Source organism: Spirosoma endbachense, from assembly GCF_010233585.1.
GTDB classification, from domain to species: Bacteria; Bacteroidota; Bacteroidia; order Cytophagales; family Spirosomataceae; genus Spirosoma; species Spirosoma endbachense.
In genome coordinates this window covers 7371270-7550620 of the sequence record NZ_CP045997.1, presented here as the reverse complement: position 1 = coordinate 7550620, position 179351 = coordinate 7371270, and the positions used below count along the sequence as shown (strand labels likewise).

General features: G+C 47.4%; 137 protein-coding genes and 1 tRNA gene. 72 read left to right on the top strand and 66 right to left on the bottom strand.

The window, feature by feature from the left end:
* The first annotated feature begins 268 nt into the window (after nt 1-268).
* The 3 genes from GJR95_RS30700 (at nt 269) to GJR95_RS30690 (ending at nt 5819) form a co-directional block, all read left to right on the top strand.
* Nucleotides 269-1495, top strand: coding sequence for a metallophosphoesterase family protein (locus tag GJR95_RS30700; protein ID WP_162389494.1), 1227 nt, complete (start codon nt 269-271; stop codon nt 1493-1495).
* Nucleotides 1492-4581 carry an AAA family ATPase gene (locus GJR95_RS30695; RefSeq protein ID WP_162389493.1) on the top strand — a complete coding sequence of 1030 codons (3090 nt, stop codon included), beginning with the start codon at nt 1492-1494 and terminating at the stop codon, nt 4579-4581. Before GJR95_RS30700 ends, GJR95_RS30695 begins: the two co-directional genes overlap by 4 nt.
* A gap of 215 nt (nt 4582-4796) precedes the next feature.
* A complete protein-coding gene (locus tag GJR95_RS30690; protein WP_162389492.1) occupies nt 4797-5819 on the top strand; it encodes an alkaline phosphatase D family protein in 1023 nt (340 codons plus the stop codon).
* Nucleotides 5820-5906: 87 nt separating this feature from the next.
* Here the strand turns inward: GJR95_RS30690 and GJR95_RS30685 are convergent, their stop codons facing one another.
* The 3 genes from GJR95_RS30685 to GJR95_RS30675 form a co-directional block, all read right to left on the bottom strand.
* A complete protein-coding gene (locus tag GJR95_RS30685; RefSeq protein WP_162389491.1) occupies nt 5907-6722 on the bottom strand; it encodes an enoyl-ACP reductase FabI in 816 nt (271 codons plus the stop codon).
* 125 nt (nt 6723-6847) lie between these two features.
* The gene (locus GJR95_RS30680; protein ID WP_162389490.1) at nt 6848-7900 is read right to left on the bottom strand and encodes an alpha/beta hydrolase; all 1053 of its coding nucleotides are present in this window, start codon (nt 7898-7900) and stop codon (nt 6848-6850) included.
* The gene (locus GJR95_RS30675; protein WP_162389489.1) at nt 7897-9303 is read right to left on the bottom strand and encodes a methyltransferase RsmF C-terminal domain-like protein; all 1407 of its coding nucleotides are present in this window, start codon (nt 9301-9303) and stop codon (nt 7897-7899) included. Before GJR95_RS30675 ends, GJR95_RS30680 begins: the two co-directional genes overlap by 4 nt.
* Nucleotides 9304-9350: 47 nt before the next feature.
* Between GJR95_RS30675 and GJR95_RS30670 the strand changes: the two genes are divergently transcribed.
* Nucleotides 9351-9857: a KdsC family phosphatase gene (locus GJR95_RS30670; RefSeq protein ID WP_162389488.1), complete on the top strand. Its 507-nt coding sequence runs from the start codon at nt 9351-9353 to the stop codon at nt 9855-9857.
* A 37-nt stretch (nt 9858-9894) separates the two neighbouring features.
* Here the strand turns inward: GJR95_RS30670 and GJR95_RS30665 are convergent, their stop codons facing one another.
* On the bottom strand, nt 9895-10728 hold the full coding sequence (locus GJR95_RS30665) for an aminotransferase class IV (protein ID WP_162389487.1): 834 nt from the start codon (nt 10726-10728) through the stop codon (nt 9895-9897).
* A gap of 65 nt (nt 10729-10793) precedes the next feature.
* Entirely contained in the window at nt 10794-12461 is a 1668-nt protein-coding gene (ettA, locus tag GJR95_RS30660; RefSeq protein WP_162389486.1) for an energy-dependent translational throttle protein EttA, read from the bottom strand.
* 74 nt (nt 12462-12535) lie between these two features.
* On the opposite strand from ettA, the gene GJR95_RS30655 reads away from it, so the two are divergent.
* Together GJR95_RS30655 and GJR95_RS30650 are read left to right on the top strand one after the other, a co-directional pair.
* Nucleotides 12536-13813 (top strand): DUF349 domain-containing protein, encoded by a 1278-nt coding sequence (locus GJR95_RS30655; RefSeq protein WP_162389485.1) that lies wholly within the window; start codon nt 12536-12538, stop codon nt 13811-13813.
* A gap of 78 nt (nt 13814-13891) precedes the next feature.
* Nucleotides 13892-14167, top strand: a complete 276-nt coding sequence (locus GJR95_RS30650; protein WP_162389484.1) for a hypothetical protein — start codon at nt 13892-13894, stop codon at nt 14165-14167.
* On the opposite strand, the gene serS is transcribed toward GJR95_RS30650, so the two are convergent.
* The 7 genes from serS to GJR95_RS30615 all read right to left on the bottom strand — a co-directional run bounded on the left by serS (nt 14164) and on the right by GJR95_RS30615 (nt 19270).
* Nucleotides 14164-15450 carry a serine--tRNA ligase gene (gene serS, locus GJR95_RS30645; protein ID WP_162389483.1) on the bottom strand — a complete coding sequence of 429 codons (1287 nt, stop codon included), beginning with the start codon at nt 15448-15450 and terminating at the stop codon, nt 14164-14166. The two genes, GJR95_RS30650 and serS, sit on opposite strands and share 4 nt — an antisense overlap.
* A gap of 2 nt (nt 15451-15452) precedes the next feature.
* Nucleotides 15453-15842 (bottom strand): HEPN domain-containing protein, encoded by a 390-nt coding sequence (locus GJR95_RS30640; protein ID WP_162389482.1) that lies wholly within the window; start codon nt 15840-15842, stop codon nt 15453-15455.
* The gene (locus tag GJR95_RS30635) at nt 15839-16147 is read right to left on the bottom strand and encodes a nucleotidyltransferase domain-containing protein (protein ID WP_162389481.1); all 309 of its coding nucleotides are present in this window, start codon (nt 16145-16147) and stop codon (nt 15839-15841) included. Before GJR95_RS30635 ends, GJR95_RS30640 begins: the two co-directional genes overlap by 4 nt.
* Nucleotides 16148-16202: 55 nt before the next feature.
* Nucleotides 16203-17528 carry an aspartate kinase gene (locus tag GJR95_RS30630; RefSeq protein WP_162389480.1) on the bottom strand — a complete coding sequence of 442 codons (1326 nt, stop codon included), beginning with the start codon at nt 17526-17528 and terminating at the stop codon, nt 16203-16205.
* A 79-nt stretch (nt 17529-17607) separates the two neighbouring features.
* Nucleotides 17608-18108, bottom strand: a complete 501-nt coding sequence (gene ribH, locus GJR95_RS30625; protein WP_162389479.1) for a 6,7-dimethyl-8-ribityllumazine synthase — start codon at nt 18106-18108, stop codon at nt 17608-17610.
* A gap of 156 nt (nt 18109-18264) precedes the next feature.
* Complete coding sequence (locus tag GJR95_RS30620; protein ID WP_162389478.1) at nt 18265-18960, bottom strand: tetratricopeptide repeat protein; 696 nt, start codon at nt 18958-18960, stop codon at nt 18265-18267.
* 82 nt (nt 18961-19042) lie between these two features.
* Entirely contained in the window at nt 19043-19270 is a 228-nt protein-coding gene (locus GJR95_RS30615) for a DUF4926 domain-containing protein (protein ID WP_162389477.1), read from the bottom strand.
* Nucleotides 19271-19520: 250 nt separating this feature from the next.
* On the opposite strand from GJR95_RS30615, the gene GJR95_RS30610 reads away from it, so the two are divergent.
* Complete coding sequence (locus GJR95_RS30610) at nt 19521-21917, top strand: TonB-dependent receptor (RefSeq protein ID WP_162389476.1); 2397 nt, start codon at nt 19521-19523, stop codon at nt 21915-21917.
* A 108-nt stretch (nt 21918-22025) separates the two neighbouring features.
* Here GJR95_RS30610 and GJR95_RS30605 read toward each other — a convergent pair whose 3' ends face one another.
* Complete coding sequence (locus tag GJR95_RS30605; protein WP_162391925.1) at nt 22026-23165, bottom strand: cystathionine gamma-synthase; 1140 nt, start codon at nt 23163-23165, stop codon at nt 22026-22028.
* Between the two features lie 119 nt (nt 23166-23284).
* Here GJR95_RS30605 and GJR95_RS30600 point away from each other — a divergent pair, with 119 nt between their 5' ends.
* Nucleotides 23285-23956, top strand: coding sequence for a TVP38/TMEM64 family protein (locus GJR95_RS30600; RefSeq protein WP_162389475.1), 672 nt, complete (start codon nt 23285-23287; stop codon nt 23954-23956).
* 5 nt (nt 23957-23961) lie between these two features.
* On the opposite strand, the gene GJR95_RS30595 is transcribed toward GJR95_RS30600, so the two are convergent.
* The gene (locus GJR95_RS30595; RefSeq protein ID WP_162389474.1) at nt 23962-24765 is read right to left on the bottom strand and encodes an alpha/beta hydrolase; all 804 of its coding nucleotides are present in this window, start codon (nt 24763-24765) and stop codon (nt 23962-23964) included.
* A 73-nt stretch (nt 24766-24838) separates the two neighbouring features.
* Between GJR95_RS30595 and GJR95_RS30590 the strand changes: the two genes are divergently transcribed.
* The 3 genes from GJR95_RS30590 to GJR95_RS30580 all read left to right on the top strand — a co-directional run bounded on the left by GJR95_RS30590 (nt 24839) and on the right by GJR95_RS30580 (nt 27741).
* Entirely contained in the window at nt 24839-25309 is a 471-nt protein-coding gene (locus GJR95_RS30590; RefSeq protein ID WP_162389473.1) for a MaoC family dehydratase, read from the top strand.
* 162 nt (nt 25310-25471) lie between these two features.
* Nucleotides 25472-26641 (top strand): acyl-CoA dehydrogenase, encoded by a 1170-nt coding sequence (locus tag GJR95_RS30585; RefSeq protein ID WP_162389472.1) that lies wholly within the window; start codon nt 25472-25474, stop codon nt 26639-26641.
* Nucleotides 26642-26814: 173 nt separating this feature from the next.
* Nucleotides 26815-27741, top strand: coding sequence for an AraC family transcriptional regulator (locus tag GJR95_RS30580; protein ID WP_162389471.1), 927 nt, complete (start codon nt 26815-26817; stop codon nt 27739-27741).
* 83 nt (nt 27742-27824) lie between these two features.
* Here the strand turns inward: GJR95_RS30580 and GJR95_RS30575 are convergent, their stop codons facing one another.
* The 5 genes from GJR95_RS30575 to GJR95_RS30555 form a co-directional block, all read right to left on the bottom strand.
* The gene (locus GJR95_RS30575; protein WP_162389470.1) at nt 27825-28256 is read right to left on the bottom strand and encodes an energy transducer TonB; all 432 of its coding nucleotides are present in this window, start codon (nt 28254-28256) and stop codon (nt 27825-27827) included.
* Between the two features lie 3 nt (nt 28257-28259).
* The gene (locus tag GJR95_RS30570) at nt 28260-29078 is read right to left on the bottom strand and encodes a geranylgeranylglyceryl/heptaprenylglyceryl phosphate synthase (RefSeq protein ID WP_162389469.1); all 819 of its coding nucleotides are present in this window, start codon (nt 29076-29078) and stop codon (nt 28260-28262) included.
* Entirely contained in the window at nt 28987-29520 is a 534-nt protein-coding gene (locus GJR95_RS30565) for a hypothetical protein (RefSeq protein WP_162389468.1), read from the bottom strand. Before GJR95_RS30565 ends, GJR95_RS30570 begins: the two co-directional genes overlap by 92 nt.
* A gap of 58 nt (nt 29521-29578) precedes the next feature.
* Nucleotides 29579-30004 (bottom strand): phage holin family protein, encoded by a 426-nt coding sequence (locus GJR95_RS30560; RefSeq protein ID WP_162389467.1) that lies wholly within the window; start codon nt 30002-30004, stop codon nt 29579-29581.
* 439 nt (nt 30005-30443) lie between these two features.
* Complete coding sequence (locus GJR95_RS30555) at nt 30444-30830, bottom strand: TraR/DksA family transcriptional regulator (protein ID WP_162389466.1); 387 nt, start codon at nt 30828-30830, stop codon at nt 30444-30446.
* A 332-nt stretch (nt 30831-31162) separates the two neighbouring features.
* Between GJR95_RS30555 and GJR95_RS30550 the strand changes: the two genes are divergently transcribed.
* A complete protein-coding gene (locus GJR95_RS30550) occupies nt 31163-32437 on the top strand; it encodes a Glu/Leu/Phe/Val family dehydrogenase (protein ID WP_174260245.1) in 1275 nt (424 codons plus the stop codon).
* 99 nt (nt 32438-32536) lie between these two features.
* A complete protein-coding gene (locus GJR95_RS30545; RefSeq protein ID WP_162389464.1) occupies nt 32537-33199 on the top strand; it encodes a phosphatidylserine decarboxylase family protein in 663 nt (220 codons plus the stop codon).
* 60 nt (nt 33200-33259) lie between these two features.
* Here GJR95_RS30545 and GJR95_RS30540 read toward each other — a convergent pair whose 3' ends face one another.
* Entirely contained in the window at nt 33260-34066 is an 807-nt protein-coding gene (locus GJR95_RS30540; protein WP_162389463.1) for an SMP-30/gluconolactonase/LRE family protein, read from the bottom strand.
* 249 nt (nt 34067-34315) lie between these two features.
* Between GJR95_RS30540 and GJR95_RS30535 the strand changes: the two genes are divergently transcribed.
* On the top strand, nt 34316-35980 hold the full coding sequence (locus GJR95_RS30535; RefSeq protein ID WP_162389462.1) for a GMC family oxidoreductase: 1665 nt from the start codon (nt 34316-34318) through the stop codon (nt 35978-35980).
* Nucleotides 35981-36047: 67 nt separating this feature from the next.
* Here GJR95_RS30535 and GJR95_RS30530 read toward each other — a convergent pair whose 3' ends face one another.
* Nucleotides 36048-37133 carry an alginate O-acetyltransferase AlgX-related protein gene (locus tag GJR95_RS30530; protein ID WP_162389461.1) on the bottom strand — a complete coding sequence of 362 codons (1086 nt, stop codon included), beginning with the start codon at nt 37131-37133 and terminating at the stop codon, nt 36048-36050.
* 124 nt (nt 37134-37257) lie between these two features.
* The gene (locus GJR95_RS30525; protein ID WP_162389460.1) at nt 37258-38691 is read right to left on the bottom strand and encodes an MBOAT family O-acyltransferase; all 1434 of its coding nucleotides are present in this window, start codon (nt 38689-38691) and stop codon (nt 37258-37260) included.
* A 572-nt stretch (nt 38692-39263) separates the two neighbouring features.
* Here GJR95_RS30525 and GJR95_RS30520 point away from each other — a divergent pair.
* Nucleotides 39264-40151, top strand: coding sequence for an SGNH/GDSL hydrolase family protein (locus GJR95_RS30520; protein ID WP_232540910.1), 888 nt, complete (start codon nt 39264-39266; stop codon nt 40149-40151).
* Between the two features lie 64 nt (nt 40152-40215).
* Here the strand turns inward: GJR95_RS30520 and GJR95_RS30515 are convergent, their stop codons facing one another.
* On the bottom strand, nt 40216-40836 hold the full coding sequence (locus GJR95_RS30515) for a hypothetical protein (RefSeq protein ID WP_162389459.1): 621 nt from the start codon (nt 40834-40836) through the stop codon (nt 40216-40218).
* Nucleotides 40837-40937: 101 nt separating this feature from the next.
* Entirely contained in the window at nt 40938-41567 is a 630-nt protein-coding gene (locus GJR95_RS30510; RefSeq protein WP_162389458.1) for an MgtC/SapB family protein, read from the bottom strand.
* A 162-nt stretch (nt 41568-41729) separates the two neighbouring features.
* Here GJR95_RS30510 and uvrA point away from each other — a divergent pair, with 162 nt between their 5' ends.
* Complete coding sequence (uvrA, locus tag GJR95_RS30505; protein WP_162389457.1) at nt 41730-44648, top strand: excinuclease ABC subunit UvrA; 2919 nt, start codon at nt 41730-41732, stop codon at nt 44646-44648.
* A gap of 125 nt (nt 44649-44773) precedes the next feature.
* Complete coding sequence (locus GJR95_RS30500) at nt 44774-45031, top strand: hypothetical protein (RefSeq protein ID WP_162389456.1); 258 nt, start codon at nt 44774-44776, stop codon at nt 45029-45031.
* A 19-nt stretch (nt 45032-45050) separates the two neighbouring features.
* Here the strand turns inward: GJR95_RS30500 and GJR95_RS30495 are convergent, their stop codons facing one another.
* Nucleotides 45051-45905: a TraB/GumN family protein gene (locus tag GJR95_RS30495; RefSeq protein ID WP_162389455.1), complete on the bottom strand. Its 855-nt coding sequence runs from the start codon at nt 45903-45905 to the stop codon at nt 45051-45053.
* Between the two features lie 229 nt (nt 45906-46134).
* Between GJR95_RS30495 and GJR95_RS30490 the strand changes: the two genes are divergently transcribed.
* Both GJR95_RS30490 and GJR95_RS30485 read left to right on the top strand, forming a co-directional pair.
* The gene (locus GJR95_RS30490) at nt 46135-48564 is read left to right on the top strand and encodes a TonB-dependent receptor (RefSeq protein WP_162389454.1); all 2430 of its coding nucleotides are present in this window, start codon (nt 46135-46137) and stop codon (nt 48562-48564) included.
* A gap of 69 nt (nt 48565-48633) precedes the next feature.
* On the top strand, nt 48634-49545 hold the full coding sequence (locus GJR95_RS30485) for a DUF4249 domain-containing protein (protein ID WP_162389453.1): 912 nt from the start codon (nt 48634-48636) through the stop codon (nt 49543-49545).
* A gap of 80 nt (nt 49546-49625) precedes the next feature.
* On the opposite strand, the gene GJR95_RS30480 is transcribed toward GJR95_RS30485, so the two are convergent.
* Nucleotides 49626-51197: an oligosaccharide flippase family protein gene (locus GJR95_RS30480; RefSeq protein ID WP_162389452.1), complete on the bottom strand. Its 1572-nt coding sequence runs from the start codon at nt 51195-51197 to the stop codon at nt 49626-49628.
* Between the two features lie 176 nt (nt 51198-51373).
* On the opposite strand from GJR95_RS30480, the gene purH reads away from it, so the two are divergent.
* From purH to gatC, 3 genes are all read left to right on the top strand, one after another.
* Entirely contained in the window at nt 51374-52912 is a 1539-nt protein-coding gene (purH, locus tag GJR95_RS30475) for a bifunctional phosphoribosylaminoimidazolecarboxamide formyltransferase/IMP cyclohydrolase (protein ID WP_162389451.1), read from the top strand.
* Between the two features lie 76 nt (nt 52913-52988).
* Entirely contained in the window at nt 52989-53723 is a 735-nt protein-coding gene (locus tag GJR95_RS30470; protein ID WP_162389450.1) for a lysophospholipid acyltransferase family protein, read from the top strand.
* A 31-nt stretch (nt 53724-53754) separates the two neighbouring features.
* Entirely contained in the window at nt 53755-54042 is a 288-nt protein-coding gene (gene gatC / locus GJR95_RS30465) for an Asp-tRNA(Asn)/Glu-tRNA(Gln) amidotransferase subunit GatC (RefSeq protein WP_162389449.1), read from the top strand.
* On the opposite strand, the gene GJR95_RS30460 is transcribed toward gatC, so the two are convergent.
* The 5 genes from GJR95_RS30460 to GJR95_RS30440 all read right to left on the bottom strand — a co-directional run bounded on the left by GJR95_RS30460 (nt 54034) and on the right by GJR95_RS30440 (nt 65143).
* Nucleotides 54034-54675, bottom strand: a complete 642-nt coding sequence (locus GJR95_RS30460; RefSeq protein ID WP_262889818.1) for an alpha/beta fold hydrolase — start codon at nt 54673-54675, stop codon at nt 54034-54036. The genes gatC and GJR95_RS30460 overlap by 9 nt on opposite strands.
* 119 nt (nt 54676-54794) lie before the next feature.
* A complete protein-coding gene (locus GJR95_RS30455) occupies nt 54795-56297 on the bottom strand; it encodes a DUF1501 domain-containing protein (protein ID WP_162389448.1) in 1503 nt (500 codons plus the stop codon).
* Between the two features lie 74 nt (nt 56298-56371).
* Nucleotides 56372-59140 carry a DUF1553 domain-containing protein gene (locus tag GJR95_RS30450; protein ID WP_162389447.1) on the bottom strand — a complete coding sequence of 923 codons (2769 nt, stop codon included), beginning with the start codon at nt 59138-59140 and terminating at the stop codon, nt 56372-56374.
* Nucleotides 59141-59366: 226 nt separating this feature from the next.
* The gene (locus GJR95_RS30445) at nt 59367-61757 is read right to left on the bottom strand and encodes a sialate O-acetylesterase (RefSeq protein WP_162389446.1); all 2391 of its coding nucleotides are present in this window, start codon (nt 61755-61757) and stop codon (nt 59367-59369) included.
* Nucleotides 61758-61870: 113 nt separating this feature from the next.
* Nucleotides 61871-65143, bottom strand: a complete 3273-nt coding sequence (locus tag GJR95_RS30440) for a sensor histidine kinase (protein WP_162389445.1) — start codon at nt 65141-65143, stop codon at nt 61871-61873.
* 280 nt (nt 65144-65423) lie between these two features.
* Between GJR95_RS30440 and GJR95_RS30435 the strand changes: the two genes are divergently transcribed.
* The gene (locus GJR95_RS30435) at nt 65424-67544 is read left to right on the top strand and encodes a prolyl oligopeptidase family serine peptidase (protein WP_394370009.1); all 2121 of its coding nucleotides are present in this window, start codon (nt 65424-65426) and stop codon (nt 67542-67544) included.
* A 66-nt stretch (nt 67545-67610) separates the two neighbouring features.
* Here the strand turns inward: GJR95_RS30435 and GJR95_RS30430 are convergent, their stop codons facing one another.
* Nucleotides 67611-68123, bottom strand: a complete 513-nt coding sequence (locus GJR95_RS30430) for a hypothetical protein (protein ID WP_162389443.1) — start codon at nt 68121-68123, stop codon at nt 67611-67613.
* A 320-nt stretch (nt 68124-68443) separates the two neighbouring features.
* Here GJR95_RS30430 and GJR95_RS42605 point away from each other — a divergent pair, with 320 nt between their 5' ends.
* Nucleotides 68444-68566 (top strand): hypothetical protein, encoded by a 123-nt coding sequence (locus tag GJR95_RS42605; RefSeq protein WP_262889736.1) that lies wholly within the window; start codon nt 68444-68446, stop codon nt 68564-68566.
* 603 nt (nt 68567-69169) lie between these two features.
* On the opposite strand, the gene GJR95_RS30425 is transcribed toward GJR95_RS42605, so the two are convergent.
* Nucleotides 69170-70573 carry a four-carbon acid sugar kinase family protein gene (locus GJR95_RS30425; RefSeq protein ID WP_162389442.1) on the bottom strand — a complete coding sequence of 468 codons (1404 nt, stop codon included), beginning with the start codon at nt 70571-70573 and terminating at the stop codon, nt 69170-69172.
* Between the two features lie 113 nt (nt 70574-70686).
* On the opposite strand from GJR95_RS30425, the gene denD reads away from it, so the two are divergent.
* Nucleotides 70687-71634 (top strand): D-erythronate dehydrogenase, encoded by a 948-nt coding sequence (denD, locus tag GJR95_RS30420; protein WP_162389441.1) that lies wholly within the window; start codon nt 70687-70689, stop codon nt 71632-71634.
* Between the two features lie 4 nt (nt 71635-71638).
* The gene (locus GJR95_RS30415) at nt 71639-73099 is read left to right on the top strand and encodes a GntP family permease (RefSeq protein ID WP_162389440.1); all 1461 of its coding nucleotides are present in this window, start codon (nt 71639-71641) and stop codon (nt 73097-73099) included.
* A 357-nt stretch (nt 73100-73456) separates the two neighbouring features.
* On the opposite strand, the gene GJR95_RS30410 is transcribed toward GJR95_RS30415, so the two are convergent.
* Nucleotides 73457-74008: an RNA polymerase sigma factor gene (locus GJR95_RS30410; protein ID WP_162389439.1), complete on the bottom strand. Its 552-nt coding sequence runs from the start codon at nt 74006-74008 to the stop codon at nt 73457-73459.
* A 517-nt stretch (nt 74009-74525) separates the two neighbouring features.
* Between GJR95_RS30410 and GJR95_RS30405 the strand changes: the two genes are divergently transcribed.
* The 4 genes from GJR95_RS30405 (at nt 74526) to GJR95_RS30390 (ending at nt 79569) form a co-directional block, all read left to right on the top strand.
* Nucleotides 74526-75992: a T9SS type B sorting domain-containing protein gene (locus GJR95_RS30405; protein ID WP_232540909.1), complete on the top strand. Its 1467-nt coding sequence runs from the start codon at nt 74526-74528 to the stop codon at nt 75990-75992.
* A gap of 172 nt (nt 75993-76164) precedes the next feature.
* Entirely contained in the window at nt 76165-77553 is a 1389-nt protein-coding gene (locus GJR95_RS30400) for a hypothetical protein (protein WP_232540908.1), read from the top strand.
* Nucleotides 77554-78632: 1079 nt separating this feature from the next.
* Nucleotides 78633-79022 (top strand): LytTR family DNA-binding domain-containing protein, encoded by a 390-nt coding sequence (locus GJR95_RS30395; protein ID WP_162389437.1) that lies wholly within the window; start codon nt 78633-78635, stop codon nt 79020-79022.
* 55 nt (nt 79023-79077) lie between these two features.
* Entirely contained in the window at nt 79078-79569 is a 492-nt protein-coding gene (locus GJR95_RS30390; RefSeq protein ID WP_162389436.1) for a hypothetical protein, read from the top strand.
* A 414-nt stretch (nt 79570-79983) separates the two neighbouring features.
* Here GJR95_RS30390 and GJR95_RS30385 read toward each other — a convergent pair whose 3' ends face one another.
* Nucleotides 79984-81195 carry a DUF6371 domain-containing protein gene (locus GJR95_RS30385; protein ID WP_232540907.1) on the bottom strand — a complete coding sequence of 404 codons (1212 nt, stop codon included), beginning with the start codon at nt 81193-81195 and terminating at the stop codon, nt 79984-79986.
* Between the two features lie 444 nt (nt 81196-81639).
* Here GJR95_RS30385 and GJR95_RS30380 point away from each other — a divergent pair, with 444 nt between their 5' ends.
* The 4 genes from GJR95_RS30380 (at nt 81640) to GJR95_RS30365 (ending at nt 85662) form a co-directional block, all read left to right on the top strand.
* On the top strand, nt 81640-83466 hold the full coding sequence (locus GJR95_RS30380) for a tetratricopeptide repeat-containing sensor histidine kinase (RefSeq protein WP_232540906.1): 1827 nt from the start codon (nt 81640-81642) through the stop codon (nt 83464-83466).
* Nucleotides 83467-83536: 70 nt separating this feature from the next.
* Nucleotides 83537-84172, top strand: a complete 636-nt coding sequence (locus GJR95_RS30375) for a response regulator transcription factor (protein WP_162389434.1) — start codon at nt 83537-83539, stop codon at nt 84170-84172.
* A 167-nt stretch (nt 84173-84339) separates the two neighbouring features.
* Nucleotides 84340-85200: a DUF4190 domain-containing protein gene (locus GJR95_RS30370; RefSeq protein ID WP_162389433.1), complete on the top strand. Its 861-nt coding sequence runs from the start codon at nt 84340-84342 to the stop codon at nt 85198-85200.
* A 66-nt stretch (nt 85201-85266) separates the two neighbouring features.
* Nucleotides 85267-85662: a hypothetical protein gene (locus tag GJR95_RS30365; protein ID WP_162389432.1), complete on the top strand. Its 396-nt coding sequence runs from the start codon at nt 85267-85269 to the stop codon at nt 85660-85662.
* A gap of 133 nt (nt 85663-85795) precedes the next feature.
* On the opposite strand, the gene GJR95_RS30360 is transcribed toward GJR95_RS30365, so the two are convergent.
* Nucleotides 85796-86005, bottom strand: a complete 210-nt coding sequence (locus tag GJR95_RS30360; RefSeq protein ID WP_162389431.1) for a hypothetical protein — start codon at nt 86003-86005, stop codon at nt 85796-85798.
* Between the two features lie 389 nt (nt 86006-86394).
* Here GJR95_RS30360 and GJR95_RS30355 point away from each other — a divergent pair, with 389 nt between their 5' ends.
* On the top strand, nt 86395-86913 hold the full coding sequence (locus GJR95_RS30355) for a hypothetical protein (RefSeq protein ID WP_162389430.1): 519 nt from the start codon (nt 86395-86397) through the stop codon (nt 86911-86913).
* A 145-nt stretch (nt 86914-87058) separates the two neighbouring features.
* Here the strand turns inward: GJR95_RS30355 and GJR95_RS30350 are convergent, their stop codons facing one another.
* On the bottom strand, nt 87059-91132 hold the full coding sequence (locus GJR95_RS30350) for an FG-GAP-like repeat-containing protein (protein WP_162389429.1): 4074 nt from the start codon (nt 91130-91132) through the stop codon (nt 87059-87061).
* Nucleotides 91133-91447: 315 nt separating this feature from the next.
* On the opposite strand from GJR95_RS30350, the gene GJR95_RS30345 reads away from it, so the two are divergent.
* The 7 genes from GJR95_RS30345 (at nt 91448) to GJR95_RS30315 (ending at nt 99269) form a co-directional block, all read left to right on the top strand.
* Nucleotides 91448-91723 (top strand): hypothetical protein, encoded by a 276-nt coding sequence (locus GJR95_RS30345; protein WP_162389428.1) that lies wholly within the window; start codon nt 91448-91450, stop codon nt 91721-91723.
* Between the two features lie 155 nt (nt 91724-91878).
* Nucleotides 91879-95796, top strand: coding sequence for a fibronectin type III domain-containing protein (locus tag GJR95_RS30340; RefSeq protein WP_162389427.1), 3918 nt, complete (start codon nt 91879-91881; stop codon nt 95794-95796).
* 249 nt (nt 95797-96045) lie between these two features.
* Nucleotides 96046-96735: a hypothetical protein gene (locus tag GJR95_RS30335; RefSeq protein WP_162389426.1), complete on the top strand. Its 690-nt coding sequence runs from the start codon at nt 96046-96048 to the stop codon at nt 96733-96735.
* Nucleotides 96736-96930: 195 nt separating this feature from the next.
* Nucleotides 96931-97650: a porin family protein gene (locus tag GJR95_RS30330; protein WP_162389425.1), complete on the top strand. Its 720-nt coding sequence runs from the start codon at nt 96931-96933 to the stop codon at nt 97648-97650.
* Between the two features lie 343 nt (nt 97651-97993).
* Nucleotides 97994-98638 (top strand): hypothetical protein, encoded by a 645-nt coding sequence (locus GJR95_RS30325; protein ID WP_162389424.1) that lies wholly within the window; start codon nt 97994-97996, stop codon nt 98636-98638.
* Between the two features lie 43 nt (nt 98639-98681).
* Nucleotides 98682-98834, top strand: a complete 153-nt coding sequence (locus GJR95_RS30320) for a hypothetical protein (protein WP_162389423.1) — start codon at nt 98682-98684, stop codon at nt 98832-98834.
* Nucleotides 98835-99038: 204 nt separating this feature from the next.
* Complete coding sequence (locus GJR95_RS30315) at nt 99039-99269, top strand: hypothetical protein (protein WP_162389422.1); 231 nt, start codon at nt 99039-99041, stop codon at nt 99267-99269.
* Nucleotides 99270-99297: 28 nt separating this feature from the next.
* On the opposite strand, the gene GJR95_RS30310 is transcribed toward GJR95_RS30315, so the two are convergent.
* Entirely contained in the window at nt 99298-99978 is a 681-nt protein-coding gene (locus GJR95_RS30310; RefSeq protein WP_162389421.1) for a PorT family protein, read from the bottom strand.
* A 303-nt stretch (nt 99979-100281) separates the two neighbouring features.
* On the opposite strand from GJR95_RS30310, the gene GJR95_RS41905 reads away from it, so the two are divergent.
* The gene (locus tag GJR95_RS41905) at nt 100282-103098 is read left to right on the top strand and encodes a PAS domain-containing sensor histidine kinase (RefSeq protein WP_162389420.1); all 2817 of its coding nucleotides are present in this window, start codon (nt 100282-100284) and stop codon (nt 103096-103098) included.
* Nucleotides 103099-103208: 110 nt separating this feature from the next.
* Here GJR95_RS41905 and GJR95_RS30300 read toward each other — a convergent pair whose 3' ends face one another.
* From GJR95_RS30300 to GJR95_RS30280, 5 genes are all read right to left on the bottom strand, one after another.
* Nucleotides 103209-106553 (bottom strand): fibronectin type III domain-containing protein, encoded by a 3345-nt coding sequence (locus GJR95_RS30300; RefSeq protein WP_162389419.1) that lies wholly within the window; start codon nt 106551-106553, stop codon nt 103209-103211.
* 204 nt (nt 106554-106757) lie between these two features.
* Nucleotides 106758-107771, bottom strand: coding sequence for a family 43 glycosylhydrolase (locus GJR95_RS30295; protein ID WP_232540905.1), 1014 nt, complete (start codon nt 107769-107771; stop codon nt 106758-106760).
* A gap of 362 nt (nt 107772-108133) precedes the next feature.
* Nucleotides 108134-113275: a putative Ig domain-containing protein gene (locus GJR95_RS30290; protein ID WP_162389418.1), complete on the bottom strand. Its 5142-nt coding sequence runs from the start codon at nt 113273-113275 to the stop codon at nt 108134-108136.
* A 727-nt stretch (nt 113276-114002) separates the two neighbouring features.
* The gene (locus GJR95_RS30285; RefSeq protein ID WP_162389417.1) at nt 114003-114167 is read right to left on the bottom strand and encodes a hypothetical protein; all 165 of its coding nucleotides are present in this window, start codon (nt 114165-114167) and stop codon (nt 114003-114005) included.
* 482 nt (nt 114168-114649) lie between these two features.
* Entirely contained in the window at nt 114650-114850 is a 201-nt protein-coding gene (locus GJR95_RS30280; protein ID WP_162389416.1) for a hypothetical protein, read from the bottom strand.
* Between the two features lie 171 nt (nt 114851-115021).
* Between GJR95_RS30280 and GJR95_RS30275 the strand changes: the two genes are divergently transcribed.
* Nucleotides 115022-115168, top strand: coding sequence for a hypothetical protein (locus GJR95_RS30275; RefSeq protein WP_162389415.1), 147 nt, complete (start codon nt 115022-115024; stop codon nt 115166-115168).
* A gap of 180 nt (nt 115169-115348) precedes the next feature.
* Here GJR95_RS30275 and GJR95_RS30270 read toward each other — a convergent pair whose 3' ends face one another.
* From GJR95_RS30270 to msrA, 3 genes are all read right to left on the bottom strand, one after another.
* The gene (locus GJR95_RS30270) at nt 115349-115672 is read right to left on the bottom strand and encodes a hypothetical protein (RefSeq protein ID WP_162389414.1); all 324 of its coding nucleotides are present in this window, start codon (nt 115670-115672) and stop codon (nt 115349-115351) included.
* Nucleotides 115673-115951: 279 nt separating this feature from the next.
* Nucleotides 115952-116392 carry a hypothetical protein gene (locus GJR95_RS30265; protein ID WP_162389413.1) on the bottom strand — a complete coding sequence of 147 codons (441 nt, stop codon included), beginning with the start codon at nt 116390-116392 and terminating at the stop codon, nt 115952-115954.
* A 307-nt stretch (nt 116393-116699) separates the two neighbouring features.
* Nucleotides 116700-117269, bottom strand: coding sequence for a peptide-methionine (S)-S-oxide reductase MsrA (msrA, locus tag GJR95_RS30260; protein ID WP_162389412.1), 570 nt, complete (start codon nt 117267-117269; stop codon nt 116700-116702).
* Nucleotides 117270-117438: 169 nt separating this feature from the next.
* Here msrA and GJR95_RS30255 point away from each other — a divergent pair, with 169 nt between their 5' ends.
* The gene (locus tag GJR95_RS30255; RefSeq protein ID WP_162389411.1) at nt 117439-118326 is read left to right on the top strand and encodes a PPK2 family polyphosphate kinase; all 888 of its coding nucleotides are present in this window, start codon (nt 117439-117441) and stop codon (nt 118324-118326) included.
* A gap of 13 nt (nt 118327-118339) precedes the next feature.
* On the opposite strand, the gene GJR95_RS30250 is transcribed toward GJR95_RS30255, so the two are convergent.
* The 6 genes from GJR95_RS30250 to GJR95_RS30225 form a co-directional block, all read right to left on the bottom strand.
* Nucleotides 118340-120898 carry a GH116 family glycosyl-hydrolase gene (locus GJR95_RS30250; protein WP_162389410.1) on the bottom strand — a complete coding sequence of 853 codons (2559 nt, stop codon included), beginning with the start codon at nt 120896-120898 and terminating at the stop codon, nt 118340-118342.
* A 95-nt stretch (nt 120899-120993) separates the two neighbouring features.
* Nucleotides 120994-121881: an AraC family transcriptional regulator gene (locus tag GJR95_RS30245; protein WP_162389409.1), complete on the bottom strand. Its 888-nt coding sequence runs from the start codon at nt 121879-121881 to the stop codon at nt 120994-120996.
* A 422-nt stretch (nt 121882-122303) separates the two neighbouring features.
* On the bottom strand, nt 122304-123158 hold the full coding sequence (locus GJR95_RS30240) for a DUF4097 family beta strand repeat-containing protein (RefSeq protein WP_162389408.1): 855 nt from the start codon (nt 123156-123158) through the stop codon (nt 122304-122306).
* A gap of 5 nt (nt 123159-123163) precedes the next feature.
* Entirely contained in the window at nt 123164-124021 is an 858-nt protein-coding gene (locus tag GJR95_RS30235) for a DUF4097 family beta strand repeat-containing protein (RefSeq protein ID WP_162389407.1), read from the bottom strand.
* Nucleotides 124022-124058: 37 nt separating this feature from the next.
* On the bottom strand, nt 124059-124874 hold the full coding sequence (locus tag GJR95_RS30230) for a HEAT repeat domain-containing protein (protein WP_162389406.1): 816 nt from the start codon (nt 124872-124874) through the stop codon (nt 124059-124061).
* Entirely contained in the window at nt 124864-125409 is a 546-nt protein-coding gene (locus tag GJR95_RS30225) for an RNA polymerase sigma factor (protein WP_162389405.1), read from the bottom strand. The genes GJR95_RS30230 and GJR95_RS30225 overlap by 11 nt, the downstream gene beginning before the upstream one ends.
* Nucleotides 125410-125992: 583 nt before the next feature.
* On the opposite strand from GJR95_RS30225, the gene GJR95_RS30220 reads away from it, so the two are divergent.
* Complete coding sequence (locus GJR95_RS30220; RefSeq protein ID WP_232540904.1) at nt 125993-128182, top strand: PQQ-dependent sugar dehydrogenase; 2190 nt, start codon at nt 125993-125995, stop codon at nt 128180-128182.
* A 73-nt stretch (nt 128183-128255) separates the two neighbouring features.
* Here GJR95_RS30220 and GJR95_RS30215 read toward each other — a convergent pair whose 3' ends face one another.
* From GJR95_RS30215 to GJR95_RS30190, 6 genes are all read right to left on the bottom strand, one after another.
* Nucleotides 128256-128801: a 3'-5' exonuclease gene (locus GJR95_RS30215; RefSeq protein ID WP_162389403.1), complete on the bottom strand. Its 546-nt coding sequence runs from the start codon at nt 128799-128801 to the stop codon at nt 128256-128258.
* A gap of 60 nt (nt 128802-128861) precedes the next feature.
* Nucleotides 128862-130367, bottom strand: coding sequence for a S41 family peptidase (locus GJR95_RS30210; RefSeq protein WP_162389402.1), 1506 nt, complete (start codon nt 130365-130367; stop codon nt 128862-128864).
* 105 nt (nt 130368-130472) lie between these two features.
* A complete protein-coding gene (locus GJR95_RS30205) occupies nt 130473-130925 on the bottom strand; it encodes an ABA4-like family protein (RefSeq protein WP_162389401.1) in 453 nt (150 codons plus the stop codon).
* A gap of 680 nt (nt 130926-131605) precedes the next feature.
* Nucleotides 131606-132226 (bottom strand): hypothetical protein, encoded by a 621-nt coding sequence (locus GJR95_RS30200; RefSeq protein WP_162389400.1) that lies wholly within the window; start codon nt 132224-132226, stop codon nt 131606-131608.
* A gap of 481 nt (nt 132227-132707) precedes the next feature.
* Nucleotides 132708-133259, bottom strand: a complete 552-nt coding sequence (locus tag GJR95_RS30195; RefSeq protein ID WP_162389399.1) for an LOG family protein — start codon at nt 133257-133259, stop codon at nt 132708-132710.
* Nucleotides 133260-133315: 56 nt separating this feature from the next.
* Complete coding sequence (locus GJR95_RS30190) at nt 133316-134698, bottom strand: UDP-N-acetylmuramate--L-alanine ligase (protein ID WP_162389398.1); 1383 nt, start codon at nt 134696-134698, stop codon at nt 133316-133318.
* Between the two features lie 247 nt (nt 134699-134945).
* On the opposite strand from GJR95_RS30190, the gene GJR95_RS30185 reads away from it, so the two are divergent.
* Nucleotides 134946-136427 (top strand): type III PLP-dependent enzyme domain-containing protein, encoded by a 1482-nt coding sequence (locus tag GJR95_RS30185; RefSeq protein WP_162389397.1) that lies wholly within the window; start codon nt 134946-134948, stop codon nt 136425-136427.
* 150 nt (nt 136428-136577) lie between these two features.
* Nucleotides 136578-136703, top strand: a complete 126-nt coding sequence (locus GJR95_RS42600; protein WP_262889735.1) for a hypothetical protein — start codon at nt 136578-136580, stop codon at nt 136701-136703.
* A gap of 62 nt (nt 136704-136765) precedes the next feature.
* Here the strand turns inward: GJR95_RS42600 and GJR95_RS30180 are convergent, their stop codons facing one another.
* Nucleotides 136766-137284, bottom strand: coding sequence for a D-glycero-alpha-D-manno-heptose-1,7-bisphosphate 7-phosphatase (locus tag GJR95_RS30180; protein WP_162389396.1), 519 nt, complete (start codon nt 137282-137284; stop codon nt 136766-136768).
* 224 nt (nt 137285-137508) lie between these two features.
* Entirely contained in the window at nt 137509-140166 is a 2658-nt protein-coding gene (locus GJR95_RS30175) for a valine--tRNA ligase (protein WP_162389395.1), read from the bottom strand.
* Between the two features lie 163 nt (nt 140167-140329).
* On the opposite strand from GJR95_RS30175, the gene GJR95_RS30170 reads away from it, so the two are divergent.
* The 6 genes from GJR95_RS30170 to hisF all read left to right on the top strand — a co-directional run bounded on the left by GJR95_RS30170 (nt 140330) and on the right by hisF (nt 144676).
* A complete protein-coding gene (locus GJR95_RS30170) occupies nt 140330-141241 on the top strand; it encodes a DUF72 domain-containing protein (RefSeq protein WP_162389394.1) in 912 nt (303 codons plus the stop codon).
* Nucleotides 141242-141428: 187 nt separating this feature from the next.
* Nucleotides 141429-142031 carry an imidazole glycerol phosphate synthase subunit HisH gene (gene hisH, locus GJR95_RS30165; RefSeq protein ID WP_162389393.1) on the top strand — a complete coding sequence of 201 codons (603 nt, stop codon included), beginning with the start codon at nt 141429-141431 and terminating at the stop codon, nt 142029-142031.
* 59 nt (nt 142032-142090) lie between these two features.
* A complete protein-coding gene (gene hisA / locus GJR95_RS30160; RefSeq protein ID WP_162389392.1) occupies nt 142091-142813 on the top strand; it encodes a 1-(5-phosphoribosyl)-5-[(5-phosphoribosylamino)methylideneamino]imidazole-4-carboxamide isomerase in 723 nt (240 codons plus the stop codon).
* A gap of 15 nt (nt 142814-142828) precedes the next feature.
* A complete protein-coding gene (locus GJR95_RS30155; RefSeq protein ID WP_162389391.1) occupies nt 142829-143485 on the top strand; it encodes a hypothetical protein in 657 nt (218 codons plus the stop codon).
* 13 nt (nt 143486-143498) lie between these two features.
* The gene (locus GJR95_RS30150; protein ID WP_162389390.1) at nt 143499-143921 is read left to right on the top strand and encodes a GNAT family N-acetyltransferase; all 423 of its coding nucleotides are present in this window, start codon (nt 143499-143501) and stop codon (nt 143919-143921) included.
* The gene (hisF, locus tag GJR95_RS30145) at nt 143921-144676 is read left to right on the top strand and encodes an imidazole glycerol phosphate synthase subunit HisF (protein ID WP_162389389.1); all 756 of its coding nucleotides are present in this window, start codon (nt 143921-143923) and stop codon (nt 144674-144676) included. Before GJR95_RS30150 ends, hisF begins: the two co-directional genes overlap by 1 nt.
* Before the next feature lie 60 nt (nt 144677-144736).
* On the opposite strand, the gene GJR95_RS30140 is transcribed toward hisF, so the two are convergent.
* Complete coding sequence (locus tag GJR95_RS30140; protein ID WP_162389388.1) at nt 144737-145639, bottom strand: porin family protein; 903 nt, start codon at nt 145637-145639, stop codon at nt 144737-144739.
* Between the two features lie 39 nt (nt 145640-145678).
* Here GJR95_RS30140 and gldB point away from each other — a divergent pair, with 39 nt between their 5' ends.
* The 4 genes from gldB (at nt 145679) to GJR95_RS30120 (ending at nt 150937) form a co-directional block, all read left to right on the top strand.
* Nucleotides 145679-146656, top strand: a complete 978-nt coding sequence (gene gldB / locus GJR95_RS30135) for a gliding motility lipoprotein GldB (protein ID WP_162389387.1) — start codon at nt 145679-145681, stop codon at nt 146654-146656.
* Nucleotides 146657-146745: 89 nt separating this feature from the next.
* Complete coding sequence (locus GJR95_RS30130) at nt 146746-148545, top strand: ABC transporter ATP-binding protein (protein ID WP_162389386.1); 1800 nt, start codon at nt 146746-146748, stop codon at nt 148543-148545.
* 58 nt (nt 148546-148603) lie between these two features.
* Complete coding sequence (locus tag GJR95_RS30125) at nt 148604-149020, top strand: Fur family transcriptional regulator (RefSeq protein WP_162389385.1); 417 nt, start codon at nt 148604-148606, stop codon at nt 149018-149020.
* Between the two features lie 105 nt (nt 149021-149125).
* Nucleotides 149126-150937, top strand: a complete 1812-nt coding sequence (locus GJR95_RS30120; protein ID WP_162389384.1) for a MutS-related protein — start codon at nt 149126-149128, stop codon at nt 150935-150937.
* Here the strand turns inward: GJR95_RS30120 and GJR95_RS30115 are convergent.
* Together GJR95_RS30115 and GJR95_RS30110 are read right to left on the bottom strand one after the other, a co-directional pair.
* The gene (locus tag GJR95_RS30115) at nt 150928-151818 is read right to left on the bottom strand and encodes a DUF2279 domain-containing protein (RefSeq protein ID WP_162389383.1); all 891 of its coding nucleotides are present in this window, start codon (nt 151816-151818) and stop codon (nt 150928-150930) included. The genes GJR95_RS30120 and GJR95_RS30115 overlap by 10 nt on opposite strands.
* 323 nt (nt 151819-152141) lie before the next feature.
* A tRNA-Phe gene (locus GJR95_RS30110) sits at nt 152142-152217 on the bottom strand.
* Between the two features lie 124 nt (nt 152218-152341).
* Here GJR95_RS30110 and GJR95_RS30105 point away from each other — a divergent pair.
* The 7 genes from GJR95_RS30105 to nadD all read left to right on the top strand — a co-directional run bounded on the left by GJR95_RS30105 (nt 152342) and on the right by nadD (nt 157782).
* Nucleotides 152342-153712 (top strand): 4Fe-4S dicluster domain-containing protein, encoded by a 1371-nt coding sequence (locus tag GJR95_RS30105; protein WP_162389382.1) that lies wholly within the window; start codon nt 152342-152344, stop codon nt 153710-153712.
* Between the two features lie 42 nt (nt 153713-153754).
* Entirely contained in the window at nt 153755-154558 is an 804-nt protein-coding gene (locus tag GJR95_RS30100; protein WP_232540903.1) for a (Fe-S)-binding protein, read from the top strand.
* Nucleotides 154559-154638: 80 nt separating this feature from the next.
* The gene (locus tag GJR95_RS30095) at nt 154639-155151 is read left to right on the top strand and encodes a hypothetical protein (protein ID WP_162389381.1); all 513 of its coding nucleotides are present in this window, start codon (nt 154639-154641) and stop codon (nt 155149-155151) included.
* 247 nt (nt 155152-155398) lie between these two features.
* The gene (locus tag GJR95_RS30090; RefSeq protein ID WP_232074101.1) at nt 155399-156079 is read left to right on the top strand and encodes a sigma-70 family RNA polymerase sigma factor; all 681 of its coding nucleotides are present in this window, start codon (nt 155399-155401) and stop codon (nt 156077-156079) included.
* A 128-nt stretch (nt 156080-156207) separates the two neighbouring features.
* Complete coding sequence (locus tag GJR95_RS30085) at nt 156208-156450, top strand: hypothetical protein (protein WP_162391917.1); 243 nt, start codon at nt 156208-156210, stop codon at nt 156448-156450.
* 92 nt (nt 156451-156542) lie between these two features.
* Nucleotides 156543-157142 carry a guanylate kinase gene (gene gmk, locus GJR95_RS30080; RefSeq protein ID WP_162389380.1) on the top strand — a complete coding sequence of 200 codons (600 nt, stop codon included), beginning with the start codon at nt 156543-156545 and terminating at the stop codon, nt 157140-157142.
* A 67-nt stretch (nt 157143-157209) separates the two neighbouring features.
* Complete coding sequence (gene nadD / locus GJR95_RS30075; protein WP_162389379.1) at nt 157210-157782, top strand: nicotinate (nicotinamide) nucleotide adenylyltransferase; 573 nt, start codon at nt 157210-157212, stop codon at nt 157780-157782.
* A 21-nt stretch (nt 157783-157803) separates the two neighbouring features.
* On the opposite strand, the gene GJR95_RS30070 is transcribed toward nadD, so the two are convergent.
* The 3 genes from GJR95_RS30070 to cysS form a co-directional block, all read right to left on the bottom strand.
* Nucleotides 157804-158184, bottom strand: coding sequence for a hypothetical protein (locus GJR95_RS30070; RefSeq protein WP_162389378.1), 381 nt, complete (start codon nt 158182-158184; stop codon nt 157804-157806).
* A gap of 81 nt (nt 158185-158265) precedes the next feature.
* A complete protein-coding gene (locus tag GJR95_RS30065) occupies nt 158266-159291 on the bottom strand; it encodes a M28 family peptidase (protein ID WP_162389377.1) in 1026 nt (341 codons plus the stop codon).
* An 86-nt stretch (nt 159292-159377) separates the two neighbouring features.
* Complete coding sequence (gene cysS, locus GJR95_RS30060; protein WP_162389376.1) at nt 159378-160865, bottom strand: cysteine--tRNA ligase; 1488 nt, start codon at nt 160863-160865, stop codon at nt 159378-159380.
* 259 nt (nt 160866-161124) lie between these two features.
* Between cysS and GJR95_RS30055 the strand changes: the two genes are divergently transcribed.
* From GJR95_RS30055 to GJR95_RS30025, 7 genes are all read left to right on the top strand, one after another.
* Nucleotides 161125-162321, top strand: a complete 1197-nt coding sequence (locus tag GJR95_RS30055) for a hypothetical protein (protein ID WP_162389375.1) — start codon at nt 161125-161127, stop codon at nt 162319-162321.
* 85 nt (nt 162322-162406) lie between these two features.
* A complete protein-coding gene (locus GJR95_RS30050; protein ID WP_162389374.1) occupies nt 162407-163324 on the top strand; it encodes a PfkB family carbohydrate kinase in 918 nt (305 codons plus the stop codon).
* Nucleotides 163325-163537: 213 nt separating this feature from the next.
* Complete coding sequence (locus tag GJR95_RS30045) at nt 163538-164746, top strand: glycosyltransferase (RefSeq protein WP_174260244.1); 1209 nt, start codon at nt 163538-163540, stop codon at nt 164744-164746.
* A 562-nt stretch (nt 164747-165308) separates the two neighbouring features.
* On the top strand, nt 165309-165986 hold the full coding sequence (locus tag GJR95_RS30040) for a TolC family protein (RefSeq protein ID WP_232540901.1): 678 nt from the start codon (nt 165309-165311) through the stop codon (nt 165984-165986).
* Nucleotides 165987-165995: 9 nt separating this feature from the next.
* On the top strand, nt 165996-168185 hold the full coding sequence (locus GJR95_RS30035) for a GumC family protein (RefSeq protein WP_162389372.1): 2190 nt from the start codon (nt 165996-165998) through the stop codon (nt 168183-168185).
* Nucleotides 168186-168303: 118 nt separating this feature from the next.
* Complete coding sequence (locus GJR95_RS30030) at nt 168304-175008, top strand: polyketide synthase (protein WP_162389371.1); 6705 nt, start codon at nt 168304-168306, stop codon at nt 175006-175008.
* Nucleotides 175009-179115: a non-ribosomal peptide synthetase gene (locus GJR95_RS30025; protein ID WP_162389370.1), complete on the top strand. Its 4107-nt coding sequence runs from the start codon at nt 175009-175011 to the stop codon at nt 179113-179115.
* Nucleotides 179116-179351 lie beyond the last annotated feature (236 nt).

The window sequence follows — 179351 nt, the reverse complement described above, 5'->3', positions numbered from 1 at the left end:
AAGGTAGGCCACTTTAGGGGGTTTGTCAAGGCCTGGGTTGAAAATAGCGGGGGAGTCACCAACGAATCGTTGGTAACTCCCCCCTTTTCAGCCACTTACACCACTGAACTATTTTAAACTTTTTTCAACAAGACACTCATAATGTCGTTTTCCGCCTTCTCACCAACGTTTAAAAGGCATGTATAAAGCAATTACTGACCGTTTTGCGGATACAATGAAGTATATTGCATCCTACTTTATAACGGCTAGAGTCGTGTGACAACGTCCCATGAAAATAGTACATACGGCCGATTGGCATCTTGGGAAACGACTCCAGGATTTCCAAAGGCTCCAGGAGCAACAAAATGTATTGGATGAGATTGTTCAAATCGCTGATCAGGAACAAGCCGATCTGGTAGTAGTGGCTGGCGACTTGTTCGATACCTTTAATCCAGACCCTAAGGCAGAAGACTTATTATATAGTACGCTCAAGAAATTGACGGCGGGCGGTAGCAGGCCAGTAGTCGCTATTGCCGGGAATCACGATAATCCGGATCGTATAGAAGCGCAAGACCATTTTGGGCGTGAGTGCGGTATTATTTTCGCGGGATTCCCCAAAACTGAAGTTCGATCTTACGAATTAAGCTGTGAAGCAAAGCTGTTGCGCTCTGCGCCTGGCTTTATCGAGTTGAAACTTCCCCGCCATGATGCCCCGGTTCGGATAATTCTTACACCCTATGCCAATGAGACCCGAATGCGGGCTTATTTTGGGCAGACAAGCTTTGGCGACGAACTCCGGCAACAACTTCAGGAGCATTGGGCTGCCCTTGCGAATACCTATATGGATAAGCAGGGTGTTAATTTACTGACAACCCATTTGTTCGTTATGAAACGTGGGGGTGAACAACCCGAGGAATCAGATGACGAGCGTAGTATTCTACAGGTTGGTGGTGCATCGGTTGTGTATACCGACATGATTCCACCGCAAATTCAATATACAGCGCTTGGGCATTTACACCGTTATCAGGAAATTGCAGGAGGGCCTAGTCCTGTTATATATAGTAGCAGTCCATTGGCTTATAGCTTTGCCGAGTCTGACCAGCAGAAATTTGTTGTGTTGATAGAGGCTAAACCAGGCCAGGCCGTAACGGTGACACCGGTACCTCTAAAAACGGGCAAACGGCTTTTACGGCCCCGTTTTAAACGAGTTGACGAGGCTGTCGACTGGCTTAAACAGAATCCTGACTGCTATGCCGAAATTACTCTACAAACGCCAACCTACCTGACCAGCGAAGAGCGTAGAGAACTTCAACAGGCGCATGACTCACTGGTAACGATCATACCAGATGTAAGAGACGTTAAGTCGACGCAAAAGGAAACAGCACCAGCTATTGACCTTACGCAGAGTATGGAAACGTTGTTTGCAGACTATTTTAAAAGTAAAAACAAAGGCCAGGAGCCGAACGAGCGGCTTCAGCAGTTGTTTAAAGAGATTTTAGCAACCGAATCTGAATGATACCCATTAAGCTGTCAATTCAGGGACTTTATTCGTACCAGGAATTACAGGAGATAGATTTTCAGCAGTTAATCGGGTCGAGTGTATTTGGCATATTCGGCAAGGTCGGCAGTGGTAAAACGTCTTTGCTGGAAGCCATTAGTTTTGCTTTGTACGGTGAAACCGAGCGACTTAATAGCCGCGATAATCGCCAGTACAATATGATGAATCTGAAGTCGAAGCATTTGCTCATCGACTTCGAATTTCAGGCCGGGCCCGAGCAGCAACGCTATAAATTCATTTATGAAGCCCGACGACACCCCAAAAAGCATCATGAGATTATGCCGGGCGAACGTCGGATGTTTATCTGGCAGGAAAACGACTGGCAGCCGGTTGGGAATGAAAAGGAGGATGTCGCCCTATTGTCGAAGCAGATTCTTGGCTTAGACTACGACAATTTTAAGCGAACGATCATCATTCCACAAAACCAGTTTCGGGAGTTTCTGGAACTCAGCCCAACGGAGCGCACAAAGATGATGAATCAGTTATTCAAACTGGATCAGTACGATATGGCTGGTCGAGTTGGGAAACTGAACAAAGAGAATGATGATCAGCTTTCGGAATTACGCGGTTTGCTGGCTCCTCTGGGCGATGTTACACCCGAAGCGATTGAGCAGGCCAAGACCAGTATTACAGTCGTCCTGGAATCATTGGCCCAAAAGGAAACGGAAATCAACCAGTTGTTGCCCGATGAAAAGCGACTGATCGAGAGCCAGAATCGAAGCAAGCTCCTGGCATCCCACCAGCAGGAACTTACTCAACTCCTTATACAACAGGAACAATACCAGCGTCTTGAGGCCGATATCGCCTTGTATGAGACCTGTTTGTTAATTTTCCAGTCTGACTTTGCCATTTTCGACAAATTAGCCAGTAAACAACTTAAGCTAACAGAAACGGAACAAAATGCCCGTCAACAACTCAGTGTCGCAGGCAAGCGTCGGGCGAGTTTAGTGAGTCTGTATGATGCCGCGAAAAAAGCATATGAGACTCGTGATGAACTGCAACAGAAGATTGATGAATTAGATACGGTGCAGCAAATCAGGACGTTGCAGCAATCAATTAGTCAGCAAATACATAACCGGGACACACTAGCCAGCCAGCTTGAGCAGCAAACCAGCCAGCTTGATCACTATAAAGCTGACCGGACTAAACATCAGCTTGTACTGGATAATGGACTTGGGCAAACGTCGAATCTTGAAAGGCTTTATAAAGTAAATAACTGGTTCACAGCTTATAAACCGCTAAAAAAACAGGCTGACGATTTACAAGCTGCCCTTAACAACTATGATCTGGCCGTAGAAAAACTAAAGCAGCGTAAAAACGATGCATTAGCTGGATTTCCTGTCGACTGGGCTCAGTTGACGCTTAAAACATTACCTGATCAAATTGAGGACGCCCTCGCACAACTGAAACTAATTCGGGAAGACCGGGAGACAAAACATCGGCAACTATTGGTTCAGGATGAGCTTCGTAAGTATGCTGATGCACTAACCGATGGCAAACCATGCCCTTTATGTGGGTCAGAACACCACCCGAATCGGCATATAGGAAACGCAGAAGATACCGAGGTTCAGCGCAGTGATGCGGCTTTGCGAAAAGTTGTCCAACGAATTGACGACACAACAACGCTTCAACTAACAATAAAAGAACTGGCAACGAAGCTACGTAGTGAGTTGGAGAATGGGAAGCGGCTTACGCAGGAACGCACGGAAATAGTCGGGCAATTGACAGCCCATGAAGATGCGTTTGTGTGGCCGGAATTCTCGAAAGAGCAGGAAGGCCTGGTCATAGAGGCTATGAGGCAGGAAAGTGACGGCCAAAAACAGCTTCAGGACGCACAGCAGGCTGTTCGGGAACTGAACAAACTCACCGAAGAAACCGAAATTATCTACAAAGAACTGGCCCGCAAAGTTGCCGAAGCAGATAACGACCTTTCGGGCTTGAATGGTCAGTTGAAAACAGCCGCCGAATCGCTGGAACACTTTCGGCTCGACGAAGTAAAACAATGGGGTCTGGATCAGATTGCCGACCTGCGCGAGTCGCTTTATCGCACGTACAAGCAGACAAAAATCAATTTCGACGATGCTGATAAACAGAAAAGCAGCGCCGAAAAAGAACTGGCGACACTGGAGGAGCAGATTCAACAAGTCAATATACAGCTAGCCGAAGTTAGTCAGGAAAGCAAAACGCTGGAAACGACGATCAACCTGAATCTGGACGCCCAGGGGTTGAATCGGGAGCAGGTGAATCAGATCCTACAGTCCGGAATAGATGTTAGCCGGGAAAAACGGCGAATCAACGACTACAATGAAAAGCGAACAGGCTTACAGAAACAGGTGGAAACCCTGGAGGCAGAATTAGCCGAGCACCCCTTCGACCCTGCTGCGCTGACGGCCGTTCAACAGAAACTCACAGTATTGCAAGCCGAAAAAGATGAATTAAACAAAGAGCACGGGCGCGCAACCACCATATTGGCCACGCTCGAAGCCCAATGGCAGCAGAAACAGGATCATCAGAAGCGCCATGATGAGCTGGACCTCCGGCGACAGGATTTAAAGAAAATGGACGAATTATTCCGGGCTCAGGGCTTCGTCAACTATGTTTCGTCGGTCTACCTCAAAAACCTGTGTGAATCGGCCAATGAGCGTTTTTTCAAACTGACCAATAATCAGTTGAAACTGGAGCTGGACGATAAAAACGGCTTTCAGGTGCGCGACTACCTCAACGGGGGTGAAGTCAGAAGTGTGAAAACGCTCTCCGGCGGTCAAACATTTCAGGCCTCGTTGTCGCTTGCGCTTGCCCTGTCAGACAATATTCAGCACCTGACCAAAGCCAAACAAAATCTGTTTTTTCTGGATGAGGGCTTCGGAACACTTGATAAAGATTCCCTACAGACAGTTTTCAAAACCTTAAAAGCTCTTCGTTCCGAAAACCGGGTTGTCGGTATTATTTCACACGTTGAAGAGCTTCAGCAGGAAGTTGACAATTTCATTCGTGCTGAATCCACAGAAAACGGGAGTCGTATTGTACGGAGTTGGGATATATAAAGACAACTATGCCGAAGGTTTGCCCTTCAGGCTTCCTTTTTAGGCTTTCGCTCAGAACCGTGCCACGGTTACTAATGGCGAACAAATAACCACGGTCGCAACGGCGGACCGTGGTTCTGAGCGAAAGTCCTTCCTTTTATTAACAAATCTTGAATTGAATTCAGAATCAGAGCGGCTGCTTTACTTTTACGGAATCAATAATCAAAAATCCTCTAATGAAAAAACTGGTTACGCTCGGCTTTATTGGTTGCGTAGTACTGGCCGGATGCCGTTCGTCAAAGACTGATACGGCGTCATCTCAGGAACAAAAAACGGTCACTACAATTGCATTTGGATCGTGTAGCGACCAGAAACGGCCCCAGCCTTTATGGGATGATATTGTGGCGCAAAAACCCGATGTCTGGATATGGCTTGGCGATAACATTTATGGCGATTCGGAGAGTATGGATACGCTCAGTGCCAAATATGCCCGGCAAAAGTCGAACCCGGTTTACCAGCAGTTGCGGCAATCGACTTCCGTGATTGGCGTATGGGACGACCATGATTACGGCGTCAACGACGGTGGAAAAGAATACCCTCGCCGAAAAGAGAGCCAGCAGCTAATGCTTGACTTTCTGGATGTTCCAACGACCAGCTCACTGCGAAAACAGGAAGGAGCCTATTCTACCCACGTTTATGGGCCCAAAGGAAAGCAGGTAAAAGTAATTCTACTGGACGCACGCTATTTTCGCGATCCGTTGAAGAAAGACGGAAAAGCCAATGTACCAGACCCTTCCGGTGATATGCTGGGGGAAGCTCAATGGCAGTGGCTGGAGAAACAATTGACCAACTCCGATGCCGACATACACATTATCGGGAGCGGAGTTCAGGTTCTTCCCGAAGATCATATTTATGAGAAATGGGCTAATTTCCCCACCTCACGCCAACGGCTTCTGGATTTGTTGAGCAAAACAAAACCCAAAGGGGCCATATTGATTAGTGGGGATCGGCACCAGGCCGAAGTATCGAAAGTAAGTGTGCCAGGCTTAGGCTATGATTTGTATGATATCACCAGCAGTGGTCTGACCCACGTTTCGGCACCACATGAAGAAGTAAACCGGCACCGCGTCGGCGCAATTGTGGCCCAATTAAATTACGGCCTGATTACCGTAGACTGGAATGCTAAGCCATTAACGGCCACTGTCCGAATAAACGGCGATGAACGGGCAACCTATCTGACGCAGCAGGTTAAATTTTGATCGTTTCATAAGGCTGTTTTATAGAAAAGCGTAAGGCTCCCGAAACCGTTTCGGGAGCCTTACGCTTTTCTTTGAGTTTATGGTCTTCTACTCTTTGGTGATCAACTCCATCACTTCTTCCGAGATACCGGTCATGGAGAAGCCACCGTCATGGTATAGATTCTGCATCGTGACCATGCGGGTAAGGTCGGAGAAGAGTGTTACAACATAGTCGGCACACTGGTCGGCGGTAGCGTTGCCGAGTGGTGCCGTCTTGTCAGCAAAATCGAAGAATTTATCAAAGCCACCGATTCCGCTACCCGCCTTCGTTGGTGTAGGCGATTGCGAAACGGTGTTCACCCGAACCTTACGATACTTGCCATATTTGTAGCCGAAGCTCCGGGCAATTGATTCCAGAACGGCTTTAGCATCGGCCATATCGCCATAAAACGGAAAGGTCCGTTGAGCCGCCATGTAGGTCAGGGCAACAATCGAACCCCATTCATTGATGGCATCCTGTTTATAGGCAGTTTGCATCATCTTATGAAACGACAGGGCCGAGATATCAATACTCTGTTTGAACCACTCGTAATTGAGGTCAGTGTATGCCTTGCCTTTCCGTACGTTTGGGCTCATGCCGATGCTATGCAGAACGAAGTCCAGTTTACCGCCGAGCGCTTCGGTTGATTTGGTAAACAGGTTTTCGATATCTTCGGTCGAGGTAGCATCTGCGGGAATAATTTCAGCATTACACTGTTCAGCCAATTCTTTGATGGCCCCCATACGCATGGCAATCGGTGCATTGGTAAGCGTGAATGTAGCCCCTTCTTCTTTCGCTTTCAGAGCGACTTTCCAGGCAATCGAGTTTTCGTCTAAGGCACCGGAAATGATGCCGCGTTTTCCGTTCAGTAATCCGTAAGCCATTATGGTAAGTTTACAGTTTGCAGTTTACAGTTTTCGAGGATTCGTTATCACGAGATTTTTGGCAGAAAACTGTACTTATGTCATTCTTTGTCTGACCCAAATGACAATAAGACGCCAAAGTTAGGTTATTTTTTGGTCGAACCACCGTTCTGCCGAAATGCGACAGTTTGCGCTGGCCCTTGTGCCATGGGGAGATTTAACACATTCTTCATGAATTTTTCGGTGGATTGATACACACCGTCCAAGTCGCCAGCCGTATAATAGGAAGCAATTACGTGCTCACCGGCATTCGGAAAATCGACCTTTTGTTTTTTATCAGCGGGCGTCCCCAACTCATTAAACATATCGAGCATAGCCGCTACCGAGACAACTTTATCCTGATTGGCTTCATCCTTATAATAATAGCCCATGAACACGGGTTGTTTCACTTTCTGAAACTCCTCGGGCGTCATGTACTCATCCAGCATAGTTTGTAAGGTAATGAGGCCATTGGTATGGTATTGGGGAAGCCAGTAGCGAACCCGACCGGGTTTATTGTATGCGTTAACGACATGATCGCCCCCAAATACCTGCGTAATAATTTGCTGCCCCCAGGGCTTTGTAACAAGTTTTAAGGCCGGATTGGCGACCGCAATACAAGGCGAATAGAGGATCAGGCCCTGAATTTCAGGATGGCGGGCAGCCAGGTAAAGTGCCAGCATTCCTCCCGCCGATGTACCCATAACGATTACCTTTTCTCCTAATTCTTTCCCAATGGCTAACGCCCGCTCGGCCGATCCGGCGTAATTACTGGGTGTCAGATCTTTTAGAGCATCCGGAGAATCAACGCCATGTCCGTAGGTACGAGCCAGGTACAGATTACAGCCGAAACGCTTTGCCAGCTGTTTATGAACCGGGTCGCCCTCAGCCCAGCTTGCCGTAAAGCCCGGAATATAAACGATACTATAGGGTGTTTTGACTTTGTGCAGACTATCTGCCCAAACAATACGAGCCTCATTGTCAGGGCGAAGATTGGCCTTGCTTTCTGACTCCGAAATGCTTTTTTCCAGTTTTACCAAATCCGGATCAAGGGTGATTGGCTCTTCTTTTATAGCATCGTAGTGCGCCGATGGGCCGAGCACATAACCGACAACAATTGTGGCCAGCAAAAGGCCCGTGATGGTGAAAATCCGTTTCATACGTATTCTTTAATATCCATACGAATGCGCCAGTCTTTCGGCAGGTAATTGTTTACCCGATTGCCAACGCCTTTGACCCACCCCAGGTTTACTCCTTCGTATTTAGCTAGTTGCCAGCCTTTAACAGGTTCAGCAAATATCAGATTTTCTTTCTTAAAGTAGTGCAAGGCATCTTCCTTACTTAACGATACACCCGATAAGCCAGGATTAATGGCCGTGCTTAATGCCAGCGCATGAGATGGAATGAAATCAGTCCCTTTGAATTGCCCCATTTCCAACCCAAAACCTTTGTTTCGTATTGCACTATCTAAAAACAGAAACTGCTTCTCCAACGATTTCGGCAAAGCCATCACATCGCCATTTGGCTTTTCCCACAATGAAAAGTCGGCCGGATTTTGCAGCCACTTCATTGCCGATGTCGTTTCTCTCGGCCGCAAAGCCCGGATACTACGAAACGTGCGGGCATCCAGCTTTACCGCTGCGGTGAATGCTGTTTTTCGAAAAACACTGATAAAAAATCCTTCGCCCCGAACCCGATGTGGATAACACTGATAACCAACGGCATCGCCAGACTCCTTCTCAACCACATTCCAGCTGGGCGGCAGGATGAGCGGGCGGCTCCGAAAACCGTTTTCGGTCAGGTAGTGGATATTCTCTGTATTTTCGTCGTCATTATAGGTGCAGGTGCTGTAAATCAGCGTTCCGCCTTCGTCCAGTAAAGAGGCTGCCGCGGCTAAAATTCGTTTCTGACGAGCCGAACACAGTTGCACATTAGCCTCCGACCACTCCTGCATCGCATCGGGATCTTTCCGAAATAACCCCTCACCAGAGCAAGGCGCATCGACAACGATTAGATCGAAAAAGCCCGCCAGATTGCTCATTTCTTCGGGGTCGTGATTACTGATAACCACATTCGGATAGCCCCATTTGTCCATATTTTCGCGAAGCACCGACACCCGACTGCGGATAACTTCATTACAGATCAGCATACTATCGGGATGCAGGACTGACGCCAACAGTGTACTTTTTCCGCCCGGAGCGGCACATAGATCCAGCACTCGTAATGGGCGGGTCAGGTTTACGGTTTGCTTTAAAGCTTCCTGCAAGAGCATGGAGGAGGCCTCCTGCACGTAGTAGGCTCCTGCCTGAAATAATGGATCAAGCGTAAAGCTTGGCCGCTCCGCAAGATAAAAGCCTTCCGAACACCATGGAACCTGCTCCAGGCCTGTTGTATCGAAATGCATTTTGCGGGGATTGACCCGAATACTAACAGGCGTTTCCTGCTGAAGGGCGGCCTCGAAGGCGGGGAAATCAGCGCCTAATTGCGCTTTCATCCGAGCCTGAAACGCCAGGGGCAGTCCAGTCAGGGGCAATCCAGCCGTGGGCAATTCATGAAGATTCATACTGCAAAAATACGGAACTGTCAATCGGTTTTCATTAAACTTGCGACATGGCACCGATAGAGGAACGATTTAAACAAATCAGGACATTTATTTTTGACGTAGACGGCGTCCTGACCGACGGAAGCGTCAATTTACTAGCTACCGGCGAACGCTTTCGGACGGTTTTCATCCGGGATACGTATGCCATTGAACGGGCATTAAAGGCAGGATTTCGGATTGGTATTCTATCCTCTTCCAATGCGGATGGCGTTCGTAGCTGGTTAACAGCAATGAACGTTACAGCGATTTTTATGGGCGGCCCCTCCGACCAGAAAGTAAACGCCTATCTGGGCTATATCGCCCGCGACGGTTTGAAGGAAGCTGAAATTCTGTATATGGGAGACGATATACCTGATTACACCATTTTGAGCCGACCAGTTGTTTTCAGCACCTGTCCGGCCGATGCCGTGGCTGAGATTCAGGCAATTTGCAAGTATATATCGCCAGTGGCCGGTGGTCGCGGAGCGGTTCGCGACGTGATCGAGCAAGTCATGAAGGCCCAGGGAAAGTGGTAATACTGGCTAGTCTTTAGCGACCGGCCAGTAGTATAGATTACCAATTCTTTACCAGTTCGTTGAACCGTTCGAGCAGGAATTTTGACTTGGGACCAACGTGCCCTTCGCCAACGGTTAATTCACCAATTTGGGTAATAGGCAGCACTTTTTTGGTCGAACTGGTCGTAAATGCTTCTTCAGCGTCGTAAAGCTCTGAAAGCATTAATGGCCGTTCCTGAACCTTAAAATCGTTTTGCGCTAATTGAATAATTGTTCGGCGCGTAATCCCGTGCAGTATATTCCGATTGGGCGTAATAAGCCGATCACCTTTAACGATAAAGAAATTGCTTCGGCTCAGTTCGCTGATTTCTCCTCCTTTCTGATACAGCAGATCCGACGCCCCAGCTGATTTAATGGCCTGGGCCATCAAAATAACCCGCTTGTAATCAGTGCTTTTCACCTCGGCCATTTCCCGAACATACTCGTCCAATATGACTTTAACTCCCTGATCATAATGGATCTGGGGAACCGGATGAATTTCTTCGGTCAGGATAAGCAGATTAGCCCGTTCGACACTAATGCTGTCGGGCGCATAGCCTCCAGTCATTACAAATCGGAATGCCATATCGGCGGGCGCACCAGCGGCAATGCTACGCTCAAGCAGCGTCATCAGAATCGCATAGGTTTCGCTCTTACCAATCGGTAGCGGCAGATGCATACGCGTAGCGGAGTTCTGAAACCGCTCCCAGTACCAATCCCACTGAAATGGCCGACCGTTATAAGTCAGAAAATAATCGAACAGGCCATAACCCCGAAGTAGCCCAAGATCGGTAACGCCGACAGCAAGCTGGTCGGTGGGGGCAATCGTGCCGTTAAAATAACCGTAATGCATAAGAAAGGGAGTTGTCGTTTTCCGCAGGCCGTAGTGAGCCTGCGGAAACACAATCAATTATAATCTCAGACCAGCTTCTTGTACTTAATTCGGGTTGGTGTGGCGTCTGAACCTAGGCGTTTACGTCGATTTTCTTCGTATTCCGAAAAGTTACCTTCAAACCAGTACACCTGCGAATCGCCTTCGAAGGCAAGAATGTGTGTGGCGATCCGGTCAAGGAACCATCGGTCGTGGCTGATGACTACGGCACAACCGGCGAAGTTCTCTAACCCTTCTTCCAGCGCCCGCAACGTATTAACATCCAGATCGTTGGTCGGCTCATCAAGCAAAAGCAAATTTGCCCCTTCTTTGAGGGTCATAGCCAGATGGACGCGGTTGCGCTCACCACCCGACAGTGTCCCGACTTTCTTTTCCTGATCGGCTCCCGCAAAATTGAACCGGCTCACGTATGCACGCGCATTCGATTGTTTGCCGCCGATCACAATCCACTCATTACCACCCGAAATGGTTTCAAATACGGTTTTGTTCGGATCAAGCCCATCATGTTCCTGATCAACGTAAGCGACTTTTACCGTTTCGCCTACGTCAAACGTTCCAGCATCAGGTTTTTCGCGCCCGGTAATCAATTTAAAAAGTGTTGTTTTTCCGGCTCCATTCGGGCCAATAATACCGACAATACCTCCCTGTGGTAGTCGAAACCCTAAATGTTCGAACAGAAGTCGGTCGCCGTATGCCTTGGCAACATCCTCAGCTTCAATAACTTTCGCCCCCAGCCGCGGACCCGACGGAATGAAAATTTCAAGCCGTTCTTCTTTCTGGCGATTGTCTTCATCCAGCAATCGCTCATAAGCCCCAAGTCGGGCTTTTGATTTAGCCTGGCGAGCTTTGGGAGCCATTTTAACCCATTCCAACTCGCGCTGGAGGGTTTTCTGCCGTTTCGACTCGGTCTTTTCTTCTTTTGCCAGTCGCTGTTGCTTCTGATCTAACCACGACGAATAGTTTCCTTTCCAGGGGATACCTTCACCCCGGTCGAGCTCAAGAATCCAGCCAGCCACGTTATCCAGAAAATAGCGATCGTGTGTTACCGCGATGACGGTTCCTGTGTATTGGCGTAGGTGTTCTTCCAGCCAAAGAACAGATTCAGCATCCAGGTGGTTTGTCGGCTCATCGAGCAACAGAACATCGGGCTGCTGAAGCAATAGACGGCATAAGGCCACCCGGCGTTTTTCACCACCCGAGAGGTTATCAATCACAGCGTCGGATGGCGGACAACGAAGCGCATCCATAGCCCGTTCAAGCTTCTGATCGAGCTCCCAGGCATTGTAGTGATCAAGTTTTTCCTGTACTTCGCCCTGCCGCTCAATCAGCTTATCGAAGTCGGCATCAGGATCGCCAAAGGCTTCGTTGATCTCGTCAAATTCTTTGAGTAAGTTGACAACTTCCTGCACACCTTCCTCAACTACTTCCCGAACAGTCTTGCCGGGGGCAAACTGCGGTTCCTGCTCGAGCATGCCAACCGAATAGCCAGGAGAAAAAACTACCTCACCAGTATAGTTTTTGTCAATACCAGCAATGATGCGTAAAAGTGTTGATTTACCGGAGCCATTTAAGCCCAAAACACCAATTTTAGCACCATAAAAAAAGGAAAGGTATATGTTCTTTAGGATTTGTCGGTTAGGCGGAATATTTTTACTCACGCCCGCCATGGAGAAAATTATGGTTTCCTGGCTCATTAATTTCTAATAGATTTGTGGTTGGCAATTGTCCTCAAAATTAACCCACAGCGCAGCCTTAACCAAGTATAGTAATGGAAAACGCTTCACTGGTAGACGAATACGGTTACGTCAAAGACGGAAAGGTATTTTTGAAAGGCTACCTGGATTACGAAGATCGCCAGATTGGCGAAGTTAAACGCACCGAGCAGGAAGCGCTCGACTATTTTAAGAATCGCTTCATCATTGCTGAGAACAAAGTCGGCCAGTTAGAAAAAGACATTGAAGAAGCCCAGAACAAGGGTTCTTATCTGACTAAACTGGTTCAGCTTCGAAAAAAACTGCTCGGGTTTGATGCCCTCGGCGATTTTCCGCCCCTGCTCGATCGGCTGGATGCACAGGAAAAGCTACTGGCAGAGTTGATTACGGTCAACCAGCTCAAGAATCTGGAGATTAAAAATGCGCTGATCGTAGAAGCTGAAGCCATTGTTAATAGTACAGACTGGCGGGCAACGGCCGACGCCTTGCAGGAAATCAAGACGAAATGGATCAAGACCGGCCCAGTTGACAAGAGCACGGAACCCGAGATTGAAGCCCGATTCCAGGAATTACTGGATGGATTCTTCCAGCGTCGACGTGAATTCTTTAATGAGCAGAACAAGGTTATTCAGGAACGACTGGATAAGTACGACGAGCTCATTCGGCTGGCTTTCCGTGCGAATCGGCTTGGCGACCTGGACGCAGCTTTTCAGGAAGTGCGTCGGCTCAACAACGCCTGGAAAATGGTCGGCGAGGTTCCTATCAAGAAAAGTGGCAAACTCTATAAGCAATTTAAGAGAGCCACAACGACCTTTTATGCCAAATACAATGAGGTTAAAGGGATCGTTATTGAGAAGAAAATCGACCCGCGTATTGAAGCGCAGATGAAAATGGCCGACGAAGCCGAACGGCTCTCGAAACAGTCGGATATTTTCGCAGCCGCCGAACGGGCGAAAGTTCTGCTCAATAGCTGGAAAGAAATCCGGGTGCCCTTCAAGTTGCAGGATAAGACACTGAATGAACGCTTCCGGGCCGCCTGCGATAAGATTTTTGAGCTTAGCTACCTCGGTCGGGTCCTATCCCGTAAATATCCAGCCTTTGAACTAAAAAGTCAGGCAGAGCAGATTCGGACGAAAATCAGGGAAATGGAATACCTGGTCAAACGGGAGAAAAGCGATTTACAATTCGCGCTTCAGGATGCCGATGGTCTCGATCCCAACAATGATGCCGACAAACAGGTACTGAATAAGATAAATACCCAGAAGCGTAAGATCGCCATGAAAGAAACGATTCTGCGTGAATTCCAGAAGCAACTGGAAACAGTAGGATACTAGTCTGATTTAAGCAAAAAACGAAACGTGCCACGGTTTATCACTGTGGCACGTTTCGTTTTTATAGATTGTTCTAAGAGTATGGAAACCTTACTGAATAAACCTGACTTCATTGCCTCCGACACCCTGTTTCGGGCCGCCATCGTTCCGGGTAAATTTGTACGGATCGAGTACTTAACCGACCTGAGCGAGTTTATAAAAGCTGACGTTACAATTAAACAACTCGTCTTTCAGGACGGAACCGAATGGCTTGAACTGGCTACGGGTGATATCATCCCGCTCGATCGGGTTGTCAGCGTTTCCGGCCATTTATCACCTCGCTATCCGGGATATGGCAACTACTCCTGCGACTGTTAATCGATTACGTCAAAGCCGCAGTATGGCACCAATACTTTCGGGATTCGTATGCCTTCTGCGGTTTGATTATTTTCCAGAATAGACGCCAGAATTCGGGGTAAGGCCAGGGCCGATCCGTTGAGGGTGTGCAAAAGCTGCATTTTCCCAGGTCCGTCACCCCGGTCAATTTTTGAGCGAAGCTTCAATCGGTTTGCCTGATAGGTCTCAAAATTTGACACTGAACTTACTTCCAGCCAGCGTTGCTGAGCCGCCGACCAGACTTCCATATCGTAGGTCAGAGCCGATGTAAAGCCCATATCGCCACCGCAGAGCCGCAACACCCGATAGGGCAATTCGAGCTTTTGTAACAGCGATTGTACATGCTGGCTCATTTCTTCCAGAGCCGCATAGGAATTTTCGGGCTTTTCAATTCGTACAATCTCCACCTTATCGAACTGGTGCAGCCGGTTCAGCCCGCGTACATGTGCGCCCCATGAACCCGCTTCCCGCCGAAAACAAGGTGTATAGCCAACATTTTTAACCGGCAACTGACTCTCGGGCAGAATTACATCACGGTAAATGTTCGTAATAGGGACTTCAGCCGTCGGAATCAGGTACAGCTTATCCTCAGTCACATAATACATTTGGCCCTCTTTATCAGGTAATTGCCCGGTACCAAAACCCGAATCTTCATTGACTACGATAGGCGGTTGTATTTCTGTAAATCCAGCGTTTAATGCCTCATCCAGGAAGAAGTTGATCATGGCTCGCTGAATGCGGGCACCTTTCCCTTTATAAACGGGAAACCCAGCACCCGAAATCTTAACGCCCAGTTCGAAATCGATAATGTCGTATTTCTTGATGAGTTCCCAGTGTGGCTGAGCCGATTCTGAGAGGGTTGGCTTCTCACCATGTTCCAGAACAACTTCGTTATCGTCAGCAGAACGTCCCTCAGGAACACTGCTATGGGGCAAATTGGGTATAGTTACCAGAACAGTTTGCAGGTCGGCTTCCAGCTGGCGCAATGTATCGGCCAGCTCTTTCGAACGGGCTTTCAGTGCAGCGGTTTCTGTTTTAGCAGCATCGGCAGCCGCTTTATCACCAGCTTTCATCAAGGCTCCGATCTGGTTTGCTTTGGCATTCGATTGCGCTAACACATCGTCGAGATCGCGTTGTGTATCCCGTCGTTGCTGATCGATCGTTAATACCTGCTCAACTACGGCTTCAGCATTCGCAAAGTGTCTCTTGCGCAATCCTGCCAGTGTCGTTTCTTTATTCTCGCGGATGAAATTAAGTTGAAGCATTCCTATGTATTTATCAGACGTTTAATCTCGACTATGAATTCCTGGGTTTTCGGGAGTAATGGAAGTACGTCTTCGGCCGTGAAAATGGCAAAATCTTCGTAGTCGCTATCATTACGTTCATCAAACAATTGTGCGTAAAATCGGCCCCATTCAACAGGCAATATACCTGCTTTAACGAAGTGTAACTCCAGCATTGCTTTCGCGCCAGAATGTGCTTTTGCTTTTATATCATTCTGGAACGGCAAAGCTGAAACAGCATGGAAAGCGGCATAATAAAGACGATTTATGGCAACGGCCCAATCATTGGAAGCCATCAGTGTTTTTGCAGCCTTGAGATCTTTATCCGACTTGCTTAAACGAAATGCCAAAATCTCGTCTTTCGTTTTCCTCATACCAATTGGCCGTCTTCGCGAATATTTTGGTGGAGATTAGTCAACTCCAATGTTTCCCAAGTCGATTTATTTTGAATGATTGTACCAATTATTCGTTCGCTGTCTAGCCCCAAATAAAACAGATGATCTCTAATAAGGCGTTTATAGTTCCTATCGACCGGTTTATCGGATAAAATCAGAAAATCCCAATCCGAATCTTCACGAAAATCACCCCGTGCCCGCGACCCAAACAGCCACACTTCAGCTTGCGGATCAAGCTCATGAACATACCGTTTAACTTCCTGTAAGAATTCGGTATTGGTCATATCATGAATTGTTTAATGTCTGCCATATCGTATTTTGACGATATGGCAGACAAATTTAAACAGAAAACAATCCTTCGTTCAAGGCATTCAGCGCTTCAGCTTTATAACGACTATGAACGAGAAGCGACAGGTTACTTTCAGTGCCACCGTATGAAATCATCCGGATTGGAATATTTTTCATGGCGTTAAATACCCGAACAGCCACTCCTTCATTGTCGGCACTAAAATTACCGACAATACAAATAATGGTTTGGTCATAATCAGGCTCTTCCAGCGAACAGAACGTACTTAACTCATCCGAAATCTCCTTGATCCGGTCGATATTATCGACCGTGACTGATACAGACACCTCCGACGTTGCCAGCATATCGACCGGCGTTTTATACTTCTCAAAGATCTCAAAAATCCGGCGCAGGAAGCCATACGCATTCAGCATACGGGTCGAGTGGATATACAAAGCTGTAATGCCATCTTTAGCCGCAATTGCTTTAAACACCTGGTCGCTCGTGCGGTCAGCAATGAGTGTTCCGGGAGCGCTGGGGTCCATTGTATTTTTGAGCCGCACGGGTACGCCAAACATTCGTGCGGGCGTTATCGTGGACGGATGCAGAATTTTGGCCCCGAAATAAGCCAGTTCTGCTGCTTCATCAAATGTCAGCTCACGAACCGGGAACGTATTTTTAACAATCCTCGGATCGTTGTTATGCATTCCATCAATATCGGTCCAGATCTGAATCTCATCGGCCCGGATGGCTCCGCCAATCAACGACGCCGTGTAATCAGAACCACCCCGTTTCAGGTTATCTACTTCGCCACGCGGATTACGGCAGATAAAGCCCTGGGTTACAACAATTTGCTTATCGTCGTGTTGGGGCAGCATTTCTGCCAGCTTCTCCTGCGTATATTGAATTTCCGGTTCATTATCGGCGTCGATCCGCATAAACTCAAGCGCAGGCAGGAGCGTTGACGGAACACCTTCTTCAACCAGATAGGCATGAAACATCTGCGTACTCAATAGTTCACCTTCAGCAACCAGCTCTTTTTCCTGCTTAAGCGTAAATGGCTTGACGCGCGTCAACGACCGGATAAATGAAAACTCATTATCGATAATCTGTTGGCCAGCCGCCTTACCTTCAGGCGTGTTATATAATTCACCAATAAAGCCGTCGTAATGAGCTTTTAGCGAATCAATTTTCGCATTAGCCTCACCGTCGTCATTTGCCTTAAGTGCTTCGCCAATGGCTAACAGCGTGTTGGTTGAGCCGGACAGGGCCGACAGAACGACAATTTTACGGGTATTGTCTTCGGTGATTAAGGTACGGATGGACTGCATGCGCTCGGGCTTCCCGACCGATGTACCGCCAAATTTCCAGACGTGCATAATAATGAAAGAGTGAATAAGGGAAAGAGCGAATAGGAAAAAGTTGACTCATTCTTTCCTTCATTCACTCTTTTGCTTTTTAAAATTTACTATAAACTTGTTGCTGTAGGCCAAGCATTTTTATGGCTGTAATGGCGGCTTCGTCGCCTTTATTACCGTGTTTGCCTCCTGCCCGATCAAGAGCCTGCTGTTGGTCATTGGGCGTTAAAACACCAAAAATAACCGGTTTCCCTGTTTTAAGGCCAACGTTTGTCAAACCCTGAGCAACAGCATGGTTGATGTAATCATTGTGCTTTGTTTCGCCCTGAATAACACAACCAAGCGCAATTACCGCATCAATATCATTACGCTGCGCAAACCATTGCGCCCCTAAACTCAGTTCATAGCTGCCCGGCACATTGCCCCGAATAATATTTTCGGCTTTGGCACCATGCTGAAGCAAGGTTTGATAAGCGCCGGAAAACAGCGCTTCAGTAACTTCCGTATTCCATTCGGAGACGAGAATCGCAAACCGCCGGAGGCTCACGTCCGGGAGTTCGTCCGTTGAAAAGACACTAAGGTTTTTTAAGTCAGTAGCCATTTTTTTGTTATGCCAACGAAGGAAGCATCTTCGACAGCAAAGAAAGGATTAAGAGCCAGCCAAAGATGCTTCCTTCGTTGGCATGACAAAACCAATAAAAAAGGACAAAACCTCGGTCGGCTTTGTCCTTTGCTGTATTGAGTTATTCAAGTACGCCTACGACTCGCCGACCGTTGCTTCGAGCACGGATTTATACTTCTTGGCACTAACGGCCTCGGCAGATTGTGGGTACTTTTCGATAATATCGTTATATGCCTGAATGGCTTTATCGTTCTGTTTAGCCTGTTCGTGCGTAATCGCCAGTTTCAGGAGATAACCGGGCGTAAAAAACTTGTTGGGCTTATAATCGGCCGCCTTCTGATAATAGTCAGCTGCTTCGTCATAGCTTTTCTTTTCTACGTACGCATCGCCGATCAAAGCGTAAGCACGAGCCTGCACCAGCAAATCTGACGAACTGAAGCTCTTCAGATGCTCAATGGCTTCGTCATACTTTCCTTGCTTCAGTAAGCCAAGGCCAGATTCGAATTCGGCCAGGTTGCCGGCCGGTGTTCCGCTATAATTATCAGCAACAGCCAGTAAACCGGGGCTTTTGCCATCGCCATTGAGGGCTTTCTTCAGCGAATCGGCTTCCAGTTGATAGACCGATGGGAACATTTCGACCTGCGCTGTTTCGTCCTGGCTGCTTACATAATACCGATAGCCAACGTAACCGAAGACGAGCAGTACGATACCGCCAAGTACACCCAGCACAATATTTCGATTCTGTTGGAAGAAATCTCCAACATCCTCTAATTTCCCTTCTAATGCGTCTGGATCTTCCAAAAAATCCAGTCCGCTGTTCTTTTTGCTCATTTGTTTGCAATTTGGACTGCAAAATTAGGAATATTTGTTATTGCGGAAAAGCGTAATGCTCAAAAGTTTACAGAAGAGTTGTTTATTGAACCGCCATATCGCGAACGGCCATCACTTCTGAGGGTCGAACCGGGCGAATTTGGTGGGCCAATAAGGTCTCAATAGCTACTGCTTCGCCGGTTAATGTCACAAATTCTACTTCAAAGGCTTGCCCTTCATTGTAAACGGTTAAAATCGTGCCAACATCGCCCATTTTTAGGCGCCCGTCGGCGGCATCCTCCTGTAATACAACTAAATCAAACTCGCTCATACGTCAATAAACTGGTATAAAGCTAGAAACGTCAGAGACGAAATCTTGTTTTGTTAAAATTGACTTAACTTTGCATCGCTAATCTTCCAAGGGGTGCCTCATAACAACGGGCTGAGATTATACCCATTGAACCTGCGCGGGTAATGCCGCGAAGGGAAATGTAATCGCGGATAAGGCCGTGATAAAATAAACTAAAAATTACACCTAAAGATAGGTTTGACCCCTTGCCTATCGTAACCATTTTCAGTTCATGAAAAAAGGTACGTCTGGGCGGCATTCCGTCTATCTTACTTCGCTTGTTACACTTCTGTGGCTATACAGTTCGCCTGTCTGGGCTCAATTCACTATTTCCGGAACCGTCAATGACGTTGATGGAGGCACATTGCCCGGTGCAGCGATCACCCTTGACGGAACGTATAAAGGCACCTTTACCGATGCCAATGGTTCCTTTTTGCTTACGAATCTAAAACCAGGCTCCTTATCACTTCGGATCTCCTTACTAGGTTACGAAACGCAGATGCAGGCTGTTGAATTGGCGCAAAACACAACCGTTTCGATCAATTTAAAGAAAACCGCCGTAGCCGTCGATGAGGTCGTTGTCAGCGCCACACGGGCTAATCAGAAATCGGCCATTGCCTATACCGATGTCACACGCCGGGATTTAAATAAGCTGAATTTAGGACAGGATATTCCTCAGTTGCTCAACTTCACACCTTCTATTGTCACCACATCTGACGCAGGCACCGGAGTCGGGTATACGGGTATTCGTATTCGTGGGTCCGATGCGACCCGCGTCAATGTGACGCTCAATGGGATTCCATACAATGATGCAGAATCGCAGGGGACCTATTTTGTGGATATGCCCGATTTTGCCTCTTCCGTGAGCAGTATTCAAATCCAGCGGGGCATTGGCACGTCTACGAATGGGGCAGGGGCTTTTGGCGCATCGGTCAACATTCAGACCAATAAGCTCGAAGACAAACCCTACGCAGAAGTGAATTTATCGGGCGGTTCGTTTGGAACGCGCAAGGTGAACGTACTGGCCGGAACAGGTTTGTTAAACAATCATTTTGTGCTGGATGCCCGATTGTCTAAAATCTATTCCGATGGCTACATTGATCGGGCATTCTCTGATTTACGATCATTCTATGTATCAGGCGGTTATTATTCGAAAAAGAGCTTCATCCGGTTAAACGTGTTTTCGGGGCAGGAGCAAACCTATCAGGCATGGAACGGCGTACCCGAAGCATTGCTTAAGACCAATCGAACCTACAATTCGTTTACGTACGACAATCAGACGGATAATTACCAGCAGGACAATTACCAGCTAATCAGTTCGCACGAGCTAAGCAAAAACTGGCGGGCAAATCTGTCCTTTTTCTACACAAAAGGGAAAGGCTATTACGAAGAGTTTAAACCTGAGGATGCCTACAGTAAGTATGGCCTTCCCAATGTCGTTATTGGCGATTCGACGATTGCCCAAACGGACCTTATCCGTCGTTTGTGGCTTGATAATAATTTCTACGGCACTGTTTTTTCCTTTGATTACAACAGTTTTGGAAAGCTAACGGCTAACATTGGCGGAGGCTGGAATCAATATCAGGGAGCGCATTACGGGGAGATTATCTGGGCACGCGTCGCCGGAAATACCGATATCCGCCAACGTTATTATAACGATGATGCTACGAAGCGCGATTTTAATGTATACGCGAAAGCATTTTATCAATTCAGCCCAAAAGTAAACGGATTTGTAGATGCGCAGATTCGCCAGGTTTATTATTCGTTTCTGGGCTTTAACAGCAAACTACAAAACGTTCAGCAGGACGCTACACTAACATTTTTTAATCCCAAAGCAGGCATAACCTATACCATCAACGACCGCAGTACGGTGTATGGATCGGTTGGCGTGGGGCATCGGGAGCCCAACCGGAACGATTATACGCAATCGACACCGGAGAGTCGCCCAAAAGCCGAGCGGCTAATTGATTATGAAGCAGGCTACAAGATCCAGACCGAGCAGGTGGCCGTTACGGTTAATGCCTACTACATGAATTATCAGAATCAGTTGGTTTTATCGGGCCAGCTCAACGACGTAGGCGCTTATAACCGGGTAAATATTCCGGTCAGCTATCGTGCAGGTCTGGAACTGGAAGCCGGTATACGACTCGCCAAACAACTCCGCTGGAATGTTAATGCCACCTTCAGCCGGAACAAAATCCAGAATTTTACGGAATATCTCGACAACTTCGATAACGGCCAGCAGGAAAGCCGTCAGTATAGCGAGACAGATATTTCGTTCTCACCGAACGCTATTGCCGGATCGCAATTGTTGTTTACGCCCGTCAAAGGTCTGGAACTGGGCTTACTCTCAAAATACGTTGGGAAACAGTATATGGACAATACCTCGAATGAAAGCCGGAAACTGAATGCCTATTTCACGAACGACATTCGGGCAATTTACTCCATCAAGCCGAAATTCGCTCAGGAGATTGCGTTCACGCTGTTGTTCAATAACGTTCTTAATGAGTTGTATGAGTCAAACGGCTATACATACGCTTACATTTCGGAAGGCAAGGTAACAGCCGATAATGGCTATTACCCGCAGGCCGGACGGAATTTCCTGGCTGGGGTGAGAATACGCTTCTAAACCGGCTATTGCGAAGTGGGGCTTGATTTGACTTTGTTTTCTGGCAAAGTCAAATCAAGCCCCACTTCGCATTCACAACATCCCCGAAGGTTGTTCGTCCTGGCAAACTTATCCAATCGCACGCTCAAGATCCTGTATCAAGTCTTCAATATCCTCGATGCCCACGCTGAGCCGGATTAGGGTGTCTTTCAGGCCGTTTTTTTCGCGTTCTTCTTTGGGAATGCTGGCATGGGTCATGCTGGCTGGATGCGTACACAGTGACTCAACTCCGCCAAGTGACTCGCCAAGTGAGAATACCTCAAAACTTTCCATAACCCGTACGGCTTCAGGCATCAGGTCGCCTTTCAGTTCGAACGATAACATACCGCCAAAGCCACGCATCTGCTTTTTGGCAAGCTCATGGCCGGGGTGAGATTCCAGTCCGGGATAATAAACTTGGCTCACTTTAGGGTGTTGCTGTAGGTATTGAGCCACTTTCTGAGCGTTTTCGCAATGACGCTGCATCCGAACGTGAAGGGTCTTGATACCACGAAGCACCAGAAAGCAGTCTTGTGGTCCCGGTACGGCACCGCAGGCATTTTGGATAAAAGCCAGCCGTTGCGCGGTTTCGTCATCGTTCAGCACGATAGCCCCCATCACCGTATCAGAATGGCCACCCAGGTATTTAGTGACCGAGTGCATCACAATATCCGCACCCAGGTCCAGAGGATTCTGTAGGTATGGCGAAGCAAATGTATTATCGACAACGAGCTGGATAGTACGCGGTTTGGTAATAGCCGCAATCGCTTCAATATCGACCAGACGTAGTAATGGATTGGTCGGCGTTTCGATCCAGACCATTTTCGTAGCCGGTGTGATTAACGCTTCGAGCTTAGCCGGATCTGACAAATCGACAAATTTGAAGATAAGCCCAAATTCACTAAAAACGCGTACCATAATCCGGTAGGTACCACCATAGAGGTCATTGCTTGCAATGATCTCATCACCGGGTTTAAATAGCTTCAGAATGGCATCTGTAGCGCCCAGCCCCGACGAATAGCAAATACCATGCTTGCCATTTTCAAGAGCGGCCAGATTATTCTGCAACACGGTTCGTGTAGGATTCTGTGTTCGGGCGTATTCATAGCCTTTATGCTTGCCCGGCGACTCCTGCACGTAGGTCGACGTTTGATAAATGGGCGTCATGATGGCACCCGTTGTGGGGTCCGGCTCTATACCGGCATGGATGGCTTTCGTTCCGAATTTCATGCCCGAAGGTAACAAAAGTAAAGCGCACACAATGCGGGTATCTGTAAACGCCTGGCAATCTGTAGAGAGGATATTTGCATTGCCGAAACCACATCCGCCCTTTGTGAGTTTGTTAAGACGTGAAATCATCCATTCTTAAAAACCTTACTGGACCGGCTATTGCAGGCATTGTTATGTCTGTAACGCCAATCGTATTTACGTCTTTACTGACTTATTATGCCATTCTTCATGAAGCCGCCATTGCAAATTTTACGACCTGGCAGTGGGGTGTTATCACACTTGTCTGTGCCATAACCTCTGCCGCCTTAACACCACCGACGATGCTGGCCTTGATTTTTGGTTATTTTTTAGGATGGCAGGCTATACTTCCTCTTTTTACCATCAATCTGGGCGGCATCTTATTCATCAATCTGCTCGTTCGTTGGCTCGATCATGACCGATTTCTCGAATTCCTGCGACAGAACCCCAAAGCCCAATCGGTACTGGATCGCATTCTGAATAAGGAGTTAGAAGTTATTTTTTTCGCAAAGCTCTCCCCTATTCTTCCCTTCGGGCTCACGAATCTATTGTTTGCTCTTTCGGGCGCACGGTTAAAAAATATTGTTCTGGGGGGCCTTCTTGGTATGATGCCCCGAACATTACTGGCCATCTGGTCGGGGCACGAAGCCCGCGAAATCCGAACATTACTGGAAAATCCGAATCAAAGTAGCTGGACCCAGGTAATCGTGGTCTTTCTGGTTATTGTTTCGATTGCCGGGCTATGGCAGGTCATCCAACGAGCGTTAAAATAGCTTTTCTACACAAGTCGCTGGCCAGCCAACTCAATCAGGTGGTTGTGTCCTGTTTGTAAAACCGTCAATTCGTAGCGACGGAGCCGTTTTGTTAGTGGAATGATATATCGGCCCGGCACGAGACGATCAAAAGCGCCCGTAAAAAAACGAACCTGAATTGGTTGCTCATTAAGCAAATTGCCTATCTGGTTCAGATCAGGCCTGATAAGCCGGAACTGGGTCCAGCTTTGATAAACCAGATCGCGCTGTTCTGGCGTGCCCAGCGAAATTTCAACGAATCGCATAACCGTCCGGTTTAGTAAGCCCAGGCGCGTTAGGCTATGCCCAAGCGAGTTTAGCAACGATAAATGAGTCAGCATATACCGGAAGAGCCAACGCCCAACAGACGAGCCCGTAGCCAGCCAATACCACTGATTATAGGTGATGCCATCGGGTGCAATCAGGATTAGCCGGTCGATACGGGTTGCAAACGCTTCGATCATTGTCAGGGCAAATCGTCCACCCAGACTAAAACCTATGATCGAAAATCGATCAATTTCTTGCGATTGAAGAAAAGCTCCGACTAAACTTTGCCACGTGGCTTTGGTTAACAGGTCAACATTACCATAATGGCTGTGTCCGTGAAAGAATAAATCAATGGCAATAATCGTGTATTGTTGGCCAAGGAGCTTCTCAAGTCCTGCAAACACGTGCCCCGTTTGTCCAAAACCATGGAAGGCGATTAGCGTAGCGGGGCCGTAACCAACTTGTCGATAAGCTAATTGGTTATTTTCAAACGCAAAAAATTTGACCTCGCCAACTCTATTCATACCGGCAAAGTTGCAAAAGAATGGCGGAAAGCGTTAATCGCAGTATAGAGTTCATCTTTACCTCTCACCATAGATGCAAATCTTCGCAAATCTGGCCGAATTCTCAGCGCATACGGGTCAACCGCTGGGAGAAACCTCACACATGACCATTACGCAGGAAGCGGTTAATCTTTTTGCCGAAGCGACCGGCGATTACCAATGGATTCATACAGATCCGGAACGGGCAGCCCGCGAATCGCCTTATAAAACACCCATTGCTCATGGTTTTCTGACCCTCTCATTAGCTCCCCGATTGTTAGCTGAGCTCTACTCAATCGAATCGGTAAAAATGGGAATTAATTACGGGGCGAATAAAATTCGCTTTACCAATGCCGTACCCGTTGGTAGTAAATTGCGAATGAAAGCGTGGCTACATCACGTAGAACCACAAAATACGAACGAAAGTACAAAGGGCGTTCGAGCGGTGATCGAATGCGTATTTGAAGTAGATGGCGAACAGAAACCGGCCTGTATAGCAGAACTAATTGTATTGCTCTTCGAATGAATAGTATGCGTGCATACTATTCATTCCACTTTTATTTACCTTTACAGTATTAGGCTTTTCGCTTCGATCCGTGCCACGGTTTTGAACCGTGGCACGGATCGAAGCGAAAAGCCTGGGTATTCACAACAAGCGACTACGATCAACTAAAACCAAGAAATTCAGATGGCAACGGCAGCTCTGGAGTTACAGGGATTGAATTTTAATTTGTCAGAAGAACACCAGGCCGTACAGGAAGCTGCGCGCGATTTTGCGCATAATGAGCTGCTGCCCGGCATTGTTGAGCGCGATAATGAGGCCCGTTTCCCAACCGAACAGGTGAAGCGGATGGGCGAATTAGGCTTTCTGGGTATGATGGTTTCTCCAGAATACGGCGGTGGTGGCATGGATACGGTTTCTTACGTGCTGGCCATGGAAGAAATCTCTAAAATTGATGCATCAGCTTCAGTAGTCATGTCAGTCAATAACTCACTTGTCTGCTATGGTCTGGAAGCGTATGGTACTGAAGAGCAAAAGCAGAAATACTTAACCAGGCTCGCCACTGGAGAAACCATTGGTGCTTTTTGCCTCTCGGAACCCGAAGCTGGCTCCGATGCGACGTCACAAAGCACGCTAGCCGAAGACAAAGGCGATTATTATTTATTAAACGGCACAAAGAATTGGATCACTAACGGCAACTCCTCGGGCATCTGTCTGGTCATTGCCCAAACCGATCGTGAGAAAAAACACCGGGGCATTAATTGCCTGATCGTTGAGAAAGGAACACCCGGTTTTGTGGTCGGCAAGAAGGAAGACAAGATGGGAATTCGGGCTTCCGACACCCATTCATTACTGTTCACCGACGTTAAGGTTCCTAAAGAAAACCGTATTGGCGACGATGGTTTTGGTTTCAAGTTCGCCATGTCGACCCTAAATGGCGGTCGGATCGGTATTGCAGCCCAGGCGTTGGGTATTGCCGCCGGGGCTTACGAATTATCCCTGAAATACGCACAGGAACGGAAGGCATTTGGCAAGCAAATATTTGACCATCAAGCGATTCAGTTCAAATTAGCAGAAATGGCGACCAAAATTGAAGCAGCTCGTTTACTGGTTTACAAGGCCGCGCGGCAGAAAGATGAGCACAAAGATTATGTTCAGGCAGCGGCAATGGCCAAGCTATTTGCGTCAGATGTAGCTATGTGGGCCACTACCGAAGCGGTTCAAATTCATGGTGGTTATGGTTATGTAAAGGAATTTCACGTGGAGCGTTTAATGCGGGATGCAAAAATTACTCAGATTTATGAAGGTACATCCGAAATCCAAAAATTAGTTATAGCCCGAGAACTCATTCGCTAAGTATTTTCTTAGTAAAATAGAATTTTTCCAAAGACCTAGTGCGTGTTCGATACGAATTCGCACTATTTTTTTTATTTTTTGGAAACTTTTATACTTGTATTAGTTTTGTACAAATTATTAGTTTTGTGCAACTTTGAGCGCAAGTAGCATTCACACGCACTCTACTTTCAGCTATGGAAGACTACAATAAAATAATTGAATCGCTGGGCGTAAAATTTATTAAGGCCCGAAACATTCGGATTTTGCAGCCGATCACCATCAAAAACTTTTATGATGTTGAGAATACACTGCTGATCTTATATAATGGCGAAGTGTCGATCGGCGAAGAACGGGTTAAGGTTGAAGTAGGCGATATGCTGTTCATTCCGGGAGGAAAGCATGTCACGGTTACCTACGGAGACCCCACCAGCTCTAAAACTGTCTCGAATGAGGAGTTTATGACGCACCGGGAATCGTACTGGGAAGGGAATCACGATCCCAAGCTCATTGGCCATCTGCCTAATTCGTTTGGCTATGTGTCCTTTGAGGCTAAGGTCTTCGATTCCGTGAACTTTTTCAACTCGCTCGATGTGCCTCCGTTCATCATTAAGCGCGAAGATCATCTGGCCAATACAATCGACCAGATTCTGGCCGAAGACATGACTGATCTGGCCGGAAAAGGACGTATTGTTAAGATCAAGACCGAAGAAATTGTTATTGAAGTTGTTCGGTACATTCTGAAAAATCGTCTGTTTGTTGAGCAGTTGGTTACCAACAGCACTTATTTTAAAGACCCGCGCTTAATCGATATTTTCGCTTATATCAAGGAAAATCTGGGGGGCGACCTGTCAAACAAAGTGCTGGCTAACGTTGCCAACGTTTCTGAAGATTATGTGGGACAGTACTTTAAAATGCTGACGGGTATCAATCCGCAGGATTATATAGAGTACCAACGAATGGAAGCGGCTGTTGGCCTTTTGCGTACAAGCAAAAAGAGCATCCGGGCCATTGGGGCCGAAGTAGGGTATAAAGATACCGCTTACTTCTGCCGTCGATTTAAAATGATGTTTGGTATTCCAGCAGGCAAGATGCGTCGTCGCGAATCGCTGATGAACGTGTAGAACTAACGTCAGTTGCTGGCTAAAATAAGTAAGCCGCTTTCATTGGGCAGATTCAATCTATCCAATGAAAGCGGCTTGTTGCCTTATTGCATATTAACTTCTATTGGGAGCGTATAGAAGACGGCAACCGGTTCGCCTTTTACTTCGCCTGGACGCCAGCGAGGCATTTGCTCGATAGCCGCAATAATGGTCGTCATAAAGTCTTCCATTCCCTTCTGGGCTTTTTTGCCAAGTGGTTTTGTTGAGATCCGCACATCATGTACGCTGCCATCTTTGTCAACAATAAATTTGGCAGCAACTGGGCCCGTATTTTGATTTTTCCGCATCAATGAACTTGGAAAACGAATATTTTCTGCCAGATAGCGGCTCAGGGCAGCTTTACCGCCCGGAAATTCAGGCTGACGCTCAACGGTAGTATAGACTAACTGGCTGCGCATTTGAGCGAAAGCACCCGTTGCTGGAAGTAGGCCGGTTGTACCCATAAGGCACATGAAGGCAATTACAAAAGTTTTCATGGATTAAGCTTGTACGACTGATTGGTTAAACGCGTGTACGATGGCCGACAACTCGGGCAACAATTCCGGATTATGTTCGATACCGTTTCCGACAACGATCACATCGGCACCGGCTTTCAACGCATTGTACGCTTTTTCACCAGAATTGATACCGCCCCCCACCAGTATCGGGACATCGACTACAGCCCGAACAGCCGCAATCATGTCTGCCGGGACTGGCCAACGGGCCCCACTACCTGCGTCTAAATAAATTAATTGTAACCCAAGCATTTCTCCTGCCATTGCCGTGCAAGCGGCAACATCAGGCTTATCGTGCGGTAATGGGGTCGTTCCGCTGATGTACGAAACCGTTGTTTGCGTACCACTATCGACCAGCATATAACCGGTAGATACTATTTCCAGGCCACTTCTCCTGAGTAGTGGGGCCGCAATGACATGTTGCCCTATTAGAAATTCGGGATTCCGGCCCGAAATAAGCGAAAGCAGAAGAATAGCATCAGCCGACGGTTCGATATGCAGTGGGTTCCCAGGAAACAGCACTACGGGTATGTCGGTGTGCTCGCGAATAGTAGCAATGATCTCTTTGTGTGCGTAATCGGTAACCAGGCTGCCACCAACCAGAAAAAAATCAACGGAATGTTGGTTCGTACGATCTAATAAAGCCGCAAGCTCGTCTTGCTTGATCTTATCCGGATCGAGCAAGACGGCAAATGCTTTCCGGCCCGATGATTTATAAGTGCGTAGAGTAGTCTGCAGGCTTAGTGGGTGCCTTTTCGTGGTATTGGCTTCCAATCGTGGGGTCTGCGGTTGGGTTGATCGCATTATTCTGACGGATACGGGCTAAAAAGCCGGTTAGCTGCTCACGAGCAATATTTGTTAAGACGGTGGTTATCAAACCACCGATTAAGCCGCTCGCTGCTGCTGTTTTTTGTGTCTTTTTTGCCTGCTGCTTTATTGCCTTATGAGTTGGATGCGTCGATGGTTCCTCTTCATCATACTCCTCTTCATAATCAATATCCTCATCTGGCTCGCCATATTTTTCGGCGCGTCGGTACTCATCTGACTTAGGCAGGATGGCATTTACGACCAAATATACGGCTAAACCAACACCCGCTACAAACGCGGCAGTTTTCCCAATTTCGGCCGCATCGTCTTTAATCGAATCAACACTATCATTAATTGATGATTTGAATCGCTCGGTAGCGGCCATTAATTGCGCCCGACGAGCCGTCGTATCAGCAAAAGGAACCTTAGGATCTTCCATAATTTTTCTTTTCGACTTAGTATATGTAGCTTATAATTAATTAGTTAGTAAGTAGCTGTTATTCAGGGTAACGGCTGCTTTCATTTAGGCTGGCACGCGTTTTTTCCATTAACTCATGGATGGCTTCTGATTTTTCTTCTGCCTTTTTTTCCTGACTTTTTTTAATGGCCTTATAGGCAGCTACCCGTATTTTCGATTTAACAAAACCGCTGGCTGTAGCCCAGATTAGTGTCAATAATAGAAAAAAACCGGCTACTATCACAAAACCCATGTACCGGCTATTTGTCACCTCATTCAGGTAAGCAGCCAGCAAACTAAATAAGAATATGATCGTCATGGTGCCTAGAAGCGCCAGCACAATACCATGAATACCGACCACAACTCCTTCTTCCACTTTGCCTCTTGTCTCGAGTGTAAATAGCTCGATTCGAGCCTCCAGATAGCGGAAGATATTTTCCCGAATTTCTTCCAGGCGTTCCAGCATGATTGTCGATGTTTAGATTTGCTCTGCGTTATTTACAAAAAACCGTCCATTTTGTTCAGAAATTGTCCGTTTCTGACCGTCTAAGCGCTTTGTAATGCTACCATTAGCTCACTATTGCCTGAACATTTTTAAGGTAGTGATCCGTATCGGATCAGACCGGGGCATTTGTCGTTAATTTAGTGGCGTAACGGTAAAAACGCTAGTTATAAACAAGACATTTTTAAGTAGGACTTTCGCTCAGAGCTGTGCCACGGTTACTAGTGATACGCAAACAAACTTTGGCACGGCTCTGAGCGAAAGTCCTGGATCTGTTAAACAAAAAAGGTCTGGCAGATTAACTACCAGACCTTTTGAAAATCCTTACTTATAGGCGTCAGAAGGGTATACTGTCCATCTTGAATGATGACAGGTTTACGAGAACCTCCTATCGCATCAAACGTTAGTTTGACTGGCGCAACTTAGCCTCTATTGTTTGTTGCGTATGTGGTACTGCGCGGAGACGCTCTTTTGGAATCAGTTTTCCGGTATCCTTACAGACCCCGTAGGTTCCATTTTTAATCCGTACCATGGCCGCGTCTAACTGCTGCGTAAATTTTTGTAGGCGAGCCGCTAACTGACTAAGGTTTTCACGTTCGCTGGTATCGGCACCATCCTCAAGCAATTTAGAATTACCTGATGTATTATCGGTACCACTATCGTTGCGTTTGCTAAGTGTTTCCTTAATATAATTCAACTCACTACGGGTCGCTTCAAGTTTCTGACTGATCAGTTCTTCGAACTCTTTCAGGTCTTCTTCCGAGTAGCGTTTTTTTTCTTCCTGAACCATAGTTAATAGCTGTAATAAACAGGGTGTGTAATAATTCCCAAAATTAATGCTTTCTGACCTGATTTTCAATGTATCGACAGACAAGAATATCTTTTCTTATAATTTTTATTAAACTGCCATTTCTTTATATCCCCGATTTTTCTTTCGCACAGGCGAATATCAGGAAATTACAATTTTGGTGTTGACCTTAGTAGTGAATTATTATTGGGAAATAAATTTTAGATTAATTTGAGAAAAAATATACCTTTCATAATAATACATCGCTTTTAATTAATTTTGTGACACACTTCATCAATAGAAATGGTTTAACAGAGTGAAGTAAAACTATGGCCATGGCATACATTGAACCAGCCCCAATAAAAGATAAAGAAAATCCACTTGAGTCCATGATGTCGCGATTTGATGCGGCCGCCCGTCTTCTGGGCATTTCGGACGAAATGTATGATATCCTGAAAGTACCAGCCCGACAAGTTATTGTTGGGTTGCCCGTTACGATGGACAATGGTGCCATCAAAGTTTTTGAGGGTTATCGCGTTATTCACTCCAACATTTTGGGACCGGCTAAAGGCGGTATTCGGCTTGATCCGGGAGTAAATCTGGATGAAGTTCGGGCATTAGCCGCCTGGATGACCTGGAAATGCGCCGTCGTTGATATTCCTTATGGTGGTGCGAAGGGCGGTATTGCCTGTAACCCACGCGAAATGTCGGCTGGAGAAATTGAACGACTTATCCGGCAATATACAGTTGCTATGCTCGACGTAATTGGTCCTGACCGCGATATTCCAGCTCCTGACATGGGTACCGGGCCTCGCGAAATGGCCTGGATTGTCGATGAATACTCAAAAGCGAAAGGCATGACTGTCAACAACGTAGTGACAGGCAAACCATTAGTGTTGGGTGGCTCTCTTGGCCGAACAGAAGCCACCGGACGTGGTGTTACGGTAGCTGCACTGTCTGCAATGGATAAACTCCGCATGAATCCGTATCGGGCTACAGCCGCCGTACAGGGTTTTGGTAACGTCGGTTCGTTTGCGGCTGAGCTTCTCCATGAACGGGGAGTTACTGTTGTCGCTATCAGCGATATCTCTGGCGGGTATTACAATGCATCGGGTATTGACATTACGGCAGCCGTAACGTATCGGAACGGGAATAAAGGCACGCTCGAAGGTTTTAGTGGAGCCGAGAAAATATCAAATGAAGAACTGCTCTCGCTGGCCGTCGATGTGTTAGTGCCAGCGGCCAAAGAAGACGTCATTACTGACGACAATGCAGCATCAATACAGGCCCGCATGATCGTTGAAGGAGCAAACGGCCCGACTTCGGCATCAGCCGATGAAATTATTAATAGTAAAGGCATTCTGGTTGTTCCCGATATTCTGGCTAACGCCGGAGGAGTTACGGTTTCCTACTTTGAGTGGGTTCAGAACCGAATTGGTTACAAATGGACGCTGGATCGCATCAATCGCCGGGCCGACCGAGTGATGAAAGATGCCTTCGATCGTGTATTCGAAACCTCTCAACGGTATCAGGTACCGCTACGTTTAGCTGCTTATATCGTAGCGATCGACAAAGTGTCCAGTACCTATAAATTCCGTGGTGGTTATTGATTTTCTCTAAAATGTATGATGTGTACTATATGATGTATAATTTTGCTCATTCATGATGCATCAGAAATACATCATATAGTACACATCATATTTCTTTCCATGCGCTTACACCGCGAAGGTTTCACCATAATGATTACCACAGGGCTGGTATTACTGGCCCTGAACCTACTGGCATATTTTTATCTATTCTCCGATAATTCAACTGCCATCACGCTATTAGCCATAGCCAGCTTCATTCTGTTTGGGCTGATCGTGCAGTTTTTTCGTGTGCCAACCCGGCAATTAACTGTCCACGAATCGCAGGTGATCGCACCAGCCGATGGTACCGTTGTGGTCATTGAAGAAACCAGCGAAGACGAATATTTTAAGTCTCGTCGGCGACAGGTTTCTATTTTTATGTCGCCCTTAAATGTGCATGTAAACCGAAACCCCGTAACGGGCATAGTCCGCTATTTCAAGTATTATCCAGGAAAGTATCTGGTAGCCTGGCATCCGAAATCAAGTACTGAAAATGAACGGACTACGATTGTCATTCAATCGGCCAATGGTGCTGAAGTCCTTTTCCGACAAATTGCAGGAGCCGTGGCCCGGCGTATCATCTGGTATGTGAAAGAAGGGCAACCTGTTAAGCAGGGCGACGAAATGGGCTTCATTAAATTTGGCTCTCGGGTTGATGTATTCCTCCCGCTTGACGCCGAAATCAATGTAAAGATCGGCGATAAAACAAAAGGGGGAGTCACTGTGCTGGCTGAATTAAAATAAAGCCTTCTGGATGCTGGAAGTTGAGCGCGATGAACCATGCATCCAGAATAAATAATATCGCTATACACGAAGGCTCAGCAATTCTCCCCGCTCCGTTTCAGTAACAACCAGGCCTAAATTACCCTTAGGATCGAATACGCAGTTGGATGGATTCTGACCGGGCAATTTGATTTCTCTCTCCAGGTTTCCATCTGGCGAAAATACCCTGATTACACCGGCTCCGTATACGGCTACGTATATATTTCCATCGGGCCCAACCGTAAATCCATCGGGCCCCGGAATCGAGTCTCCATCGGGAACGTCAATAACTGACGTCCATACACTGATATTCTCCCAACTTAGACCCGTAGCATCCCAATATCCCTGCCAGATACGCTGCCGGTGGGTTTCACCGATGAGTAATGTCTGATTATCAGGCAGTATAGTCAATCCATTGGGGTAGTTCAATCCGTCGGCAATAATCTCAGCCAATCCCTCCCGCGAATAAACGCCAACATATCCTGTCTGATCGTCGTCGGGGGCACCAGGGCAGGTAAACAATAGATTTCCCAAATGGTCAAAATGCAGATCATTCGGCCATTGTAGCCGCTCAGTGCCTATTCGGTCGATTACCGTTTCTATATGTTTCGTTTTACTATTTAACCGCCGGATCGAATGCTGGCCTGAATCGCAAAACCAGACATAACCGTCACGAACAGCGGCTCCGTTAGGTCGTCCCCCGGTCTTAATTCGTGTGGTTTCTCCACTTGAATCCCGGCAAAATAACCCCTCTCCTTCCTGCTCTACGCACCAAAGACATCCATCTTCATCAAACACCGGACCTTCGGGAAAGCGTAATCCTGTTGCCAGTACACGTATTTCGTCCATACGTTCCTTTCATTTAATTCTATAAGTATTTCAAGGCTATCGTTGTCTACGGATCGGGTCATATAAACGACTATCCGTTCACATGAAGAAGTTCGAATGCCCGGACTTTGTTTAAGAAATCTTTTAAACGACATACTTCTCGCCTATAACATTCTGAAATCCACAGCTTTTTAAAAATAACTAATAACTACATGACATAATTTTACCAAGATTTATTTGTATCTTCATTCTCCATCTCAATTCATTCGTATGACATTCGACTACATTATTATTGGAGCGGGTTCAGCGGGTTGTGTACTGGCCAATCGGCTTTCTGTTGATCCATCCTTATCTGTACTTCTTCTGGAGGCAGGCGGTCCAGACAAAAAGATGGAGATTCATATTCCGGCAGCTTATACAAAACTGAATGGCACTGCCGTTGACTGGGGTTTCTGGACAGAACCCCAATTAGCGCTTAATGGCCGCCGAATGTATCAGCCACGCGGTAAAACACTCGGAGGCTGTAGTTCGACCAACGCAATGGCTTATGTTCGTGGTAACCGGCTTGATTACGACGATTGGGCGGCACATGGAGGAAATACAGGATGGGGTTATGCTGACGTTCTGCCTTATTTTATCCGGTCAGAACATAATGAGCAGTATAGTCAGTTAGATTCCTACTATCATGGCCATGAAGGGCTCTTAAACGTGACCAATGCGACCAGGTATCAAACGCCCCTGGCTGGTGCTTTCGTTAAATCCTGTATTCAGGCGGGCATCCGCGAGAATCAGGACTATAATGGGGAAGAGCAGGAAGGAACCGGGTTCTTCCAGTTTACCATTAAAGGTGGCAAACGCCACAGTGCAGCTTCAGCCTTTTTAAAACCGGTACTAAGCCGATCGAATCTGACGGTAATCACGCATGCCTTAACGAAGCAGATTTTACTGAAAAATGACCGGGCAACTGGTGTTGAATTCATAACGGGCAAGAATCAGACTCAACTAGCGACCGCAACCAAGGAAGTTATCCTATCAGCGGGAGCGTTTCAGTCTCCCCAATTGCTCATGCTATCCGGAATCGGCCCGGTCGATGCATTACGCCAGGGGAAAGTTGCCGTAAAGAAGGAACTCATTGGTGTAGGCCAGAATTTACAGGATCATCTCTTTACGGGTGTCAGTAGCTTGTGTTCGCAACGGGGTATCTCGTCAAATTTTCACCTTAAGCCAATCAATCAATTGAAGGCCATGGGTCAATATTTTCTGTTCGGGAAGGGGCCATTTACGGTTAGCCCACTCGAAGCAGTCGCTTTTCTGAAAACAGACCCATCGCAGGATCGCCCCAATATGCAGTTTCACTTCGCCCCTATACACATGGGCGATGACTACACAACCGACGTGTATGACCTGACAACATACCCTACCACCGACGGTTACACGATCCTGCCCACGTTATTAAAGCCCAAAAGCGTAGGCTATGTCGGATTACGGTCAAATAATCCACTTGACGCGCCCCTGATTCAGCCTAACTATCTGGAGCATGAAGATGACAGGATGGTGCTCATCAACGGTATTCGGCAGGCATTAACCGTCATGCAGGCAGATGCCTTTGATTCGTACCGGCTTCGGATTCAAACACCCACCGATTATAGCTCCGATGATGCACTCTGGCAACATATCCTGCAACAGCTTGAAACAGTATATCACCCGGTAGGCACCTGCAAAATGGGCTCAGATCATGATGAAACGGCTGTAGTTGACGCGAATCTGCGTGTTCGGGGAGTTGAAGGATTACGGGTTGTTGATGCCTCAATTATGCCAACCATCGTATCTGGAAATACGAATGCCCCTGTCATTATGATTGCAGAAAAAGCGGCTGATCTAATTTTAGGAAAACCAATGATGAAACTACCGAAACACATCCTTTCGGAGTCTTAAAGGATTTTTTCCACATGTTTTTCCAGCGTTGTATTTTCACTACGAATACAATCCTCTATAAATTAGACTAATAGCTCGCTAATAAGTCTATATTCCGCTCAACAATCTCAAGCACAACAATATCGGGATGCTCATTCTGAACCAGGTCCATTTTGAACCGATTGGTACGTACCAGATAAGACTCCCCAAAATGATTCGGGATGAATTGATTCATGCTAAAACTAAACGAATCGCCAATTAATAATAGCTTAGGTAGAGTAGATTTCTGGCCGATAAATCGCGAAGAGGGTAAATTCATATCGGCATTCGGCGTATTTTCTATTTGCCGGGCGGCTAAAGAAGGAACTGGCGTAATTCTATAGACGACCGAATCTTTCAACTCTTTATTTAAGGCCAGCATCGTCACTAAATCCCCCCCCATACCATTCGTCGCTTTCACTCGGTAATCAGATAAATTGGCATCGATTAACTGAGGGAAGTCTTTTTTAACATAATCAACTACTGTTAACGAGGCTATTAACGATCCATAGTCATTCCAGTGTGTATCGGTTTGCGAGTAAACAACATGATTTTTCTTAGCCATTCGCAGCGCGTTACGTATATCGATGAATGGAACAGTGGTATGCTGAGTCAGGTATTGTTTAAATAAATCCAGATTAGACGGCCCATTCTCGTGAATATAGTCTGGCAAATTTTCAGGATATATTGTATAAGAATCAGGAGCAACAAGGATATATAATCGTGTTCCATGTTTGGCCAGTTGCTGTTGAAAATGGCTTAATCGCTGGCATATGGCATGCATGGAACTTTGCGACATTGGCATCAAGCCCCGGTGTTTATCAACAGCATGATTGAGGCTATTTCCGGGGTAAAACCAGCCGTGTTTACCAACTACAACTTTATCGGGTAACGGAGATTGACCAAGGATTACTAACTTCCAATAGCTATATGCGTGAAAAAGGGCATTACGCCACCCAAAATTTTCCTTATAATACTCATCAAATTCGTGGATATAGGATTTAACATGAGGAAATCTAAACGTTGGGAATGGAGCAAGAATACGTTTTTCCGTGCTTTTAAACCCGGTCGATAGGTCCAGGCACTGATCGAGTATTGGGAAAAATAATAATGTTGCAAATCCAAAGGCAATCATAAAAAAAACGTACGTTTTTTTTATGATTGCCTTTGGATTTGGCTTTTTAATTTTATGTGGAACTGAGCTAACCATACCTCGACTTTATTACAAAATTTGATCTTCAGGCACTTAAAAAAAAGGCCTAAAATCGAAAATAAATAAACGGATTATATGTATCGGCAGCCAGATACATAATGGTTGTTACAAATAGGGCAAGCAGGCCAAATGTATACAATGAATCAGATACCAGCCGGACCGGAAAATAAGGGGCCCGACGCATCCACCATTGATGAAAACGATTATGTATCGGTGTAGCCAGTAGTATACCCAATATCAGCACTACTACCGTCTCAACATTTATAAAGTAAGAAGGAGCAAACGCTTCAACGGTTACAACAGGGCCTAAACCTATCATTTTCTGTAAATAGTTAATCGCATCAGGCAAATTCTCGATCCGGAAAAACACCCAGCCTATTAATACAACCAGTAATGTATAAACGTGCGCAACAGGCGCCCAAACCCGTACCAGCAGCTTACTAAGGCCAGCCCGCTCAATGAGCAGAAACAGACCATGATATAGCCCCCAGACGATAAAATTCCAGCTAGCGCCATGCCACAGCCCTGTTATGAAAAAAACCAGTAGCAAGTTACCATAAACACGCACTCTGCTTTTCCGATTGCCACCTAATGGAATGTAAAGATAATCTCTAAACCAACTTGATAATGAAATGTGCCACCGACGCCAGAAATCCTGAACGGAATGAGCTATGTATGGGTAATTGAAATTCTCTTTAAAATCGAAACCCAGCATCTTGCCCAGGCCAATAGCCATATCTGAGTAGCCAGAGAAATCGTAATAGATCTGGAGCGCATAAAATATAATACCCAGCCAGGCCGTTGCAGTCGAATAACTGGTAGTTGGCGCGCTGAAAATGACATCAGCGACACCAGCAAACGTATTGGCCATCAGAATTTTTTTAGCTAACCCAATAATGAATCGCTCTGCTCCGATCCCAAATTTTTCGATGGTAACAGTGCGCTTCGTTAACTCAGGCGCAATATCAGCGTAACGGACAATCGGACCGGCAATCTGGTGCGGAAACATGGCCACATAAGTTCCATAATCCAGAAAATTCCGATTAGCCCGAATATGCCCCCAGTATATATCTAAGGTGTAAGAAATTCCCTGAAATGTATAGAAACTAATACCTATTGGAAGTGCAATCTCTGCCAGATTAATTTCATCAGCGCCCGGTATCATCAATAATTTAGCAATACCCTGTAATGAGTTAAAGAGAAAGTTGGCATATTTATAATATACTAATAACGAGAGACTTCCAATCAGGGAAAGTAACAGACCAGTCTTACGCTGCCCCTGCTCAATAAGTCTCCCGGCAACGAAATTAATAAAAGCAGATAACAATAAAACCAGCACAACCAGAGTTTCACCCCAGGCATAAAAAACCAGGCTTGCGAAAAACAAAAAAGCATTGCGCCAATCCCTGGGTATTACATAATAAATAACCAGAAAAATTGGCAGGTATAAAAACAGAAAAATAGCCGAACTGAAAAGCATAAACCACTTATTTACAAAGCATAGAAATCGACTCAGGCAAATCACCTGATAAAGATTTCAGCACTAGGATATCCATCAAAAACTGAAAAACATATTGCTTACTTTCTTTGAGTGAATAGAGTGTCATCACGTCCCGTGAAAACTTATTGCTCAAAATCTGTGAAAATTTTTCCCACAGCTGTAATTTAGTTCAAAAGTAATTTTTTTTGCACATGTATAAAACAACCTGACCTAACAACAAGCTTTTGATTATGAGAACATTGGCAAAAAATACATCACACGTTATTGCCGTTTTTTGCTTAAATGTGCATCGTAATATTCAATTTTTTTTAAATAATACAAACAATTGGCATATTTTTAGTGACAGTGCATTTACTATAACGCTAACAATATTGGTGCACAAGGGCTTAAGAAATTATAAGGTTAGCAGACTCAGTTTGCACTATGCATCGCTGATTCTGCTTTCTGTCAGTGTAAGTTATTGGCTACCTGGTTGCACCCACCTTGAATCGATCAATCAGCTTACAAAACCAACTAAACCACCCGCTACTGACTGCAATACGCCTGATTGTATGCCAGTGACAGTTACCAAAGTCAACCCTACCCATAAACCGCCATCGGCAGTGCCACAGGGGCTTCCTATCCCTGTTTTTACCCTGACGAATGATAGCATTGCCTATGGCACTAAAGTCCCAATAAGTGCTACAGATATGCCCCCTGGAGCCCTGCTTGAGTATTCATACGATAATGGAAAAGCATGGACTGTCGGCAATCAGGTGTCCGTTATCAGTAGTAATGCTATTCTTGCCCGAACTCGTGTCAACGATCTGGTTTCTGCCGTAGCACAGGCAAATTACGTGCCTTACTTCCAGCGAATGCTGGTTATCGGCAATAGTATTATGAGCCATGGTCCGGCTCCCGAACTTGGCTGGTATAATACAAACGGTATGGCGGCTTCTGCTCCGGAGAAAGACTTTGTCCATTTACTGACCAGCCATTTAGCGGGCTTATATCCCAAGGTGAGCTTTAAACTCCAGAATGGCGGTAATTTTGAGCGTGGATTTGGGCTGGCAACCTATAGCCTTGATGAATTTAATGAGCCTTTACAAGTATTTAAGCCCGACCTGATTATCGTTCGTATTGGCGAAAACGTTGACGAAGGAGAGGTTCTGGGGGGCCGTAACTTTGAAAAACAATTTCGCGCGTTGCTCGACAAATTTGCCTCCTATGAACAACCCACTAAAATCGTCTGCACAACCAGCGTATGGCCACGCCCTCAGGCAGATGCCATTATCCGAAAAGTTACGCTCGAAAAAGGCTATCCATTAGTAGACTTAAGCGAGATGGTACCTCAGAGCAAATACTTTGCCAGCCAGTACACCAATCCGGGCGTGGCGGCCCATCCCAACGATCTGGGTATGCTCCGCATCGCCGATCTGATCTGGCAAAAAATCCCGTAAGTCGTTCTAAATAAAAAAGCATCGCCATAAAAGCGATGCTTTTTTATTTAGAACGGAAATTTCCTCAAAAGAATGATAACCGAATGACCAGCGGGCTACCATAAATATATTGTGAAACGCCCTGTGGATCGTTATAATTCAGGTTATAAAGTGCAGTCAGATTTACGCCAAACCGGCGGGAAATAGGCTGCGAATACGTAAGACCAACCAAAGGCGCCGTTACGCCTACACTATTTGATCGGCTGGTTTGATCGTCTTTAACCTGAATAGAGCTATTTTCTACCTCACCATGCAAATATAGGTTTGGCAAAATAGACGGAATAAATTCATACATCGCAAAGCCTCTCACACCAAACTGGTTGTAGGTGGTCGGTGTATAATAAGGGGCTTTATAATGTGTGTAATTGTATGTTCCTCCAATGCCAACAATAAGGCGCTCGGTGGCCTGGTAACCAACAACCGGCGACACACCTAAACTAAACGGATTGCCGAACCGGAAACCGTTAATGCCCCCGCCAAACCGTAGTCGCTGCGAAAAGGGCAATGGTTGCCCATCTACAGTTTGTGTTTTAAAAGGATCTTTACCCTGATCACGGCGGTCTTCAGGGTCTTCTGTGAGTTGCCCGAAAGCAACGCTACTGCTTAATAACGCTATGATAAACAGTAGCTTTTGGATATGACTCATGATAGATTTATATAAAAAAGAAGCTGGCATAGACTATGAATAAAACACGATTAGTTGACTTAATTGACATCTTGCTATCCAGCGTCCCGAAAGTAACGAAATCAGAAGGTAAATTCTTTTACTTCGGGATCGTTTAGCAGATGTTTAATACATTTTTCATGATTCTTTACGGTTCCGTGCACCCGCCAGTGGCCCGCGATTTCTGTTCCAATCCGTTGCTGATGCCTCAGTGTTGGTGAGAGGTTACACGCTTCAAAAAATGTTTCGTACTCATCCAGTGTCCGGTTTCGAAACTGGGTCACGATTTTATAGTCGCGGGTCTGATTAAACTTCTGAATTTGTTTGGTTAAACCGGTCAGCAACAAAAGTGAACACATAATAAGCACAAATCCTGTAATAGCAATATCGTAGTGTTTGCTTCCTACACACATACCTAATGCCGATACCGCCCAAACGGTAGCCGCTGTTGTAAGGCCTTTTACCCGATTATCTTCCCGAAAGATGATGCCTGCCCCCAGAAAGCCAATTCCATTGACAATATTAGCGGCAATACGATCACCGGAATTACCGATCCGGCCGGAGATAAGCGTGAATAAGGCAGACCCGACACAAATCATAATCATGGTTCGAAAACCCGCCGATTTGCCATGATACTCACGCTCAGCCCCAATTAGGCCGCCAATAACCAATGCAGCAGTTAAGCTAATAATGTCTTCTATGACGAAATCCATTGCTTTCGTTACCTAATACGGCAGTAAATACCTGGTTGTTGCATTTGTCGGCTAAAGGCTGGTCGATCCTGGCAAAAGTCGACCTAAGAATATCAGTCCAGAGAAACCATATTTTCAAATAAACCGTTAAAATTTAGATAGAGTTTACCCTACTGACTTAGAATGACTCAAACCACGAACACCGAACAACAACAGTCGGTTGATCACCTTGACCCCAAACAGTTTATTATCATTAAGGGGGCGAAAGTACATAATCTGAAAGGAATTGATGTTGCCATTCCACGCAATAAATTAGTTGTTCTTACGGGTCTGTCTGGCTCCGGAAAATCATCGCTCGCCTTCGACACGTTGTTTGCCGAGGGGCAACGCATGTATGTCGAAAGCCTGAGCAGCTATGCCCGACAGTTTCTGGGACGGATGGAAAAACCCGAGGTCGAATACATCAAGGGTGTTTCGCCAGCCATTGCCATCGAACAAAAGGTATCGACCCGAAACCCCCGCTCAACGGTTGGAACCTCGACTGAAATTTATGACTATCTAAAACTTTTGTTTGCGCGGGCGGGTATTACCTATTCGCCCGTCTCGGGCTATGAAGTGCGTAAAGATACCGTTACGGACGTTGTCAACTTCATGTACAGTTTTGAGGCTGGCCAGCGGGTTATGATTTTGGCTCCGCTGCGTATTCGTGAGGGCAGAACGCTGATTTATGAGTTGACCATCCTGCTTCAGAAAGGCTATACCCGAATCGTAGCCGATGGGCAAGTGTTGCAAATCGAAGATATTCTGGAAGGCGAAAATGCGGATAAAGTTAATTTGCCCCACTCCTCTCTGGAAATTCTCATCGACCGCGGCACTGTTATCTACGACGATAATGGCAATCCCGACGAAGATAATCAATATCGTTTTTCCGATTCTGTTCAGACGGCTTTTAACGAAGGCGAAGGCACTTGCCGGGTAGAGATTGTTGGCCGGTCCGGCGAATTGGGCGAATCTCGCGTTTTCTCCGATAAATTCGAATTAGACGGTATCGGATTCGAAGAGCCGAGTGTAAACCTGTTTACATTCAATAATCCATACGGTGCATGCCGACGGTGTGATGGGTTCGGAAAAGTGTTAGGCATTGACCCTGACCTGGTTATCCCGGATAAAAATCTGTCGGTTTTTGAGGGAGCAATTGCCCCCTGGCGCAGTGAGAAAATGAGCGAGGAGTTTTTGAAGCCATTGCTTAAGAATGGCATTCGCTTCGACTTCCCGATTCACCGTCCTTATAAAGACCTCACTCCTGCCGAGCAGGAACTGCTCTGGTCGGGCAACGCCTATTTCGATGGGTTGAATTCTTTTTTCGACTACGTTGAAAGTCAGACCTTCAAGGTACAGTACCGCGTGATGTTATCACGTTATCGAGGAAAAACCACCTGCCCGGAATGTCGGGGTTCGCGTTTGCGTAAGGATGCGGGCTATGTAAAGGTCGCCGGAAAGTCGATCACCGATCTGGTTCTGATGCCTATCACGCAGGTAACGGCATTCTTTCAGGAGATGCAGCTTCCTCCGCATCAGCAACAGGTAGCCAATCGCATCCTGATCGAGATTCGTAACCGGCTGAATTACATGGAACGTGTTGGCCTGGGTTACCTGACCCTAAACCGCCTGACCAATTCACTGTCTGGTGGTGAATACCAGCGCATTAAGCTCGCTACATCACTTGGTTCCGCCCTGGTCGGTTCAATGTATATTCTTGATGAACCTAGTATTGGCCTTCATCCACGCGATACGAAGCGGCTGGTCAGCGTTCTGGAATCCTTACGTGATATGGGCAACACGGTCATCGTTGTTGAGCACGAAGAAGAAGTAATGCGGGCCGCCGACCAGCTGATTGATATTGGACCGGATGCCGGTTCACTTGGCGGACATCTGGTGTTTCAGGGAACGTGGGAGCAGATTATGCAGAGCGTAGGGCACGAAGCCTCGAATCCGGAGGATGGTAATGAGCTCTCTCAGCCTATGCAATCGCATACCCTCGATTTTCTGACCGGACGCGAGACGGTTGAAGTGCCCACATTCCGCCGAAAAGCGACGAACTTTATTGAGCTGAAAGGAGCCCGTGAGAATAACCTCAAACATGTAGATGTGCGGTTCCCGCTCAATACGCTTACGGTCGTAACGGGCGTATCGGGCTCAGGCAAGAGTACGCTGATTCGAAAAGTGCTCTATCCGGCCTTAATGCGGGAAAAGGGCGACGCAGCAGAAGAAGCCGGGAAATATGATAGCCTGGGTGGTTCACTCAGCCGTGTTTCGGCTATTGAAATGATTGACCAGAATCCAATTGGCAAATCGAGTCGATCAAACCCGGTAACCTATATCAAAGCGTATGATTACCTGCGGCAGGTTATGGCCGATCAGCCGCTTTCCAAATCACGTGCCTACAAACCAAGTCATTTTTCCTTTAATGTCGATGGCGGTCGCTGCGAAGTATGCCAGGGCGAAGGTGAAGTGAAAATCGAGATGCAGTTTATGGCCGACATTTACCTCAAATGTGAGGGCTGTGGCGGCAAACGTTTCAAGCAGGAAATACTGGAGGTTACCTTACAGGACAAAAATGTTTCTGACATTTTAGACATGACCGTGGATGAAGCCATCGACTTCTTCCGAAAAGCAGACCCTAAAATGGCCGATAAATTGCGGCCATTGCAGGATGTGGGGTTGGGTTATATCGGCCTTGGTCAGTCGTCCAATACGCTTTCTGGCGGTGAAGCCCAGCGTGTAAAGCTGGCATCTTTCCTCGGTAAAGGAAATCCCAACAAAGGCAGCACGCTATTCATTTTCGACGAACCGACAACCGGGCTTCATTTTCACGATATCCGAAAATTGCTTTCGGCGATCAATGCTCTTGTCGACCAGGGTGACTCGGTTATCATTATCGAGCATAATATGGAAGTCATTAAGAGCGCTGACTATATTATTGACCTCGGCCCGGAAGGTGGAGACACTGGCGGTTATATCACGTTTACAGGAACCCCCGAAGAAATGGTCAAACTAGCCGACGGAAACTATACCGCTGACTATCTGCGGGGAAAAGTTTAGTATTCGTAGGTTCAGCGAGTTAGATGCTATTATCTTTCTGTTAAGTTTAAGGACTTCCTGCCCGACCGGGTAGGAAGTCTTCAGGATTCTCATCAATTTTCCGCAAAAATTCTATCCAGATGGGAATGCTAAACGCAGAAGTAGAACGCTTCGAGATCTGCCCAATTACAGGAGAACCAGCCAGTTACAATTTTCCCATGACCGATATAGACGGGTATGAGTATAAACTCAATACCCTAAATCCAAACACGGTCATTGTCATTTCTGGCAATCAGTTTGGCGACGATTTATTCGATGAACTTCGGCCCGATGACGAAAATATTATGCAACTAATCAGGGAGCACAAAGACCCGATTTTCCTCATTCCTTTTGAATTGTATTGAGCACCTAAATCTCAGGCGCTCACAAAGGTTTTACCTGAAACCCGGCATTGCGTAATAGTGTAATCAATCCGCTGGGGCCGGGCAGGTGGAGTGCACCAACAGCCACGAACGTTGGCCGAAGTGCCATCAGGGTGGGCAGTTTACCCATCCAGGTCTGGTTACGTTCATTCACCAGATACGACAGATCGCCGTATTTTTCTTCATACTCCTGGCTCAGCTTCCACATACCGTTCAGATCACCAGCCAGGTATAAATCAGTCAGCCGCTTACTCTGGCCCTGCATCGTCTTTTTTTCTTTTACCATTCGAACCAGATCGGCGGCTTGTTTTTCAACTGGATCATGATCGAACAGGAAGGCCATCTGCTGCTCCATCGTTTCGAGCGGAGTCAGTACTTTTTTTCGCTTTTTCGCTTCCATAGCGAAATACAGATCAAGCGGTAGCCCGCTGAATTTACTGAGCGTATCCACTTCTTTTTCGGCGTAACTTAAGCTTAGCGTTGTGGCCGTCATTATAGGCTTCATCTGATTAAACATAGTCAGATCGTATCCTGTGGTCTTTTTAAATTCGTCGCTTACCAGCTGATAGTCAGTCTCTGAAAGCAATTTCTTCAAACTATTGTCGGGCATGATTGCCCGCATTGCCATACTTAACATAGCCGCTGAGTCGACGGTTGTTTCGACAACAATTCCCTGCGCCAGATTAAAAGCGGTCTGCACCGTAGGGGTTTTGTCGAGATAACTGTCCTTAAGAATATGATAGGTTCCAAACAGATAGGAAGGCTGTTTGAGGCCATTGCCGGAAACTTCCCACAATAAGGATTGGGCAACGGAAACCTTGGGTAATAGCAGTAGAACAAAAATGAAAAAACGCATGATAGTCTTTGGTAAATGGATCAAAAAGCGAACCTTATGTAAACCTCAATTCTTTCAGGCAGGAAGCTGTATTATTAATTTAATACAAAAAACAGTGCCGTTCACCCCTTGATTTCGCCGGTTTATCTATTTTTTTGAAAAGCCCAACTGGCACGTATCTACTTTTACGACTCCATCAGCTAAAGCTATTCTGGCTAAACCGCCAGCCAGGTAATTTACTAACAACCGAATGAAAAACAATGTATTTATTAGGCTCTTTTGCCTATTTCTTGCTGTAACGAGTAGCGTTACGGTACGAGCGCAGGCCGGTCAGAATGCAACGAATCAGGCAGGTAGCATTGGCAAATTAGCCCCGGCACAACTCACAGTGAGTGGGTATGTAAAAGATGCAGCTAACGGGGAGGGGTTGATCGGCGTATCCGTTTATGTGAAAGAGACAGGCACTGGCGCAGTTACCAACAACTACGGTTTCTATGCCATAACCATTCCACCCGGCACGTATAACCTTGTTATTTCTTATGTAGGTTATGAAAAACAAAGCAGGACGGTAGCGTTGACCGACCAAAACGTTCGGCTCAATCTTGAGTTGAGTGAAGAAGGCAAGCAGCTACAAGAGGTAGTGGTTTCAACCAAGCGCGAAGACGATAACGTCAAGAACATTGCCATGAGCGTCAACCAGATTGACGTTAAAACACTAAAACGTATCCCGGCCCTGCTGGGTGAGGTAGATGTAATCCGGAGTATTCAGCTGTTGCCCGGCGTATCGACGGTTGGCGAAGGAGCGACCGGATTTAATGTACGGGGCGGTAGTATCGATCAGAATCTGGTGCTCCTGGATGAAGCCCCGGTCTACAATTCGTCGCACCTGTTTGGCTTCTTCTCGGTGTTCAATCCCGACGCGGTAAAAGATGTAAAGCTCATCAAGGGTGGTATTCCATCCAACTACGGCGGTCGAATTGCGTCCATTCTTGATGTCCGGCTGAAAGAAGGTAACGCAAAAAAACCGGAGTTAAATGGTGGCATAGGCTTGATATTTAGTCGATTATCATACGAGCGTCCGCTTTTTAAAGGGAAAGGCTCATTTATCATTGCAGGCCGTCGTTCGTATGCCGATATTCTGGCTCAGCCGTTTTTGAACAAAGATCTGAGAGGGTCTAAATTCTACTTTTTTGACCTGACGGCAAAAGGAAATTATCGGATCAACGATAAGAATATCGTGTACTTATCGGGCTATCTGGGTCGCGATGTATTCGGTTCAGATTTTGGGTTTAACTGGGGCAACACAACCGTTTCGGCCCGCTGGAACCACGTATTCAGCGATCGGTTATTTTTGAATACGACGGCTTACTATAGCAATTACGACTACTCGCTCGACTCCGATCTGAAGCGGAAAAAGCCGAATGACTTTTTTCGTACCGATTCCCGAATTGTCGATTATAGTCTGAAGCCTGATTTCTCCTTATTCCTCGGAAAAAGCACCATTACCTTCGGAGGCCAGTCTATTCTGCACGATTTCCAGCCGGGTATGGCCACAGCTGCCAGTTCGGGCAGTATTCGTACGTTCGGGCTGGAAAGTAAGTATGGACTGGAAAATGCGCTTTACATCGGCAACGAGCAGCAGGTAACCTCAAAATTGCAGCTCCAGTATGGCCTGCGCTATTCATTGTTTAATTACATCGGGCCGGGCGAAGCCTATATTTTCCAAACGGATGTGCCTGTTGGCGAACGGCGAACAGTACTCACGACTGTCGATTATAAGGGTCGGAACACCATCCAGACCTACGGCAACTGGGAACCCCGTTTTGCGGCCAAGTATGAAATGGCAAACAATAGTTCGTTTAAGCTGAGTTACAATCGACTGGCTCAATATATCCACCTTGTTTCGAACACAACGGCTTCAACGCCCTTAGATATCTGGACACCATCGACCAACAACATTCGTCCGCAGATTGCGGATCAGATTGCGGGTGGCTACTTTAAGAATTTTGGCCGATCGGGTCGCGAATTCGAAGCGTCGGTTGAAGTTTATTACAAGTGGCTCCAGAACCAGATTGATTACATTGATGGAGCCAACCTGATTCTGAACAAGTATCTGGAAGGCGATTTGCTGAGTGGTAAAGGTCGGGCCTACGGTGCTGAGTTTTACGTAAAACGCAACACGGGCGTGGTCAATGGCTGGATTAGCTATACACTGGCAAAAACGGAACGGCAGGTAGCCGGAATTAACAACGGCGACTGGTATCCAACGCGTTTCGATAAACGCCATACGTTGACCTCGGTACTGCTATTCGATCCACCACAGGCCAAACGCTGGAATTTCTCGGCAACGTTTACCCTGGCCAGTGGTACACCTGGCACATTCCCCACCAATCGATTTGAGTATCAGGACTATACAACGCCTATTTATAACGGTCGTAACAACTATACGATTCCGGCTTATCATCGGCTCGATCTGGCCGCAACCTTGCAGGGACGTAAACGGCCCGGTAAACGGAAAGACGATAACTGGGTATTTTCGGTCTATAATGTGTATGCCCGGAAGAATCCTTTTTCGGTGTATTTCCAGCCAAATGCCGATAATCCTCGGGTAACCGAAGCGATCAAGTATTCAGTATTTGCAACGGTTATTCCATCCATAACCTACAATTTCAAATTCTAGCGCCAGTAATTAAGGGACGAGTAAGTAAGACAACCCATTAATTGACAACCTGATACGCGATTTTAGACAATGAAACGATACTCATTTTTATATAGGCTTCCAGTTTACCTACTCGCGCTATACGCACTATCGGGCTGCGAGACGGTTATCGATGCCAGGCTGGACACTGGCCCAATTCAACTGTCGGTCGATGCCACGCTCACCGACCAACCTGGCCCGCAAACCATACGGCTAACCCAAACGGCAGCCTATTTTAACAGTAGCACTCCACCAGCCGCCCTTAGCGCGACGGTGACGGTGTCTGACGATGCGGGCAAGACATATGCATTCACTGACAACGACAACGACGGTTATTACGTCTGGCAGCCGAAAGTGGCTACCGACACGCTCGGGCACATCGGCCGCACCTATCAGCTCAACATTGCGTATCAAAATGAGGTCTATCGGTCTACCTCGAAGCTAAACCGTGTCCCTGCGGTCGATTCCATTACGTTTGTCAAGAAGAAATTAAATCCCTTGTCGAAAACGGAAGGTTACCGGGCCGAATTTTATTCGCGGGATTTACCGGGCGCAACGGATTATTACCGGATTCGCTATTTTCGGAATGGCACCTTACAGAACAAAGCCCGTGATATCATTACCACACAGGATGGGGCTTTCCGAGGCAATGCGAACACGGATGGGCTGATGTTTATTCTGCCGATCCGGCGGTCAGTAAACCCAGATAGTTTATATGCGTTCGACGATGTGGTCAAAGTTGAAGTGCAGTCGCTGACGCTGGAAGCGTATGATTTCTGGGAAGAGTTACAAGCTCAGATCTCGAATGGTGGTCTGTTTGCCACTCCTCCTACCAATGTGCCAACGAATATCGTCAATACGAATGCCAGCGGACGAAAGGCCGTCGGTTTCTTCATTACGTCAGCGGTGCGCAGTCGTACGGCACGCGTAGCAACCGAAAATCTACGACCTGACACGGATTAAAAATATATAGTAAACTGCGATTGGGGTAATCAGGTACGTGCGCACGTACCTGATTACCCCAATCGCAGTTTACAGGAATACTATTCGTTAGGAATCAACGGTTCATCGGAGGGATTTTTAGGGGCAACTACCGGGGTTTTTCGCTGGCGTATCCGCTGCAAAACGGGCTTGAATGTATTTCGTTCAATGACCAGAACCACTGCCAGAAACAACCCAAACAAAGCCAGATGATACGGTATCGCAAGCCACAGATTGGCAATCTGAACATACTGCGACGCATAGATCAACAGTCCTGCGCCTAGAATGTAGCCAACTGCCGATTTCACATGGTAGGGAACCGGGTAATACTTTTCGCCAAGTAGGTAGCAAATGACCATCATGACGAAGCTGGATGCCAGAAAAGCAATCGCGCAGCCCATGTAGCCCACCAGAGGAATTAGAATAATATTGCCAACAACCGTAATCAGGGCACCAATAATGGTGATCAGCGTTCCAAACTGGGTCTTGTCGCTGAGTTTGAACCAGAACGCAATGTTATAGTAGACCCCCAGAAAAAGGTTAGCCAACAACAACAGCGGTACAATCGGTAAACCTGATCGGTATTTTTTGGATACGAGTAACCCCACCACGTCCAGATTCAGACTGACGCCAACCCAGATGAGCACACAAACGATTATAAACCACTTGGTGACGTCGGCCAGCAGTTTAGGCGAGTTTTTATCTTCGGCCCGTGAGAAAAAAAACGGGTCGGCGGCAAACTTGAATGACTGAATGACCAACGCCATAAAAACGGACAGTTTCAGACAGTTACCATAAATACCCAGTGCGTCTTTACTCGTGAATCCCGGATAAAACCCCTCTGGAAGCCAGTGTTGCAGGAATAACCGGTCGGTCATGCTGTTGATCAGTCCGGCCAGACTGGTGAGCATGAGCGGGGCCGCATACGCGAGCATAACCCTTGAATCACTTTTATTTATCCGAAAACGAAAGCCGGAGAACGCATCGCGCAACAGTAGAAAATAGGTGGCATTACCCAATAAGTTAGCCAGAATAATGTAGCCAGGGCCAAGGCTGGGATAGTAGATCAGGTCGATGATGGGTTTCAACACCGACAGGTAGTTCCCGTTATAAATATCCCGGCAAATGATCAGGAAGAATACATTCAGGGCGACCACAATGAGAATGTTGATAATCCGCGCCTGAACGAACCGGCGCGCCCGGTTCTCGACCCGAAGCCGCGCGAATGGTATTGCCATAACGGCGTCGATCGCAACGATGATCGCGACCCAGATTACCGACAATTCCTGACCCGGATAATCCAGCCAAACTACGATCTGCGGAGTCAGCAGAATAATTAGCGTGGTAAATAATGCGCTGACGGCAATAACAATACTCAGTGTTTCATTAAACACTTTCATACGATCATCAGGCCGACGGGCCGCAAACCGAAAGAAAGCGGTTTCAAGACCCAGCGTATAAATAACCATCAGAATGGCTACCCAGCTGTATAATTCGACGTTAGAAGCCATTTCGCCCGGCTGGGTAAACACGTAGGTTTGCAAAGGCACCAGTGCAAAATTGAGCATTCGCCCAAGAATAGTACTGACGCCATACAAAGCGGTGTCGCTGGCTAATTTTTTGAATGTACTCATTCCACTAATACCTACCTGCTAATTAGGACGTTCATACCGCGGCTTTCGTGCCTCGGGCTGACAAAGTTAAGACGTTTGGTTATCTTTGTGCTTCAGGTCGAAACAGTCTCTTTATTGTTTCGGCCAACTTGACCATTAATTTCAGAAACAGCACTATAGCTGATTCAACTGACAGCATGTCCCTCAAAATTTCCTCTGCGCTGATCTCCGTTTATTACAAAGACGGTCTCGAACCCTTAGTACGGCTTTTGCACGAACAGAATGTGCGGCTATACTCTACCGGTGGCACCCAGGCATTTATTGAACAACTCGGCATTCCTGTAACGGCCGTTGAAGACCTGACGGGGTATCCATCCATATTCGGGGGGCGCGTTAAAACGCTTCATCCGGCCGTTATGGGTGGTATTCTCTATCGTCGTGAATTACCTGAAGATCTTGCTCAGGCCGAACGGCATAAGATTCCTCCCATCGATCTGGCCGTTGTTGACCTCTATCCGTTCGAGGAAACAGTGGCATCGGGGGCATCGGATGACGATATCATCGAAAAAATTGACATTGGTGGGATTTCGCTCATCCGGGCGGCTGCCAAAAACCACAAGGATGTGCTGATTGTCTCGTCGCGGAGCCAATATGCCGACGTAGTGAAACTGCTCGCGGAGAAAAATGGCGCCACGGATCTGAACGACCGCCGGTATTACGCCAAAGAAGCGTTTGCCGTAACGTCGCATTATGATACAGCCATTCATGCCTATTTCGCTGACTCGGATAGCCAGTCTGAGCCATCGATTGCAGATTTCAAGAATCTGCCAGCCAATCACCTGCGTTACGGCGAAAACCCGCATCAGCAGGCAACGTTCTACGGCGATCTGGACGCTATGTTTGAGAAGCTGCACGGCAAGGAGCTATCGTACAATAACCTTGTCGACGTTGATGCCTGTGTGGGTTTGATCGATGAATTTCAGGCTTCGGCAGGAAGCACCTTTGCAATCATTAAACATACAAACGCCTGTGGCATCGCTACGGCACCAACCACAAAAGAAGCCTATCTGAATGCGCTGGCCTGCGATCCGGTGTCGGCTTTCGGCGGTGTGATTATCACGAACACAACGGTAGCTCTGGAAACGGCCGAAGAACTGAACAAACTGTTCATGGAGATTCTGATCGCGCCCGACTTTGCGCCCGAAGCCCTAGCGGTCTTGAAATCGAAAAAGAACCGTATTTTACTGAAACGCAAATCGGTTGCGTTGCCATCGATCATGTTCAAAACGATTCTGAATGGCGTTCTGGAACAGGACAAAGACAATCAGACCGAAACTTCGGAGCAATTCAAGGTAGTTACGCAAAAAGCCCCGACAGAATCCGAATTACAGGCCCTGGAGTTCGCACTGAAGGTTTGTAAACATACCAAGTCCAATACGATCGTACTGGCCAATAAAGATCAGCTGCTGGCAAGTGGAGTTGGGCAAACGTCACGCGTAGACGCCCTCCGCCAGGCTATTGAAAAAGCGGGATCGTTTGGTTTCGACCTGCACGGAGCGGTAATGGCATCCGATGCATTCTTCCCCTTTCCTGACTGCGTTGAAATTGCAGGGCAGGCCGGCATAACGGCGGTTGTTCAGCCGGGCGGTTCGGTCCGCGATCAGGACTCGATCGATTATTGCAATGCACACGATCTGGCGATGGTCACAACGGGCATCAGGCATTTTAAACACTGATATTTTTTGTCATGCAACCCCGGAAGCCCAGATAAAGTAAGCGGCTTCCGGGGCTGCATGACAAAAGCAGAGACTTATGCGACTACTTTATACAATCTGGTGCGCTGTTTATTTTATCACACTTTATCTGGTATTGTTCCCGATACAGTTTGTGTTTTTGCAGCGCAATGAATGGAAACCCGTAGCGCATAAGATCAATTTTATCTGGGGCTCGCTTTTTTTCATTGGCATCGGGATGCCCGTTCGCGTTGAGCGTCGGTTTAAGCCTGCTAAAAACCAGGTTTATGTCTTCTGTGCCAATCATTTCTCATATCTGGACATTGCAGCTATGGGCGTGATTGTCAGGAATTACTATGCCTTTGTGGGTAAAAGTGACGTTAAACATATCCCACTGCTGGGTTATATGTTCGCGAAACTGCACGTTCAGGTCGATCGCGACCAGCCGAACAGCCGTGCTTATTCACTGGCGAAATCGATTCGTACGCTGGCTTCAGGTCGTAGTATCATGATCTTTCCGGAAGGGGGCATTCGTGCGAAAAATCCGCCCCAAATGCACCATCCATTCAAAGAAGGTGCGTTTATCATGGCGATTCAGCAACAGGTTCCGATTGTACCGGTTACACTGCTGAACAATTATAAAATTTTGCCCGACACGAAAAAGGTACGATTTCATTGGCATCCGCTCCGCGCGATCATTCACTCGCCCATCGAAACCGCAGGGTTAACCCAGGACAATGTGGAGTGGCTGAAAGAAGAAACATACCGAATTATCAACACTGAATTAATGAGCGAAAAGAAAGTAGTGGCCTAACGTTCACGCTTTTGCCAGTTGCTCTTTTACGATGAAAGTAGATCAGGAAACGTTACATAAAATTGCCCATCTGGCACGTCTGGAAGTCCGTCCCGAAGAAGAAGCCGATCTGCTCGACAGCCTCAATGGCGTCTTGACCTGGATGGAACAGCTCAACGAGGTCGATACGACAGGTATTGAACCGCTGACCCATATTTCGGCCGAGACCAACGTCCTGCGAGACGACGTTATCGGCAATCACCTTCCCCGCGAACAGGCGCTCGCCAATGCACCCCAGCACGACGAACAATTTTTTGAGGTTCCGAAAGTATTAGAATAGTTTCCGAATAGGCTCTGCCACTTGCTCTGGGTGAAAAACCAGGCTAAAATGATCACCGGGGACTTCCACGAATGGTTCGGCAGGCCGGGCAATTATGCTATCCCGGCGGGTATGAATGCGCAAATCAGGCGAAACAGTCAGGGGCGGCACTGGGGCAAATAACGTTTGCAATTGCTGGTCGATATAGGTTCGACTCATGACCCTCATTCCTTCCATTAGACTACTATACAAGTCGAGCGACTCGGCAAATGGATACTGTTTCCGAAAAAAATTCAGTAAAGGACGGCTTTGTGTAATGCCCGAATAAAGCAGAAACTTCAGCAGACGCAAATTATGCGTTGGTAATCTAATTTTCCGCTGGTCGGTCCAGGACGATATCAGAATAGCTTTAGCACTGATCAATTGCTTGATATGGCTTGCAATCCATCCACCCATCGAATGGCCAATGATGACCTCTTCGGCCTTGATTTCATAAAAATCGACCAGATACTGCGCCAGTAGCTGAACGTTAATTGCCCCAGTCGGTTTCCAGCGCAGAAACTCATCGGCCAGATCGATTCGAACGAAGGTGGAAACGGGTAATAACGGGACGAGTTCGTCGAAAATAGCAGGGGTTTCGACATAACCATGAATAAGAAAAATACGCGAAATAGCTACTGGAGCTTGTCTAGCATCACCTTACCTATGGCGATGCTAAACCGGCTTAGCAAAATTGATGCTTACCGGTAAAGCTCAGGTCAAGCCAAATTAGTTCACGCCAGCACCGGCTTCACGATCTTTCCGGCTACATCGGTCAGCCGAAACGGTCGCCCCTGAAACTGATAGGTCAGTTTGGTGTGATCGAAACCAAGCAGGTGTAGAATCGTAGCCTGAAGATCGTGGACGTGAACCTGATCTTTAACGCCATAATAGCCAATGTCGTCGGTTTCGCCATACGAAAAACCACGCTTAACTCCGCCACCCGCCATCCAGACGGTAAATGCATCGAGGTGATGATCCCGACCCATAAACGGCAATACCTGGCCATCGCGATTTTCCTGCATAGGCGTCCTACCAAATTCACCGCCCCACACAACCAGCGTATCGTCCAGCAAACCACGCTGTTTCAGATCTTTCAACAGGGCTGCTACGGCCTGATCAGACTCTTTGCATTTATTCTTGAGTCCAATTTCTATGGCTCCGTCGGCACTCGTACCGTGCGTATCCCACCCCCAATCGAACAATTGAACAAACCGAACTCCGCGTTCGACCAGCCGACGGGCAAGCAGGCAGTTTCGGGCAAACGAGCCTTTGTTTGGATCGACACCATAGCTGTCGAGAATATACTGTGGCTCGCTTTTAATATTCATGGCATCAGGTACAGACATCTGCATCCGAAACGCCAGTTCATATTGAGCAATTCGGGTCAGTATTTCAGGATCTTTAACATCCTCATACTGTTGTTGATTGATCTGACTAATGGCATCAATCGTCTGTTTGCGTACGTTACGGTCCATTCCGGCCGGATCTGACGCGTATAATACCGGATCGCCGTCTGTACGACACTGCACACCCTGATAAACTGTTGGCAGAAAACCGCTACCCCATATTGACTTTCCAGCATCGGGCTGCTTCCCACCCGATGCCAGCACAATGTAGCCGGGTAGGTTATCATTTTCGGTACCGAGTCCATACGTAACCCATGAGCCGATGCTCGGTCGTCCTAAACGGGCACTGCCGGTGTGCATGAGTAACTGAGCGGGTGCATGGTTAAACTGATCCGTATGCATTGCTTTCAGGAACGTTATATCATCCACCACACCCTGCAAATGAGGCAGATAATCAGATACCCATGCGCCCGACTGGCCATATTGAGCAAACTTACCCTGCGGACCAAGCATTTTCGGAACACCCCGGATAAACGCGAATTTCTTGCCCGTCAGCAATTCCTGTGGACAATCTTTACCGTTGTATTTGGCTAGTTCGGGCTTGTAATCGAACAATTCCAGCTGGCTCGGCGAACCGGCCATATGAATGTAAATAACCCGTTTGGCCTTCGGTAAATACTGGGAGGGATGCGGTGCTGTTGGCTCTCCCATTGGCAGAGCCGCACCAACCGTGTTCGTCTGAGCCTCATTTTTACCAAAGAACCCGCATCCGCCTAAGATCGAGCTGAGTGCCATTGCGCCCAGCCCTGTTGAGCAGGTATGCAGAAAATGCCGCCGGGTTTCGCGCTCGGCCGCAGCCTGCTGAAGTTCGTTGAGGAGTTTGTCCATAAATACTTACTGCGGATAAAACCCGCGTTTGATCGCTCTAGCTCCAGAAAACAGCCGGGAGCGCTGGTTACTACTTACTCTTTCGTAACAACTTCATCCAGATTCAGCATGGTATTGGCGGTTACGGTCAATGCAGCCTGCTCGGGCGAAGCATCTTCCCTGGCCATCAACTTTTGGGCTTCATCCGGCTTCAGTCGGTAATGCGCTTCTGTACTGCGATAGAGCCGGGTTAGTATGCTTAGTTTTTTAGGAGGCAGATCCCGCAACATTAACCGACGAAATCCGGCCTGTATCTGCGTTTCGGGCGATTGTCCATGCTTCTGCATGTAGTCTGCCAACTGTTGAGCCGCTTCCACATAGACAGGATCATTCAGGGTGACAAGGGCCTGCAAGGGCGTATTCGTTCGGAGTCGGCGTAGCTGGCAGAACTCCCGGCTGGGGCTATCAAAGGTAACCATCGATGGATAGGGGGCCGTCCGTTTCCAATAGGTATATAATGCCCGCCGGTGCAGATCCTCACCCGTGCTCTGTTTCCAGCTTTCGCCATCGTAGGGCGATTGCCAGATGCCATCAGGCTGAACGGGCATAACGCTGGGCCCATACATTTTTTGGCTCAACAGCCCGCTGACAGCCAGTGCCTGATCGTGCACAGCCTCAGCCGACAGCCGCACACGAGGCCCCCGAGCCAGCCACTTATTGAAAGGATCTTTGGCTACCAATTCTGGAGAAACCTCCGACCGTTGCTGATAGGTAGCCGACATCACGATCTTTTTCAGGAGTTTCTTCACGCTCCAATGATCCGTTTCCATGAACTCAACAGCCAGATAGTCCAGTAGCTCGCGGTGGGTCGGCGCAATACCCTGCGTACCCATATCCTCGACGGTTTCAACGATTCCGGTACCAAACAGTTGTTCCCAGAATCGATTGACGGCCACTCGTGCCGTTAGCGGATGCTCCCGACTGACCATCCACTTTGCCAGGCCAAGCCTGTTTTTTGGCAATTTAGGGTCCATTGCCGGAAAGTACTTCGGCACATCCGGCATTACTCGCTTCCCTTTTACCAGCCAGTTACCCCGCTGGAAAACATACGTTTCCCGCGCTAAATCGCCCATGCCATCGAGCATGATAGGCGTTTGTTCGGGGTTGGCGTTCAGAATATCCAACAACAATTTATCGCTTTCGCCGACAGCGTCCAGAGGCTGATTGGGCAACGATGGCTGAAACGATACCCATTTGATCTGAACCCAATCTTTTGGGGCAGTTGGACTATTGAGTGACACGTATAAATTGTGCTTACCCTTCACGGGTGGCAATGGTATCAATTGGATCGTATCATTGCCGGTACTGCCCGTTTTCGGCACACGAACAGTGGCCAGTACGGGGCCAGCCAAATTATCCTGCCGGAAGGTGACGGTTGCATCAGGAGCCTTTGTGCCCCACGAAATCAGGAGCCGTGGCCGCCCGGTCAGCGTTACGTTTTTGATTCGGGCCGACCCTTTATCCTGAAAGCCAAAATACTTGGCATCCAGCAACGATGCGTTTACCAACTGGTCGAAATCGTGCGAATTGATTTTCGGCTCCATTGTCCGGGCCAGCTTCGTAAAATAATCGGCCTGTATGCTGGCTTGCTGAGGGTTAGGAATGCTTTTGGCAATAAACTGCCTCAGATTGACAAGTTTGAGCGAATCATCTGCTTTATAGAATCGCAGTGTCGGTGTATCACTCGTTACATCTTCATCGCGGCTATTGTTGAAGAAAGCGAGAAACTTATAATACTCATCGTTAACAAATGGGTCGTAGGGATGGCTGTGGCACTGCACACACGAGAACGTTGTTCCCTGCCATACGTCCCAGGTCGTATTGACGCGATCCAGCATGGCCGCGACCCGAAACTCTTCATCCTGCGTACCACCCTCATCATTATTCATTGTATTCCGATGAAAACCCGTTGCGATCAGCTGAGCATCAGATGGATTCGGCACTAAGTCACCGGCAATTTGCTCAACCGTAAATTGATCGAAGGGTTTGTCTTCATTGAAGGCCTTAATGAGCCAATCGCGGTAACGCCAGATTTTCCGGCCGGGATCGCGTTCATATCCTTTTGTATCAGCGTATCGGGCGAGATCGAGCCACATGCCCGTCCACCGTTCGCCGTAAGCCGGAGATGTTAACAGCCGATCAACCACTTTCTCATAAGCATTGGCTGATTTATCGGTCGTAAAGTCAAGAACGTCTTTTTCTGAGGGTGGCAATCCCGTGAGATCGAGCGATAGCCGCCGGATTAGCGTAGCACGATCAGCTTCAGGCGACGGTTTTATTCCTTCCTGCTTTAATTTATCCAGAATAAAATGATCGATTTCATTTCTGGCCCAGTTCGTTTCGTCATTTTCAGCAATACCCAGTCGGCTCCAGAACGTGCCAATTTTCGGAATGTCAGGTTTCTCAACTGTCTGATACGCCCAGTGATCGCCCCATTCGGCGCCCTGATCGATCCATTTACTCAGGATATCGATTTCTTCAGGCTTCAGTGCAGGGTGATCGAGGGGCATTCGCTCATCGGGGTCATCGAGCGTCAATCGCCGAATCATTTCACTACCATCTGCATCGCCGGGAATAATGGCCCGTTTGCCGGATTTAGCGGGTGCCAGGGCTTCATGCTTAAATAACAGAGAGAATCCCGACGCTTTTTTAACACCGCCGTGGCAAACGATGCAATTTTTGTTCAGCAGTGGTTTAATCTGCGTGTTATAATCGACCCGTTCCTCAAAAATACCGGGAAACGACGAGAGCATAAACGCTACAGCGATGCCGACGGTACCCAGAATAATCCACTGACTTTTCATCTTCGATTTACGGGCAAATTGTATGCGAACGAGCTATTTACCGACTAACCCTGTCTAGTTTCAATAAAAGACAAAAGACCCCAAATCCTCACCACCTATAATGAAGAGACTTGGGCATAGAGCGTACGAAAATCACGGATAGATACAGTTTTAACGAAGATACAGCCTAAACCGTTCGTAAAAATCGCCAATTAAGCTCGTTGAATCTGGAAGAAAATCGATTTGCTTACTTCACGCGCACGTCTACCTGAGCGGTATCATCTTCGCCATTACTCGTTCCGTTACCAGGTACAGAGTCGGGATCAGGCTGGCTGGCGGCTAAAATTTGTGCAGTACAAACTCCAGTGCCCGCGGCTGTAATTCTGGCTTTGAACTGTAGCGTTCTGCTGGTAGCAGCCGCCAGATTGCTGATGCTGCCGGCCACGCCATTGCTGCTTAATGCCAGATCACTACTTGACTCAAAAACCTGCCCGCTGGGCAGGTAGGCTATAACAAACAACATAGCCGCATTAGCACCACCCGCATTCGAAATAGTCAATGAATACGTGATAACATCATTCAGGCGGGGTACACGATTATCAACTGATATGTTCAGGCTAATGTCTATTTTAGCTGGATCAGGAATGGGCTGGTTACTGACAACTGTAGGCAATGGAACCTGATTGGGATTGGGCGAAACAAATAAACCAGAACCGCCCTGTTTGGTGCGAAAATCCAGCATAGCCATATCATCCTGACCATCTCCCGTGCCAGAATTAGCCTGACTATCGGGGTCGGTTGAGAGCATCTGTGCGATTTCCGCAGCATTACTGTATGTGCCACCAGCCGTCGGCTGAGCGACAAAACTTATAACCTGCGTTGTACCCGGACTAATATCCATGGCGTTACTGGTCAACACATTATTATTGACTGTTAAGCCTGTCGATGAAATAAAGGCAAGATTATCGGGTAAGCGGTCCCGAATCACAACGTTTCGTGCCTGTCCGGGCCCGTTGTTTTGGACAAAAAGACTTATTGTAACGGGGCCGTTCAGATCAGGCAGTCGTTGACTGATCCCCATTGCCAGACTAACATCTGCCTGACTAGCCGTAGGACTCGTCCTGAATAAATTGGAGGGTACGGCTGGCAGGAATGGCGATGTGGCTACAACCCGAAGCTGAAAGAGGCTTCCCAGCCGAAGCGTATCCGGAATTTTCAGTTTAATTGGACTTGCCGAACCACTGCCTAGTGTAGACCAGTAACGGCCAAGCGAATCGAGCAATTGCACCTGCCATTGGTTATCGCCCGCAAACGAACCGAGCGTTGAGAAAGGCACATACAGACTGTCGCCGGGGCGGATATAGTCCGCTACGGTTCCGGTAACGGCGAATTGAGTCGGCGTTACCGGCTGAGTGTTTTGAAAAAAGCTGTTACTAAGGCTATTATTCCAGTTACGGGCAAACCGGGAAAGACCCATCTCGGCCGGAATAGAGGCCGGATTCAAGTAATAGCGCGGATGCGTTGCCGGGCGGGAGCTATTTTTAAAATGTACATCTGTATTTCCGGCATTGCGATTGACAATCGTATCGTTATATGGGCCTTGATAGACATTCAGGCCCGGCGTATCAATAACTCGCTGCTGTTCGGTAACAACAGCAGGGCGAAATTCCGTACCATCGAATGAAGCACGGGCCACCATCCAGGGCACATTACGCCCTCCAAAATCCTGCCTTGATTTCTGAATAACCCCCACTAATCGATCATAGTATTGCGGAATACTCGTCGTTCCATCGGGAAAGCTGTATTCGGCTTCACCCTGATGCCATAATACAGCCCGAATGCCTGCAATGGAATTGTAGTAATGAAGTACATTCTTAAGGTTGGTATAGGGTTGCAGGTTAGGCCAGTTTTCGGCGCAGAAATAGCGATTACAGGTTGGAATGCCATTCGCCGTGTTGTACCAGTTTTCGGCCGTCGACCCATCCCACCCGGCTACATAAAACGCCACCGGCACATTGTATCGATTCACGATGTAGTCGCCTAATTCGCCCCATCCCCATGAACTTTCGGCCATAGGGAAAATTTTCCGGCCAGCGGTCAACGGCTTGAATACGGGCACTGGCATTGGATCACCGGACGAAACAAGCGCCTGCGCACCGGGCGGATAAGAGTGGTTGATCGAATCAATGGCGCTAACCCGGTCAGTAATGGCTCCAAGGTCATTATCGCCAATGCCCAGGCCCCGCGAGTTTGACTGTCCGGCCGTAACGAACACTTCACCAATACCAACAGGTTGTACGGTTCCCTCTGCGATGACGGTATTCCCAATCAGGGTTCGTACGGTCAGGATATACCACCCGCCTGAACCTGTGACATAGCCCAGAAAAACATTATTTGTGGGATTTGTTTGAACCACCTGCCAGCCCGTAGCATTTCCCTGTCCAGCCGAAACGGGCGTTAGTGAAGCCTCTACCCGATCGACGGCACTGCTCAGTCGCCCTGACAAATACAGTCGCCCATTGCCATCGCTCCCGCGCTGAACGACGAGCCGCGACATTGGGTGTGTAATCTGTAATTGGGCAAAAGCAAAAAAGGGCCATCCAATAAACAGTAAGACCCATTTTGTAAATGTGGACATGAATAATTGTGTATGCTCCTGCGAAAATAGGTAGAAAGTTGATAACGGTTATTGATATAAGCAGAATGGTCCGTTTACGGTACTTAGACAATCACCTGAAAACACGTCAATATCTAAGAAAACCACCGCTTCGCAACGGGGCCCGTAGGTATATCTATATGCGCACTTACACCCTTCCCAGGTTGTGTTTGCCAAAGGATTTTTCCGTTCAAAATAGCGACCCTCGATTCTATACTACCTAGTCCAAGTCCAGGCCCACTGCGCTTTATCTGGTCATAATCAAACCCTTGTCCATCATCGGAATAGATCAGGAATAGTCGATCCTTCTGGCCCTGAATAAATAGATCGATCTGGTGTGCGTTTGCATGTTTAAGCGAATTGCTCACCAGCTCCTGAGTAATTCGGTATAACATCACCTCGATATCCACCGGAAGGCGGGCCATTGTTCGTAAATCCGGGTTTGCCGGATTATCAGTTAACTCTGCTCCGTCTGCGGCCGACTCACCGGGGGCATTCGTCAAAATCAGGTGCATTGCGATTGTGCCCGTTGCGTTAATACGCGAGAACAGTTCCTCTACAGCAGCTACGTAACCATATCGCTCCAGTGTTTGCGGGTTTAGTTTCCGAAGCAGATTACGTACATCACTTATCGTACTGTTAATCAGCGTAAAAATATTGTTCTTCAGAACCTGCACGCCTGCGGTATTCACAACATTCGCGTGCGTTGCCGATTGAGTTGTTTCAACGGAGGCTTCATTGATGTACTGGATCAACCGGGTTGTGTAGAGTTTTAGAGTGGCAAGCCGGGTTCCAATCTCATCGTGCAGATCACGGGCAATGTCTTTCTTAACCTGCTCCTGAATGTCATACGCCAGCCGCAACCGATCCGTCTCCTGTTGGCGTATGACATTTTCACGCTGTCGAATCCAGCCAAAGGTTACCAGGACAAGCACTAATGCAATCAGTATGTAGAACGCGGGTGTTTTCCAGAACGGCGGCTGAATATGAATCGCCAGTTTTTTAATCCGGCTACTCCAGTGCCCATCCCGATTGGCGGCTTTAACCTGAAAAATATAGTCGCCCGATGGCAGATTGGCATAGCGAACGTAGTTTTTTTCGCCCGCTGATACCCATTGCTCATCATAGTTCATTAACTGGTACTGGTACGAATTATGGCCATTACTAAAGTAGTCCAAAGCAGCAAACTCCATCGATAGGGTGTTCTGATCGTGCGCTAGTTCAATCCGGTCAATTTCACCAACATAACGATCCGAAAGCAACGAATCTTCATTAACATTGAACGAGTAAATATGGACATTCGGGCTGAACGACGAATTGCGGTACATATCGGGACGAAACCGATTAAACCCTTCTACACCCCCAAAAAACAATTCTCCGCTAGCCAGTCGGATAAAGGCATTGCCGTTAAATTCATTGCCCTGTAAACCATCACTTAATGTAAAATTTTTGATGGCTCCTGTAGACGGATCAAGCCGCGAAAGACCCCGGTTCGTACTCAGCCAGATAACATTATTAACATCGGCCAGCGAGCCATAAACAAACGAATTGGCTAATCCCTGCTGGTCTGAATATAGCTTAAGTTTACCCGTTTCAGGCTTCAAAGCAGCCAGCCCCCGATCGGTAGAGAGCCACATGGTCTGGCGCAGTGTATCGGAACGAAAATGCAGAACCATACTCCCTTTTAAGCCCGATCGAATGAGTTTCCAGGGCGACAGTTGATGCTCTGGCAGCTGATACCAGTAATACCCGTTCAGGTAAGTACCTACCCATAACTGGCGGGTTGCAGTATCATACCAGAGGTTAAAAATGTTCTCGCCAGCAAGATCAGGAAGTTTTGACCAGCTACGGCGGACAATATTGAGGGTATATAGACCATCTTCGGTGGCAGCAACAAGCGTGCTGTCGTTAATACTCGCCAGATTTCGAACATAATTGTCGGTTACCTGACTAGCTGAGGGTTGAAATAAAATTGGCTCGAAACGATCAGTTTCCGGATGAAACGCCATAACTCCCCCCTTTATACCAACCCATATACGCCGTTTTGGGTCACGATACATGCATCGCACGAGCTTATGCGTTGGCAAATTGTACTCGCTTGCATCGGTGAAATAGCGTTTAACTACATGATTTGTCCGTGGATCAAGTACGTTAATTCCTTCTTCCGTTGAGATCCAGAGTCGATCAAAACGCTCTTCCATAAAGCCCCGAACCGTGTAGTTGCTTAACTTTAATTCAGCAGGCATATTATCTGTCGACTGGCGTTTGCTCATGCCCCCAAACAAAAAAGCATTGGGTATGATACGGGTCAGTCCGTCCGGATCGACATTAGCCCAGATTATGCCCAGATTATCCGAATAAACTTTACGAATCTCAAACTCGCTCAGTTGTCGGGTATTGCCCGTCACATCGTTGACCTGACCAAACAACCGCGACCGTTTATCGAAATACAATACCCCATTGCGTTGCGTGCCCAGCCAGAGACGGCCAAGCTGACCGGGAGCAATACTATAGACGGCGCTGAGGGGCTGGTTGCCAAAACGATCGTATACCAGCGCCGTTTGATGCCGATAATCGAATCGAATCAATCCCGTATTTGTCCCAATCCAGGCAACGTTGTCAAGATCAATAAAAAAGGAAAAAACAGTTTGCGGAGAGCCAAACTGATTGTCGGGCCGGCTAGTAAAATAGTGGGAAAATGTTCGATCATGGAGATTATACCGTATCAGGCCTTGTGGAGCATGGAGCCACACATCACCCGCCGGGGTGCGTACAGTCGAGCTCGGAAGGTCATATTCTTTAGTTGGGTGAATGGTTGATGCCAGAATTGTCTTTCGGCGATTCCGGTAGTCGAATCGCACTAAACCTTCGGCATCACTCAGGTAAAGCAGTTCGGTTTTATCGACAAAAAAAGGCAGTGTACGGCTATTTATTGGCTGGTGCTGGGCATCGGTTGCCAAAAAGCAGTCGAAGCGATCACGCTGACGGTCATACCGGTTCAATCCTTCTTCGGTACCAACCCATAAATTACCATCAGGGTCTTCGATAATACCAAAAATATTGACGCCCCGAATTGCGCCAGAGCGAGGGACTCCCCGCTCACCTACTAAAGGGCGATAGGTGCGAAATTGATGACCATCGTAGCGATTAAGTCCATCCTGCGTCCCAAACCACAGGAAGCTACGGCTGTCTTTCAGCATGTAATAGACGGAGCCCTGCGTTAGTCCGTCATTAACGCTGATATGATCAATCTGAAAGTTCGGCGTGGTTGGTTTGGCCAGATAATTTATCTGCGCCCAGCCATACTGACTTAATATACTCCAAAGGAGCACCAGATAAGCGGCACTATGAAGTACCTGTCGAATCATTAATAATAAAGAGGTTAAGATAAGCAACTGTAAATGAGTTAAGTATTTACCTATTTTCCAAGCGATTTGGTAGTTTAGACTGATTTAACCATACGCTCCTTCCTGGTTGGCCAACTCCATAGTCGTCTAAAAAACCGATTGGGCTTACTAGTCTTGTTGATAACAGGACTGTCCCTTGTATTTTCGCTATTCCGAACCGTTATTCGTAGGAAGTTGCCGTTAAAAATTCATCAACTACCCATAACCCATGCGTTGTATTCACCTCATTCGCTTATCGATTATGCTTAGCTCTTCTGCGGCTCTGGCTCAGTCAGGAAGCCACAACACCAATGAATCTTTGGCTTACCCTAAAGCCCGAAGAACCGATCAGACCGACACCTACCACGGCACTACTGTTGCCGACCCTTACCGCTGGCTCGAAGACGATCGCTCTGCCGAAACTGCCGAATGGGTAAAAGCCGAAAATAAAGTTACGTTCGACTATTTGTCGCAAATTCCGTACAGACAGCAACTTCAAAACCGACTTGAGCAGATTTATAACTATCCAAAATACTCTGCGCCAAGCCGTAAGGGCGAATGGTTCTATTTTTCGAAGAACGATGGCCTTCAAAATCAGGCAGTTCTGTATCGACAGAAAGGTCTTGACGGAAAACCGGAATTAGTAATCGATCCTAACAAACTTTCGGCCGACGGCACCACACGACTAGGTGCATTTTCGCTCTCGAAAGATGGTAAATACGCCGTAGTTGGCCTCTCCAAGGGAGGTTCCGACTGGCAGGAATACCAGGTTATGGAACTGGCTACCAAGCAATACCTGTCGGATAAAATCGAATGGGTAAAAGTGTCGGGCACAGCCTGGCAGGGTGACGGATTTTATTACAGTCGCTACCCAAAACCCGAAGGCAGTGCACTGGCCGCCAAGAACGAAAATCACCAGGTTTTCTATCATAAACTAAACACGCCCCAAAGCGCCGATCGGTTGGTTTATGAAGATCCTCAGCATCCTCAGCGATTCCACATTGCCAGTACCACCGACGACGAGCGGTTCCTGTTGCTCAGTGTGAGTGATCGAGGCAAGGGAAAAGACGGCAATGCGTTGTTTTTTATGGATGCTAAAGCCGATCAGAAATCGTTTTCGTCTGTTGTGGAAGATGTGACCGACTTCAGTTATGGCGTAGTCGACAACGATGGGGATCGGCTGTTGATTTTGACCAATGAGAAAGCTCCCAATAGTAAAGTCATTGCCTACGACACGAAAAAGAAGGCCTTTTCGACACTTATTGCCGAGAAACCAGAACCCATTGCCGAGAATAGCGTCAGTGCAGCAGGCGGTAAATTGTTCGTCGAATACTCGAAGGATGTTACCTCAAACGTAGAGGTGTTTGACTATTCAGGAAAGCGGGAAAGCGATATTCAACTCCCCGCCATCGGTTCGGCAGGCGGATTTGGTGGCGAGAAAGACGATAAGTTCGTGTTCTACACATTCACGTCTTTTACATTTCCGCCAACGATCTACCGGTACGATATCGCCACCCGTAAAAGCACGATCTTCCGGGCTCCCGAAGTAGATTTTAAGCCAACCGACTATGAAACAAAACAGGTTTTCTACACCAGTAAAGACGGCACAAAAGTGCCCATGTTCCTGACCTACCGTAAAGGATTAAAACTGGATGGCACGAACCCAACTCTCCTGTACGGCTACGGCGGATTCAACATCAGCCTGCCCCCGGCATTTAGTCCGCTACGAATTCCCTTTCTGGAGCAGGGTGGTGTTTATGCCCAGGCAAACTTACGCGGTGGTAGTGAGTATGGCGAGAAATGGCACGAGCAGGGCATGAAGCTGAAAAAGCAGAACGTATTTGACGATTTCATTGCAGCCGCCGAATACCTGATTGCGCAGAAATACACCAGCCCGGCTAAACTGGCAGTTCAGGGTGGGTCAAACGGTGGGCTACTCGTTGGGGCGGTTATGAATCAACGGCCCGAATTATTTCGGGTAGCGATTCCACAGGTGGGCGTCATGGATATGCTCCGATTCCACAAATTCACGATTGGCTGGAACTGGATTGCCGATTACGGTAGCAGCGATAATGCCGACGAGTTTAAGGCCTTATACGCCTACTCACCAATTCATAATCTGAAAACGGGTGTCGCTTATCCTGCTACCCTCATCACAACCGCCGACCACGACGACCGGGTTGTACCAGCACACTCGTTTAAGTATGCAGCCACCATTCAGGAGGTTTATAAAGGCCAGAATCCGGTTCTGATCCGGATAGATACCAACTCCGGGCACGGTGCCAGCAATACCAAAAAGAATATTGAGACCACGGCCGACATCTATTCATTCATCCTCTGGAATATGGGTGTGAAGAGCCTGCGCGAAATCGCCAGTAAGTAATTCTATTCAACGAAAAAAGCCGCTCCTGAATCAGGAGCGGCTTTTTTCGCTTAATGAGGAATATCCTTAGAATTTAAGGGTAAGCCCTAATTTAAGAGTAGCAAGGCTAGAGCCCAGTTCAGCAAAAGCACCTAATTTCTCGCTGAAAAAGTAACGACCACCAATGTGAATAGGCACATATACCGTTCCATAAGTGTCCGTAAAACCACCATAGGAAAAAGAAAAGTAGGAAAGGCCTATGCCAGCGTATAAATCAGCTTTGTCAGTACTTAGGCTAAGCAGTTCGTTGAAATGGTAAGAACCCCGAGCACCAATGTCAAATGAATTATAATTGTAGGACCCTACACTTCCATAGCTTCTATAACCAATTACACCACCCACTGTAATATTAGGTGCCACACCAAAATCGGCAGCGGCATTAAGTCCGATACCACCGCCACCTGAGTAGTAACCGTAGCCACCTACGCCAATACCGAGGTTGATGAACTTAGTACCTTTGTCAATCGCCATTTGAGCAAATGACTGGGTGCCCGCCAGAAGGGCTATAACTAGCAAAATCGAAAAGTGAATTTTTTTCATGTGGTAAACTGATTTATGTAAAACTGGGAACAAATTAAGGTATATTCGTTTCGCTTCGCAAATTCCCTTGTTTAGGCTCTTATTAATCGGTAAGAGTAACAGATTCTCAGCAACAAATCAGCAAATACCAGCTATTGGTAAACAATCTGTAAATCAGTACCTTATAAATACATTTCCAAAAAATAGTTACGATTTCTCATTAATGTATTGACGAAAGACCATCGATACGTTTGAGTGATCGGTAATGCAGAAAATACTGCTTATCAACGACTTTTCACTCTATTAAATTTATAGGATAAAACTAATAAAGCATTAAATTCATGCCTTTGTCAATATCGGCTCTAACTACGATTGAAGGCCTGAACCCCAATGGTCAACAGGCATTTTCTTTTGTATTTTTCAGAGCGCAAACGCTCAATTTCCTGCCACAACTCTGTGCATAGTTACGGGCCGATCAAAGGTGATAAAAAATGGATCATCACTTATTAAGTTGCTATTAAAAAGAGGCTAACCCACTGTTATTGAGCTTATTTTTAGTAATTTGCTTCTTTACTTGGTGGAATAACGAAACGCCGACTCATGATGAAGTCGGCGTTTTTATTGTACCTATCATTGCTTTTTCCTGCCTACGACTAAAGACTTAACTACTACCTACTATCCTATATTTTTTTTACAACGACGGGCGAGCTATATACGTATTCATCAATAAGGTGCAAATCAACGGCCGCCGAGAGAAATCAACTATGTTGCACAAACACCGGCCCACATTGAGGTCGGTGTTTTTTGCTGGGTTCATGCGAAAATACGCCCCGTGCAATGATCGATATCAACTATTTTTTTTTAACCACGCAACCCTAACTCGACCTTTAACGTACTGGTTTGTAGAATACTGCATGGCAAAAGGCCCTGCTTTTAGGTAGTGCCTTTTGCTCAATTCCACTAGCGATAACGATTAGAATTGCATAAATCAAAGATGGGTAAATCAAAACGCCCGGTCGTTAGAACCGGGTTGTTTTTTACTCAGGCAGAAAGGTCCCAGATGAACGTTAACCCGCTAACTTCCGGCATACCTCATCCAGCGCGGTTTCATCGCCAACATTACCAGGGAAAACGACATACTTAATCCCCGGAAATTTGCTCTCCCTATTCATTTGCCAGACCGGAACCCCAGGGATCACAGCCCCAAGCACCACCGCTTTTTCTGAAGAAAGCCCTTTGGATGCCAGATCACTGGAGGTAATTCCTCCTTTGGCCACGATAAATTTCGGCCGGACCGTAAGGCTTTTCATGATATTGACCAGAAAATCGGAAACCGAAGCATTGATTCGTAAACTGCTTTCTGAATCAGTACCTACCGCTAACTGGCGACTGGTATGAATCACCACATTCTTTCCGGCCAAAAGCCACTCATCCGTTTGTCGGCTAATTGCAGCTGCCTGTACTAGTGGGTCAACTGATTGTAGTATCTCTGCTACATTCACTTCAATGGATTGATAGTTGCCATTTTTCAGAAGCCAGTTAAGCTGGCTGGTTGTTTTAGGGACATGCGATCCTACCATAACGAGCGCTCCATTGACAGAATTTGTGCCCTCTTTGGGGGGAGAAAAAATTTTACCGCTTTCCATACCAGCCCGGATAGGTACCAACGTTGCCGAACTGCGGTACAGAAACTTTTTCCCCGATTTCTCTGCCAATATCAAACCCATTACAACGACCTCCAGATCCCGGTAACTGGCAGCGTTGACAATACAAATCGACCCGTTGGCACAGGCTATCAATTTCTCACCAACTACCTGCGGCCCGCCCACCCGGATATCGTCAATTGATATGGAGCCCACATCCGCTGCCTTCACCCGCCCCTTGGTTTTTTCTTCAACCCATAGTTTCAAATCAGCGTGCTTGTATCCAAACACTACATCGCGGGCGAAAGGCGTATCCGACACGGGCACCAACTTCTGATTTTCAACCAGATAATGAACATCATCAATCGTAAATCGCCCGCCTTCAATAAATGCCGGCACGAATACGATTGTAGCTTCTGCCATGTCCAGCGTGCTGGCGACAGCATTCACTTCAGCCGGAAAATGGCCTCTCAATGTAGAATCACTTCGGCTGATAACGACAATCTCCCTTCCGCTATCGATAACAGCTGCTTTTAAGTTATAGCCAATTTCCTGCGCAAGTTCAACCGCTTCCCACTCGGGCAAGCTGCGCGAATTGGTGAGAATAAACAAAATAGACGGTTTCTTTTTCAATTCTTCTGCAATCAGTCCTGCACGCCATGACGTAAGCACGGTTACATCATGAGACGTTTGCGTTCCGGTAGGATCATCGTCGAGCACCACAATGGTTTTACCACTCGAACTAAATGCTTCACGAATGGATGCAAGCATCTCCTCTTTATAATCAGGAGGTAACTGATCCATCTTCTGACTTACAGACACATACATTTTTTCAGGCTTTTATGCGTCTGGTTCAGCGGAAAAAGACGCATTGAATTTCGGACTTTACAGTAGTTAATAGGAGGTTTTCGGTTAAACCTACTTTATAAGGATTTAAATCTATGCAACTAATTATAACAGGTGGAGCAGGCTTTCTGGGCCAACGACTGGCGAAAGCGCTCCTAAGCAGTTCTTTCATCTTTGATGAGTTACTTCTGGTCGATATAGTGATGCCTGCTAATCCTGGCAACGACACCAGGATCACTTGTCAACAAGCCGACCTTTCGGAAGGCGATGCGGCCAGAAATCTGATCACGGCTAAAACCGGGATCATTTTCCATCTTGCTGCTGTGGTAAGCAGTCATGCAGAAAAGGACTTCGATCTGGGCTGGAAAGTAAATCTCGATATTACCCGGCAGCTCCTGGAAGCATGCCGTCACCAACGTCAGGGGATTCGGTTTGTGTTTGCCAGTTCTCTTGCCGTATATGGTGGTTCGTTGCCAGCTCTCGTCAATGAAGCAACCGTGGTGACCCCACATTCGTCTTATGGTGCCCAAAAAGCCATTGGAGAATTGCTCATCAATGACTATACCCGCAAAAACTTTGTGGACGGGCGGGTATTGCGTTTACCAACCATCTGCGTTCGGCCCGGCCGACCCAATCTGGCCGCTTCCTCGTTTGTCAGCAGCATCATACGGGAACCCATTAACGGTGAAGAGGCTATTTGTCCCGTAGCGCCTGAGCTTCCAGTTTTAGTGTCGAGCCCCGATACGATCATTCAGAATATTATCAAAGGAGCATCTCTGGATGGCGCTGTCTTTGGGGAATGGCGCACGGTAAACCTGCCCGGAATTAGTGTAACCGTACAACAGATGCTCGAATCGCTTGAGCGCGTTACGGACAAAGAAACGCTGGCCAGGATCCAATTCAAGCCTGATCCGGCTATCAATGCAATCGTACTCAGTTGGCCTACGGTAATGGACAATACCCGGGCTCTGGCGCTTGGGTTCGAGGTCGACGGCCATTTTGATCAGTTTATCACTCAATTCATCGCTCAGAACAAAGTGTAGGCAAATGTCCCATCTTTCCGTTCCCATTGTTGGGCTAGCTGTTGCCGTTTTTGTTCTTATTTTTCTGGTATTACGCACCAAAGTGCATCCGCTGATTGCCATGATCATGGCTGCCTGCATAGCCGGGCTAACCGGAGGGATGTCGGTAAGTGAAACACTCGATGCGATTACCAAAGGCTTTGGGGCCACCCTCGGCACAATTGGTATCATTATCGGGCTGGGTGTCATGATGGGACGAATTCTGGAGGTTTCTGGAGCAGCCGAGCAGATCGCCTATTCATTTATCAAGTGGCTGGGCAATCGAAAAGAAGAGTGGGCTCTGGCCATGACCGGCTATTTCGTCAGCATTCCGATCTTTGCCGACTCTGCTTTTGTCATCCTGTTTCCTATCGCCAAAGCCTTATCCAAAAAAGGGAATCGCTCATTATTGACCCTGGGTGTTGCACTGGCCGGTGGCCTTGTGGTTACTCATACCATGGTACCGCCAACACCCGGCCCATTGGGTGTAGCCGGGTTGTTTAATGTAGATGTAGGCGCCATGATGTTGTTAGGGATGCTGTTGGCTATTCCCTGCACGATAACATTCATTCTATACGGGCAATGGCTTGGGAAAAAATATGTTGACTTTTCTGACGAAATACTCACTGACGAAACGTTAAAAACGATCCACGACACCTACCTTAGTGAGAAAGCAGATCGTCCATTGCCGACCTTAACGCTTTCGCTGTTGCCTATCGTTGTTCCCATTTTACTGATCATTATCAAGGCAATGATCACCCTTTTACCACCACCCGCTACGAGCGAATTATCCGTATTACAATTGCTTGTAGAGGTAATTATGTTCGTCGGGACGCCCATCATTGCACTCTGTATCAGCACCTTGCTCGCTGTATATACGTTAGTTCCTTATCTTGATCGTCATCAATCGTCGGCACGTCTGGAAGAAGGGCTTCAATCAGCGGGAATTATTTTGATGGTGACCGGCGCTGGTGGAGCTTTGGGATTTGTTGTACGGGAAACGGGCACAGGTACTCAACTCGCGGCCCTGATCGCGAAACTGCCTTTTTCGCCCATCATGATCCCATTTCTGGTAGCGACCGTAATCCGTCTGATTCAAGGCTCTGGTACGGTTGCCATGATTACGTCGGCTTCAATTACAGCGCCTATTCTTATGCAGGTACCAGGCATGAATATGTTGTTTGCCGCTCAGGCCGCTGTAATAGGGTCATTCTTCTTCAGTTACTTTAACGACAGCCTGTTCTGGGTCGTCAACCGCATGATGGGCATTACTGATGTGAATCAGCAAATTATGACCTGGTCTATTCCGACCAGCCTTACCTGGGCTGTGGGTGGCATACTGATCGCCCTCATTAACCTGGCTTTCGGCTCCGGCGGCTCATTGCTCGACCCTCTAATTCCGTTGGCAGGATTGGGCATTATTTTTCTGGTAATCCGTCGGCAATAAACTACCTACTTTTCATGGCCGGAAACTGAGTAGGCTTTTGACAATTTCTGTGGGCAGGAATCCGCTCTATTCAGCCAGATGCAAAGCCAATTTCGCTCAAACTTATTACCGTTTATCCCCAAACCTGTCCGCTGGTACTAAATGCATGGCTGCCGTGCAACATCAGGCTGGTTTCCAGCTTCTTTGTTTCGGAAGCCTGTAGGTTTCTTCTCATAAAGGTTATAGGAAACGTCAGCTTTGCTAGAGCTGACGTTTTTTGCGAATTATCTACGTCAACTAATCTTGCAGGATTTGTTCGTATTTCTTAGCAGATCAATAGTTTGGAATCTGTAAATCCCAGCGTAAGTCATACTGCATTTACGAATAATGGCGCAGGTACAATTCCTGTAGCCTATCCCGTGTGCGTTTTAAGCGCATCTTCACCGCACTCTCCGAAATGTTGTATTGATGACTAATCTCTTTAATGGATAACCCCTGCTCATGTTTCAGACGCAGTAATTTCACTTCCTCAGCCGATAACTCACTCATTACCCCTTCCAGCATCTGGAGTTGATTATCTACTGATTCGGGAGAGTCAGATTCCGACACACCATTGATAACTTCATCCGATAGTGTTTCGGTGCTGAGCCGCTTATTTAATCGGAGCTGATCCAGGCAATAATGGTGTGAAACCGAATATAACCAGGTCGAAAATGTTGACCGGTTCTGAAAGGTATCTAACTTATTAAATACTTTAATGAAAATGTCCTGTGTATAGTCCTGGGCCGATTCGGAATCTTTAGTGATAGACAGGCATTTTTGATAAACTTTGCTGACATATCGACTATAAAGCATCTCAAAGGAATCATCTGAACTGGTATCCTGGTAATGTTTCACCAGTTGCTCATCGGCTAGTTTAGCCTTTCTCATAAGAAGTGCGTAAATAACTTTTCAAGTATGGGTACGTATAGTTTACGATAACAAATATAACCTGGATTTATTAAGTAAAATGATGGTTACACATCAACGTGTGTTTATACACCTATTGTAAGTACATTATATACGTGTATTGTTTTATCTACTTATTGATAAAGTATTATTAAGTATTGGCAGAATACTGTTACATCTCCAGAACGTGCAAGAATTAGTTTTTAAAAAAATTAAGAATCAATTATTTAAATTTATTAATCGGTAGTTTTATTGGACTATATATCAACTTGATAGCCAATCTATGTCTTTTCAACGTCGACAAAGAAGCGCAGTGGACCAAAGCGTAAGCAACCATTTCTGGTCAATGCTCGTATTGAGTTAAATTCTGTACTTTAGCTATATATAATTCAATGATTTAAAGATATCCATTCAGGACTAGGTATAGTTTACACAAGATATGAAAGGAAAACCTGTTTGGATGTTGGTCTTATCCCTAGCCTTTATCACTACAAATGCTATGGGGCAAAATCTTATTCCAAATGGAAGCTTTGAAAGTTATAGAAACTGCCCCCGCCAGGACAATCTTCTTTCCGAAGCAATTCCCTGGTTTAATCCTACCAGAGCAACCCCCGATTTTTATCATGAGTGTTTTCAGACTGGACAGATGGCCTTACCACCTCATACAGGCAACGGGTTAGGGCATCTGTTTTTAGATCGGGGCTGGTCTGAATACATGTCGGTACCACTCCTGAAGCCATTAATCGCCAATGAGTGTTATTACTTTGAGATGTACGTTGCCCTGGAAACACCAAGTAAGTTTCTTGCCCAGACACTCGGAGCTTATTTTTCTGCTCAGCCTACTCAAACTGCAACAACCGATTTATTGAGTGTCAATCCGCAATTTATTGATAGTCACCTTACAACCAGCACCCCAGCCTTGAAGTGGCAGCAAGTATCAGGCACTATCAGCGCGCGAGGAGGAGAACAATATGCAACCATTGGAAGCTTCTACAAAGAACCGCCTTTACTAGGCTTTTATTACCTTTTCATTGATGATATTCTGCTTGTACCGATCAAGCTTGATTTAGGCAGAGATACAACTTTATGCGGCAAAAACAGCACTTATCGGCTCAATGCCCAAACGCCCGGTGCTACCGATTATCTTTGGAACGATGGCAGCACCCAGCCTACACTGTTAGTGAAAAAGCCGGGAACCTACTTCGTTAAAGTAACCACAGCCTGTAAAATTCTGCACGATACCATTTCGATTGACTATAACCTTGATTTTGATCTGGGGCCCGATACTACCCTTTGCAATGGCCAAACACTTACGCTGAAAGTTCCCCAGAATTCAGCTTCCAAAGATTATTGGCAGGATGGTTCTTCGCAGAATACATTTCTGGTCACGCAGGCGGGCCAGTATAGTGTTCGGGTTACGCAGGCAAGCTGCATCGTTACGGATAGCATTCGGGTTCGCTACATCGAACCGCCACAGTTAGATTTAGGGCCAGACAAAGAGCTCTGTGGTGCTCAACAGTTCACCATTAAACCCATTGCTGTCAACGGCCAATTTGCCTGGCAAGACCAATTTCTAACACCGGAAAGGACCGTAAATAACTCTGGAATCTTTTTCGCAACCGTTCAGAATGAGTGCGCGACGGTTACAGACTCTATCGAGATTTCCTACGGTGCATGCGACTGTGTTTTATACACCCCTGATTTGTTTACGCCCAATGGTGACGGATTGAACGATGTTTTTTTAGCATATGGTTGTGGTGATATTATGATCACATCGCTCTCTATTTTTAATCGGTGGGGCGAGCTAATTTTTACAACCAGCAAGGCGCCTTTTCAATGGGATGGTTATTTCCAGGGTGCCATTTGCCAGATAGGCGTCTATACATGGCGAATTCAATATCGATTGAGCCAGCATCATGTTGTGAAACCCGGTCAGAAACAAGGATCGATTAGTCTGCTTCGCTAAGGCCACTGGAAAATCAGGCTTGTAAAAATCAGTCAGATGCCCTTATTAATTGTAACCACTTTCCAGTAATCATAATTTATCGGTCAATTAAGATACTACTACTTGGCAGAAGCGGTTCGGTTAGCTATTTTGCAGTTAGCTTATCTTTCTTCCCACATTCTGTCAACACTTCATGAAACACCTTTACGGTAGCCTCTTCGCTGCAAGTCTAAGCCTGATCATTTCTGGCGGTATTCGGGCGCAAAATAATTTAATCATTGCGGCACCCTTATCAGCTACACCAGGCTCAAACAACACCTATATTGGTTCAGCGGCTGGCGCTCAGGTTTCATCGGCAAGAAACAATGTGTTCATTGGGCAAAACGCAGGTACGCTCAATGGAGGTGCTGCCAATACGCTTATCGGTGCCGTTGCTGGCTTACGCACAACGGGTAACGAGAACACTTACCTGGGGTACTATGCGGGATACTCGTTAAGCGGTAATCAAAATATAGCCATTGGTGTCAATGCTGGTTTTGGTGGTGGGCTTGGTTCAGACCTTGAGCGGTCAAAAGGTTCTTACAACATCTATATGGGCGCATCTGCGGGCTACAAAGGATATACCAACAATTCGAATTATAATGTACTGATTGGTGATTCGGCAGGTTACAACAATATTGTTCCAGGCAATGTAATGCTCGGTTCCAAGGCAGGCTACAAGAATCAGACTGGTCAGAAAAGCACCTTCCTGGGTTATCAGGCCGGCTATAATGCCCTAGCGGATTCCAACACGTTTGTTGGTTATCAGGCCGGTTATACAACTACAACCGGCACAGGAAACACATTCTTTGGCACTGCATCCGGAAAGGGCAATAGCACGGGGAACCATAATACATTTGTTGGCAATGGAGCCGGGCCGGGAAGTGCTAATGCAGACGACAACGTTTATATCGGGTATAATACAGGCAATCATGCCAACGGTTCCCGCAATACGTTTTTAGGGGCTAATGCCGACGCCATTGCCCAAAATCTGCACAATGCTACGGCCATAGGTGCGGGTGCGCAGGTAGCTGTCAGCAATGCGGTTTCACTGGGTAAAGATGCCAACGTTGGTATTGGTACCGCTGCGCCAACAACTCGTCTGGAGGTGAATAGTGGAACGGACCACGAATCAGGGGTTCGTTTAAGCCGAATAACCGCCGACAGCCCAGCTCAACTAACGACAACCGAGAAGGTCCTGACTGTTAATAAGTCAGGACAGCTTGTATTGGCTCAGGCCGGGCGATTCTCCGTGAAGACAGAGGCCGACTGGTCGGATAAAGTCTTTGCTGCCGATTATAAGTTAAAATCGTTAAATGAAGTAGCACACTATATTCACCGACACAAGCACTTGCCGGGTGTTCCATCGGCAGAAGAAGTCGTTAAACAGGGCGTCGACATCGGTAAGATGCAGGCCAAACTATTAGAGAAGGTCGAGGAGTTGACTTTGTATAGTATTCAATTGAAAAAAATCAGCCAGCAGCAGCAGGCAGAGATTCGCGAACTAAAACAGTTGGTCAGGCAATTAGCAAAAAGGAGATAAAAAGCTGAATTGACTACACTTCACACCAGTTGACAGCCCATGTAGCCAGAGTCAATTTAAATGCTTTTGCCATCAAGCCTAAATACCAGCGGGTTTTGGTATTCTAATTTCTTATGGAGAAACTACACTCAATACAAGTGGTTAATTATCAAAAACTTACACAAACACACTATATTGACGCCTGGATCTTTTGGATTTTCCAGCTTGAGTCGTAACGTAATTGTATAGCCCGGCCTTAACGGACCTGATCAAGCATCAGTAAAAACAAATTAAGCCCTTGTACCTGCGGTCAAAAAAGCAATCAACAGGTACAAAATTAGCTATCGTATAGGGCTATGATTTTCCGGATTTGCTGATTGGAAATAGATATTTTAATCGAAAACGTATAGGACTACCCGTTAATTTAGACTAATTAAATAATTATACATTTTTAGTATGTAGATACAGTTCGTCGCCGGTGTAGAAAATACTCCTCAAGTCCCAAATTGACAATCCGTCACCAATACATATAAACTATAGATAAACCATGAATTTCATGCTATATACGTACTAATTAATGGGGCTGGATTGGCTTTCCACAACATTTTTTATGTGTTTGTCAATGGAATTGGCAAACACAGGCACATTTGAGTAAAAACCACTGGCAAACATTTTGTGTATTGAAATTTTGTCCAGCCTACCTTCTCTCATCATAGAGAAATGAGTTAAGCCTCAACTATTAACCGTTTTATGCGACAGAGACTGATTATCCTGGGTGTAGCTACAAGCTTCACTATATGTCTGTTTGGGTACTTTTTCGCACCAGCACAATACCTAAGCTATTGCAATACAATAGTTTATACGACCAACCATGTCGAAACCCTGCTGAAAACAAGCGCTGTCTTAGTTTACGCCTATGCTGGATTTGACTTTTTCAAAAAAAGACTTGCTCAGTAATCGATACAATTACTGGTCAATCAGTTACTATGAATGTTGAAGCTAAGCTTGTCCATGATCAGCTTATCTTCCTCATGTTTCCCATAAGCGGGACCTTTATTACTAGTTAATAGTACTCAGTTTCCTATCATTCACTACCATCCATGAACAAGCAAACACACCAAACCGATCAGACAATTAAAATTCCAGGAATCGTTAAGCCAATTTCTATTGGACTTATAACGCATTGTAAGGGCTATGGCAATTATACATTAATTTATCGCCTTGGAGAAAAGTACCCCATTGTTTCCAGTTGGACGCTAAAGCTGTTTGAAAAGCAATTACCCAGCTTTCTAAGAGCCAATAAATCCACCTTGATCAATCATCGTCATATTATGTCAATAGAAAGACTCGATGGTCGGTCATTAGAATTCATGTTAGCCAATGATGGTCCTGTAATGGTTGCCCGGCGACGGGTGCAGGGAATTCGGGCGAAACTGGCACAGCTTCAAAACCAGCAGGAAAGCGCGGCATCGTTTGCCCGGTTGGCTTGATTTTAAGTACCAAAGCTTTTGAAGAGTAACCTTTTAATCCAAGTAACCCAACTCTATGAAACACTTCTTCTATTTACGATCAAGCCACTGGCTTGCTTTACTGGTTTGCTCTATTTCGATCGGCTCATGGGCACAGTCAGGACCTTTTAAGGGAGCCAATGCAATTGTCTTATCTACGAATCTGGCAGATAAGGATGCCTACCAAAGCATTACTGAAGTGTTGCGGTCACAGCATATTTCCTTTACAGCCGACGGTGACGTTTTGTTAATGCGTTCGGAGAGCAATTCAACACTAGCTGGCAAAGGATATGTATTTAAAGGGCAGTTGTCGGTTAATACGGGAATTGTAAAACTGACTGGCCGGATTCTGGATACTAGTTATCAAGGAAACGAATCAGTTTCAGAGAAAAGCGTTCTCATTTCTTACACCAAAGGCCACACCTCGCTACAGCGAATGGGCTTTTTGTATATGGACGATCTAGCCAGAAAACTACAATCAGCCCTACAAGGGGCAATAATGTATAAATATCAAAAAGATCCAATATAGGCGTTCAGGAACTGGTCTACCTTTTCAGCGTTCTACAGTTGTCTCAGATCATCACACTTGGTTTTAACAAAATACTGTAGATTCTCCTCACCTGGGGCGTAAAATACTAATAAACAACTGGTTTCAGGTTAAAAGAGTACCGTACCTGAATCAGCTAAAGTCCTCCTGTAAGTCTTTTCCAGAGTTATCCACATACTATAGTGCGTATGTGGATAACTCTGGAATGTGAGCCAAGGCATTTGTGGCTATCGCGAAACAGAGCTTTCCTCTTTTATCTGTCAATGAGCGAGTTACACCAATCATTATGGCACAATTATTGCCTACTCTATAGAGTTGGATATAACATCATGAAAACTTTTCTCATCCCTGTTCGGCTACTGGCTGGACAGGGATTTTTATTTCTGCGACAAGAATTCAGTTAGGGGTATCGCCCTGCCACGGTTCGAGCAGGAAATCCGCCAGGTCAGCCCCAGCCATTTTTTCATCATCAGTAGCATTGTCTTCCAGATAAGTGGATACCGTGATGTGAAAGCCCTGAGCCAAAAGTTCACCCGCGACCCGGTTCCAACGCTCAAAGGCACTCCCGTCTGGCGAGAGGTCAGGAAATAATTCTATTTTTCGGTCTCGTAGGGGCGCCAGCCGTTCCGCATTAAGATAGGACAACGCGCCAACAGCCAGCCAGATAAAGCCGGGGAAATACGGTGTACAGATTACAGCCGTTTTGGGTGCCTCGACAATCGCTACCGGCTGATGAAGGGGCGCTGTCAGCAATTGCGGTAAGCCAAACAGACAGGGCGACTTCTGCACCTGGTTCCGCTCATCCAGATAAGCCGTCAGCCAGGCCGGGTAAGGCTGGTTCTGCCGATCGCAGCGCCGGGCATAGGCCGAATGAACCCAACTCGTTCGGCTGCGTTTCTCGCCCTCTTTGATGACATATTTGACGGTATGAAACGTTTCATCAAAGAGCTTGATCTGCCCCCCGCGTATGCGGTTTAGCTCATCAATGAACCAGAACACACAGGCTCCCGGCCAACGGGATGACGTACCAATCTTGAACCGTTTTAGTAGATCATCAGCTACCTGGTCTCCAAAATGACGACGCAGAAGCCAGGCAAACTGATTTCGTTCGTACTTCGTTAATGATTGCTCCAATACCTCTTCAGGAATGGTACAGAGTTGAGTTTGAGAAGTTACCTGCGGTATGGGGCGTGTTTCGGGTTGATCGAACAGGAAGGCCGCCACTCGTTCGGCCTGGTCAAGGGTAGCGCCCTGTTGCTGAATAAGCCAGGTAACAATGTTCTGCTTCGATTCGCCCTCAAACTTCTTTTTAGCCGCCTGCTTAAACCATATTTTTGGTAACGGGCTAAGACTATTCCGGGCCTTCATCTGCTCAAAATAGGACAGCCCGGAAGCTTCTTTGTGGTAGGGATTCAAATGATAACCACAGTTGGTTTCCCGATCGCATCGTCCGTAGATATCGGGCAAGGGTTCACCAGTTAACCGATCGACATAACGGCTCAGCGTCCGACGATGCCTGGGCCCACAGGCAGGACAATCGGACTTTATTGCTTTGGGAGGAAGGTGATATCGATACGAACGGGCATCCATCAACGTAAAACTAAGCATTTGTTTTTAGTGGTCATGCTGCTATTGGTCTTGTTGGTGAAGTTGTTCCCGGAGTATGCCCCATAGATTTGGACCTTGGCAGTGTTGTATAACAGCCATAACAGCTTAATAATATCCCGATTAAAACAGGGCTGTTCGTATCGAACCGTTTTTATGCCCGAACAATAGCCGGGAGAACAACGAATGAGTTTACTGCTTCTTTAACAGATTTTCCATTTTTACTACCTCTGGAAGCTGGCGATGTCAGCGATAGTTAGCCCGGACTTTAGCCGCTTCAGCTTACCCCAGTAAACAACCTGCCTTCTATATTTGCAATCCAATGTTAGCTGAATAACCATACGTATGTTGGTCAAATGTCTTCTGATCGTAAGCCTTTTCCTGACTCTAGATCATGTAACTAGTTTCGGTCAGTCGGTGCCCAACCCTTCCGATACCAGCTACATCATGGCTCTGTTAAAAAAAGCAGAAGCGATTGAGTTGCAGCAACCCGCCGTGGCCCTCCGCGATTACCAGAAGGCTTCTGTATTTGCGAATAAGATCGGGTACACAAAGGGGTATTTTGAAAGTATTCGATTGATAGCCTACCTGCTCGACTTACTAGGACGCCATGATGAATCCTATAAACTGGCCGGGGATGCGCTAAAAAAAGCGTTACGGGATACGTCTGAGCAGTATCGTAGTACATGCTACTTTGCCCTGGCGCAGTCGGCTAAATCCCAGGGCAGGAACAAAGAAGCGATTAAGTTCTTCGAAAAGGCGGCTCCGTTCATGCTGGCCCATAAGAACCGCCGGAAAGCATCGGTTCTTTACCAAAATCTAGGGCTTATTTACGAAAGTGAGAGGCTCTATCCGCAGGCATTAGACTATTTCGGTCGCGCACTCAAGTACGATTTAATAGCAAAAAGTAGCGACCTGGACCTGGCATTGGATTATCATAGCATGGCAACCGTTTACATGAAACAAAACCAGCTGAATATGGCGTTGGTCTACTTTCGGAAATCGAAGGCGTTGCTCGATCCAACCAGGGACATGCATTTTTTGATAAGCCTGTACGGAAACATGGCGAATCTGCACAAAGAACAAGCCCACTTCGATTCATCACTTTACTACTATCAGCGGGCACTGCAGATGAATCGTAAGCTGGACAACCCCCTTCAGGAGCTGCATTTATTAGCCGGAAAAGCAGAGACCTACAACGAGATGAAGCAATTTAGTCTGGCAAGGCCGTTGCTCGACAAAGCCTATGGGTTGGCAAAGCAACACAAGGTGGGCCTATCCGAATTTCGAAATATTTACCGCGAATATGCCAATACCAGTATGGGGTTGGGTGACTATAAAGGCGCGATTCCCTGGTATGATAAGTACATGCAAACAAAGGATTCGCTCTCGTCGATTGAGGCTAAAGAGCTGTTGGAAAACTATGAACTAAAACTTCGTCAGGCAGAAGCTAAGCAGAAGCTAGCCGAGAAACAGCGCCGGATCGACCAGTTAGAGCAGGCAAGGCAACGCCAGAACTTATGGCTATTAATTGCGGCTTTGGCCGGGATCGTAGTCGTAATTGTTCTGGGATTTGCCTATCTCTACTTTCGTCAGCGTCAGCGCACAGCTGCCAATGCCCTGCTGGCGGCCGAACGCGCTCATGCCCTGGCTGTGGCGCAATCAGAGTTGCAGGGCCAGCAGAAAGAACGACTCCGGATTTCCAAAGAAATGCACGATGATCTGGGGGCATCTCTCACGGCCATTGGGTTACTGAGTGAAGTAATTAAAACCCGAATGGGCCCCAACACCACGCCCGAAATAGAGAAAATTTCGAGCATCTCATCTGATATGGTCACGTCCATGAATGAGATCATCTGGTCGTTAAACACCAAAAACGATAACCTCAATGGCTTGATCGCTTATATTCGGTCTTATGCCAGTGAGTTTTTCGACAACACGAATTTGCTGCTACAGGCACAGGTTAACGAATCACCTCAGGAGATTATCATACGGGGAGGAGATCGTCGAAATATATTTTTGACCGTTAAGGAAGCCCTTAATAACGTAGTCAAACATGCGCAGGCTACCCAGGTATCGCTCATTATTCGGCCAGAAGCGGATCAGTTAGTCATTGAGGTAATCGACAATGGGCAGGGGTTTGTTCAGAACGAGCGTACCCGATTCAGAAACGGGCTGGGGAATATGAAAAATCGAATGAGCGAATCGGGTGGTAGTTTCGCGATTAAGTCTTCGCCGGAGGGTACGTGCGTACAAATCATGTACCCATACTGACCGGAGAAGGCCGACAAAATACTACAAATGCAGTATTTCATCGACGCGGGAAAAGGGCCATTATTGCCGGATGAAAATACCCATTACTGTGGCTATCGTAGATGGTAATGAGCCGATACGACAGTCATTAGCTATTTTGGTCGATGGGGCGGAAGGCTTTAGGGTTCAGGCTACATTCGAGGATGCGGAGTCGGCACTCGCCTATTTACCGCCCCATTGTGTCGACGTTGTCCTGATGGATATTGACCTGCCGGGCATGAATGGTATCGACTGCGTTCAGAAGCTGAAAGACCTGTGCCCGAACATCCGGGTTATGATGTGCACCATGTATGACGAAGACGAAACTGTTTTTGACGCGCTTAAAGCAGGGGCTAACTCATATATTCTCAAACGGAGTCCTCTTCACAAACTTCTCGACGCCATCATCGAACTGGACGAAGGCGGGGCACCCATGAGCAGTACTATTGCCCGAAAAACCGCCGATTCGTTTTCCGGCAACACGATCACGCCCAACACACCGGACGTACTGACGCCCCGTGAGCGTGAAATCCTGGATCGCCTATCGAAGGGTTACAGCCATAAAGAAGTAGCGAATGCCCTTTTCATTAGCTCACCAATGGTGCGGAAACACATTTTCACGATCTACCAGAAGCTTCAGTTACAATCTCAGGCAGATACCGTTAACAGGCACCTAAGGCAAAGATAAAGAGCGAGTGCACGTCAATATCCCGCAGTAAACGTGATAATTCGGCTTCGTTCTATCAGCGGTTCGCTCTAAAAAATCATACAAATGCAGTATTGTTAGCCCTGGAGCTGGCCGATAGTTTTGCCCTGGTGATTGACGCTAATCACTCCAAAAAACTTCCATCGGTTATGAAAACACTCTTTCTAACAAGGGCTACATCGCTACCAGTTAGGATTTCATCCCTGTATAAGCTAAGCGTTCTTCTAATAGCACTTACTGCACTGGGTAGCTTTTCATCCTGCCAGCGCGCCCCTTATGCCTATTTCACGCCGACACCCCGCGTACCCCATCAGCGGATAGCAGTCACTAATTCCACGGTAAACCCACCCGTTGAGCCTCAGATAACGGCTTCGTTGAAAGAGGAAGTTCCTGTTTCTACAAAACCCATCTGGGAACAACCAGCAGACAACACGTTTTCACATCCAGACGTAACCGCAGTCGACCAGACTCCTTCCCAGGGTCAACGTAAGCAGCCGCACCGCAACAAAACCGTGCCGCCCCAGTGCGACCAGATTGTACTGCGCAGTGGCGATGTCATTGAGGCCAGGATCAAGGAAATAGGGGTCAATGAGATTAAATACAAGAAATGTGATCGGCCGGATGGTCCTGATTATACCATTTCCAAACGCGATGTGCTGAGTATAAAATATACCAATGGCGATGTCGAACGCTTCAGTACAAACGCTAATTCATACAATACCAGCTCATCAGGAGGAAGTCGGGCCTCTTACGACAGCCCCACTAACTCCCAGAATGACGGCCCAAAAACGGACCCCTTCGCTATTGTGGCCATTGCAACCGGGGGACTCGCCATTCTGACGGGCTACGGTGCTTTTTTGTTAGGAGCAGCAGCCATTGTGTTTGGTGCGCTCAGTTTAACGCGCATTCGCAAAGAACCAGCCCGGTTTAAAGGGAAAGGATTAGCGCTCGGCGGAATGATTGCGGGTATCGTAGCGGCCGGTGTTATCCTGCTATATATGCTTCTATAGGCGCATTAGTTGCTATCTGGTCTGATCCAGATACGGAATTAACTTAATCCATTAACCATCCAGCACATGAAAAACGTTTGGATTGCCCTTTGCTTATTGTGGCTAGTGATCGCCTGTCTGCCTGAAAAAATTGGCAAGAAAGACCCTGAACCGGACCTGGCCGGTACCTATCAAATTACCAATTTTGTAAATGATGGTGTAACCTTGATTCCGAGGTCAGGTGTTAGTGGCCGGGTAAATGTGACGAAAGACAGTGATAATCAACTAGCGATATCGTTTTCCATTACCAATAATGGACAGACCTCTAATGTTGATGGAGGAATAGTATCCATCAGTAAGTCAAGTGGGTCTTCGTATGATATCGTAGAAAGCGGGACGCGAATCGGATCAATTGACGGCACTAATTTTTCGTTGAGTTATTCCGATATCAATAGTAGTTTTTCAATATCGGCAAAAAAATAAGGAATCTCTTCCGGGCGACAAACAGCCTGGCCCACAAATGCTTACTTCGATTTAATTCACCGGGTTAATTACCCAGTCTTTTTACGTTGAGGGGCCTGATCTATACGATCAAGCCCCTTTTATATTTCTGAAGTTATCCATGAACAATCTCCGGGAGTAAACTGGGATCGACACCAAATCTTGTCTGGAGCCTCTTGAGCCGGTTTCTTAGTTCGTCAATGTGCATGAGAATACCATTTCTGGGAGTTGAGTCGGCTCCTCGGTGCTTATTGGCTGTACCAGGGCCAGAATAATGTTGGCTAAATTGTTCTGCCTTTTTTTTCTGTGCTTTTTGCTTTTTCATATCCGTTGTTATTTACTGTTTATAGATAAAGCAAAAAACAAGCCTAAAAGTTGTGGATAGTGGTAATGGAATCACATCTACCTTTCGCTTCGAGCCGTGCCACGGTTACTGATGACGATTAATAAACCACCATCCGCGGTTGCGACCGTCCGCGGTTGCGACCGTCCGCGGCTGCGACCGTCCGCGGCTGCGGTGGCACGGCTCGAAGCGAAAGAACTGGTTCTATTTCATTTAAAATGGGCCTTTGTTAGCTGCTTTCTATTGCGAGCAACTGCCAAACGATCTGTATAACCTTTTCGAACAATAAAGCCTTGCGTTTCTTAAGATGTCAGCCATCACGACTAAGCAATTACGAATCGGCCTCGCATTGATTGCTTTTTTACACAACTATGATTCCACTTTTCCCCTACTGGAAATTTATAATCCACACTCCCTTAAGTCAGCAGGAAGCGCTGACCAGGCTTTCGAGCGAGGTCTCGTCGGCCCAACGACAGTTTTTTTTCTCCTGGGATACAAGCTCACAGGAATTTAGAGGAATCGTTTCGAACAATGACTTCTGTATCGAGCGCATCATTCACTACAGAAACTCATTTTTACCCACAACTTATGGTCATTTTCTACCTACTAAAACGGGCTTACAGATTCGTATCGTTATGAGTCTACATCCGATTATACTGATCATTGGCATTGTGTTGTGTTTCTGTGCACTTCTTTTTCTGGTTTCATTTGTCTATCGCTTCATGACCATTGGCCATTTCGATGAAGCCCTTAAAATACCTTTTCAGGTGATGGCTTTTCTCTACCTGCTATTCACGGGTGGCTTCGCCTTTGAAGCCGTTAAAGCACGTCGGTTGCTAAACCGCATTTTTGAGTCTAACCCGCCCACTTCGGCAGCGCCAGGTGCGTAATACATCCTGAAGGGACAGGGAAAGATAGGCGTTCAGGCAGAAGCTCCATTTTGACTTTACAGGATGAATGCCCATTGGGTAGGCTCTAATAAAAATGCCCGGTCACAAGCTGGCCGGGCATTTTTCGATAGTAAATGAATACACACTATGGCTTCAGGAGCTTCACTTGCTGGTGCTCGGTAGCCGTATTGACCTGTAAGAGCAAGAGCCCCTTGCCCGTACCAATGGGCACACTCACCCGCTCCAGTGAATCCGCTTCATCAAGCCGTTGCTGATGCAGGACCCGACCCTGAAGATCCGTCAGGTTTAACTGCACTGATTGGCCTGACACACCACGAATCTCGACCTCAACAGATTTACCCTCCACCGGATTGCCCAACACCTGCACTTGTAAGCCAGTACCAACTTCTGCTGCGCCCACTCGGGTAGGTGCCGTGCAGATCGAAAGCCAGTTGTAAACATAGCTGGCTACCGATGCCCCCTGTTTAGCCGTCAGGATAATACTCGGATTATCCGTGTACAGATTCAGACTATACGGCCCTGGATTAGTGGTAGCCGGCATCTCATTGATGACCGAGAAACTAATGGGTGAGCTGTCTACCCCGCCATACTGGGGCGTAAACGTTACCCGTCGCTGGCCAGAGCTCACCACCTCACAGTTCACCGTCGAAACACCCACAATCGTAAAGCCCGCTGGCGAAGTTGGCATGGGGTTCACCGTGAGTTGGAAGCTGGTTTGGGCGGACAAACCACCCGGATCCAGAGCGGTAACCTGAACGCTGCTAACGCCTGTGCTGGAAGGCGTGCCACTGATCAAGCCGCCATTGACCGAGAGTCCACTCGGTAAGCCTGTTGCGGAATAGGTCAGCGATTGCCCATCGGGGTCAGAGAAGTAGTTGGTTAACTGGAGTTGATAAGCTTGACCCACCAGAATGGTCTGGTTGGCAATACCATTCGTCGTGGGTGGATTATTCGGATCATTGCCCGTCTGACAGGAAGCCAGCCAGTTGTAAGCAAACCGCGCTTCTGGATTACCCGCCTGATTAGCCACCAGCGTGATCACCGGATTGTCATTGTACAGCCTAAGCGAATAAGGTGCCGGGGCTGTTGTGGTGGGCATCTCGTTGACCACCGAGAAGCTGATGGGATTCCCATTCTGACCGCTGTATTGGGGTGTAAACTGGACCTGATAGCCACCCTTGGCTTCATCGATGAGCTGGCAGTTGACCATTGTCACCTTGGTAATGGCAAAGCCACCCGGCAGGATCTGCAAACTGACCGGACTAGCTTGCGGGCTGGTGCAGTTGCCTACCGAGCAGGTAGCCGTGAGCGTATAATTGCCCGGCTGGCTAAAGGTATAAATAGTACCGTTTGCCTGACCTGTACCTCCTCCTTGTGGTGACCAGTTCACTGTTCCCGCACAACCCGTAGCGGTCACGGAGACGGGTTGGTTGGAAGTCGAGGTTGCCGAGGCTTGCAGACCGGGCGCAGCCACAGCGGTGTTACTGGTAACGGTGGTTGATGCCACCGCTGAGCAGCCACTGCCCGAGAGTACGGTAACCGAGTAAACCCCTTCCTGACTCACAGTGGCCGAGTTGCCGCTGCCGGTAATGGGGCCAGTGGGTCCACCAAAACTGTATGTCCCTCCTCCACTGGCGGTTAGGGTCACACTGGTCTGGGCGCAGGTCAGGGGTCCATTGTTTTGCAGGGTAGCTACCGGTAGCGCATTGACCTGTACCGATGCTGTTGCCGAGGCATTCATCCCATTGGCACTCACCGTCAGCGTATAGCTTTGTGATCCCGAATCAGAAGCCGTCAGTGTTTGCTGAAAAGCACCGGTTGAGGAGCTCCCTGTCGTGGGGGTGTCCTGCCCGTTGGTCAGCGTGAAGCTATAGGCTCCCGTCAGGTTGCCCACTGTCGCGGTGAACGTAAGGGGACTACCCGCGCAAACGGTCCCACTCAGTGGAGCAAAGCCACTCAGACTGGGACCAGGCTGGTAATTCAGGCTGTAGGTGTTAGACGGATTATTGAGGTTGCCGGCCGCATCCTGGGCCACTTCGCTGGGCACACTCACGGAGAGTGCCCCCGGACTGGTCGGGGTGAGACTCCCCGTATAGCGAATATTATCCAGGGTCGCCAGGTCCGTCACCGTGGCGTTGGTAAGGCTGAGATCGCCGGTCTCAACCCCTGTGACGGCTTCCGAGAAGGCAAGGGTCAGGGTAATAGGGCCGGTGATGGTACTGCCCGATGGCCCCGCCGAGGAGCTGATGGTAACGCTGGGCGGGGTGGTGTCAATTGTCCAGGTGTAGGTGGCCGGTGTAGGGTCCACGTTACCCGCCTGGTCGACAGCCCTTACCCGGAACGTATGGTCGCCCTCCACCAGCCCCGAATAGGACTGGTTACTAAACGATCTCTGTTGATATTCACTCCCATCCAGACTAAACTGGAAAGTGGAGCCGCCTTCAGAGTTGGAGAATCTAAACAGTGCCGAGGTGCTGCTGGTAATCAGCGGAGGAGTCGTCGAAAAGGACGTTTCGGGAGGGGAGGTATCCAGCTGGAAGGAGTTGGTATTGCTGAGAGGGCTATCGAGGCCATTGAGTCGGGCGATGGCATGAACCGTATGGGGCGCATCGGTCAGCGGAGTAGCTGGAGAATAGCTCCAGTTGCCTGTCTGGCCTGCGGTAGTCGTGCCGCTCAGCACGTTATCGATATACACCAAGACCGTACTGTTGGCTGGAGCGGTTCCGCTACACTCCGGTGTGTTGTCGTTGAAAATCCCCCCATTAGCCGGTGTGATGACAGACGGGGCAGCCGGTGGGTTATTCACGGTGAGCGTGAAGGCATTCGTGGTCAGGGAGTTGCAGGCACTGGTTGCCACCAGTGAGTAGCTGCCTGACTGACTGACAGTGACTCCATTGAGCGTCAAGGTAGCTGATGTTTGCCCGCTGACAATACCGGCCTGGTTATACCACTGCAAGCTGGTGGTTGTGCCACTGATACCCACCTGTACCCGCACATTGGCTCCGGCGGCTACCGAAGAACTGCTGACGGGCTGCTGGGTGATGACTACTGGCGTACTGCCATATAGCACCGAGATATTGTTACTGCCAGCATTGGCGGTAATGATATCGGGACGACCGTCAGCGTTAAGATCACTGACCACGACAAAGTAAGGTTGATCATCTACAGGGTAATTGATCGCAGCCGCAAAGCTTCCGGCTCCATTTCCCAGCAGCACGGAGACATTGTCACTAAAATTATTAGCTGAAATAATATCCAGATGCCCATCGGCATTGACATCACTTACTGTCATATTAAAAGGCACTGCCCCAACGGGATAGCTGGTCGCCGAAAAGACTCCTCCAAGTTGCCCACGAAGTACCGTCACAGAATTATCCGATGAATTGGCGGTGATGATATCGGGACTTAAATCGCCGTTGATATTGCTCACTACTACGCCGGAAGGCCCGTCTCCAACGGCCCAGTTTACTGCCGGGCGGAAGCTGCCATCCCCCACGCCGGGGAGTATCGATACGTTGTCACTAAAACCATTCGCCGTGACAATACTGATTTTACCATCTCCATAAACATCGGCCGCCCACACCGAAAATGGAGAATCCACTATTGGATAGTCCATAGGAGTAGCAAAGCTTCCGGCTCCATCTCCCAGTAATATTGACACAGTGTTACTGTTATAATTGGCGGTGATGAGATCCAGATGACTATCGGCGTTGATATCACTTATCGCTACCGAAACAGGTGCAGACCCTACTGGGAAATTGACAGGGGACGCAAAGCCTCCGGCTCCATCTCCCAGTAATATTGACACAGTGTTACTGGTAGCATTGGCCGTGATGAGATCTGGTCGTCCATCTCCATTCACATCCCCGGCCACTACTGATCGAGGATTAATCCCTGTCGGGTAGTTGATCGCTGAGGCAAACCCTCCTTCCGCTTTCCCCAACAGCACGGAGACATTGTTACTGGTATTATTCGCTGAAATGATATCCACATGACCATCGGCGTTGACATCACTCACCGTCACCGATCGGGGTTCAGTGCCTACCCCATAATTGGTAGCGGGTAGAAAGCATTGGGCTACAAGCCTGGACGGGATTATCAACAGTCCACCCACTAGTAAATAAACCAGCCAGAACATTTGAGCGCGGCAATAGATCGCCAGCCACTGAGGAAAAACGAACGGTAGAAAAGAGGACATACAGAAGGAGTTGAGTTAAAGGGAGTGAACAACTGACTTGCTATGAATTGATTGGCGGATAAATAAAAGGAGCCTAATGCCCAGCAGGTGAAGGACTTACTGAAAATCCTGCCAGAGGGGCAAAGAGATGTACTGGTGTAGTCATAAGCCGAAGAGAAAGTTGGTCGAGGATAAACAGAAAGGGCATGATTTTAGCCAATCAGACAAAAAATCAGGGGTATATACGTAAATACGATCTTATTAGATGTACTACATATCAACTTTTTTCATTACCTAGTAAATATACTCAGCAGTTCGCCGAGAGAAATTACGGGCTTGAATTCTTGCATTTACTGCCTGGCATATCAGAATGCGCGATTTCTGCAAAAATCGGGCGTTTCCTTCTATCCTCACTTTGCAGGCTATCTAGATCAGAAAGGAGCGTATCTATACAGGCTAGAGACGCGCTACCAGTTGTTTACCAATCGGCTTATAGCCATCGAGGGTTCATTCAGCCATCACCGAACGTATCCTGCATACGTTGGTCGTTTCTTCAATCAGAAGCTGCAAGGCAGGGCAACAACTCCTCAGCTTACACTACAGCTTATATAAGCGTCTGATGTGTTTGAAAATGTCCCCATATTGATAGCTTTCGTCCCCATACTATTAGTTGGCTAAACTATTTTTAAGGGGTTAAAATTAGCTTAGTCATAGCTTCCTTTTCTCCCAACGACTTATCGGAATACCTCTACACCTTCTGTCTACCCATGAGCTACCTGTATTTACGTGTCTTGTTAATTGGTTGGCTGTTTTATAGTTTTTCGGCCATATCCCTGGTCGCCCAGACCAGCCAACCATCCGATTCGACACTATGTGGCACACTTGACTTAACTCCTGCCCAGGCATTGTCTTTGATCAATCAGGGTAAATTGGCTTTAGAACGCAAGCGGGCATCAGGAGTAGCTTTTACCGCCATTACCTATGTGCCTATTCGACCTCATATCATTCGTAACAGCAGCGGGACATTAGGGACATTGCTATCGACCATCAATGATGCTCTGGCCAAAACGAATCAGTATTTTCTCCTAAATGGTGCAGGTATTCAGTTCTATTTTGCCGGAACAACGCCCGATTTTATTGATGATGATCAGCTCTTTTCGTATTTCCCCTATCCAGATGGGGCATCCGTGGATGGTCATGATGTGCCTAATGCTATGAACCAATATTACGTAAACCGATTTGCTAGCCCTAATTTAGGAGGCTATGCTTACTACCCCAATGATGATCTCCGGTCAACGCGCTCATTTGTCTATGCGGATGGACACCGTATAATGCCCCATGAATTAGGCCACAATTTTAGCCTGATTCATACATTCGGGCAACGGCCGGGTACCGGGACGACGGCTGAACTGGTAACACGAGGAACCGGAGCCAATTGTACCACGCAGGGCGATTTGATCTGCGATACTCCCGCTGACCCCTACCTGATACCGGGAGCGAGTGTGATTCGAAGTAGAGGTGTAGATATTGGTTATGATCCCAACAGCACCGCCCGTGATGCCAATGGAGAGCCGTATGCACCCCAGATTACAAATCTCATGTCGTATTATTTCCCGCTCACCTATAGCTTTACCTCAGGGCAGTTTGATCGGATGCAGGAAGGGTTGGCCTTACGCCAGTCGCATACCAGCTACTCCCTGACGGCCCCGCCCACGGAGATGGTTGCGCCTAGTTTGGTGGTGGCCCAGTTGACCAATGGATTCGTTACGGTAACCTGGCAGGATAATTCGAGTAACGAAATGGGGTATTTCATTGAACGCTCAACCTCGCCGACGAGCGGTTTTGTAGCGATTGGCGGAGTCGGACCCGATGAGACCTCCTATAGTGACTATACGACCCAACTGGGTGTTCAGTATTATTATCGTATCCGTCCATCCAACACCACAACGGGTAGTCTGAGCCCTACAGTCAGTATTCGAACTCCTTCATCGAGCGGCATGGTGACAGGCCTGACAACTACTCAGATTACGGAGACAAGCGCCCAGCTCAACTGGACTAGCCTGGGAGAAAATATAACCTACGACGTCCAGTGGCGAACCATAGGGAGCCCGACGTGGGAGCTTATCCCGAATGTAGGCGTAACCAACACACGTCTTTCTACTTTGTTTGAGTATACAACTTACGAATGGCGCGTCAAGGCAACGGATTCGAATACTTATACTGAATCGGTAACCTTCAAGCCCTTATGTCCCGTACCTCAATTTGTCAATGCTGCTCCAGCCCGTATATCAGCTTCCGCAAATTGGAACAGAGAGACTGATGCCCAAACGGTTACCCTTCAGTGGAGGGCCGTGGGATCTGCTGATTGGGCTGCCATAACCGGCTTAACAATTGGTCCGTATTCCCTCACTGGCCTGAGTGCTTCTACTCCGTACGAATTAAGAGTTCAGGGCGTTTGTTCGGCAACGGATCAATCCACCTTCACCAGCCCGCTCACCTTTACCACCTATTCCTGTCAGGCACCTAATTCAGCCTTTACCTCCTCTGTGCGATCAACCTCAGCGCTGGTGAGCTGGTTTACCTCCTTTTCTGACCCAGCCCGGACTTTCGAGTTACGGTATCGTCCAGTTGGAACACCAGTCTGGAATAGTGTTAGTAGTTTAACAACTTCCAGCTACTCGCTCACCGGACTGGCCAACAACACTACGTATGAAGTTCAGGTTAGAAGTGTCTGCTCATCAACAGAGATGACAGACTTTACTACCCCGAATACCTTTACTACCTTTTGTGGGTTGACGCCCTTAGGTCTCACAGCCAGGGCGTCTGCTACGGCCGCAGACATGTCCTGGGGCTTTGCGGGGGTACCCGAACCAGGTAGTTTCTACGAGCTGGAGTATCGCCCGGTGGGCACTACAACCTGGAGTATCGTCTCGGGGATCAACAACTTCAGCTCCTATAATTCTCGTCTGTTAGCAGGTTTGTCGCCCCAAACGACCTACGAGGCCCGCCTGCGAACCCGATGCGCCGTCAATGCCTACTCCGGTTATTCGCCGGTTACTACCTTTTCCACCGGCTGCAATGCCCCGGATCGGTTAATAATACAAGATGTTTCATCAACGACGGCGAAGCTCAATTGGGGACAAGCTTCCGATGAAGGGATACGTTTTGATTTGCAGTATCGGTCAGTAGGCTCACCTGATTGGACAACGATTAGCAACTTACCATTACCTGGGGTCAACAGCTATACCCTGACTGGACTAAATAGCCAATTTCAGTACGAGTGGCAGGTCCGGGCCAACTGTTCGGCAACGGAAAGTACAACGTTCACGGCAGGGCCTACTATTTCACTCCGGTGTCTGATACCAACGCCAGCTTATTTTCCAGCTGTTCAGGTTACCTCAGCTTCATTGACCTGGTCTGCGACCGAAACCGGAGCCAGTTATGAGGTACGCTATCGACAGAGCGGCAGCTCAGACTGGCTAACAGTCAGCGGGTTAGTTAACCCCAATACTCTGGTCACAGGCCTAACGATAAACACCCAGTACGAGTGGCAAGTCCGGGCACGCTGTTCGAATGGCTCCTACGGCGATTATTCCAGCCTCTCTACCTTTCGTACAGCCAGCTGCGGATCACCCACTGGCTTATCGGTGAAGAGCAATCCTACCTCGGCCCGGCTATACTGGGGCTTTGCCTATGCGAATGCCGATACCCGCTATCGGCTTTTATACCGGGAGATCGGCGCCAATAACTGGATCTTTCTCGACAATCTGACCAGTTCGAGTGGGGCGGGGTATATTGATTTGGCGGGCTTGCTGCCCCGCAAGCAGTATGAATGGCAGATTCAGACCAATTGCGCACCCGGTGAAAATTCAGATTTTGTTATCGGACCCGATTTTATCACCCGATGTGCAACGCCTACAGGTTTAGGTGCTTCCACTCAAATGACGTCAGCTACCCTGGTTTGGGCTTCGGCTGGTTTAGGCAGTGAACTGTATGACGTGCGGTATCGATTGGTAGGAGCTACAGACTGGATTACAACCAGCAATTTGGCTGCTACCAGGCTTGAACTGTCGAGCCTACAGATTAATACTGCCTACGATTGGCAAGTTCGAACCCTTTGTAGCGAAGCAATGACCTCGGATGTATGGGCGACCAGTCAATTCACGACAATGGCCTGTACTATTCCATTTAACCTAACTACCAGCGCCCTAACGACTACTTCGGCCCGTATTAACTGGAGTTTTTCGTGGGCAACTGTCGATACCCGTTACGAAGCTCGCTACCGGATAGTGGGAACGGCTACCTGGACAATGTTGCCTAATTTGACCAGTTACAACGGGAATGGCTATACGGATCTGAGTGGACTAACACCTGAGACGGCTTATGAATGGCAGATTCAGGCAATCTGTTCGGCTACTGAGCGATCGAATTTCTCTGCCTCGGTTAACTTTCAGACAAGCGGTCTTTGTTCGAGTATGTACACGGTAAAGGCTGGCGAGTGGAATGATGGGGCTGTCTGGTCGTGTAGTCGAATCCCTCTTGCCGCAGACAGGGTCACATTAAATCATGCTGTTACATTGCCTGTTGATTACACGGGGCAGGTCCTTCGGATTAATTATGGAGCTGCTGGCCGGCTACTGTTTAGCCCCAACAGTAAATTAAACTTAACTGCTAATCAAAATTGATCTTTACGGTTAGGGCGTAGTTGATAGACGGCTGGAAGGCTACTGCCGGAGCCTGATTGCTCAGGGAAATGAGCTATACATTATGGACTGAATCCAGGGCAACGGTGGTGATCAACGTGCATTGATTTCATCGCCTGAAGGCCTCGACAAAGTAGGCTAACTTAGCGTTGAGGGATTATACAACAGACAATACAACCTTTATCCAGTAGAAGTGGTCTAGTATGTCTCTTACCTCAATCCCTGATTCCTATGAAAAGAATAACAACGCTATTGATGGCTAGCCTGGGGACTTTTAGTCTGGCCTGCCAGCAACAGGATAATCTGGCGGATGAGAAGCCCGCAATTAAAGCCATATCATTCGTCGGCATACCCACGCAAAATGTCCGTTTCGATGCCTCGAACGCTCGAATCACGGTCCAGTTGCCAGCCATTGTGAACGGAGGATTGCAACCTGTTTTTGAGTTAACTCAGGGAACGCAAGTACTGGATGGGGTCATGGCCGATAAGACCATAGACTTGTCAGCTTTCTGTGCCTGTAACCCCTCTAATCACCCAAAAAAAATAATCTTACGAGTAGGGAATCAGAAAACAACCGCTGTTTATGAATTAGTAGTGGTCGCTACTGGTCCGTTGAAGGCCCGCAATACTGCGGATCAATTTATATTTTCGCGAAAGACAAAACGCTTGGACCTACGCCTACCGGTCGAAAACTTATACAGCAATCCGCATGTCGATATGCTCCTGTTTACGGATGTGGTTACGGGGCATGTGACCCGGATTAGTGCGGACGCAGCCTGCTTGAATGGCTGTATCAGCAATGCCCCTAACGAGCTCGTCTTTTCACTGGGCTCCCCCATCGAGCAAGAGTTACTTCCCGGCACTTACACAATTAGTGTAACTGGTATAGGTTTTCCTCAACATCTAGTAGTTACTGATTAATTAGAATAGGAAATAAATAGCTCCAGCTGTGCCGTAGCCATGCCCTAATACAACAGAATCACCTTATTGATGCGTCTACCTACAACCCTCTTCTCCGGAACGGGCTCTTCCTAAAACAGGCGGCATAAACTTGGTTGCCTCATAAAAAAGTGCTTCTCCGCTTATCTTACATAATTAACTACTAATCAAAGCTATATGAAGCTTTTTTTATCAATCACTTTGTCTTTGTTGTTTATGGGTAGCGAATTATTTGGCCAGCAAAAGCGATTTTCATTTGGCGTCAAAGCAGGTGTCAATTTTTCAAATGCCAAAGAATTTACCAATGACTATACGCATGGAGGTAACCCGAAAGCTAAATGGGGATATCAAGTTGGCTTTAGTACTGACTACTCGGTAACAAACTCTGTTTACTTCCAGTCAGGGCTTTCGCTGACTACGAAAGGAACCAGACACCAGGGCGCCGAGATTTGGATTGGTAGCACTACTCCTCCCACTACGTTTTGGGAAAGCACAACGAACCAGGTTTATCTTCAACTGCCTCTGCTGTTGGGTTACAAAATTAACTTGTCAAACTTGGCAAAAATGCGTGTCAATGCGGGCCCTTATATAGCCTATGGGATTGGAGGAAAGGAAATTATAAAAGAGAAAACTATTCCCGCATCCGTTAGAGATGACAAACGATTCACAAGCGATACGTTTGGTAAAGACTACCGTAGGTATTCTCCCTACAACCTGAAAAGACAAGACTACGGGATAAGTTTAGGCCTTGGCATTGACTACAAGAAAGTTGTTTTAAGTTTTGACTACCAGGTGGGCTTGTTAAATGTCGCTGAAGCGAACGAGCGAGATACAGCTCCTCTACCTGTAGATTATCGAAACAGAAATTTGTCATTGATAGTCGGGTATATTTTCTAAAGTCAGGTGTAGCCAATGGAGAGACTGCCAATCTTTTCACATAAGTTCAGCGGTTATGATCCCGCTCCGGCAGTGCTGTTGCAAAAATAAAGTAGCTGTTCAGTGAGTCGGGCAGTTTGCCGGTATAGGACTAGTTCAGGTCAGAAAACTCTTGCAGACTGCCCCAAAACAAGCATACATTAGCTTTTGCAGCAGCCATCGCACGGCACGTATACGACAAGCTATGAACGTTGAAATTAATTGAGTATAAAGCTAACCTCACGCTCTTAACTAAATTTAAGCCTGATTATATGTTAATAACTAATGGCTCAGCTATTAACATCATTAAACTCAATTGATAGATATGACCACTCAACTAGCCAGAAAAATTTCTTTCCGTATCCTAACACTAAGCATAACGATAGCCGCTCTTCTAAGCGCTTGTTCCAAACCTGGATCTGTTGATCCTCCCGTAGCTATCCCAGCTCAGTATGAACTCAAGGACGTTCGCTATTTCTTCAATATAGGAGATGGCGTTGATACGACAACGCTCCACCTAAAGGGCCTGCGTGTGCAGAATCCAGGCAGTACCCTATCTACCCAGCAAGTCGAAGATGGCTTTAGTGAATTAGTTAAAACATCTCAGTTCGTCATCGATCAGACTAACTTTCTGCCAAAGGAAACAGAACTAAGCCGATTCGAACTCAGGGTGCCACAACACTGGTATGGCAATGGGTCATTCGATTTTTCTGTCGAAACGTATCCTCTTAGCGTTACCCAGCAGCAAAAGCCTTATGGATTTGAGCAAAAGGAACTAGTAACGATCCGGATTCCCCCCAAGTCCAACGTTGACATCAGCCGCCAAATCGATGCTTATCACCTGGAATGTTCGTTCCAGGCCGTTCTGGAAAATAGAACGACGGGCCAACGCTACCCATTGACCGGCAAATGGAAAGGTCTTTTGCAATATGCCAATCCTACAACAATGCTGATGGAGTCTTCTTTGTAGGACTTTCCTGATAGCAGTCGAATTAGTAAACCACATACTCCTTATGAAAGCTACCTATTTACTCGTTTGCATGCTGCTTAGTTTGCTCAGCTGGCAATGTTCATCTAGTGAGGAGGCAGCACCTCCTAAACTGGATTATGATCAGGCTAGCCGTCAATTGATGAACGATTTAGCTCCTCAAATTGTGGGTCGATAGTCACTCCGCCAAGTCCAGGTTAAGTACAAAAATGAGTATGGCCAACGCGAAATTAAGCTAACCAAGGATAGTACATTTCAAAACCTGGCTACTCTGACGATTATACCGGCAAAAATTCCTCGTAGTTCGCCAGTTGATACCCGTCGTGGCGAATATGATGGGACGATTACCTATGGCAGTAAAACCTATCCGGTTTCCTTTGATATGTTAGCCAATGCAGAATGGATCGTCTCGAAAAAAGGACCTCAGACATTTTTCTTATTTGAGTATCACTTTCCAGACGGATCACACCTGACCGAGCCGGAGGAAGCATTTTTGCAGCATGTCGGTTTAATTGGAGACAATTTCTCGTTAGAAACTACAGTTGGGCAACCAACCATGATCTGGCGGGGCTTGAACAGAGGGATTGAACGGATCGAACTGGTTAGACAATAGTAGTTTAGTCATGAATTGCCTTAATCCCTTAAAACAGATGCATTAACTGCATTTGTAAGCCTATTTGATAGGAATGATAGTATGAATATCCAGAATGATCTTGGAGATTATACTGCATCGTCGGTTGAGCAATAAGCAGCAGGTGATTGTTCAGCTGGTAGATGGCTCCGATTCCAATCAGCGGAGTGATGGCTAAAGCTTTGCCAAACTTGACTGGCACTTCCTCGCCGGTGCCATCCAAATCAACATAACTAATACTTCTGAAGTCCAGGGAAGCACCCAGCGAAAAATAGGGAGAAAGCCGTTTGGTGGATGATTGATAATTCACCAATAAAGGCACCTTATAAGCATTGGTAAAGGGATGACTATAGCGATAGGGGAGTTGAGTGGAAATGCCGTTTATATCGATATGAGAGGTGCCATCTAAGCCATGAGTGGCCCAAATGCCTGTCGAAGCCGACCATTTTGGGGAGAAGCTATAACGGGCAGACAGGCCAAGCATATAATTGAGTGCATGCGAAGCTGAGGTAACGACTGTTGTTGGTAATTGAGTGTTCAGGTCAGGAAAAGGCAGGTCTAACTTATAATCCGTATGGGCATAAATGGGTGCCAGGTTGACGGCCACAGCGAATCTACTTTGTCCAAAGGTCAAGGTAAGGCTTCCAAGAAGAAAGAGTCCGCAAAAGCCGATGCAAGTCCAAATTTTCATAGTCGTTAGGGATTAAATTCTGTTGAATACGCAACCGTTCAGTTAAGAAGCGCTGAAGTGATCAGATATAACGTCGGTGATGGATTTTGTATGAAAGAACTATACCCAGATCGCCGATGAGCTAAACCGGAACGGGTTTCGGACGCCAATGGATGGTGAGTTCCAGGCTAATCAGGTCATACGGTTAATTAAGTGGCAGCGGGTAGAAATAGCTACTTGAGAAGAACATTTCTCCTACTTAGTTAGTCTTTTTTGTATGTTGCCCCTGCGTACGCTCCTTATCGATCTATTTACTTGCAAGCAATGACTGGCTCCGATAAGCCTTTTGACAAGAAGACGCTTGGTGAGCGTCTGGATGTACATTTCGCCCTACAAGCGGCCGGGCTAGGGGCTTGGGAAATGGACCCCCAAACCAACCACGTCCAATGGGATGACCGCTGCCGCGAGCTGTTCGGTCTGGCCAAAGACCATATAGTGGCCTATCAACAGGCCGTTCAGCATATCCATCCCGAGGATATTGACCAAGTTAATAAGGCTATAAACTGGGCGATGAACCCTGAGTCAGATGGATTCTATGATCAGACTTTCCGCACCCTGGGAGCCGATGATGGCCAACTGCGCTGGGTACGCTTTCAGGGACGCGCCTATTTTAGCGAGGCCGGTAAGTTGTCCCGATTCGCCGGCATCGCTCAGGAGGTTACTCAGCCCCAGCCGATACCAGCCCACCGCCAGCAGCGAATCTACGAAGCCATTACGGCCAGCACACCCGACCTGGTCTATGCTTTTGATCTGAGCTATCGGTTCACTTATGCTAATCAGGCATTATTAGCGATGTGGGGCAGTACCTGGGAAAAAGCCATTGGCAAAGGGCTACTGGAAAACGGCTATGAACCCTGGCATGCTCAGATGCACGAACGGGAAATCGACCAGGTAGTAGCCACGAAACAACCAATCCGGGGTGAGGTAGCCTTCCCTCACGCCACGTTGGGCAGACGCATTTACGACTACGTATTTGCCCCTATAGTTAATGAGAAAGGGGAAGTCGAGGCCATCGCCGGCACGACCCGGGACATTACCGATCGGAAGCGGGCCGAAGCCGCTTTAAAGGTCAGTGAAGAACGTTTCCGTTCGTTCGTGATGGCGAGTTCAGACGTGGTCTATACCATGAGCGCCGACTGGCGGCAAATGAATCAATTGGTAGGCAAAACGTTTTTGACCGATACCCAACAGCCCAACCGCGACTGGCTGCTGAAATATATCCCGGCAACAGATCAGGCACAGGTAGAAAGCGCCATCGAAGCGGCCATTGCGGGCAAGCGGGTGTACGAGCTGGAGCATCGGGTGATTCAGGCCGATGGTCAGATTGGCTGGACTTTCTCGCGGGCCGTACCCATTCTGGATGAGCAGGGCCAGATTCTGGAATGGTTGGGTACTGCCAGTGACGTAACTGAGCAGGTGCAGGCGCTGCAACAAAAAGAAGAAAGCCTGCGTCAGCTGCTAACTTTATTCGAGCAGTCACCGGTGGGCTTAGCCACCCTCAGCGCTGATGACGAACTGGTTTTTCAGTGGGCCAATACGTTTTACGGGGAGTTGGTGGCTCGTCCGAACCAAGACCTTGTGGGCAAACCATTACTGGAAGCATTGCCCGAAATCAAAGGCCAGGGCTTCGATGGTATACTGAAAGAGGTCATTGCAACGGGAACGCCGTATATTGCCCTTGAGGTAGCGGTGAATATCCTTCGGGATGGCCGGCTGGCCACCATCTATGTAGATCTAGCCTACCAGCCTCGAAAGGGAACTCAGAGTGAGGTAGAAGGTATCCTGGTGTTGGCCACCGATGTGACTCAGCAGGTCAGAAGCCGAAAAGAAATTGAAGCGAGTCAACAACTCTTGCGGGATCTGGTGCTATCAGCCCCTATTGGTATTAGTATCCTGAATGCGGCCGATTTGGTGATCGAAACAGTTAATGATGCGTTCATAGAAGTAGCCGGCAAAACGTATGAGCAATTGATAGGGCAGCATTACTGGGTGCCCTTTGCGGAAGTAGCGCCTTACTATGCAGACGCCTTAAGCAGGGTGGCCCAGGAAGGAGAAACGTTTTCAATCAACGAGGTAGAAATGAGGTTGATTCGGCATGGCCAGGAAGAGTTGATCTATGTCACGTTTGTCTATATGCCGATAAAAGATACGGCAGGCCGGGTACAGAAAGTGGCCGTTTGGGTATTGGAAAACACCCATCAGGTAACCCAGCGACGAAAAATCGAAGAGCAGGTCCAGCAACGCACCGAGGAACTAGCCGCAGCCAATGAAGAATTGGCGGCTACCAATGAAGAACTGGCTGGCAGTAACGAAGAGTATGCGGCCATCAATGAGGAACTGGAAGAAGCCAACTTCCTGCTGAACCGCTCCAACGACAACCTCCAGCAATTTGCCTACGTGGCCAGCCATGACCTGCAGGAGCCGCTTCGCAAAGTGCAGTCCTTTGGTGATCTGCTAACCCAGCAATACAGCGACCAACTCGGCGAGGGCGTGACGTATCTGGAACGGATGCAGGCAGCGGCCTCTCGAATGTCAGGCTTGATTAAAGATTTACTGGCCTACTCGCGCATTTCGACTCAGCGTGATAGTAGGGGCCCGGTGTCATTAGCGTCCATTGTGCAGACCGTATTGACGGATTTGGACCTGGTGATTGAAGAAACCGGGGCTCAGGTGGAGGTCAGCCCCTTACCAACCATTGACGGTGACCGTTCCCAGTTGGAGCAGCTCTTCCAGAACCTGCTGGCTAACGCGCTGAAATTTCGTCAACCGGAAGTCACCCCCAGGATTCAGGTAAAGGCGGGCTGGCTGGCGGCTGACCATCTGCCAATTGGTATTAAACCGGCTCGAAAGTCAATTGCTTATCACCGCATTGAGGTGATCGACAACGGTGTAGGCTTTGATGAGAAGTATCTGGACCGCATCTTTCAGGTCTTTCAACGCCTACATGGAAAGAGTCAGTTTGCCGGTTCAGGTATCGGCCTGGCCATCTGTGAGAAGGTGGTTACGAATCATGGCGGAGCCATCACAGCCAGTAGTCAACCTGGCCAGGGAGCAACATTCATCGTGTATTTGCCTGTCTAGCCGGTTAGCTGCAGACCTCAACTATCAGCCACGTTAAGCATTCGAACCGAATTAGCTGGTGGCCTACCCTTAAGTCTTCTTACGATCAATGACTTTCCTGGCTCCAAACCTTACTGATTCAGTAGTAAACGAGCCCCACTCATCCAGGTTACAGGAACCGAAACATCGTAAACAATACGGCGGGCCGTGGCCAGATAGCTTTGAGGAATGATAACCGCATGCTTCAGATGCACGCTATCTGTAGCAATTGGCACACGGCTACAGGACCAAACGCTCGAATCGTTCCAGTAACCACTTTTAACGGTGTACATCTGTTCACAGGCCGCTTTCGTCTGAAAGATTATTGAATTTGAAAAGGCGGAGCTTTCAGTCGGCGAACAAAGTGCTCTCACTTGCCATTCGTATTGTGTTGAGCTAGCTAAATTCGTTAAGCTGTAGGTACTCAGATTATGGGCACTAATGGTAAGGCTACTAACTGTCGTCCAGTCGGCAATTCCCACGGCACGCCAGCGGATTTCGGCGCGCGTATCACTGGCTCCATTAAAAAAATACCAACCCAGCGTCGCTGAATTTTCGGTTATATCGTACGTACCCGGACTAGGAATACCACATGGATACGTTACAAAACTAGCGATCGCCGAGTAGTCCGAATATGGCCCATCTGGACATTTTGTCCGCACCTGCCATTCATAGCCAGTACCACTTAAGAGGCCACTGAGTGCACTATTGTTCGCAGATAGATTGTTCATCTCTGTCCAGTCGGTGGTACCTGTCCGCCGGTACCGCAAATCATAGGTAACGCCAATACCCATGGGGCTCCAGCTCAGGGATGCTCCTGAAATGGTGGCGGAATAAAGGCTGAGACCTACCGGCGTTCGGCATTGGGTCGTAAAGTTCGGCCCACTAGTGAACTCCGAGCTGACCGAAGGCGAACAGGTCGTTCTGATTTGCCACTCAAAGGTTGTATTGTTGGGTAAACCGGTGGCATTAAAACTACCGTCTGTCGTGGTAGCCGTCAGGTTGCTGACGGTGGTTGTCCAATTGGAAGAACCCAGAGGACGATACCTGATTTCGTAGGTAGTACCCGCTTCATTGCCTACATACCAGAAGAACTGGACCGATGACGAGGTAACATAGGAGACATAGGCATTATTCGTCGTGACCGGATTACAACGGGTGGTGAAGATAGCCGTTGCCGAGTACTCCGACTGAGCACTTGCTGAACACGCCTGGCGGACCCGCCACTCGTAGGTCACATTGGTGGGAAGACCTGTTAAGTTATAATTGGTAACACCCAGATTACTGATCGTGCTCCACACCCCGCTACCCACGGATCGATACTGAAGCTCGTAGGTATTGCCTGGCTCGGCACTCCCATTGACGTACCAGGATAAGCGGGTAGCCGTAGCCGTTGTCGTGTTGTTGAGACCTTGAGGAATGGCACATACAGTGGTAAAGTAACTGGATGCCGAAAAATCAGACTGTTGCCCGCCTGGACAAAAGCTCCTCGCCTGCCATTCGTATAGGGTGTTGTTGGTCAGCCCACTCACCGAATAAGCCGTCGCGGTTAAGCTACTGACTACCGTCCAGTCGGCAGCTCCCACTGCGCGATACCGAAGTTCAGTCGTACGACCCGTTTCGTAATAGTTGAGTGACCAGTAGAGGTATGCTGAGGAAGACAATACATTGGATACCTGTAAGGAGGAAGGCACCAGACAGGATAAGGTCGAAAAGGTCTGGAGTGTCGTAAAGTCGGAACTCACCGTTGGCGAACAGACTCCCTGCACCTGCCATTCGTAGGCAGTTGAAGGCTGTAAGCCCGTTAACGAATAGTATCCTGTGGTCGATCCCAGGTTAGGGACGACAGTCCAGTTTGGATCGCCTACCGCACGCCAGCGCAGACTATAGGTCTGGCCGGGAACTGACGTGCTCCAACTGAGATTGGCCGATGCACGGGCCGGATACGAATACGGATAGGCGGGTACCTGACAGGGTATGGTGAAACTAATAGGCCCCTCATAGTGATCACTACCCGTCGTTCTGACCCGCCACTCATAGGTTGTGTTGGGGGCTAATCCGTAAATAGTCACCCTGTTTTCCGTCAGATTGGGGATTGTATTCCAGGTCGGGCTATCTACAGCCCGCCATTGTACTTCATAGGTAGCACCCGTGCCGGCGGCAGGCCAGTTTAAGATGGCAGTAGTTCCGGTGATGGATGTGGTTAACCCTGACAGGGTGACATCAATTAGTGAACTAAGACTTCCCGTCGTAGTATTTGAAGGACGTACCCGATAATAATAGTGGTTTGGTGCAGTTGCGCGACTATCGGTAAAGGTGGTAGCATTCGGCTCTACACCACCAATGGGAACAAAGCCCGTAGTGGGCGATGTCGAGCGTTCGATGAAATAGCCCATTTCATTCGTCGCATTGTCCTGCCAGGTCAAGGTCACCAAAGAGCCATTCAGACTGACACGTAAGTTACTGGGCGCCGGGGCATCGGTGGGTGGGGCATCGAGCGAGTAAGCGGTATGTGTCTGGCGGAGGGCTAAGCCTGCCTGCATCCGATCATACTGGCCGGGAGTAAAGTCATGCGTACAGGGATAGTAATAGGACATGATGTTGGTGATCGAGGGCGAGTAGGGTTCTCCATTGGCATCGCGGGCGGTGCTGTTTGGGTCGTATTGGGGACACGTTGTATTGGTCAAGTAAGCGCCTCCCATATTGTAGGGATCGGCGGGAGTATCACAGATCAAATCACCATCGGTCGTGCAGTTGGCCCCGGCCCCCCGCGTAACTAGCTCAGTTGTCGTTGCATTACCATTGTTATTGCCAAACGTATGGTAGAGGTTAAAGTTATGGCCTAATTCATGCGGAATCAGCCGGTTGCCCACATCCTCTATTGGGCCAACGACTCCGGTCATGATAAATGAACGGGTTGAGTAGCTGGCATTTGCGGGATAATAAGCGAATCCCCCTACAGTTGAGTTTGTAAATCGGTTTACATAGTACTGGTTCATTGCATTGGTCGCATCCCGACCGTCTACCACTGGCCCTTCAGGATAAGGGAAGCTGCTGAACAACGCATCATTGTCGATATAATCAGGTGTGGTACCGGCGAAGTAGAATTGAATACCATAGCCATTTGAGAGGTAGTAACTATTGGTGATCGCCATTGCCTGATTTAAATTGGCCAGCGAAAAGCCACCAGACCCATCACTTTGGCGAAGAATGTGAGGTCGAATAGGCACATAAGTGATGGCGGTGAAGGCCGCTCCCGAGGCTCGTTTGCGTTCCAGAGCCAGGTTACCCTGTTGCACCAGTGCGCGTATCTGTTGTGGAGTGAGGTCTTCCGTACCGCATTGTGGTTGTAAACCTGGAGACGGTTGAGCCAGCAATTGGCTACTAAAGACAAAAAAGAGCGACCAACTGAGAATACCGGTAACGATTCGATTCATAAATTTTGACAAAAATGAAGTTAGTTTTACAGGTTAGACTAAGTCTACTTTACTGATTGAGGATCGCCCAGCCCAGGCTGCCATTGACGTTCCCTTAGCAACTAGACCATTGCGATCTCTTTCATGGCAATGGCCGACCCGCAAAAGGCACCGAAACCCGGTCCGATTGTCGTAACAACATCTATAACCACCATTCACATTACTCTACTGTAGAAGCGGTAGGGTTCCCCGCCACGTCAGTTTCTCGTTGGATAATAGCCAGGTGTGGCCTTTATCATTATTGCCCTGATAAAATAAATAGGTTTGTCGGTTACGGTCTTCAAAAATGTGCGGATGGCCCGACTCACTGGCATTCCAACTACCCGGCATACCATTTTTCAGAAAAGGTTCTGTCTGCATCCGCTCCCAGTGCACGCCATCTTTACTGTGTGCGATGCCGATCTGCTGCGGCCAGTTGTTATAGGCACCCGCGTAAAACATCACTAGCTCTCCTTTGCGCTCGATCACCGAAGCGCCTTCAATACACTCGCCTTCCCAGGCTAATTCCGGCTTTAGAATCGGGCCGTCGGTAGAGAGTTGTTTCCATTCGTTCCGATTAAAGGAGGTTGTCAGCGGGGTTGCGGCTACGCCCAGAATCTGGGTTTTATAGGCTGGATCACGGGTAGCAAAATAGAGAAAATACTGGTTTTTAAATCGATACACTTCGGCATCGATGGCCCGACCGCAGTTCCACGAACCCGTGGGGTGAAAAATTGGGTTTGTTTCATTGCGCTGGAAGTGGATGCCATCCACCGACCACGCATGGCAGATGGCATCTTTAGGCCCTCCCCCATACGTCTGGTAAAACAGGTGCACTTTGCCATCTTTCAGCAAAGCACCGGGCGCGCAGATGCCAGCTCTTTCATAGTCGGCAACGGGCGGAATTTCCGCAATTTTTTGCCAGTCGATCAGATTCCGGCTTTCCGCAATACCAATACCCCAACCCTGTTTTACCCCGCTCGAATCGGTATAGGCCGGCACGGAAAAATACATCAGATAACGGCCCTTGAATTTAACCACGTGCGGATCTTTGGCATACGGTCGGCCCAGTCGGGAGCGATCGCCATACATCATCTTGCGAGGTTCTTTTCCATCAACGACATTTGGATGCAGCCAGCCGCTACTCAACATCAGAAGAAGGCCAAGGCCGATCGGCACTAAAAATCGATATTGTTTCATACTGTATTCGTGTAACCGGTTTTGGGGCAAAAGTCTAAGGGTTCGACATACGGGTTAATGGCTTGACTGGCAACCACAAACCCCAGGCTCGTCGTCGTTAAATGATGTGTATTGGTGAGCAACTACAAACCGATTAAACCTACCGTAAATGTATATAAAACAGTGATCCTCTGCTTGATGGTTGATTCTTTGATGAACTCTCCTGTACTTAGGATGAATGTCGGGAAAGTGATAATACCTAAACAAAACGAGCTCGATTAGTGAGCTGCGTAATGAAACTCAGGAAGCATGGACTAAAAAACGAACGGATAGATAAACGCCCGATCTCATCGAAACCGGGCGTTTCAAGAATTAAATACAAACTAAGGTTTCAGCAGCTTCAGTTGCTGGTGTTCCTGAGTGGTATTGACCCGTAAGAGCAGGATTCCCTTGCCCGCACCAACTGGCACACTCACCCGTTCTACTGAACCAACTTCCTCAAGCCGTTGCTGATGCAGTACTTTGCCCTGAAGGTCCGTCAGGTTCAACTGAACGGCCTGACCCGCTACCCCACGAATTTCTACTTCCACAGATTTATCTTCGATTGGGTTACCCAGTACCTTCACCTGTAAACCCCTTTCGGCATCTGACGCGCCCACTCGGGTGGGTGCCGTGCAGACCGCCAGCCAGTTATAGACATAGCTGGCTATCGAACTACCCTGTTTAGCATTCAGGGTTATCCTGGGGTTATCCGTGTACAGATTCAGACTATAAGGTCCCGGATTGGTGGTAGTCGGCATCTCATTAACCACCGAGAAACTAATCGGTGAGCTGTCGGTACCACCGTACTGGGGCGTAAATGTTACCCGCCGAAGCCCAGGACTCACTACCTCACAGCTCACTGTCGAGACACCCACAATGGTAAAGCCAGAAGGCGTAGTCGGTGCTGGATTGACCGTCAACTGAAAGCTGGTTTGGGCCGACAAACCAGCTGGATCCAGAGCCGTGACCTGAACACTACTCACTCCGGTCGTTGAGGGTGTGCCGCTGACCAAGCTCCCATTGACACTTAACCCCGCCGGTAAACCCGTAGCGGAATACGTTAAGGCTTGCCCATCAGGATCTGAGAAGTAGTTGTTTAGATTCAACTGATAGGCTTGTCCCACTAAAATGATCTGATTGGGAATGCCTGAGGTTGTAGGAGCCTGATTGGGATCGGTACCACTCTGGCAGGAGGCAAACCAGTTGTAGGCGAAGCGGGCTTCAGCATGACCGGCTTGATTGGCTACCAGTGTAATCACTGGGTTGTCGGTGTAGAGCTTGAGCGAATACGGTGGAGGAGCCGTGGTAGTGGGCATCTCATTGACCACCGAGAAACTGATAGGATTGCCATTGGCCCCACTATACTGGGGTGTAAACTGAACCTGATAGCCACCCTTGGCTTCATCGATGAGCTGACAGTTCACCATTGTCACCTTGGTAATGGCAAAGCTACCCGGCAGGATCTGCAAACTGACCGGAGCAGCTTGCGGACTGGTGCAGTTACCCACCGAACAGGTAGCCGTGAGCGTGTAGTTGCCCGGCTGGGTGAAGGTATAAATACTACCGATGGCCTGACCCGTTCCGCCCTGAGGGAGCCAGTTGATACTACCCCCGCAGCCAGTGGCCGTCACCGAGATGGGCTGGTTGGAAGTCGAGCTAGCCGAGGCTTGTAAGGTTGGCGCAGCCAGATCCGCGTTGCTGGTGACGGTCGTGCTGGCTACCGAAGAGCAACCACTGCCCGACAGTACCGTCACGGAGTAAACCCCTTCCTGGCTAACCATAGCCGTATTGCCACTGCTGGTGATGGGACCATTGGGGCCACTGAAGCTGTAGCTACTGCCCCCGCCCGCTGTCAGGGTCACACTAGTCTGGACACAGGTTAGGGGACCATTATTTTGCAGGCTGGCCGAAGGCAGGCTATTCACCGTCACACTGGTGGCCGCGGTGGCCGTACAGCCACTGGCATAGGTAATGGTCACCGAATACGCGCCACTACTGCTTACCGTAGCTGTATTGCCTGCACTCCCCCCAATCTGTGACGCTCCCTGACTAAACAGATAACTGCTACCCCCTGGACTAGCCGTCAGCGTGATACTGGCCGGAGAACAGACAACCGATGAACCAGGGGTCAGACTAACCGACTCGACCGGACAGCCCACTACCAACGAGGTGGGATTCGCAGCGCCCCCAACGCTCGGATCATCGGTGAGCGCCGAGGCATCATTGGTCTCATTGCCGTCACTGTCATAGGAAAGGGTGGCCTGATTGGACAGGGTCTGGCCAGCCGTGCCATTCTGGATCGTAGCCTGAATGGTTATGGTTATGCTACCGGCAGGTGAAATGCTACCATTCCAGGTCACGGTATTGGTGCCCACTGTTGCCAGGGCGGTACCGCCGTCGGCCTGGGCCGAAACCAGATTCAGGGAAGCGGGCAGGATATCCACCAGTTCATCCCCCGGATTATTGGCTTGCGTGGTTTGGCCTGTGTTGGTGAGTACCAGAGTATAAGTTATGGCACCGCCGGGGATAAAACTACCCGATACAGTCTTGGTAGCACTGATCATGGGCCCGTTGAGCACACTCAGACCAAAGGCGTTGGTGGTCAGGGAGTTGCAGGCACTAGTGACTACCAGTGAATAGCTGCCAGCCTGACTGGGCTGCACATTGGTCAGCGTCAGGGTGGCGGAGCTCTGACCACTGACCATTCCGGCCCCATTGTACCACTGCAAGCTGGTGGGTATGCCGCTGATGCCGACCGGTACGCGCACATTGGCTCCGGCGGCTACCGAAGAACTGCTGACGGGCTGCTGGGTGATGGCCAGGATAGCGGAGGTGCCCTGAAACTCATAAGCCCCTATATCGATCTGACCACTGGCATAAAAGCGGGGATTGCCTGCCAGATCGGTGGCCGGTCCAGCGGCATTGTTGTAGGCTGTGTTATCCCCCGCATTGATGGCCGCAGAGCAGGCGGTTAGTTGCAGATCGGTCTCACTTACAAAGGGCGAAGTGCTGGTGGTCAGGTTGGAGGGATCGGTGGTGTAACCCGTTACGGTAGGTTCCAGCAGCGAAGAACGAATGGTTATGTTGTCTCCATTGAAGGAATTGGCTCCTCCATTATCAAAGAAGACCCCATTGGTCACGCTTATACTGGCGTCAACGTTACAAAAAGCGCTACCACCATTCGAACCAGAATTAGCCCTAAAACTGACATTGGTCAGGACCGGACTGCTGCTACCTTGAGATGCGTCATTTAGCAGACCGCCACCAAGGGTAGCCGAGTTGCCAATAAAGCTGACATTGATCAGCACAGGGCTGCTGTTGCCTTGAATAGTTCCGTTGTTATACAGCCCCCCACCAAAGGAAGCCGAGTTGCTAATGATGCTGACATTTTGTAGCCTAGGACTACTGTTCCCGCCATTATTTCCATTATTAAACAGGCCTCCTCCAGCACCAGCTGAGTTAGCGACCAGGCTCAGATTGACCAGCATGGGATTACTGCTGTTGCCCGCTCCACCGCCATCATTTAATATACCTCCGCCAGTGTTATACGAAAAGGCATTATTACCATTTGCGTTGCCGCCCGTGATCACTATCCCATCCAGGCGAGTATCCGCACTGGCATTCTTAAATCGCACGACATTGTAGGTGTTATCGGTGATGTTATTCAGGGTACCAATATCCCCGGAGAAGGTGGTGCTGGAGGGAAATGTGGTTCGGGCATCTGGCGAAGGGCCACTACCTGCATAACCCCCATATACTTTCAGCCCTGAGGGAATAGAAAAGCTGATCGTGCGGTCGGTGCCTGTTGTGGGCTTATACAAACCAGCTCCGACCCAGACCTGGGCCCCACAACCAGCCGCCGTATTGATGGCCGTTTGCAGGGCCGTTCCCGAAAGTGCATTCGTCCAGCTACTGCCGTTCTGAAGGCCCGCCCCCGTAGGGGTTACGTACACCACCGAACCACAGGGCAACGCTTCTACACTGACAACGGCACTGGTCATCGAGGAACAGCTCCCGGTGGTACCTGTCACGGAGTAGGTCCCAGTGACACTGGCTGATATAGCCGCCGTCGTTTGCCCACCTGACCAGCGATAAGAGCTGGCTCCCGAAGCCGTCAGGGTGGTACTATTGCCCTGGGTAATGGTCAGGGACGGATTGGCGGTAATGCTCACCGTTGGCAGGGGGTTCACCGTTAACGAAAAGGCGGTGGAGGTGACGGAGTTGCACGAACCGGTCACTACGACGGAATAGCTGCCACTCTGAGCTGTGGTGACATTGGATAGGCTGAGCGTCGCTGATGTCTGACCATTGACAAGAGTCCCATCTCTATACCACTGGTATCCACTGACCGTTCCGCTCACACTGACGGCGGCCGTGACAGTCTGTCCGGCACAGACACTCTGTCCGGCGGGCGGCTGGGTCGTTATATCAGTGGGTATGCCTGGCGTAAACCGCTGTACCCGATCGTTCGATGAATCGACCACGTACAGATTTCCACTGCCATCAAAGGCCAATCCGGATGGGCCAATAAACTGGTTAGGTGCACTGCCCCCTCCATTCTCCCCCGCCACGGTGATGCCTGCCGTGGCCGAGGTGGAATTAGGCGGAAATTTCTGTATTCGATGGTTATTCGCATCGGCCACGTACAGATTGCCACTGCCATCGACGACAATAGCCTGAGGGTTAAATAGTTGAGTCGGCGCATCACCAGGCCCATTGCCGCCGACTACCAGGGTACTGGCGGTGGCCGAGGTGGAGTTGGGCGGAAATTTCTGTATTCGTTGATTACTCGTACTGACCACGTACAGATTGCCACTGCCATCAAAGGCCAATCCGGCTGGGCCGAACAACTGGTTGGGTGCACTGCCCCCTCCATTGCCCCCCGCCACGGTGGTTCCCGAGGTGGCTGAGGTCGAGTTGGGCGGAAATTTCTGTACCCGGACATTCCCATTATCGACCACATATAGATTCTCACTACCAGCGATAAACACATCGAGTGGTGTAGTAAGCTGGTTAGCCGCGCTGCCATTTCCATTACCGCCCGCCACCGTGATGCCTGAAGTCGCCGAGGTGGAGTTGGGCGGAAATTTCTGTATTCGATGGTTGTTCCTGTCTGCCACATACAGATTACCAGCCCCATCGATGGCTATGCCTCGCGGTTGATCCAATTGAGTCGTGCCATTTCCAGATCCATTGCCCCCGGCAACGGTAACACCGATGGTGGATCCCGGCGCAAACTTCTGAACCCGGTTATTACTCTTATCCGATACGTACAGGTTGCCGCTCCCATCGATGACGATACGATCAGGCGAGTTGAATTGGTTGTTGGCGCTACCTCTGCCATTGCCCCCCGCTACGGTGGTACCATTGGGGCAGAACTGCGCCTTCAGGCCGGGAGCACTCATCACCAGTAGCATCAACACCACGACGCATCGAGTGGTCAGGCCAGCCCATTCCTTATAAGCAAGTACTAGTTTTTTCATACGATCAATGGTTAATCAGAGGCTCGTTAATTGATTGAGAAATTGTATTCGACATGAATAAGGCCCGGTTGCTTTTCTGCTCATCCAGAGCTGTTTTTCCTCGAATGGATCTAGCTGAAAATAGCCGGTCTAGATTTGGAGGTGACGGTTACAGCGAATAGACTACAGAGTTGGGTTGGAGCGGATACGAAACCGATAGATCTGGACTAAATACGGGTCTGCCTGGGCGTTCGCGCTGACTTTACGCCAACTTATGGCCTGAGCACGTTCACTGGCGGTACAACTGGTTGACACCTACATTTAACTGGCGTCTGACCCACTGTCGCTGAGATTGGAATCCGACAAAGAAGTAGCCTGCCGAAGCGACCAACAGGTCACAAAATAATACCTAAAGAAACCAATATCTGGTCAGAACAAATACCGAGTTACTAAGAAGAGGTTTTTTCATACGTAGATTGAGTGAAGGAATAAGTAATCAGAAAAATCGAGTGAAAGTATGTAAAAATGAAGCCTGATCATTTATCTACTGATGATCCATATATTATTTTGATTATATGGCGCAATGGTCAGGAGAATAGGCTGTTATCGCGTCTTTCTGGATAGCACAACAGAATTTGGACACATTGATTTTCCTGACAATACATTGTCTTTTCTTACCTGGTGCTGACTAGTAGCCAACAGCCCCAATCGGTAAAGGCGGAGGCTGTTAGAAAGGCCAAAAGTAGGTTTATTTCTGTTTTAGTACCTGTATTAGAAGTTGCTCCAGCTCGGCTTGCTTTTGCTTAACGGCCTGCAACCCCTGGTGATCCTGCCGACGCTGCTGTTGAAGTTGCTGGTTGGCTTTTTCCAACTGAATAGTATACAGCGTCAACTCCTCGAGCTTCTCCAGCAACCTGCATCCATTTTAGCCACATTAATACGACCAGTCATACATATAACAAACCAGGCACTGAACTAGTCTGCCCGGCCAATTTGTACTTGCTGGGCGAAAAAAATTAGTACTCAGCAACAAAAACGCCCGATCTCATCGAAACCGGGCGTTCATTTCTAACCCATCTTTTTAGGCCGTTTAGACCCAGAAAAGGGCCGTACCCAGCTACAGGGTACAGATGCTTTAATAAGTACTTACCAATTGGTATATACCCATCGGGAGCTCATGAACTCTGCACCGAACGTATCCCGCATACGTTGACTATTTCTACGCTTAGAAGGCTTTGGGGAGTCGGGTAAACGATTAATGCATCATCACGATTTCTGCTGCAATAATACCATCCACTCAGAGTGGACGATATTCACAAAGCTGGGATATGGGAGCAATGGCTTGATGAACCTGTAAGTAATCAATCGGCTCAACGTTGAGCTCATAATACTTTATTACACCCTATTATATTCTTTCGTTACCTGTTGATACCACTGCCAGCCTTCGGGTGAGCATTCAATGGTAATGTGCACAAAAGTACTTCGTTCATCTAACCCGATCTGTTTATACTGAAAGAAATCGGCAGACAGATCAATTAATTTGGGGTCTAAGTAATTAAGGAACGGGTAGGTTACGTAATCACTCACGTTCATCACGACGGTTCTTGTTTGTGGTTGGTAAGAATAGGGAATAATTAACGAATAGTCAATCTGTACATTACATTGGTAACTAGCCTTCTTTATGCCCACAACCGGAAAGTAAAATGGATTGCATATGATCGGTGGAATGGATAACTAGATGGGCTTACCAACCTAAATGCATAAGCTATGAACGTAACAATAGACGATGAGCCGCTTCCTGGAGATTATTATGGGGTAATTTATAAAGGCAGTTTGCTAATACCTCTTGCCGGGTTAGTGCTGACAGGAATTGCTGTCTGGTATCTTCTCAAAAACGTAAATGAGGGGAAATAATACATCAGGAGGGGCGAATTACACGAAACCCATTACGGATTGCTGGCCTATGAAGTTACTGGTGTCGCCTGGCCAACTATTCGATTTATTACCGCCTTGACTGACTCTGCATCATTGTTGATGACTGCAGGATTTCTAACGCGCATGATGTGGGAGACCTTAGCGAGGAAGTGGGCCTTTCTATGCACTGGAGATCAAATGCTTACCTAACCCTGCGTATCGTATTTCGTGAACCACTTTCTGGGCCACATATGTCCAGATTAATTCAGCAGGCATCTGCCGTTGAAACTCTTCGGAGAGCATCAACACATAAGTAAAGGGGATAAGAACAGCCTTGATAAGAACCTTGTTATAGCCTTCTTTTGAATCGAGCTCATGGCCGGGAATTTGCTCAAATATCTTGATCGAAAAGAGCTGCTTGCCGATGAAGTCCTGCCTGATGCCAATCTGGCGAGTGCCATATTCGTTTCGAACTCCGTTTATTGGCGTATACCAACTTTTCATATAGTAACTCGATAGATGATTCGTTGCAACTGGCTACATCTTGTCCCCGCCAGCTCTAGCCATCCATTTCATGGATGACCGCCTTATTTCACCTATTTAGAGTACTTGAAAAGCAAGGAGTCACTTTTTTTAATTATTATGTAATAGGGTTGCGGCTCCAGAAGCTAGTATAGTGCGATTTAATAAGTCAACGCATAGATCCCAGTAGTCGTTAGATCCATGTCTCCTCAGCAGATGGAGATACTTATTGGCAAAGAAATCTCCCTATCGTTCCTGCCATCACGGATAGGAAGAAAGGATTGGTGATCTAGGTAGAGGAGTAAGTGTAAAATAGGTCAGTTGAAAGTGGGCCTTATCAAGGGCAGTCACTGACTGGATCGCCCCGGCGCTTTCGCTACTTTGCCAGTTGCGGTCTCCATATTTTAGAGGCACCAGGCTACCCGTGGGCTGGTTATGGGTTCTAGCGATGTAAAATGCGCTATTGACCGCTTTTTGATATAAAGCGCTACCATCCCTAAAAAGCACCTTTATGCCTCCCGTCCTGGACTGATGGGTTATATCATATAAGTGACAGCCCGCAGGAAAATCAACTCTCTGGCCCGACTGGATAGAGATGGTGTACTGATAAATCAAAGTATCGAAACGAACCAGAGGGATGTATTTGGGCTGGCTCAGGCTCCGTATGGGAAACAACAGCATAATAAAGAGAGTGTGTTTCATTGCTAGCCAATAAAGTGTAGTATACTGTCTATCTTTCACGCTAATCTCAAATAAAGTCATTAGTCGAGGCTGGTAAGCCCTACCTGGCCCAGTACGCTGTATATTTTGTGAAGTAGTAATCGTCAACCGCGACTAAGGGGCGTCTCCCGCAAGGCTTCCATTCTTGCAGATTGCCTAATCTGTACCCTGTAGGATGAAGATCGGATCGGAGGCACAAATCAGAACAAACTGAACCTGTAAGCTACCTTAATGGACAAAAAACGTCCATAGAGATGATCTATGGACGTTTTAAGGTTTAACTATCCGTTTATACGAGTGTATTCTGTGATTTCAATTTCTCCTTAAACACTTTTTTGAACTTATCGAGTTTAGGAGCGATCACAAATGCACAATAACCCTGATCCGGGTTTTTGACGAAGTAGTTTTGATGATACGCTTCCGCTTCATAGAACGTGCTGGCTGGGCTAATTTCCGTTACAATCGGATTAGCGTAAGCCTCTGCTTTGTTCAGTTCGGCTTTAGCCGTTTCGGCCAATTGTTTCTGCTCATCGTTGTGATAGAAAATTACCGAGCGATACTGCGTTCCCACATCTGCGCCCTGACGGTTCAATGTGGTTGGATCATGACTACGGAAAAACGCTTCCAGCAACTCCTGATAGGTGATTTTCGATGGATCGAATGTAACCTCAACGCATTCAGCGTGGCCAGTTGTTCCGGTGCAGACTTCTTTATAGGTCGGATTAGGTTTGGGACCGCCCTCATACCCCGAAATGGCTGAAATAACGCCATCCAGCGAATTATACATCGCTTCTGTACACCAGAAACAGCCCGTACCAAACGTGGCTTTTTCGAGGTTTGTTGATTGATTTGTTGTCATGCGTAGGGTGCTTAATCATGGCTGTTGGCTTTGTGTATAGCTGCTCTCGCAGGTATATTTGGCCAGGCAACACCAGTTGTAGAAATAGCTAACAACCATTACTTGAAATTCTGGTTGTTAGCTGTATTAGTAACGTAACTGACTCGCGTAAAGTTTGCGCCCATATCCTGTGAAAGATTTAGATACCGACCGCTTCCGCTATGACGGCGACAAACCGTTCAAGATTAAAAAAGCCCCAACTAAAGTTGATGATCTCTACGAAGATGATGTTCATTATGAGGCATTGCTCCGCCAGCAGGCCGAAGAAATTGATAAATGGCAGGAGCGTATGTACATTCATAACCATTATGGACTAATCGTTGTCTTTCAGGCGCTGGACGCAGCCGGTAAAGATGGCACCATTCAGCACGTCTTTACGGGTACGAACCCAGTGGGTGTCCATATATCGTCGTTCAAACGCCCAACCGAGCAGGAACTCGACCACGATTTTCTATGGCGCAGCTGGCGTGACCTTCCTGAACGAGGTACAATCGGAATCTTTAATCGGTCGTATTACGAAGAAGTGCTGGTAACGAAGGTTCATCCGGAAATTTTAACCCAAAGTCAGCGGCTACCCGAAAAAGCCACTGCTGACATGGACAAATTGTTCAAGCAACGATTTGAGGCCATTCGTGATATGGAAAAGTACTTGTATCGAAATGGCTTTCCGACCGTTAAATTTTACCTGCATATTTCCAAAAAAGAACAGGCAGATCGACTCATCGCCCGGATTCAGGATCCAGCAAAAAACTGGAAATTTGAAGAGGGTGATGTTAAAGAACGAAACTTCTGGGACGATTATCAGGATGCCTACGAGACATGCATCAATGAAACTGCCACCGATAATTCGCCCTGGTACGTCATTCCGGCCGACGACAAAAAGAACATGCGCCTACTCGTTGGCCGTATTTTGATCGATGAAATAAAAAAGCTTCCCATTGCTGAGCCGACACCCGACGAAGCACGCTTTAAGGAGTTGCAAAAACTAATTCCAGTCATCCAGAAGCAGAATAATTAGGTTTTTAGGCGAACTAGTTGATCGTTGCGGTAAATAATTCGCCTTCTTTCAAGGGTCTGGCAGCGACCGATTTTTTGCCGACCTGTAGCGTTTTTAACGGTAACGCTCCGTGCATCACATGGAGCGTTACCTGCACTTGATTCCCTGCTTTTTTCTTAACGCAGGTGCCCCAGGCGTATCCATTCGACCAGAAATAAGAGCCTTCCTGAGCCGTGAAGCTCATCATCTGGCTTATCCCTGAATAATGAAAACCACTCAATGCCAGCGTTGACGCCCAACTCACCATTGCCCGCGCATAATGATGACCGCATTCGGCTTCGTCGAATGGATTACGTTTGCTCCCATCAAATCGATTCCGAATGTTACGAATGCAGCGCAAACCCGATTCGGTCTGGTTTTCATAGAGCATGCCAATAGCAGCCGTGTATTCAAATCCGGTCATTACTTCGGCAAAATACGGAAATGGCACTTTCGGGCGTCCTTTGGGCCAGCTGGCCATCAACAGAGCAGCTTCATCGCCCAGAGCGTATGAACGCATATTATTGAAATGGTCGGTCATGGATGACCGGTAATTATACTTCAGAATCGATTGTAAGGTGGTCTGCACGTGTTCTGGCTTCACCAGGTAGCCTAAGTCACAGACGTGAGCCATAAACTGGCCAACCAATTGATCGACCAGACAGCCCTTAGCCAACTGATACGCCGGATCTTCCTGCTGAATTTTATTAAATCCGGAAAAGGTGCCTTTGGCGATTAAATGGCCCGCCGGAGGAATTACCTGCTGTTCGTAATAGTCGCCGTTAAACAGATGATCATCGGTCCAGGCGCTTCCGGCCTTGAAAATCTGATCGCAGGTTTTGGCAAAAGCAACGTCCTTCATTGCTTCGGCCATCCTGGAAGCAGCCTTCAGTGCACCGAGATACCAGAACTGCATCTGTGGATTCGGTCCAAAATACTCCACATCCATCGTATTGTGTTGCGCCCCTTCCATAACACCGTCCTTATCGGCATCCCAGCCTCCCGGCACCCAGGCAAAGGCCAGCGTCCGTTTCACATTGGGCCAGTTTCTGGTCAGGAAATTCATATCGCCCGATAGTTGCCAGTCGCGGTAAAACTTCATTATTGTACCCATTTGCCCATCGGCGGCCGCAACCCCGCCACCAAAACCGGGTTTCAACGGCAACCCTACCCGAAAACTCATTAAACCTGTTGTGTCGAGGGCATAATTAAACTCGACATCACGCATGGTTCTGGCCAGATCACCAAACAAAAAGGCCGTGGCCTGCTCATAGTTCCAGACGTGCGTACACGACCCATGACAGGAGCCAATGTCATCCATAACGCCTTCCCACCCAAACAGTCGACCATCGTCAGTACGAAATACGGTTTGAGATCGAAGGGTACTTAAATTGAACAGAGCCGCTTCCTTCACCTCCGCCGGGTAATCGCTTTGCAGGAGTGCATTAACGAATGCAATTGTTTTCTGCTCAAGTGCTGGAATGAGTGGTATGGTCTTGTCAGCAACTACCCAGGCATCGGCGTATTGAGTCGTATAAAAATTCCCTACCCGCTCGCGTGACCAGGCAAACCGATTGGGGAAATGCCAGGTCAGAAAAAAAGTAAAAGTTTCTGTTTTGTTTGGCGCTATTTTCTTTTGCACCGCCAGCGAAGCCATTGGGTCTTCATCCGCCGAACCAGTCTTTTCGGTCAGCCTGCCATCATCGCTAAAGTCATCCCAGAAATCGAGTAGTGCATTTTCCCACGCGTTTGATACCGATGACGTGCGATAACTGACACCCTGAGATTCTGCCGTTGTTAACGCAACCGTTCCCCAGGCGGGGTCTGCCTTATCGACACCATCGGAGTACAGATAAATCCCCTGAAAGCCATTTCCCTGCCGAAACTGGTTCCGATTTTTTTGAGCGCCCTGCGGTTCCAGTTCACCTTTCCATGACTTATTGGTTTTGCTGCCATCGCGCCCAATAAAATTGTGCATGGAACCACATACGGATACCGTTAAAGGCTCTTTGCCGGTATTTGTCACTTGATATGTTAGCACCGCAATGGGTAAACCACTGGCATTCGCATCGGCCGGAACGAGTGGGTTGAAACCTTTGATTTGCACAGAAACGGGCATCGCAGGGTCGCTTAGGCTAACCTGACCAAAGGGATAAGCTGTCTCAAAACTGGCCTTCGCAAAACGTGGCAAGCCATGATGATCAACCGGACGCCCTTCCATATGCTGGTACTCATGGGCTTCGAGTGGCCCTAGCAGCGCTCTGGTTTTCTTCTCCTCCAGCAGATGAATCGCAAAAAATGGAGCGGTATTGCCAGTCAGAACAGTACTATAGCCCTTTGCTGGCCGGTTCATAATTTCCCAATCCTGCAATTGCCCGCGCCCACCGAGCGATACGGTACCAGTGCCGATGCCACCTAATGGCAGTGCAATCCGGGTGAGATGTTGCTGATCGTAGCGTTTCAGTACGGGCCAGGTTTGTGGCTTCCAAACGGCGGTCTGTGCCAGTCCGTTTAACTCAGACATCAATAGAATCAGGAGGACAAGCTTTTTCATTTTCTTACAGAACTGTCATACAGTTTAAGCGACTACAACATGGATTGAGGCATTTCATGGGCTACCGTCTTATTTTTCCAGGCAACCATTGATCATCAGCCTGCTTCACCAAATGCCTTTTGATAGTGCATCGGGCTTTTACCCGTTATTAACTTGAAATATTTATTGAAGCCCGAAAATTGATTGAAGCCGCTTTCGTAACAAACCTGGGCAATGCTTAGCCGGCCTTCAATAAGTAGTTTGCAGGCATGCTGTACCCGAAGTTCCAGCAAAAAGTGCGAGTATGACTTGCGACTGCGGGATTTGAAATAACGGCAAAATGAATTCGGGCTCATGTTGGCAACTTTGGCAATTTCATCCAGTGAAATCTTCCGCCGAAAATGAGTAATCGAATAGGCATAGATTTGATTGATCCGATCGGTATCGGCATCGTCGAAATGATTCGGATAATCGACTGTAGAAAGTAATTCTATTTCCGTTGATTGCGCCAGCATTGACAGCGCCTGAATCAGCGAAATAATTCGGGTGGTGCCGATCTGGCTGGGACATTTCTCAGCGAGCATTCGAGCCAGTAGTCGTTTTGTTTCCTCCTTCGTCTGCCCATGCAACCGAATTCCTTGTCTTGACTTTTCCAGAAACTGGGCAATCAATCGATTTTCAGGCAATTGGAGAAAGGTATCACCCCAAAAATTATCGCGAAAATGCACAACGGTTGCCTGAGCAACCAAACCTTCCTGATTGTCAAAATAAACGGGTTCGCACCGCCAGTAGTGGGGCAGATTTGATCCGATCAATAACACATCGCCAGCCTGAAAATTTTGAATATTATCGCCGACAAACTGTGTACCCCTCCCCTTTTCAAGATGCACCAGTTCAATTTCAGGATGATAATGCCAACGATTATAGAAATACGGCACCACATCCTGCCGAATACTAAACGAGCATTCGGATGACAAGGGGACTTTTAATAACTGCGGCCTCATACCTATGAATTAACCACTCGATGATACGCTACCAGCGTCAATTGTTAATTTAATGGTAAAAGTAGCTAATTTAATGAAACTACCTCTTAAAAAAATACTATTCCTTTGTAGTATTATACAGTAATGGTTTATCATTTAGAGTTGATATAACGACATGTATACAGATCGATAACAAGACTGTTTATACGTGTAGGCTGGTAATTATTCTTTAGAGAAGCTACTTATTTCTGTCAGGGCAACAGTAAGGACTGACAGGCTGCCAATTAATTAAAGTGTACCATCATAGGTTTTAACCAGAAAGTCCCACCTGCTTGCGTGGCGACTTTCTTTTTTTGTGCCTATAGCAAACGCCCGATCGTCACCGATTCCATAGCTTAACGTAATGGAATTAGTGACGATCGGGCGTTTGGATTTACAGCCGCTTATTTCGCTTTACGGATATAAATGTTCCCGTGCATGTTTTTCATCATCATTTCGGGACCACCACCGTTAATTTTCCCCTTAACCCAGTCTTCTACCGTTACCCGGTACATGCCATTTTTTTCGCTACGGGTTCCTTTGGGCTGGCTTTTATCGACATCAATATCGAAATCACTGAAGATGTCACCCCGGTCAGATTTCAGCTTTACTGATGCTTTAGCACTAGCCGGGAAGGTAACATCGACATTGCCATTCAACGTTGAAAAAGCCATCGGTGTATCGGAATCAAGCGTTTTAAAAGCGGCCGTGAGATTGCCATTTACGGTATTGGCTACCGCCGAACCCGCTATGTTTGTGAGTTGGATCGCGCCATTCACGTTCGTAACTTCCAGGGTTCCGGTCACGTTTTCAACTGTAATTTCGCCATTATTCACCGTACTCAGTTTCAACGAACAGTGTTGCGGCACTTTAATGGTCAAATCAACTGAACGTTTCCACGAATCAGAGCTAACCTTAACATGGTTATCTTTTTCTTCGGCACTAACCTCCATTCCGGCTCCACTGGAAATTCGCTTCATTCCGTTCGAGTTGGCATCGGCCCGGTCTTCCCGATCCCGGTCTCGTTCCCGATCGCTCCGGCGAGTAGCGGCAACCGCGTCGATCACGATATCTTTACCCGCACCGCCAACAACCCGGATTGAGCCATTTACCAAACCCACATTCAGAAAGGCAGGCTTTGCCGGATCACTCAGCGGCACGACAATCTGCTCCTTTATATCGCTCTGGGCGGCCAGTGGTGAAGCCCAAAATAGGAACAGAAGCAATAAACTGTTTATAAAAAACTTAATTGTAGTCATTGTAGTCAGGATTGTTTTTTAATGTAAATGTTACCGTTGAACGTTTCGAACCGGAATGTTTTGCCTCCACTGCCAATCCGGATGGCAGTATTCTTATTGAGCTTGTATACAGTGGTTTCGCCCCGTCGCTCCTGATTTTTGGTGACCTGCACGGGTAAAATTTCGGCGTCGGGAAAATCCGTATAGAATTCACCCTGAAAGCTTTTGAATTGTAGATCGGCAGAAAGATTAGCGGGATAACTGACCCGAATGTTGCCATTGAGCGTATAATACGATGACTTATCCGGGGGGCTAGCCAGGTAGTTGATCACTACATCGCCATTGATCGTGTGTACATCCGTAGCCCCTTTGGCGTTCACGATGCCAATAGCACCGTTTACATTGTTTGCTTTCAGCGAGCCGCCAACATCTTTCACATCTACGTTGCCCCGATTAACTGTCGACGCATGCAGATTCATTTTGTAAGGGATCTTGATCGTGAAATCAAGGGTGAAATCATAATGAATACGACGGTCCTGATCTCTGTCCCGCCAATTGCGATTTGGCCGGGAATCGAATGGTTCTGCGATGTATGCAATAATGCTGTCGCCTTTTTGCTCAAATTCAAGCTTAAACTCTTTTTTGCCCGTTTCCAGTACGTCTTTGTCTTTAGCTTTAATTGTTTTGTCGATGTCCAGCACAACCTTGTCGCCAGAATACCCTTCGACCTTAATAAACCCGTTAATGTTGTAAATGACCAGTGTACCGCCGTTCGGAGCCGCAAATTCTTTAGTAACATGCTCCTTAAATTCCTGGGCACTGGCCGGCGATTGGGCACAAGCGAGCACCAATCCCGCTAAACAGGGGATGAGAAATAGTTTCATGATCTGATTTTTGATTTAGGGTATTTACTGGACTACCTTACGATAAGGCTTTGATACTTTCCTGAATTTTTGTTTTGACCAGGTCGTTCAGATGTTCCTGACGAAGCATTTGGCGAAGCGGTTTTATCGATTTTTTCTCTTGCAGTTTCACCATCACATCGGCCAGCGCCACCTGTACAAGCGGAGAATCCTGCTGTGTCAGCGATTGAACCAGTCCCTGACGCACCTTCGAATCATCGGCCAGTTTAGCCAGTGCTTCGAGTGTCACCAGACGCACGTTTACGTTCGGGTCGTTATTGAGCGTCGTTAGCAGCGCTTCTACCACACGCTCATTGGCCTGATTGATTTCGTCGGTATAGCTCACCGCCCGAAGCCGTTCAGAGGCCGATGGGTTTTCGATCAATGACAGGAGCATCATCTGGCGCATCTCCTGAACCTGCAACGACAGCGAGTCGATCTGCTGTTGAGAAGCAACGGTTGGTTTATCCTGGAACCAGTACCCAGCCCCAATCCCGATTCCGATCAGTGCGAGGCTATAGGCCAGTCGTAAGGCTCCCTGTGGCGTAAAAAGCGTGCGCAGTTGCTCGATAAAACGATCCAGCCAGGTTGGTTGCTCAGCTTTAACCGTGTCTTTATACGTATCGAGCATCCTATTGAACTGAACGCGCATTCGTTCGCTGGGTTCGGGTACGGGCAATGTGCCCATCTGCCGCCAGAGTTGCTGCATGGAATCGGCTTCCTGTTGGCAATCAGAGCATCCGATCATGTGTGCTTCCAGTTCCAGCCGTTCGGCTTCCGGTAACTGGTTACTCAGCCACTCGGTAAATTGCTCATTGGCATTTTTACAGTTCATGTGCTTTTCGACCAGTTTCAATTGTTAAGTAAATACGCTTCAACTCATTCATAGCCCGATAGACCCTTACCTTTACTGCTCCTTCCGTTATGTTCAGCACGCGGGCAATTTCTTCGTACTTTAATTCCTGAAATCGGCTCAGAATCAACACTTCGCGATGGTCTTCATTGAGTCTGGCCAGTGCTTTATGGAGCATATCCCGATCCTGTTCCTGCTGTAGATGCTCGTCAGCATCAATTCCTCCCCCAATTCGTTCGGCCAGATCGTTGACATTGGCGTGATTAGCCACACGTTTATTCTGTTTTGCCTGATCGGCCAGTACGTTCCTTGCCAAATGATACATCCAGCTCCGAAACTCACCTTCGCCAGTGAACGTGTGACGATATTTCAACATCCGATAAAACACCGTCTGCACCATATCCTCGCTGGATTCAGTCTGTCCTGTCATATGGAACAGGAAACCGAACAGCGGCCGGTGGTATCGCTCGAAAAGTAGGCCCATCTTATCCAGATTGCCCGCTTTTACCTGGAGCATGAGTGAATTATCTGTTAGCGCGTTCAACCGAATAGACGTGGATTTACAGCATTTGGAACTGGAAACTGCACCTTTCAGCAAAGGTTACAGGAAGTTGAAAAAAAATTTAGCATTTATTGACAATTAGGCCATTGGCATCGAGCCGTAAAGCCGTGCCACGGTTACTGGTCGTGAGCAAACAAACCGTGGCACGGCTTTACGGCTCGATGCCAATGGCCTGTTGATAATCATGATTTCAAGCGAAGTAGTTGGGCTACAACCAAAGCCGCGATAGCGCATTAACAGGCATTTCAACGTAGCGTTTAAGTGATACGTTGAGATACGAATCGACACATCTTAGTTATAGGTACCTAACCAAAAAACTCTTTTAACTACTATTTATTTACAACACGATAAATTAATAAACATTGTGAAATAAATCACAGTTTCACTCTATAAATAATGAACGTATTTCTCTTTAACACAACGCTTTATGACTACTTTCTACAGATTTTTACAACGTACTGCTAAATGCTCAAAGCTGGCATGGCTATGCAGTCAACCCAATCAATTTTTCCTTTTCCTGGCTTTGCTGTCAGGCACAGTGAACCATCTACAGGCTCAAACCTATCCAGCCAACTTTAGTCAGGTTCCGGTAGCGACGGGCATTAGTAACCCTACCGCTATGGCTTTTGCCCCCGATGGACGAATTTTTGTTACCCAACAGGGTGGCGCATTACGCATCGTTAAAAACGGAAGCTTATTGGCCGCCCCTTTTGTAAAACTGACTGTTGACTCGACCGGTGAACGAGGATTACTCGGCCTGGCCTTTGATCCTAATTTTGCCAGTAACCACTTTATCTACTTATACTATACTGTTCCGGCTCCGCAGCTACACAATCGCATTAGCCGGTTTACAGCCAATGGTGATATCGTTTCGCCAGGAAGCGAGACCGTAATTCTGGATTTAGATCCATTAAGTGGCGCATCCAATCATAATGGTGGCGCCATGACCTTCGGGAAAGACGGTAAACTCTATATAGGCGTTGGCGAAAATGCAACCCCCGCAAATTCACAGACGCTGGACAACTACCTGGGCAAGATACTCCGTATTAACGCCGATGGCACTGCGCCAGCCGACAATCCGTTTCCGAGCGGGTCAGCGTCTCGAAGGAGAATATGGGCTTATGGCTTACGGAATCCCTACACGATTGCGGTTCATCCGATAAGTGGTAAGATCTTTGTTAATGACGTTGGGCAAAACGATTGGGAGGAAATTAATGATGCCACTACTGGCGGGTTAAACTTTGGCTGGCCCACTGTTGAAGGAGCGAGTTCAAATTCACTATACACCAATCCAGTTTTTGCCTATCCACACGGTGACGGCGACGGCAAAGGATGTGCGATTACGGGTGGAACATTTTTCAACCCATCGAGTACCAACTATCCGGCAAGCTTCATTGGCAAGTATTTTTATCAGGATTTTTGCAGCAACTGGATAAACGTGCTGGACGTTTCCACAAATCCAGCCAGTCGCGCATCTTTTGCCACCAATCTGCCGGGTAATTCGCTGAGTATATTGACAGGCCCCGATGGAAACCTGTATTTCCTGAGTATCGCTGCGGGTGCGCTTTACAAGATTATCTATATGGCCCCCAACCCTAATGCCTTCGCCATAACGGGTGTAACGATGGTAAACTGCGCTACAGTTACGGCTGGGCAGCGTAGGGTGAGCTTCTCTCCACAATATGAAGGTATAAATGGCCAGCCAATTTCGTTTTCGGTGGCCAACGAGTTATCACCCACGGCTAATTCTGGCCCTTACACCCTAACGCTCTACACAGACAACCCCTCGATCACACTTAAAGCCGTACAAACCGGCTCAGTTGGCGAAGCCAGCTTTGCCTACAATTGGCTGGCAGCCTGTTCGGGCGGGTCAACCCCGAATTCGCCCCCTACGGCAGGCACTCCTATTCCTCCTCAATCGGCAACGGTCGGTCAAAACTTTAGCTTTCTCATTCCAACGAATGCTTTCAACGATGCTGAAACCCCATCGGCGCTGACCTATAGCGTGAGTGGTCTGCCAGCCGGGCTAAATTTTGCAGGACCAGCTACCATCAGTGGCATACCCAGTACATCAGGTGTAGCAACGGTAATCGTAAAGGCCACCGATCCCGGCAGTCTCACCGCCAGTAGTTCCTTTACAATTACAGTCAATCCGGGGGCGGCACCCAATCCGGGGACTTTCGCCATAACGGGTGTAACGATGGTGAACTGCGCTACCATAACAGCCGGGCAACGCTCGGTTCGTATAAATCCGCAGTACTCGGGCCAGACGGGCCAGCCTATTTCCTTCTCGATTGCCAATGAGTTGTCGCCCACAACCAGTCAGGGGCCTTATACCGTTACACTTTTCACCGATAATCCTACCATAACGCTCAAAGCGGTGCAGTCAGGAACGGCGGGAGAAGCCAGTTTTACGTATAACTGGCTATCATTCTGCACGAGTGGAAGTCCTCGACTCGGGGCCGAATTGCCGTCTGCGTTAACACTCACCGTTCTGGGCAACCCGGTTCTGAGCGAAACGGTACAAGTTGATGTACGTGGTGCATCAGGCCAGTCGCTTCGCTTACAAACACTCGACAGCCAGGGACGTAGCCTGTACAATATGACGATTGACCAGGCTGCACCAACCGAACGAGCTACGTTACAACTCGGGAAGTCGTCTGGAATTTACTTCTTACAGGCCAATACGCCAACCCAGAAGCAGGTCATAAAACTAGTAAAACCTTAAGTGAGGAGATCTGGTAGCGAATCAGGCCGTTACGGAATAAGTTGAACTTACTCCGTAACGGCCTGATTTAGTATTAATCATGAACCGCAATCGACGCACCACCGTTGCGGGGAATCAATCCGTGAGCATCATGTTGGAGTAGCATTTCGAAAAGCCGAACTGTAGCGGCCGCATCACCCTGCGCTCGGTGACGATTGTTGAGCGGAATGCTGAGCGAGTTACAGAGTTTCCCAAGGCTATACGATGGAAATCCTGGAAAAACTTTTCGGCTTGTCCGTACAGTACAAAGCGTCCGACGAAAATAATCATAGCCGAGCCATTCCAGCTCCTTTTTGATGAAGTTAAAATCAAACCCTACATTATGGGCAACGAAAACAGCATCGTGTGTAATTCTAAGAACCTGCTCGGCGATGTCGGCAAACAGTGGCGCTTCCTGAACCATCTCATCGGAAATACCGGTCAGGTGACGAATAAATGGTGGAATCGGACATTCAGGGTTCACCAGCGAATGAAACGAGTCTACAACTTGCAGCCCATCATGGCGGAAGATAGCAATTTCGGTAAGTCGGGTTGGGCCTTTTACCCCTCCAGTAGTTTCGACGTCAACGATACAATACACACAGAAACGGTTTGCGGTATTCGGTTTACGATCAGTCGAATACCGTATAAAAGTAAGGCATTAGCGTGATGCCTGCAACGGTCTGGCCTTAATTGGTTGCATAGGCTGCCGAGCTACAACACCTTCACGAATTAGCCGGAGTGTATACTCCAGTACATAATCCCGATTGGTGATTACATCATCGTAAGAACGCGTAACTCTAAAATCTGGTTCGACAGTGAAGCCATTTGCCCGATCAGCTACTACAGCATGGGTCAGTTTTTTGAGCGGAATTCGCACTTGCATGCGCGAATAAGGCAATGTAATGGTCTTGAAATGGCCCGCAAAATCACCCCAATACGCACTGCCACTGGCCTCACCGACGAATGTTCCCATACCGGCGTCCAGCGTTTTGGCTAATACTGACGTAGTCGCTGAAAATGACGCACCATTCATCATGAAATACAGATTACCCTTAAAAGACGTACGGTTTCGGGGACGATAATAGCGACGGGACGAACGACTGGCAAAACCGTCGGAACCGTTTGCTTTGTATTGCAGGCTAAAGTTCAGAGCGGCAAATGGATTCCAACGGGAAATGAGTTCATTACGGGCAGCCCGCTTCATTTCTTCATGCTCCATGATTGTAAATGGCTTAGGCATCCAGTAACGAAGCAACCGGGCTGAGTTTAAAACAATACCGCCCCCATTTCCCTGCATATCGACCACCAGATTCTGGATGTTTTCTTTCTTCAGCTCCCGAAAAGCCCGCTTGAGCCGCCGATTGAACGCCCACTGAAAGGGATCATTTTTTTTTGTTCCCATAAATGTCGATACCCGCAAGACAGCCGTACGGGTAGCCGAGTCTACGATCCGTACCGAAAGATTCGGCCGCCGATCAATCTCGTTATGGTAACGGCGCTGTATAGTCGATCGAAAACTAGTCAGGGTCAGGCAGTTCAGACGTGTTTTCCGGATGAGTGTATCGGCAGGCAATCGATAGGTAATTACAATGGAATCGGCAGAACCGTACCAGGCGGCATAATAGTCGGCAAACTGTACCAAACTCCATTGCTGCCGCCCCGTCAGGTTATCGCCATCGGAACCGGAGTGATCGGCCTCCATTAGTTCGCGATGCAGATCAGCTACGGTACGTCCATTAATCGTAATCAATTCTGTACCCCGGTGAAGGCTCGTATCTGCTGACACATTATGACTGATAAAATACTGCTCACCAACCGGCCGAATATAGAATGGGATGAATCGAGTCGTTTTCCCGATAAAGTTTTTACGATGATTCAGGTTCGTATGCCCATCTTTAAGCGCCGTGACAAACGGACTGACATGATGAAAAAACGCCAGATAATTCATCGGTGCCGTCAGACCGTTGTAGAGCGAGTCGTACAACTGCTCCATACGCGGCCTGGGGGTATAATAACCCATGCCCGGATGCAGTAAATCGAGCTTACGCTTTAGGTAAGTAAGGTCCGTACGGGCCTGATTGGGAGTAAGCGTTTGTGCGGGCATCATCGGGCAGCCCAGCCCGATCCACAAGCCCAGAAATAACAGAAGTCGGCCAATCTTCATCGTCACCAGTTACGGTAAAAGCAGGGTTTTCTACCCCAATAATTTTCCTACTGTGAAGATAGGGTTTAGCGCAACTATAATCAATCAAAAATGTTTAATATCTTATTAAAATTTTGTTTCGGTCCGATTTCCCAGAAACATACGCAGTAATCCATATAAAAGCAGGCCAATCGGTCCGAGCATAAAACACAGTAACAGACAGGGAATCAGCCATCCATGCACAATACCCTGGCTCTGTCCATCGCGGAGTACATAACTACCCGCAACCAGATCGAACGCCAGGTAGTGAATCCACCCGCCGAGCACAATCTCTTTCTGTCCTTTAAAGAGCGATTGTACACCAGCCAATGAACCGAACGATCCAAAATCGATGCCGGGCCCACCCGAAGCGGCTGGCGCTATCAGCAGGTAATAAATGTACATGCCGCCCAGTACCATTGGAATAGGGAGCATCTGGGCCAGCATCTGGGTAACACGCCAGCGCGGGGCTACGATCATTAAGACCCATTGGGGTAAAACAAGGAGATTAGCGTAGGTAAAGGCTGTTTCAGGGGTCATGGATACCATTTTTAGTTCAGTGAAACTAATCAAATTTCAATATGGCCGAACACCCTTTTCAAACTTACACCTGGTTTATAGCAAATAATACCAAAACCTATATGCATTAGACTATCTCAGCGAGGTAACTCCTCAGGTTGATGCTGTATCGATTAGACCAAATATGTTTTTATATAGCCCTATTTGACGACGAAGTTGATCAGTTTGTTTATTTGACTTTAGGTCTTTCGCTTATAGGGTGTTAGCTGGGATTCTGGGGTTGCCTAACTTGCTGCGCAGGTAATCTGATAAGAGGCTGGCGCGCACCTTGTATATGGGCGCTCCTACCTGTTGAGCCTTTACTTTCAAGGCGTTCATCGGGATTGAGTTGCACACGCTTTGCTTTCTGCACGAGCTGGAAGAGGGTTTGCCGTTTGGCAAGGTACTCTTCACGGGGTAGGTTCGCCGGAGTATCATACATATTTACATTTTATGCAAATACATTTTATGATGTCAAATCTTCCAAATTTTGGGCCAGAAAGTAGGGCAAACCAACAGATCAGTTATGAAAATACGGCTTAGGTGGGTGACAAAGCCCCGATCTGGCTTGGCGCTATCAAGATCAGGGCTTTTTGTTAGTGATATCATGCAAAGCGGACTGTCTGTCAACAATCCACTTCGAATGTCTCTTCCGAAGAGAACTATTTGAGGTAGGGAATTTTTTCAGTCTGATAATCCAGGTTTTTACGAATCCAGAGTAACCGTCTATCACGTACTTTAAAACGCCAAATAATTTCGTCAAACAAGATGGCCTTTTCCTCTATAATGCCATCCTTGGACACCTGCTGGTCACTGAATTGGTCTGGTAATATGGACCTAAGCTGTTTTTGTATTCGATTAACGGCATTCGTGTCCAAATTACTAATGACGGATTCAACTCCTGAATAAAATAACAAAATCGTGTTATTCCATTTACCATACGTGGTCGTTGGATTTCGTTTAACGGAGTCAAACAAACCGATATCACTGAGCGTGTACGTATAGTCATTATCATAACGTTCAATGACTACAGCAATGACCTTAGCCTTGCTTACTTGTTGGTATTCTTTAAGCACCTTTTCAAGTATCTTATCTTGCAAGACAAGATTCATCAACTGAACAGGCTGCGACTGTCCCGTTGAGACGAGTGAATGGACCATCAAGAGTAGCCATAGTGAGTACGATTTGCTATAATGGCTATGGGCAGCGCTTTTCAAAAACGCCAGCGTATGGCTGAGTATTCTTCCATCGGAAAAAAATTGATTGATAACAAACTGGTTCATAACATAGTGACTCACTCCGGGGTGCCTCTGGGCAAATTGCGTATCAGCAGATGATGGGCTGGCTATACCTGGTGGGCTAGGGTGTGTATGGGGTATGGGGGAGTGCTCGCTGAACTGTGTCAGCAGGTTTTATTCGATGCGATGCGATTTGATTCGTTCTTCAAAGATAATGCTGAACTGATTAATGATCTCTTTCCAATTATAGGTCGTCGTTTCCCATTTAGCCCCGTACTGCCGATGGTACTGCTGTCACAAGTGGGAGAGTAGGAAGGTGCCACCTGATGAAATCGAGTCTCTGATCGCAAGGTCAGAGACTTTTTTTGTGTGTGATTAACTTGGCTGGAGCTCGTTAGCGACAGCCTACTGGAAGCCCCTGACTGAGTACAACTGGTCGTGCAGTACTCAATAACATTGAATCAACCCAAATAGAAAAGCCAGTTGATCTAACTGGCTTTGTTTGAGATTCAGGAATTGCAAATACCTACAGAACAGCCCAGAAAGCCTCTATTTGATCCAATACCTGATCTACCGATTCAGCCACCAGCAGCAAAGATCTATTCTCCGCTTTTAAGAACCCATCGGCAACCATCCGGTCTAATTGCTGAAGCATGAAATCGTAATAACCATTGGTATTAATAATAGCCACCGGACCATCGTAAATCTTTAGTTGACGCCAGGCCAGAATTTCGAACAGTTCATCGAGCGTTCCGTAACCACCCGGCAAGGCAATAACACCTTTTGCCAACTGTACCATTTTGTATTTCCGTTCGTGCATTGTTTCTACAAAATGGAGCTCGGTAAGCGTTTTATGAGCTACTTCCAGATCCGCAAGAAAATTCGGAATTACACCAGTTACTTCTCCCCCGTTGATCAGTACAGTATCGGCAACAGTTCCCATCAGGCCGAAGCCACCTCCGCCGTAGATTAATCGGATTTTACGGACGGCCAATTTTTCCCCAAGTTCTATGGCTACTTCTTTATAGATTGGGTTTGTGCCAGGATTTGAGCCACAATAGACAACAATACTATGCATAAAAATTTATCGGAGAGTCAGACTGATTAATTAGAAAAGACGATTATCGCTCAAAACTAAAGTAGCTCATTGCCAAGGAGAGCTAAATCTAAACTGCCGAATGTGCCGGAACTCATCAAAAGAAAAATTTCGGCAGTGTCATGCTGTTTTAGCAGGTAAGCTTGTAACGCATGACTATCCGTGAAAACGTGCAAATTTGGGTACTCAAAAGCTTCGATAACGTCTTCGGAAGTAATCGGGTCAGCTGAGTCCAGATAAGGCCCTGTATGGTCATTAAAATAGACAACAGCCTGGTCAGCGGCATTAAGTGTCCCTTTGTATTCGCCAAGAAATGCTTTTGTTAAGCTACTGAGCGTATGAAGTTCAACAACTGTTAAAAGTTTCTGACCTGGATATTGTTTTTTTACGGCCTCAGTCGACGCTTCAACTTTTGCTGGTGAATGCGCAAAGTCGCGGAAAAGAATTCTGCTGGCCGAACCTGCGCCCGTTTTCTCCGCAATTGTCTCCAATCGTAATGCTACCGGCTTAAACGATTGAATGGCTGCATAAAACTGATCTTCAGTGATGCCAATTCGATCACATACGGTCATTGCACCGGCAATATTTTTCATATTATACTCACCAAATAACTGTACCGGTATTTTGGCTCCCTGTCGGGTAAGCAAATACGTTTGCCCGCTAACAATTTCGCTGGGATGTGCTTCGTAGGGAATTTTAGTGATGTCGGTGCGTTCTTTCTGGCCAATTACATCAAGCATATCATCCGACTCATCAAAAGCCAGAATTCCTGCTTTGGGCATTGCTTCGGCAAGTGATTCGAATTGATCTACGTAGGCTTCCCAGGTAGGGTAAATGTTGACATGGTCCCAGGCAATGCCGCTAATAAGCGCGATATGCGGTTGATAATGCAGAAACTTTGGACGTGAATCAATGGGCGAAGATGCATACTCGTCTCCTTCAATAACGATTACAGGAGCATCTGGCGTTAGTTTGGCCATTGTCTCAAAACCGTCGATCTGTTCGCCAACCAGATAATCAAATGTGCGATTATGGTGTTTCAGAACGTGAAGAATGATTGCTGTAATGGTCGTTTTGCCATGACTACCTGCAATAACCACTCGCTGTTTTTGTTGGCTCTGCTGGTAAAGAAACTCAGGATAAGAGTAAATAGTTAGTCCTAATTCCTGTGCTTTCACCAACTCCGGATTATTCTGGTGAGCATGCATGCCAACAATAATGGCATCAAGCCCGGCATGAATTTTCTCCGGAAACCATCCTGTTTCGGTAGGTAACAGGCCGTTTTGCTGCAATCGTGTACGAGAGGGATCGTAAATTTCGTCGTCGGATCCAGTAATAATATAGCCTTGTTGTTGAAGGGCTAAAGCGAGGTTGTGCATCGCACTACCGCCGATAGAGATGAAGTGGATGGCCTGAGGCATTCGATAAAATCAGTCAGTGTCGTAAGGCAAAAGTAGGGCTTCTTTTTGGTTTGAAGAAAGAAGATGAGCTTCTGAACAAGTTCCTGTATTGTGTCACTATTAAATTTCAACTATATCCGAATCAAACCCCCTGCTTTTTCGTTCACTATCTTGCGAATAGGTAATACTTGGAAAGCCCGATTTTCGGACCCAAATTCGCGCCTGTTTTTTAGCACTACAGACCCCATTTTATGCGCCGAACATAGGGATGAAGACATACTATGACCTGATTGACCAGACATTTGAATTTCCGACGCGAGAATTCAATGTTGAGAACAACGAACTGATGTTCAACAATGTACCACTGATGGACATTGTAAAACAGTATGGGACGCCCCTCAAACTGACCTATTTGCCGAAAATCACGGAGCATATTGATCATGCAAAATTGCTGTTCAGAAATGCCATGAAGCGGTATAATTACAAAGGGAATTACACCTACTGTTATTGTACGAAGTCATCCCATTTTCGGTTTGTGCTTGACGAGGTTCTTAAAAACAACGTGCACCTCGAAACCTCATCGGCTTACGATATTCCTATTCTGCGAGAATTGTATAAAGCCGGTAAGTTTAACAAAAGCACGTATATAATCTGCAACGGCTATAAAAGGCCGCTCTATACCCAATACATCAGCGAACTCATTAACGATGGGTTCACGAACTGTATTCCAGTACTCGATAACCTCAAGGAAATTGAGGCTTATGAAAACGCAGTAACCGCCGAAACCGTCAATTTTGGGATCCGGATCGCTACCGACGAAGAACCGAACTTCGCGTTCTATACATCTCGTCTGGGAATTCGTTATAGCGATGTCAATGAACTGTATCGAAACAAAATTCAGCCGAATGAGCGATTTAAGCTCAAAATGCTGCATTTCTTCATCAATACGGGCATTAAAGACAGTGCGTATTATTGGAGTGAGTTAAGCCGCTTCATGTATAAATACTGCGAGTTACGGAAAATTTGTCCAGATCTCGATTCAATTGATATTGGGGGCGGAATGCCAATACAAACATCATTCCAGTTCACCTATGATTATCAGGCCATGATCGATCAGATTGTGGAGAGCATTCAATGGATCTGTAACAAGAACAATGTACCTGTACCGCATATTTTCACTGAGTTCGGTTCCTACACGGTGGGCGAAAGTGGAGCGGTTATTTACAAAGTGATCGACCAGAAATTGCAGAATGATAAAGAGCTTTGGTATATGATCGATGGCTCGTTCATTACGCAACTACCTGATTCGTGGGGACTTGGTCAGAAATATATCATGCTATCGGTCAATAACTGGGACAATCCTTACCAGAAAGTTAACCTGGGTGGTCTGACCTGCGATTCGCACGATTTTTATAATACTGAAGCGCATAGTGCAGACTTATACCTGCCTATTTTCGATCAGGATGCTGAAGATCAGTATATTGGCTTATTCCATACGGGTGCTTATCAGGAGTCACTGGGTGGTTATGGTGGTATCCAGCACTGTTTGATTCCGGCTCCGCAGCACGTCATTATCGATAAGGATGAAGAGGGTAACCTACGTTCGCGGTTATTTGCGCCAGAACAGAATAGCGAAGTAATGCTGAAAATTCTTGGCTATGGCGATGCTGAGCCAGGCATGACTGAACTGGAAGCTACTGAAGCGGCCGAAGAGCGTGAGGAAGAGGAGTTGGTAAAAGAAGAAAATTAGTCGTCTTAAAGCAGCGTATTTTTATCGTAACCCTAAAAATACGCTGCTTTAAAGTTACCGAATGATAAAGTCACTAAACGGGTGTATGATTTTTAGCACTATATTCGTTTAAGAATCTGAAGGTTAAAAGCAAAAACAGAGCGATATTTCATGAAAAAACTACTGATTTTAGGCGCTGTGCTGGCAACGTTATCGCTTGGGTCTTGTGCCCGCAGGGCCAATTGCCCGGCGTATGGTAGCGTGCAAAAGCCTGCACCAACGCAGGTACGGGTGTAAGAGAAAGAAATTTCCTTCAAGAAAAGCCTCTAAACCGATCGACGTTCAGAGGCTTTTTTCATTCAGGCATATCCTAATACGATCCGTGATGCTTCGAGTAGATTCGGGGCACTACCATCACATTCGGCGGAAAGTTCCGGTTCATGAGCAATACGAACAGTACGTACACCAACTCGCTTACCGGCCTGCATATCGCGTAAAGCATCGCCGATCATCCACGATTCGTCGGGTGTAATGTTGTATTTGGCCATCGCCTTTTCGAGCAGCAACGAACCGGGTTTGCGAGTTAGCGATTCGGTATCGTACTTCGGGTGGTGAGGGCAATAATAAATGTCATCGATGACCTGACCGCATTGTTCCTGCAAATAATTGTAACAGGCCATAACGTCGTCACGAGTGTAGAGCCCTTTGGCAATACCGGCCTGGTTCGTGATAACAATAAGCAAATAACCTGCATCTTTCAACAAACGCAGTGCTTCCGGTACGCCATCGGGTATGATGAAATCTTCAACGCGATAGACGTAATCTGTCCGGTCTTCATTTAAAACGCCGTCTCTGTCCAGAAAAACACACTTGCTCATCAAGAATCTATTGCTTTGGATTAGGCAATAATACAAATATTTGGTAAAATAATTGTATTATTACTTTAAAATGTTTGTGAAATTTTCGAGAGAGGAACAAAAGAGCTTAATAAACATAAAACGTGGATTATAATTCGTATGATCGAAGCTTCCATCATAGCGACTTAAACAACCGCTATAACTTGTCTCCTGACCACTCGAACTACCATCCACGTCCTGTTTAATTAAGCGCCCAAATCCAGAAGCCGTTGTTCTAACGCCTGAATTTTGGCTTCAGCATCGGCAAGCTTTTGACGTTCCCGATCAACAACGTCGGGTTTTGCATTGGCAACGAATTTCTCATTAGAAAGCTTTTTGACCGTTGAGTCACGGAACCCAACGTTGTACAGCAATTCCTTTTGGGTATTGGCAATCTCCTGCTCTACATCAATCTCACCAGCAATATCTACGAAAAACTCATCGCCTTTAATCAGGAACGACAAGCCGTCTGATTTCTCGCTGACGTAGCTTATTATGGACACATTTGCCATTTTTTGAATCAATGACTCAAGCACTTTAAAGCGCTCAGGGGCTGATGTCTTGATCGCTAATGGCAATTCGGTTTTTGGCGAAATCTGCTTGGCGTTCCGAATATTCCGGACGTTACTGATAACGTCGAATAATGTCTCGAAATCAACCAGAATCTGACTGTCTACAGTATCCACTTTTGGAAATGGCGCGATACAAATACTGTCACCGGATTGACGTTCCCGGATTTCCTGCCAGATTTCTTCCGTAATAAATGGCATGAACGGGTGAGCCAGACGCATTAACTGCTCAAAGAAATTGATCGTAGCCTCGTAGGTTGGCCGATCAATGGGTTGCTCGAAGCCGGGCTTGATCAGTTCGAGGTACTGTGAGCAGAAATCGTCCCAGATCAGCTTGTAGATGGCCTGTAAAGCATCCGAAATCCGGAATTTGCTGAAATGATCTTCAATCTCGATCAGGGTTGTATATAGCTTCGATTCGAACCAACGGATTGCTAACTGCTGGCTGTCGGTTGCTGGTTGCTCACTAATTGTCCAGCCTTTTACCAATCGGAACGCATTCCAGATTTTGTTGCTGAAATTACGACCCTGTTCTACCAATTTCTCATCGAACAGTAAATCATTTCCGGCGGCCGAACTGAACAGCATACCGGTTCGAACACCATCGGCTCCATATTTTTCAATCAGGTCGAGCGGGTCGGGCGAATTACCAAGCTGTTTCGACATTTTCCGACCCAGCTTATCGCGAACCATACCCGTAAAGTAAACGTCCTTAAAAGGTCGCTCACCTTTATACTCATAACCCGCAATAATCATCCGGGCAACCCAGAAGAAGATAATGTCGAAGCCAGTAACGAGTGTATTGGTTGGGTAATAATAATCGAGATCCTCCGGGCCAGCTTTCGGATCATCGGGGTTACCCGACGGTTTGAAAACAGACATCGGCCAGAGCCACGACGAGAACCACGTATCCAGAACGTCTTCATCCTGAGTCAGGTCGGCCTCGGTCATGGCAAAGAGCAGCATTTCGTGCTGTACTTTCTCCAACGCTTCGTGTTTGTTTTTCGCCACGATCACGGTACCGTCCTGCATATAAAATGCCGGAATCCGTTGCCCCCACCACAACTGGCGACTAATGCACCAGTCATGCGGATTCTCCATCCAGGAACGATACATGTTCTTGTATTTCGATGGATGGAGTTGAATAACATCGTTCATAACGTTCTCGAATGCTGGCTTCGAGAGTTCGTCCATTTTCAGGAACCACTGCAAGGATAGTTTTGGCTCGATCACCGCATTGGTCCGCTCCGAGAAACCAACATTTGACTTATAGTCCTCGGCCTTGACCAGATTGCCCGACTCTTCAAGCAGCTTGATAATCGCTTTACGGGCCGCAAAACGATCCTGACCGACCAGAATCTGAGCTTTTTCATTCAGCGTACCATCGTCGTTCAGAATATCCAGAACGGGTAAATTGTGCTTGATGCCCAGCGTGTAGTCATTGGGATCATGAGCGGGCGTAACTTTCAGGCCGCCCGTTCCGAAATCCATCGTGACGTATTCATCCAGAATAATCGGAATCTCACGGTTAATGAGCGGAATAATGGCTTTTTTACCATGCAGGTGTTTGTATCGTTCGTCATTCGGATTGACCGCAATAGCCGCATCGGCCATAATGGTCTCCGGCCGAACCGTAGCAATGGTCATGTAATCTTGCCCCGCGCTCCCCGCTATTTCGTACTGAATGTAGACCAGCTTTTGCTGAACCTCTTTGGTGATAACTTCTTCGTCTGAAACAGCCGTTAATCCTTGTGGGTCCCAGTTGACCATGCGGACGCCACGGTAAATCTTGCCTTTGTTATAGAGATCAACGAATGTATCGATAACCGATTCATAGAGAGCCGGTTCCATTGTAAATCGTGTACGATCCCAGTCGCAGGAAGCACCCAGTTTGCGGAGTTGCTGAAGAATAATGCCCCCGTATTTGTGGGTCCATTCCCAGGCATACTCCATAAACTGCTCGCGCGTGAGGTCGTGCTTATTAATGCCTCGTTCTTTCAGCATCGCCACAACTTTAGCTTCAGTAGCAATGCTGGCGTGGTCAGTGCCCGGAACCCAGCAGGCATTTTTACCTTCCATACGCGCCTTCCGAATCAGCACATCCTGAATCGTATTATTGAGCATATGGCCCATATGCAACACCCCGGTTACGTTTGGGGGCGGAATGACGATGGTGTAAGGTTCACGTTTGTCGTCAACATCCGTTGGGGGTGTAGATTTAAAAAATTGGTTATCAATCCAATATTGATACCATTTTTCCTCAATGTCCTGTGGGGTGTATGTTTTTGAAATCATAAAGCAGTCGAAACCGAAAGACCTTTCTATCAAGTAAGAAACCTAATACTGGTAGAAAAGGAGCGTTATTACCTATAGAAAAGCAAAATTAGCTAAATTGGGTAGGGCGTAAAAACGAAAGGCCGTCTTTCGTAGTTTTAGATGTACACTTCATGGCACACCTATGGAATTCGGAAAAATACATAATCTCGATACGGTTAATCTCACATTGCCGCCCGGCTCGGCTTTCAATGCTCGTGTGTGGGCAGGTGTAGAGCCAACCAAGCGGCCTACTGTATGCATAGGTGGCCCAATTTGGGCCAATAAAGATTACGTTGGCAAAGTTTATCCATCGAACGCAAAAGAGAAAGATTTTCTGCATTATTATACCCGGCAATTCAACACAATTGAGTTAAATCTGACGCATTACCAGATTCCGACGATGGGCATGATTGAAAAATGGAAAGCCGAAGCAACTGATCGATTTACATACTGCCCCAAATTTCCCCAGATTATCAGCCATGAACGGCAATTAGTCGCCACCGAAGGACTCACCGAAGAGTTTGTCAATGCCGTGTTCGGACTAGAGGAGTTTTTAGGTATGACTTTTTTACAACTACCTCCCTTGTTTGGACCCGATAAGTGGCCTGTATTGGAAACGTATCTGAAAAGCTTACCCGACGAACTCGATGTGGCCGTAGAATTTCGACATCCCGACTGGTTTGGCAAAGCTGCGTTATGGCAGCAAACCCTTGAACGACTCTACGCCCTGCGTCGACATGTGGTGATTACCGACGTTGCCGGTCGGCGCGATGTATTGCATATGGGCCTGAGCAGTCCTGTTCTGACGCTTCGGTTTATTGCCAATGAAGGCCACTCAACCGATTATACCCGCACCGATACCTGGATACAACGATTGAAAACCTGGTTCGATAAAGGACTGCAAACGGCTTATCTGTTTGTTCACGGCGGTGGAGATAATGACACTGCACCCGAGCTAATCCTGTACTGGATTCGCGAATTGAACAAACATTGTGGGTTGAATCTGCGAGAACCGGTGCTTCAACCCAAGGTGGTGCAGGGCAGTTTGTTTTGATTTGCCAACCCGACCAATTACATTTGCTCTATGATTTTAGCAAGCACAAACCATCGGCATCATCATTCTGGGCGGTAACGCAGCAGAACGAGACGCGCGTGTTTGTGATTTCGGAGAGATAATCCTGATTAACACAATATACAAAGCCCGGTTCTGCCAAGGATCCGGGCTTTATGTTGTTAAAAATATGAAAACGGTCATTATCAAATACAATGCAGGAAACGTCCAGTCGGTCATGTATGCCCTGGAGCGATTGGGGGCCAGTTATCTGCTTACCGATGATGAGGCCGAAATTCGGTCGGCCGATAAAGTCATCTTTCCGGGCGTTGGTGAAGCCAGCACGGCAATGGCTTATCTAAGGCAACGGGGTTTAGACAAACTCATTCCATCCTTGAAACAACCTGTATTAGGAACCTGTGTTGGAATGCAGCTGATGTGTCGCTATTCGGAAGAAAACGACACGACCTGCATGGGTATTTTCGATATTGATGTTCGGCGGTTTCCGGCTCTGCATAAAGACGGAGAGCCTCGTTTGAAAGTACCACATACGGGCTGGAACAGCATACACACGTTGCAGGGGCCACTCACTGAGGGATTGGCCGAGAATGCTTATGTCTATTTTGTGCATAGCTACGCGGCCGATGTTTGTCCGCAGACAACAGCTGTTTGTGATTATATCCGGCCATTCAGCGCCATGCTGCATCGCGATAACTTTTATGCCGCTCAGTTTCATGCTGAAATCAGCGGAAACGTTGGACAACAAATACTAGAGAATTTTTTGACATTGTAATGCGGGTTGAAACCTGCTTCTGATAAAAGCTAAATGGCGGATTAAAACCCGCGTTACGTATGTATATCATTCCCGCAATCGATATTATCGAAGGTAAAGCCGTCCGACTTACGCAGGGCGATTATCACCAGAAAAAAGAATACAATGCCCGGCCACTTGAGGTAGCCCAGCAATTTGAAGATGCAGGCTTAACGCGCTTACATCTGGTGGACCTCGATGGTGCCAAAGAGAAGCACGTTATAAACTGGAAAGTATTGGAGCAAATTGCTTCCAAAACCCGGCTCCACGTCGATTTTGGCGGAGGAGTTCAGTCTGACGACGACCTGCGCGTTGTGTTTGAATGTGGCGCTAAACAGGTAACGGGTGGTAGCATTGCCGTAAAGAATCCTGACCTGATGGAGCGGTGGCTCTCGCGGCACGGTGCAGACGCTATTATTCTTGGCGCTGATGCCAAAAATGAGAAGATTGCCGTTAGCGGTTGGGAAGAATCGACCGAAGTATGGGTCTACGATTTTGTCGAGAAATGGGTCGAGAAAGGCGTCAAATACGTCATTAGTACCGATGTGGCGAAGGATGGATTGCTGCAGGGGCCTTCGTTTGATCTATATCGAAACTTACAGGATCAATTCCCCAACCTGAATATTATTGCCAGTGGCGGTGTCAGCAATATGGCCGACATCGAAACATTGGCCGATATGGGGGTCTTTGGCGTTATTGTCGGTAAGGCGATTTATGAAGGACGTGTAACCCTGAAAGAGCTGAGTCAGCTTTCATTGCAATAGCCTTTCAATACGACGATGCGTCTGGTCATTCGCTTATTGCTCTTTTTTTGCTTATCAGGCAAGGTATTGGCTGCCGGTCAAGTCGACTCAACCAGAAATTCTAAGCTGGCGATTTTGGCGAAGAAAATGCACCTCAAAGAGACTGAATTAGAAGAAGGTGACTACGAGGTTCGCATCTGGAACAAGTGTGGATTATGCTTTGGTGACGCTCAAATGCTCTATCGCTTAATTAAAAAGCAAAAAAGCTTTACCGTTTTTAAATACATAATCCTTTCAGACCAGCGCGGTTTTCGCCATGCAACCTCGTTTAAACCGACAGTTCCGGTTACAGATAACCTGTGGAGCCGGTTGGTTGAGCAGGGCATTTTAACATTACCCGACCAGGCTGCCATTCATGATCAATTGTTTCCAAAACCTCAGAAAGATTCTACCTGGACCGTGATCGAGGCTGATGGAAGCGTTAGCGTTAAAGCGAAGATTCGGCAGAATCGATCGGTTTTAATAAGCGATGGCGAGAGCTACTATTTTGATGTATTTAGTGCAACTGGTTATCACAACTATGGCTATAGCAACCCACGCGAGTATCTCAAAGCTATGCCTACGATTGCAGAGCTACAGAAAGTCGTAGGCATATTAGATGAACTAGCGCCAGCTTTTAATTCAACCAACTAATGTTCAGTAAGTTATGAACAGTAAGTATACTGTCAGCGCCGATAAAACAAAGCTTAACCTGGACGTAATCCATCGCTATTTGAGTCAGGAAGCCTACTGGTGCCTGAACATTCCAATCGATATTGTTCAGCGATCAATCGAAAATTCGCTCTGCTTTGGTGTGTACCTGGGCGATCAGCAGGTTGGTTTTGCACGAGTCGTGACGGATTTGGCGACATTTGGCTATCTGGCCGATGTGTTTATCCTGCCGGAACACCGAGGCATAGGCCTATCGAAACAATTGATGAAATTTATTATGGCCTATCCAGCTTTGCAGGGATTACGACGGATTATGCTCGTTACGCGTGATGCTCACGGGTTATATGAACAATTTGGTTTTCAGCCCATCGAAAACCCCGAAAATACCATGTTTATCAAAGCTTTTACATCGTACTAATGCTGACCAAGCGAATCATTCCCTGCCTCGATATTAAAGACGGACGAACCGTAAAAGGAACCAATTTCGTAAACCTGCGCGATGCCGGTGATCCGGTTGCCCTGGCCGCTATCTATGCCGAACAGGGTGCTGATGAGCTGGTTTTTCTGGATATCACAGCTACAGTCGATGGCCGTAAAACACTGATTGAACTCGTCCGTAACGTAGCGCATACGATCAATATTCCGTTTACCGTTGGGGGCGGCATTTCCTCAGTTGCCGATGTGTCGGCTTTACTCAACGCCGGAGCTGATAAAATTTCGATCAATTCCTCGGCCGTTCGTAATCCGGATTTAGTCAATGAGCTGGCGCTGGAATTTGGCAGCCAGTGCGTGGTAGTAGCCATTGATACGCGGTACGTAGACGGCGAACACATCGTTCATACGCACGGTGGGCGCAAGCCTACAGAACTGCGCACGATTGCCTGGGCGAAAGAAGTGGAGGATCGCGGTGCCGGTGAAATTCTGCTGACGTCGATGGATACTGATGGCACAAAAGCTGGTTTTGCCCTTGAGTTAACCGCGCGGATTTCAGGTTCGGCCAACATTCCGGTTATTGCCTCGGGTGGGGCAGGCACTATGGAACATTTCGTGGATGTTTTCACAATCGGCAAAGCCGATGCGGGTTTGGCCGCCAGTATTTTTCACTTCAAAGAAATCGAGATCCCTGCTCTGAAAGGCTATTTGAAAGACAAAGGAATTGAAATGCGGTTGTAGCGTTTCGCCCTTCTGGCCAAGGAAAATTTAAGTCGTTTCTTTGGCTAGAAAGACAAAAACTCAAAACTTAAAGCCTAAGTCCAAAGCTACAACCCGGTTCTTGGAAACCAGTTGACTACCCCGCGCCACATTGATTAATCCACGCTGGTAACTAAAACCAATGTTGAACGCATTGTTCTGATTGATTTTATACTGAATACCCGTCCCAAGCAGCATTTCAACATCGCCGAAACCATACTGACGACGATCGCCACCACTTTCGGCCAGATAGAGCCCGTTTCGTGGCTGATCCAGCGCTCTTTCTGCCAGCTTTATGCTTACCAAACCACCCGTTTGAATATACAACCGCATGTTGGGTGCTATGTTGTTGGCAAACAGCTTTACGGTTAAGGGTACTTGCAGGTATTGAAGATTATAAATCGATTCTTTCTCCGGTGCACCAGGATTCCAGATGGTTTGGCCAAACGAGCCGGGCATCTGAAAGCCTGACCGTTTGATCGTATACCAGAGACCGGTGCTAAAGGCATATCGATTCTTGAAAAAGAAATAATCCAGCGATGGGCCCACACTCATTCGAACACCCGCGCCATTGCTCCGGAAGCCGGTATAGCTGCCGGTACCTTCAGCTGTATTCAGATCGAGTGAGGGAGCAAACCGGATGCTCATTTCAATAAGATGCGTTGGCCAGGCATAATCGGGCCCTGATCCGTAGCCATTGTTTTCATCCGTATCCTGGGTGCTTTGCTGTTGCTTTTTGCGCCGGCGTTTGCGATCATCGTCATAAGCACGGCGATTCTGGTCCTGACCGTCGTAATTGTCACCCAAAATTTTACGGAATCGTTTTTCTGTTACGCTCGATTCCTTCGTTCTCATTTGGTAGAGTGCGGGCGATGACGACTGGGCCCAACTGCTGATCGTTACCAGCGTTACCAAAATCAAACTTAACCCTGCAACTTTTTTCATAATTTTGCACGTTTTCAATACAGAAAACCAGTGTGTTTCATGCGACTATGGACGGCCCTTGTAGGGCTTTTTTGCCTGTTTTTGTTGGCTTCGTGTACAAAAAACGAAGACATTACGCTTATCCGACTCGACCAACAACTGTTTTCGGCCAAGTCTTCTGATGGTGTTCGGACATTCCTGAACCAGAATCCATCAGTGGCTCAATTGTACTTTAACGCGAATGGAGCCGGAAATGATACGGCACTCGTCCGAGAATTGACCAACCGGATCAAGAATCCGGCGTTGAACGAATTACACAAACAGGTCGAAGCCGAATTTGGCGACATGAACGACCTGAAAAAACAACTGGCCGAAGCCTTTACGAAAATCAAAAAAGACTTTCCTGATTTTCGTTCACCTAAAATCGCTACGCTCGTAACGGGGTTCGCCGGGCCGGATTTGGTCATTACCGATAGCCTGATCGTTATAGGCATTGATTATTTCGCTGGTCCAACCTCTAAATACCGCCCCCGAGGCCCTGAATTTCCACAGTATATTTTGCGTCGTTACCAGAAAGAGTACATCGTTCCGGCTATTATTTTTGCTATATCGGATAAATACAATGCCACGACCCGCTCAGACCAAACGATGCTGGCCGATATGGTCTATTATGGCAAAGGCTACGTATTTACGAAAGCCATACTGCCTAATACGCCCGACAGTCTGGTTATCGGATATTCAGACAAACAATTGACCGAAACGTTTAATGCCCAGGATGTGGTCTGGGGGCATTTTATTGATAATCAGTTATTATACCAAACGAATCCTGCGGTAAAACAGCGATATTTGAACGAACGGCCATTTACGGCCGAGATAGGGCAGGGTTGTCCCGGTGCTATTGGCCGCTGGTTAGGCTGGCGAATTGTTGGGCGCTATCATGACAAACAGGCAAGCGTTGGTATTGCAGAGTTAATGCGTAATGCCGACGCCCGGCAGATTTTTGAACAATCAGGTTATAAAGGTCAAAAAGACAATTGATTCATATCATTTTTCCACCGTTGAACGAACAATATTTTTGACCAAATAACGACAACTCATACAGAGGTCATCGAGAAGAATTACTACTAATGGCAAAACGAAATTTTGGCGAGGAAGCCAGTAAAGAAGATAAGAAAAAGTTAAGCCGGGAAGGTATCAAAAAAGCATTGAGCATTTTCCGGTTCATAAAGCCATATCGAATTCAGTATATAATTGGCTTTCTGTTTCTGGTGCTGTCAACGGGCACGACAATGAGCTTTGGTCTGCTAATTGGACAGATTACGAGCGTTATTCAGGGAAAATCGCCGTTTACGCTTAATCAGGTAACCCTGTTTTTTGTCGGTGTACTGGTGGCGCAGGCTATTTTCTCGTTCTTCCGTATTTACTTTTTTTCGCAGGTAAGTGAGCGGGCAATGGCCGATGTACGTCGGGCTACCTATAGCAAGATCATTACATTACCCATTCCGTTTTTTGAGCAACGGCGTGTGGGCGAATTAACCAGCCGTATCTCAGCCGACGTTTCGTCTTTACAGGACGTATTGACGCTGACACTGGCCGAGCTTTTCCGGCAGGTAGCAACATTGACCATTGGCACGGCCATTATCTTCTACGTTTCCTGGAAACTGACGCTGTTTATGCTGGCCACGTTTCCCATGATTATTGTAGCCGCAATGTTCTTCGGGCGGTTTATTCGCCGGCTGTCGAAGCAGGCACAGGATCTGCTGGCACAGGCTAACGTAATTGTTGAAGAGACACTGCAATCCGTAAATGTCGTTAAAGCCTTTACGAACGAAAAAATAGAGATCAATCGCTACGGAACGGCTTTAAATAAAGTTGTGGATACAGCCCTTCGATCGGCTAAGTTCCGGGGCGTCTTCGTTTCGTTCATCATTTTCGCCCTCTTCGGTGGAATCATCGGTGTGGTGTGGTACGGTGGCTCGTTGGTAATGGCCAATGAAATGCCCTTTGCCGACTTGCTGACGTTTATCGTTTATACAACATTTATTGGGGGTTCGGTGGCGGGTATGGGCGATTTATACGCTCAGCTACAACGAACGATTGGTGCATCAGAACGGATTCTCGAAATTCTGGAAGAACCGTCAGAAGTAGACGCCAACGAAGAACTGCCACTATTTGTACCCGTACAGGGTCATGTTCAATTCCAGGATGTACAATTCTCGTATCCGTCCAGACCCGATATTCCAGTATTAAAAGGCATTTCCCTCGATGTGGCTACCGGGCGTAAGATTGCGCTCGTTGGAAAAAGCGGAGCCGGCAAATCGACTATTGTACAACTGTTGATGCGCTATTACGCAACCGCCAACGGACAGATTACCGTAGATGGACGGAATCTGGCGAGTTTTAACATCACCGAACTGCGGAGAAACATCGCCGTTGTGCCTCAGGAAGTCATGCTCTTTGGCGGCACAATTCTGGAAAATATTCAATACGGTAAGCCCGGCGCCACCGAAGCTGAAGTGCGCGAAGCAGCGCGTAAAGCCAATGCCCTTCAATTTGTCGACTCATTCCCAGAAGGTTTTCAGACAATTGTGGGCGAGCGTGGCGTTAAATTATCCGGTGGGCAACGGCAGCGAATAGCCATTGCCCGGGCTATACTGAAAGACCCTGCTATTCTGATTCTCGATGAAGCAACTAGTTCGCTCGATGCGGAGTCTGAGAAATTAGTGCAGGAGGCACTGGACAAACTGATGCAGAATCGAACGACGATCATTATTGCGCACCGTTTGGCTACGATTCGTAAGGTAGATCGAATCTATGTGATTCGTGAAGGGCAGATTGCCGAAGCGGGTACACATGATGAATTAGCCATTCAGGAAGACGGGATCTACGCGAATCTGGTTAAATTGCAGTTTGAAACCATCGAATAACCATTTGTTGTTTACCGATTATACACGGTAAATAATAAACGACCAACCCTGAACGGAAATGGCCTTAGCAGCGAAAACCCTGAAAGACTTTAACCTTCGGCATACAAATGGCCGGGAGGAAGTGCTGGATTTGTTTCTGAACGCTGGTCATGCACTGGCGCATAATGATGTCGAAAACGGTCTTGGCCCTGACCATGACCGCGTAACGATTTATCGGACGCTACGAACGTTTCTGGATAAAGGATTACTACATAAAGTTCTCGATGATGAGGGTGGAACAAAATATGCCCTATGCCGCGAGACCTGTGCCCACGGCCATCATCACCATGACCATGTTCATTTCAAATGCGAAGCGTGCGGGCAGACAACCTGTTTAGATCAGGTTCGGATTCCAGCCATTGCCTTGCCGGAAGGTTATGACCGGAAGGAGATGAATTTGCTGATTCAGGGTGTTTGTCTGGATTGTAATAAGTAAGGAATCACCATCGTTCAAAGTAGTAGAAAATACGAATAAGGCTTTAAGAATATATACCCTCGCCGTCGGCAGTGGAGACACTGCCGATTTTTTTGTAGTACCGATATGACCACTGAAAATACCTTTCAGGAACGACAACAACAATTTATTAAAGCCGAACAGGTTGCTCATCAACAATACAATCAATTGGCATTTTGGCGCCTTGTCTGGTTTGTGGGCAGTATTATCGTCGTTTGGTTACTAATTCGGATCGATCAGCAATTGGGAGCCGCCGTAAGCCTCCTGATTGGCCTGGCAGGTTTTCTGTTTCTGCTAAAAAAGCACCAGTCAATTCGCAATGAACGTAACCTGAATCATCATCTGGCCTTTGTTAATCAGGATGAAGTCGCTCGGCTCAAACGACAGTATTTAAGGCCAGAATCCGGAGATCAGTTTGCTAATCCAACCCATTTCTACTCGGGTGATCTGGACGTCTTCGGCAAACATTCGTTGTTTCGGTTGCTTAATCGCACCCATACCTACGAGGGCCAGAATCGGCTGGCGTCATGGCTTCAGACGCCTGCCGGTCCCGATGCAGTCAGGCTTCGACAACTCGCATCGGTTGAGCTAAAGACAAAACTCGATTGGCGACAGCAGGTTGAGGCTTTAGCCTATTCAGAAGAAACGATTACACGCTCGCCGGAAGCGCTTGTGAAATGGGCAACGGCCGACGTTCCGCCTTTACCGGCTTATCTCAATAGTGTACGGTTTTTATTCCCAGCGATTACACTAGGTTTATTCGTGGCCTGGCTAATGGGCTATTTACCCGGCCTGGCTGTGCTGCTTGCGTTGGCCGTTCATGGCGGAGTGCTAAGTCAAACGTCGGCGCGAGCGAAGGAAGTAAGTGAACAGACATTCGAGATTTCGGCTGCATTACGATCATTCAGGTCTTTGTTTCAACATGCTGAACAACTGAAGGGTGAAGCCTTACGGCTACAGGCCATTGGGGAAGCCTTAAAATCAACCGATCAGTTGGCCTCGGAAGCAATTGGGCAACTATCGCAACTGACAGAAGGACTGAACTACCGACGTAATCCCTATTTCTACCTGCTTTTTGGTATTGTTACCTTGTGGGACGTTCATTACCTGTTCCGGCTTGAGCGTTGGCGAAACGAACACGGCCCCCATCTCAGCCGCTGGTTCGATGCATTGGGCGAGCTCGAAGCACTTAATAGTCTGGCTGGGTTTTCGTATGCGCACCCAACTTACGCTACACCAGATATTATTGATGGTCAATTTATTCTGGATATAAAATCGGCAGCTCACCCCCTGCTGCCACCCGACCGAAGTGTTGCTAACTCCCTCGCTCTAACCGGCAATGGACAAACTATATTGATCACGGGCTCGAACATGTCGGGGAAAAGCACGTTCCTGCGTACCGTTGGGGCAAACGTTGTGCTGGCTCTGGCAGGTGCAGTCGTGAGCGCAGAAGGGTTTGTTTGCTCGCCTGTACGGGTGTTTACGAGTATGCGTACGCAGGATTCACTCGAAGAGAGCACATCGTCGTTCTACGCTGAATTAAAACGATTACAGACGCTTATCAGCCTGTCAAAGCAACCAACGGCCCGCCTGCCGGTATTGTATTTCCTGGATGAAATTCTGAAGGGGACCAATTCCGCCGATAGACATCGGGGAGCAGAAGCCTTGATCAGACAACTACACCGCACAACGGCATCGGGTTTTGTATCGACGCATGATCTTGAACTCGGACAGCTTACAGATTCGAGCGATTTTGTCCGAAACTACCATTTTCAGTCCGATCTTCACAATGGCGAATTATTGTTCGATTATAAACTTCGTAATGGTATCTGTGAGAGCTTCAATGCCAGCCAGCTAATGCAGGCAATTGGTATTGAAATCGATGCTCTTCAGAAGTAAAGCCAGTGCCAGTGTACTTTCGGTCCAATTTGTAAAGTGGGCGTTGGAATCTTTATATATTTGATTATTCCCAGCAGTAATCGGGTGGCTGTACTACGAGGTTTTAAAAGCTTAATCAGGTTTATATCGGTGGATAAATACCATTCGTGTCGCCCGCCCAGACCGTCGTGGCGGATGCTCCAGCTTTCGGCTTCCAACCCCAAACCAATTGATAATTGTAGCCAGTCGGGCCAAATTTGCCGCCAATGTTGACCACCGAAATGTTCGGGCGAAAACGAGAGCCAGTACGTCTGATTCAGATAATCGTCAATGGAGAATCGTTGTCGGGGAATACCGCGCTCGTCGAAATATTTTGATGTCTTTTGCCAGTAACTAACCTTCCACTGTGAATCCCGCAGAAATCCCGATCGGTGTTGTGCCATCGGCCAGAAGCCACCAAGTGTGCCAGCTGCAACATCTCGCCAGCTGAAGCCATAGGTTGGCGAATAGGCGTCTTTCAGCTCAATACCCAATTCCACGAAAGCTGCCGATCCCAATGCCAGCCATTCGGCTTTCTTTTGGGCAACACCAGCCCAGCGAAACGCATTGTAGTAAGCTTCTGAAACAAAAATACCACCTGCCAGATGAGCAACTTTATCGAGGCCACTGGCATACGTTAAATCCCGTCCTTTATCGAAATGGAAAGGGACACCCCCCCCATTCCACCATGTTCGTTCAAGATAGACATACGTAGACCCAAGCGTGAGTAATGACGTTCCTCCTACGGCCCATAAACAGCCTGCTTTCGGTATACGAATGCGAATCTGACTACTATCAGGTAAAACAGGTAAAGAGTCAGGGAATGACGCATTTAGAACAGCTACTAAAAATAGAGCTTTCAAACGTTTGGTGGATTAATAGCTAAAAAATGCAAATAAAGTTACATATCGCTGATTTACATTAATTATGAGCAAAAGATATTCTTACATAAGGGCGAGATAGTGTGAGAATTATACGGTTCTATAGGCGTAGAATCCAAAACAACCCATCCTTCTACTTGTAAGATTTATGGAAAGCAGTATCTTTGCCAAGACGACAAATAGTATGCACGCATACTATTTGTCGATGATCTGAATTTGTGGAGAAGGAAGCTAATTGCCGAAATTAACGGGAGCTATAAAGACAATAAAAAAAGCCTTTCCGATTGGAAAGGCTTACGTTAAGGTGGTGGTGATGGACGGAATCGAACCGCCGACACAAGGATTTTCAGTCCTTTGCTCTACCAACTGAGCTACATCACCTAAACGTGGGTGCAAAAGTACGTGGTTAGTGCGGTTTTGCAACATATTGACGAGTTTTTTTTTATTAAAGTACCGTTTACCGAATCACTTTGCTGATTATCAGGCGAAACAAGTCCCTAAACGAATGGAAATATTTCAACAAATTTTATTCGTCGCTGCTCTGGCTGCGACGGCCTGGTTCATAACCAAACGAATTCAACTCATTTCACGGGCGATTAAACTTGGTCGGCCAGAGAATCGCTTTGACCACCCCGACGAACGATTAAAAACAATGCTGTTGGTGGCATTTGGCCAAAAAAAGATGTTTACCAATCTGCTGGTTGGCAGTATGCATTTTGTTATCTACGCCGGATTTATCATTATCAATCTTGAGATTCTGGAAATTATTTTAGATGGTATTCTGGGCACGCATCGGCTGTTTGCTCCCTATATTACGCCCATCTATCCGATCCTGATCGATGTATTTGAGGTTCTTGCCTTTGGGGTCCTGGCGGTCTGTGTTGTATTTCTGTGCCGTCGGTTTATTGCACGGGTTAGCCGTCTACAGGCTGAACGACACCGTGAATTGCGAGGATGGCCGATTTCTGACGCAACCCTTATTCTGACGGCCGAAATTTTTTTGATGATTGCCTTCCTGACCTGGAATGCATCTGACAGCGTATTACGCGATCGGGGCGTAGGGCATTATGGTGAGCTACAGGGTATTGTTCCTGATTTTTTAGTCAGTCAGTACCTGAAGCCTCTCTTTTTGACTTTCAGCGATATGGCTCTGGTAGCTTATGAACGCACAGCCTGGTGGCTGCATATTCTGGGTATTCTGGCCTTTGCGATCTATGTTACCTACTCGAAACACCTGCACATTGCACTTGGCTTTCCGAACGTCTATTTTTCAGATCTTCAGCCAAAAGGTGAAATGCAGAACATGCCCGAAATTACTAAAGAGGTCCAACTTGCCCTGGGATTGCCCGTCACTACCGATGGATCACAGGTCAATGACAACGGTGAACAACCCGTTGAGGTAGGCCGATTTGGTGCTAAGGACGTGCAGGATCTGAAATGGATTAACCTCATGAATGCCTATAGCTGTACGGAGTGTGGTCGCTGTACGGCCGCCTGCCCAGCTAATATTACGGGTAAAAAGCTGTCGCCCCGTAAGATCATGATGGACACACGTGATCGCCTGGAGGAGATTCAGCGCGGTTGGCAAACGCATGGTAATGAATATAAAGACGATAAATCACTCCTGAACGACTACATAACAGCCGAAGAACTCAATGCCTGCACCACCTGTCAGGCGTGTATAAATGCCTGTCCGATCAATATTAATCCGCTGGATATAATCCTGCAATTACGGCGCTATCGGGTTATGGAAGAATCACAGGCTCCCGCTTCCTGGAATGCCATGTTCAGTAATATTGAGAATAACATGGCTCCCTGGAAATTCTCGCCGAGCGATCGTTTCAATTGGGCCGATCAGGTTAATGACGCTAAATAAGTTTATAGCCGAATAACAGGCTATGAACCTTGAACCAACATCATGACACAGGAAGTAAAAACATACACCGTTCCAACAATGGCCAATATGGCCGCGTCGGGCGAAGAACCGGAAATTCTGTTTTGGGTCGGCTGTGCTGGCTCATTCGATGATCGCTATAAACGGGTAACGATTGCCTTCGTTCGTATTTTAAACCATGTTGGCATTAAGTTCGCCGTACTGGGGCCAGAAGAAGCCTGCACGGGTGATCCGGCCCGTCGTGCCGGTAATGAGTTTTTGTTCCAGATGCAGGCCATGTCGAATATTCAGGTGCTGAATGGCTATAATGTCAAAAAAATTGTGACAGCCTGCCCACACTGCTTCAACACGCTTAAGAATGAATATCCCGAATTGGGGGGAAATTATGAGGTCATTCACCATTCGCAGTTTTTACAGGGACTTATTAACGAAGGCAGGGTTCGGGTTAAGGATGGACAGTCGTTTAAAGGACGACGAATTACGTTTCATGACTCATGCTATCTGGGCCGAGCCAATAAAGTCTATGAAGCTCCCCGCGACGTTTTGGCAGCTCTGGATGCCGATCTGGTGGAGATGAAACGAGTACGGGCCAATGGTTTGTGCTGTGGAGCGGGTGGTGGGCAGTATTTCAAAGAACCGGAACCTGGCAAAAAAGATGTGAACGTAGAGCGCGTTGAGGAGGCACTCGGTACCGGTGCTGACACCATTGCCGTAGCCTGCCCATTCTGCATGACTATGATGTCTGATGGGGTAAAAAATAAAAATCGTGAAGATTCAGTTCGGGTTTATGATATTTCGGAACTCATAGCCCAGGGGCAGGGATTGTAAAAGAATGCTCGAATGGTGAATGGAAGTGATACCTTCCTTGTTAATCAGTCATCGTTCTTAATTCATCCTATATCATTAAAATGTACGTTGACTTTGACAAACTGCCCGATCAGGCCCGCGTATGGGTCTATCAGGCAAACCGCCCCCTTTCGGACGGAGAGGTACGTGTGATCGGAGAGACGTTGAAGCCAGCTCTGAGCCAATGGGCCGCTCACGGTCAGCCATTGCTGGCATCGGCACTGGTTATTGAAAACCGGTTTGTCGTTGTGGGCGTAGACGAAGGCTACAATTTACCAAGTGGATGCTCTATTGATGCATCGGTTCGAACCTTACAGGACATTGGTCGTCAATTAAGTGATAACAGCAGTTCTGTTGATTTTTTTGATCGTTCGGCGGCAGTGCAGGCTGCCAATGGTTCGGTTGCAGTATACCCGTTGCCAACGATTAAAGCTGCCGTTACGGATGGCCTTCTGAATCCTGATACAACTGTATTTAATACGCTGGTTAAAACAAAAGCGGAGTTTTTGGCAGAATGGTATGTCAGAGCTGCCGATTCCTGGCTTAAGCGGTATTTTAAATCTGTAAGAGTCTAAGAACCCGTAGATCAGTAAGAGAATCAGCCGCTGGCCAGATAATGGCTAGCGGCTGATTCGGTTTAACATGGAATCATTCTTAAACGTTCACTGCCAAATCGTCATATTTGATTGATTTTGAGCCGTTTTTTGAACAAAGGATTGATTTTTGCAGTCAAGTGCTAATACGACTCAACGAATTGCTTGTGTATAATTATCGAATTCGTTGAGTATTGCCGACGGTAAAAGGCAATTAACTCTTACTTTTATGGCGACCATACAAGAAGTTATGTCAGATACGCCAACTCGCGACGACGACCAATTGCTACCCGACGGCGATCCTATTGACCAGCCCTCGGCCGACACACCTGCCCGTGGTTATACCGATGAGCAGAAGTATCGGATTTTCAACAAGGAGTTCATGCCCCACATTGACTCCATGTACAACTTTGCTTTTCGCCTAACAACCGACGAAGACGATGCCAATGATCTCGTTCAGGATACTTATTTAAAGGCATTTCGATTCATTTCGTCCTTTGAGCAAGGAACTAACGCAAAGGCATGGCTGTTTCGGATTCTGAAGAACAGCTTCATCAACGATTATAGAAAAAAGAGTAAGGAACCAGCCAAGGTAGATTATCAGGACGTTGAAACGACCTATAATTCTGAAGATGCCGAGGCTGAGCATACCGTCGACCTGAGGGCCGAATCCGTTTCTGATCTGATCGGTGACGAAGTGGCAACAGCCCTGAATTCGTTGCCGGTAGATTTTCGGACAGTAATTATTCTTTGCGACATTGAAGGATTCACGTACGAGGAAATGGCCAAGATTCTGGACATTCCTATCGGTACAGTTCGATCTCGTTTACACCGTGCCCGGAACCTATTGAAAGAAAAATTGCGTGATTACGCATCATCAATGGGTTATAATGAAGAAAATGAAGAATAAACCGAACTTTTTCTACGCATATTTTGGTTCTGCTAGTAACTTAACGTATTATTATTCTTGGAATAAATAAAACTTTTCCAATGCAAACGTCGTTACCATCGTCATCTTCATCCAACGCAAAGCCTGAGATGAAAGAACATTGCAGTCACAGGACAGACTGCCTGAAGATGATTCAATTAATTCTGGACGGGGAGGCAACCGAGCAGCAGCTCGCCAGATTAAAGGTCAATCTTGAATCCTGTAAACCTTGTATCGAGATGTACCATCTCGAAAAAGAAGTAAAAGAATTATTGACCAAGCGAATGGAAAAAAAGTGCTGCCCCGATCAGTTGGTGGCGACGATAAAATCTAAAATCCTGAGTTTCAGTTAGTAATTATTATACGAGTTGGGGTAATTAAGGAAATGCTTTCATAGGCAGCCTTAATTACCCCAATTTATTTACCCAATTAATCATCACCCACTTTGGACGGTAAACTTATCATTTTTTCAGCCCCTTCTGGCTCCGGGAAAACAACGATTGTCAAGCATTTGCTAGCCGAGAACGATAATCTCGGCTTTTCCATTTCGGCCTGTACGCGCGACCGCCGGGGGCGAAGCGAAGAGAATGGTAAAGATTATTATTTCCTCACGCCAGAAGAATTTAAGCAAAAGATTGACAACGATGAATTTGTGGAGTGGGAAGAAGTTTATACGGGTGCTTTTTATGGGACGTTAAAATCAGAAATCGAACGCCTTTGGGCCAACGGTAAGCATGTTCTGTTCGATGTTGACGTGCAGGGCGGCTTAAAGCTAAAAGAGTATTACGGCAATAAAGCGCTGGCCGTTTTTGTACAGGTTCCCAATGAGGAAACACTTCGCCAACGTCTGATTGGGCGTGGCTCGGAAACGGAAGAAAGCCTGTCAAAACGATTATTCAAAGTCCATTTTGAAATGAGCTTCAAGAATCGCTTCGATGTAATTCTGGTTAATGATGAGTTAGATACATCGCTGGAAAAGGCACAGAAACTCGTCGATGATTTCGTCCTGGAAGGCAAGGCACCCGCTAAAGGAACCGTTATATAATCGAATTGGGGGTGGGAAGTAGGGGTGAACATCGCTACTTATACCTTATTTCCTGCTCATTGCTCCTATGAAAATTGGCTTATTTTTCGGCTCGTTTAATCCTATTCATATTGGCCATTTGATTATTGCCAACACAATGGCCACCACAACAGACCTGGAGCAAGTGTGGTTTGTGGTTTCTCCCCAAAATCCCTTCAAAAAGACAAAGAGCCTTCTGCATGAGTTTGATCGGTTCGATATGGTTGAGCGAGCTATTGCCGACAATAGCCGTTTGAAAGCGACCGATATCGAGTTTTCAATGCCCAAGCCTAGCTATACGATCGATACGTTAACCCGGCTCAGTGAAAAATACCCGCAGCATACGTTTACGCTCATAATGGGGGAGGATAATCTGGAACAGTTTGCGAACTGGAAAAACTACAACAAAATTCTAGAGTACTACGGCCTGTATGTTTATCCACGGCCTCGTGCGCAGGAAAGCCCGTTTAAAGCCGATCCGAATGTTCGGCTGGTCGAATCGCCATTGTTAGACATATCGGCAACGTTTATTCGTGACAGTATCCGTTCCAATCGCTCGATTCGATACATGGTGCCGGATGTGGTAGAAGAAATGATACTCCGGAAGAAGTTTTACGTATAATCTAGCTGGAAGTCAACTTATTCACGGTAAACCGTTCTGAAAGGTAATTTCAGTGGCGAGGCCGATTGCGCTCATGCGGATGGCCACTGAGCGACTGGTTGATTTGCCGCTTGGTGTATTGCAGTGGGCCCCTTTCTCCAGAAAATAGATGTAAAATTTCTGATTACGATCCTCAATCTGATTGATATCAGGTCGGCCCAGCAAATCCCCAATTGTGTTGGCTGTTTTCCCTTTCAGGTTCTGAATTTCAGCCTTAAAAGCTGGAACGAGCGTCGCCCGAACGCCGTTGCAACCACCCCTGTCACTACGCCATTTTTTTAGATCCAATTTGCCAAACTGATCAGGAACAGTACTACAGCCGGATAGTAGAATGATCGTGAATACTATATACAGAACCTTCATGATTTTTCTAGTTCAACACAAAGGCACACAAAACGCTGAAGTTATTTGTCTCAGCGTTTTGTGTGCCTTTGTGTTCATTTATTATTGCTCATTATAGAGCACTTGCAACAGGGTTTGACCGACCGCTTTAAGCGTACCACGGTCAATGTTACTCATGTTATCTTCGGCGGTGTGCCAGGCCGGAAAGAAACCGCCCGTGCCAATGTTTGTATGAATAATATCAATCATTGGAATCTTGGCGATGGTATTGGGCGCAATGTGGTCGTCGGTGATCTGACCGCCCTGCGTATCGACGAAATACTGACTGTAACCCGATCGGCTGGCCGTTTGCCAGACATTATTAACTACCGATGGGGCAAATTGCATGGAGAAGCCCTCTTTCGCAAAGGTGGCTCCTTTGGCGCCAACCATATCTAACAAGATGCCGTAATAGGCCGAATAGCCAGGCTTATGCAGGTTTTTGGCCCAGTAGCGGGAGCCCAGACAGAAACCTATGTAATCATACTGATTGCCGCTTTCTTTCTCGAAGTCGTTAGCTGCTTTTTCGCCATTACCCCAATCTTCCGCATCGAAGAAAACCAGATCGATGCCGACGGTTGGCTTTTGCTGACTCTGTTGAATCGTGCGGGCCAGTTCCAGCAAGACTCCTACACCACTAGCCCCATCATTAGCGGCTGTGACAGGTTTATTTTTGTCGGCCGCGTCGGGGTCCTGATCGGCATGCGGGCGAGAATCCCAGTGCGATGCCAGCACAATGCGTTTGGTGGCTTTGGGATTAATGCTACCGATTATGTTCCGCGCATTGAGTTTTTTACCGTCCCAGGTGGTTGCCACAAAGTTTTGCTCGGTGACTTCACAACCAAACTGCTTCAGCTTTGACGCCAGATAATTGCCCGCCTGAACATGTGCGGGTGTGTTCGGTACACGCGGCCCGAACTTCACCTGCTGGTCAATATAAACATAGGCCGAATCAGCGTTAAAGGCCGGAGCAGAAACCATGACCGGTTGTTCAGTGGTCTGCGTCGTTTCAGACTGACTCTGTTTGGTTCTGCAGGAACTAAAAGCCAGCAGGAAGGCTAGGACAGAAAGTGTAATAGGCTTAATCATTCAGCTAGAGCTGGGCCAATTTCCAGATCGGCCCATATTATTGATCACATCTAATTCATGGGCCAGCCTGAAGCCTGACCCAGTCGTTATTCTTCGTAGGCCCAGTCGATCTGGTGTTTCATGTCTTTGATTGCCAGGCCCTGCGCTTTAAAATACGAACGAATCTGATCTACTTTATCGTACTGCTTTTGTTCTTTATACTCACGATAAAGCGTCAACAGACCTTCCAATACAGGCTGATTATCAGTTCCTTCTTCGAGTAGACCAAGTACATCCTGCATAAACGACACAAACGACTCTTTAAGCAGATTAAAGACCTCTTCGCCTAAGGTTGCCGATTGAAGTTGGTTCAGATAAATCATGTTGATGTACTTCAGCAGGGTGAACAACTGCGCAATACCGACGGCCGTATTGAGGTCGTCGTTCATCGCGTCAAAAAACTGCTGTGCAGCCTGCCGAATATCCTGCTGCTTGTCTTCGCTCGGCACAATGGTTTCGTCGGGTTGGTAGGTTAAGGTTTTTACAACCCGTAAGCCATTGGCCAATCGACGATAGCCTTTCTGTGCCGCTTTCAGCGCTTCGTTCGAAAAGTCGAGTGTGCTGCGATAATGCGACTGAAGCATGAAGAAACGTACCGTCATGGGGCTATACGCCTGTTCCAGCAGGTAATGACTGCCTGCGAACAATTCGGCAGGCAGGAAAGAGTTGCCCAGCGACTTCGACATTTTCTGGCCATTAACGGTCAGCATATTTGAGTGCATCCAGTAGCGTACAGGCTCAAGACCGGTTAGGCCATCGCCCTGCGCAATTTCGCATTCATGGTGCGGGAATTTCAGGTCCATACCACCCCCGTGAATGTCAAACTGCTTGCCCAGATACTTCGTGCTCATGCAGGTACATTCCAGATGCCATCCGGGAAAACCTGCACCCCAGGGCGAATTCCAGCGCATCAGGTGCTCGGGGGCCGCCCGTTTCCAGATGGCAAAATCAAGCAGGCTCCGTTTTTCGGACTGACCGTCCAACTCACGGGTTTCATTCAGGAGGTCATCCAGAATTCGGCCGGAGAGTTTGCCATAATTACCTCCCCGCTGATTATACGTTTCGATATCGAAATAAACCGAGCCGTTTGATTCATAGGCCAGCCCTTTGTCCAGCAAGGTTTGCACGGCTTCAATCTGCTCGACCATATGGCCCGTAGCAGTGGGTTCGATACTGGGAGGAATGGTGTTAAACTGCCCCATCACCGTATGGAAATCGTTAGTGAACCGCTGAACGATTTCCATTGGTTCAACTTTTTCCAACTTAGCCATACGACCGATTTTGTCCTCACCATCGTCGCCATCACCAACCAGGTGGCCCACATCGGTCAGGTTGCGGACATAGCGAACTTTATAACCAATGAATGTCAGGTAACGGTATAGCGTATCGAAGGTCAGAAACGTACGGACGTTGCCGAGATGAACGTAATTATAAACTGTCGGACCGCACACATACATGCCAACATACGGGGCATTGAGCGGTTCAAACAGTTCTTTTTTACGAGAAAGTGTATTGTAAATATGTAATGGTTGCATCGGTTGATTTACTATTTCTAAGTATACTGACAAAGGACTTGGTTTGCCGGGTTGGCATGGCTAGGAGGGTAAGCCGGTTAGCTACAACAGTAGGTAGTTATGTTCCGTTTTTCCTTTATCAGCATGGCAGAAATGTTCCTGTTCCTGACGGCGAAGTTACGGATTGTTCATCGGAAAACGTTAGCCTACCTAAGGCCGCCCGACTGCTTTTGTCTATATTCGCGCTTTGTTTCGAGAATTTCTCCGCTTAGGCTCAGTAATGCAGGTAGTTGAGGTTGGCGCGAATGCCAAATATCAGAAAGAATTTATTGAATTTCCCGTGCGGCTTTATCGCAACGATCCATGCTGGATTCGGCCATTGGATACGGACGTGGAAGAAGTGTTCGACCCAGCCCGTAACAAGCGGTTTGAGCATGGCGAGTGCGTGCGCTTTTTGTTGCTCAATGATGCAAACGAAACCATTGGGCGAGTGGCAGCTTTCATTGACTATGAACTAGCCAATCTCGACAATGACCAACCGACAGGGGGGGTAGGTTTTTTCGAATGTATCGAGGATCAGCAAGCCGCACTGGCACTTTTTAAGGCCGGGCAAACGTGGCTTCAGAGTCGGGGAATGGAGGCTATGGATGGTCCCATCAATTTTGGTGATCGCGACCGCTGGTGGGGTTTGCTGGTCGATGGCTTCGAGCGGGAGCCAAACTATTGCATGCCCTACACCAAGCCCTATTATATTTCTTTCTTCGAGAATTATGGTTTCAAGGACTATTTCAAACAGTTTACGTTCGGCATTCCAACAACCTGGGCGAAACTGGTCGATATGTCGCAGGCCGTAAAAGACCGTGCTCAGCGTGTTTACGACAACCCTGATTATACCTTCCGGACCATCGACAAGAAACATTTGCCGGCGGCTGCCGAGCAGTTTCGGCATATTTATAATGCTGCCTGGGGCGGTCATAGTGGCGTAAAGGAAATGTCGGCTGAGCAGGCCCAATTGCTCATGCAGAAACTGAAGCCGGTTATTGACGATAAAATCATCTATTTTGCCTATTATCGGGATGAGCCCGTTGCCTTTTTCGTCTGCCTGCCTGAACTTAATCAGATATTCAAGCACGTCAATGGAAAGCTTGATCTGGTTGGTAAACTGAAGTTTATATGGCATATGCTTTTAAAAACCAACCGTAAAGCATTTGGCGTAGTATTTGGGGTGGCTCCAGAACATCAGGGTAAAGGTGTTGAAGCAGCTATTGCGTTACGGATGCCTTATGAAGCCGATCATAACCCTAACTTTCAGTACACGGAGTTAGAAATGAACTGGGTTGGCGACTTTAACCCAATTATGGCGCGATTTGTAAGCCAGTTGGGTTCCAAAATCGTCAAAACGCATATTACTTATCGAAAACTCTTTGACGAATCCAAACCATTTAAACGCTGTCCGGTGATTGGACGAAGAAAATAGGTTTTCAGTTTATAGTGGTCTGTTGGCTGGATACAACCTATCCGCCAGCAAATACTGTAAACTGTGGACCGTAAACCAGAAGAAAATGAGCTTACTTACAGTTGGTTCCGTGGCGTTTGATGCGCTGGAAACCCCATTTGGCAAGACCGACAAGATTATCGGCGGTGCCGCCACCTACATTACGCTATCAGCGTCGTATTTTACGAAAGAGAATAACCTGGTCGCCGTTGTCGGCGACGATTTCCCACAGTCCATGATTGACGATCTCAATCAGCATGGCGTCAATACGGAGGGGTTAGAAATCAGAGTAGGGGAGAAGACCTTCTTCTGGTCGGGCAAATACCATAACGACATGAACAGCCGCGATACCGTGGAAGTGCAGTTGAACGTGATGGAAAATTTTGATCCTATCATTCCTGAATCGTATCAGGATTGCCAATACCTGATGTTGGGTAACACAGCACCCGCTATTCAGCAGATGGTCATCGAACGGTTAGAAAAGCGGCCCAAGCTAATCGTACTCGATACCATGAACCTCTGGATTGAGATCGCTAATCCTGACCTGATGAGTCTGTTAAAGCTTGTCGACGTACTGGTTGTTAATGATGAAGAAGCCCGACAACTAACCCGTGAATATTCTCTGGTGAAAGCAGCGGCTAAAATTCATACGCTAGGGCCAAAAACGGTTATTATTAAGAAGGGAGAACATGGTGCTTTACTTTTTAATGAAGACCGAATATTTTTTGCTCCCGCGCTCCCGCTCGAAGAAGTGTTTGACCCAACGGGAGCGGGCGATACGTTTGCTGGTGGTTTTATTGGCTATCTGGCAAAAACGGACGACATCTCCTTCGATAATATGAAACGGGCCATTATTTATGGTTCAGCTATGGCTTCGTTCTGTGTTGAGAAATTCGGTGCTGAGCGAATCATGAACCTGGCTCAGTCCGAAATTCAGGAGCGCGTCAGTGAATTTGTAAAGCTATCAGCCTTTGGGCTGGAGTAAATCAGGGCCTGCCTAAAGTTGTACCAGACCTAAGAATCTGGTACAACTTTAGGTGATTTAGATTTAAATTATTGTTTAAAAAGACTTATTCTTGTTACTAATATTGCTGGTTGGGGACTATTAATGGGTAAAATTTGATTGTATATTGATTATAATTACGCTGAAAGCTTTAATGGTCTAAAAAAAGCTTGTAATTGATGAAATTTATTAATCATGGCTATAGTCTACTTTATATACCTCTTTTTTTTAGGTTACCTGGCACTTAGCGTAGTCTATCTGGCGGTATTTGCGATTGCCGGTCGTCTTGGCCGGGCCGATGATAAGTACCAAACTGGTCAGCAACAGGACCATAAAAAGATAGGTGTATTAATCCCGGCTTATAAGGAAGATGCTGTTATTGTTGATTCGGTACGGGCCAATTTGAAACAGGACTATCCTGCCGACCGCTTTGAATTGATTGTCATTGCTGATTCCTTCCAGCCGCATACATTAGAATTATTGTCAACGTTACCCATCCGGGTAATTGTGGTTTCTTTTGAGGTTTCCACAGTAGCTAAGGCTATTAACACGGCACTTGCGCAAATTCCAGATCATCAGTATGACATTTTAGTCGTGTCGGACGCCGATAACCACATGGCACCCGATTTTTTAAGCCGTATAAATGCCGCTTTTGGGCAAGGCTGGAAAGCAGTACAGGGTCATCGGGTCGCTAAAAATACAGATACAAGCGTGGCCGTACTGGATGCGATTAGCGAAGAGATTAATAACCATATATTTCGGAAGGGAAGCCGCGCGCTGGGGCTGGCTTCGTCAATTATTGGCTCGGGAATGGCTTTTGATCCGGTTTTGATGAAAACCGGTATGGCTAACTTGCATACGATGGGAGGCTATGATAAAGAGCTGGAAATGAACATCGTATTGAGTGGCAATAAGATCGGCTATCTGGAAGATGCCTTTGTTTATGATGAAAAGGTAGCTCAGCAGGCGGTATTCGAAAATCAACGTACTCGCTGGATTGCTGCCCAGTGGCAATTCCTGAAGTTTTATTTCAGACGGGGAGTAACGGAATTTGTGAATGGACGAATGTCGAGTGCATTCAAAGTTATTCAGGCACTTGTTTTGCCCAGGGTGATTTTGCTGGGTGTACTTGGGCTTTGTACACTTCTGGGTTTGTTGGGTTCTGACCCTATTTTATGGCGTATGCCACTCTTATCGTTACTGATTCTGATTACAAGTCTGATTATTGCTGTTCCCGGCTATTTATGGAAACGGGTTACTATGCGGGAAATAATGCTTGTTCCGGTATTGATGTTACGTTTTGCCCGTGCTATTTTTAACATCCGGAAAGCCTTTAAAAGCTTTATGCACACGCCCCATACCAGTTCGCCGGAAAAGCCCGCAGATCCAGCACGAGTCCCCTGATTATTTACTATAGGGTAGCTTATACCGTGAATGCATAAGCCCTATATTTATTAAACGTACAAAGTATGTAGTATTGGTAGCTATATAAAGGGCATTAATTTTCTGAGGATGAGAGTCATAGATAACTAATTTGTATTTTTCTATGACCTTCATCCTCAGGCTTTTTGTACATAGCCAGTTCATCTCCTGAAAATTAACTCAATGACAACTTCACGGTATAATACTAAAATAGTCTAAGCTAAGTATGTGACACAGCGTGCAAAAACTCGTCAAAAGTTTAAGAGAGTCTACTAGATGGACAGATAAAGTGGCAAATCTGAACCTTAACGATAGATGATCGGCTAGTTAGTAAACAGTTGCTTTTCGTTTTCGGAGGCTGAGGGGTTCAGACAATTGCTATATGCAAACTTTTTTTAGAATGAAGGTTTATTTTTCCAGACTGTCAATAACTAGATATTATCAGACAAGCCTGATTTTATTATTTAGCCTATTTGTATCGTCAATTTGCTATGGTCAAAAAGCTACTGGTAGAAGGTTAATGATGTTTGGCCAATCATCTGGTTTGGCTAATGATACGGTATATCTTGACATCGATCAGGATATTGCCGTTCAACTAATTCCATTCGATGAGCTGGTAAAAATAGCGATCACCAATTCACCGCTGATTAAATATCAAAATGAGGTTGCTAATTCGCTGGATGCATCCTATCAGGGTACTAAATCGCAGATTCTCCAAAATCTTGGTGGTTCTGCCAATTACTCAGGTGGCAACCAGTCGATTCTTTCATCGGGAGGAACAGTGACCAACCGTGATCCAATAGGTCAAATTGCTAATGGATATCGGGTTGGAGTCGATCTGCGCGTATCGCTCTATGACCTGTTTGGGCGCAAACACCAGATTCGGCAGGCTTATTCGAATTATCGGGCTGCTGTAATACAAAAAGAAACAATTGAACAGCAAATAAAGCGGGAGCTGATCGTCTTGTATCAGGATATGATCACGTCGCAGCAAATATTAAAATTTCGACTTATTGAAGAACAGGCTTCACTGGCCGCTTTTCGAGTTGCAGAACTTGAGGTGCAGAAAGGGAAAATAACCGCTGAGTATTTAGCTAGTGCCACCAGCCGCTATATTGAAACGAAAGCGACAACTGAGCAGGTTAAAGGAGAATTTCTGAAAAATGTTCACATCTTCGAAACGATGATGGGCCTGCCCATTCAACGGTTGAAGCGTAACTGATAGAATACTATGACAGTCGAAGTATTTCTGCGGCTTCTGAAACAGCATATACTCTGGTTCATTCTTATTCCCTGTGTAACAGCTGGAACAGCTTTTTATGTTACACGGAATGAGCCTAAAGTTTATAAATCCCAGGCAACTTTATATACAGGCCTGGTTTCTCGCTATTCCTTACTGTCTGATAAACAGGGCGGTGTCGTTGACCGGTCGGCTAGTGCAATTGACAACATTCTAACGACACTGAGCTCGAAGGAAACCTTGCTCCAGATAGGAATAGACTTGCTGACCGATCATTTACGGCTTCAGCAACCAGATAGTTTAGTCTTGTCGGCGGCTGGTTTTCAACAGCTTCGGCAGTCAATTCCACCTACCTGGCAGAACGCTCTGTTTGTCAATAGTGATTCAACCGACTTACACAAGCTCATCGACAGTCTGGCAAAAAGCCCGTATGATAACCCCATAAAAGCGTTGCTGATCAAACCGGGGTCTCATTATTCAATTCAGTTGTTAGGCGAAAAGCTGAAAGCGTCGGCCCGTAAAAATACAAACGACGTGCTGACGATGGAGTTTGAATCCAGCGATCCGGCGGTAGCGCAAAAAACCCTCGTTTACGCCATCAAAGCGTTGAATTACCGGTATTCTAATCTGAAAACATCTGAAACGAACTCGGTAGTTAATTATTACGAAGATAAACTGAAGAAAGCGAAGCAGGCACTCGATCAGGCTGAAGCAAATTTACGGGCTTTCAACACCAATAATAAGGTGTTAAATTATGACGAAGAAGCCCGCAACGTAGCCACCTCCCGCGAAGAACTTATTAAGGCGTATAATGAGGAATTGATGCGGAAAGATGCCGCAAAAGCGTCACTCGATGCACTCAATCGCCGAACAACTCAGCAGGGAACATTAAATGCCGCCCAGGCTGATCTGAACGAAAAACAGAAAAAACTAACTGAGGCTGAAAATAAGCTGGCTAATGCGCGAGCCTATGGCCAACCCAAACATGTCATTACCAAGTTACAGGAAGGCATTGCGAAAGCATCGGAGGATCTGAAAATCAGCGCTCAAAAATACGATGCTGCCACCAACACATCCGATGGCGTTCCGGCACAGGCAATGGCTACTGATCGATTAGCCAAATCACTGGAGTATGACGAATCTGTTGCCCGTCTGGAATTGTATAAAAAACGGATCAGTGAGTACCAGGTTAAAACGAATGAATACACGCCATTAGGATCTCAACTCCGGCAGCTGGAACGCGGTCTGAGCGTTGCCGAAAAAGAATACCTCGACTTATTACAACAGGTAGAACAATCTCAGACCCGTCGTCAGGATATTGCCATTGGCGGTACGCTGGAGATCATGGACGCGCCCGACTACCCATTGACCCCCCAGGTATCGAAACGGACGCAGATGATTGCTATTGGCGCTGGCGCCGGCATTTTTATCGCCTTGCTGCTGATGGCCCTACGCTTCTGGCTTGATAATCGGATTCATTCGCCAGAGCAGGCTGAACAACAGGTTGGCATGCCGGTTTCGGCCTTGTTTCCGACCGTTTCCAAACCGAACGTTTTTTCAAAAGCGACGCTGGCTAGCCGGAATATGTTCGAGCAGCTTTTCAATGCAGTTAATATTGAAATTTCGCAGGCTACCTCTAAACCGTTCCCACCCCTTGTTACCCTTTTCAGCATCGGGTCGAAACAGGGCAAAACCTGGGTGGCAAATGGATTGAATCAACTATATGCCGAAGCCGATCAGAAGGTGGCATACTGTTATCCACGCGTAACCGGAAAAGAGCAAAAAGAATTGATTGGTGGAATTACACTCTTTCCGTATACGGTTCGCCCAGATTTTATGAACGTTACGGGCGTAGATTACCTGATTGACTATAATCATGGATTTGATGCGTCTCAGTTCGATCGGATTGTGCTTGAATTACCACCGCTTCTGACGAATCAGATACCAGTCTATCTACTCAAAAACAGCGTTCTATCGTTATTGGTAGTTGATGCCAATAGTGCCTGGGCACGCGCCGAGAAGCAATTATTGAGTCTATATGTACGGGTAACCAACCAGCCTATTCTCCTCATTTTGAATCGTGTTGAAGGGAATTACATCGATGTTCCCGGCCGGGCAGATGTTAGACAGGTACCTGTTGGAGCGGAGCGTTCGGTGCTGTCTCAGCGCAACATGCCCTAGAAAGCTATTGAGTCAAATTAATACCGATTAGTGAAGGTAGATACAGAGAAACTACCGACAAGTAGGTTTTATCGGAATTAGGTAGTCGCTAATTCCTCAATTCATTCGTAGTACTCATATGGAAAACAAGGGTCTTGTCATCTCGCAGTTTGTTCATCAACTAGTCGAAAAAACTGCCAGTACGCATCCTGATACCATCGCTTTAATTTTTGGCGGAGATAAACTGACTTACCGCCAGTTAAACGAACAGGCAGAAACCGTATGCCAGACTATTCTGAGTATTGATCCTGAGGCAACGTTAATCGGTGTAAGCAGTACCCGAAGCCTGGACATGGTTATTGGTGTACTAGCTGTGTTGAAGGCGGGTAAAGCCTACCTTCCGCTCGACCCAACGTATCCTGCCCAACGTTTGCAACAAATCAGCGTTGATTCAGGCATTAAAACCTGCCTGGCCACAGCTCACGATGCACCTGTATTTGAGGGCATAGGTCTTCAGGTAATTTCGGCGGGTAAAGCCTCTGGTATAATACCGCAATCGGCAAGTCTGCAAACTAGCACCGCTTATGTGCTCTATACATCAGGCTCAACCGGTAAGCCCAAAGGCGTCAGCATGGGGCACGGGCCGCTGATGAACCTGTTGCAATGGCAGGCTACTAATTCGGAGGCAGCAGTCGGTACAAGAACGTTGCAGTTGGCGCCCCTTAGCTTTGACGTTTCATTTCAGGAGATTTTTGCTACGCTCAGTACAGGTGGAACACTCATCCTGATTGATGAAGAACTTCGTCTGGATTTGACGGCCCTGTTGGCCTTTATCGACGAACAATCGGTGAACCGGCTCTTTTTGCCCTTCGTAGCACTTCAGTATCTGGCCGAAGCAGCAGTTAGTACACAGCGGTTTCCGAGCGCACTGCGTGAAATTATGACAGCGGGCGAACAGTTGAAGATTACACCTCAGCTAACCTCGTTCTTTACTGCCCTGCCCAACTGCGTTCTGTTTAACCAATATGGCCCAACCGAGTGTCATGTCGTAAGCCAGCTAAAACTGGATGGCAATCCCGCAGAATGGCCTTTATTGCCATCTATTGGCAAAGCCATCGACAACGTTAGTCTGTTCATTGCCGATGAAAATCTGGCTCTGCTACCTGACGGTGAATCGGGAGAACTTCTGATTGCTGGCGATTGCCTGGCAGAAGGATACCTGCATCAGGAAGCGTTAACGAACGAGAAGTTTATCGAACTGGCAATGCCTGAGCAAGGCATAACCCGAATTTATCGAACCGGCGATCTGGCACGTTATCTGCCTGATGGTACAATTGAATTTCTGGGACGCCGTGATGACCAGGTAAAGATTCGGGGACATCGGGTTGAGCTGGGTGAACTGGAAGTTATTATCAATCAACTACAAGGTATTAAGCAGGCCGTTGTCGTTGCCCGGGAAGGAATAGGCGGTCAGAAGCAGCTAATCGCTTATCTTGTTTCTTCTGGCGAGACGAAGGAAAACGTAGGCATTCGGAAGGAACTTGAACAGCGTTTGCCCGACTACATGATGCCGTCGGCTTTTGTCTGGATGGACGATTTCCCAAAAACCAGTAGCGGAAAGGTCGACAAGAAAAAGCTACCGGCTCCCGAGCAGAAACGCCCGGAACTGGCAGTAACCTATCGGAAGCCTAAAACCCAGCTTGAGCAAACCATTGCGAACGTATGGGCCACGCTACTACAGCTAGACAAAGTTGGTCTGGATGATAATTTCTTTGAGTTAGGCGGTAATTCGCTTTTAGCCCAGAAAATAGTTGCCGCTTTAAAACAGGAGCAACAGACCTTACCTGTAACGAAGCTATATCAATATCCAACTATTGCCGGGATCACTCGTTATTTACAACCTCAGGCACTGGTACAGGCCGGGAGCGAAGTCACGAAACCTCTGCCCCAGAAAGGAATACCGTCTACGCATCAGGCAGATGTGGCCATCATCGGGATGACTGGCCGTTTTCCGGGTGCAACGACTATTGATGAGTTCTGGGACTTATTGAAGCAGGGCCGCGAAACCACCCGCTTCTTTACGGATGAAGAATTAGACGTAAACATACCGGCCAGGCTCAAAAATGATTCACTTTATGTCAAAGCGAGAGGTGTCATTGACAATGCCGATCAGTTTGACGCCCAGTTTTTTGGATTAGCCCCCACGGTTGCGCAACTGATGGACCCGCAACAGCGCGTATTTCTGGAAATAGCCTGGGAAGCGCTGGAACAAACGGGGTATCTGCCCCAGCAATATAGCGGGCGCGTTGGCGTATTTGCAGGCTGCGGCAATAACACCTATTACCTGAACAATGTACTGACCAATACCGAATTGGTTGATCAGGTTGGTCGCTTTCAGGTAATGACACTGAATGAAAAAGATTATATAGCTTCCCGTACTGCTTACCAGCTAAATCTGAAAGGGCCTGCGGTAAGTGTTTATTCAGCCTGTTCTACATCCCTACTGGCCATAACGCAGGCTGTTCAAAGCATTCGTATCGGGCAGTGCGATGTCGCTCTGGCAGGAGGTGCAACCATAACAGCACCAATCAATAGTGGCCACCTTTATCAGGAGGGAGCCATGCTCAGTAAGGATGGCCATTGCCGATCATTCGATGCACAGGGCGAAGGAACCGTCTTCAGTGATGGTGCAGGTGTCGTTTTATTAAAAAATCTGGATGCTGCCCGGCGCGATGGCGACACGATCTATGGTGTCATAAAAGGGGTCGGTGTAAATAACGATGGGGCTGGGAAAGGCAGCTTTACTGCCCCGAATGCTGAAGGACAGGCTGCTGCTATTGCCATGGCTATTCAGGACGCCCAGATAGAGCCGACGACCATTAGCTATGTGGAAGCGCATGGAACAGCTACCCCACTTGGTGATCCAATTGAAATTGAGGGCCTGACGATAGGGTTTGGGGAACAAATCGAAAAACAGTACTGCGCAATCGGCTCGGTTAAGAGTAATATGGGTCATTTGACGGCAGCTGCTGGTGTTGCAGGGCTTATCAAAACAACCCTGGCTTTATACCACCGGCAAATTCCGGCTTCGCTCCATTTCTCGACGGCTAACACTGCCATTAATTTTGCAGAAACACCATTTTTTGTCAATACAAAACTCACAGAATGGAAGCCAACGGGTGTTCGGGAGATGAATCCGCGACGGGCTGGTGTAAGCTCATTCGGTGTAGGTGGGACTAATGTACATGTCGTTTTAGAAGAATTTATACAGGAAGAACCACAGACGACAGCCGGACGACCCCTTCAGCTGATTACCTGGTCAGCCAAGTCGCTGATAAGTCGTGAGACATATGCTGATCGGCTGGCTGAAAAACTTCGTCAGAAAGCACCGTTGAGTCTCCCTGATACTGCATTTACGCTACAGACGACCCGGCCTGATTTTAAGCACCGTCGCTTTGCCGTCGCTGCAACGAGCACTGAGCTACTCGAAAAGCTTACGGCGACTACCGTTACACCATCAACAATAAAAACGGTTAAAGAAGCTCCAGGCGAAGTTGTCTTTATGTTTCCTGGCCAGGGAGCACAGTTTCTGAACATGGGCCGTATGCTTTACGACCATGAGACTGTGTATCGGCAAGCAGTTGATGACTGTGCCGACCTCCTGAAAGCCCACATGGAAGTCGACATTCGCCAGGTCATTTATCCACAGGCTCTGGATGTAGATGCTGAGCAACGACTGAAAAACACACGTTATACACAGCCCGCGTTGTTTGTTACCGAATATGCGCTGGCAAAATTGTGGATGAGCTGGGGTATTGAACCATCCATATTCTGTGGGCATAGCATCGGCGAATTTGTGGCTGCTCATCTGGCGGGAGTTTTTACGCTTGCCGATGCCCTGATGTTAATTGCTACCCGTGGCCAACTGGTAAGCGAACAGCCCAGAGGCAGCATGCTTTCGGTACGTATGCCTGCCGAAACGTTACAGGCTATGCTGCCATCGAGCCTGTCGGTGGCAGCGATAAACAGCCATAAATTGTGCGTAGTCGCTGGCCCGGATGAACATATTGCTGATTTCGCCCGCTTGCTCGACGAACAGGAGATTCTTAACCAGCCTCTCGAAACCAGTCATGCATTCCATTCGTCAATGATGGACCCCGTGATTGGAGCCTTTGAAGAACTAGTAAAAAAAGTTGCCTTAAATCGGCCACAGAAACCACTGGTATCAACAGTAACAGGCTCATGGCTAAGTGACGCGCAAGCCACTGATACGTCTTATTGGGCCAACCATTTGCGGGCTACGGTTCGCTTTGCTGATGCAATTACCACCATTGTAGAGTTAGAAAATCCCCTTTTGCTGGAGGTTGGCCCCGGTCATGTTACAGCAACACTTGCCCGACAACAGACTAATAATAAGCCCATAACCGTATTGGCTGGTCTCGTTAATAATGCTGATGAGCTGGTTGCTTACCAGTCTGTTCTGACGACACTTGGCCAACTCTATCTGAATGGTTTAGAGCCGGATTGGGCCGGATTTTATGCTGATCAAAGCAGAAAAAGATTAAATTTACCAACGTATGCTTTCGACAGAAAGCGTTGCTGGGTCGATCCTGTCCGTTTATCAGTAGCAAGCATACAAACGAATACAACTCCTGACATAGCTACATCATCCACACCCATAGCGCAACCTGCAATGAGAAAAGACACCTTGATCAATAAGATCAACACACTATTAGAAGATGCATCCGGCATCGACATGGAAGGAGTAACGCCCGACATGAGTTTTCTGGAAATAGGTCTTGACTCGTTGCTGCTGACACAGGTTGCGCTGACTTTGAAGAAAGAGTTTAACGTACCTGTAACGTTTCGGCAACTAACGAGTGAATATGCCACTCCGGAACTACTGGCGAATTACCTGGATCGTACGCTACCGATTTCTGATGCGCCCGTTCCAGCCCCTCAGCCAATAGCCAGTTCGGTTCAACCAGAGCAAACGTACGTAGCGCCCGTAGCAAGTTATGGTGGAGTGCCTGTTGCGGCTAATGACTCGGCGCTGGGTCTGATAGCCCAACAGCTACAATTACTTGCCAAACAGGTTGCGCTTTTACAGGGAACAAATCCTGAAGTAGTAATCCCATCGGCTCCGGTAGTTCAGGCCGTCGTAACAACCAATACGAATAGATCTGCGGAGGCAATTCCTATGCCTAAAGCAGAAACGACGTCGTTAAAAGTGGCTACGATCGATACCGCTGATCTGACACCTGAAGAGAAAATAGAGCTTAAAAAACCGTTCGGAGCAACGGCTCGAATTGAGCGCCAGGCTTCGGAATTAACGAATGAGCAACAATTCTTTTTAGAAAGGCTGACTCGTCGCTATAATCAGAAAACAAAGAATAGTAAGGCCTATGCCCAGCAACACCGTTCGCATATGGCCGACCCACGAGTTGTATCCGGGTTTCGGCCACTGACGAAGGAAATTGTCTATCCACTGGTTGTTAACCGTTCGAAAGGAAGCCATTTGTGGGACATTGATGGGAATGAATACATTGATGCCCTGAATGGATTTGGCTCGAACATGTTTGGCTATCAGCCCGATCTGATCAAGCAGGCATTGCATGACCAGATCGAAAACGGCTATGAAGTAGGTCCGCAACACGAACTCGCGGGTGAAGTAAGCCAGTTGATCTGTGAATTGACGGGCACAGATCGGGCTGCTTTATGCAATACGGGCTCAGAGGCTGTATTGGGCACCATGCGAATTGCCCGTACTGTAACCGGCCGGTCGTTGATTGTGGCTTTTTCGGGCTCCTATCACGGCATTGCCGATGAAGTATTGGTTCGGGGCACTAAAAAATTAAAATCATTTCCGGCTGCTCCCGGTATTATGCCAGAGTCGGTTCAGAATATGCTCATTCTGGACTATGGCACCGAAGAGAGCCTGAAAATCATTCGTGAACGAGCTCACGAACTGGCGGCTGTATTGGTCGAACCCGTGCAAAGCCGTCGTCCGGAGTTTGTACCAATCGAATTTCTGAAGCAGGTTCGGGCGATTACGGCTGCATCGGGCACCGCATTGATCTTCGATGAAGTGATTACTGGTTTTAGAACACACCCCGGTGGAGCACAGGCTTTGTTTGGTATTAAAGCAGATCTGGCTTCCTATGGTAAAGTAGTCGGAGCTGGCTTACCAATTGGAGTTATCGCGGGTAAACGCGCCTTTATGGACGCGCTTGATGGTGGTTTCTGGCAATACGGCGATAGCTCAGTTCCCGAAGTTGGGGTCACCTATTTTGCCGGTACATTCGTTCGGCATCCCATGGCATTGGCAGCGGCTAAAGCGTCTCTGCACTACATGAAAGAGAAGGGGCCTTCATTACAACAGGAACTTACCCAGAAAACCAGGCGCCTTGCCGATGCGTTGAATGTAATCATCGATCGTCAGCAGATTCCACTCGTCGTGGCGCAGTTTGGCTCACTCTGGAAAATAAAATTTAAGGAAGAGATTCCTTATGGAGAACTGCTGTTCACGCTAATGCGCGAAAAAGGCATTCATATCTGGGATGGCTTCCCCTGCTTTCTGTCTGAAGCGCATACAGATGAAGAAATAAATACCATAATTGATCGATTCTCCAGAAGTATAAATGAATTAATTGACGCTGGTTTTTTAGACGCTACCCCGACATTAGCGACTAGAGTGCAGATGGCCGGGGTGGCACTTGCTGGCGATTTACCACCGGTTCAGGGAGCCCGGCTAGGTCGCGATCAGCTCGGAAATCCGGCCTGGTTTATACCGAATCCGGAGCGTCCAGGTAAATATCTACAAGTCAAGTTAAATGAGATTTGAATGGTAAAAAGTGCTACTCACACCGATATAACGTTCGTTGAAGTTGACTTTGATCCATTTGTCGGTCCTGAACTTTTGCGATTAGCACCTGTAACGGAATCACAGGAGGAAGTATGGACATCCTGCCAATTGGGTGGTGACGATGCCAGTAGGGCATATAATGAATCAGTTTCGCTTAAACTCAACGGAACCTTAAACCGATCAGCACTAGAGCGGGCTTTACTGGCCCTTGTGCATCGGCATGAAGCCTTACGCTCAGCATTTAGTGCTGATGGAAGGCAGATTTGTGTCTTTCAGGTGTCGCTAATCAAACCCGATTATATCGACTGTTCGACGCTACCTGAATCTGAAAAGAGCCAGATTATAGCAAATTATGTAGAACAGGACGCCCTGCATGTATTTGATCTGTTAAACGGTCCGCTGATTAAGGCTGGTCTGATTAACGTATCGGATACGGAGCATCAGTTGGTTTTAACGGCACATCATATTGTTTGCGATGGTTGGTCAATGGGCATCATGCTACAGGACCTGAGCGCACTCTATTCGGCCTATGCCAATAATTTGGTGCCTAATTTACCAGAGCCTACTCCGTATAGTCAATATGCGGTTGAGCAGGTTTTGTTCAGTAAGAGTGAGCAATATAAGCAGATTGAAAAGTTCTGGGTTGATCAATTTCGTGAGACAGTTCCCGTCTTAGAGCTACCCACTGACTTCCCAAGGCCAGCCTTACGGACCTACAAAAGCACTCGTCGCGACTATCCGTTGGATGATGCATTGGTATTGGCCGTAAAACAAATGGGTATAAAAGCTGGAAGCAGCTTTGTATCAACCCTGATGGCTACGTTCGAAGTATTGTTGCATCGCCTGACAGGTCAGACCGATATTGTGCTGGGTTTACCCGCTGCCGGTCAATCGGCTACCGGCAATCTTCGGCTGGTTGGGCATTGTGTAAATCTTCTGCCTCTACGGAGTTCGGTACGGCCCGACCAACGCTTTCAGGAGTTTTTACAGCAGCGGAAAGATGCCGTTCTCGACGCTTATGAGCATCAGCAATTAACATTTGGTAGTCTGCTAAAAAAACTACCGATTGCCCGTGATCCATCACGAGTGCCGTTGGTGCCGGTAATCTTTAATGTAGATATTGGATTGGATAATGGTGTCGACTTTTATGGTCTTGAACACCAGCTTATCAATAACGTCAGGCAATTTGAGACGGTTGATCTATCGGTCAATATTAGCGGCTCGTCAGCGACTTCGTTAACCATAGAATGTTCATATAATACACAGTTATTCCAGGAAAATACCATTGACCGGATAATTGCCGAGTATGTCAGCCTTCTGGAAACGGTAATCGCTAATCCGTTGGTGCCTATTGATGAGATTCCATTAGCCGATCGGGGAGAGCTACTTCGGAAGTTGGCCCGCTGGAACAATACCGTTGCCGATTACCCACGGAATACGCCTTTACACGAACTATTGGCGAAGACGGTAGCTCAATATCCCACAAAAATTGCGCTCGTTTCGAACGGGCGCTCGGTGAGCTATCGGCAATTGAACGAAACAGCCAATCAGGTTGCTCGTTCCATTCAGAGTTACGATATAAAAGTAGGTTACGTTGTGGGTGTGTTACTGGATCGTTCGCCAGAACTAATTATTACGTTGCTGGCCATTCTTAAAGCCGGGGCCGCCTACGTACCCATTGACCCAACCTATCCGCAGGATCGCATTGCGTTTATGCTGAGTGATTCTTCGGCTCAATTACTCATCACGTCTAAAAAATATGCAGGACGGCTTGAGCATCAGGCTCGGGAAATCCTTATTGAGTCATTAGTAGCAGAGTCGATTGCGCAGCCTAAAAACGAGCCCAATACAATTGTTTTGGGCGCTGATCTGGCTTATATACTGTATACATCCGGTTCGACGGGTCGACCTAAAGGCGTATTGATCGAGCATCGGAATCTGGTCAATCTGCTGTATAGCATGATTGCCTGGCCGGGAATAACGAACAGAGACGTTCTTCTGGGCGTTACGACTGTGTCATTCGACATTGCAGGACTGGAACTATACCTGCCTTTACTTGTCGGAGCTACCCTTGTGCTGGCTGATGCAGAAACCGCCAAAGATGGTCGGGCCTTATTAGACGTTCTTAAAGCCCCAATCCAAACGGATACCGCTCAGCCCGCTTTGCCAATAACCATCATGCAGGCGACGCCTGTAACCTGGAAAATGATGCTGGCAGCAGGTTGGGAGGAGCAGTTGTCGCTTAAAATCCTGTGTTGCGGTGAACCCATGTCGAAAGACCTGGCTCAAAAACTTATAGCTCGGTGCGATACGCTCTGGAACATGTATGGCCCAACCGAGACGACAATTTATTCAACAGGTAAACAGATCCTGGCCACCGACGAAATTATTACTATTGGCCGGCCAATCCTGAACACGCAGGTATACATACTTGATGATCAGCTGAGCCCATTACCCGAAGGAATTGTTGGGGAAATTTACATTGCAGGCGACGGTGTAGCACGTGGTTATCTTAACCGGCCTGAGCTAACAAAGGAGAAATTTGTTAGAAACCCATTTGCCGGATCAAAATCCGGGATGATGTATCGTACGGGTGATCTTGGCAAATTTATGGCAGATGGGGAGATCCACTGCCTGGGCCGCAGTGACCAACAGATCAAAATCCGGGGCTACAGGGTTGAACCAGGTGAAGTAGAACAGGCATTACTAGCGATTGACGGCATTAAAGAGGCTCTGGTAATTGCCCGTGAAGATCGACCGGGCGATCAGCGTCTGGCCGCTTATATTGTTACAGGCTCGCCCATGAGCGATGACACCTTTACGAAGGTTGTTTTAAAATGGCGGGCAAAGCTACAGGAGGGTTTACCCGACTATATGGTTCCGTCAGATTTCATCAATCTGCCCGAATTACCTGTTACGCCGAACGGTAAAATTGATCGGAATGCCCTGCCCAAACCAATTAATGCGTTACGATCGGCAGAGAAAGGAGTCGCAAAGCCAGTCACGGAAACAGAAAAGTTAATTACCGATATCTGGGCCGACGCACTGGGACTTAATACGATAGGCATTCACGACGACTTTTTTGAGTTGGGAGGCCATTCAATGATTGCCGTACAGGTTATGACGCGGATTGAAAAGGAAATGGGCCGACGATTACCCTTATCGACGCTCATGACCTATCCGACTATTCATAAGCTTGCGCAACTACTTCAGGAAAAAAAGCCAGCCATGAAATGGAAATCATTAGTGCCGATCAAGCCACAAGGCAATAAAATTCCGATTTATATTATTCATGGAATTGGATTAAATGTACTGAATTTCAGTAGCTTCCTGACTAATATGGACCCTGAACAGCCGATCTATGGGTTGCAGGCACGGGGCTTGGACGGTATCGATGAGCCACTGGATAGTATGGAAGGAATTGCTTCGTTTTATAATTCGGAGATACTCGAGCAAAATCCCGACGGGCCTTATGCTATTGCTGGCTACTCGTTTGGTGGCTATGTAGCCCTTGAAATGGCTCGCCAGCTGAAAGCAATGGGCAAGGAAGTAAGAATGCTTGCCATGCTTGATACGAACGCACAGGAATGGGAGGCAAATTATTCGTTGATGAATTGGCTGAGCCGGAAAATACTGCGTCAGTTCCCGAAAATGGTTTGGTTTACGAAGTCGCTCTTAAGTCAGCCTATAGCAACTATTCGTTACCAGCAACAATATGTTGAGCGTCATGCCAATTCGTTGTTAAAAGCGATCGGCCTACGAAATGAGCCTGAACCAGAAAAAGAGCTTGATCTGCTGAGTCGGATCATCGATAAGCACGAAATAGCCTATCAGAATTATACGATGAAGCCTTATGATGGAGTTGTTGATCTCTTCAAAGCAAAAACTCGACTATACTTTGTTGACGATAGTAAATTCCTGGGCTGGAAAAAATACGCGTTAAAAGGGGTTCGCGTACATGATGTTCCGGGGGATCATGAAATGATGTTGTTGCCGCCTAATGACAAGGAATTCGCCCGTTTGCTACAGAAGGCCTTAGACAGCTTAAGCCCTATCCATCGTAAACAGAAACTAACAACTGCTTAACCAGGCCCTATTTTTAATTAAAAATTTGGCTGTATTGGTGGGAGATTAAATCGGTAAAGTTGAAGTGCCGGCTACCCGCTTTGACACAGGTTGGCAGGTTTTGGAGTAAGCAGGGCTTTCTTATAAAACCAGTTCTTGATTCATGAACTGAATCAATGTTAGGAATTTGTCGGCAAAGTCTTCTAGTTGAGCAACCATATTTTTGGGCTTTTTTCGCCCTAACAAGTTGATAACCA

Coding starts and splice junctions, on each gene's coding strand:
- GJR95_RS30700 (WP_162389494.1), top strand. CDS start 269: ATGAAAATAGTACATACGGCCGATTGGCATCTTGGGAAACGACTCCAG.
- GJR95_RS30695 (WP_162389493.1), top strand. CDS start 1,492: ATGATACCCATTAAGCTGTCAATTCAGGGACTTTATTCGTACCAGGAA.
- GJR95_RS30690 (WP_162389492.1), top strand. CDS start 4,797: ATGAAAAAACTGGTTACGCTCGGCTTTATTGGTTGCGTAGTACTGGCC.
- GJR95_RS30685 (WP_162389491.1), bottom strand. CDS start 6,722: ATGGCTTACGGATTACTGAACGGAAAACGCGGCATCATTTCCGGTGCC.
- GJR95_RS30680 (WP_162389490.1), bottom strand. CDS start 7,900: ATGAAACGGATTTTCACCATCACGGGCCTTTTGCTGGCCACAATTGTT.
- GJR95_RS30675 (WP_162389489.1), bottom strand. CDS start 9,303: ATGAATCTTCATGAATTGCCCACGGCTGGATTGCCCCTGACTGGACTG.
- GJR95_RS30670 (WP_162389488.1), top strand. CDS start 9,351: ATGGCACCGATAGAGGAACGATTTAAACAAATCAGGACATTTATTTTT.
- GJR95_RS30665 (WP_162389487.1), bottom strand. CDS start 10,728: ATGCATTACGGTTATTTTAACGGCACGATTGCCCCCACCGACCAGCTT.
- ettA (WP_162389486.1), bottom strand. CDS start 12,461: ATGAGCCAGGAAACCATAATTTTCTCCATGGCGGGCGTGAGTAAAAAT.
- GJR95_RS30655 (WP_162389485.1), top strand. CDS start 12,536: ATGGAAAACGCTTCACTGGTAGACGAATACGGTTACGTCAAAGACGGA.
- GJR95_RS30650 (WP_162389484.1), top strand. CDS start 13,892: ATGGAAACCTTACTGAATAAACCTGACTTCATTGCCTCCGACACCCTG.
- serS (WP_162389483.1), bottom strand. CDS start 15,450: ATGCTTCAACTTAATTTCATCCGCGAGAATAAAGAAACGACACTGGCA.
- GJR95_RS30640 (WP_162389482.1), bottom strand. CDS start 15,842: ATGAGGAAAACGAAAGACGAGATTTTGGCATTTCGTTTAAGCAAGTCG.
- GJR95_RS30635 (WP_162389481.1), bottom strand. CDS start 16,147: ATGACCAATACCGAATTCTTACAGGAAGTTAAACGGTATGTTCATGAG.
- GJR95_RS30630 (WP_162389480.1), bottom strand. CDS start 17,528: ATGCACGTCTGGAAATTTGGCGGTACATCGGTCGGGAAGCCCGAGCGC.
- ribH (WP_162389479.1), bottom strand. CDS start 18,108: ATGGCTACTGACTTAAAAAACCTTAGTGTCTTTTCAACGGACGAACTC.
- GJR95_RS30620 (WP_162389478.1), bottom strand. CDS start 18,960: ATGAGCAAAAAGAACAGCGGACTGGATTTTTTGGAAGATCCAGACGCA.
- GJR95_RS30615 (WP_162389477.1), bottom strand. CDS start 19,270: ATGAGCGAGTTTGATTTAGTTGTATTACAGGAGGATGCCGCCGACGGG.
- GJR95_RS30610 (WP_162389476.1), top strand. CDS start 19,521: ATGAAAAAAGGTACGTCTGGGCGGCATTCCGTCTATCTTACTTCGCTT.
- GJR95_RS30605 (WP_162391925.1), bottom strand. CDS start 23,165: ATGAAATTCGGAACGAAAGCCATCCATGCCGGTATAGAGCCGGACCCC.
- GJR95_RS30595 (WP_162389474.1), bottom strand. CDS start 24,765: ATGAATAGAGTTGGCGAGGTCAAATTTTTTGCGTTTGAAAATAACCAA.
- GJR95_RS30590 (WP_162389473.1), top strand. CDS start 24,839: ATGCAAATCTTCGCAAATCTGGCCGAATTCTCAGCGCATACGGGTCAA.
- GJR95_RS30585 (WP_162389472.1), top strand. CDS start 25,472: ATGGCAACGGCAGCTCTGGAGTTACAGGGATTGAATTTTAATTTGTCA.
- GJR95_RS30580 (WP_162389471.1), top strand. CDS start 26,815: ATGGAAGACTACAATAAAATAATTGAATCGCTGGGCGTAAAATTTATT.
- GJR95_RS30575 (WP_162389470.1), bottom strand. CDS start 28,256: ATGAAAACTTTTGTAATTGCCTTCATGTGCCTTATGGGTACAACCGGC.
- GJR95_RS30570 (WP_162389469.1), bottom strand. CDS start 29,078: ATGCGATCAACCCAACCGCAGACCCCACGATTGGAAGCCAATACCACG.
- GJR95_RS30565 (WP_162389468.1), bottom strand. CDS start 29,520: ATGGAAGATCCTAAGGTTCCTTTTGCTGATACGACGGCTCGTCGGGCG.
- GJR95_RS30560 (WP_162389467.1), bottom strand. CDS start 30,004: ATGCTGGAACGCCTGGAAGAAATTCGGGAAAATATCTTCCGCTATCTG.
- GJR95_RS30555 (WP_162389466.1), bottom strand. CDS start 30,830: ATGGTTCAGGAAGAAAAAAAACGCTACTCGGAAGAAGACCTGAAAGAG.
- GJR95_RS30550 (WP_174260245.1), top strand. CDS start 31,163: ATGGCATACATTGAACCAGCCCCAATAAAAGATAAAGAAAATCCACTT.
- GJR95_RS30545 (WP_162389464.1), top strand. CDS start 32,537: ATGCGCTTACACCGCGAAGGTTTCACCATAATGATTACCACAGGGCTG.
- GJR95_RS30540 (WP_162389463.1), bottom strand. CDS start 34,066: ATGGACGAAATACGTGTACTGGCAACAGGATTACGCTTTCCCGAAGGT.
- GJR95_RS30535 (WP_162389462.1), top strand. CDS start 34,316: ATGACATTCGACTACATTATTATTGGAGCGGGTTCAGCGGGTTGTGTA.
- GJR95_RS30530 (WP_162389461.1), bottom strand. CDS start 37,133: ATGATTGCCTTTGGATTTGCAACATTATTATTTTTCCCAATACTCGAT.
- GJR95_RS30525 (WP_162389460.1), bottom strand. CDS start 38,691: ATGCTTTTCAGTTCGGCTATTTTTCTGTTTTTATACCTGCCAATTTTT.
- GJR95_RS30520 (WP_232540910.1), top strand. CDS start 39,264: ATGCCAGTGACAGTTACCAAAGTCAACCCTACCCATAAACCGCCATCG.
- GJR95_RS30515 (WP_162389459.1), bottom strand. CDS start 40,836: ATGAGTCATATCCAAAAGCTACTGTTTATCATAGCGTTATTAAGCAGT.
- GJR95_RS30510 (WP_162389458.1), bottom strand. CDS start 41,567: ATGGATTTCGTCATAGAAGACATTATTAGCTTAACTGCTGCATTGGTT.
- uvrA (WP_162389457.1), top strand. CDS start 41,730: ATGACTCAAACCACGAACACCGAACAACAACAGTCGGTTGATCACCTT.
- GJR95_RS30500 (WP_162389456.1), top strand. CDS start 44,774: ATGCTAAACGCAGAAGTAGAACGCTTCGAGATCTGCCCAATTACAGGA.
- GJR95_RS30495 (WP_162389455.1), bottom strand. CDS start 45,905: ATGCGTTTTTTCATTTTTGTTCTACTGCTATTACCCAAGGTTTCCGTT.
- GJR95_RS30490 (WP_162389454.1), top strand. CDS start 46,135: ATGAAAAACAATGTATTTATTAGGCTCTTTTGCCTATTTCTTGCTGTA.
- GJR95_RS30485 (WP_162389453.1), top strand. CDS start 48,634: ATGAAACGATACTCATTTTTATATAGGCTTCCAGTTTACCTACTCGCG.
- GJR95_RS30480 (WP_162389452.1), bottom strand. CDS start 51,197: ATGAGTACATTCAAAAAATTAGCCAGCGACACCGCTTTGTATGGCGTC.
- purH (WP_162389451.1), top strand. CDS start 51,374: ATGTCCCTCAAAATTTCCTCTGCGCTGATCTCCGTTTATTACAAAGAC.
- GJR95_RS30470 (WP_162389450.1), top strand. CDS start 52,989: ATGCGACTACTTTATACAATCTGGTGCGCTGTTTATTTTATCACACTT.
- gatC (WP_162389449.1), top strand. CDS start 53,755: ATGAAAGTAGATCAGGAAACGTTACATAAAATTGCCCATCTGGCACGT.
- GJR95_RS30455 (WP_162389448.1), bottom strand. CDS start 56,297: ATGGACAAACTCCTCAACGAACTTCAGCAGGCTGCGGCCGAGCGCGAA.
- GJR95_RS30450 (WP_162389447.1), bottom strand. CDS start 59,140: ATGAAAAGTCAGTGGATTATTCTGGGTACCGTCGGCATCGCTGTAGCG.
- GJR95_RS30445 (WP_162389446.1), bottom strand. CDS start 61,757: ATGTCCACATTTACAAAATGGGTCTTACTGTTTATTGGATGGCCCTTT.
- GJR95_RS30440 (WP_162389445.1), bottom strand. CDS start 65,143: ATGATTCGACAGGTACTTCATAGTGCCGCTTATCTGGTGCTCCTTTGG.
- GJR95_RS30435 (WP_394370009.1), top strand. CDS start 65,424: ATGCTTAGCTCTTCTGCGGCTCTGGCTCAGTCAGGAAGCCACAACACC.
- GJR95_RS30430 (WP_162389443.1), bottom strand. CDS start 68,123: ATGAAAAAAATTCACTTTTCGATTTTGCTAGTTATAGCCCTTCTGGCG.
- GJR95_RS42605 (WP_262889736.1), top strand. CDS start 68,444: ATGCCTTTGTCAATATCGGCTCTAACTACGATTGAAGGCCTGAACCCC.
- GJR95_RS30425 (WP_162389442.1), bottom strand. CDS start 70,573: ATGTATGTGTCTGTAAGTCAGAAGATGGATCAGTTACCTCCTGATTAT.
- denD (WP_162389441.1), top strand. CDS start 70,687: ATGCAACTAATTATAACAGGTGGAGCAGGCTTTCTGGGCCAACGACTG.
- GJR95_RS30415 (WP_162389440.1), top strand. CDS start 71,639: ATGTCCCATCTTTCCGTTCCCATTGTTGGGCTAGCTGTTGCCGTTTTT.
- GJR95_RS30410 (WP_162389439.1), bottom strand. CDS start 74,008: ATGAGAAAGGCTAAACTAGCCGATGAGCAACTGGTGAAACATTACCAG.
- GJR95_RS30405 (WP_232540909.1), top strand. CDS start 74,526: ATGGGGCAAAATCTTATTCCAAATGGAAGCTTTGAAAGTTATAGAAAC.
- GJR95_RS30400 (WP_232540908.1), top strand. CDS start 76,165: ATGAAACACCTTTACGGTAGCCTCTTCGCTGCAAGTCTAAGCCTGATC.
- GJR95_RS30395 (WP_162389437.1), top strand. CDS start 78,633: ATGAACAAGCAAACACACCAAACCGATCAGACAATTAAAATTCCAGGA.
- GJR95_RS30390 (WP_162389436.1), top strand. CDS start 79,078: ATGAAACACTTCTTCTATTTACGATCAAGCCACTGGCTTGCTTTACTG.
- GJR95_RS30385 (WP_232540907.1), bottom strand. CDS start 81,195: ATGCTTAGTTTTACGTTGATGGATGCCCGTTCGTATCGATATCACCTT.
- GJR95_RS30380 (WP_232540906.1), top strand. CDS start 81,640: ATGGCTCTGTTAAAAAAAGCAGAAGCGATTGAGTTGCAGCAACCCGCC.
- GJR95_RS30375 (WP_162389434.1), top strand. CDS start 83,537: ATGAAAATACCCATTACTGTGGCTATCGTAGATGGTAATGAGCCGATA.
- GJR95_RS30370 (WP_162389433.1), top strand. CDS start 84,340: ATGAAAACACTCTTTCTAACAAGGGCTACATCGCTACCAGTTAGGATT.
- GJR95_RS30365 (WP_162389432.1), top strand. CDS start 85,267: ATGAAAAACGTTTGGATTGCCCTTTGCTTATTGTGGCTAGTGATCGCC.
- GJR95_RS30360 (WP_162389431.1), bottom strand. CDS start 86,005: ATGAAAAAGCAAAAAGCACAGAAAAAAAAGGCAGAACAATTTAGCCAA.
- GJR95_RS30355 (WP_162389430.1), top strand. CDS start 86,395: ATGATTCCACTTTTCCCCTACTGGAAATTTATAATCCACACTCCCTTA.
- GJR95_RS30350 (WP_162389429.1), bottom strand. CDS start 91,132: ATGTCCTCTTTTCTACCGTTCGTTTTTCCTCAGTGGCTGGCGATCTAT.
- GJR95_RS30340 (WP_162389427.1), top strand. CDS start 91,879: ATGAGCTACCTGTATTTACGTGTCTTGTTAATTGGTTGGCTGTTTTAT.
- GJR95_RS30335 (WP_162389426.1), top strand. CDS start 96,046: ATGAAAAGAATAACAACGCTATTGATGGCTAGCCTGGGGACTTTTAGT.
- GJR95_RS30330 (WP_162389425.1), top strand. CDS start 96,931: ATGAAGCTTTTTTTATCAATCACTTTGTCTTTGTTGTTTATGGGTAGC.
- GJR95_RS30325 (WP_162389424.1), top strand. CDS start 97,994: ATGACCACTCAACTAGCCAGAAAAATTTCTTTCCGTATCCTAACACTA.
- GJR95_RS30320 (WP_162389423.1), top strand. CDS start 98,682: ATGAAAGCTACCTATTTACTCGTTTGCATGCTGCTTAGTTTGCTCAGC.
- GJR95_RS30315 (WP_162389422.1), top strand. CDS start 99,039: ATGTTAGCCAATGCAGAATGGATCGTCTCGAAAAAAGGACCTCAGACA.
- GJR95_RS30310 (WP_162389421.1), bottom strand. CDS start 99,978: ATGAAAATTTGGACTTGCATCGGCTTTTGCGGACTCTTTCTTCTTGGA.
- GJR95_RS41905 (WP_162389420.1), top strand. CDS start 100,282: ATGACTGGCTCCGATAAGCCTTTTGACAAGAAGACGCTTGGTGAGCGT.
- GJR95_RS30300 (WP_162389419.1), bottom strand. CDS start 106,553: ATGAATCGAATCGTTACCGGTATTCTCAGTTGGTCGCTCTTTTTTGTC.
- GJR95_RS30295 (WP_232540905.1), bottom strand. CDS start 107,771: ATGAAACAATATCGATTTTTAGTGCCGATCGGCCTTGGCCTTCTTCTG.
- GJR95_RS30290 (WP_162389418.1), bottom strand. CDS start 113,275: ATGAAAAAACTAGTACTTGCTTATAAGGAATGGGCTGGCCTGACCACT.
- GJR95_RS30275 (WP_162389415.1), top strand. CDS start 115,022: ATGAACGTAACAATAGACGATGAGCCGCTTCCTGGAGATTATTATGGG.
- GJR95_RS30270 (WP_162389414.1), bottom strand. CDS start 115,672: ATGAAAAGTTGGTATACGCCAATAAACGGAGTTCGAAACGAATATGGC.
- GJR95_RS30265 (WP_162389413.1), bottom strand. CDS start 116,392: ATGAAACACACTCTCTTTATTATGCTGTTGTTTCCCATACGGAGCCTG.
- msrA (WP_162389412.1), bottom strand. CDS start 117,269: ATGACAACAAATCAATCAACAAACCTCGAAAAAGCCACGTTTGGTACG.
- GJR95_RS30250 (WP_162389410.1), bottom strand. CDS start 120,898: ATGAAAAAGCTTGTCCTCCTGATTCTATTGATGTCTGAGTTAAACGGA.
- GJR95_RS30245 (WP_162389409.1), bottom strand. CDS start 121,881: ATGAGGCCGCAGTTATTAAAAGTCCCCTTGTCATCCGAATGCTCGTTT.
- GJR95_RS30240 (WP_162389408.1), bottom strand. CDS start 123,158: ATGACTACAATTAAGTTTTTTATAAACAGTTTATTGCTTCTGTTCCTA.
- GJR95_RS30235 (WP_162389407.1), bottom strand. CDS start 124,021: ATGAAACTATTTCTCATCCCCTGTTTAGCGGGATTGGTGCTCGCTTGT.
- GJR95_RS30230 (WP_162389406.1), bottom strand. CDS start 124,874: ATGAACTGTAAAAATGCCAATGAGCAATTTACCGAGTGGCTGAGTAAC.
- GJR95_RS30225 (WP_162389405.1), bottom strand. CDS start 125,409: ATGCTCCAGGTAAAAGCGGGCAATCTGGATAAGATGGGCCTACTTTTC.
- GJR95_RS30210 (WP_162389402.1), bottom strand. CDS start 130,367: ATGAAGATTGGCCGACTTCTGTTATTTCTGGGCTTGTGGATCGGGCTG.
- GJR95_RS30205 (WP_162389401.1), bottom strand. CDS start 130,925: ATGACCCCTGAAACAGCCTTTACCTACGCTAATCTCCTTGTTTTACCC.
- GJR95_RS30200 (WP_162389400.1), bottom strand. CDS start 132,226: ATGAACCAGTTTGTTATCAATCAATTTTTTTCCGATGGAAGAATACTC.
- GJR95_RS30195 (WP_162389399.1), bottom strand. CDS start 133,259: ATGCATAGTATTGTTGTCTATTGTGGCTCAAATCCTGGCACAAACCCA.
- GJR95_RS30190 (WP_162389398.1), bottom strand. CDS start 134,698: ATGCCTCAGGCCATCCACTTCATCTCTATCGGCGGTAGTGCGATGCAC.
- GJR95_RS30185 (WP_162389397.1), top strand. CDS start 134,946: ATGAAGACATACTATGACCTGATTGACCAGACATTTGAATTTCCGACG.
- GJR95_RS42600 (WP_262889735.1), top strand. CDS start 136,578: ATGAAAAAACTACTGATTTTAGGCGCTGTGCTGGCAACGTTATCGCTT.
- GJR95_RS30180 (WP_162389396.1), bottom strand. CDS start 137,284: ATGAGCAAGTGTGTTTTTCTGGACAGAGACGGCGTTTTAAATGAAGAC.
- GJR95_RS30175 (WP_162389395.1), bottom strand. CDS start 140,166: ATGATTTCAAAAACATACACCCCACAGGACATTGAGGAAAAATGGTAT.
- GJR95_RS30170 (WP_162389394.1), top strand. CDS start 140,330: ATGGAATTCGGAAAAATACATAATCTCGATACGGTTAATCTCACATTG.
- hisH (WP_162389393.1), top strand. CDS start 141,429: ATGAAAACGGTCATTATCAAATACAATGCAGGAAACGTCCAGTCGGTC.
- hisA (WP_162389392.1), top strand. CDS start 142,091: ATGTATATCATTCCCGCAATCGATATTATCGAAGGTAAAGCCGTCCGA.
- GJR95_RS30155 (WP_162389391.1), top strand. CDS start 142,829: ATGCGTCTGGTCATTCGCTTATTGCTCTTTTTTTGCTTATCAGGCAAG.
- GJR95_RS30150 (WP_162389390.1), top strand. CDS start 143,499: ATGAACAGTAAGTATACTGTCAGCGCCGATAAAACAAAGCTTAACCTG.
- hisF (WP_162389389.1), top strand. CDS start 143,921: ATGCTGACCAAGCGAATCATTCCCTGCCTCGATATTAAAGACGGACGA.
- GJR95_RS30140 (WP_162389388.1), bottom strand. CDS start 145,639: ATGAAAAAAGTTGCAGGGTTAAGTTTGATTTTGGTAACGCTGGTAACG.
- gldB (WP_162389387.1), top strand. CDS start 145,679: ATGCGACTATGGACGGCCCTTGTAGGGCTTTTTTGCCTGTTTTTGTTG.
- GJR95_RS30130 (WP_162389386.1), top strand. CDS start 146,746: ATGGCAAAACGAAATTTTGGCGAGGAAGCCAGTAAAGAAGATAAGAAA.
- GJR95_RS30125 (WP_162389385.1), top strand. CDS start 148,604: ATGGCCTTAGCAGCGAAAACCCTGAAAGACTTTAACCTTCGGCATACA.
- GJR95_RS30120 (WP_162389384.1), top strand. CDS start 149,126: ATGACCACTGAAAATACCTTTCAGGAACGACAACAACAATTTATTAAA.
- GJR95_RS30105 (WP_162389382.1), top strand. CDS start 152,342: ATGGAAATATTTCAACAAATTTTATTCGTCGCTGCTCTGGCTGCGACG.
- GJR95_RS30100 (WP_232540903.1), top strand. CDS start 153,755: ATGACACAGGAAGTAAAAACATACACCGTTCCAACAATGGCCAATATG.
- GJR95_RS30095 (WP_162389381.1), top strand. CDS start 154,639: ATGTACGTTGACTTTGACAAACTGCCCGATCAGGCCCGCGTATGGGTC.
- GJR95_RS30090 (WP_232074101.1), top strand. CDS start 155,399: ATGGCGACCATACAAGAAGTTATGTCAGATACGCCAACTCGCGACGAC.
- GJR95_RS30085 (WP_162391917.1), top strand. CDS start 156,208: ATGAAAGAACATTGCAGTCACAGGACAGACTGCCTGAAGATGATTCAA.
- nadD (WP_162389379.1), top strand. CDS start 157,210: ATGAAAATTGGCTTATTTTTCGGCTCGTTTAATCCTATTCATATTGGC.
- GJR95_RS30070 (WP_162389378.1), bottom strand. CDS start 158,184: ATGAAGGTTCTGTATATAGTATTCACGATCATTCTACTATCCGGCTGT.
- GJR95_RS30065 (WP_162389377.1), bottom strand. CDS start 159,291: ATGATTAAGCCTATTACACTTTCTGTCCTAGCCTTCCTGCTGGCTTTT.
- cysS (WP_162389376.1), bottom strand. CDS start 160,865: ATGCAACCATTACATATTTACAATACACTTTCTCGTAAAAAAGAACTG.
- GJR95_RS30055 (WP_162389375.1), top strand. CDS start 161,125: ATGCAGGTAGTTGAGGTTGGCGCGAATGCCAAATATCAGAAAGAATTT.
- GJR95_RS30050 (WP_162389374.1), top strand. CDS start 162,407: ATGAGCTTACTTACAGTTGGTTCCGTGGCGTTTGATGCGCTGGAAACC.
- GJR95_RS30045 (WP_174260244.1), top strand. CDS start 163,538: ATGGCTATAGTCTACTTTATATACCTCTTTTTTTTAGGTTACCTGGCA.
- GJR95_RS30035 (WP_162389372.1), top strand. CDS start 165,996: ATGACAGTCGAAGTATTTCTGCGGCTTCTGAAACAGCATATACTCTGG.
- GJR95_RS30030 (WP_162389371.1), top strand. CDS start 168,304: ATGGAAAACAAGGGTCTTGTCATCTCGCAGTTTGTTCATCAACTAGTC.
- GJR95_RS30025 (WP_162389370.1), top strand. CDS start 175,009: ATGGTAAAAAGTGCTACTCACACCGATATAACGTTCGTTGAAGTTGAC.